The organism is Flammeovirga agarivorans (assembly GCF_012641475.1).
GTDB classification, from domain to species: domain Bacteria; phylum Bacteroidota; class Bacteroidia; order Cytophagales; family Flammeovirgaceae; genus Flammeovirga; species Flammeovirga agarivorans.
The window spans coordinates 230,685-461,370 of sequence record NZ_JABAIL010000003.1; the positions used below are offsets into that span (position 1 = coordinate 230,685).

Sequence of the window (230,686 nt, forward strand, 5' to 3'; positions counted from 1 at the left end):
CAATAATACATTAAAGTTATATGCAAGTTCGGAAACGAACCATAAAAAAGGATTACCAAATGAGACTGATTTACCCTCATACTATGAGATAGATTATATCAGAGTGTGGAATCCAACTTCATTTGCAAGCAAGTAGATTAGTAAAACGGAATATATATAAATAAAAAAAGGTCGTACCATTTGGTCGACCTTTTTTGCTTGTATCTAAAATGCTTTGTTAAAATGTAATTGTTTAAATAGATGTGTAATTTCTTTCGTTTGCTTTATTCTGTGTTCAATATAATTATACGCTATGAATTGAAGGGTGGTTTGGTAGAAAAAATATTATTAGTGGTAAAAAATAATTTTAGAATAACCGGAATATGAAACTTAATAACAGTTTAATGAAAAATGATCACTCAAAAACGGAGTATATATATGTGTAGTTCAATTAATAGTGATTATAACATACCCAAAAACGATTTTTTAATATCGATATTTTTTGCCCTTATCGATAATGCTTTGTTGAGATGATGATAGTTTAAAGATGTAAAGATTTTACAGCCTGATTCAGTTGAGTCAGGCTGTTTTTGTTTATTTCTTTCCGATGTCAAGCTAGATAATATATACCAGATACTAGTACAGTAAATATAATTAAAATACTATATATCAGATATTTAACATCATTATGTATTATATTAATGGAATGAAAACTCAAAATACATCATTATATCGTTCAAAAATTGAAGAGATTTTAGCATTTGGAATTCAATTCATCACCATTGTGTCTTTATTGATGGGTATCATTATTAATTTATAAAATTGCCCCTTATCTACCTTATGATTAAAGCATTTGAATAATTTCCTGCTCTAATAAAGGTCTAAAAACTAGAAACATCATTTTATGATGAATCAGTAAAACCAATAGCTCAGAATGACAGAATTAGAATTAATCATGGATCTTTTTAAGCATCTGGATCGTCAAGGTCCTGGAAGTAAGATATAAAAATATAAAAGGCCTACCCAACAGCTTGTTGAATAGGCCTTTATTATTTTTACAACTTATATAAGTTGTGGATTGTCTAGTTTGAAGTTAACAACTTAGATGAAGGCTTGAACTTCGTTAAGTTGATATCTTTAACAGCTCTTTCGTATTCCTCTAATGTAGGAGTTCTACCTAAGATAGTAGAAAGTACTACAACTGGAGTTGAAGATAATAACGACTCACCTTTCTTCTCTGATGAATCTTTTACAACTCTACCTTGGAATAAACGAGTTGAAGTAGCCATTACAGTATCACCTGGCTCAGCTTTCTCTTGGTTACCCATACATAAGTTACAACCAGGACGCTCTAAGTAAAGCATTTTTTCGTATTTCGTACGAGCAGCACCTTTTGGAGCATCATCGTCGAATTCGAAACCTGAGTACTTTTGTAATACTTCCCAATCACCTTCTGCTTTTAACTCATCCACAATGTTGTATGTTGGAGGAGCAACAACTAGAGGTGCTTTGAATTCTACTTTACCATGTAACTCTTCAATGTTTTTCAACATTTGAGCTAAGATCTTCATATCACCTTTGTGAACCATACAAGAACCAATGAAACCAAGGTCTACTTGTCTGTCGCCGCCATAGTAAGATAAAGGTCTAATTGTATCGTGAGTATAACGCTTCGATACATCTTCGTTGTAAACGTCTGGATCGGCAATCATTGGCTCAGCAATTTCATCAAGATCTACAACAACTTCAGCAAAGTATTTCGCATCTGAATCCGGAGTCAATGGAGGTTTATCACCTGACTTGATTTCAGCAATACGCTTATTCGCTTTGTTGATTAATCCTTGAAGAACCGCTTTTTCGTTGTCCATACCCTTCTCAATCATGATTTGGATTCTAGACTTAGCGATCTCTAATGATTCGATTAACGTTTCATCTTCTGAGATACAGATAGATGCTTTTGCTTTCATTTCAGCTGTCCAGTCAGTGAAAGTAAACGCTTGGTCAGCAGTTAAAGTACCAATATGTACCTCAATTACTCTACCTTGGAATACGTTGTCACCGCTAAATTGCTTCAACATTTGTTGTTGTGTTGCGTGTACAACATCACGGAAGTCCATGTAAGACTTCATGCTACCTTTGAAAGTAACTTTTACAGACTCAGGAATTGGCATTGAAGCTTCACCAGTTGCTAAAGCTAATGCTACTGTACCTGAATCGGCACCAAAGGCAACACCTTTTGACATTCTTGTATGCGAGTCACCACCAATGATGATATCCCAATCTGAAACAGTAATGTCGTTTAATACTTTATGAATTACGTCAGTCATTGAGTGATAAACACCTTTAGGGTCTCTCGCTGTAATTAAACCGAAGTCGTTCATAAACTTCATCAACTTAGGAATGTTAGCTTGTGCTTTCTTATCCCAAACTGATGCAGTGTGACAACCTGATTGGTAAGCACCATCTACGATTGGTGAGATTACCGTTGCTGCCATTGATTCTAACTCTTGAGAAGTCATTAAACCTGTAGTATCTTGAGAACCTACGATGTTCACTTCTACACGAACGTCAGAACCTGCATGAAGTACACGACCTTCTAAGTCTGTACCTACTGCATTTTTATTGAAGATCTTTTCTACTGCTGTTAAACCTTGACCTTCATGAGAGATCTCTTTTGAAGGAGCAAATACTACTGGTGCAGTTACACCTAAAGTTTTCGCAGCGAAAGATTGTAATTTCTTACCAAATACAACAGCATAAGAACCACCTGCTTTGATAAACTCAACTTTTTGAGGAGTTAAAGAAGCAGAGATATCGATTAACTCTTGGTCACCGTTGTATAATTTTTTCTCTTTTGTATTGATAGTTAAAACAGTACCTGTTTCAACAGAGTAAGCTTGTTCTAATACTGGCTCACCGTCAGCATCAACTACAACTTTACCGTTAGCATCTTTTTGCTTCACCCAGTTTTGAAGGTCAATACCAATACCACCTGTTACACCAACTGTCGTTAAGAAGATTGGTGAGATACCGTTAGTACCTGCAATAATTGGAGCGATGTTTACGAAAGGAACGTAAGGAGAACCAGGAACACCTGTCCAAAGTGCTACGTTGTTTACACCCGACATTCTCGATGAACCTACACCCATTGTACCTTTCTCAGCGATTAACATTACTCGCTTATCAGGATGTTGCTCTTTTAATGCAGAAAGAGCTGCTTGTTGTTCTTTATTGTGCTCGAAGATACACTGTCCATGTAATTCACGGTCTGATCTTGAGTGAGCGTCTGCACCTGGTGAAAGTAAATCTGTAGAGATATCACCTTCTCCTGCGATAAATGTTACAATTTTAATTTCTTCATCAACTTCAGGAAGTTTTGTGAAGAATTCAGCTTGAGCATAGCTTTCTAGGATATCTTTAGCAACAGCATTGTCTGCTTTGTACGCTGCTTCAAGACGCTCCATATCTGCGTCATAAAGGAACACTTGTGTCTTAAGTACTTTTGCTGCCGCATCAGCTATTGCTGCATCAGTACCTAAAGCTAAGTCTAAAAGTACTTCAATAGAAGGTCCACCTTTCATATGAGACAATTGCTCAAATGCAGATTCCGATGAAATTTCTTCTACTTTTGACTCACCTAAAATGATTTCTTTTAAAAATTTCGCCTTTACACCTGCAGCACTTGTTGTACCCGGTAATGTATTATAAATGAAAAACTTAAGAGAATCGTCTCGGTGTTCATTATTAGCATCTTTAATTTGTGCAATGACCTCACTTAATAATTCAGCGTCATCAATCGGCTTTGGGTGAAGTCCTTGAGTTTTTCGTTCCTCAATCTCGTTCAGGTATTCGCTATATTTGCTCATAAAAAAGTTTGTTAATTACATCAAGTTGAGATCAATAAGTCGCACTTATATTTTCAGAGTAAGTATTACCTATTATTTATCATCCCTCAATGACAAATCTCATGGTTTATTTTATTTACTGCAAAAATAAAGATTAATTTTGAAAATAACTCCTTGATAGTCTATTTATATAGTTTAATTATTTTCAAAGATATATGAATTAGCTTAACAATTAGGTAGTTTTGTTGAATTTTCTTTGTCATTGTCTCAATAAAACCAATGATTTGGAACTAAATACGAAGACGACATTTCTCAGATTTAAGAAGGCTATATCTTATGTAAGGTTTGCCTATATAGTCCCCACAATATCAGATCATTTCAGTCAAATTCAAAGTTTTTAATACATCTAAAAAATTAAAACCTCAACAGCAACGCCATTGAGGTTTATGTATGATGAAATGAATAAAATCTACAGTTACTTTAAGGCTACTTTTAGTGAAGTTCCTGGCTTCAGTTCTTCACTTCCGCGCACCAATAGAATATCGCCTTCCTTCAATTCGCCAAAGATTTCGACTTTATTATTATTGGTGATACCTTGTTTCACCTCGATCCATTCTACTTTTTCATGCATACTTTTTACTACAAATTGTTTTTCCATTGCCGTTACTACTGCTGTAGAAGGCACTACAAAAGACTTTGACTTCCTTTTTAGGGATAGTTGTCCCATGGTATACATCCCTGGTTTTAAAAGGTCAGCTGTGTTTTCATAAGTAAACTCCCATAACTCTGTTCTAGTCTCCTTATCAATACTCCCCGATTTTCTAGACAGCTTTGCCTTTAATTCCTTCCCCACTAACGCATCTGTTGTAAATACCAATTGATTTTCTTCTAATTCAAAATTGATATATGACTCCGGTACATACACCCTTACCCTCATCGTATCAACAGATTCAATTGTCAGTAGTTTATCCTGACTTGATGTTCCTGCAAAGTCACCTACATTGACAAATCGCTCTGTGATTATTCCATCAAAAGGTGCTTTTATTGTGAGGTAGGATAATAATTGACCATATGCATTGATACTCGCTTTAGTAGATTTCATAAGAGACTCATCTGCTAACATTTTATTTTTAGCCGTAATTCGCTCACTTTCTGCGATTACCCCATCCGTTTTTGATGCTTTTTCTATACGCTGAAATACATCTTGACTCCCCTCATAATTGGCTTTTGCTTCCATGTACTTTGCCTTAGCTTCTACATATTGAGCATTGATTTCAGGAGCATCAAGTACCAATAATACTTGCCCTTTTTTCACTTTATCACCGATATCTACCTTTAGTTGTGAGATATATCCCTCCATTTTAGCATGAATCGTTGCTTGATCAAACGGCAATACTTCAGCTGGGATAGATAACTTTTTGATCACCTCTTCAGTCTTTAATAGAAAGGCAGGTTTTGTTTGGTCTGCTTCAACTTTTGTGATTTCTTGTTCTTTCTGACATCCCATCAAAAAGGTTAAGATTAGCGAAAGGGAAATAAATGTCTTCTTCATTTTTGTATATCTTTCAAAGGGTTCAATTACCCGTTAGTGGCGATAAAATATTTACTGTTCTTGTCTTCTGGGTTAAGTGATTCACTCTTAAAATTATTCCCTCCAACAAAATTCTGATAGAGCAATGGTAGTATCACTAGAATACTAAACATGGATGCGGCAAGACCTCCAATAACAGCGACCCCGAGAGGAGCTATTTGATCTCCACCTTCTCCCATGCCTAATGCCATAGGAAGCATTCCCACCATCATTGCTAATCCGGTCATAAGGATAGGTCTCAACCTATTTTCAGCTGCGGTGATAAATGCTTTTGTATTCCCTGCTTTTCTTTCTTCCTCTGCATTCGTGATAAATAATACGGCATTAGAAACGGCTACACCTACAGCCATGATCATTCCCATATATGACTGAATATTAAGAGTATGCCCTGTCAGTATAAGAAATACTAGAGATCCCCCGACAACCATAGGTAATATAGAGAGTGTTGTCATAGAAATTTTAAATGACTGGAAACTTGCTGCCAACATCAAGAATATTACAGCGATAGCAATACCTAACCCTAATTCTAACTCTCCTAAAGTAAGGTCCAATAAGTCAGACTGTCCTCTTTTTATGATTTTGATACCCGAAGGTAAATCTCCTAACGCCTGAATAGAACGGTCTAAATCTTTTATTGCTGTACCTAAATCCTTTTCATGAATATTGGCTGTGATGGTAATAAAGCGTTGTTGGTTGAGACGATCATATTCTGCTGGTGTTTCTACATTTTTCCAGCTTGCAACATCTCTTAAAAAGATCTTTTTCCCATCTTTATTCGCTACGGGAACCGACTCAATATCCTCAGGACTATTCATATCGTACTGTGGATATTCTACCTGTACTTGGTAGGCCACCCCAGAATTAGGGTCTCTCCAATAATTTGGTTGGGTGAATCTGCTTGATGAAGTCGCCGTTACCATAGATTTAGAGATTTCCACGACCGTTAACCCTAACTTCCCTGCCTTTATTCGATCAATGTCGATCTTTATGCCGGGATAATCCAAAGGGGTAGTAATTTGAACATCTCTGTAATAATCAATTTGTTGCATTTGAGCTTCCAACTGTTCTGCTACTTTCATCGAAGTGTTAAGGTCCTTACCTAGTATCGCCACTTCTAATGGGTTGGTAGCTCCAAGGTTCATCACTTGATCCACTAAATCTCCAGGTTCAAAAGATAATTTAGCTTCAGGATATGCTTTTAAAAACTTCTCTCTCAAGGCTTCTTTGAAATCTTCAATAGGATAACCTGCTTCCTTCTTCAAATTAATTTTTACAACAGATTCATGGGGTCCGCTGGTCCATAAGTGAATTAAGTTGACAGGAAAACTTGATGGTTGTGTACCGATAAATGCAGAAGTGATATCGACATTTTCCTCCCCCACAATTTCTTTTGTGATACTGAGTAAGTCTTTGGTTGCTTCTTCTGTTCGCTCTACTCTCGTACCCGTTTTTAATCGTAACCTTACTTGTGCTTGTCCTGCATCCACCTTTGGGAAAATATCAAGACCAATCACATAAAACCCTATACCAATAATACCCGCAGCTACTATAAAATAAGAAGTGACATATTTTCCAGAACTACTTTTCATACTATTGATCATACCAAGGTAAGCCAACTTAAATCGATCAAAATATTTACTTTCATGAGGTGAAGGATCAAACTTTTTCATTAACCAAACAGCCATTACAGGAACAAAAGTCATGGATAATAAGAAAGAAGCAATCATCGAAAAACCTACAGCTAAGGCCATTGGCATAAACATTCCCTTCGGTACTCCCGACATAAATAAAGCTGGGGCAAACACTGCCAGAATACTAAACAGAATCAGAAGTTTTGGAGTCACGATCTCTCTACAGCCTTCTAATACAGCTGCAGCTTTTGTTTTCCCCATCTCCAAATGTCGATGTATATTTTCTATCGTAACAGTTGCTTCATCTACAAGCATACCGACAGACAAAGCCAAACCTCCTAATGTCATAATATTGATGGTCTGACCAATCATATTTAAACAAATCACACTCGATAATATGGCAATAGGTATAGTTAATACTACTATTAATGCTCCTCTACGATCACCTAGAAATAGCATCACCATTAGTCCAGTTAGCAATGCTCCGATGCCTCCCTCAACCATTACACTTTTTAATGAATTAATCACATACCCCGACTGATCAAACTCATAAGAAACTTTGATATCTGAAGGTACAGCGGCTTGCATTTCTGGAAGTGATTTCTTTACATTTTGTACGACTTCCCATGTAGAAGCATCTGCCCTTTTTGTTACAGGGATATAGACAGATCTTGCTCCATCAACTAAGGCATAACCAGTCGTAATATCTGCACCAATAGAAACATTAGCGATATCGTTTAAATAGACATTGGCTCCATCTCTAAAAGACAATGGTATTTTACCAAAATCATCTATATCTTCTATGACTGTATTTTGAGGTGTGATCTTCATCTCATCTCCTATACCAATATTTCCTGCAGGAGAAATGGTATTGGACTTCGACAAAGCCGTTACGATCTCTTCTGGAGTATAATTGTATCGTTTTACTTTCTCAGGATCTACTTTCACTATTACTGTTTTAGAAGATCCACCAAAAGGAGGAGGAGCTGAAACGCCAGGTAAGGTGGAAAACATTGGTCTTACTTTAAATAATGCTAAGTCAGCAATTTCACCCAAGGTTCTAGTATCCGAAGAGAATACCAATTGTCCTACAGGCACAGACCCTGCGTCAAAACGCGTGATAAACGGAGGCACAGTACCCGGTGGCATAAATGCCCTTGAACGATTTACATATCCTACCACTTCAGCAGCTGCCTGACTCATATCTGTTCCTTCATGGAATTCGATTTTTATCAATGCATTCCCTTGTACTGACTTGGATTCCACTTTCTTGACTCCTGTTACATACAAAAAATGGTATTCATAATAGTTCGTTACAAACGATTCCATCTGATCAGGTGACAAACCTCCATAGGGCTGAGCCACATAGATTGTAGGTGAACCAAAAGTGGGAAAAATATCTATTTTCATATTACGGATAGCAAGAAAAGAGAATATGGCAATCCCTATCACACCAACCATCACCGTAATCGGTTTATTTAATGATCCTTCAATTAGTTTCATATTAGTTTTTTATTTGGTTAAGAAATAGCTGAATATCACCTTTCACAACAGCAAGCTGTAATAATGATTTCCATGCAGAAGCATAAGCGTTTTTCAATTTTGCTTCGGCATCTAACAGGTTGTACTGAGCTTCGATCAGCTCAGTGTAATTCACTAATCCTTGTTCATATCTTGTTTGCATGGATAAGTAGGCTCCTTGGCTGGCTTCGTATTCTACTGGAACTTCTTTGGCAATGGCCAATGCTGTATTTAGACCTGTTCGAGCCGTTACCTCTTGTTTTTTAAGGTTATTTTCTACTTTTCTAATGTTTTCTTGTGAAGCTCTTACAACTGCTTTCTGCTGTATATTTTTGGTCTTTTGAGAAGCTAAATCCATGATCGGAAAAACCAGCTGTAATCCCACTCCATAATTATAACGCTGCATTCCCCAACCGTCTGCATGATTCACTGTTCCATCGTATGCTACTCCAGAACCTCTTGCGTAGGTAGTGCCCCAAAATTCTAACTTCGGTGTCCATGCTCTTTTAATTTCTGTTAGTCTTGCCTCATTGGCTTCCAATTCTTTTGTTACGATCGTTAATGTTGGATGTACAAACGTAGCGGTATCTGTATAAGTTTTTATTGCTGAAGGCAAATGATTAAAGAAGAAAGTGCTAGTTGTTATTTCTTTCACTCCATCAGACGATAAGTATTCCTTTAACTGTTCTTCTTGACTAACCAATAAGTTTTTTAATTGATATAATTGCGATTTAGATTTCGACAATTCTGCATTCACTTTAAGACTATCAACTGAAGGACGTATACCACTCTCAACTAATTTTGTTATTCTTGTGAGGTTGAAATCATTCCTTTCAATATTTTTTTCGTATGTCGTAATTAATTCTTTTGTTGAAGCAATTTCTAAATAATAGAATGCGACTTGAAACTGTATTCTTAGTACCTCATTACTTACACTAGCCAACTGCTTCTCATAGATACTTTGGTTGTGAGCAATTGCATTTTTACGTTCTCCAAAAGTAATCGGAGACCATTTTACCATCATACTAACACCCGAACCTACAGTACCTCCATAATTGTCGTCCGATGGAGGACCACTAATTGGTACATTATTACCAGGATAATTCATTCCTGTAATGTTATTATAAGTAGCAAAATTGGCATCATAGCCAATATCTACCGAAGGCAATAAAGTCTTTTTCTCCAAAGAGATTTCTTCTTTTGAAGCTTCCGCTAAAGCTTGTTTTTCTGCTATAGATGGAGAATTTTCCTGAGCTATTTGTAGTAATTGATCCAAATCGGATTGTCCAAATGCTGTGTTTACGGTAGCATATACAAGGGTGTATAGTACCAGCATCCAAAACCATTTAATTTGGAATTTTTTAAATATATTTCGCATCATTTTTCTTAATTAGTTACTTCTTTTACAGTAGTCTAAGAAGTACATTCGATTGATAATTTTATGTTTAATTGTTTCGGTATATTCTTAGTTATTTATCTTTTCTCAACATTACAAAATTAAAGCGTAGTAAAGGTTGTTTTGGTGTCCATTTGAAAAAAGTATGGACTATTTGAAAAGACCCTGTTAATGAGATTGAATATTTGTTAGATATTTAACTTTCATTAAAATTGAATTGATTTCATTTAGTTTAGATGATTCGTTATGGTTTAGATGAAGGTAAATACTTATTCTACCTTTCATATTCTTAAAATAGATCAATATTCCACAAAGAATATAAATTTGTAAGGTTGCTCACTTACACATTTTCCGATAAACTATTTTTTTCTATAGTTTTGGCTTACCTAATTTTTACACAAATACTTACGCAAACTATAAATTATCTCATTAGCACTTATGTTATACCGAATTTTCATTATTCTATTAATGATTTGGGGATGTTTCAGCTGTAGAAAAAAAGAGACTGAAACGATACTCCCTAATAACTTATCTATCCAAATTAATTGTCCTGAATACCTAAGAGGAGAGCAAAACCTACAACTTCAATTAGAGAATACTGAAGAGCAAGATGTCATTATCAATGAAATTCAGATTTCTTACCATGGTCAAGTTATCTCAAATGCTTTTCATTTTAATCATGGAATATATCTTATCCCTTTTAATTCATTGAAACTAGAAGATGGTTGGAAGGAATTATTGATTCAAGCCAACACTGTTAGTCCTTTTCACACCAAAAAGATTAGCAAAACCATAAAGGTTTTTATCGATAATTACTTACCCACAGTGATTGTAGAAAAAGGATTTGTCGATCATCAAAATACAAGTACTATTACCAAGAATGATATCGGAACAAGTAAGGTAACTGATTATCAAAGTACAGGATACCTTTTCTTTACAGATACTTTAGGAAATCAAATAGGCGATTTTTACAATATTGAAACAATAGAAGGAGATACTTTACATGTGATGATTCCGGATGGCTTGTCGTCTACCCAATTTGTACGTCACTTCTGTTGGGTCTATCAGCAAGACTATTATTACCAAGCCCATGATTTGTCATATGATCAATCCCAACAACGGAAAGTTTATGACATCCAGTCGAAGTATATCGATTCTAAGAGTGAAATAAATCTTCAGCTTCAGTTATCAAAGGCAAAAGCGAATAGAGATAAACAAGAATATATCTATGTTTCCCTACCTACTAAGATAATGGCGGCTCACCCTTACTTATCACAACATTATGTAGATAGAGATTATGATGGAATGCAAACCATTCTGAAATTTGAAAAATTCTCCTCTGAAGACATTCAAAATCTTCTTATTGAACAACCTGATCATTCTTACGTTTACCTTGCTTTTCATCACCTAATTAGTAATGATACGATAACAGTGACGAAACAAGATTTTAGAACAGATTATAGGTTCTTTGAAAAGGACAGAGATACCCCTACTTCAAGATTTGCGGTCTATGATATTTATACTCTACCCAATAAAAAAGTCAAAAGATACGCAGAGAAGAAATTCCTCTTGGAAGACAATACTGATTATTATGTTGGGTATTATTTATTAAATAATAGTTCTCCAATCCAAAACTGTGTAAGTGTTGCTATTCATAATGATAAACAAATTGCTACCTCTTATAGAGAAACATACCATACAACTTATTTATCAAAAGCAATATCCCCTTATCAAGAAGATAACATTGAATACAGTTTTTCTAAAGAACACTTTGTGATGCAGCATACTTTTGAAATAGGTCAAACACAGAACTATTTTGAAAACTACTACTATGGGCAAGCAAAAAATGGATTAGAGATTTATGGCTACTTCACCATAGAAAGTGGTACGGAATTAAATTTCAAGTTTAAAAATATTGAGGGATTGAAGAAATTAGAAGATCTTATGCTTCATCAAATCTATACCAATAAAGTGGGCTCTCCGTACTGTATGGTTCGTTTTTCTTCTGTCGATGATTTTATCAGGTTAAGACTCAAACAGCATCAAAACCCTATGTATAAAGAGAATGAGCTTTTCAAAAAGACATTGAGGAAAGACTTTATTAAAAACTAGTTAGTTGTTTTTTGGATGGTCACATCTAAAACTTGTACCTGAGCATTCTTGCCAATTCTATAGCGTTTCCACCAAAAAGGTATTGTAGCAGCGGAAATTAAAAAGAATGCTCCTGATTGTAATAGAGCAACGTCTTTAGCATAATGATTTTCACTGTCTCTAGAAGTTGCTCCAGACAATAAAAACCCTGCCCCAATAAGTGCAGTACCTCCTGCAATCAGTTTGGGAAATGGTCTATGAAACTTTATGACCTCAATCTCTTTAATCGGGATTTGGGTCATAGATTTTGATAGAATAAATGAAGAATCCAATACGGCATGTACTTCATCATGATAGACTGCTTCTGTGCCTTTCATCTTAAATACTATCTGATCTCCAGCATATATTTTTCTCCTATTGCGGCCATAATTGTCTACTGCAATAAACTTCTGGGCGCAAACCATTTCAGAAAAAAAGAAAAATAGTAATGTTATTAAAAGTGATTTCAAAGGCATAATGAATAGATTTTAATTTGACAGTTTGCTAACTTTTTTGACACTTTTTAAAAAAATATAGTTGTAACAACTTATACTATCAAAGAATTTGTAACTTCAGTTTTATATATTGAAATTTACTTTGGATATTGATTTTTTTAAGATATTCGAGTTTAAGCAAACTATACTAACCATCTGATATCATGCGTATTTATAGCATTTTCTTCACGCTATTGTTGTGTTTACTTAGTTCTTCTTTTACCTGTTTAGGAAGTAATAAATACCCTAGAGCGACCTTTGGAAGAAATACTACTTATAATGGTGAAGACCATTCAACATACTCTATTTTTGTACCCCGAAAAGCAAAATTTGTTGAAGTATCTTCCATCGGTTTAACCACTTTTGATACGAACGTTGGAATTTACGATAATGAAAATACCTCTTACTACAATACTATTGATTACAATAATGATGCGTTCAATACAAGACAGTCTTATCTCAAGACAGATATTGCCGAATATCAAAGTCAATATATCTACATACGATGGGATAAAGCCTATTATGATAATGAGAACTACCCTTGGGAGTTAAAATTTTATGATGAAGACAATAAGCTAATTGATGAAGTTGAACTACCTGAATCAGTCATCAGGTATGGCCGCGAAATGGAACTTCCTTCAAAATCATTCTGGGGAGAGGAACTTCATTATGAGCTAGAAACGCCTACCTCTCTTATTTTAGACCAAGAAAATAATCTACTAAGTAGTAACAATACTGAGGGTACGTATAAAATAAGAATCTATACTGAAGGCTCGGCTCAATATTCTGCCTATGATACGCTTGTTTCCATCTACAATAGAGTACATGCCTCTGGAAAACCCTACCCTGCTTTAAATTATAGTGAAGAAGAGATCTTTACTAAAAAGGATCTTCTCAACCTACTTAACATTACATCTAATGCAGAAAACCCTTTAAAGTTATCCTCTAACAATTATAACGTAAGTATTGAGGGAAATGCGTTTCGACTCACTCGTTCCTTCAAAAACTCTGATATTCATATAAGAGTAGAAATAGATGAGAGTGAGCATTTTGCCCCTCTTTTCGAAAACCTCTACATTCCTGTTACTATGACTAAGTATAATATCTACTATGATGACTATTATGCTATTAAGGCCATATACGATAATATGAATGTGAAAAATTGGGAATCTAATCAATGGTTTAATGAAAATAAACCGGCCACTAGTTGGTCGTCTCACCTCAGCTTTAAAGAGCAACGATTGGATGATTATTCTGAATGCCTTTTCTTATATAGTATTTCATTAACCGACGACAATACCGAAGGGGAAATTCCCGAAGAGGCTAATCAGCTTCAGCACCTTTCGACATTGTATGTACGTAGCCTAGCAAATGTTCCTAACTTTGACAACCTTTCTCAATCGTCTTTATCTAGAATATATATTGAGCATTCTGGTTTCGATCATTTATCGCTACAACAAGAAGGGTGGAAAAATTTAAAGACGGTAACACTCAACTATCCCAAAAGGTTAGATGCTTCTTTTGCCAATTGGATTGGAAAATGGACAAGTTTAGAAAAGTTGGAAATATTAAGAGGTACACTTACAGAAATTCCTGATGAATTCTATCAATTAACAGCATTAAGAGAACTTGATTTAAACTCTAATCCATTTGTTGATTTTGATGAGAAGGTCAGTCAATTAACACAACTAAGAAAATTAGAATGGGAGTATGCAGAGGGTGACCTCCCTAAAAACTTTGAGAAAATCCCAAACTTAAGTTATCTAAATTTATCACATTCATTAGATAGCTTATTGCCCTTAGAAATTACACAATTAACCTCTTTGGATACTCTTGTTCTCAATTATTGCAACTTTGATGTTCTTCCAAAAGAGTTTAATCAACTCTCTAATCTTAAATCTCTTAGCTTGAGTAATAATTATATCTCTCATGTGGAAACCGATCTCACCAACCTTACTCAGGTATCTTCTTTAAATATTGATAGAAATAAACTGAGCCTTGATGAGTTAGATAAATTTAGAACAGCTGCAGAAAATGCAACCTACCTAAGGTATAATTATCAATATAACGAGAGAATACCTATTACTATCGATTCATCAAAAATTAGTCAAAATAAGATTATTATCCATGTGCAATCTGATAAACCGGGACGCTCGTATCAGTGGAAATACAATGGATATTATACAATTGATGGTGCTACATCTAAGAGCTTTACAGTCAAAAACTTTGGGGAGACAAAATCGAGTGTGTTCTGCGAAGTAAAAGATGATTTCTGGACAGATATTACTTATCAATCAGCATCCTATTTTAAGCCACAACGAGATATTAAATTGATCGTAAAGAATATCCCTGAAAATACACCCGAAGGAGTGAAAATACATGCTGTTGGTAATATCACTAATAACTTATATTACAAGGATACATACCCACTAGAGTACAACGAAGAGCTAGATCAATATGAAATTATACTCAATGAAAGATTAGGAAAAGTGACTTTTCAATTCTCTAAAGGTAAGAATGATGAGTTTGTTGAAGTCAATCGCTATGGCAATAAGTTTACAAGAACATTTAACCCTGAGACACTCACAAACACAGAATATGTGATTAGTGATATTGTGGCATGGAACTATGCGTCTCCTTATTGCCTAAACACTATTAATGTTACCGCAGGAGTACATCTCACACCTAAGCAAGGAATTAAAAAGTACCGCTTTACTGCGAATCAAGATATGACGATTCGTATCTCTTCTTATAAGCATACTTTTTTAAATACTTATTTAGAAATCTACGATGATTGTAATACTGGTGGATACCTATTAGGATGGAGTTCTAATCATGAAAACTCATTACAATCACAGTTGGATTATACTTTATTCAAAGGGCAGTCCATTAATATTGTTTGGGAAGATGAAATGACAATGGCAGGATATGACAGTCAGTTTGAATGGGAGCTTTCAATCCTTAATGGTTCGAAGTTAGAACAAACAGACCTCAGTACTTCCTATCCAAATATTAAAAGTTTAGGCAACTATTCTTTAGATCTAAAAACTGACAATGACCTTCCTTTACAAGCTGAAGTCATTTCAGGTAATGCTATTATTGAAGATAACATCTTAAAAGTAATCGGTCGAGGTAATTACCAAATTCGTTTTTATAATGAAGGAGATAAATATTACTCTCCTTTTGAGACTGTTAAAAGCTTTTCGTTAGCCTATATTAAAGGTCACTACTATGATCTATCAAAGTTGATAACAACGAATCATGTAGGTGTCTATGAAATCACTGAAGAGTTTTCAAATGCTGATGAACCTGTACAGATTGAATTTTCGGGTGATAATATTACCTATGAAGCACCCTACCTTACTATTCATAAAAAAGGACAGTTTCAAGCACATATTTCTACATCAGTACTCTCTAATTACACACCCCTCGATGAGACCATTTATATTACAGTAAACTCAGATTATTCTGAAACCTTGGATAATTTCTTTGAAGAAGTAACAACTACAGGGTACTATGATCTCCCGAGTATTATTAGATCGAAAGGTTTCGCTATCAGATCATTAAATGATCATGCTGAAATTGAAGCCTTCTTTAACGTCACTTCTATCAAAATTAATGAATTAGCAAAAATTGAATTAGAGCTTTCAAAGGCTGCAACTAAAGACCGCTTTAAAACATCGGTTTCCTACCTCTATTACCTAGAAGAATCTCCAAACGAAGGAAAGCCTGATACTGATGAAGGAGACAATGATAATAACGGTGGTGAAAATAGTGAAGAGGATAATAGTGGAGATGATGATAATAATGAAGAAGGTAACAGCGGAGATGGTGATTCGAATGAGGAAGAAACTAATCCTGATGGAGGAAATAATGGAGAAGTAACAAATACCATAGACACTTCATCCACTCAATTTAGTATTTTCCCTAATCCGGCAAATCATATCATTTACGTTCAAAATGATGTCATAAATACTGCGAACTGTTCTTTATTCCTTTCAGACCTTAGCGGAAAGAGTATGGAAATCGATACTCAAATTTATGATCAGAAGAATGTAATGATTGATATTTCAACACTGCAAACTGGAGTTTATATTCTATTGATTGTAGATGATCAAGGAAGACTTTATTCACAGAAGATTATCAAAGAGTAATCCGTTAATGTAGCAAGAAAGTTATATATTTTTGGCTTTCACAATAACAGATAAATACACAAAAAAACGCCTTATGTAACGAAATACATAAGGCGTTTTTTATTGAAGTTTTTACCTCTTTATTATTCTTTGTCTTACTACTGTATGATCCTCCAATACTATCTCTATCAAGTATATACCTTGGGTAAAATCTGTAATATTGTAAGCACTTTGTGGTACCTGAAAAGATTTTATCAGTTTACCTTCTAAAGAATAGATTATTAGCTGTTGATGAGTGGTGGTTACTTTAAATTGGTCACGCACTGGGTTAGGATAGACCACCAATTCATCTTCTAACAGTTGGTCAATATTGGTCACTAAATTATATTCCCACTTGGCATATAATTCAATATCACCATAACTTCCTGCAGGAATTGAGTGCTGTTCCTCCAAGAAAGTTGCGTCTTTATACCATCCTTTAAAGTCGTAGTTATTCCTTTTCGCTTCAACAAAAATTATACTATCAGAAGCAATGTTGTAAGACCTTGGATTATCCTCATTACGGTATTCATCATGGTAAATAATATGATATTCCGCTATCGTAAATTCAGGGTACAAAGTAATATCTCCTCCCACAGAAGGAATAGCTGTGATTTTATTTTCCAATTGCTCTTCTAAATACCACCCTGAGAAATCATACCCCATTTTCACTGCATCATTTAATGGTGTATTAAAATCATACACTGTAAACTTTGATGGATTATTTGCTTCATAGATTTCCTTATCACTGTAGTAAATCGTGTACTCGTCAACACTGAACTCAGCATATAAATCTAAATTTCCAAGGTTCTCTTCTGTTACCGCAACTACTTCATCGGTAAAGTCTGGATTTGAGGACCACTTGATAAATGTAAAGTCTGCTTTTGTTGCCGGTGTTAATACTAACCCTAAATCGGCGATAGTTACTGTCTTTGGGTTTTCATGAATAACCCCTTCCATATGATGATAAGTAAGAGGGTATACCACAGGTGTAAGTAGAGGATATAAATCGATATCATCATAAGAGCCCTGCTCAATATTTTCTACTTTCTCTGTGAATTCCTTATCCGTGTACCAACCTTCAAAAATATAGTGTGCCTTTGAGATTTCAGGTAAATTAAAGGTTGGCGTATTAATCGTAAATTCCGACGGGAATTTATCCGTATCGATACCTTCTTCTACATGATATTTAATTTGATACTTTTTCAGTCCTCCAACCGTAAAATCAAATGATTTATTTTCTTGAATATCTTCAATATTAATCTCACTAGGAATCACTTCGTATCCCTTGGTTTTAGGAGTGATAGTAAAAGAGTTTCCTTTGTTGGCCATGAGCGTTGTAGATTGCGAATCTCTTAGCTTTGAAACTAAATTGACATCTCCTGAGACTTCGTAATAGTATACCTCACCTTCTGGAAAATTAAGATTTACCTGTAGCTCTGGAATCTTATTATCTCGATATGACATTAAATTACCATAAGGAATATTATCTCCAGATTCGCTAATTAATTCATCCAACACATTACTCTTATAGGTCTTATAACTTATCCACTTTGTCGATTGACCATACACTGACGATAAACTAGGATATGGTAAATACAACATTGTTGAGAATGTAAATTCTCCGATATATAGCAAAGTGGTCGGCAAATCAATAACAGGGAAATTATTGTTATGATAAAACACTCCATCTTCCAAAAATTTTAATCCTTCAGGTAAGTTGATATCGATGATATTATTGTAATCGAACACATTATCTTGCAATCGAGTAAGCTGACTATCTTCCTCCTCAAATTTCACTTTCCATAGGTTATTGTTACTAAATGCTTCATAACCAATTTCCCTTACTGTGTTAGGAAAGTATAACTCTTCTATATCATTTCCTCGAAAAGCAAGAGGTCCAATCCATTCAATATTCTCTCCTAATTCTAATTCTTTAATCTCATTACTTAGAAAAGCACCTTTCCCTATTGATTTTATATTTTCTCCTAATTTCAATGTTTTAATCCCTAAGCTACTGAAGACATAATCACCAATACCTTCAATAGGTTGCCCATTTAACTCATCAGGGATAATGATATGTTGAATACTCTTATTAGAGAAGTACTCTACAAGCACATTATTTTCTATCCTCATATGATTTTCATCTAATGTAATTGTGTCTTCCACTATAAAGGTATATTCTAAATAAGGCTTCGCTTGATACTCTCCTTTAGGATAAGTATAGCTCCCTGCCTTCCAATAACCTTCGAATGTTGGATGCTCAGGTAGGTGAAAAGGTACCCATGGATGTGAAGTTGAGTAACTCAATTCATTAAACGCTTTACTCTTAATATGTACCAATGAATTGGGAAGTTCGATCGTATCATAAGCATTTCCATAAAATGCCTTTTCACCAATAGAAAGTAATCCTTCATTGAAATCTATAAAGGCAATTTCATTATCCTTAAAAGCAAAATCTCCAATATTTTTCACAAAACTTGGTATCGAGATCGTCCCTGAAATCTTGTTTCCTTGAAAAAGTTCACTACTGATTTTTTTCAAATTTGTTGGTAAATAGAGGACTTCCAATTCATTATCCATAAATACACCATCGCCCAAAAGAATATCATTGTTCTTATAAAGAATTTCATTGATACTATTCCCTTGGAAAGCATAATTACCTACTTCTTGTATGGAAAGTGGTAAAGTCAGTTTTTCGATCTTATTGCCCCTAAGGAATTCTGTCGGTATACGGTTAATTCCTTCAGGGAATACTAATTCAGTAAAGTTATTATTTTTAAAAACCCCTGTGCCTAAAGAAACTACTTGATCATTAAATATTACAGTACTTAGGTGATTTAAAGCAAAGGCAAAATCTCCAAAATCAGTAACATTGCTCAAGTCAACCTCTTCTAGGTTACACCCATAAAAAGCATAATCACCTATTTTTTTAACACCCGAGGGTAATACCACTGTCGATAAACTTTTATTATTCTGAAAAGTGTTAGGAGCAATTTCAGTCATCCCTTCAGGTATGACAACTGCTTCTAACTTTGCTCCACTAAATGCTCCATACTGGATTTCTACTAGTGTTGACGGTAAGGTAATAGAAGTAAAACTACTGTTCATAAAGGCTTCCCTTTCTATCACTTTTAATGTCTCCGGTAGTTTGATTTGATCGATCTTACTGTACCTAAATGAACGTTCATAAATCGTATCATATTCAGAAGATATTTCAATGTATTTGGCACTGACATTATTAAAGAATTCTTCTCCTACCTTCGTTACTTTTATTCCTCCAAATTGGGCAGGGAGAAAAACTCTATCATAATACATAAAGTCTTTTCTATTCAACTTCGAAAGTACCCCATTATCATCGATAACGACATCATCTAATGTTAGTGTATAATCTTTCGCCCCATCAATCAGAATATAAGAACGATTGTAGTTTGCACTGTACGTAATTTCCTCTAAAGGTTCATAAATCTTCCCTGTTTCCACTTCCAACCAAATACTCGTCCCGTCTAATGGTTCAGGCATGGGTAATGACTTCAATTGACTATTATACATGAAAATATTTTTATCAATTCTTTTTAAGGCTGAAGGTGAAGGCAAGTGAAATCCTTCGTACAAACTGCTTCCAAAAACACCTTCGTGTATTTCTTCTAAACTCTCGGGGAGTATCACAGAAGTGAAATTATTATACTGTAATGACCACTTTTCTAAAATCGTCACTGTATTTGGAAGCTCTATACTTACTAAATGCTTATTACGTAATACATTCTCCCCTAAGATTTTGACTTCTTGATCCTGTAGTATTTCAGGTATAATTAACTGTACATCGGTTAAATCTGGGTAGACTGTCACCAAACGTCCATTGACTATTTCAACATCTGCATCTGTTAATGTATATGGAACTGAGGTGTCGATTGGGGGGCGTTCTTCTACTGATTCTCTATAGCTATAAGTTACTGTCAAAGATGGCGTTCGCATACCTGGAGGAAAAGCATAACTACTCGTATACCATAGTTTTCCTTCTGTAGCAGAGTGAGGCAAAATGAAAGATAAGAATTCATTATTAATAAATGCACTACTTTTAATCTCTCGCACTTTTTCATTGAAGTTGAGGGTGTTCTCACTTAATAGATTTGACGCAAAGCTTCTTTCCCCTATCACTTCTATATTTTCAGGAAAAGTAATTTCTGTTAGTCTATTACTCGCAAAACATTCCTCTGAAATTTCCACTAATGTCGAGGGCAAGTGTAAAACACTTATTTCATTTCGATAAAATGCCTCTTCACCTAATGTTCCTGTAAAATCACTCAGGTCTAAAGCTTGTATTTTGTTATTCTCGAAACAACTTTCTGAGATGTAATTAATTTTATCACCAATAGTAAGTACTTTAATTTCATTTTCTGCAAATGCTGCTTCCCCTAACTCTACTTCCTTGTCCTTTAACGCCAGAGCAGCTATCTGGTTCCCATAAAATGAACGATCACCAAAGTAAATATGGTTGGTCTCAATGTTCAACTCTACTATCTGGTTTTTCCAAAAAGCATTACTTTTTACACTATCCAATGAAGCTGGTAATGTTATACTTTTAAGCTGATTTTCGTAAAAAGCTCTTTCTCCTATGACTTCTAAGGTTGAAGGTAGGTTCACTTCTTCAATTACATTTCCTTCAAAGATATTATCTCCAATTTTAGTTACCCCTTCGGGTATTACAACCTTTTTAATGGATTCAAAATCTTTGAAATAAGCATCGGGCAATACTTTCCAACCTTCTAAGAAAACGACTTCTTCAAGTGATCGATTATCTTCAAATGGATTCTTGTATAGTTCTACATCAGCAGGTATCTGAAGGGAAGAAAATGAGTTATAACTAAATGCATTTTCCCCGATATAACTTATTCCTTCAAAATCAACTTCAGTCAGAAAATTACTTCTAAAAGAATATTCAGGAATACTATCATTATATACCTCTTTCAAAACCATCTCAGTAAGTCGGTTTTCTCTAAATAACCCTTTAGGAACTCTATTCAACTGCCCATTAAATGCTACATTTTCAAGTTCATTTCTCCTAAAACATTCATCTCCAATTTTTGTCACTGAAGAAGGAATCGTTATTTCTTTTAGTTGATTATCATAGAAAACTCCCTCCCCCAAAGAATCTAAACCTTCTGGTAATTGAACTGCAGTTAAGTAGTTTCTAGCAAATGCTCCATCTCCAATAATTTCTACAGATTCCGGGATAATAACCGAGTGGATTCGATGTTTTTCGAACGCCTGTTTTCCTATCACTTTTACCGTTGGAGGAATCACGACACTTCTTATAAACTCTGACCGATTGAATAAAAATGTTTCCTCGTCTATTTTTCTTAAGAAGGCTTTCTCACCAATCTCAATAATTTCTTGGTTGTCTAAAATTCTAGGAATAATAATATCTCCATAGACATATGAAGATTTTAGTAAGATACCATTTTCCACAATTACATCATCGTCTTCCAAGACATGCTGAGCTTGAGTAATAGACGTAAACGTACTAAGGAAAATTAGTAGAAGAAGTGGTAGTCTGTACATCCGTAATAGAAGTTTGCTTTAATATAGATTTTAATAGCAATTTAGATAATTTTTCATTTTTTAAAAACAAACACAACAGTAATGTTATCTGTAATACACTCACCATCAATAAGAGAATAAATAACAGAAGGTCAGTACTTAAATTTCTTAACAGCACTATTCATCCTTAATCTCTACCTTTACGTTTAAATAAAGTACATCAAGATCATTTTGTCTATGGAAAAGGAACTGCTGATTGTTTGGAATGAAATGCATGAGCGTTTATTGAACTTTGTCAATAGTAAAGTTCATGACGACGATTTATCTCAAGATATTGTTCAGGAAGTCTTTATTAAAGTGTTCTCAAAAATCGATACACTAAAAGATAAGGACAAACTTGTTGCATGGATTTTTCAGATCACAAGAAATGAGATTGTTTCCTATTTCAGACAAAATAAAATTCAATTACCTGCCGATGAACTTGTGGAGGACAACGAAGTATTGGAAGATGAATACTTAGATGAAATCATCAATTATGTTCACCCAATGATTAATGTTTTACCCCAAAAATACAAAGAGGCCTTAGTGTTATCAGACATAGAAAATATCTCACAAAAAGAATTAGCAGAGAAACTTCAAATTTCTTATTCAGGTGCTAAATCTAGAGTACAAAGAGGTCGAAAATTGCTTAAAGAAACGTTTGATAAATGTTGTGATATAACCACTGATGTATACGGTGGTGTTATTGATTGCAAACCAAAAGACCCATTTAATCAATGTGACTAAACTTATTTTGCGTCTTTTTTTTACGCCAGCGTCTATAGGGTGTTTTTAGTAATAAAGGCCTTAAAATGAAGAGATAAATACTGAATAGATACGTTTTATCTACTCTTCTTCACTTCATTTTCTGTTTAGCGTAAATAAAAAATAGCAATAAAGATGAGTTTATTTGATCAGACACAAGCTGTAGAGAACCACTTCGCAAAGAGTAATCCTAATTACTTGGAATCCATGTTCGGAAGAACAGATCTTGCTCCATTATGGATTGCAGATATGGAATTCAAAATCGCTGCACCTATTTCTGAGGAACTGAAACGTTTAGTGGATAGAGGGGTATACAGTTATGAATTTATTGAGAAAGATGTTGTTCAAGCCATATCCGATTGGAACCTTAAAAGACATCAATTACAACTTGATACTTCCTCTTTTCTCCAAGTACCTGGTGTGTTAACTGGTATTTCTATACTTGTCAGAGAATTATCACAAGAAAGAGATGCCGTACTTGTACAGACACCAGTATACCATCAGTTCTTTAAATTAATAAAATCTGCCAATAGAACTGTTGTAGAAAACCCTCTTAAAATTCAAGATGGGAAGTATTTCATCGACTTCGAAGACCTAGAGCAGAAGTTCAAATCAGAGAAGGTGAAACTGATGATTCTTTGTAACCCTCACAACCCTGTTGGGCGCGTATGGACCAAAGAAGAAATGATACAGTTGAACCATCTTGCCAATCAATATGGGGTAACAATTATTAGTGATGAAATTCACTCTGATATCATTTTTTCTACTTCAAAATTCAATAGTATTGCCTCTGTTGATACTTTACAAAAGCATATTGCAGTAATTGGTTCTCCTGCTAAAACATTTGGTATGCACAGTATCTCGAATGGTTATTTATATGTTCCTAATGAAGACGTTCGCCAGCAATTAAAATCAATTATCGGTGGTATGTATTTAGATCATGGCAATATTTTATCGGCTTACGGAACAATTGCCGCTTACACTAAAGGGGAAGAGTGGCTCAACGAATTATTGGGTTATCTAGAACAATCCAATCAATGGATCAAAGAGTTTGTTTCAAATGAGTTGCCTGCTGTCACACTTTTCCAACCAGAAGGAACGTATCAGATTTGGTTAGATTTTAGCGCTCTGAAACTTTCCGATGAAATACTACAACATTTAGTTGTTGATAAAGCAAAACTCGCACTAACTCCTGGTAATTGGTTTGGAGAACAACATGGACAATTCATGAGAATGAACATTGCTTCTCCTTTAGCTACTTTACAAGATGCTTTTTATCGTTTAAAAAAGGCCATTGATGAAAGGGATCAACTTACTGAATTAAAAAAAGAAGCAAGTAAAGGTTGCTGTTCTTGCTAACAAATATATAATGAAGAAAGGAGAACGATTGTAATTGAAATCGTTCTCCTTTTTTATTTACTCTCCTATATATCAACCTACAGACTACCATTGAACATTAAGTCCAAAATAAGCTACCGAATTTAAGTTTTCAGTTAATGGAACCTCTTTATGATTATAATATATTTGATGTCTTATGTTGAGCCCTAACCATTTATTTACCATAAAATTTAATACCAATAAATTACCCAGTCCTCTATAATCTGTATCTTTTGTCGATTGATAAGTCAGCACTTCCCATTCTACTTGAAATAGCTTTGATATTGGAAATCTTGCTCTAGCAAAAGCACTCCAACTAAATGCTTCATGCAATGGTGTTTCGGTAAACTGAAAATTCAAGTACCCTGCCATCACATGCAACTGCAAATAAGTATTGGGCTTTTGTTTTAGTACATTCCAACCCATACCCCCACCTAAAAAAGAGGATTTATCTATATGGTACGATTGGGCAAAACCATTCAAACCATATACAACAGGGTATATTTTCTGTTGATGTCCGTATTGCATCAAACCACTTACCCAAAAATCATTGACCACCTCAAACTCTTCTACTTTTATATACTGATAGTTCACATCTAGTTCTACATATATTTTGGAATTATGTAAGGTCGATCGTAGTGTAGGCATAATACTGTACTGATTTAAATTTCCAGATTGATGTCTTCCAATTAACGACACTCTATTGTTCCATTTCAAGGTATCTAACTCTTGAGAAAAAGCGGTCATGCTAAATAGTATGATAAAAGAGAGTAGTAATGTTTTCATTTTTGTTTAATATAATATTATTGTACATACATCAATTAATGTAAAAAATATATTGTTACAACAACTAATGTATATACAATAGTATAGAAGAATTTTAGTTTTATCAACTTTTTAGTCTAAAAATTTACTTTATTCGATAAAAATGAGAGGATATAATAGTTCCAATGAGTTTTTTTTAAGCCTTATTCTATATTGACTGTTTCTGAAAGAATTTCTTTCCACTCCGGGTTTTTCTTGATATATGCCGCTACAAATGGACATAAAGGAACCAATTTATATTCGGTTTTCTCTTTAATTTCAATCAATACATCTAACACCAATTTTTTTCCTATTCCTCTTCCCCCTAAAGATCGAGGAACCTCAGTATGCGTTAAGTAAATATTACCTCGAGCAATCAGGTAATCTATAAATGCAATATGACCATCAACATGGTATTCGTAACGTTTTCTTTCTTGATTATTGATTAATTGATTTTCCATTTTGGGTAGGTGTTAAAGTACTGATAACCTTTTAGGTGTTGATCTAATTTAAGGATAATAATTGGTAGAACTATAATAAGTGATGGTCTGATTCAACTGCAAACCACCACTTTTCTTTTACAAGGCATGAATATATGTACTAAAATAAAATAATGTGATATTGATCACTGCAGACCACATAACAGCACTAATAAACATGTACTTTATGATTTGCCTTTTGTCTGCTCCTAATGTTAGTATGATGATCATTCCTAACGGAGGTCCAAAAAGAATCGGTGTAAGAAATGCTACACCTTTTATCCCATCCTTTCTCCAAATTTTTACGATCAGTCGATTTTTCTTCGTGAAGATTTTTCTCTTTTTCTTCTTCGGTCTACTCTTAAATTTTTCTTTAATGTAAGATCCTCCATAGGCCAATAGAATCACCATAGCCATCATTCCTGTAAAACATAAAATAATGGATTCATATACTGACAAACCTTCTTTTAATGCCATAAAAGGACCCAATTCGAATTTAAAAGCACTCATTATTATTATTGATAAATAATGTGCTAGTGTTTCCATTTGTGTTGTTGATTATTTTGATTGATTGTTAGGTGAATGTACCTTCTATTTTACTGAGTATTTACTTTTAAAGATTTGATTTTTAATCTTCTAACCCCATTAATAGTACGTTTTGAATAGACTTTAATTAGTTTTTGGTAGTAGATTCAATAAACCTAAAAAGTCACACTTTCATTATCTAGATTCCTTAACTGCATAAAAAAAGGGACGTATTTCTACCTCCCTTTGTATCTACTATCTTTATTTTTTTACTTTACATATTTATCATACAGCTGCTCCAAAATATTTTCTAGTGCCACGCACATTCCTGGGTGTACTTTAGAGCTTTGTAGTAATGTTGATCTTGTTGCTGTTAGCCAACGAAAACGACTCGGCACATCTTGTTCACCAATCACACCACCATGTTTTCCACCTATACATACCTCTTCCCATGCCTTCAGGTAAGAACGCACTTCTTCTATGGCTATGTCAGGAGCAAAAGCCTCAAATAATTGCTCATTAATATGATATTTGATTTTAATAAAGCGCTTTGCCTTACAAAACATTATTACTCCTACATTCATAAATTCCTCTCGCTCCACTTTTGGAACAAAACGAATTATCGCATATTCATATACAAACTTATCCTCTTGCATCGATGGCTTCTTTAGTTAACACATCAATATTTTCTATTCTGGTGTTCAAAAATTCCTTGTACACCGCTCTCCTTTCTTCAGGAGTGGCATCAATAGAAGCCTCCGACAACCAATCATCAGGCAGCAAATTTACAATTCCTTCTATAATATCGGGAGTTAATTTTTCTTTGATTATAGATTTTGCATCTTCTAACCTAGCTGCCTTAGCTAATAAAACATGGTCTTTGATCATTGGAAACTTTCGCTGAGCATGGTCTTTCCATCCTTCCCATGAGTGATGGAAATATAAACTAGCACCATGATCAATAACCCACAGAGCTTTGTTCCAATTCAATAAATTTGTATTCCGGTGTGTTCTGTCAATGTTTGTGATAATACTATCCAATAACACCACTTTAGATGCCGCCAAAGGATCAGCAATAGATACTAGAGGATCATAAGTAATTGCTCCGCTTAAGTAACTCATACCTAAGTTGAGCCCTTCAGAAAACTTTAATAAGTCTTGAATTTCCTCGTCCCCTTCCGATTTACTAAAAGTATCTACTAAATGTATAAAGACTAACTCCGGCATGTTTAAGTCCAACTGTCTAGCCATCTCTCCACCCAACAATTCAGCAATTAATGCTTTGACACCTTGGCCAGCTCCTCTGAACTTAATGACATAGTCGAAACCGTCATCACATTCTACAATAGCAGGTAATGACCCTCCTTCTCTAAGAGGAGTTACATACCTTGTCATATTTACAGTTCTGATCTCTCTGTTGTACATATTTATCTATCAAAAATTTCACTCATACGATATACTTTCATGAGTGTTATTCAAAATAAATATTTCATCACAAACATTTAGGAGATACAGAATATTTTTTCGAAAAATTACCAAAAGTTACATTGAAGATAGGATACCTCTAATTACACTGTAACAGCATAATCCAACAACAACGCATGTAGCTAAAAGTAATATCACAAGGGTAAACCAATAGGCAAAAGTATCTGATAGCAATTTTTCACCTTGGTCATATATGTTCATCAGTTTATCCGCAAAAAATAACAATCCACAATACACTATACTCGAAGTGTAATAGTCTAGTCTTTTCATCTTATCGTATATTAAAAAATCTCTTATCAAGAGGAATTGATTGATACATCAATTTACTGTTTTAATATACTTTACACAACCCTACTTTGAATCTTTTACGGTTTTTCTGGGCAGCTTGAACGCCAATTCTTGTTCGTTGGCTACAGTAACTCTAAAACCTGCATCTCTAATAAGATGTACCCAAATTTTTTGATCTATGTAACTTAGGTCAGCATATATTGTAGGGTAATCTGTTGTTAGCGGTTCAAAGTCTAATTTTAATTCAATATCTGGATAGATTTTATATCTCTCCGCGTCTTTCAGCTGTATTCTACCTTCGTATCTCTGTATTTTAAAACCATGTGTCTCAAAATACTCTACCATTCCTTTTCCAGAAATTTGAATTAATAGCGGTTGAGTTGGAATATTGTTCATTACCATCTCGGCAATGATTTCTTGATATCTCTGATCTGACATGTCTCCCTTAACGTAATTTCCATCACGCTTATTGGCATATCGAGCATCACCACTTTTCAACCATTTTACCGTTTCAGGCTTATTATGGTCTACATATCCTTTTTTAGAGGAAGAACAGGAAGTAATACTTAGTGCTAGAATCAAAGAAAAGATACTACTACGTAACATGTTAATTTTTATTTAAATGAGATCTAATTATACGAGTTTGTTCGGGCTGCAACTATACATTTTATCAAATAATCTTAAAATTTAAGTTGACTTACCTGTTTTTTACTATTTAAACTAGTTGTTAAAGTTCATTCACAAATTTAATAAAATAATTATTATACTTTTGTGTTGGGTAAAGAATCATAGATATTAAGTATCTATAAAACATTGACTCCCCTTCACTGCTTTGCAATGAAGGGGTTTTTTTGTTAATAGACAAATCTTTTAGACCTATCTTACCTTATTATTTCCTAAAAAACAGCCGGATTACCTTCCTTATTATCAATACCATAGAAAATCATACATCCTTTTTCTAATCATTTTTCTCCTTATCGCGATCAAATAAGTTTTTTGAACATCATTGGTGACATTACACCTCTTAGGATATTAGTAAGTGAGAGACAAAAAAATACTATGAAAAAGATTATAATAATTTCGCTTCTACTGTTCAGTTCATTCATCGCACAAGCTCAACTTGTTATTGTTGTTCAAGCTGTTGCCTCATCAATAAAAGCTCCCAATCAATTGGATAACGTTACATTTTATGTGGATGGTGATTCCGTTGTTGTTCCCGTTACCAAATTAAAGAAACAAAAAGTGGCCGATTATGACAGTATTAAAGTATCGACTTTAATGGCTGCAGATAAAGTGCATAAAGTATATGGTGATAGTGTTGCTATGTCGGAAGTTCCCGAAGACGCTTTATTTTATGAAAACACCAAAAGATATAGAAAAGCAAGAATGTCGACACTGTTCGCGGCTTCTTCATGGACACTGACGCTTTTAAACCCTTATTTTCTGATTGTAGCCCCACTACCTACTATTCAAGCACTAAAAAGAGATAAGACCGTCGACAAAGCGTATGTTATGAGCGGAAAAGAGTGGCGAGAACACCGTGGTGAATATAAGGCTTATCGCAAACAGTTTAACAAGAAGAATATGAAAGATAGAGAAGAAGAAGAAACCTCTTTTAGTGAAGAAGCTATCGTAAAAAAATAAATCATTTTCTGAGACCTAAATAACGGGTCTCTTTTTTTATACTATTGATTTTCTTCGTTATTATCACTTATTGATAATTTATTAAACATTAAATGTTTATATTTTTATCATTTATATTTACCTTTGTAGTATGATTGGTTCCCCTAGACAAATGCTACTTTAATTAATTATGGTCTAATACAATCGTAAATTAAGATGAGTGAATTTGATATCTCCTCTCCTGAGGAATTTGACAACTTGAATGAAGAAGAAAAAAAGAGGTTTAAAGAAGAACATTTTCAAGCAAGTGGTTTTCCATCACCTGCTCAAGAATATGCTAAGGATGATGTGTCTGCCGATGACATAATCAACAGAGGATACAATACTTTCTTCTGTAGAATGCAGCGTACCGTTCCTGAATGGCGTTTCCAGAAAGGAGACTTTATTGTCGTTTCTAAAGGAACAGATATTCGCATCCATGAATTTTTTATAGGATGGTATAATAATGAGTTTAGAGTACTTCGAATGGGAAAAAATGGGTTCTGGACTTCTCCCCATACTTTTTCCAAAAGTCAGGTACAAGTATGGGGAAAAGTGACCCATGCTATTGTGTCTTATCAGCAAAAGCACTTGTAGTTGATTAGGCCTTATTACCCTTAACGATTAAACCAAACCACCGAAGTAATTAGTAAAATGTAAGTACCATTATGATTTTTTTCCAAGGAAAACATTCACACCTTTAGGTTGAGGATTTCCAGAAATACGTCTCCAACTTACTACTTGCCCCACATGAGTAAGAGCATCTGCAATCTGTCCGTTCAGTAAATACCAAAATGGAAAGCTCTGAGATGCTCCCATATAATTATAATTTTCTAGCTCTTCATCAGGCATTACTTTTAGCCTATCACTTAAGTCTTTGTATAAATATAAAGTTTCTGCTCTAAATTCTTCGTAAGTAGATAAATCTGTTTTCTTTTTCATATGTCCACCTAAAACATTGTTGGCAGCAAAAGCGAGGTGATAAATATGACCTAACAGTTCGAGCATATTGCGACTATCTTTTTCTGGTCTAAAGTCTATTTCCTTTTCTGTGAGTCCATCTGTTGCCCAATAATAACGGAAGCCTAAACCGTCTATCATTCTAGCGATAACATGGGTACTGCTGATTTCTTTTGGTAAGGGTGGAATTGATGAATATGGTAATTCAGACATTCTAAAAATTGATTAATGGTGAAGTGCTGAAGATACTAAAAAGCCATTGATTTCATGTAGGTAACCAAATCTTTTATCCTGTTTAAAAAATATCTTTCTTGCTACACAAATTACATAAGCCATTAATTGTCAATTTTTTAACATCAAAAAATATGAAATTGTATAAATTACAATTAATTTAGTAGAATATGCAGCAAGGAAAAAGATGGCTTGACTGCGGCACCTAATAATTAATCTCATCTTCTCATTACCATATAAAATTAACCCAAAACTGATATGGAAATCACGATTAACCAAAAGAATTATATCTTGTTATTCGATACACAGCAAGACCTTAATGCAAGCAGACAATATCTAGCTTCCACAACAGGTAATATCTGTTCTAGATTGAGTAGTTTCAAGTATGATATTGGTGAAGCGCTTCCTGAGGGAGGTAAAATAGAGCACATTATCACTTATCAAGAAATGAACGATCAGGTTGCTCCTTTGTTAGAATCATCAAAAAGAAAACGAAGAAAGAAATCTGACGCCTAGTATTTGTTAAAGGTAGCGAGCTACCTAAAAGCATTTACATCAATGAAATCGTTAAATCGATCATCCAAATAAAAACATTCCGAAAGCATTTTTGGGATGTTTTTTTTGAGTTCAAGAAAAAAAGAGATAAATTATTAAAGCATTGAGAAAAATGCACCCAAAGAAAAAATACCCAATTAACTACACTTCTACTGAAGTTTATATCAATGAGATTATTAATAACCTTACTACTGCTGATTATTAACTATAGTGCCTTTGCACAAATTGGTCCCTTCAATCATGAAATCAAAAACATAAATATCAAAGATTTATCGTCCAATAAATTAATGAAAATTGAGGATGATACGTTTGCTGGTGATAAAGCCATAAAAGTGCTTGAACCATATATGGGGTATAATCAGGAAGGAAAAGTATCTTATTTTTATAATTATACTACCGGAGAGATTGAACTGTATTTAAAGAATGAAATCTCTAGCTTAGTGATTTATGATTATGAGATTACAAGAGAAATATGTAATATCTATTTTATCATCGATAGTAAGATCAAGTTACATGCAAGCTACAACAAAAGTGATGGTAAAACTATAGACATTGTTTCTTATCAAAAAGACCGGAGATCAGGTGAATGGGTAAAGGTCATTACAGAAGAATAAAATTACTTACAATAGATAGATAAGCTCTTGGAGGAAAGTGTATATTTACACCAGAATTCAAGAGTTTTTGTATGTTACTAAAAAGAAGAGATGAAATCAATGTAGAGCAATGGGATGAGTGTATTGAGCAGTCGTCGCAGTCTACTATTTTCGCTTTTTCATGGTACTTGGATATTACAACAGAAGATTGGTGGGCAGTTATCGTCGAAGAAAAGGGTAAATATGTATGGGTGATGCCCTTTCCCATAAAAAAGAAGCTCAATTACTATTATATTCAGATGCCTGTCTACTGTCCTGAATTAGGATATTTCTCTACTGTTGCTTCTTCAGAACAGCTTTTTTCAAATGCACTTCAACTGATACAACAAGAAGTACGGTACTGCATCAGTTATATTGGCAATCAGCACAACAACTTTGGAAATTCTGTTTTCTATGAAGATGTAACTATAGACCTTAATAAGAGCTGGGAGGAAATATATGCTCAGTTTAGTAAGGATAAAAAGACGAATTATAAAAGGGCAAAGAAGTACCATCAAAATATGTATTCTTCTGATGATCCTACAGCATTGGTACAGCTATTTATCAAACATACCATACCAAGAATTGGAGATGTAAATATCAAAGATGCTGAAACTATCATTCCTCAATTAATCGCAACAAGTATTGAGAAAGGAAAAGGAGAATTGTATTATACTAGATATGAGGATAAAGAAGATGCTGCAGCATTCTTCTTTAGACATCAAAATAAATTACATTACTTTCTCAATAGTGCCGATGAGCAACAAAGAAAACGTAATGGAAGAATGTATATTCTCTCCAAGATTATGGAAGACAATAGTGATAAGCCACTTACCTTTCATTTCGGTGCCTATATCAAAGAGAATAGTCTAGATGATTACAGTATGAATGTCCGACCGTATTTTGAAGGTTTTGGTGTAAAAAAGATAACGTTTCCAGCTTTAGAATGGAATCATTTACCGATACATATTAATGCGATTCATCAACTAAAGAAAGCCATTTATAAGATCCTTTATTAGCGTCATCTGTGAGCTCTAGAAATACAAAAAGAGAACCCAAATTGAGTTCTCCTTTCTATCAATATACCTAATTAAATACTATCTTATTATTCTCTAACTTCATCTTATTATAACATGAAGTAAAAAATGTCACCCCTTCTTCCCATTATTTTTTGAAAAAAATAATTTATCCCAAAATACATCCAAGAAGAGTAGTTATCCGCTAGCTAAAAAGGATACTGATTAAGGATATAACATTAAGCACTCCAAATAATAATTCGGCCATAGTTCCTTGAATAATCTGTGTATTGGGTTTACCATCTAAGCCAATACTTAAGAGTCGACCTGTGGCAAAGCCTAAATACAAAACAATAGCAACCATAATAGATGACAGTTCTATTGATGAAACGAACACTCCTAAAAGTACAAACAAGCCTCCGATAACAGTTACAGCACCTCCACCTCTCATTTCATTAAAAATATCTTCTTCTCCTTCCAACTGTAGGTTAGGATTATCGGAATAGGATTTTAGACAATACGATTTGATGGGATTAAACACTCTCATGATACCTCCAAAAATTAATAAAGCACCAGATAAAGAAAGAACTACAATTTTAAAAATTTCCATTTCGTTTATGTTTTAAGTTTGTGATGAGACAAAAGTAGAAATGGCTTATGACAAGGGTATGTCAGGGGTATTTTCAAAAAAGTAAATAAAATAAAAAAAGAACCCAAAATGAGTTCTTCTTTCAATATCTTATTTTCTACCTAATCAACTTAAACATATTATCTATCTACATTTACTAATACCGTAAACAAAAAAATGTCACCATGAAAAGGAAGAAAATTTAAAGAGATACTGAAAATTTTTGTTGAGGCTTTAACACCTCTCCATAATATTTTTGCTGATGGCTTTGCTGTACTTTATCTACTAGATCCCAAGACCATTTTTTCCCAGACACTTCAGAAAGCTTTTTAGAAATGCCAAAAAATGTAGCACCACGGCCAACATTTATCACATAGCTATTTACAACTACTTTATTTGTTTTTGGAACATGAGATAATAATGCTCTATTATCATTCTCTACATTATAAGCTACTGGTACTGCAGATGTTGTTAAACAAAATAATACTACTGTAAGAAAAGAAATCAATAAATTTTTCATAACTATTAAATATCTAAAAGATGATCATCACCTTGTGAATACAATTACTTTATTTTCTATATGTTACAAATTTAATCATTGATTATATTTTACACAAATTATTTGTTTATTTTTTTAACATGTAGGTTTATTTATCAATTAAAGAGCTAAGTACATCTTCTGATGAATGATTCCTGTTTTTATTGAGGGGTATTTATTTCCTTCAGTGAGGAAACCATGTTTTGCATAAAAGTCTAAAGCTGTTTCTCTTGCACTTAATTCTATTCTCTCAATATCAAGTGATTTTGATTTAGCCATAAGCTGCAATAATATAGCTTGTCCAATACCCTTTCTTTGGTAATCTTCATGGATCGCCATTTGAGATATCACAGCCGTATTTTCCACTTGATGAAGTCTGCCAGTTCCTAAAACTGTATTCTCAGAATTTAGACAAACAAGATGTAAACTTTCATGTTCAAAAGCATCGTTGATCAGACTATCTGCCTCAGGCATATTTTTGAAGAAACAATCTATTCTAATATCTACCCCAGCTTGATAGAATACATCTGTAGTCTCTATATATTTAAATTGAAGTGATTCTTGCATTTAAGACGTTGAATAATGTTGTATTGAAACTGGTAATTGACCTATTGGTGATAACTCCTTCTTAAAGGCTTTCATAATACTCTTCTGAGCATATGGTGAATCTTGATAGGTAACTAAAATTGATTTGATACGATCATAACCTTTTATTTCATCAAGTCCATAAACATTGCCAAGGTGTAAATAGGTTATTCTTTCGGAAGGTAACTCCAAAAATAGTCTTTCTCTAATCACAGCAGGAATATCAAAATGATTGAACGGTTTGATATTAATACCATGAAGGCTGACAATAATATGATCGAACTCTTGTAGAGTATTGATAGTTGTTTGTAGACTTTCAATGGAATCACTTTCTTTCCATTTGAAAACAGTTACTCTTAAAGTATCTAAACCATCAACCAAAATGTCTTCTTTCTTTTTCTTGATTTCCTTTAAGTGATGTGCAACATTATCTCTAGTACTTGTTGTTTTACTTTCAATTTGTAAATTGAGGTAAGCCACTTTTTTAGAAAAGTCGACAGCTAAAGGTTTACCCAATTGTGTTAATGCCTGATCAAATAATTTTTGATTTAGTTTTTTGGCTTCGACATCCTCTTGATGCAGTGCAGAAGAATAATTGATTGTGTGTAAATTCTGTAAACCCACCCAACGTTTCATGGCCAGAATTTTTGTTACAGCATCATCTAGTAGAGAAATTGATAATTTACCAGATGAGATACTATCTAAAATACATTGTACTCCTGCTGCTACATCACAACTGTTTGTAATAATATGATTACCCGCTAAAATTGCTTTCAAATCGGCTTCTCCATTTTTATAATGGTTGGTGATGCCTTGCATATCCATCGCGTCTGTAATTAGTAATCCTTCAAACTGTAACTCCTCTGTTAGAATATCTTTTATAATTTTAGATGAAACAGTGGTCGGCATATTATCTGCATCATCCCAAACAGGAATTTGCAAGTGAGCAGTCATGATACTACTTAATCCTTCTTCTATTAATTTTTTAAAAGGATACAGTTCGATATGGTGTAACCGTTCATTTGAATGATTCAGTTGTGGTAACTCTAAATGGGAATCCGTTGCAGTATCACCATGACCTGGAAAATGTTTGGCATTATCTAGAATATTTTCTGATTGCAACCCTTTCATATAGGCTATACCTTTTCGGGCTACATTTTCTTTATTCTCTCCAAAAGAACGATAATTAATAACTGGATTGGATGGATTATTATTAACATCAACTACAGGGGCTAAAGGAGAAGAGACTCCTAACGCCTTACATTGTTGTGCAATCTTTTTACCCATATCATAAATGAGTTGATCATCCTGGATAGCACCTAATGTCATTTGATAAGGAAAAGATAAACCATCAGATAATCGCATACCTATTCCCCACTCTGCGTCCATATTTATAAACAGTGGTACTACACTTTTTTGTTGGTATAACTTCGTTAGCTCAATCTGTTGATCAATGCTACCCTGAAAAAAAGTAAGTCCGCCTAAATGAAAGTTTTCGATCAAAGATAAGATCTCGTTTTTGTGCTCCTCTCCTCTATTCGAAAAAGCCGCCACTTGAAATAACTGTCCGACTTTTTGTTTTAGGCTCATAGATGATAAGGTCTTTAACACCCAATCATCTGATATATATTTTAAAAACTCTGGTTTCATTATTTATCAGAAGTTACTTCTTTTAATAGTCTCGCTTTAATTTGTGAGATATAAGATTTAAGCATTTTCTCTTCTACAGGAAAGTTATTTTTTCTTCTTCTAGTAAGGTAGGCTCTTATTTCTTCACCAAGTCGTTGCTCTAACTTTAGATTAGGTTTCGTTTTTGAAAGACGATCGAATTTCACTGATATTAAATCTTTACCTTGATTTCTTAATTGATCTGCTTTTGATTTTTTCTTGGGAAGTAATGCCTTTCCTGTTATCTTCTTTTTTCTCAACATTTGTGATCTAGGGTTTATCTCTTTGGACTAAGTTAATAAATTTAGCTGTGATCTTTCAGATAGAATGAGTTCTTCAAATAGCATTGAATTCCCATTTCACTGGCATCAAAATGAGGTAATGGTAAATTAGTAGGAGTATACCATCCCCAAGATTCGCATTTGTCTGGTTCCATAATTTTAGGTTCTCCAACGAAGTCTTTAACGAGTAAAATCACAGAGATATAATGCGTATGAAATTCTTTGTATGTTTTTAGATTGTTGGTTACACTAATTACCTCCGGGTGTTCAATGTGTAAACCGGTTTCTTCTTCCACTTCTTTTATCGCAGCCTCTTCAAATGTCTCACCATTTTCTAGATGCCCTCCTGGAATTGAATAATAAGGAGCATGGCTCCCTTTTCTCTTTCCTATAAGTACCTTACCTTCTTTATTCAGAATAATAACACCAACTCCTACTTTAGGTCTATCCATCACTTTCTTCTTATAACATTATGAACGATTCCTTAATATTTCGATTTTGGTAAATTTGCCAAAACCGAATGAATACACAAAACTAAATAGCACTATTTAAATTTTCTTGTATGAACATTCAACTAATGCCATTTTTTTTGATTTTTAAATTTGTGAACTGATCAAAATTGATGCTTCTTGAAATCATCAAAGAAGAATAATCAATAAACAACACATTAACACACGTTGTTTTTAAAGATAAATTAGTTGGAAGTTTGTTTGTTAGTTTAGTTTATTAAGAGGAAAAGAACCTTCATTTTATGATGGTTCTTTTTATTTATATACACATTCATTCTTTGTCAAAAACGTTATAACAATTACAAATAACTACTTCGCTAAAGTAAAATTATCGTTAAAGTATAGTGTAGATAAATACTAAAAAGATGAACAGTAAAATCAACAAAACTTATCAAAGTAATCCTTTTGGAGATCGTGTCATTTACTCTTCTGAGAAAGGAGAAATCGCTTTAGATTACCCTTGCTATTTACAACATTCTAAGTATGAACTTAGAAATATAAAAGGAGATGTTATTCAAAAAAATGAAGCCTTTACTAGTATAGAAAAAGCTGAAGCAAGAATCGAAAGGTTGTTATCATAAGAAGTTAATTCATATAAATTAAAAAAGCCACATTTAAGGATGTGGCTTTTTTAATGAGTATATATTGGAAAAGTACTGTCTAAAAATACAGCAGCTATTACTTCCTCTAACACTTAATACTCTATTAATATTTAGAGTGTAAATGTTCTAATTGTTGTTCTTGAAGAAGTAATACAAACCTTAGATATTCCATTGTATCTGCCTCTGTTTTATTATGAATATCATTGAATTTGTTATTAGCTAAGAAACCATTTGTCAACTTTGTAAGATAGACAGAATCCTGTTGTAAGGTTTCTATTGTGATCACATCTACTAATGAAGAGATTTCCTCTACATTTTTATCATACTGTGCTTGTAATTCAGCAAGGGATTTTGGTTCTTCTTTCTTTTGGTTACAACCAAATGTTAATCCTATTAAAGCAATACCCAGTAGTATCTTTCTCATTTTTCGTTTATTAAATTATAATCTCGTATACACCGCAATATAAGTAAAAGATCACCTATGATAAGCCTATCAGGATTTAATATAGTTTAGCAGAAGATAGATAAGTATAGATTTTTTTATAATTTTACATTTATAAACAAACCCCAATTTTTTTATGAAAGCTTCGACTATTTTTCTTTTACTTACAATTTTTTCTATTTGTTCGTTTGCTCAGGAAAAAAGAAAACTACTTTATGGTGTTCCTGGCGTCGAAATTATAGCAAAAGAAGGAAGTGAAATCACCTTTAAAAGCGACTACATCCAACAATCAAAATTTCAAAGAACGTTGGATAATTTTAAACTGCATATCGAACATTACAACAAGATTCGGTTTGACGAAGACAATTTTGCACAGAACCTTCAATTTGTTTACGAGTTGGAAACAGAGCAAAAGGACTCTATGAACAGAATCATTCTAAGAAAGACAAAACAGAAACTTGTTAATTGAAAAGATTCTAAAAGAATAATTAAAAGGCATTTGAAGAAATTCAGGTGCCTTTTTCTATTATAGCAATATAGTGACCTCATCAGTCATATAAACCTGAATTATAAAAACCCATAACACAATACACTTAATAATTGTACTTTTTTAATTTTATCATATTAAGATTTTTGAAATATTCATTTCTATCTATGATATATTTGTTGCCATGAAAAAAAAGGTGCTAATTAGTATTATCAAAAAAGAAAGACACAAAAAGCTGATTATAAAGGCTTTTTAAAAGATAAATTAGTTGGAAGTTTGTTTGTTAGTTTAGTTTATTAAGAGGAAAAGAATCTATGTTTTGCATGGATTCTTTTTTTATTTATATGATTTTAAAATATGACTATTATAGTATTTTGGACATAAAAAAAGCATCCATTAATGAATGCTATATATATGAATATGTATTTTTTAATTCTTTCTTTGTAATCCTAATTTTCGTCGAATTTCATCTTGTGATACTCCTTTTCTAATAAGATCACCTAAACTTGTGCCTTTCTTGAAACGTCCTTTAATAGGATGTGAAATAGAGCTTGAGTTCATAAAATTTTCCATTTAGTGTACTTATAAAAACGAAATCGACGAATAAAAAGTTTACTACGGAATATCAATAAGATTTAACAGAGATGAATGATCTAAAAAATAATATCAGAAATTTTGAGTTGAAAATGAGGTTTATCCACTAGTCTTGTCCATCTTCCGCCCCATTTTAAACCACACTCCTCTCCTAGTTCACCTACCCTATTCCAATGTTTGGAATTCCAGTTCAATGCTCCATTTTCTACTGGACATACATCGATCGCCCATCCATAATTATGATACGATAACCCAGGAATAGCATTAGTGACAATACCTCCAGGAGCTGTTCGTCCTTGTGCATAAAGCTTTGCTTGAGTATCTAAGTCTCTAAAACCCCTGACCAATCTAATATTGATGCCTTCTTTCCTTGACTTCTCAATTAAAAGGTTCAGCTTCTTTTCTAATAAAGGATGAATACCATTTGGAGTTGCATACGGCTGACTGCTCACCGTATGGGTCATTATCCATACCAATGCAGTTCTACCTTTTACATAGGTCCATTTGGGGGCATATAAATAGGAAGAAAAAATAGTAACCACTAAAATTACTATGGTGAAGGTTGAATATTTTATGAATGCTTTCATATAAAAAATAAAAAGCCACCCTACTCTAGAATATTGCAGGGTGGCTAATTACAAGTAAGGAACTATAGTTGTCTATAAATTCCTTCTCTCATCATTTGAAGTTCTTTATGTTCTTCAATCATTATATAATGACTTTCATGAACAACTTCTACTTTATGTTCTTTATCTATAGTAATTACACCAACTACCATATTTTCTGATTTTACTTGTGCTATAGCTTCTTTTGCAAGATCTACATTTACAACAACATAAAATTTATGACAGAATGTAGCCAATTCATTTAAAGAAGAAATATACTTTAAATCATCGGCCGTCGATATATATTGATATCCTATGATTAAAGGGAAAATATCTTGGCTATTTAATTTTACAAACTGAACCGCTTCGATATTCTTACTTTGGCGTACCTCTTTCCCATCTTCAACAAAACGAATATTAAAATCGTTATGCTGCTTAAATGATAATTCATTTAGTTGAATGGCATCAAAAGCCTCATCTTGATAACGAAAAGCATAACCTACTTTTCCAATTGCTTTTACGACTCCAGAAGTGTGTAAAAGCGATTGAATTACCTTTGGGGTTAATGCCGCTTTTGAAGGTTTTGCCTTTACCTTGCTCTTTCCTTTTTCATCTTTTTCAGAAGCTCGAATATCAGTCCAAGCCTTATGGATAGATAAATCTCCATCGATCACCGATCTGACAATATTCTCACCGCCTTTTTCGATGATCTTTTTCATCTTAGTCACATTCTTAGTAGAAACACCTGCAATTTTTGCAGCTTCTTCTGCTCTATTAATTCTGCCACTAGGATCCATATTTAAGGTATCTTTAAAAGCTTGAAGTTCTAATTCGTCTTCACTCTTTTCTTTTACCTCTTCTTTAACTTTAGCTTTTGCTTCAGTCTGTGTTTTTTGCCCTTTGTTAAACGATTCAACTTGACGTTTCTTTCGTTCTTTTGCTTCAACACCTAAAAATTCTGTGAGTTGTAGTGCAATGGTAATCTTTTCAGCATCACCGATATTTCTTCGACCTAGTTGGTTTCTAAGCATCCATATTCTCACATCATTATGAGAATTGAACTTCAACTCTTTACTAGGAACATATTCTAAACCTAATTTGATAGCTGCTTCACATCTATGGTGACCATCTACTACAGTATGAACTACTCTAGCTTTACCAGAATCATCTCTTAATGTATGAGTCCAATATAAAATAGGTTCACGTACTCCTTCTTCTTTAATTGATTTCTCAAAATTCTGAGCCTCATCGGCAGTTTGCTTTCTGATGAGTTCTCTGTATTCTGGTTCAATATGGAAAGATCCAGGAGATTTATAATCTACTTGTGTTAGTTTTTCAGAAGATTCTTTCTCGCGAAGAGAGGTCATCCCCTGCTTATGTTTTTCTTCTTCTTTCTTTTTAAACTTATCTAAATTGAGCATGGGCTTTAATCTTATTAATCAATCACGGGTAAAAGCTCTTTTACTACTGCTTTTACTTCATCAGTTGGATTTAACTGGTCAAAGTTAGTATCTCTTTGGTATCTAATTGCATCCGGTAAGAAAGAATTTAACAAAGTAAGACCTAAATAACCATTTAGTTCGAAAGGCATCTTTGATTCTTTTACTGTTCTGTTGACACGATTTCTAATACCAATAATTTTAGTTGGCAAATCCAATGAATCTCTAACATCTGCAATGTTACTGATACTCGAAATAGTTGGCCCCAAAGCTGTTTCATTTAGAGTGATAGGAACAATGACATCAGAATTCGCAATAATACTTGTCAATAAATCAGTAACAGCTACATACCCTGCTGTATCAACAAGGATATAATCATAATTGTACTGATTATCTTCAATTAATTTGCGGTACTTCTCTGATACAGCGATAGAGTTAGAATCGAAAGCAATTACATCAATGTTATCTACTGAACCATTTTCAGCGTACATCATTAAAGTTTGTTGTGGATCTGTATCAATACACAAGACTTTTGCAGTAGGTCTTAATGTGGCAATACCAACAGCAATCTGACGAAGTAAAGAGGACTTAGTGTTTCCTCCTTTTGAGTTAATAAATGAAATAACTTTCGAAGGCTCTCCCTTGACAATATAATCTAATGGTACCTGAAAGATATCAGAGATCTTAGATAAACCTGAATACGGTATCTCTACTTTACCTTTTTCCCATTTGATAAGACCTTGAACAGAAATATCGATTAGCTGAGCTAACTCTTTCTGCTGCATATTGTTCTTTTTACGAAGTTTGACGATGTTATCTCCGATCATTGTCTTAAAAGTTATATTATTGTATAGTTACAAAGCTATATATTTTGTAAATATGGTACAAGTATTCCATAAAAATTATACTAAAGATTAACTTAAATAATTAATTATGTATCAAAATTCCTTGAAATGTACGGTATACCTATACATATAATTATTTTACTGTACACCATATCGATTCAAAAGTGTATGTAATTCTGTTCTAATGTATAGATATACCGTATACAAGCCTTATATATGTATAGTTGTACCGTATTCGGAAGTATGTTTTTTATTAAAAATGTATTGATATACCATAATATTGAAGGAAAAGCTATCATTTATGGTATATCTATACACATTAATTGAAATCATACAGTAAACAGAGAAATAATATTAAAAAATTAAATAAAAATGGTATAGGTATTTATTTAATATTGTATATACTTTGTTTATTTATAGGGTAACATAACTATCTGAAAATCAATGATTAAATCGCTTTATGTATGTATAGATTTCCCGAATAAAAATGTATAGATATACCATATACATATGTATAGTTATACCGCTCATTGATGTATTATAATTCTTTAGATGTATTGTAAGTAATATAACTGTATGGGAAAGTCCTTTATATGCATAGTTTTACCGTAGTACTATGTATAGATATACCATACATTTAAGTGCAATTCTAGAATTTATGTACATACCTGAATCTTTCTATAGAAATAAGAGTGTATTGAATCATCAGAATATGTATAAAATTTAAATACTATGTATAGATATACCGTAGTATTATGTGTTGGTAAGTACTTAAATGTATAGAATTACCGTAATTGTGTTTCATGGATACATCTTTTGCTATATAATAAGTTTTGAACTTAAGTAATTCACCAGATAATACATAGTTTATGTATTTGATCTCCTGAACATGTATAGCATTCCCGCTAATTGCTATCGATACATGTTCTTTTCATGGTAATTTACCTCCTGAATATGTATAGATATACCATAATAATGTAGAAATATGACTTCTAATGTATAGGTGTACCGTATATAGAGTACATATTCGTTATTATTTATGCTGTAGATATGTATTATTTGCCTTAAACCTGTAACGGTTTACTTAAATATGTATAGATATACCGTATAAATATGTGAACATTTGTACTAAAGGAGAATTCTGATACATCATACCAGAAAAACTATACATGTATTGAGTCTTATCTGTATAGAAAAATTAAACTATGTATAGTTATACCGTATGTTTTAGTCTTTAAAAGAGAAATCAATTACATTTTTGAGGATAAACATGATAACCTACATTTTTTGGTACATACATACCTGCTTATTGAGGTAAGATGTATGAATAGTGAAGCTATTATATGTAATAAAATTCTTAACTATGTATAGTTGTACCGTACTAATTATAGAAAATGTATGAATTACCCGACCATTTTTTTGCTTTTATGTATAGATATACCGATAATGTGAATCGAAAATGCGGTAAAGCTATACATATTAAAGAAATAGACTAAAGAAACTTGTCTTCAGATGGACATTTTAAATAAAATACGTACCAGTAGTAATAAAGTAAAACGTCATAATCGTTTTATTAAAGCAAAACAGAAGAAACCCCTTCCCTTAGTTTCCCAAAAGTTGCTACTGTTTGCTTTTACACTGAATGATTTAACTGCAGAGGATGAAATAGAATTTAAGGTTTCTGAGTTCTTAGGAAGACATCCTGGAGGTAAAGACCTTAAGCAGCTAGATTTTGGTTGTGATGCATTAGCAAGTGCTAAAATCACTTTAGGAGAGGCAGATCACGACTCTAGTCAATTTGATAGAGAATATATTCCTCTTTTTTCAAAGATAAAGTTGGATAAGACTTCTATTAAGTTCCAGTTTAATGGAAACTTTAAGAACCTTTTATCCCCTACAGGTAATTATACTCAATACTTGTACTCTAGTGTAAGACACATGCGTTCTCCTCATGCAGTGAGAATGTACGATTTGTTATCGCAAGGTGTGGGTAAGTACAATTCAAGAAAGATATCTGTAGAAGAGTTAAAATCTATATTAGGTCTATCAGATTCTAAATCATATAAAAACTTTGCAGCATTTAATCGTTCGATTTTACAGAAATGCTTAAAAGACATCAATGAGAATACTGATTTAGAAGTACGCCTAGAGTTAATAAAAACTGGAAGAAGGTGTACACACTTGGAGTTTTTCTTTACGAAAAAGGAATCAGAGAAAAAGAAAAGTATTGCAGCTCCTAATCAGCAAAATGCTTCAAATCAACCTGATAGTAATGAAACTATGCAAAATTCATTACAGCAGAAGATGAAGATGTTGCAATCTTTAGGATTCTCAAGAGAAGAAATTCTTAGAGAATTATTAAAGACAGATGTTGTGAATGAAGTGGAGGAAACGATAGAGGTAGAATCAAAGGTTGTTGAAGAACCTCAACCTATGCAATCTTCTATAGATTTCGAATTTCAAGGTAAAATAAACAAGTTGCATACTCGTCTTACAGAATTAGGAATGGCTCAAGACATCGTTCGCTTGGCAGTTCAACGATACCAAAGTAATCCGAATTGGAAAATTTGGCCAGAGGTAAATGCGGTGAAGATGGCACAGAAAGATGGTCAGAATTTTCCTAATGTACATACATTGAAAAAATGGATCATTGGAGAATAAGTGATCAAATAACAGAAATTGAAAAAAGCCTGTAGAGAACATATTTCTACAGGCTTTTTTTATCCCCTTAACAAGAAAAAAACTCAACACAAAATGTTGAGTTTTTACTCTAAACTGATATTGATATTATCCTAAAAGTGTAATTTGATTATTAAATCTGATGCTATATCTCATAAACTTGTACAGTATCTAATTGTTTATGAATACTAGATTTTTTTTCAATATTTTTTCAGAATGTATGTATCAGCCTATAAAATGTATTGTGAGGGTGAAATATGTATAGATATACCGTATTTCAATAATTTATAAGATTTCACTAGCTAATTGTTCAAAGTCTTTACAACCTCTTGAAGTTGGAGCATAGTCAAAGATGTTTTGTTTAGAAGTCACTGTGCCCTCAAACCCAATGGTATGATGAATGATCGTATCAAATACATTGAAGTCACTCTTTAGACTATCATTGATATGTTTTAAAAAGGATTTATGTGATGAATTTGAACTCTTGATTCCTGTAAACAGTATATGCGGGTTCCCTAAAGATGTATTGATATCCCTTACCGATGTAATCATTTTTGTCATGGTTGATAACCCTTGTGTATTATAACTTTCAGGATGTACAGGAATGATAAGGTCAGTTGAGGCTAATACTGCAGATATACTTATTGCATTGAAAGATGACGGACAATCAATTAGAATATAATCATAAAGGAAGCTAAAGTGAGTAAAGGCATTTCTGATTTGATATATTCCAGATAAGCCACCCATTCCATATTCAATATTGGCAATATCCAATTGTATTGAAGATGTGATCATATCTAGGTGTTCTCCCATAGGTGTAATGATTTTATCTTTTTCTGTAGATGGGTGTTGGATCAAATGATAGAAATCAACGTCAACCTTATTTTTAGCATATTCACTCAAAGCAGATTGCGGATCAGCATCTATAAGCAATACCTTTTTCCCTTTCATGGCTAAAGCCTTTCCTAAGTTTAATGTGGTAGTGGTTTTACCAGAATTAGCCTTATTGTTTAAAACAGAAATGATATTTACATCCGTCGAATTTTTATAGCCTAATGGAGTTAGAAGCCTTTCTAACTCCTCTACATGTTGTTGTTTTAATCCTTGTGTTCCACTCAGTGCCTTTCTAAGAGAATTCGTTGGAATCTTTGCTTGTCGCTCTAATTCAGAAACATTAAGTAATTTATTCTGCTTAATAAAGTGAATGACCTTTTCTGTATTCATTGGAAAGACTATTAATTATATAACTTTTTTAAAGTCTGTATATATACTAATATTTGTTTTATATAGTATTTAAATATACTTAATAATTGATAAATATCTAATTTAAAGTAATTAAATATACTTAATATGTTTTTTTTAGTCTAAATATATTCTTTTTGCTTATCTCTATTATTTGAGGAAAATATGGTAATCCACAAAAAAAATACAGAATGTGGGAACTATTTTCTAAAAACTATTGATTTAAAATACGTTATTGACGAGATTATCTTAAAATTTAAGTGATTCTGAATCATTTTTTTGTTAAATTTGCGGGTTGATCATTATTAGAGATGATAATTGTTCGTCAAGGATAGTTTCATTTCAATGATTATAAAGCAAGTATTCGATAGAAAAATAATCATATAAGAATAAATATGTCAATATTATCATTCCAAAAGCCGGAAAGAGTTGTAATGGAAAAGGCCGGTGATTTTAAAGGTCTTTTTGAGTTCAAACCTTTAGAAAGAGGTTATGGTGCTACTATTGGTAACGCCTTCAAAAGAACTTTGCTTTCTGCTCTAGAAGGATATGCAATTGCGGGTGTTAAGTTCCTTAATGCAGTTCAAGAGGAGTCAAAAGTTTCTGGCATAGCGGAACCATTATCAGAAGTTGTTTTGAACTTAAAGCAAGTACGTATTAAAACAATTGCTGAGTCTCCATCACAAAAAATCGTTGTTGATTTAAGTGGAAAGACTGAATTCAAAGCTTCAGATATCAAGGATTTCACTGAAGAGTATGAAGTTTTGAACCCTGAATTGGTTATTTGTACTTTGGATGGTAGTGCTAATCTTCAAGTAGAAGTTACTGTAGAGAAAGGTAGAGGTTATGTTATGGCAGACAATCAGGTATTAACTGATGCTGACACTACAGGTCTTATTACTATCGACTCAGCATTTACTCCAATTAAAAATGTTGAGTACCACGTAGAAAATACTCGTGTTGAGCAACGTACTGACTACGAAAAATTAGTGATTGAAATTGAAACTGATGGTACTTTACTTCCTGAAGTTGCTTTACAAGGTGCTGCAAACATCTTAATTCAACACTTCGCTCAAATCACTGACAAAGAGATTACATTTGATGTTACTCCTCGTCAGCAAGATCCTAAGTGGACTCCAGAAGAGATCAAGAAACGTGCTATGTTAGAGACTCCAATCTCTGATCTTGAGCTTTCTGTACGTGCTTACAACTCATTGAAAGCAGGTGAAGTGAAGACACTAGGTGAATTAGTTTCTTTAGAAGTTCGTGACTTAATGAAGTTCCGTAACTTTGGTAAGAAAACTTTAACGGAATTAGAAGAGATGTTATCTGATAGAGATTTAACTTTCGGAATGGACGTTTCTAAGTACCGTTTAGGAGAAGATTAATCTAAAGCATTAATTGCTAATACATAGAAAAAACCTTTCAGTTATGAACTGAGAGGTTTTTTTTTGCTTTGGTATTCGGCTTTCTTGTGTATGTAACAGACAATCTTTCAACTTAAATCTTCTTTTCTCTACTACGTTTGCTTGGACTTGTATAACTAAGAGAGTGATAATCTACATCTCCTATTTTCATAAACTTGCTAGTCGGTAGACAATTTATTCTTACTACAGATGTGTTTCCTCCAATAACAGTAAGCGTTTCTAGCCCTTTATATTCTTGCTTATTCAGATTATCTGAGAGTACTTCAATAATATATACTCCCTGATGTAGATGTATCGATGTAGGAACATCTCTATAGTCTTCATAGGCAAAAACAAGCTGGTTCGTTTGCTTATGTATAATATTTACCGCAAAATCATCTGTGATAGTCATTTCGTGATTATAATTGAAAAAGTGATTCCCATGAATATCCAGTTGTATTGTAACCCTTCCTAATTGGTTTTTATTCTCTAGTGTTGAATTGCATGATGATGCAAATAGTAGTACAATAGTTGGCCATAATAAAGGGGAAATATTGATTTTCATGATACAGGTTGATTTATTTCACAGTGATGTTGGTTGTGTTTTCTTTTACGGTATTTGTTAGGGGTGGGGTTATTTAAGAATTGTAATAGAAAGGCATTTTTTCTTAATTATTGATCACAAAATAGTGGACAGGGGAGGATTGCCCACTTGTATTATTCTAAGAGAAATACAGGATAATACAGGTGAATGAGATAGATTTCAAGCAAATATTGATTTTATAGAAATAATAGTACATCAATAAAAAATATCAGTAACCCTACTTTATTCCAAAAACAAAGTCATATTTTAGTGTGTTCAACTAGCTACATGACACAATTGAAAACAAATAGTAATCGTTGAAAACTCGTTTTTAGTTGTGCCGTATAGTTACTTTATATTTGAAAGCATATTATCATAACTTAAAATGTTGTTGAAGCGTACTGTCGTTTTTCTTTTATTCGTCTTGTTCAGTGGAAGTGTAGTAGTATATGCTCAGGAGAACAGCTCAGCAGTTGACACCCACTTTTTACAGAAAGGAGATACTATTCATCCTATTGAGGTTCGTGACTTAAAAAATAAGCCATATACCACTCCTAGTATTGGAGAAAAGGTACTATTGATATTTTATCCTGATCCTGATAATCCTTCAGAGAACGATTATTTTGTAGAACAGACCAAGCAGTGGAAATTTCCTTTAGATAAATTCCATGCATATGGTATTGTCAATTTAAAAGACACCCCTTATCCTAATGGAATTATCCGATTTATGATTAGAATGCTAAGGAAACGTTCAAAAAGAGAGGCAGGAGCTTTAATACTTACTGATCCTAAAGGTGTAGTTCAGACAGAATGGAATACTGGTGATTGTAATAATCATATTAGTGTACTGGTCGTAGACAAGACAGGAGAAGTGATTTTCTGGAAAGCAGGCCCTATTAATGAAGAAGAGACCGCATATGTTATTGATGAGCTGGTAAAACGCTTACCTGAGGCCAGAAAGTTGACGGCTGAAGAATTAAAAGCAATGGAAATTAATGATTAAACATTGTCCAAATAGAGACAATTCTAAATATATTTTAAAGGAAGATCCCTCTGAGAGCAAAAAAGCTTAATCAGAGGGATTTTTATTTAAATTGAAACGTAAAACTAGGGTTTTATACTACGCTAAACACTTATACTAAATAGATAGAGCTTGGACTACTAAATAAGCTTCACAATTAAACAGTTATCACAAATGAGCCTAATTATCAATCGAGAAGAAGAACAATTGATCTTAAAGATCATGGAAGAGGAAATTGTACCAGCAGAAGGATGTACTGAGCCGATTGCTATCGCTTATGCTGCAGCGAAAGCCGTAAGTTATTTAGGAAAAAGGCCAGAGGAATTGATCATCAATGTATCTGGTAATATTCTTAAGAATGCGAAGAGTGTTGTAGTACCAAATAGTGATGGTAAAGTAGGAATTGAAGTCGCAGGAGCTATGGGAGCATTATTTGGAGATCCACAAGCTGACCTGATGGTGATCAGTAAGATCACCTCTGATGATATGAATGTCGTCAACCATTTCCTTGAAGAGCATCGAGCTAAAGTAAAGCTTGCCGATAATAATATGACACTATATATCAATATTGAGGCAATAGCTCAAAAAGAGTGTGTAAGCGTAGAAATAAAGCATACCCATACAAATATCACTAAAGTTATTAAGAATGGTGAAGTGATTATAGATCAACCTTGTAATGACAATGACTTTAATTCTTCATTAATAGACCGAAGCATCCTATCGATCGAAAAGATTTATCATCTAGCTAAAAACATAGAGATTGAAAAGATAGAGAAGATTTTCGAAAAGGTATTTACTTATAATTCTCGTATAGCGTCTGAAGGATTAGCTTCAAAGTATGGTGTAAACATAGGGGCTGCAATACAGAAAAATATAGATAAAGGGTTGTACGGAGATGATCAAAGAAACCGTTCAGCTAGTTTTACAGCAGCAGGAAGCGATGCAAGAATGGGAGGGAGTGCAATGCCTGTTATGACCACAAGTGGTAGCGGTAACCAAGGTATGACGGCTTCTTTACCGATTATTAAATACTGTATTGATCAGGATATCGAAAAGGAAGAAATGTATAGAGCATTGTTTATGTCTCATCTATCGACAGTACATGTTAAAACTAACGTAGGAAGACTTTCTGCATATTGTGGAGCAATGACAGCTTCAGCTGCGGTAAGCGGCACCTTGGTATTTTTAGAAGGGGGTAAAGTTGAAAATGTGAAGAATGCGATTACAAATACATTGGGTAATGTCTCTGGAGTAATTTGTGATGGAGCAAAAGCTAGTTGTGCGACAAAAATTGCTTCAGGAATATATTCAGCATTTGATGGAGCAATGTTAGCACAAATGGGTAGTGTACTGCAAGCAGAGGATGGAATTATTGGTGATTGTGTAGAAGATACCATCAAAAATGTCGGTACTTTAGCTAAAGAAGGTATGAAATCGACAGACAAGACGATTCTTAATATTATGTCTAATTAATACTGAGAATGTTTGATTGATGATCCAAATATTTTACTAAAAAATGGTTATTTCAACGGGGTTGAAGTAGCCATTTTTTATTTTATCTACTTCAATCTGAGAAAACTAAAAAATCCATTTTAACATTGCGATATTAGAAAAATACAATAATGTTCCACGTGGAGCATTGTAGACATATTTGATTCTTGAATAATTCACAAAATTCTAAAAAAAGTACTAATGGTCTTATACCGTAACTGTTTGACTTGATTTAGGAAATCGCATTGTATTAAGGTTCCGTTTAATATCCTATATACACTGAATAATCATCTTTTACTATGATAAACTAACTACTAATAATTTATATTCAATACTACACAGCGGAAAGGGTTTCTATACTATAATAGAAACCTTTTTTTATGAAAAAGAGGCAAAATAGAAACTATTTTGCCTCTCGAGATATCATCATTACTACTACCTAATTAAAACGATTGAATACTACGTTCACTTATAGTAGCGTAATTGTAGGATGAAACCCCTAATTAGAAATTGATTTTTTTTCTTCTTTTATAAGAGTCGTAGCTTTTAGAATATTGTCGATAATAATATCTGTGTTTTTAAGGTCAAATATTGGTTTCTCTTTTTCAAGATGTTCTTTCTTGATGAGCTGAGAAGAGATTTTTCCCCACTCATAAGAAGAAGTAATTTCATGCTGTAATGTTCTTTGTTCTGGAGAAATGAAAACGGTAATCGGCACATTTGATTTGTTCGCATGTGGTAACTCATCGTTCAAAGGATTGTAGTAATTAATAAAATCCTTTTCGAAACTGTTCATTTTACTTTTAGCATCTTGGGTAGATAATTTAAGGTAATACTTTGATGCTTTTTTCCAGATCATCTTCGCCAATGATGTATTTTGTTTTAAAATACCCCACGTTTCCGCCAATTCATTATTGATATAGCTATTGCTACTGAAATGTTGTATTGTTGGTGTATTAATTAAAAAACTATGTGCATTGTTCTTACTTTCTACGGCACATTGATAGGCTAAGAACCCAGAGAAGGCATAACCGACATGCATAGAAAATGAAATAGGAAATTGATCAATATAGGAAACTAACTTATTGATCATATTACTTGGAGAGAATAACTCTTTCGTATCACATTGTATAGTAAATACATTACAGTGTGATGTTAATCGATCCATTAGAGGTTGGTAGAGCTCTGTTTTTCCGTCTGTAGCAGCGAAAAATAATACATTTGGTCTAACACCTTCCTCAAAGTAAAAAGTCTTGATATGAGGGCTTTTGATAGTCATTGTCTTAGTTACCTTAACAGTTCTTCCTTCAAATAGTGCATACATAAGATCGCGTACAGCATCTAAAGAGATCAATTCATTTTGCAGACAAAGTGTAGTTGTCTCTCTTTTTACTTGTTGGTTGATCTGATGGAAAATTTGTTGTAGAAAACTACCGTAGGTATGTTTTTCATATTTACCAGACTCTGTATTCAGTTCATAGCAGAAAGTATGTTCATCATAAATTTTTTCAGGACGTAGGTAGGTAACTTTATCCGAAGAATAGAGTTCGTCGATTACACGATCATTTAATAGAAATACATCATCATGAATCTCTAAAAATCTTTGATGATTATATTCTTCTTTGTTCAAGATCACAAATGACTTTCCACAACATAATGTTGCAAAAATTGATACCAATCGGTCTTCAAACTTATCTACATGAATACCAATAGTGTCACATTGAGTTTCATGGATAAGCAATTGTGATATCTTATCAATAGAAGAAAGTAATTTTTTGTATTCTAATTTTTCACCTCCATAATGAACAAAAGGTTTCTTTTTGTAAATATTCTTCTGTTGTTGGAGGATTTCTTTAAAATTGGGGTAAAACACGGTTTTCATATATCAGCTAGTATGGTGATAGTAACGGGGAAATTGTATTTAATGATAAAAATTAGAAAGCCGATTTAAGTAATGAGAAAATGGTTAAGTGACAATAAGGATAATATTTAAGTGTGCTATGGCTTTCTATATTCTATTGTTTTTGTTCATATTGAATTTAAAAAGAGTTTTTTACAATTGTTCACAATTCATATTTTATTACAGCATATTATATGAATTCTACTACCCTTTTTTGTTAATCACTTAAGCAATCATAAAATATTGTCTATGCTTTGTTTGTGCTCTAAATAATCACTTACTTAAACAGGTAAATATATTAATACTAAACCTTTATCTAATCCATATTTAATATGAGAAAACTATTTACAGTACTATTGGTATTGTTACAACTGCATGTATTAGCAGTTGGTAAAAAAGTAACTATTGACCATATCGAACCTGCATTTTGGTGGGCAGGAATGCAACATCCTACTTTACAAGTTTTAGTGCATGGAGAGGCAATCTCTGATCTTATGCCTTCACTATCTAAAGAAGGTGTGGTGTTAGAAGAAGTGATTAAAGTAGAAAATCCGAACTATTTATTTTTAAACCTTAGAATCGATCAAGCAGTTCAGCCGGGAAAATTTCCTATTGTTTTTAAGAGAAAAGGCAAGGAAGTATTCACATATGAATATGAATTGAAAAAAAGACGAGAGGGAGCTGCTTCAAGAGAAGGCTTTTCTAATAAGGACATCATGTACTTAATTACTCCAGATCGATTTGCGAATGGTAATCCAGATAACGATAGCGTTGAGGGTATGAGGGAAGGAGTAGACCGTAGTAATCCGGCAGGCCGCCACGGGGGAGATATTCAAGGAATTATTGATCAGTTGGATTATATACAAGCCATGGGTTTTACAGCTATATGGGTAAATCCATTATTGGAAAATAATATGGAGAAGTATTCATACCATGGATATGCAACTACTGATTACTATAAAATAGATCCTCGTTTTGGGACTAATGATGACTACCTTAGACTATCTGCAGAAGCAAAGAAAAGAGGAATTAAATTAATAATGGATCAGATTGAAAACCACTGTGGATCTTTCCATTGGTGGCATGACGATCTTCCAACATCGAATTGGTATAATTTCCAAGATAGTAAAGAAGTCATTTATTCCTCACACAATAGAATATCTTTAGCGGATCCTTATACTTCACAGAGTGATTTAAAAATGCATAGTGATGGTTGGTTTGATACTATAATGCCTGATATGAACCAAAGAAATCCATTGGTGGCAAATTATCTGATCCAGAATTCTATTTGGTGGATTGAGTACGCAGATCTAGGTGGTGTTAGACAAGATACCTATGCTTATCCTGATGCAGAGTTTATGGCAGAATGGTCTAAAAGAATTATGAAAGAATACCCTTCTTTTAATATAGTAGGAGAGGAGTGGACAAAGAATCCAGCGATCGTATCTCGTTGGCAAAAAGGAAAAGTAAATAAAAATGGGTATACATCTTATTTACCATCATTGATGGATTTTCCTATCCAAGAGACATTGATAGAAGTATTAAATAAAGAAACAGAACCATGGAAGAGTACTTTTTCTGATGTTTATGAAATGCTATCGAATGACTTCTTATATCCTGATCCATACAATCTAGTTGTCTTTGCTGATAATCATGATACACCAAGACTTTATAATGCTGTTCATGAAAATAAGGCTCTATTTAAAATGGGGTTGGTTTATTTATTTTCTGTTAGAGGAATTCCGCAGATCTATTATGGAACAGAGATAATGATGAGTGGAGATGTCAATAATCCTAAGGATCATAGTACGCTTCGCGTTGATATGCCTGGTGGTTGGGCTGGAGACACTTCAGATGCTTTTAAAGGAAAAGGCTTATCTGATGATGCCAAAGAGGCTCAGCAACTAATAAAGAAGCTTGCTAACTTCAGAAAGAATACCACTGCATTACAAGATGGCAAGTTGATGCATTTTGTACCTAGAGATGAAATTTATGTTATGTTCAGGTATGATTCAAAAACTAAAGTGATGTCTATATTCAATAAAAAGACAGATACTATGGAGGTAGAATTAAAAAGATACCAAGAACAATTGGAAGGGATTACCAAAGGAAAGGATGTTGTTACTGGAAAGGTGTACGACCTAAGTAAAGGTACGATATCACTTGAGGGTACTTCAGCATTGATGCTAGTACTAGAGTAAAGGAACGGTAAAGATTAATAAACTATTACAATAGTCAGTTACATAGTCTATTCATTAGATTATTTAACTGACTATTTTTTTGTATTTATTGAAGTGTATTTTTAGAAGTGCTTAGTGTGGATAAAGTAAAATCTTTGAAATATTAAGAAATAAAATGTCTTACTGATTTCACGTATTAACATTGGTGTAATAGTAACTGTCTTTATCATAATAATTATGTAACATTTTATAGATGTCTAATTTACCCTAGATGAATAATTTTGCATCATCATCTAAACAACAAACTTATAGTAGTTATATTATTTACATCGAACTTCAAAAATCAAAAATATATATATCGGAAATAATTTCAGTTGATGTATAGACACCATACTATACCATCGACTCTAATTATTTATACTTTCATATTTAAAGAAAATATGCGATTAGAATGATAAAAGTAGTATGCAAATCATTCTAAAATATTGTAATAAAGCTTTCGTAATTTTTATGGAAGCTTTTTCTTTATACTACATATTCGATTTTGGCAAATTTACCAAAATCGAAAAAAGCCTTAAATCTACTCTTAATTTTGGTTAAGAAAGTAATAAGATTTTTTCTTCTAAATTAATTCCTATAACATTGTGACTGATTAGTCACTCTAAGGATTATACAATGACAAAAAGAGAGTTATTATTAGAATCAGCATTAAAGCTATTTACAGAAAATGGTTTCCATGGTACAGCAACTTCGAAGATTGCAAAAGAAGCGGGTGTTTCTAATGGTACATTATTTAATAACTTCTCGACAAAAGATGAACTAGTTTTGGAACTTTATTTGGCGATTAAAAATGAAGTTTCTCAGAAGATGAAAGAACATCTAACCGAGGTAGAAAAAGATCCTAAACTAGCGCTCAAGAAACAAATATTTAATGCTATTTATTGGGCCATAGATAATCCGAATAAATTAAATTATCTCCAGCAATTTCATTTTTCGCCATATGTCAACTTACTAACAGAAGATATAAACTCAAGGTCTCTTATACCACATTTATCACTGATTCAAGAAGCAGTAGAAAATGGAGTAATCAATAACATTGACCCAGATTTTGTATATGCACTTTTAGGTAATCATGTATCTGGAGTGTATCAATATATTCAATCAAAAGATTTTTCAAGTGATGAAGTAAATCAAATTGTAAATACATCATCAGAGCTTTTTTGGAAAATGATTACTTAAAAAATTTTATCTTACAAATGACTGACTAGTCAGTTTATAAAACTAAATATAATAAACCATATAAAAATGAGACTAAACAACAGATTTCAACAGATGAAAAAGGCATATTCTTTAAAACCTATGCCTAGTTATGAAGAAAGAATTACACACCTAAAAAAGTTAAAAAGTGAGCTTAAAGATAATGTGGAAGAGTTGTCGTTAGCACTGAACTTAGACTTTAAAGGTCGTAGTATGCAAGATACAATGTTAGAACTATTACCTAGTATCAATAATATCGACTATACAATCGCTCATTTAAAAGAGTGGATGTTACCTTCTCCAAGACATGCTGGAGACTTATTACCATCTTCTAAAGTGGAAGTAGTCTATCAACCCAAAGGTGTCGTTGGGATTATTAGTACTTGGAATGCACCAATAATGGTTACTATTAACCCTCTTACAACTGCTATTGCTAGTGGAAATAGAGTAATGATAAAGTTGAGTGAATTTACTCCTAATCTAAACTTCTGCTTAAAGAGTATTTTAGAAAAAGTCTTTTATGAGGATGAAGTAATATTAATAGAAGGAGAAGTAGAGATCGCACAAGAGTTTGCCTCTTTGCCTTTTGATCACTTATTATTTACAGGTTCTACAGCTGTCGGAAAATTGATTATGAAGTCAGCTGCAGAAAACTTAACTCCAGTCACTTTAGAGTTAGGTGGGAAATCTCCTGTAGTTATTGATAAAACCTTACCAATAACAAAAGTAGTCGAACGACTAATGATCGGGAAGAATGCTAATAATGGACAATTGTGTATTGCTCCAGATTATGTAATGATTCATGAAGACAGATTGAATGAATTTATCAGAGAATACCAACAACAGTATCAAAACTATTTCCCTAAGGGAGTATTTGATGGTCAATTGACCTCAGTAGCCAATAAAAGACAGTTTGATAGAATACAACAATTATTAGAGGATGCGGAAGATAACAACTTCCAAATAATTCCTGTTCATGAAGATAGTATCGATAGAGAGGTACATCGTATGGTGACTCATATGGTGATTAACCCATCTCCAAATTCTAGTGTAATGACTCAAGAAGTCTTCGGACCTGTTTTACCTATTATTACTTATAAAAAGGTGGAAGAATGTATCACATTTATTGTAGATAGACCTCGACCTTTGGCATGTTATCTATTCTCCGATAATATTGACTTGCAAGAAATATTTAAAGCCAATATTCATTCAGGTGGATTATGTATTAATGATACCATCTTTCATGCCTCAGTAGATGATGCGCCTTTTGGTGGCATAGGAAACTCAGGAATGGGAGCCTATCATGGGAAAGAAGGTTTCCTTACGTTTTCACATTCGAAAACAGTCTTACAAACAGGGGAGGAATCGATAGTGAAATATTTATTCTTACCGGGTGAAAATGAAATAAAAACGCAACTCCTTTCTCAATTATAATATATGAAAACTATAAAGAATAAAACAGTTTTAGTTACTGGAGGAGCCTCTGGCATGGGGAAAGCGTATGTTCAAAAAGCTATTGAAAGTAAAGCTGCAAATATTATCATTTGGGATATTGATCCATTATTAATGGAACAAGTGGTGAAGGAAAACGAGGATCATTTAACAGGGATAAATATATATACTTTTAAAGTAGATGTTACTGACACATCATTGGTATACAAAACAGCTGACCTGATATTAAAAGAAATAGGTAGGGTAGACCTTCTCATTAATAATGCAGGTATAGTTATTTCGAAATCTTTTGAGGAATCTTCACCAGAAAATATTGATTTAATTATGGATGTCAATGCTAAAGCACCCATGCATATTGTACGAGCTTTTTTACCCGAAATGATTGAATCTAATGATGCACATATTGTGAATATAGCATCTGGTGCAGCCTATATGTATTGTCCTAAAATTATTACCTACTGTTCAAGTAAATGGGCTGTATTAGGATGGTCATTGGGCTTGTCTACTGAAATGCAAGAAAAATATCCACATGTTCATGTTACCACAGTAACACCAGGACATATCGATACGGGTATGTTTGAAAATGCCCATTCATCATTAGTACCATTGATTACAGTAGATAAAATGGTTGATGCAGTATGGAGTGGCATACTTAAAAATAAGGAACTGATTGCTCGACCAAGAAGAGTAAATATTGTTCCAATCATCAGAGCTTTGTCTGGTGTGAAGGGTTGGAACTGGTTAGCAAGAGTGACAGGTACCAATGATTTTATGGCGGGGTAAATGACAGTGATATGTTTCAAAAAAATCTAAAACTTTTTCTACTTGTTGGCGGTGCGATAACAATGTTTGCGGTGATCTATGCAATTAATCCGGGACTCGCATTAGAGAAAATTAACCGTTTACCTTATGATACATCATATGTATTCTTAATTCGACATTGGGGTATTATGGTTGGCTTAATGGGGTTCTTTATGTGTTATTCTGCATACAAGGAATCATGGAGAGAACCAATAATTTTATTCTCCATCATAGAAAAGCTGTTTATGGTATATCTCTATATAACCAATGTTTTTGATGTAGAGACAAGTTATCTAAATGAGCGATTTCAAGCATTTGGAATTACAGACCTACTAATTGTTGCCTATACAATTGGGTATTGGTTTGAAAAATATAAAAGTAATGAGATGAATAAAAATCTTATTTAGAGTTAATAGTTTAGTTAAGTAAATTAATAATTAGGTAGTTATTGGGTGAGGGGCAAATATATTATTTGCTTGTTCATTAATAAGTTTGTGAGCAAAAAGGTTGAGCATTTAAGTACTCAACCTTTTTCTTTTATTTTAATGCCTCAACTAAAGGCTCAAGTTTTTCGATCGTTACATGTTCCATAATAACTACTTTGTACCAATTAGGTTGATGGTGTACATCTGGAACAAGCCCAAACCTTTGAGCAACTTCAGGAGCAATTTTATCAGCTTTCATGGTAATGATATTAGATTGTGAACTCCTGAAATATTCAATACCTAATTCATCCAACTTATGAGTAAACCAATCTGCTCGTTTGCTCAGAATAAAAATCTTTTCATTCATTCCATATGGACCATAAGTCATTAGTATCATCCATATAGCAATAGCATTTGCTCCAGATCGACTACCTATCATTGTAAAGTCATCACCTTCCACATAATCGGCTTTGGTATTGGCGTACTTCATCCAATCTTTTCTGACAAGAAAAAGTCCAGTACCATAAGGAGCTTGTAGCATCTTGTGTGCATCTAAAGTAACGGATGAGACGTCGGGATTTCTGAAATCAAGAGCATGTTGTTTGTGTGCAAAAGGAAAAAAGAAGCCGCCATAGGCTCCATCAACATGAAGCTTAAATGGAAGTTTTGCATGTTTAAAATACTCAAGATATAAGTGTACTTTATCAACCGAACCAAACATTGTGGTCATCATATTAGCGATCACAATAAAGTATTTCTTACCTTCTTTTATAGCTTGCTCAACGGTGGCTTTGATCGCCTCGGGTGTGATCTCTCTTGTATTGTAATCTACATCTACTCTATAAAATGAGAGTGATAAAATATTACTGGCTTTGGCCATTGAGTAATGAGAGTCGGAAGAGGAGATGATGGCAATTTCATTATTGGAAGCTTGAAACTCTTCTTTATAATAGTTTCTGTAAATCCATATTGCTTGCATATTGGCTTCTGTACCACCTGCTGATACATAACCATCAATACTGTTAGGTGTTGCTTTTAAAATATCAGATCCACAAATCTCGATCAATTCTCTTTCAATCTTCTGAGTACCTTTAAAAAAGCTTTCAGATACACCTTGTGTATGGCAACCTATATGGTTAGGGTTGTGTAATAAAGTTGTAATGAAGGGAGCATCATTTAAGAAAGGGGCGTCATCAGGAAATACTTTACTATCCAAATGAGAGCCAGGAACACCTAAACTTTGGTCCCCAAAATAATCCCTATTCTCTTCGAGTGCATTGAAGATAATTTCTTTTATCTCTTCTCGAGATTTCTTTTTCCAGATATGCATTTATGTATTATGGTATTATATGATAGGGTAAAGATACACATTTGAAATATAGTTTTTCCCATTTTGGCAAATTTGCCAAAATCGAATTTACCCTTTTGTGAAATGATAAACTGGAGAAAAAAGGAGAGCTTTTACTTCTAACTTTTTAGCGATATACCGCTTCCATTTTTATTCTGAAATCTCACTTTATAGCCATCCCAACTGATACCAATTGCAGGGTCATTTGAGATAAGTAGAGCACCATCCATATCAACAAAATCTACTAATTTACATAAATGGGCTATATGGGTTATTCCTACTGAAGACTCAGTCATACAACCTAGCATTGTGAGAAGACTATATTGTTTAGCTTTCTTGATCATTCTTAAAGCTGCTGAAATACCTCCGCATTTTGTGAGCTTGATATTCACTCCATCAAAAACAGTCATGCATTGATCAATATCTTGTTCACGAATACACGACTCATCTGCAATGATTGGTAGAGCACATTTTCCTTTTAAAGTTTTCATTCCTTTCCAATTCTTTTTCCCTAAGGGTTGTTCTATAAATTCAACACCTAATTTCTTCAGGAGAGAACTATTATCTATGGTTTCTTGAACACTCCATGCTTGGTTGGCATCTACTCTAAAGGGAACATCACTGACTTCTCTTAGTGCAGATATTATTTGTAAATCATGTTCCGTACCTAGTTTGATTTTATATATAGGCCATGGGAACTCCTCTAATTTTCTTTTCATAGTGGGGATACTATCTAGCCCTATGGTATAATTACTTATGGGAAGTGCGGTGTTTACATCACTCCATAGTTGATACAAAGGTTTGTTCTGTAGTTGAGCATATATATCCCATAAAGCTTGATCAATAGCACATGTAGCAAAAGTATCTTGAGTGATAGAAAGTAGTTGGTCAAATAGCAAGTCAGGTTTTTCTCCTCTCCAGTTTTGTAAGAGAGGTAATGCTTTCTCAATATTATTACAGATAGATGTTTGAGAAACTTGGTAATATTTGGTGGCTACAGCTTCTCCAAAACCAATATATTGATGATACCTTATTTCAAGTATTACAGTAGGCTGAACGGTTCTTTCATCATGAGCGATTTTAAATGTCTCTTTTAATTTAAGGTCATATAAATGATATATTAATTCAATGGGTGATTTAGTATTGTCGGTTTTCATCACTTATTGATGGTTAGTAGATGTAGCTTTTGTTAAGAATCAATATACGCTTTTCAATACTAAAATTTATGGGTAATTTATATTGAAAAATAAATTCCTTAAATAATACCACAAAGTATATAGAAATACTAGGGTAAATAATTATATTCGCAAAGCAATAATTCAAATACTGAAAAACAACTTTAGACATGATTTACAATTCTATCTTAGAAACTATCGGTAAAACTCCAATTATCAAGATCAATAAACTTTATGGAAATACGCATAATGTTTACATCAAAGCTGAAAGAAGCAATCCAGGAGGAAGTATTAAAGATCGTATCGCTTTGGCGATGATCGAGAAAGCTGAGCAAGAAGGTAAACTGAAGGAAGGAGTAGAGATCATTGAACCTACTTCAGGTAACACAGGTGTTGGTTTAGCTATGGTAGCTGCAGTGAAAGGCTACAGCTTAACTTTAGTAATGCCAGAATCTATGAGTATAGAGCGTAGAAAATTAATGGCTGCATACGGTGCAAAATTAGTTTTAACTGCAAAAGAAAAAGGAATGAAGGGTGCTATTGAAAAAGCTGAAGAATTAGCAAATGCTTCTGAAAACACTTTTGTTCCATCACAATTTGATAATCCAGCAAATGTTGATATTCATAAAACAACTACTGCACTTGAGATCTTAAATGATTTCCCAGGCGGTGTGGATTATATCATTACAGGTGTAGGTACAGGTGGACACATCACAGGTGTTGCAGAAATTCTAAAGGAGAAATGGCCAAACCTAAAAGTATTTGCAGTTGAGCCAGAATCTAGTCCTGTTATTTCAGGCGGAGCTCCAGGCCCACACCCAATCCAAGGTATTGGAGCAGGCTTTATTCCAGAAAACTTAAATACATCATTATTAGATGGAGCTATTACTGTTAATCCTGAGAATGCTAAATCTGCTGCTAGAGAGCTAGCACAGAAGGAAGGTATACTTACAGGTATTTCTACAGGTGCGTCTCTTGACGCTGTAAAGCAGAAGCTATCTGAGATTCCTGAAGGAGCTACAGTACTAACGTTTAACTACGATACTGGTGAGAGATACTTATCAATAGAAGGTTTTTATGGTGCATAACCTAAAATTCTGATGCATTAAAAAAGGCTGATTCAAGTTTATTGAATCAGCCTTTTTTATTATGAAGATGAAGCTTGATCGGGATAATCTGTAGAAATAAACTTTATTTCTTTTACATGACTTGCTTCATTTTTTGTTGTATGTAATGTATAAACATGCATTGCTTTTCGTTTACCTCTAAATTGATATTCTCCCATATCTATAAATGGAAGCTCTAATTTTGAAGAGATAACTTCAGAGATTAGAATTTTTTCACCGAGTTGTTTACAGCTTTCTTGTAAACGAGCAGTAGCATTTACGGTATCACCATGATAAGCTACTTCTCTTTTAATGACACCTACTTGAGCTGTTGCTACGATGCCACTATGCAACCCTGCTTTGAATTCTGGGACATGCCCATACTTTTCCATGAAATAATCTCTTTTCTCTTCTAATGCTTGTTCTATTTCAAAGAAAACATGAATACAGCGATTCTCTTTTAGCCCTTTTTCAGTAGGCCAAGTTAATACTATTTCATCTCCTACATATTGATAAACTGACGCTTTATTTTTCACAATAGCATCGGTAATAATCCGGTAGGAGTCCTGTATTAGATTACTGTATTTAAGGTGACCAAGACACTCCGCAATAGATGTTGAGTTATATAAATCAAGGAACATAAAAATACGATCTTCTTCTTTTGGTAGATAGTATTGTCCTTGAATAACGGATTGGAAAAGTTCCGGACCTAATATATCTCTTAATTGGAATAAAGAGTTGATCACTAAAGCACCCATAAAAATATAGATGAAATAGATGACAAAACTTTGTTGAGACAATTCATTAAAATAGGGCAGACCATCTGGGTAGAATTTTTTACCTAGAAAATCGCCTAAATGTAAGAGTAATGATACTTCTAAAGTACCAACAATAAGTATGAGTAAACCTCTTTGCCAATGTTTTAACTTGGATCGTTTATCAAGGAAAAAGTAAAAATTCCAGGAGAACCAACTTAGAAATAAAGTAATAATAGCATTTGCTACCATTGCTACCTTTAGTTCTTCATGAATAAGAAAATACTCATGTTGGTCTACAAAACGACTATAAAACTGTAATGCATCATACCTGATCACTAAATACAATGCATTAATAACGTACCAAGCAGCAAAAGAAATTATATAACCCTTTATATATTTTTGAACCTGATAATTATTCATCAGTATGATTTTTAATAAACGGAAAATGCGATGATGAATGAGATTACAGAAATAGTAATACCTCCCATAAAGAAGTTGAATGCAGCTCTTACCCTTCTGTATTTAATTTCTAGTACCTTACCTAGGTAATAAGAATCCTGACTCATTTTTTCATAAACCTGTTCAGGTACTCTGGTCGCTTCTCTTAATAGGTGTTGGTATTCGCCTAATTCTAAATCGACAAAATCTCCAAAGAAAAGAAGATTAAGGTCTTTCTTATCCTTTTTAAGATGCTTCTTTACATTTGGTCTAGTGGCCAATACAGCTAAAATGACGGATACTAAACCGGTCACCGCTAAAATAAAGCTAGGCCATAGTAGTGCAGGTAGCTCCTCAATTTTTCTAAATAGATAACCAATAGCAAAAGAGGTAATCATGGAGTTAATAGAAAGCAAAATACTCGCTTTTCTATCCGCAATAGCACTTAAGCCAATTTGGTTTCTTGCTAACGTAGTAAACATGGCCTCCACATCACGTCGAGGTTTTTGAAAAATAGGAATACCATCTTTAGTGATAACTTCTTTTTCTGTTGTATTAACTTTCTCCTTCTCCTTTAATTTTTCCTTTTCTTTCTTTTTCTTCTTTTTAGAGGATTGATCTTTTTCATCAATCAGTCGTTCCACTTCCTCTTGAATACTATTGAGGTATTCCTGTTTTTTAGGGTTAAGGACTTCTCTTGCATAATTAGTGAAGTATCTATGTTCCGATAAAAAACGGATGTTCATTAGATGCCATTGTAGCTTCGTTAGCTTTTTTGGCATCTTCATCGAAGAAATGATTTCGTTTCTTAAATCCTCTGAATATTTAAAGAAATTATCTTTTCCAAGGTGTGCGAGGTCAGAGTCGCACATTACTTGTTCCATTAAGTTTCTTGGTGTTTGAGGCAGCTGTGTAGCCATGATACATTCTTTAATTTGAATGATATCGTCATCTGGCATTTTCCCTTTTAGAAAGGCTTCACACAGTTTTGCTCCTTTATTTTCATGATCTGTACAGTTGCCTTCCTCGTATCCCGTATCATGGAACCAAGCGGCTATTTCCAATAACTGTAACTCTTTTTCTGATAACCCTTCTGCTTTACCAATTTCTTGAGTGGCAGAAACAACATTTTCAGTATGTGCTAAATTATGAAATGAAAGATCTTTGATATACTGTTTCGCATATTCTTTAGATTCTTTGATCACTTCTATTAAATCTATTTCTATCATAATTAAAAACTGAACCCTAGATTAAAATATCCATTTACTCCTTCATGAGAAGTTCCAACTACCCCTGATAAAGCGACCTTATCTACAGGTACGATGAATAAACCACCCCCAGTAGATTGGTGCCAAGTGTCAGAGCTCTCAGACTGTACCCAAACACGTCCAATATCATAAAATCCTAATACTCCGACAGTAAAAGGAATAATACTGTTCTTAAATTTAAATATATCTAGACGGGCATCCAAACTATTGTAGATAGAGGCATCTCCATAGAAGCGGTCTCTTCTATATCCTCTTAGGTTTTTACTGCCGCCAATTTTATTCGCCATTAAAAAATGATAATCGCCAAAGTTCTTTGCTCCGCCTATTTGATAAGCCAGTGTAAGATCAGTAGGTAACTTGAATGTATAATGATACGAAAAAGTACCATTGAGGTTGTAATAATTCAACGACTCATCATTGGTATTGTTTAATGCATAACCCATGATCTCAAAATGTCCACCCTTTTTAGGGAGTAAACTATTATTACGTTTATCGATTTCGAATCCTAACATACCTCCAATATAGTTTTGAGGACCGTAGGCATCTGTAAGAATTAAATCGTCACCAGACTCTTGGAAATACCTTCCTTCAAGGTATTTTCCATCATCAACGTTATTGAAAACATAGGATGCACCAACTTTGAGGTTTACATCTTTAGTGAAATCAAATAACAAGTAAGAGTTTATTCTTTGATCGTTATACAGAAAACGGTAATACTCCTCTTCTTTTGATGTATCGTAAGTTGTTTCGTTTCCAATGCCATAGTAATTAGAGTTTCTAGGAACATATAATTTAGCTTCGACAACTAAGTCTGCCAGTCCTACAACATCGGTAAATTGACCTTTGTATTTTAGTTTAAACGCAGCAGCATTGGCTGTAGCCACGGCACCATACAAAGTATGTTTCTGATGAAAAGGAGTTTTTCTAAATTTATGTGAGGTGAAAATAAACCCACCACCAATTAGTACGCCGTCATCTGGAATATATCCACCGTACAGCAAAGGAAGCATTGAATTGAACTTAAACTCTGCTCTGTTGTAATTATTGACACCTGGTTTGTTAGATAACTTCTTATTTACAGCCCCATCACTTTTTGCAATGACTGTACTGTCTTTGGTGTCGTAGAGTAGGATGTTTCTAGACGCCTTTCTTTTACTCTCGTCTGTAATTGTATCTTCTCCTTCGCCGCCAATCACTCGTATTTTTATTCCGCTTCTGTGATCACCTTTGAAAATAAAGTCGTCTTTTCCGCCTAAACCGTAAATACGAATCTCTTTAGTTTCTTTAGGGGAAAAAGTACGTTGATACATCGTTTGTTTGATATTCCCTTTCTTAGAAATCTTTTTAACAGTAATCTCAGTTTTCCCATCTTCTATTCTGTTGACAGTAAATTGTTCCATTTTATCGGTACCAATTACTGACACATGTTTAGAAAGGTGTAGGTAGTATTCTTCTGCGATAGCTGGAAGTTGTTTTTTTCTAGCTAAAAGAACAGACTTGATTTCATTATTATGATGCTCTCTTACTTCTTCAGGAATATGTAAAAGTGCTTCATCAATTACTTCTTCTGTGATATGATCTTGAATGTATTTAACTGCTTCTTGCCAATCTTCTTTTGTGGCTTGAGCTAAGAAATATCGATCAAAATACCTTGCATTGAAGTTAAATCCTGGAGCCCAATTCATTTCAGGATCAAATCCTTCGAACTTTGGCATAATCCATCGGTGTGAGGCAATATTGGGAATAATCCCTTCATTTAAAAAGTATACTTGATCTCGATCTCTTGGTATTGGTCGGAACATTCTACCTTTTTTGTCTTTAAATGCCGCCCATCTCCATTGGTCATCATGTCTATCCCAATCACCAATTAGCATATCAAAAAGGCGAGATTTTAAAGTAAATTTATAATCGATGTAATCATCATTGTCCTCTCTCAGCTTCTTCACCGTTTTGATTGTACTGTAGATTTTTTTTGCATTACCAAAGCTTTCTACATCTCCGGTATTTTTTGATGGACGCTCTTCAAACATAAATACCTTGTTTGCGGCCATTTCTTGGTAAATACCAAATTGTGGATCATCCTCTACATAGACAACCATAGGGTTACAATGGTATATTCCGATTGCATCTGCAAGTGTAGGAACTGTAAGAGGAGAGTAAGGGTGTGCAGCAGAAATTTGATCCTGTACAACCGTCTTTGCGATAGTTTCTTTCAGTTCTTCAGGGATCGCTTTAACAGGATTTTTGTCGATTGATCGTAAAGTATATTGATTGCCCTCTTTATCTTCTAGTCGAAACGAAAGAGTGGCCATACCTCCACCTTTTTGGACGATCTTTAATCCCCCTTTAACCTTTGAAAGGTCAAATACAGGCATCTTCACAGGAGTTTCCCATTCTTTACGATAATTTTCTCCCATCCATTTTTGATGTGAGGCACTACTTGAATATTGGGTACTTGCTGCGACCACAACACTGTCAGGAAATTCTACCTGTTTAATATTCTGTGACGTTTGTACCTTTTTGGGAACATACGATGTTTCATAAATGACTCCTTCAGGAGTGAAGAATTCAATCTTGGTTTCATCTTTAAGGAAAGTGACTTTGCTAAATCCTTTTTCACTACTTGCAAAACGAGCATATTTTCCTTGTTTTACATGGCTAGATTTAGAACCTGCACCTGAAACTATATAGTGGACATTATCTTTTAATATATACTGAAGAGTATGTTCATGCCCACTTGCATAAATAATATCGGGATGGGACTTGAAGATTTCCTCAAATCCATTACGCATCTTTTTATTTGTCTTATTATTGATGTCTTGTCGATTTACACCAGATTTTCTCGCAATTGGATAAACAGAACCGACGACTGGTAAAGGTATATAAGCCCAATCAATAAAAGCTGTCAAAGGGAATATGTGATCTTTTGGAGTAAAAACACCACCATGTTCGCCATATGTATAGACAGGGTGATGCCCAACGATAATTAACTTCTTGTCAATATTCCTTGCTACAATGTCTTGAAGTCCTAGTAAAACCTCATCTGTACTATGGTATTCACACCCATTGAACTCAGCAGTTTCCTGATAGTCAAAAATCAACCATTGAGTATCTAGTATTAAAAGTGTAACATCATCTGTGAGGGGTACTTCAACGGGATCAGGACATCCTCCATAAGGAGCAAATGTAGAGTCTCCCATTAATTGATTGACAAAAAGTTCTTCGCTTCTCAATCGTTGGAGTCCATTTTTCTTTCCTCTATTGTAGTCATGGTTTCCGGGGATCATAAAGGTTTGTCCTTTGAACCCTTTTAACGCTTCTAATTGAGCTTTTAAAATAGCTTCTCCCTCAGTTCTTTTCTTATGGTTGATGTCTTCTAAACCATGAGGATAGAGGTTATCTCCAAGGAATATAACAGTACTATTGCTATCATTTATATCTATTTTATTCATCATAGTTGTGATAACAGGATCGTCTTTCTGTGCTTTTCCTGCATCACCAATTAGATAAATAGAATGTTGGGCGTTAGTTATAAATGGACAGACTAGAAGTAGAATAAATAGATATAGGTGTTTCATTCTTAAAATTCTAAAATATTAGCATGGAGGTTGTCCCCCTGTTCATTAGATATAAAAATTCGACCATCAGGAGACATACACACTCCTTCAGGTTGTTCAAACATCGATCGGGAAAATTCTATGGTTTTGAGAATAGTTCCTTCAATCGCATCAATGTAAAAAATATGTTTCGAACGGTGCGATAATACGATGAGCTGTTCGGTTGTCTCATTTGCCCAAATTCCAGATAAACCTATTTTAGGTAATTTGGGAAGTTGATAGGCCAAGTCAACATCAAACAGGTCTTCCATATTAACGCTATAAATATTACTTGTTTCAGATTTTTTGCCTTCTAAACCACCTTTGCCTTTTAGTGCGACCAAGAGGTGATTTTTATAAATACAAAGGCCTTCAATATCATTATCAATGGTAAAAGGTAATTGGACCTTATCCGTTTCGTTGGTTTCTTCGTTGTAGATATAAAGTTTACCATTACTTTTTACAACATAGAAAAAAGGTTTTTGGTAAGCAATTCCTTCATAGTCTCCAGATTTACCAAACTTATAATCCTTAATTATTTTCTCTTGTTCGAGGTGGTATAAGTAGATTTTTCCTTGCTCATCATTAACACAGGCAAGAGTATTGTCAGCATACCAAGTAAGACCAGAAATTTCATCTAAAGTAGTTGGTAAGAACCACTTGCGTTTGTATTCAAGTTCACTTTTCTTTTTTTCCTTTTGTTGTGCACAGGAAATAGTCAGTGTAGAAAGAATAATAAAAAAGATATATAGAAGATGTCCTTTTTTTAGCATCATAAAGAAGTTGAGATGAATATTAAAAATAAGGAATCATTTTATCAAAAGAGAATAAATTCAGATTTAATGATCTCCAGGTACAAATTTACATTTTCTTTATGAGGAAATTTATATTCAACCCTTTTAAAACGTATCATTATTCATAGTCTGTAATCTATTAATCATACTTTCGATACTATCAATTTTTTGATTTATCAGTAATTATTGAACTTTCATTCCAACAAAATCCCTGATAAATAGTTCTTATTCAAAAATTTTAATAGATTCAATAATCTTCTATTTATCCATCAATGATTTTTTTTATGTCGAAGAAATTAAATTTACTCTTCATATTACTTGCTCTTACTACATCTTTATGGGCCCAGTCGAGTGTAACTACAGCCGATTCAGTTAATTTTCAGGCTCAGAGTACCAAAAAATGGTATCAATCAAAATCAGATGTTTATTATGCTCCACCAATCTCTTCTGCGGCAATTGCAGCAGCAGGGTTGATCGCTAATGTATACGGAATCAAACGATTAAATGATAGACCTTCCATCTCAGAAGAAACGATTACAGCCTTGAATATCAATGATGTAAACCCTTTTGATAGAGGTGTATTTGACCACCCTGTAGAAGAAAGGGAAGACTCTCACAATTTTACTGATTGGGGATTATATATCTCCGTTGTATTGCCTTTTACCCTTTTTATTGATGATGCTATTCGCGAAGATTGGCTTGAGGTAGCATTGATGTATGCTGAAACGCAGTTTATCACTGTAAACCTTTATAACTATTTAGGACCTGGGTTAGTAACAAGGTATAGGCCGATTACATATATGCATGGACATCCTGATGTGCCAATGTCGGAACTTACGGATAACAACAATGCCAGGTCATTCTTTAGTGGACATACGGCCAATACATCAACAGGTGCTTTCTTCTTTGCGAAAGTGTTAACAGATTATCATCCAGAGTGGTCTACTGCTGCAAAAATTGGTTTATTTGCGGGAGCATCTATTCCGCCAATATTGGTAGGTTACTATAGGACAAGAGCCTATAAACACTTCTATTCAGATGTTATTGTTGGAGGAGCAGTTGGTGCTCTTACGGGTGTTTTTATTCCACAGATTCATAAGTGGATGAGAAAGAAAAGAAATAAGAATGGTAAAGACACTTCGTTTATGCCGATCATGCAACCAAATATGATGGGAATGTATGTGAAGGCTACTTTCTAGAGTTTTAGATTAAAATTTTTACCAAAAGACTTCCTGTTCACTTTAGATAGCATGAAGTCTTTTTTTATAAAAGATGAATTCACCTAGAAAGCCTGTGATACATCCAAACGTATAAGCAACTAAATCACTCCATAAAAATCCATGACCTAAGACTAAGCTTCCTAATGTTGTATTCCTTATTTCTACAATCCAAGGAGCTTGGTACAATTGTAATGTTTCTATAAAAAAACAGCTTAGTGTGCTAACAATAAGTACAAAAAAAGTGGTTTGTGATTTGAATAACCATGCTGTAATAAAGTAAAACATGAATGCATAAAGGTAATCGCCAAGATATGGATATATTATTGCAGGGATATAGGAAGTTCTAGAAAGTAAACCAAAAGAAATAATTAAGAAAATAATGAATGTATAAACAATTCGATTCCGTTGAGGTTTTAAGTTCATTTTATTCGTCCAAATATTGATTGTTACTTGTAATACAAAGATAAAGTTAAGGTAAATAAAACGTATCGTTAGGGAAAAATTCTAAATTCAAGTTTAATCTTCTGAAAAGTATTCCTAATTGATAATGATGTATTTTTTCTTTCTTATTTTTAAATTCAAGGATAATCTATTTTTTTAAACTTTAAAAGACACATGCAAGAAGAACAAATATTATATGCCATTGCTGGAGTTTTTATTTTTATTTTCGTCATTGTAATCCCTGTTTTATATGCTAAAAGAGGGAAAGTTATACGAAAACAAAAACAGAGGTTAAGTAAAATAGATAACTCAACTGATACAATTGAGTCGTTAAAGCATCAAATTTTAGAGAAAAATAAAGAGCAGGAAAAGCAAAATGAGTTACATAAAGAAGAAGTAAATCGACTTAAAAATCAGCTCTTTACTTTAGAAAATGATAAGTCTGCATTTGCTAAAAAGTTGGTACATGATCATGTTCTTTTCGAGTCAAATACCATTACTGCCTCAAACTATGTGGAAACAAAACACAAGCTTGAAGAAGTATTTGATTTCTGCGAGGTGCATCACTTCGATATGAAATCGGATAAAGAAGAAGCCATCCGTATGTTGAAGCATAAATTTGAAGAAAAAGTACGTAAAGATTTAGAATCACAAAAACAGTCAGATCACAAAGCTGTGATGCAAGAGGAAAGTGATTTTAAAGCAAAAGTACAAGATGAGCTAAACAGATTAAATCAAGAGCTGAATAAACAAAAGGAAGAGCAGCAGCAAGCGATTCAGGGAGCTGATGAGAAAAAAGTAGAGCTATTACAACAAAGAATTCAGATTACTGAAAAAGCAATAGAAAGAGCCACACAGCAAGTAAAGGATTCTACTTCTGGGTTCGTTTTTGTCGTATCCAACTTTGGTTCGATGGGCGAGGGCATTTATAAAATCGGTTATACACAATCGGAAGAACCACTACAGGAGATTGAAGCGTTAAGTACAAACTCTACTATTCCTTTTCCTTTTGATGTACATGCCGTTGTTCCTACAAAAAATGTATTTGCATTAATGGAACACTTAAGGTTCAGCTTAAATAAGACGAGAGTTAACAGAGTCAATTTTAAAAAGGATTTTTATAATGTTGAGCTAGGCTTGATCATCGATACGATAAAAGAGAAAGAAGAAAATGTCACTTTCCAGAAAGAGCCAGAAGCATTAGAGTATTTCCAAAGTATGGAAGTTACTGCGGATGAACTACAATATCTATCAGAGACAAATAATAAATAGTAAATCTATTAGAGAAGCTTCTAGTTATCCACTGGAAGCTTTTTTATTATAGTTATAGATTAAATATGAGAAGCACAGATACTTTTTACTTAAAGCAAGAAGAACCAAATAAGAGTTGCTTCTTGGCATTAAGAGCAATTATTCTCAAGTCGGAAGAAACTATTGAAGAAACTGTAAAATATGGTATGCCTTGCTTTTGTATTAAAGGGAAGCCTGTTTTTTATTTATGGTTTGATAAGAAAACGACTGCACCTTATATCTTATTTGTAGATGGTTTATTATTGGACCATCCGCTTCTTGAAAGTGGATCAAGGAAAAAAATGAAAGTACTAACTATCGATCCAACTAAAGACTTACCACTTCATACGATCAATGAATTATTGAATATGGCTATTCTTTTGAAGTTAAAGTAGAGATAATTTCTTCCAATTGAATACTCAATTTTTCCCATAAAGTGACCATTTTTCCCGACCGTTTTAACGAGATTTAAATACGACCACTTAACAGATTTTAAGGCGTTAGATAAGATATAACAAATTAATCATCACTCTAGTTATCTAACTGAACATCATCATGAAAAATCTTATCTTATCATCTGTTATTACGTTATCAATGTTAACTTTAGTATCATGTAATCACGATAACGACCCTGTTCCTCAAAAACCATTTATATCCCATCAGCAAGTAGAAAAACCAAGTACAAAACAAACTGAAGCTAGTGTTAAAGATAGTGTAGTTACAAAAGCTACCACACATCAAGAATATACCTTAGTAGAAGCAAAAGATGTTTCTACAACTACACCGGCTAATTTGACTGAAACAGAAGGAGTGGGAAATCCATTACACCTTGAAGAAGGGACCGGAATAGGTATGCATAGTAAATATCTACAGAAAGAAAAAAGTGGTGTAGGTGAACCCGTATATATGGAAGAAGGTGTAGGAGAAGGAACTTATGCTGAATACCAAGAAAAAGTAAAAGAAGGAGTGGGAGACGGTTTAATGTATGAACCACAAACACAAAGTAACCATGACTTAACAGGTTCATTAATCGAAGAAAATGGTCAACCTGTAGACTTTGTGCTCATATTTAGTGATCATGAAAATATGGATGTATATGTAGATTATAAACCTTTTGATGGTAATCCAGATAGACAAACAGTATACAGAAGTGTAGAACACTGGGAAACTGTATCAAGAATATCTTTTATGCTTGATGGAAACCGTTATTTCTATGAAAAATAATGAACAGTTGATATAGATAAATAAGGGCTAATCTTCATAAGGTTAGTCCTTTTCTTGTGAAATAAACAACCCCCAACTTACAATAATAAGCTGAGGGTTTGACGAATAATAGACTATATACAATCTTTTATATTAACCTACAATGTATTTACTCTTTGGTAGATATGATAATATCTTTACTAATAGGTAACTTGCTGACCATGTGAAGAATGTCACTAACAGGATAGATAATGGTGTTGATAATGCCATTGGTTGAACGATATACGTCCAAGACAATCCTACAAAGAACAGGTGGGAAAGGTAAACACCATAACTTAATCTTGATAGTTCTTTAATGATACCGTATACCTTTTCGTTGGTAACGGTAATAGTTCTGATCATAAGGAATAGCCCAATAGTCATTAAAATAACATTTGGCGTACAGAATCTCCAAGCCATTTCTACATAGTATATCTCTTTGGTTTGAGATAAAAAGTGTCCAAAAAGAAAAGCTGTTATGGCATAGCCTACTCCGAAGATCACCAAGCCTAAAATTCTACTTTGTTTGTTATTAAGGTGAACAAACTTTCTGAAATAGAAAGCTAGAACAATAAAGCCTAGATGTCCTGAGAAATACCATAAAGAATGAAACTCATTCCAAAAAACTTCTCCAAATACTCCATCAGGAAAAGCCAATTTTAAATAGTGGTGGAAACTAGAAAGAAACCACAATACCAAGTAAAATTCTACGAATCGTTTTGATGCTACCTTTAACCATGGAGAAATAATTGGTAGAAATAAATAGATCCCAACAAGCATGTAGATAAACCATAAATGCCCCGATTCTAAGTTAAAGTTGTGAAGCAGAGTGGTTATCTTATGTTGCATAACAGCAAACGTATCTTGACCAAAAATATAGGGAACTACGGCATATAATACCGACCAAATAATGAAGGGAATAAGAATTCTTGCAAAACGTTTTTTATAGAATTCTTTTGGCGACGACTTAATTGGGACAAGCAAATAGCCTGATGCCATCACAAATAAAGGTACACACGCTCGTAATGGACTGCTCATAATATTCACCCAGAACTCATCGCCTGCTTTTATGGATACATGGTCTACGGCGAGGTAAAAGATCTCAATCGCATGGACCATTAGTACCATAGTAATGGAGATTACTCTTAGGTAATCGAGAAAGACAATACGTGGTGTAGGTTTTTTGATATCAAATGTTGGTTGTGTTTCAGTAATGTTCATTTTCATTCTTCTAAATAATATAAATCAGTATTATTTGATGTAACGGGTACAATGTTACAAGTAACGATTTTATGGACTGAAATGGAAGAAAATAGTACCAGAACTGAGGTTTATCGGACCCAAATGAAAGATTACAATTGAAGTCATTTCTACAATTCAAGCATAAGGAGTAATAATCATCACTCCTTATACTTTGAGGTGAAGGTTATTTACTTGGTAGGTAAGGATCCAGAGTTCCTGGTTTAATTGGGGGTTCTTCTTTTAATGTATTTAGATGATTGACCAATACTTCACCTGCAGGCCAACGGATCCATGTATTATGATACCATTGAGCGTTGAGTGGGTTCTCTTCTTTTGGGTCTATATGTAGATCATACATTAAAGGTACACCATATGTTCTAGTAGGGTCAGCAAAGGCTTTATCGATTTCCTTACTCATCATCTTATAATTTCTCCATTTTACTCCATAAAGCTCATCTCCAACATATACAATTACTGACTCTCGGTTTGATGAATCCTGCTTTCCTAAGAAAAAATCAGTTTGATCTATGCCATCTATTATTCGATCAGAAGGCAACTGTTGTTGGATGATATTGGAAAATGTTGGTAGAAGGTCCATTTCATGAACAATTTCATTATTTGCACTACCTTTTTTTATCTTATTTGGCCATCTTATTATAAATGGTACTCTTAGTGACCCTTCTTTGCCAGTGAAGTATGAACCACTCCAAGGTCCTGCAAAACTGGAATGTGGTGTGGTAGGATCTGGACCGTTATCTGATGTGAAAATGAAGATAGTATTTTCAGCTATTCCCAAATCATCTGCTTTTTGCATTAACTCGCCAACATAATAGTCTGTTTGTATCAATACATCAGCGAAATCACCATTTCCAGATTTACCTTTGAACTTTTCTGAAGGGATTACGGGCATATGTGTTTGAGTGTATGGAATGAATAAAAAGAAAGGTTGCTGATCTTTAGATTTTCTTTCCATAAACTCCTTTGCTTTTAGAGTAACCTCTCCATCTATTTCTCGCCTAGCCTCTGTATTATAGACTTTAATCTTTTTGGGAGATTGTCCTTTTATGCCTTCCATTACATATTCAGGAACAGCAAATGGGTGGACGTTTTCCCGAAAACGACTGTCATCAGCCCACGCACATTCATCACTTGAGTTTGGAATGCCATACCATTCATCAAAGCCTTGGTCGGTAGGAAACCGTCCTTCGGTATGCCCAAGGTGCCATTTACCAAAAATTCCTGTAGAATACCCAGCATCTCCAAACATTTCTGCCATTGTATATTCCCATTGTGTTAATCCATATACAGGAGATTCTATAGGAACGCTAGAATTACCAGTTCTAATGGCATATCTACCTGTTAAAATAGCCGCTCTACTTGGGGTACATTGAGCTTCTACATTAAAATTAAGTAGTTTCATTCCTTGTTCAGCAAGCCGGTCAATATTTGGACTCGGCGCACCTCTTAGAATTCCACCTCCGTAACAACCGGGTTCTCCCCATCCGTAGTTGTCCATAAAAATTAAAATAACATTGGGTTTTTCTTGTGCTATGTTTTGATGAGTGATCATTACCATCATCAAAACATAAAAATAGTGTAGTGATTTCATAAAGTGATTATTTTGTATTTTGAAATACAAATTTATTTACCATTTAAATTAAGGTGTAGAATATGAGACAACCCTAATACAAAATGGACTTTAGATAAATCGGACTTCTGTAAGTTTGAGATCATCTTTTGATCTCTGTAATAGTACTTATCAACTAGTATTTTAAATTCAATCAATTAAAAATCGGTTTAACTACTGTTAGTTTTGCTCTAGTCTTGTTCAATCATATTCTACAATAAATCAGTATTAACTATATGAAACGAGTACAATGTTATATGTATTTATTTTATGGACTGAAATGGAAGAAAGTAGTTCCGGAACTGAGAAAAAGGGTTTTCAAAGGATGGGTTTTGTCATGAATATTTGAAACGAATATACCACAAGAATAGATTTTTTTACCACGATAAAAAAAGGGGGATAGGTACCTTTGTAGCGTACTAAAAATTGATTATATGAAAAAAGAAAAAATCTATCTCGGTGGCTTATTTGCTCTTATTGTAACCTTATTATTATATGTACAGAACGCCTTAAATTTACCTCATACAGAGTGGGGGTTATTGTCATTACCCTTATTATTTATCCCTTCTAAGCAACATTATATTCAGAAAAGTTTCGAGAGAATACTAGGAACATTAATAGGGATAGTCATTATACTCAGCTTGTCTCTAATTCATAGTCCATTTATCTATTTCTCTCTATTGGCATTAGTTGTCATTAGTTTAGGCCATTTATCAATAAAATATCGAAAGCATTTTTATGTGTTCTTTATGGTCAATATAACCTTAGGGATTTTTGGTCTAGGAAAGTTTGCTTTGGCAGATAGTATGGGAGCGATAAAAGAAATGCAATCAAGAGTTGTTGAAATATCATTAGCGGCAATTTTAGTCATTGTTATCGTTTATATTTTTATGAAATTGAAGAAGGGATATATTGATATAGAACAACCTCCAAGAAAAGTAGAGGAAGTATCGCACTTACAATTTTTCTTAAGAGGAGTAATTGCATTTTCTTCATTTTTAATGATTTACTATTTATTCGATAATATCATGTTACAAGGAGGGGCAACAATGCTGACGATTTTACTAGCTTCTTCATCAATTCACAAAAATCCCGTTCCAGAAATAGTTATGAATCTCAAGATTATTGTGTTGGCTTTTCTTACTGTTTTCCTTCTAAAATCTGCATTTCCGGTCAACCTATTAGAAACACCTATAGCCTATACATTTATAGGAACCTTTTTCGGAGTGATTATGTATCAATCTTTAAATGATATAAAACGAAGTATGTTCTACCGCTTATACCTTGTGATTACGACAGTGGTGTATGCCATTTCATCGTTAAGTACTAGTCAACCTTTATCTTTCGGGATGGTTATGGGAGTGTTTGTATTTGGTATTATTATGTTGTTTGTAGGACACCATATATCTCAATATGTACATCAGAAAATAGAAAATAAATTACAGTAGAAGTTCCTTTATTTTATATAATTATTCAAGCTCTTTGTTTATCAAAGGGCTTTTTTATTGAGGTGGGATATTTTATAAAAATCTGATTATTAGTATGTATTAACTTATTTTGGGTAGTGTAACAATGTAGTATGATGTATTAATTATACCAAGACTTCTTAACTAAACAACAACTTAACTTACCATAAAATGATAAAGCAAATCACATTAACGATCACTATAGTATTCACTTTTTCGTTTGTAGCCAATGCCCAATATTATTACTTCCCATTGGATATATTATTTCATAGGGGAGATGATACGAAAAGCAAAGTAGACATTCAATTGGGTGATCCATTATTAACACATTCAACCCAGGCCAACAAAACAAAAGACGAGAAGAATATTGAATATAATGATGCACATGTGGCATCAGCATCTACAAAAGGTAGATCGACGACATTACTTAGTTTCTTCCAATTATTTACGACCTCTGATAAAACAAGAGATAGAAAGAAGAAACAAACAACATCTATTATTGATTGATGAGCGGATAATTTAACTATCAAATTAGGCTGAACATGTGTTGTTCAGCCTTTTTTTATTTATGGTCTTTTGATACCTAATTTTTTCATTCGAGCTTCTAAAGTTGTTCTGTTAATATCTAGAATTTTTGCTGCCCCACGATCTCCACTTATTCTCCAGTTGGTCATTTTTAAGATCTTTAAAACATGTTGCTTTTCATTTTCAGCAAGAGTTAGAATGTCATTTTTCTTGTCTTCAGTAGTAGAGCCCTTTAAACCATTAACTTCTAGCTTGGAGTTATTGGAAATAATTACAGCTCTTTCAATGACATTTTGAAGTTCACGTACATTACCAGGCCAATGATAATTTTTTAATTTATTCATGGCTCCTACAGTAATTGAGCGAATCTTCTTACTGAATTGGTTATTATATTTTTCCAGAAAATGTTGAGCTAATAAGGGCACATCTTCTAATCTTTCTTTAAGTGCAGGAACATGAATAGGAAAAACATTTACTCGATAAAATAAATCTTCTCTAAACTTTTTCTCCTTTACGGCTTTCTCTAGATTAACGTTAGTTGCTGCAATAATTCTAACATCCACTTTTACAGTATCTGTTCCTCCAATTCTTTCAATCTCACCCTCTTGCAGTACTCTTAATAATTTAACCTGAAGGTCAAGAGAAATTTCTCCAAATTCATCTAAGAACAAAGTACCACCATCAGCCATCTCAAAACGGCCAATTTTTTTTGCGATGGCTCCTGTAAAAGCACCTTTTTCATGTCCAAAAAGTTCACTTTCAATCAAGTTGGCAGGGAGTGCGGTACAGTTAACTTTTATAAGTGGTTTATCCTTTCTATTACTATGATTATGGATAGCCCTAGCAATTAATTCTTTACCAGTACCAGATTCTCCTAATATTAGCACTGTTGCATCTGTATTAGCTACCTGCTCAATTTTTGTGAAAACACTGTCTTTAAATACTTTACTAGTACTAATAAGCTCCTCGAATTTATTATTAAGCTCTATTTCTTTTTGAAGGAATTGATTCTCTTCTTCAAGGTTATCTTTTAGTTCTTTGACTTCCTTTAATGCTTTCGTTAATTCAAGATTTGTTTTCTTCAGTGCTTTCTCCGTTTCTCTTCTGTGTGAGATATCTTTGAAAGTAACTACAGCACCAATCAATTCATTGTTGTTATTAAATAATGGTGTACTTACATATTCGACAGGAAATGATGTGCCGTCTTTTCGCCAAAATACTTCATCATCACTATGGTGTACTTTACCATCTTTAAAGGAGGCATAAATATTACAATCATGTTTATGATAATGAGACCCATCAGGTTTTGTATGGTGGATTAATTCATGTTGAGAAACATCTAACATTTCCTCCAAAGAATATCCAACAAGCTTTACTGCCGCTTCATTTGCAAATGTAGTTCTGCCCATCGTATCGAGCCCATAAATTCCTTCTCCTGCTGATTGAAGTATAGATTCATGGTGTCTTTGTAAGTCGTGAAGTTGTTTTAGCAGTGCTTTTTTCTCTTCATTGGTAGAAACATGGTCTTTGTTACTTGTACTATCTCCAGTATTGATTTCACCAATTACTTGTAGAGCTTCTTTAAGCTGTTCTCGTAATTGTACAATCTCTGTTATATCATGGCATTTGGTAAAGCAAATGATTCCAGTATCTATGGCAACACTGGTAAAACTCATTTCCACATCTAAATATTGATCATTTTTATCAATGATTGTAGTTTCATGGCGTGTCGTCTTATTCTGTTTTAATTCTTTCCATATTTTTTTCCACTCTCTTTTCGATAGATTTTCATCTATATCTAGAATAGAAACTTTTCCGAGGTCATTGTCACAGTAACCACATTTTTCTAAGAAAGAATCATTACACTTATCTATGTGTCCATCTTCTGTCACCCAAAAAATTAGATCAGAAGTAGAGTTTAATGCAATCTCTGACCATTTTTCATCCCAAACCATCTTTTGAAGAAATTATGAAAGCCTTATTGAATAGTAAATAAATGTAAAGATATGGATAACTTTTATAATTACTCTAAAATTTTGCCAATATAATGGCATTTTCATTAAATATTGTCGCCTTTTTTCTTTTGTAAAACAAGTATTATGTGCGTAAATTATTGATATTAAGTCAATTACGTTTAAATGGTATGCCTGTTGTATTTAGATGTTTGAACGATAGGTATTCTAGTTCGCTTATATGAAGTTCTATCGTGTTATCATCTGCACTTATTCGGCTCATTATTTCAATTTTAAATACTCTCTCAAATGAAAAAAGTAAAACTTATAGAAGTTTCAAAACTATCAGAAAAAAAGCCTGAAGCTTTCCAAGTAAATGGTTTAGATCTTGTTGTCGTAAAGTATGATGACAATATTTCAGTATTGTATGGAAGGTGTTTACATAGAGGGGCTTTAATGGCTGACGGTTCCATTGATGGTCATAACCTTATTTGTGGTCTTCATGGCTGGGATTACAGGTATGATACTGGTGTAAGTGAATACAATAATGCTGAAGCACTTCATAAGTTTACTGAAATTATTGAAGATGGTTTCTTGTATGTTGATGAAAATGAGATCAATGCATATTTGGTAACAAATCCTCAACCTTTTAATAGGGAAGAGTATCTAGGACAATATGCTGATACAAATCCTGAAGATACAGAACCATATACCAATTATATTAAACAATTAGCAAAGTATGGTTTAAAGAAAACGGGCAAGCATGGTCCCTCATCTTCAATGGGAGTGGATCGGAATACCCTACCAAAATGGGAGCAAATACAGTTTCTTCCTGCACAATTATCAAAACGCCCATTATTAGATGAGGAAGAAGTAACAACGCAAACAATTATTGGTAAAAAAGCAAAGAAACCTCTTGTTCTTGATATCCCCCTCTTTGTTTCTGATATGAGTTTTGGAGCACTTTCAAAAGAATCGAAGATAGCAATGGCTATGGGAGCAGAAAAAGTAGGTACAGGTATATGTAGTGGCGAGGGTGGAATGTTACCTGAGGAACAGAAAGAAAATTCAAAATATTTTTATGAGTTGGCTTCAGGAAAATTTGGTTTCTCTTGGGGTAAAGTTTTAAAAGCACAAGCCTTTCATTTTAAGGCAGGTCAAGGGGCAAAGACTGGAACAGGTGGTCACTTGCCTGGATCAAAAGTGACGGAAGAAATTGCAAAAGTAAGAGGGTTAGAAAAAGGTCAGTCTGCTATTTCTCCATCTACCTTTACAGACCTTAAGACTGTTGACGATTATAGAAGTTTTGCCGAAGAAGTAAGAGAAAGAACTGGTGGAATACCTATTGGTTTTAAAATGGCTGCATCAAGAATTGAAGAGGATATAGATTTTGCCCTTGCTGTTGGGGTCGATTATATCATCCTTGATGGAAGAGGAGGGGGAACTGGTGCTGCTCCAAATATTTTAAAAGATAATATAAATGTACCTACCATTCCGGCATTAGCAAGAGCGCGTAGACATTTAGATCAGGTAGGAGCAAAGGATGTGACTTTAATTATCACAGGAGGGTTAAGAGTAGCAGATGATTTTGTAAAAGCAATGATGTTAGGAGCAGATGCTATTGCAGTAGCCAATTCCGCAATGCAAGCAATTGGTTGTCTTGGAATGAGAGCTTGCTCAACAAATAATTGCTCCGTAGGTATAGCGACACAAAAAGATCACTTAAGAAAGCGATTAAGTATTGCCAAATCTGCAAAACAACTTTCTAATTTCTTTGAAGCAACTACAGATCTCATGAAGGTTGTAGCTAGAGCATGTGGACACCATGACTTTCAAGAGTTTAATTTCTCAGATTTATCAACTCTCGATTATAAAATACATCAGTTAACTCAAATACGATTTGCCGGGTATTAGTACTAATTAAAAAATCTATTTTAATCTATCTATCAATAAATTATAACTCATCATTCAATCAAAATGAACATTCAATTAAAAGATGCCTTTGTCCGTCAATTACCTGCGGACCCTAACACTGAAAATACCATTAGGCAAGTTTACGAATCATGTTTTTCTTATGTCACCCCCAATAATGAAATAAAACCCACTTTAATTCATGGTTCAAAAGAAGTGGGAAGTTTATTAGGAATAAATAATGAGGATTTTGATACGAAAGATTTTCTTAATTATTTCTCAGGAAAAAAAGTAATAGAAGGTTCTACTCCTTATGCAATGTGTTATGGGGGGCATCAATTTGGTCATTGGTCTGGACAACTAGGTGATGGTCGAGCAATAAATATTGGTGAGGTAGAATATGACCATAAAAAATGGGCTGTCCAATTAAAAGGAGCAGGGAAGACTCCTTATTCAAGACAAGGGGACGGTCTAGCAGTAATGAGGTCTTCTATACGAGAACATTTATGTAGTGAAGCTATGTATCATTTAGGGGTACCTTCAACTCGTTCTTTATCACTAATGAAATCGGGTAATGAAGTACTCAGAGATATGTTTTATGATGGCAATGCCGCCTATGAAAAAGGAGCTATTGTGTGTCGTATTGCTGAAAGCTTTGTTCGCTTTGGGAATATTGAAATTTTTGCAAGACGAGGAGATAAGAAGAACTTGAAGCGTCTAGTTGATTATATCATTGATGAGTTCTACCCTGAGGTGAAAATGGATGTCAATCCTTATATTTCATTCTTTAAAAAAGTGATGGACCACACTCTAGAGATGGTTATTCATTGGCAAAGAATAGGCTTTGTACATGGTGTGATGAATACAGATAATATGTCTGTTTTAGGACTTACTATGGACTACGGTCCTTATGGTTGGATGGAAAGTTATACTCCAGACTGGACTCCTAATACATCAGATGTAAATCATCGTTATTCATTTCAAAATCAACCAGCAATTGCTCAATGGAACTTATATCAACTTGCAAATGCTTTATTTGTTTTAGTCGGGGAAGGTAAACCTCTGGAAGATATTATCTCTCAATATCATGCTGATTATCAAGTGAAATATTTGGAAATGATGAAGACTAAATTAGGATTGGAGAAGTATTCCGAAAAGGATGAAAAACTAATATCAGATCTACTTGAGGTGATGGAGTTAACCAATACAGATATGACCATATTTTTTAGAAACTTATCTAAAGTATCTAAAAAGAGTCTGATCCATAATATATATTCTGAAATAGAGCTGATTAAAAGTGCTTTTTATGAGCTTCATAAAGTAGATAAGCAAGCATTAAATCAATGGTACGATTGGTTATCTGAATATTTAAAACGTTTAGAAATTGAAGACCTCACTGATGATGAACGTAAAATGAAAATGAATGCCGTCAATCCCAAGTATATACTAAGGAATTATATTTCTCAGATGATTATTGATAAGGCCGAAATAGAAGACTATTCATTATTAGAAGAGATTTATACGCTTCTTCAAAATCCATATGATGAGCAAGAAGAGCATGAGAAATGGTTTGCCAAAAGACCTGATTGGGCTGAAAATAAAGCAGGGTGTTCAAGGTTATCCTGTAGCTCGTAAATAATTAATTTGTACTAGGTATAAGAGGTTGAGAAGTTCTAATCTTGACCTCTTTATCACTTATGATTGTTAAATAAAAATAAAATGTACTACGTAAAATATAAAGATCAAATTATAGCACAAGAGGAAGATGTAATTGAAGATTGTGGTACTAAATACTTTCCTTTACAAGCTGTAGATCAAACTTTCTTAGTTGAGTCTAATTTTAGAAGTTCTTGCTTATTTAAAAATACTGCGACTTATTATCATGTTAAGGTAGGGAATGACCTTTTTGAAAATGCAGCATGGACGTATCTGGACCCTGATCCTGAGAAAAAGGAAATAAAAGGAAGAATCGCTTTCGCTGAAGAGTTACTTGATAAGCAGTAACAAATGAAACTATCTACTGTTGTTTTATCTAATTTAGTAATTAGGTGATCATGGGTAAAAATAAGGATACAACTATGTAAGAAATAGCCTAATTCCTTGTAATAGAAAGTAAAGTATAAGTGCTCCATATAAATAGTAATGGAGATTTCTTTTGGTTCTTTTACACAGTGATTTCACTCCTTAAAATATTTAGTTATAGTGTTTTAAATATACCTTTAAAATAACTCGTAATAAGTTATTAACCAAGTGTTTATTGTAGGGTTTTCAAAATATATGTCAAAGAAAAGATATGAAAAAAGGTTTACCAAATAGGAGTGCTGATTATTCAGCCTGGTATAATGAATTAGTAAAAAAAACAGATCTAGCCGAAAACTCAGCGGTGCGAGGATCGATGATTATAAAACCATATGGTTTTGCAATTTGGGAAAAAATGCAACAAGCTTTAGATAAGATGTTTAAAGATACTGGGCATGTGAATGCTTATTTTCCATTGTTAATACCAAAATCATATTTAAGTAAAGAGGCAGATCATGTGGATGGTTTTGCTAAAGAGTGTGCAGTTGTTACTCATTATCGACTAAAAAATACAGAAGGAGAAGATGGAGTAATAGTAGACCCAGATGCAAAATTAGAGGAGGAACTTATTATAAGGCCGACCTCCGAAACGGTAATCTGGAATACATACAAAAGTTGGATACAATCATATAGAGACTTACCATTACTAGTTAATCAATGGGCTAATGTTATGCGGTGGGAAATGCGTACGCGTCTTTTTCTACGAACGGCCGAATTTCTATGGCAAGAAGGACACACTGCTCATGCTACTAAAGAAGAAGCCATAAATGAAACCAAACAAATGTTGGATGTTTATGCTGATTTTGCTGAAAACTTCATGGCTGTACCAGTAATTAAAGGAATTAAGACAGAGAATGAAAAGTTTGCAGGTGCTGTCAGTACATTTACTATCGAGGCGCTAATGCAAGATGGTAAGGCTTTACAAGCAGGTACATCACACTTTTTAGGCCAAAACTTTGCAAAGGCTTTTGATGTGAAATTCTCTGATAAAGAAAATAATTTACAACATGTATGGGGGACATCTTGGGGTGTATCTACCCGTTTAATGGGTGCACTAATTATGGCACATTCTGATGATGAAGGATTGGTGTTACCACCTAAATTAGCTCCTATACAAGTTGTTATTGTTCCTATTTCTAAAAATCAAGAAGAATTGGAACAGATTAATGAAAGAGTGAAAATTATTCAGAAAGAATTGAAAGAGCTTGATATTACTGTGAAGTATGATGACAGAGATTCACTTCGTCCTGGTTTTAAATATGCTGACTGGGAATTAAAGGGTGTACCAGTGCGAATTTCTATAGGTAAACGAGATATTGACAACGGTAGTGTCGAAGTGGTAAGACGAGATACAAAGGAGAAAAATAGTTACAGTCTTAATAATATCTCTGAAACAATTGCGGAGTTATTGGATAATATCCAACAGAATATCTTTAACAGTGCTTTGAGTTACAGAAGTCAAAACATTACAAAAGTGGATCACTTCGACGAATTTAAAAAAGTACTTGATGAAAAAGGCGGTTTTATTTCAGCACATTGGGATGGTACCGTTGAAACAGAGAAAAAGATCAAGGAATTAACTAAAGCAACAATTAGATGTATTCCATTAGATAATCTTCAAGAAGAAGGAAAATGTGTTTATACTGGTAATCCTTCCAGTCAAAGGGTATTATTTGCCAAAGCATATTAATTAAATACTTAGTAAGTAAAAAAGGCCTCTTAATATAGAGGCCTTTTTGTTAATTGAAATTTTAGTTTGATGATGAAATTAGGAAAGGATAGATCGGGATAGTAAAAAGATATTGACTGCTAATTAATTGAATAGAAAGAAATCTTGTATCTGAATTTGTAATTAAGTGATTGAGGATTGTCTTCATTACCTCAATCTTATTTAGAGGCAGGGAAGATTCTTTCTTTAAAATGTGTTGTATCGATTTTGGTACCTGATTGGTGTAGTGTTCTAATCTCATTAGGAAGAAATAAAAGCTATCTTCTTTAAATATATATAATATAGGTATTGTTCTTTCTTTGGTATGAAATAGAATTACACCTGTATATTCTAATCCCTTCTCTAGGTTAGAGAATTTTTTTCTTTCTTGATAAAAGGCATCTTGAAGTATATTGAGTAAGTCTAAATGATTGACCTTTAATGACAAATTGTTAGAAGTAGAGAGTGATTTCATAACTTTTTCTTTTATGGAACATAAAATTAGGCCACCGAAGTGGCCCTTAAGAAACTCTGATAAATTGACTATTAAAACATATACTTAATATCAGAGGAGTAGCTAGGGTAGGCAAATACAATAGCTTGCAAAGCTGCGATTGTCATGCCTTGGTTAATGGCCATAGTGATAACATTAATTTGTTCTTCAGCACCAGGACCTATGATGTGTGCTCCAAGTATTTTTTTTGTGCTTTTATCCACAATTGTCTTGAAACCAGAATACTTTTCATTTACCCTTACTGATGAATACCAATTTTGTGTCTTTTTAAATTTAACCTCAACGTCTAATCCTTTTTGTTTGACTTCTTCTTCAGAAATACCTACACTGGCAATAGGTGGTAAAGTATAAACAATACTTGGTATGGCAGGGTAAACAGTTTTATCAACATCTTTTCTTGCTAATAAATTTTTACCGGCAGTGTTAGCTTCAAGTCCAGCAACGGGAGTTAAATTTGGTTTTCCAGTATCAGCACAATCACCTGCAGCAAATACCTTTGGATTGGAAATGCTTCTTTGGAATTCATTAACCACCACCCCTTTTTTCGTTGTTTTTACATGAATAGCTTCTAAGTTTAAATCTTCAATATTGGCACTTCTTCCTGCGCCATGTACAATAAGATCACAAGCTAATTGTTCAGTACCCTTTGGGGTAGTGTAAGTAATTGTGTAATGATCACGTTCCTTCTCGATTTTTTGAATAGAGCTATTGAAATTAATATTTACCCCTAATTCTCTACTTTTTTGTACTTGCATTTCCACTAGATCTTGATCAAAATGGTTGAGTATTTTATTACCTCTTTGCAGAATGGTAACTTCGTTAACACCTCCTCTTTTAGAAATTTGGGCAAATTCAAAAGAAATAAACCCTCCGCCAATAAATACAATGCGGTTTGGTTTTTCTTCTAATTCAAGAAAGTCTGTACTTGTATTTACATACTCTTCTCCTTGAATCCCAAGTGGTGTAGGAGCAGCCCCCGTTGCAATATGGAAATACTCACTTTCTAGTTTATCATTCCCTACTTGAAGACTTCCGTCATCATTAAATCTAGCTTTTCCATAAAACTCTTTTATACCCAATTTCTGTAATGATTTCTCTACTTTTTCAGGCATAGGCTCAATAAATGAATTCTTAAAAGTATTCATTTGTTTCCAGTTAATATGAGGCCTTGAAGTGGTCAGTCCTTTCTCAGACATTCTTTCAAAAGCATCAATTCCTTCACTTACAGCTAGGAACATTTTTTTAGGATCACATCCTCGTAGCATACATGTTCCTCCATATTGTAATTCTTCAACGATACCTACATTCCATCCTTGAGTAGCACATGACCGAGCAACACTAGTTCCAGCAGAACCAGCACCAATAACAATAAGATCAAATTTATTTTCCATTTTCTTTTTAGTGAGATTAATTTGAGAGAAGAGAGGGGGGAGAAGAAAGAGCTATTTTCAGTATACAATAGCTCTTTTTATTAAATTATTTGATGTTAAATTCAGCTTCAAATGCTTTTATAAAGTCATTTTTTTGAAGGGCTCCTTTTTGCATTTTTGGGATACCTTCTTTTGGAATAAATAATAATGATGGGATACTTTTTATACCAAACATGGCAGACAACTCTTGCTCCACTTCAGTGTTTACTTTATATATATCAATTTTCCCATCGTATTCAGATGCTAACTCATCTAGAATCGGAGCAACCATTTTACATGGTCCACACCAATCTGCGTAAAAGTCAATAAGAACAGGTTTATCCCCTTTGAAGTTCCAATCTTTACCTTTAGTATAATCGAAAATTTTCTCTTTAAAATCCTCTAAGTTTAACTGTATTGCTGACATAATATTCTATTTTTCTGTTGATTGATAATTTGAATGGTGGAATTTATTTTACTTCAACGCCTTTCCAAAAAGCAATGTGGTCTTTAATTTCACTAGCCATCTCACTTGGGCGTTTGTATGTCCAAGCAGCGTTTGTATTCGTCTCTCCATTAACATTAATGGAATAATAGGATGCAACACCTTTCCAAGGACATGTAGATTTTGAATCTGTTGATGTAAAATATTCTTTTTTAATAGAAGACGGTGGGAAATATTGGTTACCTTCTACTTCAACTGTCTGATCGCTTTCGGCGATAACTACGCCATTCCAAATTGCTTTTTTCATGATTTACTATTATTGATTGAGAGATTAATTTTAATTGAGATATATTGTTGTATTCAAACTTATCCTATATCTATAGAAAAAGGAAAGGTTGATAATTGAACTATTTCACTTCTTTTTCTTCGTGACGTAATAGACAAACTGGACATGTTAGGCTATCCTTTTCACGAATTAATTGGATACCATCTAGGTTGGTCACCATAAATTCTTTAATGAAAGAATAGTTTTCTTTATGGTTATTGACATTTACTTGTTTGTCTGCTCTTAATTCTCTGAACTTATTATCGTATTCTTGTTTTCCCCAACAGTTAGGACAAACACCTTCAGGAACTTCATTTCTAGTTTCTGATACAGGCTTATTAAAGAAATTGATTAATGAGTTGATAAGACCTTTGTTTTCTGTGATATTTTCCATGATAAGTTGTATTTGATTGATGAGAGATTGTAAATGTTTTATTGATTGAAAAGGAGGATTAGTTCCACCCTAGTTTTTTTCTTTCGTTCCAGTATTCCTCTGGAGAAATATAAAAGGAAGTCAGTAATTCTAACTCTGAAGGATCTAATTGAAAAGATTCTGCTTTTAGGTTGTCAGAAATATGCTTTTGTTCTGAAGCCCCACTTAATACTTTGAATGGTTTCAAGCAGTCAATTACATATCGTAAAGCAATAGCATCAACACCTACGTTGTACTTTTTTGCTAATCCTTCTAGTACGTTATATAATTTTGAATACTGAGGGTAATTTTCATTTCTGAATAAGCGACCATTTGCTAAAGCTTCCTTCACAATGATTCTCTTATCTTTTAGTACGTCTTTTAATTCTATAATGCTTTGATCAAGAATATTAAAAGTAACTTGAAAGGCATCAAATAACTGTTTTCCATTACGCTTAATTTCTAATGCATTTCTAAGAATTTGTGTCTGATTTTCTCCACTAGAAGTTAAACCTATTTTCAGATTATGTTTTTCTTTTAATTCACCTAATCGGTCCAATACTTCAGTATTATTTAAAATTCCAGATTCAAATGTCGCAGAATGAATTTGGTAAGTACTCAGTGTTGGTAGTAGCTTCTGAGTAAATGCCCATTGTTCATTTAATTTGTTTAAGCTGTGTTCTTTTTCCTCATGTGTTGTTGCATTGGGATCAAAGTTAGCGGTATAAGTATAACCCCATTTAGAAGCAATTTCTATATCTTTATATCCTTTTAATGTTGACCATTCTAATACTAGTTTTTCTGCTAAACCATATCCAGGAGCAGTATCAAAATAACGAATCCCTTGATCGTATGCTTCCTGTAATACTTTTATGCCTCTAGCTTTGAATTCCTCAAGAGAAATATCTTTCACATTTTCTTGACGAACATTAATGTATTGAGGGCGTCCGATAGCAGCTGTGCCTAAACCAATAAACTTTTTCATTTTTGTAGATTGAGAGATAAAAATTATAGCAATTATTAAATTATATTCTGAGTAACATAAAGCTTAACAATGATGATCAGAATGTTTGGTTATTGTAATTCAATTCGAATGCCATAACTTGTTAAGTTGTTGATAATCAATTTGTTGGAGTGTATTTTTGTTTGCGTTGATGATTTCTATCAATAAAATATTGACACCATTTTGTTGAATTGACAAAATATTGGCAATAACCCTTTTAGGACTTCTTTTTACTTATTTAACACTCTTAAAAAACATTTCAGAAACGAAGAAAAAGTCCTTTTTTGAAGATTTTTTTTAGAAAAAAACGTTTTTTTTTTCGCTTTTGATGAATAATTTTCAATTCTTAAAGGATAATCTTTTTTTATAAAAAGTCTTAGATGAAATAGAAGTGTATTTGGGAGCGAACTGTAAATAAGACTGCGATAGATTTAATTATTTTCTACAACTTTTTTATAAATAAAAAGCCCCTTATTCTTGATTAGAAAAATAAGGGACTATTAAGGTTATTTTTTATGTAAAAACTATTTTACTTTCTACTAAATATACTTTTAGGTAGTAAAATTTGAGCTTGAACTCTCCATTGCCATTCAGCACTGAAATCAGGTCGAATAGCATTATAGTATAACTGAGTTTGAAGGTTTACAGGTAATTTTCCTCCTAAAAAGAAGAGTTTTCCACCTCCACCACCTACTGGAACAATCCATTGGTTATCTGACTCAGCGGTCCAGTCGGCTGTAATAATAGGTGCGGAATTGACATACCATCCTTTACCCAATTGTCTTACTATAAATAAGTTCAGAAGCATATGGTTTACGTCATCTCTTTCTGAATTACCTGCTACTGACCATACGTTGTTGGCTAAGAACCCAAAGGTCCATTCGCCAGGTTGAATAAGTGCAAGAAAAGAAGGTCCAAAACTCCATTTTTCAGTGCCTCTAGTGCTTCCTCCTGTAGGTAGTTCAGCAACTGGTCCAAATCCCCAGATCACATTTTTAGATTTAGGAACATAAAAAGCACTGAATACGATATCAGATAAACCGGATGTCATTTTCCCTGATTCACTTTGGAAATCCGGAACATTGACAACAGGAATAATGGTTCTTGTAACGATCTTCCCATTGGCAAAAGGAATGACAGGTTGAATATTCAATACATTCACATTTCTATCATGAGAGCCTTGATTTAAGTTGTAGTTATTTTGGAAAGGAAAACTCATGAGATCTGCAATTGGATTGGCAGCTTGTTGTGATAACTCTTCTGCAGAGTCATCTTGTCCAAAAGCAAAAGTGGATATAATTGATAGCAATAACAGATTGATAATTTTTTTCATTTTCTATGCGAGTAGCTTGTTAAGGAGAGAGATTATAAAAGGTCTTTGTTGAACATTGGAGGAATGTAATCAATGATTTTTTCTGGATCAGCTTGATAAGCTCTAATAAGGAGCACCATTTTCCCTCCAGGAGTGTACAACCAATTACCTTTCTGTGGAGACGATGAAATTTTAATATTTAAAGACCCATCCTCTTCGAAAACCAATTGATCGGTGGTAAGAACATAGGAATCATATTCATTCTTATGTACATGCACATTTTCATCATGAACTGTCAAAGACCAAAATCCTATATCTGTTAGAGGAGGAAGTTCATCATGATCAAAGTGAATGGTACCTTCTCCTTCTGTTTTCATCATAAAGTAATTAGCCTCTTCTTTTGAATTGCCCCATAGACCAAAATTTGCTCCTGTTGCTCTTCCAAGGTAATTTCCATTTAAATATTCTCGAGTACCGAATACTGTAGTCGCAGCAAACCAGTCATTACCTACAGTAAGATTTTGAGTCTCATTTTGTATCACTTGATATGCAGAATCAATACCTGCTTGTACTTCATAAAGCTCATTTTCAGATAGGTTTACATCATTAAAGATTCCAATTTTTGCAAAGCGATGAAATAGCTCTTTTTCTGTAGGAGGAATTTCTACCAAAAGTTCATTAACATATTCTATAAAGGCAGGAGAGAAGGCCTTCTTTTTATCGTATATTGGGTAATCTCTCACCTTTTGAGGAGCATCAATCACTTTAATTTGATTTTGAATATCATGTATTAAAGTGAGTTCATCTCTATTTTTAATATCGATACGGATAACGATAATAGCATGATCACCTTCCATTTCTATCGGTTGAGCAGTACTATTTTCTGGTATAGTCTGCAGGTGATTATGAAAGACAAATTGTCCTCCTTCTCCGTTATTTGCTCTACTTCCTAAGTAATTAAAATTATGAGTAAAAACATCAATCATCTGATAAACAACATATCTATCTTTTACAGTTGGGATTTCAATGGTTACTGGGCCATTTGAAATATCTATAAAAACACCACCTGTCATAGATGTCAAATTGGGAGCAACTATTGGCATTCCAACATTATCCATTGGATACTTGGTATTCATATTGGCTACATTTGGCTTTAATCCCATGAAGTTGAACATCCCATTTATCGTTTTGACTTGCTCCATTAGAGGATAAGAATAGATAAACGCTTCATAGGATATGTCTTTCAATGAAGGTTGATCTTCGTTTTTGTTCTTATAGCTGAATAAAACTAAAGACAATACAATTCCAGCAGCCATAAAAGCGAATAGGCTATTTTTAATACGGTTCATAAAATGATTTTATTTTTTGTTAGACGAATTATTTAGTATTGAGGTAGAAGTACAGTTTATGCTACATTTTTAGGTAGGTAGAAGTGGTGCAACTTCTCTTCCCAAGAGTAAGGGTTAAATTTCAATGTAAACCCATCAATATCGATTCTTAATTTCTCAGTAATAATTTTACGGATGTTATTAACCCCTCCAAAGTCACCTAAGAACCATAAGAATAGGCGGGTAACATTCACTGTTTTCTTTTCATTATCGAATGAGGTTTCTGCTTCTAGAAAGGAAATCATTGCCATTTCTAGTTGAGTATCTATCTCTAATGGATCATAAAATAAAATAGGAGGACAACTTTTTGCACCACAGTTTAAGGCAAAATGGATACGATAATCTACAAAAGATACCGCTAAACTTTTAAGAACTTGAGAGGGGAAAAATTGCGGAATATAACCTAAACCATATTTATACTTAAAGCGTCTTAATATTCCGTGTTCGATATCATCTAAACTGAATTGATGATGGGCAATGGTAATTGATTTTATGGAATACAACAATGACTTTTTATGTGTTGATCTTGCAGCAAGTATTTGATAGTATGCATTATAGATATTAATCCAGAACGCTTTCTTTCTATTATCGTTATAAAGTTGCTTTTGTAAATCAGAAAGATCCATCAACTTTAAACTTAATTCCAACGTAAAAGTGGGTTTATTTAATTTTACCGAATTTAATAAATCCTCCGATAACTTTATAGCATTGATTTTTCGAGAAGTGTACATAAGATAGTATTTATTGAAGTGAGAAGAATAAGAGATAAAACTATTTTACAGAAAGAACATGAAAACGTTGATCATTGAAACGGACCATATCCCCTGCTGATTTATTTTCTAAAGTTTTAAAAAGAGGAGAGCTAACTGAAATCCCCATTATATCATGTCCAAGATCATGAAACTTTTGTGTATTGATTCCTACAAATAAAATCATATTTTCAATTTCAATTAAGGAACCTTCAGTGATACTTTTTGATTTATGAACAGGTATTTTTTTTAGGTGATTCATAGCAGCAATTGCTTCAACAACCCTTGCTGAGGTGTCAACTTCAGCAGTTAATGCTTGATACCTATGTGATTGACTATCTAGGTCGGTGTCATTTACTTTTGATGCTTCTATTTCATTTTGAAGTTCTTCTTTTAGCGTATCAATTTTATTTTTTTGATACTCTTCAATACAGTTTCTAATTATTTTTTTCAGCATAATATTTTAATTTTTATAGCCACCCTTTACCACATTCTTAAGATAGATTTATTCGGTTAAGTGTCAGGAAATCAATAATAAGAAGGGTAAAAAGGTGTACTATCTTCTCACATTATATTCGATTATTTTTTTGAAGATTTTAATGTATTCTCTAATTCTTTTGTAGAATACACATGGCTTGAAATCATTTTAAAGTTGGTCTGTGCTGCTGCATTTCCGTCAAAACCAGGAACCTGAGCAGACCCAGTAGCGTCACCAACTACAGCTACTTCAAAACCATCTTCAATTAATTCACGCATATGAGATTCAACACATAAGTTTCCGGACATGCCACAAAGAATTACTTTATCAATTTTTTGCTTTCTTAATTGAAGAGAAAGGTCATTCTGTTCAGGACCAAAAATCTTATGTGGGGAAGCAACAGTTACATAATCTTGATCAATATATTTTTTGTAACGCTCCAACCAATCCGCACCAGAACCTTCAAATCCTTCAACTACTAGTTGGTCTTCTCTGTCAAACATATTAATGTGATGCATTAATTCTTCTAAAGCACCTTCAAACTTCCATGTATGATCATGCTTATAGTAATAGTGTGGGGAAACAAATACAGGAATTCCATGTTCTTTGGCTAATACGAAGATAGATTCAAGGTTTTCAACGGTATTATTTTCTGTTACACTTTTACCGACTACATCCCAAGCTACACCTTCTGGACTTAAGAAATCATGTTGTGGGTCTGTCATAACAATAGCGGTATACTCATCAATTATAAAACCTGGGTCAGGTAATTGAGCACTAATTGTTAAAGACATGAATAAGTTGCTCATTAATAAGAATGTAATTTTGAATAAATTTTTCATGATAGATTGATTAAAGTGAAGGGTGTAGCGTATCACCCTCTATTTAGAAATAGATTTTATTATAGATAACTAAATGATATATACTTGAAAAAGAGTTTTACTCTATTTTTCTTTTGGTGAAAAAGATAAAGTAAAGTCTGACAGAAGAAGTGTTACTTTGTGAATGTCTTTTTCATTGATGAGAGATTTCATTCTTGAAGTCAAATTCTGAAGAACATTGACTGACATACTATTGAAGTCTTTAATAAAAGGATTCACTGATTGGATAAATACATCTACTTTTCCTTTTTGTATATTATTAAATTGAAATAAGTAAATCTGGAAATTTCGTTCAGCAACCAAAAATGCATGGTTTCCTTTTCGACTATCAATAATTATTAAGCCTAATAAAGAAGTATCAACATCTTCAATGATATCTTGCTCTATTGAAGAGAAGACTAAATAATTTTTTTCAAGCTTAGCTTCTGATGTTAAAAGCTTTCTTGTTGTTGACCTTTCGCTTTTAGATATTCCTAAAAAAGGGTCAATAGCAAATGATGTAGGTAGATTGAGAGATTTCATATTTTCCGAGTTAATCTAAGACACTTTCGAAAATACAAGAGCTATGCCTTTAATGGTTAAGTTATTGAAATACAGTTGGTTGATGCGTGATTTGTGTTATGATAATGACCATGGTCATCAGTTTTATGGCAGAATATTAAAGATTTGACGAAATATTGGCAAATTAAGGTGATTGATAGATTTTGGCGAAGAAAAATAAGTTGGCATGAAGTAAAAAAAAGTATTTTAAGGTGGAATATTAACATGTGTTAGATATAATAGTTGATGAATTAAAAACTATTTACATTTAAAAGTATAATCGTCTTATCATTTATTCACCTCTCAAATAAAAAGGTCTCTTTACATAAAATCTCGATCTTGAAAATTTTTTAACTCTTCAGCAGATTTTTATCTTTATATATACCTCAATACTAATCCACCCATTACGATGAAGCATGAAGAAAAGGTAATAGACTTAGCAGCCCATAAACAGAATGTAGCCAATTTCTTTAAAGGAGAATTTATTGATGAGAATATATTACAGGTGGATTCTGAGGTAGCCTCTGGTTTTATTTTATTTTTTCAGGAGTCTGAAAAGGTAAATATGATGTGTTTCAATATTCAGCTTAATCAGGATGTGAGTTATTATATTAATCTAGAAAACAGTAGTTATTTTAATCGAGCAGCTTATTTTTTCTTAAACAATGCTTATATCTGTAATCTTAATGATAACAACGAACAGCAGGTCAAGTACAATGGTTTCTTAACAGCGAATAAAGAAATAGCCTTAAAAGGGAAAGCAAAGAAAGGAGATTTTCTACGTCATATTTCTATGTATTATGATGAGCATCTTTTTGATGAAATACGGAATGAAGAGATCAAAACTTATTATAAATCAAAACAAGAATTTTTGATTTATATGGATGCCAGAGACGAACTTCAGTTTTTCAGAAAAACCTTATGGAGGATTTTTGAATATCCGGAAGAAGTAAGGAATAAAATTATCAGAATTAAACTACAAGAACTCAAATACATTTTTCTCCAACGATTGGTGAGTTTGGATGTTTCTAAACTTGATGTAAAAGCTTCTGGGATCACAACTTATCAGTTAACACAACTATTTATGATTAGGGATAGGATCCTTAATAATCTGAAGGAAAAACCCAATGTTGCTGAATTAGTTACCGAAACAGGTATTCATAAAACACTCCTTCAGAACTTGTTCCAAGAAACATTTGGTTATACGATATACAATTTTTTCACAGTAAACCGATTAGAACAAACTAGAGTTGCTTTAGTAGATAAAATGATGAGTACATCTGAAATAGCTTTCGAGTTTGGTTATAGCGATGTGCAGCACTTTTCAAGTCAGTTTAAAAAGATGTACGGAACATCACCTAGTGCATATTATAAACAATTTAATGATCCTTCAGAATAGTTTTACTTTTGCATTTTTCTTAAATCGCTTGGTTTAAGTTTAAAGTATTCAATTACACTCTTAGAAAAGTGATTGATATCCGTAAAATTGAACTCGTAAGCGATTTCTGTAAATGACTTATTCGTTGTGATGATTTCTTCTTTAACTTTTAGCAAACGCTGTTCAGTATAATATTTATAGATGGTTAACCCATATAAGTTTTTGTAAACGGAAGTGAGCTTATTGGTATTAATACCAAACTCTGTAGCTAATTTTTTTAGTGAAGGTTTTTGCCGTAAATCATTAAGAATACGTTCTTTTATAGTGTGTGCGGCATTGATTTCATAATCAAGAAAGAAAGATTTATTGTCATTGGGAGTATACTCATGTAGCGTATTCTTCACCATCAACAACAAGGTATTTAATCTCATCCGTATCCATTCTTCTTTGTATTCGGGTAAGATATAGTTAATGATCCCAATACTTACAGATCTTAAAAATTCAGTAGTGAGGTTATTGCCTGTGTGGTAAATAAATGAATCTATGGTATCGAGTTTTTGGACAAGGTCATCCCTCAAATCTTCTTTTTTTAGATGGAAAGAAATATTCATTTTAGAATCACCCTGTTTTTCATGAAGTCTGATCACCTCATTTTTCTTTAATACGAAAAACCCTTTCGGAATATTGATGATGGTCTCATTGCCCTCATTAAAAATGCCTACATGATTAGAAAAACAAGTGATGAGATAATCATAATCTTCCGATTTTTGTAAGTCGACAGTAAAGTCTTTAAAGTGTTGGTGGAAATGAGCTGTAGCCTTAAAATTATTGGCATCATCATATACATAAGTACGTCCTTCTAGATATTCATTATTAATATCAATTCGATAGGGAGTGGAAACTTTACCATCAATTTTTTTAGCTAAATAGTTGATGTAGGAGTCGTTATTCTTTCCGTTATTTAAATCAATGTGACTATCAATAATTGGCATATCAGTTTTTTAGGCTTTGGGTGATTTTTTTTATTACTTAATATAATCATATTCTTCTTCTTTTTCAATGCCGTTGAAATAGTAAAAAAGAAAGGATTTTGTGCAAAAAATATGGTTAGATGTAGTTGAAAAATAATTTGTATGTTGTAATTTTAACTTGCCATATCATCTTTTTTAAACTCCATTTAAGTAGTTAAATTTTTAACTCTTTAATTTTTTATGAGACTAATTTCGCAAACTATACTTCTTTTATTCATTCTAACTACTGGCATTGCTCAAGCAGAAATAAAAGAACGTACAGTATTAAATATGAGTCATGATGTTGAGTACTTTGTTGATGCCAACCATGAAACGGATATCTCTGATATCTCACTAAAGACTTTTAAAAAGGTAGAAGGTGACGTACTAAATTTTGGAAACAATAAAGCCACCATATGGTGTAGATTTAAATTAAATAATGACGTACAAGACCCTATTCTTCACTTAAAAACTTCTTTAATAGAAGAGGCTATTTTGTATATTCCACAAGGTATGTCGGACTTCTCTGAGAAGAAAAGTGGATACACTAAGTCATTTCAATCACTTGATTACCAGATCCCAAATATATACTTTAACATTGAGACAGACTTTAATGATGAAAGGTACTTCTATATTAAAATAGATGCGACCTATCTTCAGTTCTGGGTATATTCAGGGACATCCAAAGACTTTATTCAATACATTTATAATACATCAATTATAGATGGTATTTACTATGGTATCATTCTGATTATGATCTTATATAACCTTATTGTTTTCTTTACAGTAAGGGATTCGATCTATCTATACTATGTATTGTATGTTCTTTTTGTAGGATTTATGGTAGCCCATTTCCAAGGGCATGATGCACACCTTTGGGGAGAATTCAGCTTTATTGCGAAAAGAGGACCTATATGGCCAGCGTTTGGAGGCCTTACTTCGGTGTTGTTTGCCTATAATTTCCTGAAAATAAAAACGAACCTTAAAATACTTCAGAAGACCTTCTATTTGATGTTTTCGTTATGGTGCTTAAGTATTTTGAGTGTTTTATTTGGTTATAACTTTGCCAGTTCATTGCTAAACCAAACTTCAGGACTTCTTTGTATTATTACATTTACCTACTCAGCAATTACGCTAATTAACAAAGGGCACAACGAAGCGAAATTATTCCTTTTAGGTTGGGGTGGTTATATGACTACTTCCGTATATTTTGTATTGTGTGGTGCCAATATCTTTCAATATACTTTATTGACTGACTATGCTTGGCAAATCGGATCTACTTTTGAGATGCTTGTTCTTTCTATTGCCGTTGGACAGAAGATCAATACACTGAAGAAAGAGAAGCACAACCTCTTAGTGAATCAGAATAAAATTCTTGAAGATAAAGTAAGTGAAAGAACTGAAGAACTGAAGTCTTCTAATGAAGAATTAAATGCAATGATCGAACAAGTATACGATCAGCATAATGTGATTAAAAAGAAGAACCAAGACCTTAATTCATCGATTTCTTATGCACAAAGAATTCAGAGATCTGTATTACCTCCATCAGACATGATGGACAAGTACATTTCAGATTACTTTGTTTTCTATCAGCCAAAAGATGTAGTAAGTGGAGATATTTATTGGTTTACTCATCATAACGGTCATAATTTCTTAGCAGCGATCGATTGTACAGGTCATGGTGTACCGGGTGCATTTGTATCCTTGCTTGCGGTAAATATCATAAAGGAAATTGTTACGTTGAAGCAATTGGTAGACCCTTCTGAGATTCTTGATGCGATGGCTAAGGAAGTAGAAGTGGTATTGAACCAAAAGCAGAATAAAAACCGCGAAGGTATGGATATGGGGCTTTGTGTGTGGAAGAGCAACGGAACAGAGTTGAAATTCTCAGGAGCAAAGAACCCTCTTTATATCAGTAGACAGGATGGAACAATAGAAATGATTAAAGGAGATAAGAAGCCTATTGGAGGCTTAGATATCCATAGTAAATTGCACCAATGTGAGTTTACTACACATACTATCGAAATTACTCCTGATATATTAAACTTCTATATTTTATCGGACGGTATCCAAGATCAGTTTGGAGGACCGAACGATAAGAAATTCTCAAGAAAAAGATTACAAGAACTACTTAATAAGAGTGCCACGCTTAAAATGTTTCAGCAAAAGGATGTTTTAGACAGAACAATCAATACATGGAAAAAAGACTATCCTCAGATAGACGACATGCTATTGATTGGTTTTAGGCCATAAACTTAATTTTATAACCGATTACATAATGACCAAATTCGCTGACTTTCATATTCACCTTTCCTTAAAACATTTGATTAATAAGGGAGAGGAGGGGAGAAAAGACATATGGGATAGTATACGCTATAATCCCAGTAAACATAAACCAAAACGAGCATCTTCAGATAAATACGATCAATCAGATCTATCACTTCTAGTAGATGAAAATGTGAAAATGGCAGTAATTGCCCTTCACCCCGTAGAAGTGATTGTTAGAAAATCGTGGGTCAATCGACTGATTGGTAAGTTTATCTTTGGTTTTGAATTGGATCGATTAAAGAAATGGGCACAGGATAGTGTGAAATCATTTTCCATTTTAAATCGTGAATTAGAAGTAGTATTTTCACTTCCAGATAAGGACGATTACCGTAAAAATTTCCCAAGTCATTTAGCAAAAGGGAACCGAAGAGCTATCTTCCCAACCAATGCTGATGAACTAAATGATGAGGAAACCACAAAACTATTCCTTAGTGTAGAAGGGGCACATGCGTTAAGTAACTTACCGTTTGAGGCACAAGGTGAGGAATTAGAAAAGGAGGTCTTAAAGAATCTTCATCATTTACAGTACGAGAGAAATATTCCTATTTTCTCACTTACCTTATGTCATTTTGCGAACAATTACTTGTTTAAGCAGAGTTGGGCATTACCATTACCAAAAGTAGTGGACTTCCTGAAGATACCAGGAAAAGATCTATTGGAAAGCCAAGAAGAGCCGATCAATAAACACGGTCTAAAAGTGATAGATCAGTGTTTAGATCCAAGTAAAGGAAAGAGGATCTTAATTGATACAAAACATCTTCATATAGATGCGAGGTATGTCTACTATCAATTACTATTAGATAAAGGACCTAACCCTTTGGATACCTCTGAAAATCCTTCAGAATATTACGCTCCAATCATCGCTTCTCATTCTGGAGTAAGTGGAATGAGAAACAAGGAAGAAGCGTTACAAGTGGGCAGGGCAAAAAGAGAAGGACACAAAAATAAATACCAGCGTTTCAATCCTTGGGAAATCAATATTTGTGATGAAGAATTACCAATCATCATGAAGTCAAAAGGTATGATTGGGATTTCTCTTGACCAACGTATCTTAGGAACAGAAAATAATGATTATGTAAAAGCGGTATGTAATCATCTAAAAGACAAATATGGTAAAGTAACTTGGAGAAAGATGGGTAAAGCAAAGAGAACAGAAATGATCCATGCAGCCCTATTCTTAGATAACTTACTTTACATTGTACATAAAATGGGGAGTGAAAAAGCTTGGGACTGTATTTGTATTGGCTCCGACTTTGATGGTGTTATTGACCCTATCGATTGTTGCCCTACAGTTTCCTATTTTTCATCCTTTGAAAAGTTATTGGTTGATGACTTTGATAAGCTGAGATACAAAGCGGAGGAAGAAATTTATATCCCTAATGGTAAGTCTTTACAGACATTATTTAGAGGGGTATTTTATGATAACCTTGAAAGATTTATAAAAGACAACTTCTGTTGTTTACCTAGCAGTGTTCCATTAGAGTCCATTAGCTAAATACCTTCTAGCCTGAGTTAGAAACTATAGCTAGCTCAGGCTTTTTTGTTATCAAACATTGTTCATCAAAATACTATTCTTTTGCTTACCATGATCACAGTAAAAGGAAGGATTTTACTGAAATTATTTTTATTGTCATTTATGTGTGCATTTTAATCAAAACCGCTTATAACAAGCTAAAACAGTCTATATTTCATTGTTTTTTAGGTGTGCATCCCTCTGATTTTTAGTCCTGAAATTTACGTTAGATTTACATTTATTAATCCAAAAATCAAGACGAGCCGCATTTCATTCTAGTATAATTGTCTTGTTATTCAACGACAAAACAAACCAATTTTTACTACTGAAATGAGGAACTTATACTTAATCATTTTACTACTATACATATCTGCAGCAGCCTTTGCTCAGGAGAAAAAACAAAGACCGAATATCATCTATATTATGTCAGATGATCACGCGCTACAAGCAATAAGTGCTTATGGTCATGAGATCTCTCAATTGGCACCAACACCAAATATAGATCGTATCGCTACAGAAGGAGTTCAGTTTAATCAGAGTTTTGTAACCAACTCTTTATGTGGACCCTCAAGAGCTACTATGTTAACTGGAAAGTACAGCCATAAGAATGGTTTTAGACATAATGCCGACACCTTTGATGGATCACAAAATACATGGATCAAAGAATTAGGCAATGCCGGTTATACAACTGCGGTTATTGGTAAATGGCACTTAAAAAGTAAGCCAGAAGGTTTTGATCATTGGAACATCTTAAATGATCAAGGAGAGTACTACAATCCTGATTTTATCACTGAAGGAGACACTACTTTAGTAGAAGGATATACAACAGACCTAATTACAGATTATTCTATCGAATGGTTAGAAGAGCAAAAGCAAAAAGACGAACCGTTTGCACTTTTAATTCATCACAAAGCACCGCATAGAAACTGGATGCCTCCATTAAGATATGCCAATGAGTTTGACAATGTGGAGTTCCCTGTACCTGACACTTACTTTGATGATTATGAAGGTAGAGTAGCCGCTGCCGCTCAAGAAATGAATGTATATAGAGATATGCAAGAAGGACATGATCTGAAAATGTCAGTAGCAGAAGGAAGCGATGAATGGAGAAAAGATATCTGGCCACACTTGTTTGCTCGCCTTACTCCTGAGCAGAAAGAAGCTTGGCATACTGCTTACAGAGAGAAAAATGACAAGATGAATAGTGCTAATTTCGATGAAAAAGAAATGGCATTATGGAAGTTCCAAAGATATTTACAAGACTACTGTGGTACTGTAAAAGCAGTAGATGACAATGTAGGTAGAGTATTGGATTACTTGGATGAAAACGGATTAGCTGAAAATACTATTATCGTTTACACTTCAGATCAAGGATTCTATTTAGGTGAGCATGGATGGTTTGATAAGCGCTTTATGTACGAAGAATCGTTCAAAACACCGTTGGTTATGCGATATCCAAAGGAAATCAAGTCAGGTCAAACTACAGAAGCATTTGTACAAAACATTGATTATGGTCCTACATTCTTAGATTTTGCAGGTGTTGAAGTACCTGAGGAGATGCAAGGTGAGTCTTTAAAACCAATAGTGAAAGAAGGCAATATTCCTGCTGATTGGAGGTCTTCTGTATACTACCACTACTATGAATACCCAGGTTTCCATAAAGTAAAAAGACAATACGGTGTAAGAACAAAAGATTATAAGTTAATTCATTTCTATTTCGATAATGATAACTATGAGTTCTATGATCTAAACAATGATCCTCAAGAAATGAAAAATGAGATCGATAATCCTGCTTACGCTAGCCAAATTGAAGAATTGAAGACAGAGTTAGCTCGTTTGATGAAAGAAGCAGACGAACCTGACTTTGAAGAATGGAAGGATACAGATTACCGAAAAGAAGCGCGTATGAAAAAGCGTAAGGAAATGATGAGACAAAAGAGACTTCAAGAAAAGAACAACACGAAATAAACAGATGATCTCAATATTTATATGAAAACTAAGCCTATTTTATCAGCATTGACGTGTGCACTACTTTTTCTATTAATGGGTTATACTTATAGTATAACCCGATTAGAACAAGAAGAAGAGCGTTTTCAAAAAGACATAGAAATTTTTGAAAAAACACACAGAGCCTCATTCGCCTATTTTTGGGATCTAGGTCACCCAGTTTCTGGGCTTACTCCTAGAAGATCTCTTAAGAACAAGAAGTACGAAATTGGTATTGGTGCTTCGGGTTTTGGTATCCAAGCTATTATTGTGGGTGCCCATAGAGGTTGGGTAACAAGAGAAGAGGTACTAGATCGTTTATTGAAAATGACAGATTTCCTTGAAAATAAGGCGGTTCGTTTTCATGGTGTATTTCCTCACTTAATCCATGGTAAGACGGGGCAACTGATTCATTTTGGTGGTCAAGATGGTGCAGACATCCAAGAAACATCTAATTTAATGATGGGTTTATTGATGGCTAGAGCTTACTTTGATCAAGATACGCCAAAAGAAGTTCAGCTAAGAGAAGAAATCACAAAGCTTTGGGAAGCGGTAGATTATACTGTTCACGAGTACCAAAATGCTTTATGGTGGAATCACTCGTACGAGCAAAAAGAGAATAACGGACTTAAACTCTTAATGAAAGGTTACACTGAGTCGATGACAAGTTATGTCTTGGCACTAGGTCATCCATCAAAAGGAATTAAAAAGAGTTCGTATAGAGGTTATGTGGAAGGAAGAAACTTTGTGAATGGTAATAACTATTATGGTTATACACTTGATGTTGGTAAGCCAAAAGGTGGTCCATTGTACTTGGCACAAACACCGTTTTTAGCTTTGGATCCAAGAACCATTGAGGATAAATATACTTACTATTGGACGAGGAGCATCAACCACTCTCTAATCAATTGGACGTATTGTATGAAGCATGCACCAAAAGAATTCCAATACTCGAAAAGTGATTGGGGATTAACAGCTTCACAAACACCAAGAGAAGATGGAGGTTATAATAATATGGCAGGGCCAGGTCCAAAAGATAAAGGTGTCATTGCTCCATCAGCAGCATTAGGAGTATTCCCGTATGTGCCTTATCAGTCGATGATGGCATTAAGAAACTTCTATGAAAACCATAAAGAAGGTTTATGGGGAGAGTATGGTTTCAAGGATGCTTATAGTATCAAAAGAGATTGGTATTCTGACCGTTACCTTGGTCTTGATCAAGGACGTACCGTTATTATGATGGAGAACTACAGAAGTGGTTTATTCTGGGAGTTATCTAAAAAAGTACCTGAACTACAGGTGGCTATGGATAACATGGGAATCACTTCACCAAAGCATAAAAATGGTTTCCCATTAGCAGTAATTGAAAAAACATCCAAATCAGTACAGTTGTACAGACACCCTGATCTGGAAGCCTATCATATAGATTTTTATACAGAAAAAGACGCAGAAATCTCATTTGCATTGAAGTCTAATAAAGGAGAAGGAAAAAGAGAACTAAAACCAAAACAATCCTACAAAGCAGGACTTCACCAATTAATATTTGAGAAGAATGAAATCTTCTCAGGAACGAAAGGAACCTTGATTATGAAATCGGGGAAAAAAGAAATTGAACTACCAATCCAGTTATTCTAAAATCAATTAAACAGTAGTTATGAAGAAATTAGTATTAATTCTTACAGCATTAGTTGTGAGCAGCTCTCTTATTGCTCAAACTGTAGAAGAGAAGGTGGAAAACCTACTTCAAAAAATGACTCTTGAGGAGAAAATTGGTCAGATGACACAGTTTACTTCTTCAGGGGATGTAACAGGTCCTACTTTAAGAGGAAATGTAGAAAAAGAAGTAAAAGCAGGTAATGTTGGTTCGTTGTTTAATGCTTTTAAAGCGGATTATACGCGTAAGCTTCAAAAAATGGCCGTAGAGGAAACTCGTTTAGGTATCCCATTATTATTTGGATATGACGTAATCCATGGCCATAGAACAATTTTCCCTATTCCATTAGGAGAAGCAAGTTCATTTGATTTGGATGCTATGGAAGAAGCGGCAAGAATCGCAGCGATTGAAGCTTCAGCAGAAGGGATTCACTGGACTTTTGCTCCAATGGTAGACGTAAGTAGAGATCCTCGTTGGGGTAGAGTAATGGAAGGTGCTGGAGAAGACACTTATTACAACAACCTAGTTGCTAAAGCGAGAGTAAGAGGTTTCCAAGGAGATGATTTATCTAAAGAAAATACGATCCTTGCTTGTGCGAAACACTTCTTGGCGTATGGTGCTCCGATTGCAGGTAGAGACTACAATACAGTAGATATGTCGTTACAAACACTTCATGAAGTGTACTTGCCTCCTTTTAAGGCTACAGTAGATGCTGGTGTTGAAACATTTATGACATCATTTAATGAGATTAATGGAACACCATCGACAGCCAATCCTTACTTATTTAAAGATATCTTGAGGGACCAATGGGGTTTTGAAGGCATGGTAGTTACAGATTATACAGCCATCAATGAATTGGTACCTCATGGTACAGCAAAAGATCTTGCACAAGCAGGTGTTCAAGCGCTGAAAGCAGGTATCGATATGGATATGGAAGGTGCAGTTTTCTTGGAAACATTAAAAGAATCGGTAGAAAAAGGTGATGTTACTGAGGAAGAGATCAACGTTGCTGTAAGAAGAATCTTAACATTAAAGCATAAGTTAGGCTTGTTTGAAGATCCATATAGATACTCTGATACAGAAAGAGAAGAGCGTTTGGTATTGTGTGATGAGCACAAGGAAAAAGCGAGAGATTTTGCTCGTAAGTCTATCGTATTATTAAAAAATGAAAACCAAGTTTTACCATTAAAGCTTGAGAATAAGCCAAAAATTGCTGCTATCGGTCCTCTTGTGAAAAGTAAAAAAGATGTGTTAGGTGCTTGGAAAGCAAAAGGTTCTCCTAAAGATGCAAAATCATTATTTGAAGGCTTAAAAGGAGCGACTAGAGGAAAAGCAGAATTATTATATGCACAAGGATGTAAGCTGGATGGTGATGATACCAGCGGTTTTGCGGAAGCTATTGAGGTAGCAAACCAATCGGATGTAATCATCTTGGCTATTGGAGAAGCAAGAACGATTTCAGGAGAAGCTAAAAGTAGATCTGATATCACTATTCCTGGCGTACAAACAGAATTGTTAGCAGAATTAAAGAAAACAGGTAAACCTGTTGTAGTAGTATTGATGAATGGTAGACCTTTGGCACTTGAAAAAGAAGATGAGTTAGCAGATGCGTTTTTGGAAACTTGGCATTTGGGTACAATGGCAGGTCCAGCAATTGCTGATGTTATCTTTGGTAAATACAATCCGGCAGGAAAGCTCCCTATGACTTTCCCAAGGAATGTTGGTCAGGTGCCAATCTACTACAATGCGAAGAATACAGGTCGTCCATTTGATCCAGAGAATCCATCAGGATACAAGTCCAATTATTTAGATGTTCCTAATAGCCCATTGTATGCTTTCGGGTATGGTTTAAGCTATACAACATTTGAATATGGAGAGATCACATTATCATCAAATACTACAGACGGAGCACCAATTACAGCTTCTATAGAAGTAACGAATACAGGTGATTATGATGGTGAAGAAGTGGTACAGATGTATATCCAAGACATTATTGGTAAATCAACAAGACCACTGAAAGAATTAAAAGGTTTCGAAAAAATCTTCTTGAAAAAAGGAGAAACAAAAACGGTAACCTTCACTATCGAGAAAGAAGCTTTAACCTATTTCAGATGGGATATGTCGGAAGGTGTTGAAGCTGGCGAATTCAATGTATTTATTGGAACAAGTTCTGACCAAGTAAAAGCTGCTTCATTCACTTTAACTAAAGACTATGAAGTAGGTAAAAAAAACTATAACCCGATTCAATCTAAATAATTGCTATTGGGAAATGATAACCGGTGGCTACTTCGCCGGTTATCAATTCTCTTTCAAATTCATATGAACTAAAACCTTGTTAATGAAATGATCAAACATCTTACTTTATTATTATTATCAATACTGCTTCTTGGTGCCTGTCAAAAGGAGGAAAACTCCTTCTACGTAGGTGTACCAAAAGACTTAAGGTACGTTGGTATCGGTGAGTATTATTGTGGAGAAGCATTTACTACAGATCAGCCTTCAGTTTTTACTGGCGGTGAAGAAGTGATTTTTACCCTATTGGATGTAAAATCTGATGATTACGAGGGAGAGGATTTGATGGAGAATTTTAGAATCCAGAGCAGAACGGGAATTATTACAATCAGAGATTTTAATGACTTGTCAGTAGGAAGATATACCATTGATGTAGAAGTAAAAAACAGTATGGGAGCTACTTCTTTTACAGATATCTTAGATTTTACGGCAGATCAGATTGCTCCTCAAGATATTATTTACATGCCTAATATCTATTCATTTTATGGTGATGATACAGAAATTGAAACCAATAGACCTCATGTTAAAGGAGGAGGCCCGTATTCTTTTAGATTAACAGAGCATACCGATATTTTCTCTATCGATGAAGAATTGGGCAGGGTTAAATTAATCAACAATTTTCCTATCGAAGACGATCAGATTGAAGTTTTTGAGATAGGTATTGAAGTCGCAAATACATTAGGCGAATTAGTAAAAGATGCTGCTGTAACGATCGAAATTATTGGTAAAAATGTAGGTCAATTATTTTATAATGCTATTTCCTTTTTAGGAACTCCTACATCTTATGGTTTACAAAATGCAGTGCATCATACAACATATGGCGTAGTAGAAAAAGAAATTGATGGTGAGGCTTATATTACTGAATTAAATGATGAAGACAACGGCCCAGCATATACTGGAGGTTTGTGGAGAAGAGCTTGGGCCGGTGTTGCCTTCAATTTCGAAAATGAGGATGGATTTGTGAATGAAAAGATCGTTAAAGGTTACTGGTCTTGGAACCAAGAATCAAGAGGTGACCTTATTTCTGATGTGATTGATTTGTCGTATGCTGACGAAGAAGGATACTTAGATATTACAGGTTTCTGGAGATATACTGGCGGTGCACAAAACTTAAACCAGCATCTAGGGGTGATGATCTGTAAGCAAAGTGAATACAATGAAGACGCTCCGGAAACATCCAACTGGACTTTATTGGCTAACGATATTTCTGAAGATTTGATGCCTTTCCCAAGTGGAACCACAACAATTAATGAACGACTACTTAGAGAGGAAGGAAATGTACAAGTTGCCATTCCATCCAACTTCCTAAAGGAAGAAGTAAGGGTTGCATTAAGGGCCGATTTCTTTAACCCCGAATTAGGAGGGCTTGCAAGAAGGTTTTACATCTACCAAATGCAAGTAAGAGGAAAATAAGTATCGTGACTAACTCTCAATTGAAATGAATAAAATAAACAAATTGATAACACTGATCCTTGGAGGCTTATTAATGTTATCCATGGATGCGTACGCTCAAAAAGAATTTATCAAAGTAAAAGGTATAGTCATTGGTGAAGACGATGAGACTATCCCAGGTGTGAGTATCCGTATAAAAGGTACAAATAATGGTACAGCCACAGACTTTGATGGTAACTACTCCTTAAGAGTAAAACAGAACGCTGTTCTGATGGTGTCTTATGTTGGTTATACGCAACAAGAAATACCTGTAAATGGCCGATCGATTATCGATATTCAGCTGATTCCAGAAGTAGAGGAATTAGATGAGTTGGTAGTTGTAGGTTATGGTAAGCAAGATGCCAAAGAAGTATCGGGTTCCATTCAATCGATGGTAATGGATGATGAGGTTAACTCTATGCCAGCAGCTTCTTTTGATCAAATGTTACAGGGTAGAATGGCAGGTGTTCAGGTATCTGCCGGCGAAGGTGGACCTGGTGAAGCCATGAACTTTGAAATTCGTGGTGCCAATACGATTACGGGTTCTTCTGCTCCTTTATACGTAGTAGATGGATTCCCCTTAGAAGACCCTTCACTATTTACTTTAGATCCTGCCGATATCGAAAGGATTGATGTTTTAAAAGATGCATCGGCGACGGCAATTTATGGTTCTAGAGGTTCCAATGGTGTAATCTTAGTCACAACAAAACAAGGTTTGGCTGGAAAGCCTGTGATTACTTTCAATACAAAAGTTGGTGTTTCTCAAATTCCGCACAACAGAAGAATGGAAACACTAAATGCCCACGAATATGTGCAATTACAGCATGATTTAGGAGGTGGTGATCCATGGGGTGATGTAGGTAATTATACAGATGCCGATATGACCAATTGGCAAGATGAAATCTTCAAGGTAGCACCTTTCCAAAATTATAATGTATCCATGAGAGGTGGTTCTGACCAAACTAAATATTTTGGTTCAATGGGTTATGTCAACCAAGCAGGTACATTAATGAATACAGGTTTTGAGCGTATCAATGGTCGTTTTAAACTAGATCAGAACCTTGGAAAGAGAGTGAATATGAGTATGAACATCAATTACTCTCATACAGAACACAAAGGGCAGAAAACATCAACAGCAAGTGTATCTGCGATTAAATCGGCCATCATGTTTAGACCTATGACACCAAAAAATGGCGATTTAGATGATGATGATGAATTAAGTGCAGGTTTCTATCCTCCGACACAAACATTAGAAAATACAGACCGTTCTGAGATATCAGATGTGATGCAAGCCAATGTTAACTTCGATGTAGACCTTGCAAAAGGATTGAAGTTCCGCACACAGTTAGGATACCAAATAAACTACTCTCAAACGAAAACGTTTTTTAGAGAAGGTACCAATCAGGCAGACCGAGGAAGTGATGGTATCAACGGTCATATTTCTCAGTTAAGAGCACAGAACTTTATCAATGAGAACACACTATCGTACGATTGGTCAAAGAACGGTCATAAGATCGATGCCTTAGCGGGTATTACTTTCCAAAGTACGAACCGTTATAGATTTCAAGCGGCTGCAATTCAGTTCCCATTAGATGATTTAGGATGGAATAATATCGGCTTAGGTAATGTAGCGAAGATGCCAACTTCAGCAGCTACAGGACAAAATTTAATGTCTGGTTTGAGTAGAGTTAACTATGCCTATAAGGGTAAATATATTCTTACAGCATCTCTTAGAGCAGACGGTTCCTCTCGTTTTAAACAAGGAAATAGGTTTGGTATCTTCCCTTCAGTTTCTGCAGCTTGGAGAGCAGGAGACGAAGATTTTATTCAGAATTTGAATGTGTTCTCGGACCTGAAATTTAAGACAGGTATTGGTACAACGGGTAACAATAGAGTAGGAGATTTTGATTTTATTCCTACGATGGCTGTGGGACCAGGATATTATTTAGGAGGGCAGTATCAATCAGCTTTTTATCAAGATAAATTAGCGAATACTAATCTAAAATGGGAGACAACTCAGCAATTTAATATTGGTGCAGAAATGGGCTTCCTAAACAACAGATTATTGGTAGATGTTGAGTACTACTACAACTTAACAGACAACCTTCTTTTTGATGCCAAAGTTGCTCCTTCAACGGGTTATACTCAAGTAAAACAGAATATTGGAGCAGTAGCCAACAGAGGTTTAGAATTTAGTGTGAATACCGTAAATGTTCAGACGAAAAACTTCAAATGGACATCCAATTTCAATATCTCCTTCAATGATAACGAGATCAAAAATCTTTCTTATGGAGAAGATTTCAGATTATATGACCCGAATGTTGGAGGAATGTTCGCTGGAGAATTATACTATGGTTTATTCGTAGGTATGCCAATGACGCAGATGTATGGTTACCGTTACGATGGGGTTTATCAAAAAGATGATTTTGTAAGAAACTCAAATGGTGAATTGGTCTTAAGAGAAGGCGTTCCGGGATTCAACTCTCAGACAGGACAAGTAAGACCGGGTATGCCCAAATATAGGGATGTAAACGGAGATGGTGTTATTGATGAAAATGATAAGGAAATCATTGGTAACCCTAACCCAAGGCACTTTGGTGGTTTTACCAACAACTTTACCTATAAAAACTGGGATTTAAGTATTCTACTAACTTGGTCGGTAGGACAAGAAGTATTTAATGGTAATATGGCTGATTTTGGTGTTGTCGGTAACCAAAGAGGTAGAAACTACCTGAAAGATGTAGGTAATAGATGGGCACTGAATAACCCCGTTGATGGTGGTGTTTGGGGAGCTCCTGGCCCAGGACAGGATTATACCTATCAGCAAGTATATGGTGGTCATCAGATGAGTGATTACTTTATCGAAGATGCTTCTTTCCTAAGAATTAAGAATGTTACGGTAGGATATACTTTTGAGCCATCAAAATTAAAAAAGCTAAGAATTGAACGCATGAGGGTATATGGATCAGTAGATAACCTTTGGGTATTTACTAATTACTCTGGCTATGATCCAGAAGTATCTGTAAGAAACCAAGCCATGTACAAAGGCATTGATTATTCTTCTTACCCTGCTTCTCAATCATTTATTGTAGGTTTCCAAGTTTCTTTCTAATCACAACAGCTATGAAAAAGAATTTATTAATACTTATTGCCCTAGTTATTTCTATTTCTTCATGTACATTTTTAGATTTAGATCCTAAAGATGAAATAGGAAGGGATGATTACTATCAAAATGATAAACAGGCATATCTCGCTTTATCAGGAGTATATGCTTCATTAAGAGATATATATGATCAAGATTTTTCGATCTGGTTTAATGTAGGAACAGATGAAATGTTGTACCGAAGATCTTTGTTTAATCATGAATTAACGAAGATGTCTTACAATGATTCTGATGTGGATTTGAACAGAATCTGGACAAGAACCTATAGAGGTATCAATAGAATTAATGATCTGATTGATAACCTAAGTGAAAGAGATACTATCGATTACTTATCAAAAGCAGATCATGAACTGATGATTGGAGAAGGTCTTACCTTAAGAGCTTTGTTCTACTTCAATTTGGTTAGGGTTTGGGAACATGTGCCATTAAGATTGGATCACTTTACTGATATCGATGGTAATCTGGATATGCTGAATTTACCAAATACTCCAGCACCTAAAGTATACAATCAGATTATTGCAGACCTTGACAAAGCCATCACTTTACTTAATGATCGTCCGAAAGAATATGGTAGAGTAAGTAAACAGATTGCACATGGTTTAGCCGCAAGGGTGTACCTGACAATGGCAGGAGCAAGAATTCAAGGAGGCGATTTAGGTAGAGATTACTGTTTGCAAAAAGTAATCGAACATACCAATGCAGTAACTGAATTTGGTTATCACTCTCTATTACCAGAATACAAAGATGTTTTCCTAAACCAGATTCAAGGAATAAGAAGAGATGTAGAGGTCATGTGGGAAGTGGATTTTACAGTTACTGAAGGTAGAGATTTGGGAGGTAGAATTGGAAACTTTAATGGTGTCCAAATACAGTTAACCACAGGTACTATGCCTTTTAGTATTGGACATGCTTACATCACTCCTTCCATGCATAAAAGTACCTACAGTGCGGACGATACCCGTTTTGAGTGGAATTGTGCCAACTTTAGTTTCAATTACAGAGACGACAATTTTGTGGCTGTAAATATTGGAAATGAGTTAAGATGGTTCCCTGGAAAATGGAGACGTTTAGACAGAGGTCGAGACCATAATGGTGAATTAGACGGAACAGTAGAGACCCTAGAAAATGGTGTGATTATCAAGGATAGAACATCGATCAATTTCCCAATTTTACGATTTAGTGATATTCTTTTGATGCGCGCTGAGGCTAGTTATTTATTATATGGTGAAAGCGGTCAGGCAAAGACAGACATCGAAATGGTAAGACAAAGAGCCAATGCGGGTTCGTTAAGTCAAGGATTGAGTGATGCCAACAACGATTTTATGAAGTTGATTCAAGATGAACGTAAGAGGGAATTATGTTTTGAAGGACATAGACGTTTCGATTTAGTGCGTTGGGGAATTCTAGAAGAAACAATGAAAGAAGTAAGTCAGAATGTGAGATCAAATAAAGACTTCCGTCCTGATAATGAAGAGCACTTGGCATTCCCAGGTGAAAGATGTGAAGAAAAGCATGTGGTTTTCCCTATTCCTACGGAAGAATTACAATTGAATTACAACATCAAACAACATCCTCTTTGGTAATCTAAAACTCTAAAATCATGAAAAAATTAATATATATATTCTTTGCGTTTTTACTGGTAGGTTGCTTGACCAATAACGAGGTCGATTTTAATGTACCGGATGTGCCTCCAGAAAACTTATTATACCATAGAAATGATCTTACGGTGGCACATAATAGAGCAGTGCAAGGCGATGCTCCAGAGGTGATCTCAAAAGGAACGACTACTTTCGATATTGCTGAGGTAGTATTAATAGAAGATAGTATTCGTACAGATGTACCTGAAGAATACAATCCGTTTACGATTGATATTGAAACGGGACAACTCTCTTTGGAACCTACAGATGGAACTACTTTGGGGAGATATCATGTAAGTGTTATGGCTTCTAATGAGGCAGGCACTTCTAATTTTGATGATGCTTTCAGAGTTATGTTAGTAGATAAACGCCCTGAGTTATCATTGGAAACAAAAAAGGATTCGATCATTCTATATATGGATGAAGAAGGTACCCCCTTATCTTCTCAAGTAGAAAGTGTAAGTGTGGTTGCCGAAGGTGTATTCTTATCGGATGTTCAGATTGAAGCATCGCCAGAATTACCTGCTTCTACAACGATTTCATTAGATGCCAATGGCCGTTTTCATGTCAGAGGAACTTTAGAGAATGAAGATTATATCATTTCTATAAGTGCTGAAAATGAGTATGGTGTATCGGAGAATAACCCTTCTTTTACTCTCTATACGAAAATGCTAAAAATTGAGGAAAGAGAATTATTTACCATGCACATTGATCAAGGTTTAAAACCAGACAACGAAGATGAATTTGTTTTTGCTGAAATAGACTTCATGAAGATTGATGGTCCTGCATTACCGAATGGACAGACTTGGTGGAATATCGCAGTGGATAGAAATAACCACCCTAATGTAGACCGTAGAGAGAACTTTATCACTAGAAACTATGCAAGAAATTATGATAACGTTTCTACTGCAAAGCATGTGATGGTTACTCCAGAAATGTCTTCGGAAAACATGGAAGTGATGACGATCGATATTGGTGCGGTGTTCAATAATATCACAGGAGTTGGAGGAGAACAACGTATTGAAGCTAGAGTAGTCAAAGCAGAAGATTATCAAGAGGCTTTAGACGCTGGAAGCATCAATGAAGCGTATGAGCATTGGACTTTGGCATTTAATTCAGCCGATTACCAAGTAGACGAAAAGAAATTATTTATTCACCAATCAATAGAGATCAACAATCCTTTTGAAGGAGAAGATTTCCGTGTTGTAGTAGTCTACGTACATGGTCTTACTTCCGCAGTGAATAGAGGATATATGGGTATTGACGAATTAGGAATTAGAGGTAGATTTTTAGTAATTAATTAATAAAAGTTAGAAGGTTGATAGGGCCCAGCTTTTGTTGGGTTCTATTTTTATAAATACTCCCTAATATTAAAATCTAAATAATTTGAAATACCGTATAAAATATAATTACTACAGTACAACTGAAACTTCAACTACTGATATGATAAGATCGGTACAAAATGTTATCTTAACTCTACTATTTTTATTATCACTACAGCCTTTATCTTATGCACAGAATTTAAACTCAAATGATTTAGTTATTCATTTAGATGATGCCTCAAATGAGCAGTTACTTAACCTTGAAAAAATTCCTTTTTACAAGGACAATTCAAGAGTAATGACATATGCAGATATCGTTGGAGATTCATTAGAGTTTAAGAGTGCTAAAAAGTATTCTAAGGAAAACTTTGATACGAAAGCGACGTATTGGATGAAGTTTTATATCGATATCCAAAAATTCAATAATAAATCATGGACATTTGAATTATATGATCAAGCCATTGATGATGTTGTTGTATTTTTTGTAGAAACTGACGGTGAAGTAAAAAAAGAGGTCATGGGTGATATGTATAATTTCGACCAGAGACCCTTTGCACACAAAAACTTTATCATTCCCCTAAATAATAATATTGATTACAGCCAACCAATTTATATTAAGGTGCAATCGAACCACAAGGTAGATTTGCATATCAATTTTAGAAGTACTGAGCGTTTAGTATATCATGCTACTTTGGAGTATTTATGGTTTGGTATCTATTACGGAGCGATTTTAATCATGGCCATTTATAATTTCATGCTGTGGTTAAGTATCAGAGAATCAAAATATTTAGTATATATTCTACATATTTTTACAGTGGGTTTATTTAATGCTTCTGCAGACGGAACAGGCTTTCAGTTTGTGTGGTATGATAACCCGATCATCAATAGTTACGCTGTTAATCTATTAAGTATTTTCTGTGCATTGTCTGTGACTTTCTTAATTAAAGAAGTCTTGATCAAGGAAGCCAAGAATGCAAAATATGTACGTTATATCAATTACCTTTTAATAGGGCAAACACTGATTTTGGCCGTAGATTTATTAATTATTAATAGTCAGGCCAATAGTATTATTCTCTTGCTTTGTATCCTTATTTTATTGTACTATACCGTTAATGTTTATAGAGAAAAGCTAATCTCGATCTACTTTGTATTCGGTTTATTGATGTTGTTGGCAGGGACGATTTTATCAATCCTAAAAGCTCATGGCATGATACCGTTTAATATGCTTACACAGTATAGTTTAAGAGGATCACTTTTAATGGAAATGCTTTTGTTCTCTTATGCCTTATATGATTCATTACGAGTTTTAAAAGAGAACGAGAAGCGATCGCAATTGCAGCTTATTGAGCATCAAAAGAAAACAGAAATGATGCAAAAGCAAGTGATCGAGGAGCAAGAGAAGACCATGCGTCTGAAAAACAAGGTCAATGAAGAGCTTGAAACTAAGGTACAGGAAAGGACAGCCTCATTAATGGAAAGTGAAAGAAAGTTGAAGGAGCTCAACCAGAAGTTACAGGAGAAAACAGATCACCTTAATTTGATTAATCAGACCTTGGACGTCAATAATTATAAGCTGAAGAAAAGTATCATTAAGGAGAGAGAAAATAGGTTTGTGCATAAGATCATAAGCTTAGAAGAATTTAAAGAACTCTTTCCTGATCATTTATCTTGTAAACGCTATTTGGACAAGCAAAAGTGGGAACAAGGGTACGAATGTAAGCAGTGTAAAAACACAAATTATTCTAAAGGCAACCAATCATTTTCTAGACGTTGTTCTAAGTGTGGTTATGTAGAGTCTGTGACGAGTAATACCGTATTTCATAGCGTAAAATTTGACCTTACAAAGGCATTTTATCTTTCATATATCACAAGGTATCATGAAAAGGATTTTACAAATGTTGAGTTAGGAACGCAATTGGAAATGTCGAGAAATACTGTAGCCAAGTTTAAAACGAAAATCCTTAGTGCCAAGGAGAAGAAGTTATTATTACCGACATTCTCGCCAGAAATTTTCAACAAAAATTAATCGATCAATATTCACTAACATCATTCATATTCTTAATTAAGAATATACTATCAACTAAAACCAAATGAAATATTACAAAGCATGGGCCATAGGTGTACTACTATTTTGTAGTACCCAAGTATGGGCTCAATCACCTAATTTTATTGTCATTGTAGCCGATGATCTTGGTTATTCTGATGTAGGATACCATCAATACAGAACTGATATTCCTACACCAAACATTGATGCACTTGCCACTAAAGGTGTGCATTTTACAGAAGGATATGTTACCGCTCCAGTTTGTGCTCCTTCTAGATCAGGATTACTGACGGGGACTTACCAACAACGTTTTGGTTTCAAAGATAACCCAGGACCTTTCCGTCCTTCCCCAGAGATTGTTCCGGGGATCAGTCATGATTACCCTACGTTAGCCCAAGAATTAAAAGAAGCGGGGTACAAAACAGCTGCGATAGGAAAATGGCATCTTGGAGGACAGGAAGACAATGCATACATCCCTTATAATAAAGGCTTTGATTACTATTATGGTTTCTTAGGAGGTGCATCATCGTATTATTTTGAAGATCATGCAACGCAGTTTTTCTTAGAAAATGATACCCCTATACAGACGCCCAATAAGTATTTAACGACACTATTTGGAGACAAGGCAGTTGAATATATTCAGCAACAAGACCAAGAACAACCGTTTTTTATGTATTGGGCACCTAATGCTGTTCACTCTCCACTAGAAGCTCCTAAGGAAGTTTTAGCGCAGTTTTCTCATATCGAGGACCCCATGCGTAAGAAGCTTGTAGCCATGCAATATGTAATGGATCAGAATATTGGTAGGATTGTACAGGCCTTGGAAGAGCAAAACTTACTAGAGAATACGATGATCGTTTTTATTAGCGATAATGGAGGGAAACCGAATGATAATGCTTCCTACAACTTACCACTCAATGGACAAAAAGGAACTTTATATGAAGGAGGAATAAGAGTACCCTACTTTATGTATTACCCAAGTAAAATTGCTGCCAATCAGAAATATGAAAAGATGGTTACAAGCTTAGATATTATGCCAACGATCTTATCTCTAGCTGGAAAAACACCTACCAATGCATTAGATGGGGTGGACTTATTACCCTACTTAAATGAAGTTGATAATAAGGTTCCACATCAGGATTTATATTGGAAAAATGCCAATAAATGGGGAGTAAGAGACTTGGAATGGAAGTTATTTTATGATCAGAAGAACGATAAAGTCAGGTTATACCATATTGCAAATGACCCTTACGAAGAGCAGGATGTATATGATCAATATCCTAATGAAGTGGAAAGATTAACCCAAATGTATACTGCTTGGGATAGCAAGAATGCGACCTATTCTTGGGGATGGAATCCGGCTGCCATCGGGAAGTATAAAGTAGATAATCAGTTTACGTTTGAGGAATTGATATCAGAGAAATTTTCGAGTGTAGATTTTGAAGATGTAATGGTGGTTCCTAATACCAAAAAGGAAGGTTTAAATACTTCAAATCAAGTGATGCACCTTAAAATGGGAGATAAGAAAGGTACGTTAAAAGTATCCGCTAGATATTCTCCGATGATGAAAAAAGGGCACCGATTTGGACATTTAAAAGTGAGAAGCAAACAACCATTTACGGTGACAATGAAGCTAAATGGAGATACAAAAGCGATTGTATCACAAAAGGCTCATAAAGAGTACAACGGAAATGATGAATGGCAAGACCTAGTATTTGATTTTTCAGAATGGAAAGGCAAAAAATCAAAAGGCATCACACTTGAATTTTCTGGAGTGGAGCACAACGAAGACATTTTTGTCGATGACATCTGGTGGAATAATCAAGGAAAAGAAATAATTGATAATGTGAGTACTAAAGTAGAAAATGTTGCACTTTATCCAAGTATCTATGATGAAGATAAACAAGTAGTTGTTTGGAAAAATATCCCCAATGTGGAACAATACATTATCAAATACAAAGGAGAAGTGATAGGAACAACAGACAAGAATTATCATTTGCTACCGAAAGAATACGAGAAAAAAGAACTGAACATAAAAGGAGCTAAAATCAACTAAACCATGAAAAGAAGGTACAGAATTTTAATAGGCATTTTGTTATGCATTGCTGCAAGAGTTGCTCAAGGGCAAACACCTAATATTTTACTTATCACCGCAGACGATATGGACTACTATTCATTGGGAGTGAATGGTAGTAAAGTAGAAGATATTACACCCAACTTAGATAAGTTGGCAGGTGAGGGAATACGTTTTACAAATGCCCATGTTACTGTAGCGGTTTGCCAACCTTCTAGAGGAGTGATTGGTACAGGGCGTTACCCTAACAATAGTGGTATTTTAGGTTTTTACAGTGCCTATAATTCAGTGCCTACTTTAGCCGAAGAATTAAAAAAGGGAAAAGGATATGAAGTGGGAGTACTTGGTAAGGTAAAACACTCTACCCCTAAAGACGATTACATCTGGGATTACGATCAAGATGCAAAAGATCTAGGAAGTGGGAGGAGCCCAAGGTTATATAAAAAGCATTTTCAGAAGTTTGTGCAACAAGCAAAAGGTAAAGATGCCCCTTTCTTTATGATGGCGAACACCCATGATCCACACCGTCCTTTTTTCAAGGATACTCCCAATTATGAAAGAGGAGGGAAGCAAAGACCTTCAAGAATTTATACTCCAGATGAGGTAGAGGTACCGGGCTTTTTAGAAGATTTGCCAGGTGTTAGAGAAGAATTGGCTGGGTATTACTCTTCAGTAAGAAGATGTGATGATGTTATTGGCGGACTTTTAAAGGTTTTAGACGAAGAAGGATTGGCTGAGAACACCATCGTTGTGTACTTATCTGACAATGGTATGGCTTTCCCTTTTGCAAAGTCTAATGTCTATGTACAGTCTACCAGAACTCCTTTTATCGTTAAATGGCCTAAAGGAATTAAAGCTGGTCAAGTAGATGAGGAGCATTTAATTTCAATGGTTGATTTAATGCCTACGTTACTAGAAGCTACAAAAATTAAGTTGCCTAAAAAGCTGGATGGTAGAAGTTTCTTGCCAATATTAAAAGGTAAAAAGCAACAAGAAAGGGAGTTTGTATATACTCATTATAATGAAAATTCAGGGAGCAAAGCCTTTACTATGAGAGCGGTGCAATCTAAAGATATCTTATATATTTTCAACCCTTGGGCAGTTGGTGGCCGTCAATACAAAACGTCTTCGATTAATGGTTCATCGTTTGAGGCGATGACTGAAGCTGCACAAAACGATAAAGAACTAAGGGAAAGACTAGATTTCTGTTTATTCAGAACAGTCACTGAGATGTATGATTTAAGCAAGGATCCTCATGCCTTAAAAAATATCATTGATGACGACGAGTATGCTACTACACAAGAGGTCATGGAACAAGAAATGATTAGAAGTATGCAAGTCACTAAAGACCCTATGTTGCAGTTGTTCTTACAAAGGGATAATGAGCAATATCTGATGAAGGAAACGAATAAAATTCAGAAAGACGCGAATATCCGTAAGAAGGAGAGAAGGGTACAAAAAGCTAAATAAAGACATTACTTTCGTAATAGTGATTCGGTGTATAAATAAGGATTAGGTGAAAGCTTAATCCTTTATTTTTTTAGTCTTTCCTATAATAAGGATATTCCAATTAAAACATGTTGATCGTTTTCAGGCTATTGTAATATTATAATTGAGTGAAATTTTAAAAATATTGTCTTTTTTATATAAATTAAATCGTATTACAATAACTGGTGAATAAAGAAAATTAATAATGGGACATTTTAGTGGATATCCATTGACTAGATGGAAAGGAAAAAGGTTGATGATTTTGGAGGAAGATTTTTCTTATACAGATGATGATGGAAAAATTTGGTTAGCACCTTCAAATACCGAACTAAAAACAGAACTCAATGGGGCTACAATTCCGAGAACACTTTGGTCTTTAATAGGGTCTCCGTATGTAGGTTTATACAGAAGAGCATCCGTTGTTCATGACTTTTTTGTAGGTGAAGGTAACAATCCAGATGTTTCTTTTTTGGATAGAAGGAAGGCTGATAAAATGTTTTTTGAAGCTTGTAAAACTGACGGTTGTAGTTGGAGGTTTGCCGCCATCCTTTATTTAGGAGTGAGTGTTGGGTCATGGGCATCAAAATTCAGCTTTATGAACAACATTGACTATGAAGATGATACATTAAGTGTAGAAGAAGAGAAATATATAGTTAATAAATTTTTCAGTCTTAGAGATAAAGCAGACTTAATCATTAATGACAACGAAAATTTTGAAGATCTGGAAAGGTTGGTGGATACTGAAATAAATAGAGATTAATCTTAGGAAAAAAGAAACTCCATAAATATTATGGAGTTTCTTTAGGGATTAGATGTAAATGATTTTAGTTGATCAAAACTCTTTCTATTAAGTCATTTTTATTTGAAGAGATTCTTATGAAATATAAACCTGTATCTAGATGTGCCACATTAATATTAATTTGTGGTGTGTTTAAATCACTTTTTTCATAAATGATTCTCCCATAGATATCTATCAAAGCCAATGTGTCGATCTCCATATTTCTTCTCAATTTGATATTCAAATTTTGATTAGCTGGATTGGGATAGACATCTATTAAGGATGAATCAAATTTCGTTTCATCTGTATTACTGATCACACTGTTATTTGTAGAACATGAAACGGTATTCAACGAAGCATTGTAAGTTAGATTAGTGTAATCTACACCTTCTACACACACTTCAAATGATTGGTCAGATGTTGTAGATGAAGTGGTAAGTGTAACCTTCCCATCTTCTCCCGTAACACCAGAAAAGTCTTCATTAAAACTACCTCCGAAGGTTCCTTCTACGGTAGCACCATTCACTGGTTGATTTAGATTATCATAAATAGTAATGGTTGCTTGCCCATATACTTCATTATTTTCACTTTCTGTAGTTGTCGTTTCTATAGCGTAGACAAACACTTCTTCCGCAGCTGATTCAGTATAAGATAGGGTGATGTCATCGACCCAGATCACTCCTGATCCTGATGATGTGTTGCCAAAGTTGACAAAAATTTCCATCCCAGAGATCATGGTACGATCTACTAATGTACCCGGATCTGGATAGCCTGATTTCCACTTTCCATTAAAGTCCCAAGTATAGGTATACCATTCTCCATCTTTTGTTACTTCCGGTTCAAATGGGATTTCATTTGTAGCATAACCATGAAAGTCAACTAAGTCTATTCTGAAGTTAGCGTTAGGATTGTTGTTTTCTAGTTTTACTTTAACAGAGAGTTTAGCATGGTTAGAAAGGTCTAATATAGCATCAAAGTCTTTTGTAATCCTTGGATAATACTCAGGTCTATTGACAGTATAATCAATACGTAAAGCTTCCTCTTCTAGGCTTAAAGTAAAGTTATTGTCTCCTGTAGGAGGGTTGTACTCTTCAAGTTGATCTGTAGAAAAGTCATCTATAATATAATCAACTTCTGTTTCAAGGTTGTTCCTTACTAGCACTTCTATAACATCACTTGTCGTTCCACAAGACGTTTCCATATCTACGCTTACTCCACCCGATTCATCACTTACTTGCACTTCTATTGTATTAGTACCTTCTCCAGATAAGATCGTATATCCTTCAGGTACATGCCAGTTGTAGCTGTCTTTACCCTCTGAAGCAGTAAATGTTACCGTTGCATTTGTTTCTAATAGACTTTCGCCAATTAAATGGTCTTTCACTTCATATACCCTCACATAGTCCACCAACATTTTCACACCTTCTTCACGGTCAAAAATGGTAACGTCTACACCTAGGTCATTATCTACTTTAACAGCACCACCCCAGTCGCCACCAACAGCAACATTTAAAAGAACGGCAAACGGTTGAGTAAAAGGCCAAGCTTCCCATCCTGTACCATCGTTATATGTTGTGAAGAATAAAGCATCATCAACATAAAACTCCATTCTATTGGGTGTCCATTCTACTACATAATTATGAAATTCAGTAGTCACAGTAGGTACAGTAATCTTATCTGTTTTTTGAGTGCCTTGTCCCCAATTGTATTTATATGTATGCGTAGTGGCATGTACTACCCCTTCTTCATACCCCACATGTTCCATGATATCAATTTCACCCGTATTTGGCCAACCACCACCACCATAGTTGGAGTTTTGCCAGTTTTCAGGCATCATCCATATAGCAGGCCATGTGCCTCTACCAGAAGGTAGTTTTGCTCTTACTTCTATTCTACCATGTAGTGTTCGATGACCAGGAGTATTGGAGAATAATCGGGCAGATGCATATTCATTTTCTGTTTCCGATTCTGTCGCTTCAATAATTAATAGACCATCCTCAACTCTAGAGTTTTTTCTATCATTTACATAAGCCTGTAGTTCGTTGTTATTGGCACCAACACCCATTATTTCATGTACCCATATGGAAGGGTCGGGTGCACCTGTATAATCAAATTCATCACTCCATAACAGTTCTCTACAAGATAGGTTCTGAGCATTTGCATTCTTTGTAAAAAGTAAGAGTGAAGATAATATTAGTAGTGTTTTAATCACTAAAGAGTAATAGATTTTCATAATTGAAACATAGATTAAAAAGTTCATTTCATATGGGAACCAATCCCGATGTTTCAAAGGTAGAGGGTGAAAAATCTTTCACATAAAAACACTACCGCGCAATACTACACAACCCTTTTTTACCCACTACTCAAAACTACTCAAAATTCATAATCAACTATTATTCAATGATTTAAAAATCAATAATTGAAGAGAAAATCGTTGAGGTTTTCATGTTTATCAATGCTTAGTTTTTTTCTTAATCTGTATCTATACGCTTCAATACTTCTAATTGTACTGTTCTGAATCGTTGCTATTTCCTTAGTAGATAGACCCGTTTTGATAAAAGCACATAATCTTAACTCAGTAGCGTTCAATTCAGGGTATTCACTCTTCAATTTTTTGAAAAAGTTATTATTAATTTCATCAAAATGGACTTCAAACTGTTGCCAATTGGTAATTTCCGAATTGGATAGCTTTAGCTTATTAATAAGAGATTGAATTTCTTTTTGAGCCATAGGGTTCACATCAGAACGTAGATCAGCCAAGGTATCATAGATCTGTTCTATTGTATCTTTCTTGTTGGCTAATTGTGCAGAAAAGGCACTTAACTTTGTTGATTTTTCTGCAAGTTCTGTAGTGTTTTTATGCAGTTTGGCTTCTAAGATTTCATTTTTGAGTGCGATGATCTCCTTGTCTTTTTTTAGCTTTTCTCTTCGGTTTTTACTTTCTATAGACCTTTTGGTATATAACCTTATGAAGTACATAAATAGAAGGAAACAAATGAAGTAAAGTAAATAGGCCCAATGTGTTTGGTACCATGGCGGTAAGACTCTAAAATTAAAGAATACGACAGGAGTTTGTTTATCATAGATGTTTTTTGCTTTTAAACGGAACGTATATTCTCCTGCAGGCAAGTTGGTGTAGTCTTTAAAATTGATATCCGTAAAGCGACTCCATTCTTTGTCAAAACCTTCCAGTTTATAACTATAACTAACCATATCCTGATCAGAATAAATAGGAACAGAGTAATTGATTTTTATCGAATTGTCAATGTAAGGAAGTGCAAAATTTTGCTGGGCCGAACCCGACCTAAATAAAGTAGAATCAGGATTTCCTATTAAAGTAACCTTATCAAAAATAGGATGTACATCTGGCATAAGGTTAGGATTTACTTTCTTCTCCTTCACAAAAAGATTAAATCCATTTTTACTACCTAATAGCACACTATCTTTCGAAAGCGGATACATTAGTTCAAAACCAGAAATTGTAGTATGATATAGTTTTCTAAACATATCCGTTTCTCTGGTGTATGAACCATCTATTTTCTTCTGAAGTACTCCCACTTCTAAATTGTTTAGTACATACCAGAAGTTTCCAAACTGATCTTCCGTTATCTTATTTATTTCAGTGGTATGACTTAATAAATTTTCTAACTGCGTATATAGACGAAAAGAGTCTGCCTGATAATCATATGTATAGATTCCTTTATGCTCTGATGTGAAAATAATATCCTCATTGATTCTCGAAACATTGATACCTAAGTCGGAAGGAAAACCATTTTCTGAGTTGTAAAATGCTACTTTTTCAGCCTCTTTTAAATCGTCACTTAATTTTATTTTAAATACTCCTTTATTGCCATGAGAGATCCACAGTATACCATTTTCATCTTCTTCAATTAATCTCGATGAATCTGAAAACCCCTTTATTTTATGTGAAAACCGAGGAATACCATCTTCGATATTGTATACCAACAATCCAGAGTAAGTACCTTGAATCGCATATCCTTTCCAATGATTTAATGGTTTCATCAACCAACCTCCCTGAATATCATTTATCATTTTCAGTTGGTTGTTTTGGTACACAAATGTTCCCTTATTATGTCCCACAATTAGGTGATCATTGATAACATCCATGTTCCAAACATTTCCTTCGGAGTTGGCAATCAATTGAAAATCAACAGGGAGATGTGTACTAAATCGGTTATATTTTACACTGTAAAGACCTTGAGATGTACCTAAAAAGAGTTTATTTTTATATTTTTTCGCTGTGTAACCAATTCCAAATACGTTGTAGTTATCACTAATAGGTGTTACCTGATGATAAAGGTTCAAGTAAAAAACACCGTTATCAGTACCTAACCATAAATTTTCTTTGTTATCGATAAAGGCAGTCATCACTTTACTTTTAATGCTCCCTAAACCATTTTTGATTTCTCTTTTTATTTGCCCTTTCTTATCCATGACAATAACAGTATTATCAGCCGTTGTGATGATATATAAATCGTTGAATAAAATGACCTTAACTGTCCTAAATCTATTCATTGAACGGGTGAGGGGAACGTCCACAATCTTACCCTTCTTGAGTAGAAAACATTGAAAATGATTGTCTATTATTAGCAGTTGGTGCTCACCATAGGGTAGTATCGAATTGATCTTATTTGGGGTGAATTTTCTAAGATGGGCAACACTTTCAAACTGCTCGTTTTTTAAAATATGTAGTCCTCCAAAAACGTCTACACTATAGAGCGTATCATTCACAATGGAAACATGTTGAAAGGCCTTTTGAGGTGATATTATTGTGAACTTTTCTTCTTGATAGATAAGGAGATGCTCTGTAGATATAAAGGCAATGCCTTGTGGTAGCTCATAAATTTTAAGGATCACACCTAATGATCTCTTGATGGTCTCTGGCAATTTAGATTTTATAGACTGATATATTAAGTTTCCATCTTTGTCATTTTCTAAGTACCCTAACTCATCTATTGCACCGACCCATACTCTTTGTTGAGCATCACAATACACAGATTGGACAATTGTATTGTTAGGCATTTTGATCAATTGAAGTTGTCCACCATTATATTCTACAACCCCAAAGCTATTACCAAAATACATGATATCATTAGCATTTTGAGTAATACTATAGGTTTGATTTGCCAGTTGCCATTCTTCTAATTTCTCTTGGGAAGGTCTCCCAGATGTTGTAGAAAAACACATCGATGGCAATACTATTACGCTTAAAAGAAGAAAAAATAATTGAAATAGTAGTTTATTCATTTCACTGATAAATAGTAAAAAAAAATTCGTTAGTGACGTTAATATATCAATTAATAGTCCAAATGAAAGTGGATGTTTAGTTTTTTATAATGTTATAAGTGAACCCAATGGATAGTCATTAATGTAAAGTTGTGAGGGAGTTAATTTAGGTAGAAACCCCTCTACTGTTTTAACATTAAAAATAGTAGAGAGGTAGTGATATAATTATCTACTTTCATTATTTATAAATGCTATCACATGATCTAATACTTTTTGTGATAACCTTTCTTGTGCTTCTATAGTCCAACCTGCAACTACTTCAGTTGATAGTATATTTTCAGATTTGTCATACTCTTCTTTGTGTTGACCTATTCCATCCCCATCAAAAATTGCGTAATTAGTAGGGTTTGAGATCCAATGGTCAAACGCTGATTTGTCGAATGTAAATCCAAGAGAGGTATTTATCAGAATCTTACCATCCCCCAATTTTGTGAATTCTTCTTCGCTTAAAATAGTCGTGTTTTTAGGTAAATGTAATGAGATAATTTCTGAGGATGTTATCAGCTCATCCAATGTTAAGTAGTTTACCCCATTCTCTTCAACTTGAGGTTTTCTACTTCTGTTATAATAGCTGACATTTGCTCCAAATGCTTGTAATCGATCTGCCAACATTTGTCCTGTTGTTCCCATACCAATAATCCCAACTTTCCTTCCTGTTAGTTCCACAGGGTTTTCTTTCCATTGTTGTTTTCCGATTCCTTTTAGTAGTCTTATTAACTCGGAGAGAATATATTCTATAAGCCCTTCATCACCATAATCTCTTATGCCTTTAACCATTATTCCACTTTTATCAGCATAGTCAATATCTACATTAGCAGATTTTTTATCGTATAAACTGCAACACATTCCTACATATTTAAGTGCTTTTGCGTTGCTCATTACCTTGGCGGTTAATTGAGTATTCCAAGAAACAAAAACACAGTCGGCATCTTCTATTCTTTTTGCGGCTTCTTCTTCTGAGGAAGGTATGTCATCATATACCTTTATCGGATTTTCTGAATACTTTCCTAACTTTTCTATTGCCCATTCTTGAAGGCCTGTTTTATCTATTATTGTTATTTGCTTAAACATTTTCATTTATGTTTTTTGATTTATAATAATTAATGAGCACTACCCCAATGAAAATAAGAAGTAATGCGAGGACTTTTTGGACTGAAACCGTTTCCTTTAAAAACCACCACCCGAGAAGGATGGCAATCGCCGGGTTGATATAAGTGTATGTCCCAACGATTGAAGGGGGTAATACTTTTAAAAGCCATACATATGAAAAATATGCGATTAATGAACCGACTACTATAAGATAGATCAACCCATATAAGGCTTCTAAACCCGACTGAGTTGTATGAGGTACTAACTTTTCATCGAGCAAGAAACTAATGACCATCGAGAGCAAGCCAACACATAACATCTGAATGGCTACGATTAAAATAGTATCACTTTGAAACGAGCCTTGTTGTGATTTGAGAGAACCAAACGCAAAACAGATCACACCGAAAAAAGCGATACAATAGGCGACTAGAGATTTAAGATCGATAGATTGTATAAACTCATCATCTCCAAATAGAAGTATGACACCTAAAAAGCCAACTAGTAATCCAAACAGTAGTTTTTTATTGGATCTATAATATGACCATCTCTTTTTATCCATTGCTACTAACCATATTGGTAAAGATGCCCAAACAATGGAAGTAAGGCCTGTGCTAAGGTATTGTTCTACCCAAACCACTGATCCTGATCCAAGGAAAAGTAAAAAGAGACCTATAAAACATATCTGCAGTAGTTCTTTTATTTTTGGTAGTTTTTGTCCTTGCAATAAAGACCAAAAGAGAAAGAGCAACCCTGCTATAATAAACCGGATACCACCCAATAGAAAAGGCGGAAAATACTCTAAGGTAACAGCAATTGCCATATATGTAGAACCCCATCCTATATAGAGTGCTGTAAGTGCAAAAACTGTTTTAAAATTTGACCTCTGTAAGTTCATCACATTTAACTTTAAATAATATCACAAAGATATTTGGAGCAAAATGATGAAGAAAGGACAATCAATAGTCGTTTTAGGACAGGTTATTTTTAATTTCTGTAGGTAAGACTTCGTGATGTTTTTCAAGCATCACACGTAATTGTTTTGATGTTTTGTATCCACATAAATTGGCAATATGCTCTACTTTATAATCAGAATACCGGAGTAAGTTTTTAGCTTTTTCAAGTCTCAATTTTGTGCGGTATTCAGCGATAGTAATACCTGTTTGTTTTTTAAAAGTACGGGTTAAATTTCGAGGACTAACAAACACTAATTCCGCTAAATCTTCGATGGTAGAAGTCTTTTCTAAGTTTTGAATAATCCAATCCTGTACAGCATGGATTTTTTCATCTTTATGGTTTCTATTCTGTACGTATACACTTACTTGTTCTTCAGTGGCAAGTCGCCTTTTATATACTACTAATTCTTTCGCGACTTCTGTTGCAATCTGCTTTCCTTGTCTTTCTTCGATTAAGTATAAAGCCAAATCAATACCTGTTATTACACCAGCACTAGTATAAATATTGTCAGACTTTGTAAACAATGTATTCTCTGCAATTTTTACATGAGGGAAATCAATTTTCATTCTATCGATCAAGTCCCAATGTATTGTACATTCTTTATTATTTAAGAGCCCTGATTCCGCTAAAAGAAAAGCGCCAGTACAAACGCTACAAATTGTTGTTTTGTTAGCATTGGCTTGAAGTAACCAATCGAAAAAGTAAGGATCTTCTTTAATATCAGCTATTTTACGCGTACTGGAACCAAAAATAAAAACGATATCATTTTTTGTTGGAGTAACAGTTCTAAAGTCGATCAACGCTGAAAACTGAATTCCAGAAGAACTTTTTATCGTTGTATAATTACTGACAAATTGTAGTTGATAGTTAAAACCCAAATTGATAACCTCTTCGAATACTTGTACAACTCCGGTGACATCAAGAATGGTGACTTCTTTGGGTATATAAAAATAGACTATTGATATTTCTTGTTTCATTGCGTAATGTTATCGCTTTTAATATGACTAAATAAGGATCAACTTATATTATAAGGCATCATAAACATTTCCTTATTGGTTTTTGATATTTCGAAATTACGAACTCTTAAATCAACTATTATTTTAATTGACCTTTATTTCATCAATAATTTTATCCAGAGACAAAAGAGGTAGAAATTATTTTCGTCTATACAATAGAAGGTCAGATGATCCGTCTTTTTGCAAAAGAAATCAATGAGGAAATGATACTGGAAAAAGAGTGAGTACTAGGAAAACTCCTCAGAATGTAATCGAAAGTGCATTTCTAAAAAATGGTCTGTAAAAGGGAAAACAGATGATTTTATCGAGTTAAAAGAAGATCAAGTTTTTATCTATGAAAGACCTGGTGAGGAAGCTAGAATCGGGGAATAGAAATTAGATTATTCAGAATAAAGTCATTCATTTTAGAGAAGAAGGGAATTCAAAATCAACAGAGCTGATTTATTACTTTAGAGTAAACACTTTGCTTCTGTATACTATGGATGGTGAACCATTAATGACTTTGGATCCTATTGGTGCTGATCTTATGAGATAACTTATTGTAAGTCATTGTAAATGAGGTTATTTCAGATTTAATCTGAGACAGACTCTTTTTTTTATGCCATGATTTTTTTGCAACCGTTATAATTTTTTTTGCAAAACGGCTTTTTAATAAAGTGCGTTTCTATAGGTGTAGGCACTCAGATTTAATGTTTTGAAAAAAACACTTTTTAGAATAGGGGTAGAACATTAATGGTGTGTCATGATGATGTAAAACTTAATGGTTCAATTTCAATAAGGAAAGTATTATGAAAAACTTAATCTTAATTTTATTTAGCTCAATTGTTTTTTTTACAAGCTGTAACAACGGTGAAAATGTCATCGATTCACCAAAACAATCTTTTGATTTAAACATCGAAGAGTCAGTAACAGGAATTCAATTCAACATTGCAGGTAAGGTTTTTATTGACGAGGGTAACGAACAATCGTTTGTAATAGAAACACAAAAAGAGGTAATGGATCACCTAACGTATGAAGTACAAAATGGTGTTTTGATTGTAAGTTTAGATAAGAACTTCAGTCAATATGATTTCAACTTAAACGTGACGGTTCCAAAACTTACTGAAGTGTCATTGAATGGTAGTGGTGATATTAGAACATACGACCTAAATACTGAAGGTGAAACACTTGAAGTAAACTTAATTGGTAGTGGTACTATTGTATTTGAAGATGCTACGTCTGCAACAACTGCAATCGAAATTCTTTTGGAAGGTACTGGTGATGTTAGTATCTCAAAAATTGCATCAAATGAGGTTTCGATTATTAGCAGAGGATCTGGTGAAATAGAATTATCAGGTACTTCACAAAGCTTAGAGGCGATGTTAGAAGGTTCTGGAGAATTAGAAGCTGGTGAACTTGAAACTAAAAATGTGACACTTTCAAATTCAGGTTCTGGTGATGTTCATGTATACTGTACTGATACTTTATCGATTAAGAATGAAGGTAGTAGTGACATTAAAGTTGATGGTAACCCTTCAACGATTGTCAGAAACAGAAACTAAAGAGTCGAAGCTTATTCCGATCCCTATTTCTCAAATAACTAAATCATATAATAAGTAAATTCTTAAATGATGCTTAGAGCAATATTTATCATGTTGATGTTTTCATCAATACAATTATTCGCACAAGAAGAAACTAATTACACCCCTACAAAACATCAAGTTTCATTATCCTATTATGGTGAATTTGTGACTCACCCAGGTTTTCGTATCGGTTACTTAACTCCGATATCACAAAAAACAAAAGTGAAAAACGAAACAAATGTAGTAGACAAATCTTGGGTAGTAGGTGGTTATTTCACCTATTATAAACATAAAATGAATCATGATGGTCTACTGTTTACTGGTGAAATTGGTAGACAGAGAATCAGTAAAAGTGGCTTTATCAGCAGTATTAATTTCGAAATGGGTTATATGTTGGCTGTTCTTGATGGTGAAGTTTATACACCTACAGAAAATGGTTTTGAAAAAGGAGCAAAGGCAGATTCTTATTTCACATTTGGTCTAAACCTAGGCTTGGGATGGGATTTTGAGAAAAAAATGAACTTACCAATTTCTGCTATGGTTGTTCCTCACTTCTATTTTCAAGCACCCTATAACACTGCAGTCACAGCTAGAACTGCTTTGGAAGTTAAATTTTTATACCATCTAAGATAAGTCACAAACATGAAATTTATTATAAAGATAGCCCTTATTAGCCTTGTATTATCACTTCTTTGGTCTTGTCAAAAAGAAAATGACCTATTGAAAGAAGGAGAGATGTTGTTCCTAAAACATAAAGGAGCTTCTATGCCAGTACTTGTGAGAGGTAAATATGATTCCGATGCCATTATCTTAATGGTACATGGAGGAGCAGGTGGGTCATCTGCACCACATATTGAAGACCTTGGGGGGTTAGTAGAAAAGGAGTTTATGGTAGCCTACTGGGACCAAAGACATTCTGGTTCATCACAAGGTAACTTCAGTAAAGATCTTATGACGATAGAGCAATTTTCTGAAGACATGAAATATGTGGTGAACATGTTGAAAAACAAGTACGGTGCTGATAAAAAGATCTTTGCCATGGGGCACAGTTGGGGAGTGATTCTTACAACCCATTATCTAATCACAGAGGAAGTCGGTCTTCAAGGAGTGATTCTTTCTAATGGGGCCCATAGTAGCGAACATGAATATAGTGCAAGAATGGATTATGTACATGACTTTGCCCAAGAGATGATCGAGAAGGGTTTGAGTATGCCAAAGACGATTAAAGTTGAAGGGAAAACCTTCACAACTTTGGAAGAAGTAGTGCAATGGACATTACAAAATGATCCTATAGATAACTGGGAACAATTGACAATTCTAAATGAATTGGTATACAGTGTTTACGACTATGTTCAGGATACATATGTTCAAGATGAATCAGATGGTTTAATTCAGGTATCTAAGAGTGAAATTGATTTTTATTCTCCATACAACCATTTAAATGAATGGACAAATGATATTAGAACATCTCAATTGATGAACAGCTTTACGGACCATTCAAGTATTCAAGAGTTCTATGATTTCACTCCAGAGATGGATAAAATTACATTGCCCACTTGTTTAATTTGGGGTAAATATGATGATATCATAGGTCTAGAAGTAGCTTACGATTATTACGATGTGATCAATACTCCTGAAGAGGATAAAGAGTTGATAATTCTTGAACATTCAGATCATATAGGAATGTATCTAGAGAATATGAAATTTAGTAATGCACTTATAGATTTTGTAAAGGCACATAAATAATAAATACATCTAATTTAGCTATTTATTCTATAACCCTAGAATCACCATAATTTGGTCTTTTCTAGGGTTTTGTCATTATAACTTTTTGAAAATTCTTATCAAAAATGATTAACTTAAGAATAAACGCTTAACTAGTTATTGATGAATACCCGATATAAAATTTTAAACAGAATTGAAAACCCAGAAATTCTATATCTTAAAGAACGATTTAATGGAGAAATTCATAGTGAGTTTAATATCAAAATAGATAATCAAGAAGCAAAAGGGGAGGTTCTTCTTTACCTAACCAAAGAGCTGAAAGTTATTATTACCAATTTTGAGGTATATTCTGATATCCACTTAGAACTATTGGCACACAAAGATTATAAGTACAAATTTCTTTGCTTTTTTGATCATATAGAAACAAAAGAAGCAGATGGAAAAGGTATGATGGAAGTTCGAAACCCAAGTGGCTTCTTTTTCTTTAAAGATCTCAATGATGTTAAATTCAAGTTTGAGAAAGGTACACATAATCAGGCAGTTTCAATAGCTTTCAATGAAGGGGTAGCACACTCTGAGATTGAAAAAATATTAGACAATATGGATAATGTGGTTTATCACTCAGGCAACAATGATACTAGTTTATGGAAGAAGTTATTTTTCTCAGCTAGAGAAGTTTATGAACCACTAAAAGTACTTTGGGGTGAGACAAAAATATTTGATCTATTGTACGGTATTCAGAATATTCTATCCAATTATAATGAAGTAAAAGATGACGAGTTTTATGAGAATTATGAGATAGATAGTGTGATTAAAATTCAGAAGGGAATTATATCAGATTTAAGAAAAAGACCCAATATTCAACAACTTTCAAAAGAATACGGGATCAATAAAAATAAATTAGGGGATCTATTTAAACAGTTCTATCAGCAAACAATATATCAGTATTACAAAAAACAAAGAATTAATCATATCAAAAATATTCTTCTATCAACAACTGATAAACTGTCCTTTATAGCCTCTGAGTATAGTTTTACAAACATCAACCATTTTTCTAGAGAATTTAAAAAAGAATTTGGCATGAGCCCATCAGAATATATTCAGAATAATAAAGGTTGATTCTACCTTCTAATGTCATACACTTTTCCTCATCACTGTAGGTTTCAATCCATAAAATTCTATCACACTTCTATTGGTGATTTCTAATTCCTTTTTCATTACATCTCTCTTTGTACTTTTAGATGGTAATTAACCTCTCATACAGATTTATAAAGAATATACCCCTGTTATTTTCACTTACTTTCAATGATCACTTTTTTGTTTGTACTAAAATCTTTCGTGATTTCCATACGATCATATTCATCTCCAAAAACGGTATATGCTACGTACTTTAATGTATTCCCTGCAATACTAATCACTTGAAATAATTGAGACTGTTCACCGGATTGGTCTAGTTGATAACCATTGGCTTGAAAAGATTTTACCTTCTTCGTATCAAGTTTATTTTGCTCTGATCCACTCACTGAAGTGACATATACAGTCCCTAGTTCTTTATCCTGATTCGTTGGAGTATGACCTCTTGTATAAGTTTGTGTATGACTATTTAATACAAGGTCGACATTATACTTTTGAAGGATAGGTTGCCATTGCTCATTACCTAGTTGGAAATGTTCCCTTTTTGTGGGAGAAAAAATAGAATGATGGAAAGTAACTATATTCCACTTTGCTTGACTGCTTCTTAATTTTTCTTCTAAAAATTTTGTCTGTTCTTCAATTTGTTGGTTGGAGTTCAGGACAATAATTTGGACCTCTTGGTAATCGAAAGAATAAACGGTTTCATGTAATCTTTTACTTATTCCTGTTTCTCTTGGTAGGGTAAATTGTGGTTTCCAAAGCATCGACAATTGCTTCGGTGAGTTTTTATATAATGACTCAAACTCCTGACTACCTACTACGGGAACTGTAGTCCATCTACTATGAATAAACCCCGCAGCTTTAAACCATTTTGCCCATGCATTATCATTATGTGCATTATCAACGAAGTTTCCGGCATGTATGGCAAAAGAGGCATTAGGAGCTGTTTGGTAGGCCGTTCTGACTACCCTCGACCAATTTTCAAGTACATTGCTTTGTGCATCACCAAAATAGACAAACTGTGTGGGTGAATATTCCTTTTTTGCGGTCTTAAATTGGATCCATTCTGACCAATTTTCATTTCCATCTCCAACTCTATATACGTAGTATTGGTCGGGTTCAAGATCTTCAAAAGTGACACTATGGTAATGAACTATCAATGGTGTATTGCTGGTATGTAATCCCAAATCAAACTGTCTGCTTTTTGCTTCGATTTGTTTCGCATTTTTTGAAAACGTCAAGTCCATAGTCGCTAATGCAATTTGAGCATAGCCTTTTTCGATCTGTTCGTTGGTGCGCCATGTCACTGCTCTATTTGTGGCAGGGTTTCCATTAAAAGTTAAGACTATTCTGTCTGGATCTTTGCTTGGTAGTTCCCAATGGTGTAGCTCTCTATGTTTATAATGATTGTGTTTATGTTGTCCAAAAACATTCACTACTAAGAACAGAGAAAAGATAAGTGTGCAAAGTTTCATTTTGTTATTTAGTGAAGCAGTTATTTAAAGAAATGGATTAAATACAGTACTTTTTATTTAAAATATACCCAAAGATAATAGGTTTAGATCAGATTTAGAGATCGCAATCACCTATTATCTTCAGTTCAGATTATTCACTTTTTTTGTTGAAGAATTTATTGCCTCCATTGGAGAAAACGGGAAAATTAGGAGGGATCACCATAATATTATTATACCTGCTGTAATAAAATTCCTTATAAGGGTCATCTAGCTGACTCATTAGATGGGAAGCGAGTTCAGGCATCGAGAAAAAGATAAACTCTCCTATACCAAGTATTAACCAATCTTCTATACTTTCCTCATGAATTGGGTGACGAAGTGAAACAGATTTAGACATTTCATCCAAGTCACTATATCTAGCGATATTCCACTCATAAAAGGAGAGTAAATCATCTGATCCATAAGGTAGGTAAGGAGCAATTAACTCTTCCCAATGTTTTAATTTCTTTTCTTGTTTTATGACCTCTTTTAAAAAGAAGGCGACTGTAGCCGTTGGATTTTCAATGACTAAAGCAGGGTGTTCACCACTACCTCCACCTAGTACAAGTTGAGTTTCGTCGCAGGTAAAATCTCCTTCAATTTCTTCTAAAGGATGATAAACAGGTAGATACCCAAGATATCCCACTAACTCATGTTTGAAAGAATCGATATGACTCATTTTTGTGATTTTTAGGTGATGATTATATACAATTTTACGTAGTGGTATTCGTTGAATTTTACACTACTTCTACCAAAGGTCTTAAAATGGATTTTAATTGACCTTTATTTCATCAATAATTTTATCCAGAGCAGTTTTCGCTTCTTTCATTACCGGTAAGAAAGGCCAAATATGCGGCATGTTTTCACCATCAAAGACTTTGAGGTTGACATGGCTCTTCTCCATTTTTAATTGAGCTAATTTTCCATCAGGATACATGATATCATTTTGGGCTAGAAATAATAAGGTCTTTGGAAACCCTTCGAAAGTTCCATACAATGGGGAGATCATCGGTTCTTTTAAATCAATATTTCCAGCACACATTTTTTTAGCACTTAACACACCCGTTTTTGAAAGCATCGGATCTTTTTGCTCATAATGTTCAATATCAGGGTTGGACATGCTGGCATCCATGACAGGAGAAACAAGAATTAATTTATTGGGTAATGCAACTTTCTTTATAAGCAATCGCTGAGTGAGAGCAGTGACTAAAGTACCACCTACGGAATCTCCAATAATAGTGATTCGATCGGCTTGGTGTTTCTCTAAAGCGGATGAATAAATCGTATCAATATTTTCTGATATTTTATCGATTTGACTTTCTGGAGCCTTTGGATAATCACACATCCAGATTTTATAGTTCGTTCTTTTTGCAATTTCTATGATGGTATCCCAATGATGTTGAGCAGGACCAGAAATAAAGGCTCCCCCATGGATAAATATCAAAAGGTTTTCGGCGTTTTTGTCTACTCCTATTTCCGAGATATTGGAATCTGAAATTTTAAACGTTTGTAATAGGTATTTTTTGAAGAAACGACCCGAAGGATGGTGAACATCTTCCTTTCGAATTTTTGAAACATCAATCGGATCTTGACTAAAGTTTCTTTTAATCCCTTTAAGTCTGATCACTAAAAGGGTTAAGTAATAGGTAATGCTTTGTTTCATTGTATTTAGTGGGGTGATTATTGATTAGTTATACTATTTATCTTAAGAAAAAAGTAGCATTAAATTTTTAACTTTGCTTTATGTCAGACAAAAATAATGAATAACAATCATTCGTTGAGATTCTTAAGTAAATTAAAGTCTCAAAAGATAAAGCAATTAGAAATGTCAATACAGATTTGATAGAACTATATTGGAACCTTGGTGAATATATTTCAAAAAAATGTACACTTGACAATTGGAGGACAAATGTAGTAAAACAACTATCTCAATATATCTCTAAATCTATTCATAACAATAAGGGCTTTTCTTCTTAAAATTTATGGAGAATGAAGCAATTTTATGAGCACTACTCTGATAAATAAAAACTCTCACCACTGGTGAGAGAAATTAGTTGGTCGAATAATTTACTTATTATTTCTCAATGTAAATCAATAGAAGAAACAGAGTTTTACCTTAAAATTACTCAAGAAGAAAAGTATTCTAATCGAGAACTACAAAGACAATTAGATAGTAGTTTATATGAACGGTCAATGTTATCTTAGTCCATTATTAAGATTGTAGGTAAACTTTGCTACTATTTATAGTTACCATTGGCCCACTTGATGACAGGGTCTAACCAATCGTTTAATGCTTTAAAGAGGAAGCCATGACTTAAACCCGTAGTTAATTCAATTTCTTTAAAATGATGAACAGTACAGTTTGAGGTTTTTACTCTTGCAATGGCAGACTCACCATAAGGATCAGTTTTTTCATATATCGTTAGTATGTTCCCACAATAGTTGATATCAGGCAATGTTTCTAAGTCTTCATTGGTGAAACATGCGACGAAAACAAAATTCAGTTGAGGATTTTGTGCGTAGGTAGAGACATACTGTGCGATATATCCGCCTTTTGAAGTACCAACGATGGTAATATTTTTTGCCGGTCTTCCTTCTTCGATAAGCTTATCAATCTGTGCTACTACCTTTCGAGCATAATCGTACGGATTTGTATTATTAGGTCGCTTCTCACTGATGACTGTAAAACCACTTTCTTTAAACTTAGCGATGATCTCTTTGTACTCCGGTTTTCCATACTCCGGGTGTTCCTCATGTAAGCCATGGTCTTCAAGAAAACGCTGATGTAAGAAAAATAGAACGCGTTGATTTGGCGTATCATTACACCAAGCTAAAGTGAAGTTTAAACAGAGTACTAGGCTTAGAATAAATTTCATAGAGCGGGATTTATTTCGTTATTAACCCTAACGTAGAAGTATACCTACGTTAGGATTTTTGACTTGAAGGTGCTGTGAGGAGTGTTTTATTCAGTGATTAAGTTTTGTCTATCAACAAGGAAGTCAAATGATAATTCAAATAGCCCTTTTCCATTAACGGTTGCATTCCAAGCACCATGCCCAAACCCTTCTAATGTGTAGAGTTGATTGTAAATACCTAAAGAATCATATATGCCTTGCAATTCAAGGGCTTCTTCATAAGGTGTAACAGGGTCGGGTTGGTCTCCATGTGCCATAAATAACTCAGGGTCATTAGCGTCGTAACGGTTCAGTTGGTAAACCCCTTCAAATACATCCAGTTTAATATTTGACCCCCAAAAGTATATCATACTCTTTATATCATAGGTTTGATCTAAATTTGTTGAGGAGAGTGTAGGGTCATCATCAAGACTTATTTCGTCTCTAAAATCTTCCGGATTTGAGATTCCTAATGCAATCGTAGTAATCGCTCCCGCAGAAGCACCTCCAACAGTTATCAGATCTTTATCGATGTTATAGTTGTTTGCATTGGCGATGAGCCAACGAAGAGCTGCTTTTGAATCCCTTTGAGCGGTATACATGGCAATAGACTGTTGAACTTGTTCTTGTGTTTCAGCCCCTTCAAAAGTGTTCTCGATCCATTCCTGAGGAGCTATTCCTTTGTAGTACGTAAATAAGTCGTCTTGAGAAAGACCTTGTAGACTACCTAGTTCCTCTGTTGTTCTATAATCTATAGAGGCAAAAACCCATCCTCTTGAAGCATAGTACTCAGCCATTTCAACAATCTCAGGTTTTGTTTTTGTTCCACCTTTAAATCCTCCTCCATGTATAAACATAAAAACAGGTCGATCGGAGTAACTGTTATCTGGAAAATAGATGTCCAACTTTAAGGGGACCGTAACAAGAGAGGAGTTTGAAGGGTTACGTCCAAGGCCCTCTGCATAGGTAATATCTTCTTGTGTTACTACTGAAAATGTTGATGCTGATCTAATTGTCCCTTCTCCATTATTTTGAACTTCGGGAGTATTGTCATTGCAACCCACTAAGAATAGAACGGCCAATGAAGTGAAATAAGTAATTAGTTTATTCATGTTATATTTTTGTGTTGTAAGGTGTTTTGTCTAGAATATCTATTGTCACATTTTTTTAATGTAGTATTATTTTTTTCAATACTGCAAATATTCCAGCTAAATTATTTTTAAGGTGAGTGATAAGAATATTGAAGGTAAGCTGTAGTTGATGCATGCTTTATTTCAAAACTATAGATGAGCTACGACTTAGCATCAGCATCCACCTCTACGACTAGTTTTACTTCAAAATGGATCGTGTTATTGGTAATATCCAACTGGTATTTGTTGAAGTAGCTCGCTTCCAGTCTTTCTTTTACGTTTTGTATTCCTAACCCACTGTAGGCAGGGTCTGAGTTATGAGAGGGGTTGGGTTTGACGCTATTTTTACAGTGAAACCAAATGCTGTTTTCTTGTTGTCTGATATCAATAGAAGCGGATTGAGACCCGTCAAAGTAGCCATGTTTAAAGAGGTTTTCTACAAAGGGCATCAATAGCATAGGCTCAATTTGAGCGGCTGGATTTTCTATTGATACATGGAATGTAGCAGTCAGGTCACTATCTTTTATCTCTTGGGAGTAGAGGTAATTTTTAATGTAATCCACTTCCTTAACTAGAGGTACTCTGGAGTGCTTACAGTCGTAAGTAACATAACGCATCATATTGGCGAGGGTAGTAATATATTGTTCAGATTTATCGGGTGATAACCGAATAACCGCATTTAAATTGTTTAAGGCATTTAGAAAAAAATGAGGGTTCATCTGTGAGCGTAAAAACTTATTTTCTGCCAACAAACGCTCTTTTTCTATTTGTACTCTTCGTGTTTCATTTCTTGTGAAATCTAAAATTAGTCGAAGGATTGTACTGCCAAAAACAAAGAATATCGTAGGAATAAGTACTCGCAAAAAGCGGTGTTTCCCTAAGCTTCTAATGGGTAAATTCTTTTGCCCTAATGAATAGAAGTGTATTGTTTTACTTATCCATAATAAAAAAAATGGAGTGAGGGTAATGATCAGTAAAACAACAAACAGGTAAGTCAGGTATCTTTTTTTAGTAAAGAGTTGTGGGATAAAGAACAGTGTATTCAAATAACTTATACCTGCAAAAGTAACCACCATAACCACTGCTTGAAGGGTAGCGTCTAATTTCGCATTGTTATTTTCCTGAAATAACTTAACAACTAATAGGTAATAGAGCATCCAAAATATAATCTGGACAGCAACACTCCCTTTTTTATTTACTATAAAGTTCATGACTCAATGTTCTTATTGCCAAATGTTTGGAGGCTACAATATAACCGATCTTTACTTTAAAGGATTACCTGTTAACCCAAAAGCAATTTGGTTTTTAAGGTAGTATCCACCAATAATTCGAGATGGAGTAAGGTCTAGAGGATGCTTAAAAGATATACTTTCCGTATTTGTCACTATAGACGCTTCCCCAAAAGTGAGTGTCATTTTGTTAGGGAATTGCTCCGCTAGTTGTATGATACTCGTTGCATTGCCTCCCGTTTTACCAATCTCAATTACCTTTCCATTTCTGATCTGTATCGATCTTAGTAAAGATAAGTCGATCATCTCTTGTTTGTCATCATTTGTCACCGAAAAGTTCTGCGTATTGACTGTCATATCCATCGTTCCTCCTAAAATATTTTCAGCACTTCCGGTGTAATTTGGAGAGATGTTGACAAAACTAATATCGCCTAAAGATTTAGGAAGCCCTAGCCCTAAAATTCCTGCCCACATCGAATGTTCGTCCGTTACAGGCATATAGATACAGTGGAAAAACTCTTGACCTTGGTATTCTACAAGGATCGAAATCGCATTTTCTTTGTAAGGGATAGCTCCATGGTCTAGCTTGTAAAAATCGTTGAAGAAAGAGAAAACCACCATTCTGCTAGGCATATTAAATTCCTTAGGAATAAAACTTTGATAGAGTGCTACGTCATCTGTTTCGTAGTACATAAATATTCCATCATTTTCTAAATAACGGTAAGGGATATGTTCAAATAGTGTATCAATGGTAATTGTCTTACTTTTGACATTTGAAGAATGTGCGTTGGAGGCCTCCAATGTTACGGTATAAGTTCCATTATTGGTAAAAGTGATGGAAGGGTGTTCTTCCGTATTTTGTGATAGAATAGAATCGGAAGTCCATTGGTATTCTGTAGCATGTTGTGATAGATTATTTAAACGGACGACCGCAGTATTATCCATGACCTCCATGGTATAGTCAAAATCAGCAACGGCAATATTCTCCAGAGCCTCCTCTTTACTGCATGAGAAAAGTAGGACGGTGAATAGAAGTAGGATATAGTTTTTCATAATCGTTTATTTCTTACCCAGACGAAAAGGAATTTTATTCAACATATAGTAGCCCCCAAGTATTTTGCTGGGTGTGAGGTTCAGAGGATAATTGCCCTCTACAGTAGAGGTATCAACATGAATCTCGCTTTTTCCACTAATGATAGTGACTTTATTGGGGTACTTTTGAGCCAATCCGAAAATATCGCCATTTCTCCCTCCACCCATTTCAATTACTTCTCCATTGAGGAGATTCATTTTTGGAATCACTGACAATTGATTGATTAGTGCTACTTCGTCTTTACTGACCGAATACTTTTCGGTAGCGATACTTAATGTCATGGTACATTGGTTTTCGTCTGTGACAGTCCCTTTATAGTCGTTGTTCTCCTTGACAAAATCGATAGTGCCCATCGTTTTAGGAAGGCCCAAACGGTGTATGCCTGCTAACATAGATTCTCTGCTGGTTACAGGCATATAGATACAGTGCCATACTTCTTTGCCTTTGTATTGGCCTAACAAAAATACCGAAGCCTCTTTGTAGGGCTGAGTTGCTGCATCCATCTTATAGAAGTCACAAATAAAAGTATAGACGAGCAAGCGTTCTGGCAAATCAAACGCTGTAGGCAGTAGCTGTCGATACAATTTTTTTTCTTGAGTTTCGTAGTAGATAAACACCCCTTCACTTTCTAAATACGTATAGCGACTAGTGGTTTGGTTCGTCCCTTTTAATTCCTCCAAATCTAGAAATCCATCTTTATTGGTATCCAGATAAGTAAAATTATTGGCGAGGCGTTGGGCATGTTTCGCTTCTTCTTGACTTATTTTATTGTCATGATTATGATCTAGAAACTGCATCACTCGTTGGGGATCATACGTTGTACTCTTGTTTTGAGCAGTACAATAGTTAGATAGACCAATCCAACTGATAAATACTAGAAGTATAGTTACTGTTCTCATTACCGCTGTTTTTGCTTATTATTTTGATCAAAACTACGGTCTATTTTACTACCTTGAAAGTATTACAACGAACTTTCAGTGAATGGAAAGTGATACTCATTGAATGGACAAAATAGTTAGCTCACTGTCTAAAAATTTATCTCTTTTAGCCGTTCTAAAACTTTGGAGCGGTAGGTTTTTCCAATAGGAATTTGTGATTGGTCATGGAGGAAAAGTGTATAATTCTTTCGCTCTTTGACTTTTGATAATGCGACGATATGGCTCCGATGTACTTGAATAAACAGTGGAGGTAGTTCTTCAGCGATTTTCTTTAAGCTTCCCAGCACAAGGTAACTTTTGTCTTTTGTGATGTACTTAATGTATTCACCCTCTGCCTGCAAATGAAGCAGCTCGTTAAAGTAAATTTTTACGGTGGATGCCCCTGTTTTTATTTTGATCGCATCATTAGGAATGATTTCCAGTAGTTCAAAGGCTTTTGCTTTTTCTTCGGTATCGAGTTGTTTCTTCAATTTTTGGATCATCTGCCCGAAGCGTTCTTCAGTGATGGGTTTTAGTAGATAGTCTGCCACATCGAAATGGTAACTCTCTACAGCATATTCTGCATAAGCAGTCGTAAAAACAATTTTCGGCTGAACACTGTGCTTCTTTAAAAACTCAATTCCCGTTTCTTCCGGCATCTGTATATCCAAGAAGATAACATCCACCACATCCTCAGATGCTAATACCTCTTTTGCCATTAAAGTATTTTTGCATTTTCCGACCACCTCAAATTCAGGAAATGACTTTAAATAATCAGCAATTAACTCTCTAGCAAATTGCTCATCATCAATAATCAAACATTTGTATGTTGGGGTGGTTTTCATTTGTGAGGGTGTGGTTGATTTTTATTAGCGTAATGGCTAATCTGCGTTTTAATGCAGTTTAGGTTATGTTATGTGTGCATGATATTTTTCACGACTCAACAACAGTGTCAGGTTTGTAGTTTCTTATTTCTTTTCGACCTAATTTAATTGACTTTTCTATTTCCTCCTTTTCACTCTGTCTTAGTTTTATTGCAGTTGCCATTCTATCATGAGCAAATTCAGATTCGCTATTAATTGTAAGAGCTTTTTCAAAGTATTCAATGGATTCAGTATAAAACCCTTTATTCTTAAACATATTGCCAATGTTTGAGACTATCCATTCTTCTTTAGATTCCGTTATTTTTTGTGCCCTTCTCTTTGCTGTCAAGGCTAAATCATAATAATCTAAACTAACGCATACATTACTCAGGTAACCCCAGTATGTGCTATTTTCTGGATATTCTGTAGTTAAAGATTCAAGAAGGAAAAGTGCTATTTCATTCTCTCCCAATTCGTATGCAATCCTAGAATATTTATATTTTATCAATCTATTGTTAGGGTATTCTTGATAGATAGAGTGAACGATGGATCGAGCTTCAATAAAATCTTTCTCATCCATATAAGAGTTAACTAATGTTAGAGCAATGTCTATATCATTTCCGTTATTGATTGATTTCAAATACTCTATACTTTCCTCCGGAGAGGAGGAATTATTGATGCAATCTGCCTTCAGAAGTTTCAACTTTGTAGAGTTTGGAAATTTTGTGATTGCTTTTTCAGCTAATTTTATTGATTTATCATTGTAATCTTCCCTATACAAAATTTTACATACTGCCATGAATGAGTGTTCATTTTCAGAGTAGTCTATAATAATTTTGTCTAATTCTTCGATACCTTTATTCTCATTTTCTTTGAATATGCAGTATGCTATCCAAGCTCTATGTTCAATGATTTTTATTTCATCAGTTTGTTCTTTTAAAAGGTTTTCAAGTTTTGTTTTAGCTGCACTAAATTTTTTAGAATCAAAATCATGAAACCATTCATTATCTTTAGGAGTATTGCTGTCCTCTTTTTCTGATGACTTACCCTCTTCCTCAGTTTCTTTTCGTTTTCCCAGCTTAGATATTTTTTGTCGGACTTGATTACAGAATGCTCCTGTGCCTGCCTGTAAACTTTTGTCATCTCTGTCGTTCTCGTAATTGCCGGGTGTAATACCCAATAGATCAGTAGGTAAGTGTAAATCTTGGTTCATTGGCTTCACAAAGAAGACTCTTTCGCGTCCCAATTTCCCAACAAATAACCCATATTCAAGAATCACATTGTCTCTTACAACACTGAATTCATCTTTTCGAATTTTGGTTACATCATCTGGACTAAATATGAAAATTCCATAGTCCGATTTGTCAAGTGCTTCTTCTAGAGATTCTATTGTTGTTGATGAAAGTTCGAAAACACCCTGGTCCCATACTGTTACTTCTGCACTATGTATTAAGTTTTGTTGAATGGCATATGCAACACTTAGTCCCTCTACAGAAGAGCCTATGAATATTTTTGGCTTCATTTTTTTCGTTTATTTTATTTACACATAACGTGAATGCTAAACTACGACCAGCGGGTGCGTCACCCGGTGGATGGAGATTAGCTATTGTTAGCATCAGTTTTTAAGTCCTTATCAACTGAATTTTCAATATTTTCTTTCTCTTTTCCAAAATCATTAAACCACGATTTTATTTGACTTTCACCCATTAGGAAAAGCGTGATTATTAAAAAAGTAAAGATGAATGAACCTACGATACTTGAAAGAGTTGACATTCCAAATTCTTTCCATCCATTTGCTGTTCTAACTTTTTTTATGGCATTATCAGTATATTGTTTTAATTCATCTGCTGATAAATTAATATTTGTTGATAACGTCATGTCGCTTAATAATGTATTATTGAACCCAATAATAGTATCTGCTGAAGGTTCATTATTGTTATTGTTTGATTTATAGTCATCAACTAACATGAAGTAATCTTCATGGTATTTGTGAAACAGAATTCTCTCTTGAAGTTTTGATAATTTCCTTTGAGCAGAGAATTCTTTAATTCTATTAAATGCTTCTCTATTCATAATAATTCTGTGATTTATCGTTTTTGTTAATTCTATTCACCAATTTTTCGTATTCTATAAATAGATACGGGTTACCACTTTTTTCTCTTCGTATAAGAATGAAGAATTTGAATTCTTTAAAAAAGTGAATCATGTATTTACCATAATATTCGAGTATAACTTCTTCATCATATACTTTCGTTTTTATTGAAATAGACATTTTTTCAAAAACACTCAGAATTTCTAAAATTCGACTATCCTCGTCATCTAGCAATCCGTTTCTCTTGTCGATAATCACTTTTTCGTAATTTATTTTATCGGAGAAGAAGAAGTTAACAGTTTCTTTCTTTTTAAGTTCTTTTTCTTTTTTACGAGAACTTAATATATAGTAATAAGCGGTTGTGATGATAATTATCATAAACATTATTCTTATTACTATTTCCATTGATTCATATAGTAACATATAGTTTTAATTTTAATTGATGCTAACATTATGTAAATACTATGGTATATTATTATACATTATTAAACCATGGTATTTCTACATTATTAAACAGTCTTCGACCTCCAAAAAATCAGTTTGCTTTATTGATTTTAGTTTCTGTTTGTTAGATAGTTGAAGTACACACTGTTAATTTATATATTAATGTAATACAAAACAAGAGACATCATTTTTAAGCGTGAAGTTAATTGTTATTAACGTTTAATATATAAAACGTAGTACCCACATGGTATTACAATTTCAAGTATAGGGTTAGATGTCTTTTACTCTTCAATAAATTCAAAAGAATCAAAGAAACTATTCATCGATTTATTATCATCATTATTTGGAATGGTCATCACTTGAAGTGCTATTTGAGAATTACCTTTAAGAAAGACTTTTTGTTTGATCACTATTTGTCCATCTCTAAAGCTTTCCTTCATTTCAATTCCAGAAATTCCGTTTTCAGATACTTTATTTTTACTAATTAAAGTTGTTTGTCTTCCGTTTAAGGCCCTTTGAATAACATTTGAGTAATAATCATCTAAGTCAAAATTATCCGTAAGAGTGATATCTTCTGGATATTTAATTATCATGACCATATAAATTAAATTATCATCGTTGACCAATTTTGGTTGATAACATTCCACAACTACTTTTGCATTCCCATATTCAGTAGGAGTTTCCATCTCTCTGATTTCAGTTTCCTTAGGGAATTTGATTTTATATATTTTGTCTACACCCTCAGATGAAGTTTGAGTATTAGGATTAGGAGTTGTATCAATTAGTTTAAATGAATCAAAGAACTTATTAATACTTAAATTAAAGTTCTTTTCACCTTCTGTATTTACAATAAGTATATACATCCTATTGTTGACCATAAAGAATCTAACTCTTGAAAACTTATTTGTTTTAATATCCTGCCATCTATATTCTCTACCTATATACCCTAAAATATTGTGATTAAATGTCCCTATAAGTTGAATATTATCTGAATTCACATTGGTCATTTGAGAACCATAAAATAAAGCATAAACACTTTCAGTACTTAGAGTGTCTGTAAATGCTTGAGGGTAATCTAGGTAATACACATCATATGATAGATTATCGTCATCTTCTGATTCAGCTTTAAATGAATATGTCGTTATTTCTCCATATTCAGTAACACCAGACTGTTCCGAGACTTCTGGTTCGATCGGAAAAGAAATCTTGAATTTACCTTTCTCATCTTTGAAATCAACTTTACTATTTTGAGCTTGACTGAGTGAGGTAAAAAATACTAGCCAAGCTGTAAATAGTAAGTATGTGTTTGTTGTCATTTTTTTAATTGTCACAATCTTAAAAAATTCAATTTGCAGAAGAGTTGATTAGAAGTAATTTTCAATTAATATTTCCAATATCAATTTAGTTCTTTTATATTCTTACAGGTTAATACTTAGTTCACTTATAATTGACTCCATTCCTGATATGTATGTTCTATCTTCTAGAAATACTTCTTCAAAAATAGTCTTTGCCTTATCAATTTTACCAGATTTGTAGTATGCTAATCCTAATGCAAATTTTGAGTCTAAATCAGTTCCAAACTCATCTAGAATATTTTTAAATATCATTTCAGCTTCATTATACATTTCTAATTCATAATATGTTTTTCCGAGAACAAATTTTGTTATACTATCATCATATATTTCGTTCGCTTTTTTATTATGATACAATGCCTTTTTAAGGTTTTGATATTCTATTCCATAGGTACCTAAAAATATCAATCCAATATAATTATTTGCTTCAAGCTTATTTGGGTTAAGCTTGATAGCTTTCTCTAAATTAATAATTGCACTATCTATATTATTCTTATATAAGAAAAGTTCTCCTTTGAGTTCGTAATAATGATAAGATTCCGTATTACAATAACTAATAGCTTTTGTTTTATAATACTGTGCAGAATCCATATAGTGAAGAGCTTCAAAAGCTAAACCAATGTTTCTATTGTACATTGATAACTGTTCAAACGTACTTGATGTATCTTTCAAAGCATTTTTAAATTCAATAATGGCTTTGCTATATTCGCTTGAATTTAAGTGCGTGAGTCCTTTGTCATTATAAGAGTTTCCTAAATTTATTACATTTTCAGTTGTACTAATAAAATATATATAGGATAATAAAATGATGAATATCGAGAAGAAAATTACCTTTCTCATATTGTGTTTTTGTAGTTTAATTTCTATTGATGGTGAATTTTATGATAAATTAGGATCTTGACTAATGCGATGTGCTATACACATTATTATCAGTCACAAATCAATTAGGGTTTATTGTACTCAATTACAACTTTTAGAATCGCCGCAATAAGAGTTAATGTAACCCCAATTAGTGTAAAAGGTTTGATATTTTCTTCCTCATCATCTGTGACTCTGTTGATATATCTCAATACAATTGATTTTGTCATAGAAATCAATACTTTGATTATGTAAACCAATGATAAGAAGGTTAAGAATAGAAGAGTTGGAATAAATGTTGAAACAGAATAAATGATATAACTAAATGGTATCCAAACCTTTTCCAATGATAAGACTTCATCAAATTGAAATTTGAAAACAGTATTGAATATCGATTTAATATGAAATTTTGTAACATCAAAAATATTTGGGTAAATAACATCTATTCCAATCCTTAAACTATCAAAGTATAAGGAAAAATAAAAGACAATATCTAGTAGTATAAGGGAAAGAATAAACGCACATGCTAAATCTTTTAGAATTATCAATATAAATTTTAAATATCCAGAATCTCCAAGAGTTCTAATATGAAATCGTGATATAGATAAAGATGTAATGTCAAAGGTGGCATTTGCAATTACTGCGATTAGAAAATAAGGGACAAAAAAGCCCGCTTCAAAAATATAATTCTCATTTTTTAAAAATTGAGAATTAACTACTCTATCGATAGATGAACCAATTAAATAAGAAGTAATCGTTAAGATAACACTTGAAATTAGAGCATAGGACCCGAAACCATATTTTTTTATGCCAAAAATTTTCAATTCATCAAGCTTTGATGAAACTTTTTTTGCTAAATGCTTGTGAATGTGAGGCACTTTAACGTCATCAATTTTGATAAATGACTCAACAAGAAAGTGATAAAGTTTTTTTTTCTCATTCTTTAGTAGCCAACTATCAAAGCATATAAAGATTCCATTTAAAGCTAGTAAAATTAATACAAAAGCTGATAATTCCACATTTTAGATTTTTAATTAAAAAATATTTAATAACAATTTTGTTATGTTTTAATGACCGTTGTAATCGAAGATGTATTCTAAATTATATCAAATAAAAATAGATAGTTTCCCTTTAAGTAAAATTATCAAATATTTCTCAGTACTGATTACAGCTATATAAAATAGATCCTTGCGCTTTTCGATACCTCTCTTTTTATTTTATTATATTCTTAACGTCTTAGATCAAACATCCAAAAAATCAGTTTGCTTCATTGATTTTAGTTTATTAGAGAGTTGAATAATACATTTAATTAAAAGTAATTATAATACTAAACTAATTAAGGAGAATGCTTCATTTTAACCACCAAATTTATTTTCTTAATGTATATAAGATCTTTTATTCAAAGTGTTAGAAGTTTATTCTTTAAATTTGATTATCTCTCTCTCTTTATTAATGTGATTTATATTCTTTAGCTCAAGTTCATTTATATTCTCAATTTTAGTTGTTTCACTTTCCAATTCTTTTTTTATTAAAAACTTATTGAATTCCATTAATGATGCCCCTTTCTTTTTAAATAGAATTAAGTTTTCTATTTCATTATTTGTAAAACCTGGAGATAAAGGAGGGTTGTTTAAAGTAATTACAATTCCTTTAATGTCTGGGTTTAGAACTTTAATTGAATCAAAGTAGTTTACATATGTTTTATGTACAGTAAACTTTTTTTTAATTTTATCTATAGTATTATAGTAAATTAAAACTGACTCTGTATCTCCGTTTTTTTTTGCTTCAGCCATTAACTCTGAAATGACAAAGCACGTAGTGTTAATATCAGTCTGATTAATATCCTGGGCAATTGAAGTGGAAATACCAATTATTGAAAAGATATATATTAGAGTAATTTTTTTCATATTAAATTAATTTACACGACCCGGTCCTTTTTCTGGTCCCTTTATGTCTTTTGGTTTTTCATGAGAGTCTTTAAAATTTGGGAAATTATCTTTACTGTTTATTGTGCTAATAATGAGAAAAGTACCTAACACCATTGCTATAATACCTGGAGATGCTGTTACAATTCTAGCAGTAATACCAATACCCTCTATATTTAAACTATTTTCTTTTTTTAAAGTATAAAAAGCGACACCTGTACCTAGGAACATTATAGCAAACCCAGAGAATAACCCAACTGAACGTTTTATCATGCTTAGATGCATCTGATATGCATATACTTTATACTCTAGGTTAAGGTCAGCTTCATTTTTAAATACACCATCTTTAAACCAATTAATATTGTGAATTAAAAAAAAACCAATTGCAATTAAAACTAAACTACTAGCAATAGTTAAAAACCATGGTATATATTTTTCCCAATTTGTCTGTTTACTCATAACTTTGTTTGCCTTAAACAGTATTAATACATCTTGCCAACAATTATTAATTGTCAAGTATCACTATTTTAGGGTCTATTTATTAGATAGTTGAAGTTTATTACTTTTGTTTTGTAACAAATGCCAAGAGTTTTTTAACATAAAGTCAGCTTCTTACTTTTTAAATATGAAACTGACCTGGTACAAACCTTTTATTAATCATTATGTTTTATTCTAATGGATTTTGGGTTTCGATGACAATTGAGGTTTTTCAATTGTAGCAAAATTTAATTTATAACTAATACCTTTTTTGGTATCGTCATAATTAACTGAATTTAAAAATTCATGAATAGCAATTTGCCACTTGATAAAAGTTTTAGCTGTTCTGTCATCCAAACCATAAGGTATGAAAATACGTGCATAACTATTGTTATAGATACTTTCAACACCATATGAAACAAAACCATAATCTGTTTCGTGATAACTTAAATCATCATAAAAATCTCTAAATTCATTATAAAAATCATGAAACTCTTTAATATTCGAAGTTAATTTTTCTCTGTTATTTAATAAATCAGTATAACTGACACTTAAGTCAATAAATGATTTTACACCATAAGTGATCCTATCATTTGAGTCTTCGCCTCTTTTATATGTTTTTAATATTGCCCAAAGGTTTTCTTTAGCTGAATTAAACTCACTCTTCCATTTATCTGATCGATTGATTGAAAAAACTACATCATCTAAGCCTTCAGAAATCTGATTTGGAACATTTGAATTATCATCTGTTGTGAAATGAAGTTTCATCATCCCTTTAAATTGGATATTTTTATCTGAAAAAGTAGCTCCTGTGATAACTCCACTTAAATCTGATATTAATTTAAATGCTCCAGCGAGAACACTTGGTTTAAGTTTTTGACTTTTTACATCAGCATTTAATGGAATATATATGGGATCATTATTAAGAATTAAACGTGTACTATCAATAGTGATCTCTTTATTTGCAAATTCAAATGAATTTAGTGGAATATCATAATCTGATTTAAATAATAATACTGGTTTATCATCGTCTTCACGTTGAGCTGCAATAAGTTGGTTGATAATAGAAATTGCAGGAAAGCTACTAAGGCTTGAGTTTAGTTGTTGATCAATTAAACCATTAATTTTTTCTTGCTTATTATTTTTTTTAACTATTGTAGCAATTATCTCAACATTATTTACTTTATCCAACGGAAGATTTGAGGTAAGTCGTATATTTTTTAGACTATGTGTAGTTTTATTATTAACAATATTTTCTTTAAAAACTTGAGCAAATGAATAAATTGGTTCTGGTCGATTTATGTTTTTATCTTTCCAGTCGTAATAATTGACTTCTAATGAAATGTAAAACTCTCCTTTATCTTCAACATAATATATTAGTTCATCAAGCTTTAAACTAACATTATTTGACCTAATAATAAAACCTTTATATTTCGAAAAGTCAACGAAGTTCCCATTGTTATAATTCAATACTCCATCTAAACCATTAGGTAGTTTTTGAGCTAATATTGTACTATTACTGTCAAAGAAAAAAAGAAATGATAGAAATAGAAAGTGTAAAAGTTTTAAGCTTTTCATTGTTTTTTAATTATAAGTTATGCTTCAAATATTTTAGTATATGTAAAAATAATATAAAGACCATGGTAATTATATATTTTTAGAAATCACTTCCAACTACCCCAACACCCAGTTTGCTCAATTGATTTTAGTTTGCTGTTAATTAGATTGTTGAAAGTTATTAACAATAATAGATATTAATGTATTACAAAACAAGAAATGTCCTTAAATTTCTTAAAAAAATCCTTTTCAACTTTTTATGACTGAGGTTATTAAAACGAAAATCAGCATTATTTCACCTTTCTTAAAACCGAAATTGATATGGGGAGAAATCCATTGATGTAGATGTTGTTTTAGTTACTGAGGGGGTATTCCTTTGTAGAGGAATACTATTGTTGACTACTGAAAATTATTAATAGCCCCAACTATACATTGGCTTTTTCATAAGAGAAAGTCAATAGAAATTTACAGCATTAGGTACGCCCTGATGCTGTTTTTCTTTTCTTAAAATTCTAACGGGAGTTTTGTAATTATCTATATCTTTGCCGTACAATCTAAATCTAATTTTATTTTTTTAGCTAAATCTAAATCATGAAGCAATATCTAATTGTACTGATATCAGTAGCATTTTCATCTTGTTACACCTCAAAAAAATCGACGCATCAAGGAGCCGACTTTGGTGGTGAAATTGTCAAAATCACAGAAAAAAAATATGACGCGAAAGACAAGGCAGGAGAGTATACCGTCATTTATAGTGATAATCTTCACTCTAGGGTATTTTACTACAACGATCAAAAGTCGTTGACAAAACAAGAGTTTATTAATCCGGAAGGAGAGGTATACTGGGTGATTGAAAATACTTACGACGAGGACAATGTAAAAACGGGTACAGAGATCTCTTATGGAGGGCGATTGGAAAGTCGACAGATAAATAAGGTGATCGATGGAAAAGTAGTAGAAGGTACTCGCTACGATGGGGAAGGAAACATTAAGGAAGTATATTCTTATAAGTACGCGGGAGAGTGGAAGAGTGAAATCACCACAAAAAATCCGAAGGGAGAATTGATTTCGGTAAGATCTATTCATAGAGAAGAGGGGGAAATTGTTTCTGTCGTAGAAAAAGATGCAACAGGACAAATCACATATAATAATGTTCTAGAAAACAACGAGCAGGGTGATGTAGTGAAGTCAGAAACAGAAAGACCCATTAAGGAATATCACGAAATTGTTTACTATACCTACGACTATGATGCACAAGGTAATTGGGTAAGAAAATATCATTTCGATAACCAAAGGGAGATAATGTTTATTACTGTCAGAAATTTGGTTTATAAAGGGGATGAAAAGAAGGTGCTGACCAAAGACGCATTGATAGGAGAATGGTTTGTATTTGGCAGACATGTTGACAGAATGGAATTCAAAGCAGATCAATCGTTTATTATCAGAAATAAAGATAAAGAAGGTATTGTTGGCCGTTGGGAATTAGATACAGAGGAACATCAGATATTATTAAAGCCAGAAACAAAAGAGGTAAAGATCGCTTTTGACTATACAATGGAGGGACAAACGATTCGCCTTTTTGCAAAGGAAATCAATGAAGAAATGACGCTGGAAAAAAGGGTGAGTACTAAGAAAACACCTCAACAAGTTACCGAAAGTGCATTTCTAAAAAAATGGGCTGTAAAAGGGAAAACAGGCGATTTTATTGAGTTTAAAGAGGAACAGGTTTTTGTCAATGAAAGACCGGACAAAGCACCTAGAATTGGGGAATGGAAATTAGACGTAAAGAATAAAGTAATACGTATCAAAGAAGAAGGGAAGTCGAATTCGGCTGAGCTGATTTATTACTTTAGAGAAAACACTCTTCTATTGTATAGTATGGATGGAGAATTACAATTGACTTTAGATCCTGTAGATACAGGTCTTGTAAAATAACATCCTTAGTTAAAGGCAAGAAAAAAGGAGCAACTAATATAGCTGCTCCTTTCTTTTTTACTAAAGTAACATAAATTAGAAACTCATTTTTAAACCTACTGAATAAGTTCTTCCGAGTCCCATATAATAATCACCCGGAAGCATAGCTCCAGTATCATCTATTCCTCCTTGTAAGCCCTGAACAGCATAGGCTGTATTCAAGACGTTGTTGACTCTAAAATTGACAAGTCCATTAAAGCCTGCCATTTGGAAAGCGTAAGAAGCACCTAAGTCAAGTAGATTGTACGAAGGCATTTCGTAAGCACCTGTACCTTTGTACTCTTCGCTATCTCTTCTTGTTGGGTCGTAGTCTGCAAACAATCTACCGTAGTAGTTCCAGTCAGCATTTAAACGAAGACCATTAACTACTTCGTAAGAAACACCTAAAGCTGCAGTGGTTTGAGCAGAGTTACCTACTTCAGCACCCGCCATATATACGTTGACAGTATCGATGGCATTTTGCTGATCATCGAAAATCTGAACGTTTTCTAAGTCATTTAACCATCTCCAGTCACCTAATGAAACCATACCTGTTAAAGTAAGTCTACGGTTCACTTGGTACGTCATGTCTACCTCAATACCTTTATGAAGGGCATCTACACCTAAAAGGTTAGCAGTGTAAGGTACACCGTCTCTAAATACTGTTTTTACAAACGATTTGTCTTGCCAGTGTGTGTAGTAAGCGTTAACATTCGCTCTGAAACCTTGGTTTCTATAACCGTAACCAATTTCACCACTAAGGATTTTTTCGTTAACAGCATTCTCGTTGATATCGTTTTGGTAGTTTAAGAAAACTGCACCAAAGAACGGCTGACGAGAGATATATCCAGCATTGGCAAATACATTGTGATGCTCATCGATGTTGTAGTTAGCACCTGCCTTTGCAGAACCACCCCAGAAGCTTTGCCAGTCTGTTTCATCTGTACCATGCTCGTAGCTCATGTAGTCAATTCTTTTGAACGCTTGGTGAGATACTGCACCAGTGAAGAATGCCGACAATTGATCTTTAGAGTATTCTAACTGACCAAAGAAACCTTGCCATTGTACGATACCATCGTTATCGTAACCCATTCTATCACCTACACCTACTACTCTGTTTGGTTGTGATTTCATAGAGTTGTCTACATAGAAATCGCCACCCATTAGGTCTTCTACCGTTTGGTAGTGCTGCCCTAGGTAGTAACGTAAATCAAGACCACCTACTAACGTCCAATTGTCGTTCAATTGGTGAGTTAAAGTAGATAAAGCACCCGTCCATAAGTGGTTGTTGTTCGAGGCTCTGTAAATACCTTTTGCACCACCTTCTTCATCAACGTTATTAGCTACATAAGCATCCCAGTCGATTAGACCGTCGTATGTTCTGTAAGAGTCATCTACCCAGTGGCTACCGGCCATACCTGTACCGCCACCTTTACCTACAGAGAAGTAAACGGAAGTCGATAGGTCTGTCTTTTCAGAGATTGTCCAGTAGTGGTTCAATGACATTTGTGGTTTATGGTAAGAGTTTTGGTTCATGTTAAACTCTTGTCCGTTTTTATAACCCCAGTCTTTGTTGTAACGGTCACCATGTTTTTCATACTCTTCTTCAGTAAGGTATGTTCTTCTTTGACCGTGAGTTTGTGGAGCACCAAATGTGGTAAATGATAATGTATGACGGTCGTTGAACTGCTTAGAGATATTCAGGAAGTAAGAATATCCTTCGAAAGAAGTACCATCTACATAACCATTACCTGTAGTTTTAGATAATGCTGTAGTGATCGCCCAGCCATTGTCCATAAGACCTGTAGAAAGCGTAAGTCCTGTCTTGAAGTAACCGTCGTTACCCATTCCCATAAATACATTACCGCCTTTTTCAGCATCAGTAGTTTTAGTAAGAATGTTGATTGTACCACCAACAGAAGGTACCGCAAGCTTAGAAGCACCTAAACCTCTTTGTACTTGCATGGTTTTCGTTACATCACCTAAACCAGCCCAGTTTGACCAATATACTTTACCGTTTTCCATATCGTTTACTGGAACACCGTTGATCATTACGGCTACGTTTTCTGAGTCAAAACCTCTAAGTGAGATTCTTGAATCACCAAAACCACCACCAGCACCAGAAACGTATACACCTGGAGAAGATTTTAATACCTGTGGGAACTCTTGGTTACCCATTTTAGTTTCGATTTGTTCAGCGTCGATTGAAGCCACAGCTACAGGAGTTTTACGGTCAATCGCGATAGAAGCAAGAACTTCTACTTCTGCAAGACCAACAGCATCTGAAGCCATTTGCACTTCACCAAGGTCGATCGGAGTACCGTTTAATTCCACCTCTTTTTTGATGGACTTCATTCCTACAAATGAGATATTCAATGTTTGTTTACCTGTTCTCTTTGATTCGAAAGCAAACTGCCCGTTAAAATCTGAGATAGCACCAGTTGTTGTTCCTTCAACAGAGATATTGGCACCAATAATAGGTTCATTAGTAGTATCCTCTAATAATACACCTGAAATAAGTGTTTGAGCAAAGGCTGTACTAGATAGCATGCACAACATTGCCACAATCAGAGACATTGGTTTCGTAGACATTTCTAATGTAATAAGGTTAATTAGTTATAGTTTTTAAAACGGTGCAAAAGAAGTGATCTAATGTGAACGAATTGTTACTCTTTAATTTTGTTTGAGAGTGGTTATTTTTTTTTAACAGACAACAAGGTGTACAATCAGAATTTGGAGGTCCGTATTAGCAAATGCTTTGTAATGTGTCTGATTATAGGTGTTTTATGTGTTTTTTATACAATAAAAAAGTACCCTAAGTTTTCACCTAGAGTACTCCAATTTTTATCTTTTTCTTGAAATTGATGCTATCGAATAAACTTCTTTCCTGTAATTGAGTAGGCAATTCCTACGGTTATGGTTGTAAATGTGTCCGTCGTAATTTTTTGACCAGAGCCTGTTAAGTCAATTTGCTCCGAACTGGATAAGTTACTTTGGATTTCCATATTAAACTTCAGCTTTCTACTGATGTTACGTCTAAAACCGATACCAAGAATTAATGTGCCTCCTGTATCTACGCCGTCTTCTACTGTAAGGTAATTGACCGATGCCGATCGAAACACACTCGTACCCATTAGAAGGTAAAAGGTGGTCGGAGATTTCTTTTGGAACCTGCCTGCGCCAATATCATAAATAAGGATTGGAGCAATTTGGAATAAGCTGGATGTAAAAATATCATTTTCACTAGAGATACTTTCGTGGCTTTCACCGCCCACAGCCGAAAGTCCCATATAACCTACCTGAATTCTAAAATGAAGTGATCTAGAAAATCTTTTCTGATAATAACCACTGATGGCAAGATTCATATTTTTGGGATTGTACGAGCCATTTCCAATACTGGCATAGGATCCGGTATAGGTAGAAAAACCTGTATTAAGCCCAAATAATGTATAATTGGTATTTTCAGCAGAACGTAAATAGGTTCTTCTCCACTGATAATGTTCTTGTCCATATATGAGGTTACTCAACAAAAGCATGAAGAGCAGGGTAAAAAGTCTAGATTTCATCGGTAGTAATCGTATTAAAAAGTAAGGTTAAAAAATGAATATGATACTTAATTACTTACCTATACAACGAAAGAATGCTGCTGTCACTTTTTCATAATTCAGCTATTTTCTTTCAAAATCTATTCTTCTGAATATAAATTACTTAGCTTTTCTTTACTTCTTTTCGCGTCTGCGGATCGGTGATCCCTTCAATATGTCCACCCGCCACAGCCCATAAATAAAGGCTAGCCACAGAAGCATAGGGAGTATATCTTTTCCAGAATCGTTGGAACTTTTCCTTGTCAATTTTTCTATGGCGGTAGATCATTCTTAATCCTCTATGGATTGCCAAATCGCCGTAGCTAAGAATATTGGGTCTCTGCATGGAGAAGATCATCATCATTTCTGCTGTCCAAGGACCAATACCATTTAGTGCTGATAGCGTAGTAGATACTTCTTCGTCATTCATGGAATGTAAGGCATCGATATCAAATTCCTTATTGACTACCTTCTCCGCAAAATCTTTGATATAACCTACTTTTCTGAACGACATACCGAGCGATTGAAGTTCCTCTGTAGAAAGTGCATCAATGGCTTTTGGTTCGATTGTGCCGATCTTATCGCGTAGTCTTCTTAATATCGTGACTTGTGCTTTTGTAGAGATTTGCTGTCCCACAATCGATTTAATGATGGCTTCGAAAAGATCAGGGTAGGTTTCTCTTTTGATTAATCCTATCTGATCAATCACTTCGCCCAACTTTTTGTCTTTTAACTTTAAATGATCGATGGCCTCCTGATCGTATTCAAAAAAGTATTTCTTGTCCATGATCCCTATTTTATTCTCCTACTTGATTTACATCCAAAGGGCCAATAATTCTATGGTAATGGTTGACAATGCTGCCACCACCAGAGCAGAAGTAGTTGAGTTGAGTATTATTTTCCACTTCATCTGCCATGATATAAACGTTTTTACCATCGAAGACGAAATAAGTGACTGTTTCATTTAAAGTCGCTTTGTATTTGCCATTGGATACTTTAGTGATTTCAGCATCCAAGAAACAAGTTTGCTCTTTTTTATCTGCTCTAGAACGAATTTCCACACCCAAATGATCATGTCCTAAGTCTGTGATGACCACACCAACCCAATCGTAGCCTTCATGTCTTCTTTCGTAGAAGTCAGTCGCATAATAGCCTACAATCTCATCGGTAGTTAAGTTTTTGATACCGGAACTGGCTTTCTTATCGTTTTCCAGCCACATAAATTCATTGCCCTTTACCCAGAAGGCATTTTTTTGCTCATCGGCATATTTTACCCCACTCGCTACCTGAACTCTAGTCAGTTCATAAGCAACCTTTTTAGGTGTAATCACAATCACCTTTTCTTCGCTAAGCTTGTTCAGCTTAAATAATTTACCGTTTTCAGTATGGTAAGTTATACTTTCAATAATTTCCTCCTTTTTTTCTTCCTTCTCTTCCTGAGTTGAAGTAGATGAAGAACAGGCACTAAAAATAACCAAAGTGGCAAGGAAAAGTAATGGATGGATGATGCGTTTCATGGTCAACCTCGAAGTAAGTGTGTATTTGAAAAGTGATTTATCTGAAAATTTAACCAATTGATTTTTCTAATCAAATAACATCGTGTCTTCATTAATCACAAAAATAATGAAACAGGAGAGGTGTAGCCATTTAATTATAAAATAACACTCCACTCTAAATATTTAATTTTGTGATGATTATCCTTTTTTAATCCCTTTGCAAAAGGAAACATTCATTTTATACATTGAACATTAATAATAAAAATAATAAATTGCATCTTGTAATACTTATTAATGAATGATAAAGAAAATGCCGAAAGTGAAAGAAAATAAAAAAGTAGGCAAAGTTTCAATTAAGAAACAGATCAGAAAAAATCAAATACTACAGTTATTACTACAAGAAGGAACAATGTCGCCCTCTGAAGTAACAACCAAAACTGAACTAACTTTGCCAATGTCTTCTGCACTAATGAAAGAACTAGCAGAAGAAGGATATGTAACACTAAAAGAACTACAAACAGAAAAAAACGTTGGTAGACCACCCACTACCTATGTCATTAATCCTGAAGGAGGCTTTTTCTTTGGAGTTAAAGTCGGCTTAAGAAAAACGAGAATTATACTACTGGACTTACAGAATAACGAAAGATATTTCCATTCAGAAGATACCATAGATATTAAGAACTCCGAAGAGTTTTTGGGACGATTGATCAAGACCATTAAGAAGATTATCAAGACACAAAAGATTCCTTTTGAGAGAATTATAGGTGTCGGAATTGCCGTTCCGGGCTTGGTGAATAGTAAAGACGGTAGATCGATTTCTTATTTCAATGATTTAAAAATGTCGTTGAAAGAGTATATGGAAGAAGCCTTACAACTGAATGTAGAAATCGAAAATGATGTAAATGCCATCAGTTTAGGAGAACTGCATTTTGGTGATGCACAAGATGCCAAAGATGTGTTGTGTATCAACCTAGATAAAGGTATCGGTATGGGTGTGATTATCAATGGGGAGTTGTTTACCGGTGCCAATGGTTTGGCAGGGGAGCTGGGCCATATCCGTATCGATGATCGAGGAAAAATGTGTTATTGTGGTAAGAAAGGATGTCTCGAAACGTTTGCTTCTGGTGAAGCATTGGTAGAAGAGATGCGTGATTTTATCCATGAGAACAATGCCAGTAGAACAGAAAGTATCCTAAAGGAATTAGGCAAAGAAGATATAGATCTGGATGCCTTTATAGAAGTTGTACTCTCGGGCGATCAAGTTGGTATTGAACTGACAGAAAAAGCGGGTGAGTCTATCGGTAAAGCCATTGGTATCTTGATCAACTTATTTAATCCGCAAAAAATTATCCTTGGTGGAAAACTAAGCCAATTAAAAGAATATATACTGTTTCCTGTTAAATCCTCTGTGATAAAACACTCATTACCAGAGGCCTTTGCACAAGCGAATATTAATTATTCGAATATACGCCGAAAGGCAGGTTGTTTAGGGGCTACTACTTTAGTCTCGGATAAGGTATTCCAACCTTCCAAAGCAGCCATGCAATTTGTGTAAATAGTAAATTTATCAACCTGTATCAATCTTAATTTTTCGACTCACTGCTTATATAAATAAAATTTAAAATTAATTAGAGGTGACATCTTGGTGTTGCCTCTTTTTTTATACCGTCAATTTTGGAGCGATCTTAATCTCTTAATTATCAATCCTTTTTGAGTGTTTTAATTACGCTTTTTGAATAAATGGCAATATTGAGCCTATTTTTTATAACAATTTAAATAATCCATGCAGCTTACTGAGAGAATGAAAATTGAAGCCTTAATGTTGTTAATAATTGTTTATTTAAAAATTTATATAATCAAACATATTGTATTAAATAATAAAAATTAATAATTATGTAATGTAGATAAAAACATAAGCAAACACTGACGTGAACAACTGATGAGATCTACAAAAGCAACCATAACAACCAATTGAAACATTTATCAATTAACATACACTTATGAAAAGACTAATATTCACTCTTACCATTATTCTATCCTCTTTACAACTACTACTCGCACAAGACAATGTGTTAACTGGTGTTGTAAATGATGGAGGTGCCAATTCAACATTACCGGGTGTATCTGTATTAATTAAAGGAACGACCAAGGGAGCTATCACCGATTTTGATGGTAAGTTTTCGATTCCTAAACCTAATCAGGGAGATGTTATCGTTTTTACGTATGTAGGGATGAAATCTCAGGAAATAACTTATAATGGTCAGAAAGACATTGACATTACACTACAACCCGATGTGAAAGAACTAGATGACATCGTCATTGTAGCTTATGGCGCTCAGAAAAAGACTTCAGTAACGGGGGCTGTAGCCAAATTAGATTCTGAAGAATTGGTAGATGTAACGACACCCAATGTATCAGGAATGCTTCAAAGTAAGGCAGCAGGGGTACAAGTAGCAAGTACTTCTGGTCAGCCGGGAGCAACTACAGAAATTCGTATTCGTGGTAAAGCTTCGATGAATGCTTCTATTGATCCATTATGGGTAGTAGATGGAGTAATTATGCATGGCGTACCGGAAATTAACCCGGCAGACATTGAAAATATCTCTATCTTAAAAGATGCCTCAGCAACTTCACTTTATGGTTCTAGGGGTGCCAACGGTGTTGTGATGGTGACAACAAAGAGAGCTAAAGACGGAACTTCTCAATTTAACTTCTCTGCCAAGTCAGGTATCACACAACTGAACCAAGGTAACTTCGAATTGATGGACGGTCAGGAAATGGTCAACTACTATAAGAAGTTTCCTAACCAAGGAGATATTCCTGCCATGATTACCGACAATTACAGTCAATTAGCGAAACAAAATTACGACTGGGTCGACAATGGTACACAAAATGGTATCGCTCAGGATTATAACTTAAGTTATACTGGAGGTACAGATAAAATTAGAACGTTTATTTCTGGTGGATACTATAACGAATCGGGTGCTGTTCAAGGGTTTGATTATGAGCGTTATACTACGCGTATGAACTTGGATTACTCAGTAAATGACAAGCTGACTTTCAAGCCAAAAATAGCCTTAACGTATAAGGAAACGGAAGATAGACAACACGATTTGTACGAAATGTACAGAAACATGCCTTGGGATAATCCTTACGGAGCCGATGGCAAACCTGTTAATCCAAGAGATCCTAATGTAGTTTGGTACGGTAGAGATATGAATAACTACTTGTATGATTTACAGTGGAACTATGGTGAAACAAGTAGCCTAGACATGATCGCCAACTTTGATATTGAGTACGATATTTCAAAGCATTTCAAGTTTGTATCGACGAACTCTATTACTACGATGAACGGTAATACCTATTACTACACAGACCCTCAGTCGATTGCAGGTGAGGCGATGATTGGTAATATCAACCAAAGTAAATCGAACGGAGTGAACCGTTTTACTAACCAAATGTTACGTTACTTCAATACTTTTGGAAAGCATGATATCAATGCGTTAGTCGCTTATGAATACAACGATTATGCATTCAATAATATCAGTGCACAAGGTAATGGTATCATTCCAGGAACAAAGATTTTAGACGGAACAGCGATTCCTCAAACGGTACAAGGTACTAAGTATGACTATGCTTTACAGTCGTTCTTATTCAATGCGAATTACTCTTACGATGAGAAATATATGGCCCAGTTCTCATTCAGAACAGATGGTGCTTCTAACGTAGGAATTAATAATAGATACGGTAGCTTCTTCTCGATTAGTGGTGGATGGAACATCAACAACGAAGACTTTATCAATTCTAACAATATTACGATGTTTAAGCTAAGAGGTAGTTATGGTTCGTTGGGTAACAGACCTGAGTCTATGTACCCTTACCAGAATTTATACTACTTAGACTATAGCTATAATGGTATCCCTGCAGCGATTCCAGGACAATATCCTAATTATGATTTAAGCTGGGAGAAGTCTTACCAAGGCAATATCGCCATCGATTTTGGATTATGGGATAAGCTAAACTTTACGGTGGAATACTATAATATCAATACTTCAGATTTATTGTATTACGTAAAACTTCCTTCTGTGAGTGGATTCGACGGATACTGGGAGAATGTTGGTGGCGTAACCAACAAAGGTTTTGAATTCTTTATGTCTTATGATGCAGTTCAAAGAAAAGACTTCAGCTTAGGTTTCGATTTCAACATTGGTATCAACAGAAACCAAGTAACTGAAGTATACGAAGACCAAGATGTAATCAGAGGTAATAAAATCACAAAAGTAGGTTCTGATATCGATACTTGGTATTTAAGAAAGTGGGCAGGGGTAGATCCTCAGACGGGTAACCCAACTTGGGAAAGAGTCGACCCTGAAACAGGTGAGGTAACTATTACTGACGATTACGCTCAGGCGACATTACAAGAAGTAGGTACTTCTACACCGAACTTCCAAGGTGGTGTAACGCTTAGAGCAGAATACAAAGGTATTTTCTTAAACGCCAACTTTGCTTACTCACATGGAGCCATGATTTACAATATGGCTAGAGAAACTTACGATTCTGATGGTGCATATGCTTCTTACAATCAAATGAAGTTACAAGACGGTTGGAGCCGTTGGGAAAAGCCAGGCGATGTAGCCACACACCCAAGAATGGAATACAACAACCAAAGCCAGTCGAACAAACCTTCTTCTAGATACTTGGAGGATGGTAGCTACCTGAGATTAAGAAACCTATCGTTTGGATATCGTTTACCAAACAAACTGACGGAGAAGATGAACATTAAAAATGCTAGAATTTACTTCTCAGGAGACAATTTATGGACATTAACTGGATATTCTGGAATGGACCCAGAAGTGGGAGATGGCTCAGATATGAGTGCTTTTTATCCTGTACCTAAACGTTTTATGTTCGGTCTTAATTTTTCATTCTAACCTAAATTCTTGATAAAAAATGAACTACACTAAATATATATTTCTAGCATTTATAGTTTCCCTTTTCTACTCTTGTGATATTCACAGAGACCCTTATAACTCGATTGATGCAGACGACCTTTTGGGTACTGAGGCTGGACTACAAACAGCAACGAATGGTAATTATGCCAATTTGAAAGGAAAGAAAGATGAGTCGGCTTGGTTTGATGACTGGCACCGAATCACAGAGTATCCTACAGATAATGTATCCTTGAGTGGTACAACAACAGACCCATTATTTTATTTCTACAACTTTAGAAATATCCCGAATAACTCTCGTTCATCAAGATTCTGGAGTTACTCGTACAGAACGATTGTAGGGTGTAACCAAATTATTGAGAAGGCAGAAAAAGCAGTGTCTCCTTCTATGGATCACCTGATTGGAGAGAACTATTACCTAAGAGGCATGTTGATGTTCTATTTGGTGAACGTATACGGTAGACCTTATACGCAAGGACCCGATAATTTGGGAGTACCGATTAAGTTATCTACGGATGTAACGGACTTACCACCAAGAGCAAAAGTTGGGGAAGTGTACGAACAAATCCTTGAAGACTTAAAGATGGCAGAAGAGCTGATGACATTGAACAAAAGCAATGTGTATGCAAGCAAAGAAGCTGCTCAAGCTTTACTATCAAGAGTATACCTTTATATGGACGACTTAGATAACAGTATTGAGTATTCGAATAAAGTGATCAACTCTGGTAAATACAGTTTATTAAGTACAGAGCAATTGCGTCGTTCGATGGAGTTGCCACCGGAAGGAAACCCTGAGGAAATCTTCTCTTTAAAATTCACAAAGGACGCAGATTACGGTCATGGTTGGTATACTGTAGGTGGTATGTATGCCACAATTCAGAATGTTGGTTGGGGTGAGATGTATGCTTCAAAATCATTTGTTGACCTGATCAATCAAAATCCTGAAGATGCTAGAAAATCTCACTTCGAGGCACAATACCTAAAAGATGAGGCAGGGGCACAAATTCCTTCGGTATTCTGGGTAAACGAGAACAACCAATATGTACAGGAAACACTGATCGATGATTCATATATCGTATTGAATGAGAAAGAATATACGATCCATACTGAAGAGATGGAAGGGGAAACTTTACATTACTTTATCGATGATATGTCGAACAAACAATATGTAGAAAAAGACCACTTAATGGAAGATAGAAACGGTTACTTCAAGTACTTTATCTACAAGTGTTCAATGCAAGAAGGCGAGCCTCACTTATGGTCTCCAACGGTATCTAGACTTGGAGAGATCTACTTGAACCTTGCGGAAGCCTATGCGAAGAAAGGAGATGTGTCGAATGCTTTAGCGAATGTCAATATCATCCGTCAGAGAGCAGGTATTCCAACTGTTAGCAACATTGGTGATAAAGAATTAATTGATGTTGTATTGGACGAAAGAAGATTAGAATTGGTTTGGGAAGGACACCGTAAGTTCGATGTATTTAGAAATAATAAAACCATGGATAGATTATATCCTGGTACTCACTTAAGTGGTACAGATGCTTACGAGGTGATTCCTCCAACACATAATAGAGTAATAGAATTTATCCCAGAAGATCAAATTCTAGTACAGCCAAATTTAGTACAGAACCCTTAATACTATTACTAACATTGAAGCATTGGGAGGATACTATTTTCTCTCAGTGCTTTTTAACTACCCCTTATCATGAGAAAAATTGTATACCTTGTTTCCCTATTTTCTTTATTATTTACTGCCTGCGAGACAAAACAGGCAGGTACTCCCATTGAATTAAGTATTGCAGAGAATGCTTGGTTGGATGTGGCAAAAGGCCGACTGACGGGTATTGATACTGCAGGAATTAATGAGTGGGATGGACAGGAAAACCTTGATGTGTATTTCTTTGCTGAAAAGAGCGGTACAATTAAGTTGAAAATGAAAGGGAGTGCCCCTCAGGGTACATCACTTGAAGTCGCTTTAGGAGATACCGAAAAGACCGGACAGTTAAAAGGTAAAAAGTCGGAAGTGCTGTTGGGGACTTACGAAATTCAAAAGGAAGGTTACCAATGCATCACTATCAAAAATACATCTAAGAAGCCTGTCAATATTACTTCTTTAGAGGTGGTTCCATTATCAGAAAATACATTCTACAGCATCCCGAAAGACAATCCTTACTTTGGTAGAAGAGGACCATCGGTACACCTTAACTATCAATTGCCAGCAGAGGCAAAAGACAAGGACATTCAATGGTATTACAGTGAAATAGAAGTTCCTGAAGGTCAAGATGCGTTGGGTTCTTATTTTATGGCCAATGGTTTTGGAGAGGGATACTTTGGAATACAAGTCAATAGCGAAACAGAGCGTCGAATTTTATTCTCCGTTTGGAGTCCTTACCAAACCGACAATCCTAATGAAATTCCTGAAGATCAAAGAATCCAATTGATGAGTAAAGGAAGTGGTGTACATACTGGAAAGTTTGGAGATGAAGGTTCTGGAGGCCAGAGTTACAAAGTGTTTCCATGGAAAGCTGGAGTACCGTATAAGTTTTTACTAAAAGGTGAGCCTGTAGATGCAACTCATACACAATATACAGCCTACTTTTATGCTCCAGAAAAGGGACAATGGGATTTAATTGCCAGTTTTAAAAGACCAAAAACACATACTTACCTTAAACGTTTCCACTCGTTCTTAGAAAACTTTATTCCTGAATATGGTACAGAACAACGCATGGCATTGTACAAAAACCAATGGGTGGGCGATAAAGAAGGAAAGTGGTATCCGATAGAATCTGCTAAATTTTCTGCAGATGCCACAGCAAGAGGTTTACACCGATTTGATTATGAAGGTGGAGTGACCAAAAACGAATTTTACCTAGAAAACTGCGGCTTCTTTAATAATGAAACAGCAGTAGGTACAGAATTTAAAAAAACGAAACCATCAACGTTGGAACTTGATGTAATGAATATAGAAAAAGTAGCAATGAAAGAGAGTAGATCTAATACGAAACAAAGATTGTAATTAGATTAAATATTGAATTGATGACGATTCTCACTTGATAAGAAAAGGCCGTAATAGACTGTTACGGTTTTTTTTATTTTACAGATTGATACCCCAAAACAACGATTCCAAGCCCTTAGGTTAGATATTAGACCGATATGATTGAAATGCAAACCAATCTTAGTAGAAGAAAATCTATGTTTATACTGTTCAGTCGAACCAAAAAATTTTGGGGTGATTGAACAGTATCAAAACTTCTGAAATCAAGATCGGTATGAAATTTTTTAATGCAAATTTAAAAGTAAGCCTAAGCTTTTTAATAATATTCTTATCTCCTTTGGTGGTATATAGTCAGAAACCAAATGTATTGTTTTTAACCTCCGATGATCTAAACTTTGATTCTATTGGAGCGTATGGTTCAAAAATAAAAAACACCACTCCTAACATAGATAAGCTATCCAAACAAGGGATGCTTTTTGAGAGAGCTTACGTACAGGCACCAAGCTGTTGTCCGTCGAGAAATGTTTTTCATACAGGTCAATATTCACATAATAGTGGAGTGGAAGGATTTTATAGTGTGGATTTTCCTCAGGCAACATTGCCGGAAGCACTTAGAGGAAATGGCTACTTTACAGGTATCGTTCAGAAAGTGATTGATTCTACACCTACAAATAATGTTGATCAATATTGGGACTATGTGGCAGATTTTGATAAGCTCAACTCAAGAACGGCATCAAAATATAAGTTGGCTTTTGGAGAGATTGTACAAAAAGCAAAAGACAATGACCAACCTTTTTATGCGTCGGTGAATGTACAAGATCCTCACTTACCATTTTATCGAGGAGAGAAAACAAAAAAAGGATTTGATAAGAATCCTCCTTCATTAATCTTTGATCAAGACGAAATTCCTATACATCCTGTTTTACCCCAGTATGATCATTTTAAAGAAGAGATGACCGATTACTACAATACTGTAAGAAGAGGGGATGATTGTATCGGGGATATCCTAGCTGTATTAAAAGAAAAAGGAGTGATAGACAATACCATTATCGTTTATGTATCGGATCATGGTATGGCTTTTCCGTTTGTGAAATCAAACTTATACCCTCAAAGTGTGCGTACCCCATGGGTAGTCGTTTGGCCTGGAGAAGTGAAAAAAGGAAAAAGAGACAAAACGCATATGGTATCGGCAATTGATCTGATGCCTACAATATTGGAAGCTACAAATACTGAAACTCCTGGTCCATTAGCAGGACGTTCGTTGCTACCAATAATGAAAGGAAAATCTCAGGAAAATCGTGATTATGTTTATGTAGAACATAATGAGGGACCGACTGCAGATCCAAGACCTATGCGAGCGGTACACTCTAAAGATTTTGTCTATATTTTTAATGCATGGGGTACTGGAGATTACCATGCGATTATGGAATGTCGTTGGTATAGATCGTATGCTACTTACAATAAATTATCACAGGATCATCAAGAAGTAAAAGATCGCTTCGAGTTCCTAAATTACCGTACAGTTGAAGAGTTATACGACACTAAGAATGATCCTTATTCTAAGCATAACCTTATCAATGATCCTAACTATGCAGATGTAGTGAAAGATTTAAGTACTCGATTGGAAACTTGGATGAGAGCTACCAATGATTACGCTTTAGAAGGTTTCTTAGTAAAAGACAATGAAGACGAACTTCGAAGGTTTATGGAAAAAAGAGTTAGTATCTCTAAAGAAAGAGCTACCCGTTTAGAGTGGAAAAGAGAGGTGAAACATAAAAACCGCCCTCAAGGAAAATTGACGGAGTTAGGGGTTGCGAATATTGTGCAATAGATCATTTTCTCTGTATACAAAAAAGAGATATCGAAGTATCGGTATCTCTTTTTTTGTATTCATTTATTTTGAGTTTTTGAAAAGCTAATTTTTAACTTTCATTCTCTTCCCTCAATGATTTCTGAACATCGGTCATAAACGATTCTGTCAGTTTATATCTAGTCAAGAATATCACAGAAAGAATTGCTCCAATGGCAGGGATGATACTTAGCATCATCTTTAGTCCATTGATCGTTTCTTGTGATGCTGTTGTATTGGCTTCAAATCCAAAATAAGATAATAGCCAACCAGATAAAGCACCACCTAACGTCCACCCCATCTTTTGTGACATAGACGAAGAAGAGAAGATAAGTCCCGTTGATCTTCTTCCTGTTTTGTATTCCGAATAATCGGCAATGTCAGCATACATCGACCACATAAGCGGGAATACCATGCCTGCAAATAAACTAATGCCTGCTTGTAGGATATAAATAAGCACCAATTGATCTGATGATAATAAATAGAACATGAAACTTAGGATAGCAGCACTTACCATAGCCATCATAAACGTATTTCTTTTACCCATTTTGTTGGCTACAGATGCTGAGATGACTACTCCAACTAGATTAGATAATTGCCCTATTACCAAAAACAGAGAACTCAATGTTAAGGATATCCCGAAGAACTCCAAGTTACTTTCTGAAGCAATAAAATATTTAAAATAATAGATCGATGCACCGTCTCGAATTGAATTGAAAATCAGACAAGAAACGCCTGCACCTAACATAATAAACCATTCCTTGTTTTTAGAAAGGTTCTTAAGATCCTGTAATGTATTCGTCTTCTGTTTTTTAGGTTTTACTCTCTCTTTAGTTCCTAGGAAAGTAAGAAAAAATAAGACGGTAGTGAAGATAGCAAATACAGTCATAGTACTCTGCCAAGCTACTTGAGGGGTATTCGATTCCTCAAAGAATTTCACCAGTGGTTCTGCAGTGGCTAGCACAAGAATACTTCCTGCAAAAGCAAAAATAAAGCGATAGGAAGCTAATGATGTTCTCTCTTTGGGATTGGAAGTGATGACTCCAAGTAAGGAAGAATAAGGAACATTAATGCCAGTATACACCATCATCATGAGGGTGTAAGTGATATATGCATAGATAATTTTATTCGATTCCGATAAGTCAGGTGTGGTAAATGTAAGTATACCAACAAGCCCAAAAGGAATGGCCATAAGCAATAAATAAGGGCGAAACTTTCCAAATCGGGTAGTGGTCTTATCACTTAGTATTCCCATTAAAGGGTCATTGATGGCATCCCAAATTCTTGTGACCAAAAACATGGTGCCTACTGCAGCTGCCGAGATGCCAAATACATCAGTATAAAAGAACAGCATATACATTGAAAACATCTTCCAGAAGGTGGAAGAGGCGGCATCTCCCAATCCATAAGCAACTTTTTCTCTTAAGCTTACTTTTTCATGTTGATCAATGCTTTTTACTTCGGTTAGTGTTGCCATTGTCGAATTAGTTTAGTCGGTTAATCACTTCAATACATGCTCTGCTGTTGTGGTAAGGGCATTTCCAGAACCCGGCTTTGTAGGTATCTTTCACAGAGCCATCAGCTTCTCTTCCCCAAAACCATTCCCCTTTCTCAGTGTCTATGATCTGTTTTTTAATGTATTCCCAAGTCAATAAAGCTTGGTCCATATACACTTGGTCTTGTGAATAATTATAGGCCATGACTAAACCTACCAAGGCTTCTGCCTGAGGCCACCAGTCAAAATCTTTATGAAGTTGTCCTTCTTCTAATTCATTCAATACAGCTCCATTTTTAGCAAAACCTTCCACAAGACAAGTGTCTACCATTTTCATGGCAATTGATTTTGTAGCTTCTTTTTTCTCACCAATAATTTGTGCTGCTTCATCCAAAAGCCAAGCCCCTTCAATATCATGACCATAGGAAATAACGGAAGCTGGCGTTTGCCAATCCATCTCAAAGAAAAGGTCAAGGTGAGTATTTTTTTTATTGAGAATATTGTTGGAAAAAATATCGATCAATTCGCTGATATCTTCTTTTAATTGAGTATTCTTCCAGACTCTATACAGGTTGGTAAAGGGTTCTAAAATATGAAGATGGGTGTTCATAGACTTAGGGAAATTGGCATCTTTCTCACTTAATCGCATGTCATCAATAGATTGCCATTTTCGGTCTAATGCTTCGATATAGCCCTTGTGATCATTATCGTAAGTATATTTCTTAACTACTTCATAGCAATCAATCGCATGTTTTAATGCGGTATTATCTGTTGAGGCTCTGTAATATTCTGATAGTCCATAAATAGCGAAACCTTGTGCGTAGGTTTGCTTTCTGTCGGATGTTAGATTTCCCTTGTAATCAACAGCCCAATAAAAACCACCATATTCTGGATCTAAAAAATATTGGATCAAATAGTTATAGGCTCTTTTGGCAAGGGTTAAATATTCTTCCTTTTGGGTTTGAATATATCCTGCTGAAAAAGACCAAAGTAATCTTGCATTTAAGACTAGACTTTTGTCTGCTTTTTTATTGATTTCTAAGCTATTATTGATTTCTCCATAGAAGCCTCCGTATTCTAGATCTACAGTATTTTCACCCCAAAAATCGAGAATGTGATACAGTTCTTCTGTGATTTCTTTCTTTAAAGTAGTCGTCATTTCCTTTCATTTAAGTTAAAAAAGAGCATATAATCTAAGTTAAGTACTAGGAAATAACCATAAGGATGTTTTGTATATGGGGTTATCGCATAACAGATTATTGCGTTGAAAAACCACCATGTTTCAAGTGTTAAGTGTTAGTGTCACTTGGAGCTATTCATTGGCGAAGTCTCCCGACTTCGAATATATAGTTCATACTTTCTTCGAAGTCAGGAGACTTCGCCAAAATGTAATCACAAGTGACGCCAATTGGCTTAACACTTGCGATATGAGAGATAGGATAAAATACCCGTTTTCATTTGTCCTGGTACTTATATGCTCAATTAAATCAGATTAGTCTAGTAAGTCTTTGAAAGATGCATTCTTATCAATCAAAGTATTAATCGTATTCACAGAAGCCGCTGAAGTCAGCTGATCTTCAGGAGTATTCTTACAGTAATCAATTAGTTTCTCTACCGTAGTTGTTGCCACATGCATACGCGTATCTGAAGAGGCATAGTAGATATAAATACTTCCGTCGTCATCACAAATCCAACCATTGGAGAAGACCACATTAGATACATCTCCAACTCTTTCTCCTTGCAAAGGAGCTATAAAGTGTCCATGAGGTTTGTGTGTCACTTTAGAGGGGTCATTTTTATCTGCCATAAATACATAAAGTACATAACGAAGACCTGCCGCAGTATTTCTAACACCATGTGCTAGGTGTAAATAACCTTCTTTCGTTTTTATTGGAGCAGGACCTAAACCGTTCTTCACTTCATAAATGGTATGGTAAGTTTTGGCGTCCATAATCTCTTCGGTTTTTACTTCAGGATGTAGAATATCATCACAAAGTCCAAAACCAATTCCACCACCTTTTCCTGTATCAATAAATCCATCTTGAGGTCTAGTGTAGAAAGCGTATTTTCCATCGATAAATTCCTCATGCAATACTACATTTCTTTGCTGACCACTGTATGAAATTAAATCAGGGAGTCTTTCCCAAGTAAGGAAATCCTTTGTTCTAACAATTCCCGCTGATGCTACCGCTGTTGAAGTATCTCCCTCAGGAGCAGTAGGGTCTTTTCTTTCTGAACAGAATACACCGTAAATCCAACCGTCTTCATGTTGCGTAATTCGCATATCATATACGTTGGTGTCTGGCTTTTCTGTTTGAGGTAAACTGATAGGCTTGTCCCAGAATTTAAATTGGTCGATACCGTTTGGACTTTCTGCTACAGCAAAAAACGACTTACGGTCATTTCCTTCTACGCGGACAACAATTAAGTATTTACCTTTCCATTTAATAGCTCCAGAATTGAAAGTGGCATTAAAACCAATTCTTTCTAAGCCCAATGGATTGGTATCAGGATTGAGATCGAAGCGCCAATGCAATGGAATATGTTCTCTTGTTAGAATAGGTTTTTTATACCTATTGTAGATACCATTTTTGCTAGGCAAAATTTCGTTTTTATCCATTGTAAGCATTTTGTAATGCTCTAATTCACTTTGGATATGTGATGGGAGTTGCGTTAAAGTTTCCATTAGTTATACACTTGAATTTCTTTATTTGTAAGAATGAGTTTGTTATTAGAGAACTCGATAAAATCTTCTGAAGATGGATGCCCTCTGAAAGGAGCAAAGAAGTGGTTTTTCTTTTCCTTTTTCTTGTTGGCATTTCGCCAGACCATTACATAAGACATCGGTTGAATCTTGTTGGCTTCTTCAAGCACAGGTAGTAGTGTTTTTGAAAACCATTGGTAGTCTCTTACTGTTTCCAATCCTGTTTCTGAAAAAGCATAAAGCATCTTTTTCTTTGCCGCTAAAGTAGCTACAACATTAAGCTTCTTTTGAGCAAGCTGAATTCTACTTTCTTCTTTGAAATCATAGTAATTATCGATGCCTAAAATATCTACATAATCATCACCCGGATAACGTTGTAGGTATTCCTTTTCATTGGTAAAGTTTCGATCAGGAGAGAAGCATATGATAACGTTATCTACCTTTTTTCTGGTTCTTAAATAGTCAACAGTATATCTAAAAAGTGTGATATACTCGTCGTCAGTACAATTACCCATTCCCCACCAGAACCATTCTCCGTTCATTTCATGCCAAGGGCGGAGGATCACAGGTATTTGATGACCATTTTTATCTTTTAGGCTTAACAGGAAATCGGCTACTTTATCTAATTTTTTATTGAAGTCATTGTGGTTTTTTCCATTCGGAAGGATTTCTTTAACGGTCTGCTTATCAGAAGTATCCCAAGAGTCTCTCCCTTCTGTTGAGAAAGTATGCCAGCTGATTGTGGAAACTCCTTGGCGTTCATGTGATGAGATAATATACTCTCGAATTTTATTGAAAGGCACATTATCAAGATTCTTAAGTGAATCAATTTGACCGATATCCCAACCGTATAGGGCAGGGTAATCGCCGATGACATCTTTTACATCGGAACGCCCATCTTCGCCTATCCAATTTACACCATAAGCTAAATCGTCTTGATGTCCGAAAAGAATTCCCTCATCCTTTAAGGCTTCTAATCTATCAATCAATTGGGATGCAGGAGTAGAAGAAATATTTTGTGGTGGTTTAGGATTACAAGAAACAGAGAGTATGCAAATACATACAATACTGATCCTTGAAATATAGTTTTTAATTGATGTTTTCATTGTCTCTCGATTATTAGCTATTGTACAATTAGAACCGGATGTTTTGGAGCTTTTGTTGTATTAGGCGACCATCATTTAGTGATCATCTTGCTCTTTAATAATGTCGTGATTAGAGGAAGAGATAATCATCCAATTGATCCCAATTTTAAATGCTTAACAGCTGATGTTTATGCAATACTAGAGCATCCTCTAATAAATTAGCGGTGCTTTTTATCTAAATAATGACTTAAATAGAGGGGTATTTGTGTCTATAGGGGAATTTTGTATTTCTTTCAAAAAAGGCAATTTCTAGACTGTGATGAAATTGCCTTTTTTGAAAGTTTTAGATGAATAGATTATTCATAGATGGCGTCTGATTTTCCATATAATTTGTATACAAAATTATCGACCATCCAAGCTAATTTAGCACTTGCATCTTTGTATAAATCAAACCTCATCATGATGTTCAACTTACCTGCCTTAACTTGATCTGCATTTAGTGCAGCTTCTACATTATTAAAAGTTCCGGTATTAAAGCCTGATGTAGTAGAGAATGTTGTACCGTTGGCCAATGGCAAGGTTTCCCAACCACTTGCATTAAATTCATCATCAATATTCTGATCATAATTGTAAGTTAATGATCTCTCAAAGAACTCTACATTGTTATCATTGTAACCGTACATCTCATCAAAAGCGATGGCTACTTGTCTCACATTACTATTAATATCAATAGATTTAACTAAAGCAGTAGAGGCATAATCTTGGTCAGCAGGAATTGCTGTTGGAGTCGCTGTACCTTGTGCTCCTCTATGTGTTTTCTGCACTTTTGCCACCCAATAAGGAACACTACCAAAGGCTTTGTCTCCAAATAATACATTTTGGAAACCATTGATATCACTACTGAATCTAGTACCAGTGGCATAGTCGCTGGTATCTTCAAAGTCTTCCATCACTTCTTCTATTAGTCCTGCTTCTGCAGATGAAATGATAGAGAAGACATTTTCATAGGTCATCACTTCATTGAGATTATGGTCCTTCACAAGGATACTGATATTTACAGGGTACGTTCCTTCTGGAATGTTACTATCCTCAGCTACAGTAATCTCACCCGTTGTTGTATTGATAGAAATTCCTTCAAATTGATCGTCTAAGAAAGAGAATTCTAAATCAGTACCAATTTTAGTGATGTCGACATTGATAGAAGCACTCATGCTTGACCATGGAGAAAGCGTTGCTTTAGTAAGATTAGTACCTCCTTGAGTAGCACCAGTGTAAGACAAGGTTGGTCTTTCACCTACAGTCACACTCATTACTTCTTCAAAAATCTTATCACCAAGAGGGGTGTGTACTGTTACTGTTAATACATGTACTTGTGATGGTGTATTGAAATTGATTTTAGAAATCACACCAGTTTGTTGGTCGATAGTTAGACCTTCAATAGCTTCACCATTTGTTCCTGTCATGCTGTAGGTAAAATCAGCAATGTCAAGGTTTTCTTCTGTAGAGATCGTTGGTGATGATAATTCACCAATGAAGTTGAAATCTACATCTTTAGATGTATAAGAAAGATCAATATCCAATGGAAGGACCTGAGCAGAGTAGATATTTTCAAAACGTTTTACGCCATTGTCAGTAGTCATCACTACTTCAAAAGTATATTCTCCTGCAGGAGTATCATTATTCTCTTTGATAATCTGTCCTTTTTCATCGATAGAAATGCCAGTTACTTCAGGGAATAATTCAAAACCCTCTATGGTCAATTCTTCCAAGTCAGTTATGGTAGGCGTGGCCATCACTCCTTGATGTGTGTATGAAAAAGTAGTAGGTTGTTCTTCATAGCTGATGCTAAAAGGCAGATTGACAATTTTCATGATAGCAGCACTGTCATGTGTCATTAATCCTCCAGAATAGTATACATTAATACCAAAATAATAGTCTCCAACTAAATTGATAGGAGTATCATCTGATAAGGTAATAATACCTGTAGTATTATCAATTGAGACTAATTTTGAGAAGGTTTGTAAGTTGAAATCTTCAGCATCTGTTGTAATGGTATCGATTTCAAATTTTACATTCGTTGTTCCTTCCCAAGTAGGTAATTCTGTTTGGATTGTATCCAAAAAGCCCGTTAATGTCTCACTGTATACTAAGTTTACAGGAGGGTTCATTACATTATCTTCAAGATGTCCTGGCATTTGTTCTTCCTCACATCCAAAAGTAAAGAATGCCAAAACTAAAACTAGCACTTGATTATATATATATTTTCTCATGTTGTTCGTCTTTAATAATAGATTAAATAGCACCATACCCTTCATTTTGATCGTTAGTAGAGATGCCTTGATTACTATTAATTTCCACTGATGGAATTGGTAATCTCATTGCTCTAGCATTGTCTGGGTATTCTTGATCTAACTCAAGGTTTCCTCTTTCACTATTTCTGAAGGCATTGTGAGGGTCAATCACATGAGACTTGAAGAATTGATAACCTCTTCTTCTTGAATCCATCCAATCTTGTCCTTCACCAAGAAGTTCAACTCTTCTTTGGATGTATAATTTCTCTCTCATCTCATCTTTTGACATCAATCCCCAATTGGCAGGTTCTGCAGAGGTGTTATTACTATTTCTTGCTCTTTCAAGTACTTGGTTTACATGAAGTAAAGCATCTCCAGTTAAGTTTCTTTCATTTTGAATTTCTGCCAACATCAAAAGTAAATCTGCATAGCGGAAAACCACCCAGTTTTTATTGCTTGTGATTGTTGTAGATGTCTGATTTTTCTCCATGAATTTCAATAGAGGAGTAAATCCGTTGGTCTTACTTGTTCTATTATTTGCAATCGGATAGCAGTTCGTCGGATTAGGGTTTTCAATGACAATCCCACCTTGATTTTTGTATCCATAATATGAAGTCACAAAAGTTGAAGTTAACCTAGGATCCTCTAATGATTCAGCTTCGATAGTATTATACACTTCCGGATTGGTGAGTACCCTACCTACATTACTAAATGCTTTTGTATAATTCTTTGGAGTATAGAAGTAGGTGAAAGACTTGGCAACAGTAGTATTATTGAACTGTAACTCAAAGATAGATTCAGATGAATTATTTCCAGTCTGTTCATGCCATAGGTCTTCAAAGTTAGGCACTAAAGAATATTGATCTTTAACGACAATTGCTTCTTCGTAGGCCATTGCCCAATAATCCTCTCCACTATCTGTATATCCAGCAATAACCAGAGCAGTATCGTTAGAAGCTGCAGCCGATGCGATGTACATATATACTTTTGATAGGAGGAAGTTGGCAGCATAACTTTTAGGGTAACCCGGAGTTTGATCTTCTGTTGCCATTAGCTCTTTTGCTGCATTTAAGTCTTCAATAATCTGATCGAAGATGATATTCTTCTCCGTTCTTCCAGTATGAACAGTTTCCTCCGTCGTTGGACTCACTTTTAAAGGAACTTCACCCCAAACTTGTACTAAATTGAAGTATGATAAAGCGCGTACAAAATATGCCTGACCTAAGTAGTTTCTAGTACTTTCTGGCATTAACTCAACATTATTTGTATAGTTTTTATTGATGTTGAAGATAAAATCATTCGCACTGTTTATCGTTTGATAAGTACTTTGCCATATACTAGTTACATAGTCGGTATCAGGTGTAGGGTTTAAAGAAGCAATGGTTGAGTTATCATTGTTTCTCCCCGAATAGAACAAACCAGCATGTAGGTTTAAACCTTGCATTTGAATGGCATAGGCATGATATCCAATCATTGTTCCGTACATGCCATTTAGTGCAGCAAATTGACCTGAAGGAGTGCTATATGTTGATTCAGTATCTAAAAATGGTGGACGGTCATTTTTAGTACAGCTAATGTTTAAAGCTATAAGAATCGATAATGCTATTTTATATATATTCAATTTCTTCATTAGTTCACTGATTAGAATGTCACATTAATACCCATCAAGTAAGATCTTAGGTTAGCATAAGCTCCCCAATCTGTTCCCATAATAGTTCCGTCATAAACAAACGAAGTAACTTCAGGGTCATAACCAGAATAATCTGTAATGGTAATAGGGTTCTTAACTGTACAATAGAAACTAAATGCGCCAATGTTTTTCCATTTTTCAGTAGGGATATCTACTGTTAATGTAACGTTCGACAATCTTAAATAACTACCATCTTCAATAAGTCTGTCAGTCATATGATTATGCATTGAGTTTGCGTATCCGTAGCCCACTCTTGGAACATCTGTAGTTGTATTTTGAGGTGTCCAGGCATTGTAATAAACATCTGATCTAACATTCCAGTTACCGTTTACAGGAGAAGGATTTCCTGTCCAAACTAAGTCTGCATTCATGATGTCATTACCATAAACGCCATTCCATAACATACTTAAGCGAAGAATTTTATATCTAAACTCTGCATTAAAAGTATACATGAATTCAGGATTAGGATCACCGATAATGGTTTTATCTTCTGGAGAGATAACACCATCTCCGTTTTGATCAACAAAGATGACATCTCCAGCTTGATTTGGTGTTTCGTTGAAGGATGGACCTTGAGCAGCTTCTTCTGGAGTAGCATAAATTCCATTTGTTTGATAGCCATAGAAAACACCCACAGGCATGCCTTTTATAAAGACATTGGCAGGACCATTTAAATTGGATCCGGATGAAACATTATTGCCTACATACCCTTGTACTTGTTGTGGTTGACCATTAATGTAAATCGTTTGCTCAGGTAAACCCAAGTCGCCTATTTCTGTGATATTCTTAGTGAATGATCCGCCAATATTGATACCCCAATCGTTTTTATCTACCAAAACTGCGTTTAAGTTGAGCTCAATACCTCTGTTGTACATTTCACCACGATTGATGTAATAATTATTAAAACCAGTGGTAGGAGGCGCTTGTATTCTTTGTAGAAGATCGATGGTGTGTTTTGAATAAACATCTACGGTACCAGTTAGTCTAGATTTCATAAATCCAAAGTCTAAACCAATGTTGTATTGATCTGTAGTTTCCCAAGTAAGGTTAGGGTTGGCGAGGTTTGCAGGAACTAATCCAACTTGATTACCATTGTTGGCATCCGGATACATATTGTCTGTATAGTTTACTAACGTTTGGTAAGGTTGAATGGCTTGATTACCTGTACGTCCCCATCCCGCTCTCAACTTAAGATCAGACAAAGTATTGGAAGTTTTTAAGAAGTTTTCTTCAGAAATATACCAAGCTACCGATGTCGAAGGGAAGTAACCCCATTGTTGACCATCACCAAACTTAGAAGATTTATCAGCTCTGAAGTTGGCGGTAACTACATACTTATTATTAAAGGTGTAATTTACTCTACCTAAATAGGAGAAAATAGATTCAGCAAAAGTCAGTGTGCTTTCTGGTGATAGAATATCTTGTCCGTATTGAGGAGCTTCACCTCTAAAACTGTGATCAATAAAGTTACCTACAGCATAAGTAGTACTTGCTTTATTGATGTAATCATAGGTAGCAACTGCCGTAATACCAAATCTATGTTTTTTACTGAATGTTCTATTGAAATTCAATATTCCATCTACATTGTATGAGCTTCTTGTTTGGTCGATTGTATTTAAGTAACCGTTTTGTTGGTTTCCTTGGAAAGTTCCTGGACCAAACCATATACTTCTATTTTGTGTTCTAATATCAGCACCTGCTCTTACGGTTGCTTTTAATCCTTTAATGATTTTATATTGAAGGTTAGCACCAATAATAGTTCTGAATTGCTTAGTAAGGTCGTCGTTGTTGTTTACAAAATCCCATGGTGTCAATTCGGCAGCGGCGTCATCTCCAGAGCCATCGATATCCATACCTGTAAGTGGAGATTTACCCACTAGTTGGTTCACTAAAGAACGATTACCTCCAGCTTTTTCACCGGTTTGAGCGTAAGAACCTTCAAGGTAATAGAGGGTGGTCTTTGTTTCAAAACGAAGCTTTTTGGAAATTTGCTGTCCTAAGTTAATTCTTAAGTCACCACTTTGAGAGTAAGAGTTGGGAATAACACCTTGTTTATTATTGTACCCCATTGATACATAGTAGTCTGTTTTTCCAGTACCACCACTCATTGATGCACCTGTACTGTATGAAACAGCAGTTCTGTAAATTTCATCTTGCCAATTGTGTTGCTGTAATAAACGGCCACTAGCCAAATCGTAAACTTCTCTAGTTTCAGGGTTTAATTGGTAAGAAGGAATTTGGTTATTTGAGATAGCAAAGTCATTCATAAACTGAGCGTATTCATAACCATCTAATACATCAATTGTTTTTGAAGGTTCAGAGATTGAAGTATTGGCGAAGAAGTTGATTTTAGCTTCCCCTTTCTTTCCTTTTTTAGTCGTTATCAAGACAACTCCATTTGCACCTCTTGAGCCATAAATTGCAGTAGCAGAGGCATCTTTTAACACTTCAATGCTTTCTATATCCTTCGGGTTGATACCTGCGAGTCCATTCTGAGCTGTAGGTGCGGAGTTACCGCCTTGGACATTAGCTGGGGTTTCTCCCGCTGAACTAATAATAATGCCATCCACAACATAAAGTGGTTCATTGTTTCCTCGAAGTGAATTAACACCTCTAATTTTTACTGACACTGCTCCCCCTTGAGCACCATCGTTTCCGACTACTTGAACACCGGATACTCTACCTTGGAGCATCTGATCTACATCATTGTACTGTCTTACAATGTTTTCATCTTCATCTACTTGGCTAACGGATCCGGTTAAGTCTCTTCTTTGTACTGTACCATAACCAACGACTACAATATCATCTAAAAGTTCTGCAGCAGTAGTCAATATAAAAGTATGGTTGTTTTCGCCATTGTATGTCCACTGTACTGTTTCCATACCTAAATAAGTTACTACTAAAGTTTGACCTTTTGTTACTTTAATAGAGAACTCACCATTCATGTCTGTTACTGTACCATTGGTCGTACCTTTAATAATTACTGATGCAATTGGTAAAGGTTCATGGTCTTCGTCACTCATCACAATTCCTTTTAGAATAGTTTCTTCTTGGGCGTAAGATTCTGAGGAGATTGTTTGAAGCAGAAAAAAGAGTATCCCGAAGAGGAGGGATAACGGATAAAAAGTAATTTCTCTCATATTCAAATCATATTAAAAAGTTAGTAGACCATTCTCTTGAAGGGTCATTTACAAATTAAATGTTACCCAAATCTAGGAGGATGATGAGGGTTGAGAAGGGGGGTATTGTTGCAAAAAAGAGGCTAAAACAGGTTTTTTAGTACTAAAATCGCATATACAAGGGTTAAAAGTACCTTTTATATAATTTCTTGATTTTCTCGCTTTTTAATAACCACCCTGAAATAAATATGTGGATTGTATCCGGATAAACAGGATACAATCCACATCATAATTATTTTGTAGGAGTTTCATAAACTCTCTTTATTCTAACATCAGTTTTTCGCATCATTTCTTCAGGAGTATCTTCGTTGTATTCCTTTTGTAATGCGGTTAACCTTTCTTTTAACTGAGCAGTGATTTCTTCATAACCTTCTTTTCCATAGAGGTTTGTCAATTCGTTAGGGTCTTTTTCTAAGTCAAATAATTCCCAATTGTTTTGAAGCTCACCTTTCTTCTTTTCTGGATTATAGTAGAAGTTGATCAGTTTATATTTTTCAGTTCTGACTCCATAGTGCGGTTGAACATGATGCCACCAAGGGAATTCATAATAGTGATAGTACACAGCATCTCTCCAATCATTTACAGGTTCACCTTCTAGAATTGGTTTGATGGATTTTCCTTGAATATCCTTTGGAATTTCAGCACCAGCATAGGCCAATAGAGTAGGGGCAACATCAATATTCATTGATAACTTTTGCGATACAGAACCAGGTTGAATATGGTTTGGATATCTAACGATGAAGGGCATTCTTAACGACTCTTCGTACATCATCCTTTTATCGAACCACCCATGTTCCCCTAAATAGAAACCTTGGTCTGATGAATAGATCACAATGGTATTTTCTGCAAGACCATTGTCATCCAGATATTTGAGTAATTCACCAATGTAATGATCAACTCCCTTAACACATCTTAGGTAGTCTTTAATATAACGTTGGTATTTCCATTTTTTTAGTTGTTGGCCTTCCATCTTTACTTCATTATTTGGAGCCCATACTACATCGTTATTATTGCCTTCTGAATACCATTTCTTTAATTCTGCTTTTGTCAAGTTCTCAGGATTTTCAGGATGTACCTTCAAATCTTGTCTATTTAGATTACGTTCAATGGTTTGCCAAGTATCTGCGGCTGCCAATCTCCCTTCGTAAGTATCATTGAAAGTGGCAGGTTCAGCAATTTCTATGTCCTTAAATAGATCAGCAAATTCAGGGTCTGGTTCCCAAGGTCTATGTGGTGCCTTAAACTGATACATCAGCATAAAAGGCTTTTTCTTGTCTCTCTTTTGGTCTAACCAAGCATGGGCATCTTCCCAAACTTGTCTTGAAGAGTGAAATTTTTCTTCCTTCAACGTATCTGTTCCATTTTCTAAAAAAACAGTGTTAAAGTAAGTGCCTTGTCCGCCATGATTGATCATCACTTTAGAATAATCAAAACCGGTAGGAGCTGTGCCCAAGTGCCATTTACCCACTACAGCTGTCTGGTAACCTTCTTTCTGCAAAAGCTTTGGAAAGGTTTGTTGACTTCCATCAAAGTCACCACCGCTTTCATTCTTATAAAACCCATTAACATGAGAGAACTTTCCGGTAAGAATAGCCGCTCTTGAAGGTCCACAAATAGCATTAGTACAAAAAGTATTGTTCATGATCATTCCCTCTTTGGCCAAACGGTCAATGTTTGGGGTAAGATCAGGGAATTGTTTAGCCAAAACTCCATTCTGATAGGCACTAATCGCTTTTGTAGAATGGTCATCACTGAAAATATATATAATATTAGGACGTTCCTGAGTAGTCTCCTGTTTTGAGGTTATCTTGGAGCAACTACCTAAGAATATCAAGCTTAGTAATAGGAAGTGGTCTGAAATTTTCATCTTAAAAAAATAATAAAACAATATAATAAAAAATTGACTTTTTCTTGATATAAAAACTAACCGATAGTACATTTTATATACAAAAAAATATGTTTGCTGAATAGTTGCATTCCTAATGAAGTAAACGATATTATTGATCTGAATATTATTTACTACAGAAAGCTGATACTATTTTTTGATGGCTTTCCCATAATGAATTACGTCCTGATCGGTTACTTTGTAAAAGTATATGCCTGAAGGTAAAGTGCTAGGAATAAATAAAGTAATTTCTTGCTGCTGTAAAGTACAGTCTTTTTGATATACAATCTTTCCGTGGTTATCCAATAAAGTAAATTCAACATATGTTGATCGAAGGCCTCTAACAGAAATTCTATTTTCAAATGGATTAGGATATAATTTGATCTCTTGTTTGATGTTAGGAGCAGTAGATGTTACATCATTATCAGTTTTGACTTCTTCACCAATTTCAATGTAATCGATCTTAATATTGTCACTTTCAGCCAAAAGGTTAACGATATTTTCTGTCTTTTTTAATTGAATAGAAATAGGTACTTCTGTCCAAATATTTGTAGGAGATAAAGTAACGGTTTCCATAAAATTCTGATTCGAAAAAATGGAAAGATATTGATTCTCCTCTGAAGTATTCATGTAACTAATGTTAGCATGGAATGTTGCCTCTTTAGGCATCACAATGCTATTCCATTCTAATAGATCATCTGTTTGTAATAATGAGAACAAGCCTTCACTGGCTTCATCATCTACTTCAGTGGGGATATTTATATCTAATTCGGCTTCATATCTGTTCTCCATCTTATTTGGGTTTTTATAGATGTCAACAAGATCTTCATTAAATACTGTAAGAGGAGAATTATAGAAATTGATAAAGTCATCCGTGTATTTGTCATTATTGATAGGAACCCAATACGATGTTTCAGATCTATTGGCCCAAGTAAGGGCATACGTAATTTGAGAAGCAACCTCATCTTGCATCAAGTTATTGATGATATTCTCTGTATACCATTTTGTGTTGTCGCTGTTGAAAATACCCTCAGAGTAGCCAAATTCTGTAAGTGCAGGAATTTTATAATGGGTATTCGCAAAATTGACGGTTCTTTTTACAGCTTCTAAAAAATTGTCAGGATAATCTGCAGTTTTGCCATACATATCTGTACCAATAATGTCCACATAATCATCCCCAGGGTATCGATTATCGAACTCACCTTTAGATGGAGAGTAGGCATACAAAAGATGATGAATTCCTTTTGTTTCTTTTAAATAGTCGACAGTTAACTTCCATAATTCTACATATTCTTCGGGAGTACAAGTATCAGCTCCCCACCAGAACCATCCACCATTATTTTCATGCAAAGGTCTGAAAATAATAGGGGCATCAATTATCTTAAAAATGGAAGCCACACTATCTAAATGACTAATATATGTGTTATATGCAGTGCCTCTGTTTAAAATTTCTTGAACAGGATTACCCGTAAGGTCATAAGTTGTTCCCTCTGTAGCCATATTCATTGCATGCCAGCTAACTGTAATAATACCCCCGCGTTGATATGCTAGGTGGGCTGCAGTGATAAAATCATCATATTTTCTGAAATTCCCACCCAAATCATAACCGTAAACACCAGGGAAATCTCCCACCAAAGTCTTTACATCAGATTTTTCAGAGGAACCGTCATCACTCCATGATGCATCACTCGCTCCTAACATTTCTGTAAAATGATGTCCGAAAATCACTCGTTGGTTTCTGTATTCTAAAAGATTTTGATATAAGTATTTAGTCTCATTAGATGCATTTTCATCAATAGGTTCGTAAGTCGTATTGATAGGCTCAGAAGATTCTTCAAAAGTAAAAGTTAAGCTATTAAGCGTTAGCATTTCTTCTAATTTTGCTGGACTGCTAATTTCTAGGAGCAGACTTTCATCTTGTGGAAGTACAATAGAAGTACTTCCATTGTTTTGATTGGATGATAGGGTCAGTTGATAATTGTTATTGCCAACCTTAACATCAAAAGCTACGGTTTGATTTATACCGCTTTTTGTGTTGAGTTGTAGTAAATACTTCCCGCTACTTTTAACATTGAGTTTATAGATAAGCTTTACATCTTGATCGGCTTCTAGGTCTAAAGAATGGGAGTTGTTTATTATACCAGTACCATCATAAACAAGATAAGAAGGAACCTCATCCATCGTTTCTGATGCTCCGATGTATACTTCTTTTCTTATAAACGAGTGAGGTGCTGAGATTATACCTTCAAACCAAAGTTCCAAGTCTTGCATCATTTCCGAAACAAGCTCTGGGTGTTCTGAAGCGATATTTTCTCTTTCCAATAAGTCATTCTTACAATCAATCAATACGACATTATCGATAGCTATTGGAGCGTTATCTTCAGTACTTGGATTAAGCATTAATTTATAATCATCTCTGATCAATGCTAACTTTTGATCTTCAAAGAGATATTCATCCTTCTCGTTTTCTTTATAAGGTGCAAACTGATTTTCTTCTTCCCTAACAGGGTACCATTGTGCCAAAATGATAGGATGACTTTCTAATTCTTCTTCTTTACCATCTAATGCCAGTTTAAAACTACGCCCATCGATAGCAGGGTTTTCTATTGGATTTTCGGTATTTGTTAGTTCTAATACAGTAGGAAAAATATCATTGATAGAACACATTTTCTCAATATGTTGAGGAGTATATTTTCCTTTGTATTTAACGTACAGCGGAGATTTGATACCATTCTTCCAATTTTTAGATTTGGAACCAATAAATTGGTGGTTGTTTCTTAAATCCCATTCTGCATCACTTTCACCTTTTCTGATTGGTCCATTGTCAGACATAAAAAAGACGATAGTATTTTCTGAAAAGTCCGAATTGTCAATATAATCGAGTAATCGCCCAATTTGCTCATCGGCATATTCCTGCATAGCTAATAACGTAGCAAAATCTTCTGTTTCAACTTGGTTTCTGTATTTTGCGATATATTCTTCAGGTGCTTCCCAATCACCATGTACACTTAAGGAAGAAACATAAGCCAAGAAAGGTTGATCACTCTTCGCTTCCATAAAATCAATAGCCATATCTACAATTTGAGCATCAGACCATTTGTCATCATAAGATACTTTTTCTCCATTTAGGTAACCATTGCTTGGGTAGTGATGATACAATTTAGCATAGAATGCTTCATCAAACCCTCTTTGCCAAGGCCAGTATCCTTCAGATTTCCCTGAATGCCATTTTCCCCACATGCCTGTAGCATATCCATTTTGTTGGAGTACTTCCGCAAAGGTTACTTCATCTTTATGAAGATAATCGTTACCTCCATGCATCCCTGTTACTCCTGTTCTCCAAAAGTCTCTACCAGTAAGAAGGCTAGCCCTAGTAGGTGAACAGACATTGGGTACATAAAAGTTATCAAATTGAATAGACGATTCTGCCAAACGATCAATGTTTGGTGTTTGCGAAATCGTATTTCCATTAATTGAAAAATCATCAAACCCAATATCATCCATTTGAATGATAACAATATTAGGAGAGTTGACTGTTTCTGTTGGAAGTTCAGATGCTCTGATAATAGTACTAGTTAGTAAAATTAAAAAGCATGATAAAATAGTAATATTCATTTTCTTTTTCATGTGGGTAAAGTTAGATCGAACCGTCCTGACCTTAGGGGGAGTTTTGTAGAAAATAGAAGTGACAATCGCACCATTTGTACTAAAACACAAGATTTTATAGTATTTGATAGCATTGCTTTAGTGCTTTCCTATTCGAATTGGTGACTTTTTTAAGAATTGGTTTTCATCTCATTTTTGATGCGATTGATTGTACTTCTTTCTATAGTATTTTGGCGTCAATCTTCTCTTCATCTAAAGTCAATAAGACTACATTTTAATGGGTTATTGATGCTTTGATACACATTTCCCCTTGTTTTGAAAAAATCTTCCCCCCAATGTATTGCTATGCTTTTCTAATATTGTGATAAGGATTTTTTAAAGGAAATGAATACTAGGCGAATGATGAAAATTTTTACTTATATCTTCTCGTTGTTTTTAATATCGAGTTGTACATCGATCAAAAAAGACAATACTGCTCAAGGAACTAAACCCAATGTCATAATGATTTATGTCGATGACATGGAGCTAAATCAGATGAGTGCATTTGGTTGTGATATGCCCACTCCCAATATGGATAGGATTGTACAGACTGGAGCAAAATTGAATTATAATTATGTATCAGCACCTGTATGTACTCCATCTAGATACGGTCAGTTAACAGGACGATATGCGTCAAGATGTAAGAGTTATTTAAAAGAGTTCCCCACTGATGATCCGATATTTATTCGCTGGAATGGAGACCTTGAATTGGAAGGTTCTGAAAAAACAATTGCTCATTTATTAAAAGAGAATGGCTATGCCACTGGTTTTGTAGGGAAGTGGCACAATGGACAGCCGACAACAGAAGAACGTTACGAAGACATGAATTTGCATGCTGATTACAATACCCCTAAGGTACAACAACATTTGAAAGAGTTGTATGCTAGGCAAGTCGACTATATCAATAAAGCGGCAGGGTTTGAAGATGTAAAGAATGTGTATGGTAATAATCTCCACGCATTGGCCTTACCTAAAAATGTTCAGGAGCATAACCAAGAATGGATTACTCAGGGCGGTTTAGAATTTATCGAAGAACATAAAGATGAACCATTTTTCTTATCGTTCAATACAACAATACCACATGTTCCAAGTCCTTACCATTCTATGGAGGCAGATTCTAGGATTACACCAAATGGCCTATTAAACGCTCCAATCGATGGAAAATACATGCCTTTAAGAAAAGACCTTATTGAAAGAACTTTAGCAGAAGGTTATCCGATTGATTACGCAGTGATTAAGTGGCTAGATGAAGGTGTGGGAGCATTGTATAAAAAATTGGATGAACTTGGTTTAACTGAAAATACGATCATTATTTTTGCTAGCGATCATGGTGTTACAGGAAAAATGACCTGTTATACTTCTGCAGCAAAAGTGCCTGCAGCCATTTCATGGCCTGCAAAAATTAAAGGAGGAAAGGAAGTGAATGAATTAACGTCACAAATTGATTTTGTACCCACGATACTTTCAGCATTAAATATTTCCATTCCTAAAGGATATCATGTAGATGGTATTAATCTTTTGCCTACTTTAGTAGATGGAGATACATTATCTAGAAAATTTATCTATTCTGAAGTAGTGTATCAAAGAGCAATAATTACCAAAGACTACGAATATTTAGCCACTAGATTCCCTAAAGAGATTCAAGCTAAAGTGACAACAAAAAATAGAAATGAATTTACCATTGAAGGGAAGCAGGAAGAGGATAGATATGGTGCTCAAGCAATGTTCCCTGGATATTATGATGATGATCAGTTGTACGATCTGAATAATGATCCAAAGGAGCAAATAAATTTAGCTTCACAGTCAGAGTATCAATCAAAAATGAAAGAATTAAAGGGATATATGAAACAAGTGATTACAACTTTCCCCCATACTTTCGGTGAATTTGGAAAACAACCTAATTAGTATGAAAACAATGAAATTAACTAAGATTTTTTGTCTACTCGTATTAAGTATAAGTTCTTCTGTTTTGGCTCAAAAACAAGAAAAAAAGAACATTCTATTTATTATAGTAGACGATCTTCGCCCCGAATTAAACTGTTATGGGAATGACTATATGGTTACTCCTAACATTGATAAATTAGCTGAAGGTGGTGTTTTATTTGAAAACGCATACGTCAACCAAGCAGTTTGTTCTGCATCGAGAGCAAGCTTCTTAACAGGAGTAAGACCTGATGTTACAGGAGTAGATTATCCTTACAGCAAATACTTTGTTGAAGAGTTTCTATCAACTCATAAAACGATCTCTAGCTATTTTTACAGTAAAGGGTATTATACACGAAATATTGGCAAAGTACATCATGGAAAGTATGATCGACCTCTTACTGAAAAGAGATTCAGTAGTAAGTTGAATAAGTATGCTGATCCTGAAAACGCAAGTTTTAAAAAGAATCAAAAGACAAAGAGTAAATTAAAAGGGCCTGCTGTGGAAGCCATTGATGTAGAAGATGAAAGCTATCAAGATGGTGAAGCTGTTGTTGAAGCAATGGCTACTTTAGATCGAGCAACGACTTCCGGTAAACCTTTCTGTATTTCTGTAGGGTTCTACAAACCTCATCTACCTTTTAATGCACCGAAGAAGTATTGGGATTTGTACAAAAGAGAAGCTATTCCGTTAGCTCCAAATCGTTCACTTCCAGAAAATACACAAGAGGAATTAAAAGAATTAACGACAACACATTATTCTCTTAGTAAATATGTTGGGGAGAAATATCAAGAAGGTGTTATGTATTCTGATGCTCGATCTAAAGAGTTAAGACATGGTTATTTTGCATGTGTAAGTTTTATTGATGCACAGATTGGTAAACTTTACAAGAAGTTGGAGGAAATGGACGTTCTAAATAATACAACTATAGTCTTAATTGGTGATCATGGATGGCATTTGGGAGATCAAGGCATGTGGGGAAAAACAACAAACTTTGAGAATGCAACAAGAATTCCAATGATCATCATGGATCCAGATCTTAAGAAAACAGGTGTAAAAACGAAGGCATTGGTAGAGGCTGTCGATATTTACCCAACGCTAATTGATTTAAGTGGTGTTGAAGAAGAAATTCCAACATATTTAGAAGGAACCTCCATGAAACCAGTGTTAGACAACCCCAAAAAACAATGGAAGAAAGCAGTGTTTAGTCAATTCCCTAGGGGAACTTTAGCAAGCATTGAGGGGTATTCTATTCGAACGGATCAGTTTAGATATACTGAATGGTGGGACAATGAAAATAAAAAATTTATTGGTGCAGAATTGTACGATCACAAGATAGGAGATATTGAAGATCGAAATGTTGTAGCAGATGATAAATACAAAAAGAATGTGGAAGAGCTTTCAATAGCTTTGAAAAAGGGATGGAAAGCAGCATTACCAAAAGGAGTAGTAAATACCTCAGATAATCCTTTGGCACCTAGATCTGTACCAGTGGGTAGTGAGTCTAAAGGTAGGTTAAAACAATGGGAGAAATATATCAAAAAGAAAGAAGCGAAGGGTGAGGAGCCAATATATTATCTCAAACCTGCGATTTACGAAAACCAAAAAGCACAATAACAATGAAAAATATTAATATAAATTTCTGGATGTTACTTTTTACATTTCTCTTAGGAGGAATATTAATGGCACATCCAAAAAAGAAAAAGAAGAAAACAGATAAACCTAATATTCTTATCATTCAGATGGATGATATGGGTTTTGATGATCTTTCAGGCAATGGAAATACGGTATCGAAAACACCAAACATAGATCAACTGGCAAAGACTTCTGTAAAGTTCAATAATTTCTATGTGGCCAATGTATGTGCTCCGACAAGAGCAAGTTTATTGACAGGCAGGGATTTTTGGAGAACAGGAGTAACTGGTATGCATGGAGGAAACGATTATTTAAGTCTTAAAGAAACAACTTTTGCAGAACTACTAAGAGATAACGGCTACAAAACAGGTATGTGGGGAAAATGGCACTCTGGAAAAGCGGAAGGATATTGGCCTTGGCAGAGAGGTTTCGATGAGGCTTACTATTCAAAGTTATACAACCATTTCCCTAGCCACGGTTATTTAAATGGTAAAGGAGTGAAATTCGAAAAATGGTCTGATGAACAAATAGTAGATATGGCCATCGAATTTATGGAAAAGAATAAAGAACAACCTTTCCTTGCTTATGTTTCTTCTTTGAGTACACATGGACATTGGGCTGCACCCGATAAGCTTGTTCAGAAATACATGAAAGAGGGGAGAACAAAGAAGTTCGCTACGCTACTTGCCATGCAGGAATTTGCCGACCAACAAATAGGAAGACTATTAAAGTACTTGGAAACTTCTGGTTTGGATAAAGAGACAATTGTGTTTTTTATGTCAGACAATGGACCAATTCGTCATGGTGAATCCGATGACGAATGGATACTGAGAAATAATCACGAGTACCTTGGAAACAAGGCTAGGAACTGGAAAAATGGTATAAAATCCCCCCTTTACGTAAAATATAAGGGGGTATATGAACCAGAGAGTGTAGATTTGATGTGTTCAATTACTGATATCTTTCCAACTTTATTAGCTTTAACAAACACTGAGTTACCAAAAGATAATCTTCCAATTGATGGTAGAAATATTGAAGGATGTTTTATTGGAGAAGAAAAGAAAGTGGCTCCCAAAGAAGTAGTTTTTGCTAATTGGTATCCTGAGCGAGAGAACAAAAATCAGTTTGCTCCCTATTCAAAAGGAGAAAAGAATAGTTATGTTTTTGAGGACCAAAGGTTGACAATGATTTCTGATGATTTCAAATTAATCATGAATCCAGTGAAGGTAAAAAATTCTCCAGAGCCTGTGAATAATTTGGTGCTGATTGATCATAAAAATGACCTTTTAGAGAGAACGAATATTATAAGTGATTATCCAGAAATCGCAGCATTAATGAAGGAAAGATTAGAAGAATGGTTTAACTCAGTATTGGGTGAAAAAGATTCTTTCGAGGAGAAACTTGGGTTTGTTGGGTATCCTAATTCTAAAAAGAAAAAGACAAAGGTTTTTGCCGTTTTAACAACCAAGACAATAGGTTTTGAAAACCAAGCACATGCAGTAAAATTCCCAAAGAATGGTAACGGAGAATTGAGTTATGATGTAATGGTTGATAAAGCAGGTGAATATACACTTACGTTATCTGTGAATAGAAAGAAAGTGGATAAAGCATTTGTTTTTATTCTTACTTTAGATAATATAGAGTATAAATTTCAATTTGAGGAGAATAAAAAATCCGCCAAGAACAAGCTAATTCTAAAAAAAGGAAAACAGCATTTTAAGATAGTGATGAATGAGGATTCTGAAGATCTTAAGAAAATAGTATTTACAGATATGATGTTTGAACTTAATAAAGCAATATAGATGATGACTAATTTTTTGAAATTTATCTCAACACTTTTAGTAGTTGCAACATTTTTTATAACATTTAATGCAAAAGCTCAGGTTGACAAAAAAGCAACTGCTGAGACAAAGAACCTATACAAAAATTTAAAGGTTTTAAAAGATAATAGATTTATGTTTGGTCATCATTTTACAGAATTGTCAGGTTGTTATCCTGAACAATGGGTGGACCATAAAGATGTTAAGAATAAATCGGATGTGTACTCAGGATTAGGTACTTACCCCATGTTGTTTAGTTATGATTTTGGAGACAAAAACTTTCATAAGTATGAAGAAAGAATCAAAAAGGCTTATCAAAGAGGGGGAGTGATTACTGTAAGTTGGCATACAAGCAACCCAGTTACAGGAGGTAAATCTTATGACTTGAAAGGAAGTCCTGTTAAAGAAATTATGCCAGGTGGTAAGGCCAACAAGCAGTATAAAAAATGGTTGGATGAAATCGTATTATTTGCTCATAATGTAGCGATACCTATCATTTTTAGACCTTTACATGAAAATACTGGAGATTGGTTCTGGTGGGGATCAAGTTCATGTACTCCAGAAGAATACAAAGCAGCTTGGAGATATACTGTCGATTATCTTAAGAAGAAAAAAGTACACAACTTCCTATATGCTTATTCTCCATCAAAAGGCGAGTACGATGAACGTTACCCTGGTGATGAGTATGTTGATATTTGTGGTACTGATTTCTATGGGGAGACGAATGAGTTTCCTGATGATTTTATTGCTGCAATTCGTAAAACAGTAGAGTTTGCCAACGAACATAATAAAATTGCTGCACTTACAGAATTTGGATTTAGAAAGGGGATTCAAAGATGTGAAAACCCGAAATATTATACAGACATGATATTAAAGCCAATTATAAATGATCCTGTGGCTTCACAAATCACATTTGCTCTTACTTGGAGAAACAACTCCATCAAAAAAGGATATTGGGTTCCCATTAAGGGGGATATCTTTTTTGAAAACTTTGTAGAATTTCATAATCACCCTTCTACTCTATTTATTGATGATAAGATCAACCTTTATCAGAAGAAAAAAATACAGTCTAAATAAATACTTAAAGCTGAGGTACCTATTATAAATACCTTGGCTTTTTGTCTAATTTTTCACAGATCGATTATTACTTCAACAAGAAATTAATAGGTTTCTTTATTACAAAAACACCTTTTTAATTCTTAACTTAGGTAACTAATTGTGATACTACTAGCAATCCAGCGATGAAACAACTTATATTTCTGATTCTAATTACCGTAAGCTTTCAGCTTTTTGCCGTAAAAGAAAATACATACGACCAAATTCAACAAGTAACCAATTCACCTTTTTCCACTATCAATGAAATTGTTCAGGATGAAACAGGTTTTTTATGGGTGGCTTCATGGAAAGGATTATACCGTTATGATGGTAATAGTCTATTGTCATTTAGACAGTTGAATGATAAATTTTTAGCTTTAAAAATAAATGATCTAAAAGTAGCAAAAAACTTTCTATGGGTTTCAACAAATCATAATGGTATCTATAAGATCAATTTAGAGGATTACAGTTATGAGAACTGGAGTGAAACTAATGGCAATTTTATCACAGATTACTCATTGTCTATCACAATTGATGCACATAATAATTTTGTTTGGGTAGGTACACAAAACTATGGTTTGGTTCGTATCAACCCCAAAAACAATCAGCAAAAAGTTTTTGACAATAGGTCTGAAAAAGACTTTTCTACTAACACTGTTACTTCGGTATTATGTTCTTCGGAGAAATTTACCTTAATAGGTACTAGAAATGGGGTGTTAATGAAAACTGACAGCACACAACATTTTCAACGTATTTTAGAAAAGGAAATTACGGATTATGTACTATCAATTTATCAGGATCCAATAGGTCAGATTTGGGTAGGAGATAGAAAAGGAACCTATAAATTAACGAGAGTCAAAAATCGTATTGAAGTAATAAAACTATTCGACTATTCTACTTTTCAGTTCTCCCTATCAAAAGATGCAAAGACTTTAAATCTTAGTACTGAAAACGGTTTAAAGCAGGTAGATATTTATACTCAAAATATTGCATCGTTTGCTGTTAATGGAGAAAAACTATCCATGCCTGTGACCTGTAGTTTTGAAACCAATGAAAATGCCATTTGGGTAGGTGCAAGGAGAAAAGGATTGTTCCTACTTTCTAAAACGACACCATTAATTACGCAAAAGGAAAATCCTCTGAATGATTTTAATGTAGCTGTATCCCATCTAATTTCTTTAGGAGGTGATCGTATTTTTTTCCATGAGTGGTTGAAAGGTGTATTTTATGGAGATAGTGAGAAAATCATTTCCTTAAAAAATGAGATTTTGGATAATGCGTCATTAAATGCATTATACCTCGATAAGTTTAATAATATATGGTTCTCAATACGAGGAAAGAAGGGTGTTTATAGGTTTAATATTGAGCATATTGATCTTACAAACGGAACGATTGATACTATTGAATATATTCCTAACCTTATCAAGAAGAAGAGATATCAGCTGATTACTGCGATCAGTGGAGATGATAAGGGAAATGTTCTTTTTGGTACTTATACTGGTGATATTTTCAAGTATCGCTCACTACAAAAAACCTTTGATACATTGACTTTTAAGGGAGGAAGTTTTTGTAGGAATAAAGCAATACATTCTATTCTTGTCGACAAAAATGAGATTTGGGTCGCTACTGGAGGTGCTGGTATTTTTAAAGCGGTAAATAGTTCAGGAAATGAAATTTCAGATCTTAAAAACTATACCGTAAAAGAAGGGATCTCAAGTAACTTCAGTGTCAACTTATATAAAAGTGAAAATAACATTCTTTGGATTGGTGCGGATGATGGGCTATCTGCTTTTGATGGTGAAAAATTTCATCAGTTCTTTAAAAATGACCATTCTTTCTATAGTATAGAATCGATTATAGAAGACAAAAAAGGTTTTTTATGGTTAGGTACGTCTCAAGGGCTTATCAGAATAAATACTTCTATTGAGGATAAAAATTATCAGATCTTCACATCAAATGATGGACTGAAAAATCATGATTATTTTGACAGAGCGGTAACCAAAGATGCCCAAGGGAATTTATATTTTGGAGGTACTCAAGGGATTGATGTATTCTTACCAGAGAAGATCGTAACAAAACAAAATATTACGGTTCCAACGATAACAGCCGTCTATTTAGGTGGAGAAAAAGTGGCCTATCATCACAACGAATTTATCTCTGGCCGTTTAAGTGATCATGCGAATATTGAGCTGCCATATGACAAAAATTCTCTGGCTTTTGATTTTTCCAACTTGGCATTGGAACACTCAGAGAATGTCTTGTATGCGTATCGATTATTGGAACATAATGAGCATTGGTCAGTTCTCCCAAAAGGAGTAAACTATTTAGAATTCAATGAATTACCCTCTGGAAGTTATACGATACAAATTAAATCGACAAATGTTGAAGGTGTATGGTCAAGTAAATATTTACAACTAAATGTAATGATTGATGTTCCATTTTGGCGACATCCTATGGCATTTGTCATCTATATCTTGGTGACCATATTAGGTATCTACTTCTTCACTCATAGGAAATTGATAAAAGCACACCACTTACATCAATTACAATTGGATCAGTTGGAACTTCAGCAACAATCGCAATTAGATGAATTGAAAATGAAGCTATATGTGAACATATCACATGAATTTAAAACTCCTCTTACTCTGATCCTTGGGCCACTGGCCAATATTATTCGTCAGAAAAAGGAAAATGATCCATTTTTTGAGCAACATATCTTGATGTATAACAACGCTGATCGTTTATTGAAATTGGTGAATAGAGTGATTAATTTAGGGAAATCTGACCAAACAGAAATAGATATTAATGTAGAAAAAGCCAATTTCAATGCCTTTATTCAACAGATTCAAAATGCCTTTATTTATGAAGCACAACGACGAAATATTGGTTTTGAAGTAGATAACAATATCGGTGATTTTGAATGCTTCTATGACAAAGAAATAGTGGAAGATATTATTTTCAATCTCCTATCTAATGCCTTTAAATATACACCAAGTGGAAAAAAAGTAGCGGTTGAGATCGATAAAACGGGTGATCTAATCAGTATTAAAGTGATGGATCAAGGAAAGGGAATACAAGAAGATGTTATCGATAAAATTTTTGAAAGATACTACGGGGACAAAGGAAGATCGTATTCAACAGGAATTGGCTTAAACTATTCGAAAAGATTAGCTCAATTACATAAAGGTGATCTGCTTGTTCAAAATAATTTGGAAGGTGAAGGTGCAACATTTACTTTATTGATTCCTGCATTGGATATCTATCAAGAATCTGAGAAAGCCATTAAGGATTATAGTAGTAGAGATACAATCAGTATTTATGAAGAGGAGAAATTAATCTCATTAATAGAAGACATAAAAGTCAATAACGATGAGATGGATGCTCAGGAAAATATAGCTTTGGTAGTTGATGACAACCCTGATATTAGAACATTTATTAAGTCTGTACTTTCTCCAGAATTTACAGTGATTGAAGCTAACAATGGAGAAGAAGGTTTTGAGAAAGCAATTGAAACTATCCCTAACATTATCATATCAGATGTGATGATGCCTGAGATGGATGGATTCACTTTTTGTGATAAGATCAAGAAAGATGAAAGAACAGATCATATTCCTGTAATTTTAACCACTGTATTATCTGAAAATGAAGACCGATTGAAAGGGCTTAAAGTAGGAGCAGATTCATACATACCAAAACCTATCAATCCGGAACATCTACTTGTGAGAGTAGAGAAACTATTATCTACTAGAAAAAAACTGATCGAAAAATATGCTCAATATGTAGAAGTACCTAAGGGTGCTGATCAGGATGAAGATACAGTGACAGCTACTCCAGAGGTAGTTGAACATCCATTATTAAAAAAGTCTAGAGAAATTATTCTAGAAAATGTGACTAATGAAGATTATGATGTTGATGCATTTGCATCAGATCTGGGTTTTAGTAGAACACAATTGTATAGAAAATTCAAAGGAGTATCCAATTTATCAGTGAATAAGTTTATTCGTAAGATTAAGATGGAGAAAGCCGCAGAGTTATTAATCGAAGGAGAGTTGAATATTAAACAAGTTACTTATGAAGTAGGTTTCAATGATCTTAAATATTTTAGAAAGTGTTTCCAAGAACAGTTTGGTGTAACACCGTCCACCTATATTAAAGAACAAAGAGGAGAAGCTCCCTTCAATTAATACTTATATACCAAAGAAATAAAAAAAACCTTCTTTAAGAAAAGAAGGTTTTTTTATGTCAAAAAGATAGTCACACAACTACATTTCTATTTATTCCTAAATTTGAAATGTATCCGTCTATAGTTAAGTGGTCACACACGCACTTAATGCCGTGATTTAAGTTGGTGATAATTTTGCCATTGCTAGAGATAAAGAATCTTTGTGCTCTACATTTACTTTATTCAATTATGTTTCTTTAATATCTCCTTAAGTAATCATTCAGATCTTATTACTTTTTTCGACAATACCATAGGTATCATCCTGTCTAGAGTTCCCTGAATGCAAACTAATAGTGCTTATCTATTAACTACTGGAATATGCGTCGTATTGAATACATTGACCATTATCTTCCGATGTTATCTTCTCAAATTCGGGATGATGTATACTTGCAATTTCAACAATAGGAACCTCCGAATTAAATAACTGTGATAGAGGTGATAAATAAGCATATTAATACTACTACTGGGATTTAATCATAGTCGGATAAAAGTTTAATATTAAGATCATTTGATATAACAAAGCTACTGCATTTGACTTTGGTGCAGAGGGGAGGATAGTACAAATAAGGAGGGTGAATTGTGATAGTAATGGATTATTAAGGGAACGTAGAGGGGTAATTCTGACTTTTTTGGTATTTCTTTATCTCGGTACAGCATCTATAAATGAACGCATAACATCCATCCAAAAAGATTCCACTTCCTGCGTTTGTTGGAAGTTTACATTCTTCATTAAACGATGGATAAGATCACTAAACTGCTTGGCCCAAAAAGGAGCTGTATCATTTTCTTCTATGGTAGCAATAGTCTTTTCTAATAGTGAAAGGTCTTTTTCTTTGATACTATTGAAAAGAGACAATTGTAATTCCTTTTCAAAGGATTGTTCTGTTTGTTCGTGATTCATTCTTTTTATTTCTATTGAGTGGGTAAAGATATAGCATAGGATTTAGAAAGGAAACTTAGTAGAATATAACAATTATCCCAAGTAATGATCATTTATTCCTCCTATCTGAATCATTCTTCAACTTATTTTTTTGCCTAAAACGGTAAATTGAAAAAGAACTAACACCTGTATTGCTATGGAATTTGAAATGACCTTTTTGGCATTGAACCGACATAAGTTGAAATACTTCTTTATGACTTGTATGACTGTCGGCTTTCTCGTAAGTGAGTTTTTTTATCTATTCTTTGATTTCAAAGATGATGATATCACTACGCTACTTTGGAACACACTTTTCTGCTTTTCAATCGGAGTATTCTTCTCTGTATTTATTTTCTTAGTTGTTTACTTTCAGTGGTACTATATACATCGGCTACGATTTCAACTGTTTAATATTCCTATTGTAAATGATTTGAAATCCATAGGGTTTAACTTCTTTGAGCTAAATAAAGATTCAAGTTTCTCTTTTTCTGAGATCCTGTTGAAAGGAGAATGCAATGGGTACAATATCATTGTGGAGGAAAATACCAAAGGGATTCAATTTATGATATATGCTTCTCACATCTATCCTTTAGATACAAAGGAATTGAATGCCTTCAAAACTGAGTTCAAGCATTTAAACTTAGATCTTGAATTTGCAGGAGTAACGTTTCAAATTAAGCAAAAGGATTTGAAAGAATATGATGTCAATAGAATCAAAAAAGAACTTATAGAAATAACGGATCTGCTTAAGATAAAAGGGTTTCTTCCTGCTGAAGAACTAGAATTAGCATAAATATATCTGTTCTTATTAAATCTATTTTCTAAAGTATTTAGGAGATTTATTATACTCTTTTTTGAAGGCTTTGGAAAAGTGATTCGCATTGGCAAAACCTGTTGCTACAGCAATATCGGTCATACTATTTTTGGGATCCAGTAACATTCTTTTGGCAAGTAAAAACCGGTGTTTCATAAGAAACTGATAAGGTGGATATCCAAAGGTAGTCTTAAAATGATTTCTTAAGGTTTGAGCACTCACACCAAATTTTCTACATAACTCTTCTGTACCTACAGGTTCTGAAATATTTTCCATTAGATAATCTCTTATTTGTAACATCAGGTAACTGTCTGAAGGATGCACTTTTTTGTATCGATTACCTGAATGCTTGATAATTAACTCATTTATAAAATAGGTAAATAAGAGAAACGAGTGCCCATAAGTAAAACCGGCTTTACCCAATTCCTGCTGTTGTGCCTCAAAGATCTTATGAATTTGCTCTTCCATTTCGGGAGTCATCAACTCATAGTACATAATTTGCTTTCTCACCAAAAACAGCTGATCAAAAATATCGATCTTCTTTCTAAGAAAAGATTTCAGTGCATCATAATCAATACGTAAGGACAAGATATGGAAGGGAGTATCTTTAGGCACTAATATATGTTGCTTAGAAAAGTTATTGAAGAGCATTAGACCATTGGCTTTATTTTGAGTTACGATCACCACTTTTTTATCGGAGTTAAACGTTAACTGTTGGTGCGTTGCTCTAAAAATAAGATAAGGATCTTCTATTTCTTCTTCTTCTACGATGATGTCAAAAGGAAGGCAAGTTTCATTGATAAGTAAATCAAACTGACCGATGTCTTTATATAAATAGGAATGTAAGTAGTGTTGACCTTGCTGATAATGAAACTCGGAGCCATTCCAAGAACCACCACCAAGCTTTTGAAGTAATTGTTGATAAGTTGCAGTTGAAATTTCTTTCCCACTCATCTTAAAACGAAATACATCCATAAAATTTGTGCTTTTTGACCTTTTTTATCCCATTTTTTACCTAATAAATATATAAAAAAATATTTTCTTGCAAACAATTAATATAGTTAGATATAAAACAAATAAATCAGAGGTTATGCCAATTGCTATTATAACACAGTCTATTATTTCTGCTATTTCAATACCTACAGAAGCAGATAATATCAATATACATTTACAATCGGGAGAAGTAGTGTCTATCACTAAATCGGAATGGAAGAAAGGAAAGAAGTATGCTACGGATGACTGCTTTTTCTATATCCGAGACAAGGAGAAGTTTGAAGTGAAGAAGAGTGACATTGAATATGTACGTTACGAATCTTTAGAAACTTACGATAAGACAGCTGACTTTATGAAGGAGTATGCGCAGATTCAAGACATGAAAGAAGAGGACCTTATTTACTACAATACAAAAAGGCATAAAAAATCGAGGACCTCACAGACCTTTGCAGTTGGTGCAGCTACGATTGGTGTTGTTGCCAACCCATGGTTTATCATTGTGACTCCACTACCATGGACTCAGGCAAGAAATACGATGAAGGGAGTAGATTACGAATACTGTGTGAGAGGTAAAGAATGGAAAGAAGTAAAAGCCAATCATAAACAGAAGATCAAAGACCTGAAAGCGAAGGCAAAAGAGGAGAAAGAAATGGAAAATATAGAATTAGTGAAGTCATAATCACATCATATATCTATGTTCGCAGTAAGTAGAAGATCCACTATTCATTTAGTTGGATCTTCTTTGTTTTTATACTCAATAACTTTTATTAGCGATTTGATAAAAATTCTCTTTCTATTTTTGTAACAGCAATACCGAATAATAAATAAAGAACTTAACTGGATATATTACCGAGCTAAAATAAAACCATATATCCATTTTTATTGAAAATTAGAGATTTTGAGCATTACCCATAGGGTCCAATCATGGATGTTCGAAACCTCTTTTTATTTTGTATTTCACCTTAGATCAAAAATATTGAGTTGTTAACGATTGCTCAATAGACACGAATAAACTAAATAAATCTAATCTAACATCAATATGCAAAGCACAAAAAAGCGATTGATTACTATTATCTTAATCTTGTTTTCTAGTAGCCTAGTAGTATCCCAAAATATTGAGGAAGAAAAAGTGAAAAGGAAAGACCTTTTTAATAGAGGAATTGAAAACCGAACATTTGTTCCACAAGGACAATGGTTAGTAGGGTCAACCTTTCAGTATTCTCAGCATGATAATTCCAATTACCAATTTCTTATTATGGAAAACTGGGACAGTCGAGGTTTTAATTTCCAAGCAAGTCCGTTTTTCGCCTATTTCTTAAAAGATAACTTTGCTATTGGTGGCCGTTTCACTTACAAAAGAAGCGGAATGGATATGGATCAAATGGATATCATTTTAGACGATGATCTTTCATTTTCAATTAATGGAGCTCACCAAATTTCCCATACATTTTACTCTACTTTCTTTATTAGAAATTATCTGAGTTTAGGTAAAAGTAACCGTTTCGGATTATTCAACGAAGTGAGAGTCTCTTATGGCTACGGACAGTCTAAAGAAACAGTAGCAGGAAGTACACCACAAGAAACTGTCGGAGTATATTCTACTACCAATGAATTTAATATTGGAGTAGCTCCAGGTATGGTGGCATTTATCAACGATATGGTAGCATTAGAAGTATCGATAGGTGTACTTGGTTTTACCAATAAATGGATACAACAAACAGAAAATCAAGTAGAAGAGGGCTCTAGAAGAACAAGTAAAGCCAATTTTGATATCGACATTTTCTCATTAAATATTGGTTTATCTTTTTATCTATAATCACATGAAAAATTTTAAAAAATTAATGCTTTTGACATGTTTGATTATAGTATCAGCATGTATCAAAAATGATATCCCTTATCCATATATCGTAGGTGAGTTTACTTACTTCACCATTGAAGGGCAAATCGGAGCTTCAGTCATTTCGCCAGAAGAAAGAAGAGTACAAATACAAGTTTCTTCTGATATGGACCTCGCTAACTTGAAAGTGGATAGCGTAGCATATACAGAAGATGCAATCGTAACACCAGACCCCTATGAAATTGTGGATTTTACTGTACCAGTAAAGTTTACCATTTCAACGTATCAAGATTACGATTGGGAAGTTAACGTAGTAAAGACTGCTGAACCCGTAGTGATTGATTCTGTAGAGATAGAAGGGATGATCTCTTCAACCGTAATTGCAGGAAGCAAAACAGTAAGAGTGATAATGCCAAAGGAAAGTGACTTATCCAATCTTGGTATTACTTTGTTTGATTATACACCTAGTACGGCATCGGTAAGCCCAGATCCCTACTCATTACAAGATTTTACAAATACAGTCACTTTCACTTTTAATGAAGATGATCAGTGGTTTTTGGAGGTGACAAAAGAGAATAATGTGGATCCCGAACCTGGAGAACAAGTAGAGTATTCTGATTTTACTACTTGGTTTTGGGAAGGGAGTGCATCCATTGAAAAAAATCGTTTCTATTTACCGGGAGAGAATATGGGTTCTCCTTGGAGATCTGGTGATAAAGGAGCTGCAGATTTAACTTTCAAGACGTACCCTCAAACGGTATTGCCTTACCCATCAATGGAGCAGGCAGACTACGCAGTGTTGGAGACAAAAACTGCTGTAGGTGTCATTGCTGCAGGTTCGCTATTTGTGGGTGATATTCAAGGAAGTGGACCTATCAATATTACCACTGATTTTGGTATTCCATTTACAGATAGGCCTATTGGATTTACTACTGATGTACAATACAATCCCGAAACCTATGGAGATAATGTCATCGACCAATGTGATATCTATGTCATCTTACAAGTGAGAGAAGGTGAAGGGGAAAACGAAAAAAGATACCGATTAGCAACGGGCTGGTACAGATCCTCTAGCGATATGTCTGACTTTACTACTTTAGATCTACCGCTATTGTATGGACAACATCAAGATTTAGAATCTTATATGATGCCATCGAGTAGTAATAAAGAAATGCCAGAACATGGTTTTTATGAAGATATAACAGCTTCTCCAACACATATTATTATGGTGTTTGCTTCAAGTGCAGAGGGAGCAAGTTTTAAAGGTGGAATCGGTAGTACACTTAAAGTGAAAGGAATTACCTTAAACTACTAATCCAGAAGAAGTCAGAACCTGAAACAGTGAATTTTCTACTGTTTCAGGTCTTTTTATAAGAAAAGTACAAAATACACTTTAAATATTGTATTTTTAGATGAATATTACGCCTATGTTAAATAAATGTGAACTATTGCTTGTGTAATTATGTTTGTGGCCATATATTGCAGTCGTGATATTAAGTGTGTATAATACTTTTAATAAACGAATCAAATAACTTATTAACATTACGACCAATATGAAAGAAGCATTACTGTTTGCATTTACGACTGTGGTAACTTTGAATGTGATTATATACTTAAAAGATAATCTTTTAAACAAACAAGAATCTTAAAAAGACATTTAAGAGGCGAAAGCCTCTTTTTTATGCTAGTTACTTTCTACAAAAAGGGCACTCTACCAAGTGCCCTTTTTTAATTGATTGACTATAATATTTGTTCTGACCTTAGAAAACTTGTGTGTATGTATTATTTAATGGTACCACAAAGATGCATGGTTTCCCACGTTTTGATTGGTAAAAAACATAATGAGATTGGTAGATTTTCAACGATTCAAATTCCTAGTATAAAATAGTGACTTACAGAATTTTCAACATATAAAAAAAGTCGATCCAAAAGGTCGACTTTTTCTGCTCGTATTAAAAATGCTTTGTTTTAATGTAATTGTTTAAACTGATGATGTGTAATTTCTTTTGTCTGCTTTAATGTTGTTACAATTAGATAAACGCATAACAATTATATCAGGTTTAGTAAAAAATATTTTTTGAGTGGTAAAAAAAAATTCTAAAAAACCGAATTATGAAAGTTTATAACAGTCTGGTAAAAAATGATCAGTAGAAATCGGAGTATACTATAGTGTAGTTCAATTAATAGTGATTAAAACATACCCAAAAACGATTTTTAGTTTCGATAATTTTTTGCCCGTATCGAAAATGCTTTGTTGAGATGATGATAGTTTAAAAAAGATGTATGGAACAGCCTTGGTAGTTTACCAAGGCTGTTTTTTTTATAGATAAATCTATAACGTAGCTCTTACTTCATTTAAAAACATAGTCATTGCAATTGCTTTTTCTTCTACCCAAGGATTATACTCAGCAATAGCTTGTAAGCGATTTCTTTCTACAATGTATCCTTCTTTTACCAATTGTTCTAGTTCGGCGACTTCTGACCAAATCTTTACTTTTTGCTCAAATTGTGGGTGTTGTCTATTGTAATTTTCATTTGAAGAAATGACTTCAATATTGTTGAACCCCGCATTTTTAAACAGAATAGGTAATTCGGAACCGATGGCATTATTTAACCCTGCTTCGACTCTCCATTTTAAAAACGATTGATAAAAATGTAACATGGATAAAGGTGGTTGTGGAACCCATTCTAGACGATTATGATTATAATCTAAAATAGATACTTGTCCGCCTGGTTTTAATAACTCTTTTATCTTCAATACCGCATTGAAAGGGTTACTAATCCATTGCAATACTCTAGCACCAACAATTAGATCAAATTTCTCATCAGGATTAAACTCAAGTAAATCACAATGTATAAATTCTAAGTTTTGTACATCGGAATACTTCTGTTGGGCTTCTTCAATCATATGTCCTGTGTTATCAATACCAGTAACTTTTCCAGTAGGACCAACATACTCAGAAATTCCCTGTGTAATAGATCCGGTGGCACATCCAATATCCAATACTTTGAGACCACTTTTTAACATTTTGGGTAAATGTCTGTAATCAGTGGCTAAGGAACGTCTGTCATAGACATAATTTGATTCTTTTTTGCGTTGAACCTTCATTTCTAATAGTAGTTTTTTTAGTCTTTAATTAAATATGTAGTACAAAATATAATATCAATATTTTGTTGCTGTAAACATACTATAGAAAATTGTTCAATCATGATAAATATTGAAAATAAAGATGATTTCAAATGCATGATAATCAATGTTATATGTAATAAAATACACCTTTAAATAAATCCGTCAATTTTTTCTTATCAATAAATACGATTCCTAATGAAAAATTGATTGAAAAAAGAGCCAAGCTATATATCGATCTTTTTCTTTAACTATTGAAAACGGCAAGTTTTGATGTAGTGGAGAACACAGCCGGAGTTTAATTTTCTACAGGAACCTATTGATTAAATATTACTTTCCAGTCTTTCTCCATATCTACAATAGTATAGTGATGTTGTTGAGCATAAGGGAGAACCTTTTCAGTGTGTTGGTCATATTTAAATTCTCTTTGTACATCTGTATGGTGTACAAGTAAACTCATATGAGGCTTGGTTTGATGATCAACATATTGAAGCATTTCAAAATCACCATTAGAATTTCCGGCAGCAAAGATGGGTTTCTTCCCGATGACCTGATGAATTAAAGCCGCTTTGTTACCCCAATTGTCTACATAGCGACCTTTTGCAGTTCTATAGAGTTGACCGTCTTTATATTTTAAGATGGTGGATGAACCAAAAACATTTTGGGCAGGGATATGATATAACTCCTCAGAAAATAATTTAAGAAAATCTCCTTCATCTGCTGTGAAAATATAGACTTTGAAACCATTGTCTTGCAGGTATTTTACCAATTCTTTCATAGGTAAATAAGTCAATTTGTTAATGGCTCTATGCTTTACTGGGTTTTTCCAAGTGGAAAAAAATTTTCTATTCCATTGATTATATTCTTCGACACTCATTCCTTCAAATGGAGCCCCCATCAATTCTCCTACAATAGGATTAAATTCTCCTTTTTCTAATTGATCCATAAAGTAGCCTAAGCTTTTAATATCTTTCGTTAGTATAAACTGATGTAAGCTTTTAAAAGGCTCTTTATTCGCAAGATCTGGATTTTCTGCAATTCTTTCTTCTACTCGAGCAAAGACACCATAGAAATGACTGTATAAAGGTTTTTCACTCCATAACGTACCATCGTTATCAAACACAGCTATACGATCCTCTTGTGGTATAAACTGATCGGATTGAGGATTGGTAACACTTTCTACAAATTGTATAATTTCAGTTCTTGTAGGTGTTGTATTCCAATGTTTTAAAACATTCTCTTTTGATGTATTAGTACAACTAAAGAACAATAATGAAAGCGTTACAGTAACAATAATCTTTTTCATAATAGCATTTCTTGATGATGATATATTATCCTAAACGAATCAATATGTTTAATATTAAACATAAATAATCTATTTTATATCAAAAAGTGATTCTTCTTTAATAAAATTTGAGAGAGACACTAAATAGAAAAAGTATAACGGGTTGTTATTAGTTCCAAAGTCATGAAATAGCATAATTTCAGTGTTTTCTCTTTAGGTAGTGTTAAGTGTTTTTAAAAGGTGTTTTTAAGTAAGTTTTAGATGAAAACCGTTAGTAAACTCTTCAAATAATTAGTTATATTAGCAACCGTAAAAAAACAGAACCATCAAAACGACCACGATGAACTTTATACAGACAAAGGGTAAAATAAAATTATTTAAAGAAGGAAACGAACTTCCATATGATTTGTTACTTTTAGCTGATGAGACCATCGACGCCATTAATAAGTATATTCATGATTCTGAAATTTATACTTATGAATTAGAAGGAGAAACTGTTGGAGTTTATGCTTATCAATTAGTAGGAGAAGACTCCATTGAAATTAAAAATATTGCTGTTTCAGAAAAGGTTCAAGGCGAAGGTATCGGTCAGGAGCTATTAGCCCACGCTATTAAGAATGCAAAGAAGAGAGGTTTTCATTACATTTTTATTGGCACTGCAAATGCTGCAATCAAACAACTTTATGTATTGCAGAAAATGGGATTCCGTTTCCACGAAATCAGAAAAAACTATTACATTGAGAAATACGATCAACCAATGTATGAAGATGGTATTCAGCTTAACCACCAATTAGTTTTAAGAAAAGAGCTGAACGAAATTTAGTCAAATTAAAAAATTAAATAAGAAGGTCACTGCGGAGCAAATTCGCAGTGACCTTTTTTGTTGATCAACTCCAATAAAAAAAACCAAAGCCTAATCGTAAGCTTTGGTTTTTGCAGGTCTATCTTACATAAAAATTATTGTTACCCTAATTTCTTATGTTGGAAAGACTGTTCTTCATTCGTATAAGTAGTCACAGTTATTGATCTCTACAATTAGAATACAGGACTTACATTGTTCTTTTTGATATTGTATCCTGTTACTCGTACTTTAATAGTCTCACTGATATTCGCTTTGTTTAATTTTACTACTCTCTTTTCGTTAGGCATTAGTGTAAAGTAACCTTCAGAGAAGTAAGCAGGTAAAATCACTTTGTCAGTTGATGCACTCAATGCGTTTAATTTCACATTTAATGCAGGCGTTGAGGATGTGTTGCTAATTTCGAAGTATTTGTAGTCAGCATCTTCTGATACTTCCGCTACAGCTACGCTAATTTTTTCTAAGTCATTAATTTTTTGGAAGTTTCCACCTTCTTCTGTCTCCCAGTATTCGTTGACTGAAATCATTTTTCCTTTTTTGTCTTTAAGTGATAGACGAACCATGTGTACTCCCTTAATATCTTTAGAGAAGTTCTTCTCAATAAGTGTTTGCATACTGTTAGAAGCTAATGATACTTCCTTAGATACAGTACTTACTTGCTTACCCTCCAGATCAAATACTTCAACACTTGCAGTAGCTTTCTCTAAATCGTTTGATGAAGCATTGATGACCTCGATATAACCGCTTTCAATATTTTTTTGAATGTGCAATGGTTCACAAGCTACTTTGCTGGCAAAGTAAGATCCGAATGTTTCGTAGTCATAAGAGTATACTTGCCATACAGTACTTGGCCATGCTGGGTGTGTCATCCAAAGTAATAAACCAGTGGTGTTGTTCCATAATTTACTATTCCATGACTCAAACATTGCTCTGTGGCTATTGTAATTGACAAACTGTGCTTTTCTACAGAAGTCATCAATTCCTGTTGCTTCACCATATAATTCGTCAATGTGAGCAACATATTTTTCTTGTCCCCAGTGGAAGTCATGGTAAGCCCAAACATCGTTGATTGGCCATAAATCTTCTTCCGCCATCATCTTACGCATTGTCTCTGCAGTTGGTACAGAAGTAGTTCCTAGCTCTGTAGAGAAGCCATACGCTGACTTAGCAGTGTAGAACGTTTGGTCTGGTGCATAGTGCCAAGGACCACTGTTTCTTAAGTTTAAGTTTCTTGAGTTGCCTTGGTAGAATCGAGTACCATCATACTTTGTTACTAAAGTAGACAATTCTGTATCTAAATAGTCTGGAGCATACCCTTCGTTTCTTGGACACCAAATAACAATAGATGGGTGGTTTCTATAACGTAATACCACATCTTTGGCATTGTCCATAAACAAGTTGTAGTCGTTAGGCACTAAGTTGTAGTTTTGAGTAGATAACCAGAAGTCGTTCCATACTAACATTCCGTACTCATCACATAACTCGTAGAAAATCTCTTCTGTACTTTCACCAGTCCAGTTTCTGATCAGGTTAAAGTTGGCATCTTTGTGTAACTGTAAGTAAGGCTCCAAACGCTCTCTTTCAGCTCTTTTCATACCATCATCCATACCCCAGTTACCACCTTTAATAAAGATTGGAGTACCATTTACCTTAATCACTAGGTAAGGATTCAAGTGTGTGTCTTCTCCTTGGTCGAAGTCTTTGATATCAAACCCTTCAGCTAATTTAGGAACAAAAACACCTTGTAATTCTTTTCTTGGCTCGCGGTTGTCTAAGAAGTGAGTCTCAGATTTGTCAGCGATTGGATTGTAATCAATACGTACATTTTGTTGGTCTTTTGTATCTACAGTTAAACCAAATGATAACTCACGGATACCAAAACGTACATTTTTCTTATCAGATACTTTTCCATCTTTGCTTACGCTTAACTCTAATGTATATAACTCCTGTGCACCATATCCATTTGGCCACCATAAACGAGGATTCTTAAAGTTTAGCTTTTTGTATTCAGACGGATCAAATGTTACTTCAGTAGATGAGTTCGGAGCAACTCTTACTGTTTTCTTTACAATTACTTTTTCAATTTTAGCTTCTACTTCTGCACTGATCACTTTTGATGTAGTGTTATTTACAGTAGTGCTTATATTGATGTGTGCTTTTGTTAGGTCTGGAAGGTCAAGGTCTGTAACAACAAATGGGTTAGCGATATTTAAACCATTTTCGAAACGTACCCTAACATCTTGCCAAACACCAATGTTACGGTCTCTAATACCAGGAATCCAGTCCCAGCCTTCAGATGAAATGAAAGTAGGTCCATCTAAACAAAGTTGTCCACCATTTCTACCTCTATCTTCTAAATGTGCTTCCTGAGGAATACCAGGGTTAGGTGGAGGTAAAATTTGAATAGCAAGTGCATTGTTGTCGCCTTTCTTAATAAAGTCACTTACTTCAAATTTCCCTCTCACAAAAGCCCCTTTTAATTGGCCAATTTTATGACCATTGAGCCACACATTTGCACTATAGTTAATACCGTTTAAAACAATATATGTTTTGTCCTCTGTTTTATCAGCAGGTACTTTAAATTCTGTTCTATACCACCAATTCTTTCGACTAAGATCGTCTGGGATTAAAGTGTTGTTCACACCGAAGTAGGGATCAGGGTAAACTTTTTCATTGACTAATGTTGTAAGTACAGTTCCTGGTACTGTCGCGTTATACCACGAATTGTCTTCATAACTAGTTTCTGAAATTTGGAAGCCAGTATATTTTAATTCTTCTTCTGCTTGTAACTTCCAACCCTCTTGTAAAATGATTTCGTTTTCATCTGTTGTTAAAGGTTGCGTCTTGATAAAAGGTCCGACTCTGTAATCTTTGTCAATTGATTTTGCTTTAGTAACAGGGATAGTCGACACATCTTGAGGCTTTCTTTCGCCAAATTGCCCAGTAGTTAGTTTCTTGGGCTTTTGTGCGAATGACACTGAAGCCATTATCATAAATAGTCCTAATAAAAAATTCTTTTTCATACTCTTTATATAAGTTATATCTCAAAGTGAATGATGGTTTGTTGCTGTCTTTCCATTCACGGTCTGTTCTGACTAGCTACTGCAAGGTGGTAAGAATTGGTCATTAATAGGTTTAATATTGATGCAATAGGGTGTGCAATATGGTCACTGACCTTGTTGAGCGAATTTTCAACACTTGTGGTTTTGCCTATTGATCAGGTTAATTATCTGATGTTCAACCCTGTTTTATGACTAAATAAGTGGATTATCCTATATTTTTTATCATCACAGCGTGTGCACTTCCATAACCCAATGATAAACCTTTCTGTTCTTTCAGATTTTAATGATGAATCATTAGTCTATTCTTTATCTTTATAATTATTGACCATAAATACAATCTTGATTACTGATCAACCATGAAATTAGAAAGTAAAAGGCTAGAAATTTGTCCTATCAATTTAAGACATAAAGAAGAGATTTTCGAATACAGAAAGGACAAAGAAGCGAATAAATACCAAAGTTGGATTCCTGAAAATTTAGAAAGTGTAGAAGCTTTTATCAATAAGGTACATCCGAAAGTTGATGTTCCAGATACTTGGTTTCAAGTCGTTATCATAGAGAAAAAATTAGGGAAAGTGATCGGGGATATAGGTATACATTTTCTGGAAGAAGAGAGCCAGCAAGTTGACATTGGATATACACTACATCAGTCTTTTCAAGGTAAAGGGTATGCCACAGAAGCTGTGGGAAGGGTGATCGACTACTTATTTATAGATTTAAATAAGCATAGAATTACCGCGTCTTTAGATCCAGAAAATATAAAATCAATACAATTACTTGAAAGAATTGGTTTTAGAAAAGAAGCTTATTTTAAGGAAAGTCTGTGGATCGATGGAAAATGGGTCGATGATATTATTTATGGAATGCTTAAAAAAGAATGGAAGAATAGGTAATTTTATATCTATATACTGTATTACTATTACATTTAAACTTTAATCATGATTACTACAAAGCGAACAAACTCATCTGATAAAGATTTTATTGCATTGATTATGCTATTGGATGCAGACTTGGCTGAAAAAAACGGAGATGATAACGATTTTTTTGCTCAATACAATAAGGTAGATAAGATAGACCATGTTGTTTTGGCATACGACAAAGATGAAGTGGTAGGGTGTGGAGCCATAAAACCTTATGACAAGGAACGCATGGAGGTGAAAAGAATGTTTGTAAAAGAAACGTACAGAGGTAAAGGAGTAGCTTCTAAAGTACTCAATGATTTAGAAGATTGGGCACAAAGCTTATCGTATACAAAGTGTGTTCTTGAAACAGGGGACAAAATGTTAGCCGCTATTGGATTATACAAAAAAAGCAACTTTATGGTGATCCCAAATTATGGACAGTACAAAGAAGTTGCTTCTAGTATTTGCTTCGAAAAAACCTTATAACGTCTAATTTTAGACCAAGGAATAGGGGTAAAACATTGAATTTTCGCCTTAAATCGGTGTTTTGTCAGATTTTACCCCTATTTGACCAATATAAAAACCATGCTTAAAACTACATCCGCCAACTTTACAATCACAAACAGATGGAATTTATTTGAATCTAAAAGAACATAGGAGATGAAATTGAATTTAAAACTTATCATCGGGGCAGTTCTTTCTTTTTTAACAGTCACAAATGTGCAAGCAGGAAAGGATCCAAGGCCCAATATATTATTAATTACTGTTGATGACATGAACTGGAATTCAGTCGGTGTCTATGGACAGGAATTGGACAATATCACTCCCAATATTGATAAGTTAGCAGCAGAAGGAAAACGTTTTCAGTATGCTTATGTGCAGTCTCCTAACTGTTCACCATCAAGAGGTGTGATTCAAACAGGTAAGTATCCTCATTCTAGTGGGATGAGAGGATTTTACTATGTTGATTATAAAGACATGACTTTGCAGAGTGTTTTATCAGATCATGGATATTTTACAGCCGTTTTAAACAAAGCAACAGATACAAGTTTATCACCAAAAATGGAAAATGCTTGGGATTTTAAAGGGAAGTTTAAAAAGGACGGTAAAAGAAACCCATTGAACTATAGCTCTACTTTTGAGGAAATTTTAAAGGCAAGTGATAACAGTGGAAAACCTTTTTACTGTGTGGTAAATATTGCCGATCCTCATAAATTATTCTACAACGATCCCGGTACAAAAAAAGAGGGTTATGTTGATCCAACACCTTCAAAATTATATAAAAATAGTGAGGTGACCATCCCTGATTTTTTACCAAATCATCCGAAAATTAAACAGGAGGTAACGAACTACTACAACTCTGTAAAAAGAGCAGACGATTGTATGGGTGCAGTGATGTCTGTTTTAGAAGAAAAAGGTAAAAAAGAGAATACAATTGTTATTTTCTTATCAGACCATGGTATGGCTTTGCCATTTGCTAAATCTTCTTGCTATGAGAATGGCGTAAGGACTCCATTTATTGTCTCTTGGCCAGGGAACATTAAAGCAAATTCAGTGGTGAAAGATCAATTAGTATCTGCTGTAGATGTGATGCCAACACTATTAGAGATTTTAGGTATCGATGAGCCAGACTATTTACAAGGAAGATCTTTTAAAACGATCTTGGATGGTAAAAAAGATAAAGGAAGAAGTGAATATGTCTTTACTGAGTTCAATGAGAATGCAGGAGGAATTGCAAGACCAATTAGAGGTGTACTTTCGAGCAAATACAATTATGTGTTTAACCCTTGGTCTACAGGTGAAATTGAGTTCGTTAGTGCAGCAATGTACCATACTTCTTACAAAGTAATGGCCAACATTCTTTCTAAAAATGATCCGGCTGTAAAAGAACGAGTGAACTACTTAAAATATAGAAGAGTGGAAGAGTTCTATGATCTAGAAAAAGATCCAGATGCTCTACACAACTTAATTGATGATCCTCAATATCAAGAGGAAATCAATAAAATGAGGAATGCGTTAGAAGGTTGGATGAAAGAGACAGGTGACTATACCTTGTTTGCCTTCCAGAATAGAAATAACAACGATGCTTTGAAGTCCTTCATGAAAGAAGAAGAAGCTCAGGCAAAACAAAGAGCGACTACTTTAAAATGGAAACGTTATAAAAATAGCGAAGGGCCTACAAAGAAGAGAACGAAACTCTATACTATTTCATCAAAATAACGATAGTATTAATGTATTTTATAGCTTATTAGAAAAAAATGGAATAAGCCCTTGTATTGCAAGGGCTTATTTTTTTATCTATTTGTTTCTAAAATACCTTGATAAAAACTATCGATAAATAACGAGTTGTGCGTATCATCAGGATAGAATTTAGTGGTCAATTTAATATTTTTGTTCCCTTTTAATTCTTTGATAAACGCCTCAATTTTTTCTTTGTGAAATTTCGGTTCAGGTTGATAAGTAAGATGAATGCTTACCTTCTTTTTGGTTGGGTTATTCTTAAATTCTTGAATCACTTCTCCGTTACTAAACCAGATCGAGGGGTCATAAATATGAATGACTTCAAAAGGTTGATCCATAGAAAGGATATACCCTCCAAAATAGCCGCCATAAGAATGTCCAATTAATGTTTCAAACCCATTGGTCGCATAGTGTTTGTCTACATCAACCATTAATTCTTTAGTGAGGTAATGGTAGAACTTCATTCCATGTCCAGAATTTTTGTTGTTGTACCATGTAGAATCAACAGCTTCCCCGTCGTATTCTATTCTACTTTGACTGAATGTAAGGTCTTGCCCTCTCTTAAATTCCCAATCAATATGCGGAATTCCCACAACAATAGATTTTTGAATTTTCTCGTTAGCTCCTAAATCAAAAACCATATTCTTGATGAGATTGAAACGCCATTCCGCATCAAAAACATAAATAACAGGATACGATAGGGAGTCATTGTAATAAAGCGGTAAACTAACCCAATAATCTCTCTCCTCATTAAGGTATTTGGACTGAATGGTGTGTCCCGTAGCTTGATCACTACAGATTTCTTCTTGAGCAATAGATAGGTGTGCGATAAAAATAGCAAAGATGAAGAGTAATTTGTTCATGTAGTTAATTTATTTAATGCAATGAATTGGATAAACTAAAGTTTGACTAGCTTATATGTTTAGATTTTTCTCTAAGATCAGCATATGTTTACACTGAATCTTGTTCTCAAATATAGGGGCTGAATAATTATCAAGGAAGAAGTTTTTTTCGATGCGTTCAATTTCAAATCCAAGTTGTTGATACAGAGCAAGCTGACCAATACTTGAGTTACCTGTTCCAATAACCATTTTATGGAAACCTTTCTTTTTACATACCTCTTCAATACATCGTAGTAATGCTTTACCTACCCCTTTACCTTGGAATTGATCGGCTACAGCAATATTTTTTATCTCTATATTATGAGCTTCTAATGGTATGAAAACCACAACGCCAATAATGGACCCATTGGAAATCGCAACATAGCTTTCCCCTTTTTCTAAGTACTGATCAATTAATTCCCTCGATGGGTCTGCAGTCTCCAAAAGAGCATAAGGCGGTAGAGTGGTATTGTCTAATGGTGTGATTTGATAAATAAGCTCTTCCATAAGGTTCGATCATTTGAGAATTTGTAACGTTCAGTGAAGATAATAATAGTCACGAGACTCCTCTATGATTTTAGTAGTTAAAGCGACGAAATGTAACCTGTTCAATCTATTTTGCTTGTTCACTGCAATAAAAATCAAGCTTCAGGTAAAAAATTGAACAAGTAGGAATAGATAATCAACTTCTTTGACTAGAAAACAGAAATAACAAAAGTGTTTCTTTTACACCTTTGTAAGGTTCGAAATCAATTCAAAACATTACGACAAAGTGACCAGCTATCTGTCACTGTAATTCAGGTTTAAATTACTCTTTACTACTTAAATGAACATGAGATGAAATATTTACTATTACTTTTCCTATTACTACAATTCAAGTTATCTGGGTTTTCTCAGGTAGAAAGCAAACAGTCTGGTTTATGGACAGATCCTACCACATGGGAAGGTGGGATTGTTCCAACCCAGACAGACAATGTAGTCATTTCTTCCACCCATCATGTTATTCTCGATACGATGAATACAAATAGTTATACAGTGGTTCAATTGTGTAACGATCTGACAGTGGAAGACAACGCACAGCTAAGTATTGGTCATAATGATGCGACCATTACAAAACGTATCCGAATTTTTGGTCACCTTCTTATCGATGGAGTCCTTTATAAAGGAGAAGACTTTGATGAGAATCCATTTATTTACAATACTAAAATAGAACTGGCTGTACAACAACAACCTACATCATTCTCTGGAAAAGGGGCTTTTAACTGCCTTTCCTTAAAACTTTATGCAGAAGGGGGAGAGAGAACTTTAAATATTGATCACCATTATATGAATATTGATGATGCTTTCTTTATCAAGTCAGTCGATAAACTGTTCGTCAATATTGCTGAGGACGCATACCTGAATGTAAAAGGGACATTGGGGGTAAATGGTCAGAGTTATACATATATAGATGATAATACTTCTGCTGAATTGACCAATGAAGGAGTGATCATGACCAATAATTTAGTTCTTGCTACAAAAAATGTAGACCCTGCACAGTATTCAAAACTAATAGTAAAAGGGAAGGGATTCCTCACCACTTCTAAAGTGAACAATGAAGACGGCTCAATCAAAAACACTGCGGCGTCTTTCCGTTTGGTATTAAAAGATGGAGGTACACTTCGTTTATTGGAAGTAGCGACCAACCCAAGAGATATTATTGATGATAACCTTTGGATAACGGTGATGACAGGGGGTGAAATTAGATCACACTACAAAGTAACGGCTTCAACTGATGATAATATAATAAATACGGTAGAAGAACACCGTCCATCGAATGGCTATGTAGTGGACGACAGCTTTAAAGAAGTATATGGAGCCACTTTTACAGGTGGATTGTATCACTTTACTGATGAGCCTTATTTAATTGAGGGAAAAGAAAAGTACAAAGAGATGGGCTCTACTACGATCAAAACAAAGGTATCTGCTGAACCAGGTAAAATGCAAGATTCATATCCCTTCCATATGACATGGGACGGATCGACAGATATGGTAGACGTAGTGAAAGACCCTTACTATCAACAACTTTTGTCTGATCCTTATTATACTGAACATGTTTTGTGGGTAACACCGAAGAAGCAAAAAGTGAAAAATGTTGTTTTCTATAAGTATGGAGCGTATAAATATGATCAATACTTTAAAGAACATGAAGAAGAATACTATGAGTTGGCAAAATATTTATTGGAGACTTACAGTACATCAGGTAAGAAGTTCTTGTTCCAGAACTGGGAAGGAGACTGGATGCTTAGAGGTCAGAGTAAATCATGGGAAAATGACCCTTCGTTAATCCCCGAAAATGTTGACGAACAGATAGAAGGTATGATTCGTTTGTTCCAAGCCCGTCAAAGAGGGGTTGATAGAGCAAGAGCCGAAGTACTGGAAACGAATGCAGAAATTATGCATGGTATTGAAATCAACAAACTTTGGACTAAAGTAGATGAGGAGCGAGTAACGATGATGGATCTTGATGTTCCTTGTTTAACGCATGATATTTTACCTCATGTGCGTACAGACTTTAACTCTTGGTCTTCTTATGATGGGGTTTGGCCAGAAGTAATTGATCAGTTCCCAGTTGGTATGTGGAAAGGTGTTGAGGTATTGGAATACTACACGAATGAGTCAGGTAGAATGGGTGATCAATCTCCAATACAATTAGGCGAATTTGGTATCAATGAGAATATGATTCATAATGATATCAAGACGATTGATAAAATAGAAGAAATGTACGACAAGTTAGTAGCTTGTGCCGTTGCTCAAAAATGGAATAATATCTTTGTATGGTCATTTTACAGTACAGATGTGAAGTCATATAACTTTGTAAAAGGCCAAGAATACTCAGCAGAAATGTTCTATCAATATTCTGATGGTAAGTGGGTTATAAATCCGGATGGTGATTTTGGAATTGGAGGGAAATATTTCCAAGAAGTCTTGAAGCCAGAAGTAATTACTGCAACCACATCAGGCAATTGGAGTGCTACTTCCACTTGGGACAAAAGAGTACCGACAAGCGAAGACCATGTAGTCATTCCTCAAAATATTGAAGTGGTTCTAGATGAGATCAATACCAATAGTAATACTGAGCTAACGATTGCTCAAAGGTTGAATGTAAAAGGAACTTTACAACTGGGACATGATGAGACACACACCAAAAATGTAAGAGTGAACGGAGACATTTTTGTAGATGGTACGATTGAAAAAGGTGCTTTTACTAAAAATGCAAGATTGTATCAGAAGTTGCCTTTACTGCATAATTCAGGTAAGGGAACAGGAAACATTGATGTGTTGACCTACAAATATTTTGGTGCTGATTATGATACAGCCTATTTAAAGATAGATCAGCAAAGCATACAAACTGAAGAACACTTTTTTATTAAGTCGGATAATAAAGTGGTTGCTGATATTCTAGAAAATACTAATGTGAGTGTGGGAAAACATTTCGCCCTGACAGGAAGTGCTATCAATTGGTTAGACCCAGATGCACAGGCAGAAGTAAATATTTACGGAGATATAACGGCGTTGAATGTCAACTTATTAACGCTTAATACTGATACCAGTAAGCCAAGCATATTGCGTTTAAAGTCTGGAGGACAGTTATCTGTTGACCAAGTGAATCAGCAAAGTCAGACGACATTGAATGGTGCAGCTACCTTTACTTTTGAAATAGAAAACGGAGGAATGTTTAATACCTCAAGTGCTACATTACATCCTTCAACGATTGTGGGTTATGATCCGAATTTTATTTTTACAGAGAGCAGTAATGCTAGATTAATTGACGATATCAGCTTGGATATCGCTCAACCAAGAGTCTTTTTACCAGAACGCTCGAATATGTTGCATATAGAAAATATAACAGACTCCTCAATGGATATCTTCTTATATGATATGAACGGACAGTTGGTGTTCTCTAAAGAAGGGATTGATAATTCCCAGAAAATACCATTACAAATGAATAAGGGTATCTATTTGATCAGGTATACACACGATGACCAAGAGAAGGTAGTGAAGGTGTTACTGTAAAAATAAAATGGCGATATAGAGGTCTTCTTCGGAAGGCCTTTTTTTATATGCTATTGTAAATGAGTAGAATAGGTAGTTGAAATATGTAATCAATGGACTTTAAGCTTATTGGTGAATAATTAAAAGCGATTGGAAATTATAGTGGTTGGTTTAAAATCTGTTCAAAAGAGGTTGACTAACTAACTCAATAGACTCACTGTGATATACTTAGCCAAAATCCTTTTATACATTTGAAACACCAGCAATTATTACTGACAAGCTGTTCAAGGAACACATTCTTCAAATGTTTAAATCATAGTGAGTCATGAAACGAAATTTTATACTATTACTTATTTTTCTTTCAACTTGTGCAAATCTTACTTTTGCTCAAAAGAAAATCAAGAAGGTACCCAAGGCCAAAGACGAACAGATCAAGGGATGGATCGATGATTATTCAGGTTTTATTACGTTGTCTTTGGAACAGCGTACAGCTATCTATGAATTATACAAAGATCGATATCTAAAGAAAGACAGCATCCATAATAAAGTAAAAAATGATGAGTCGTTATCATTGAATGAAAAGGTGCAATTGAAGAAAAGAGTAGATAAAGCAATTGATGCTAAATTATTTGATCTTCTTTCGGTAGAGGATTACCTCAACATCAAGTGTTATCATCAGGTGGTTACCCGTTTAGTCAAGATAGAATTTATTGCCCCATTAAGTGAGGTACAACGCCAACGCCTAATGATGGCAATGAGAGAAATGCGTTTTAAGAACGTTATTTTAGTAAATACCTACGGGAACAATTCAGCTTCTGCAAAGCAACAAATGGAAGAAAATAGAGCCATATGTTCAGCGGTAGAAAAAGATATATTTACAGAGGAAATGTACAACCATCTCTACAAACTGAATTTCTTAACAGTGGTGGATTGGTCAAAAAGAAATACACATTCCGATGAAGAAGAGATGTCCAACCTTTTGGATGGTTATAACTTGCTAGAACCAACCAAAAACCTTAATTAATCCCGTTTTTAGGCAATTTTGAAAGGATTTCAACCTTTCTGAATAGCTTTTAAACCCTACTACTTTAGAATATTTTCTACCTTAGTTTTATCAAAAAACGCAACAAACAGAATGAAATGAAAACATTATTCGCACTACTATTAACAGCATTATTATCTCTTCCTGTAGCGGCCCAGGAGTGGATGTATAAACCGATGAAAGAAATTTCGAATACTGGCTTTGAAAAACAAGCTGGACCCATAAAACCTATTTCAACTTTTCCGGGAAAAGGTAAAAAAGGAGTTGAAGGTTGGTATGTAAAGTTCTCGAGTTCGTTTGTAAAAGAGTCGTTGAAAGTAACCAACAAAGAAGCATTTAAAGGTGATTATTCACTACAAGCAAAAACAAACGGACAGGCAAAAGAACTATACAAGGGTTTATTAACGCATAATCCAATAAAAGTAAAAAGCCCTGGAAGATACAGAGTGTCCTTTTGGATGAAGTCATCTGATCCCAATGCAAGGGTTAAAATCAATGTTTTGTTGTCGAAAGATGAAAATGGACAAGTCACTAAAAAGAACAACCAAGGCAAGCCTTTTACTTTAGTGGATGCAAAGCCAAAAGCGGTAGATTATAAGTTAGGCGCTGATTGGAAAATGATTTCAAGACAGGTAGTCCTTACAAAAAAAGACATCGAAGCTGGTTATGAATACATCAATCCAGCATTATTATTAGGTGAAACACCTAACGTAACGTATTACATAGACGAATTTAATGTTGAATATGTAATGAAAAAACAAGCGAAGTAGAACCACTACTTTAATTACATCAATTATATACAGTCGGATAGAGCATTTACTTTTTAGAGATAAGATAAATATGAACTCAAAATTTTTTCAATACCTTTTAATTACCTCAATTATTGGTCTATGGGGTTGTTCAAAACTTCCTCATCAGGAGAAACAAAAAAGACCAAATATTATTTTCATCATGAGTGATGACCACGCCACTCAGGGTATCAGTGCATATGGTGGAATGTTGGCAGAAGCCTTTCCTGATCTTACTCCAAATATTGACCGTTTGGCCAAAGAAGGAATGATTATGAGAAATACGTTTTGTACCAATGCCATTTGTGGCCCTTCAAGAGCTGCAATTTTAACTGGTAAATTTTCACATGTGAATGGATTCTTTAAGAATGAGAAAGGTGGAGATTTTGATGGTTCACAACAGACATTCCCGAAATTATTACAGAATGCAGGTTACCAAACAGCAGTAGTTGGTAAGTGGCATTTAGGTTCAGCACCAACAGGTTTCGATTACTCGAAAGTAATGTTAAACCATGGTGGACAAGGTACTTATTTCAATACGGTATACTTAGAAAACGGTCAAGATACCGTACAGGAAAACCGTTACCATTCAACTCGTCAGGTTTGGGAAGATGCGAAGAAATGGTTAGAGAATGGTAGAGATAAAGAAAAGCCGTTTATGTTGATGTATCAATTTAAAGCACCTCATAGACCATGGCAACCAGACCCTGAGTTTGCTCACGCTTTTGATAAAGTGAAAATTCCTGAGCCAGAGACTTTCCATGACAATTACGAAGGACGTCAGGCGGCAGAAGATGCTTGGCAAAGAATTGATAGAAACTTAAACAGAGAAGATTTAAAAGTACATCCTCAACAAGAAGGTTTATCAAAAAAAGAACTTAAGAAATGGTACAACGCTGGAAATAACAATGATGTGATATGGACGCCAGACCAAGAGTTACAAGGTAAAGCACTTAAAGAATGGAAGTACCAAAAGTATATGCAAGATTACCTTGGTTGTGTAAAAGGAGTGGATCATTACATCGGTCAAATGTTAGATTATTTAGATCAAAATGACTTAGTAGAAAATACGATCGTTATTTACACTTCAGACCAAGGATTCTATTTAGGTGAGCATGGGTGGTTTGATAAGCGTTTTATGTATGAAGAATCATTGCGTATGCCGTTCTTAATTAGATACCCGAATCATATCGCACCAAATACTGAATCGGATAAAATTACCATGAACGTAGACTTTGCACCCACTATCTTAGATTATGCAGGTGTTGAAGTTCCAGAAGATATTCAAGGAGAATCTTTCAAAGATATTGCAGAAGGTAACGAAAATGTAGAATGGAGAGATGCAATGTACTACCATTATTACGAGTTTCCTTGGTGGCACCATGTTCAACCACATTACGGTGTAAGAACAGACCGCTACAAGTTAATTCACTTCTACTATAACCCTGAAGTAGCAAAAGGAAAAGTGCAAAACGAATGGGAGTTATTTGACCTTAAAGAAGATCCGAATGAGTTGAACAACTTATATGGTGAAGCAGGTTATGAAGAATTAACGGCATCATTACAAGATAAATTGTTGGAACTTCAGAGAGAATACAAAGAAGACAACATGCAAGAAATGATGTATAAAACAGACGCCAGAATAAAAAGAAAATACAAGAAAGGATTTTAAGAGAGAAAATAATGTGGACTACTTAAAGTTATTATTATTCATCGAAAACCTACAGCAATATTGTTGTAGGTTTTTTTATTGAAATAAATTCAAGAATTTAATTAGAGTCTCTTCTAATAAGGTTATATTCAGTACATAAATTAAAACATAAACTACCCCTTGTAGTTGTATTAAAAATAAATGTAATCTTATCCTAAATAGACCCTACATACTATGAAAAAAGCCATTTGGAACGGAACAGTTTTAGCTGAAAGTAATGATACCATCGAAGTAGAAGGAAATGCTTATTTTCCTCCTTCCTCAATTAAGAAAGAGTATTTTACAGAAACATCTACCAATACAACCTGCCCTTGGAAAGGAACGGCATCCTATTATACCATCGAGATTGATGGTCAGAAAAATGTAGACGCTGCATGGTTCTACAAACAACCAAGTGCCAAAGCCAGTCAGATAAAAGATTACGTCGCCTTTTGGAAAGGTGTAGAAGTGGTATAGTCCATCTCACTAGAGCTACATTTGTAGCTCTTTTTTTATTAGAAATTCTTCTTGGTTTGTGATAGATGTTAAGTGTAGTATCATTTTTCTTAAAAAGCGAAATACCCCACTGTTCTGAGTGTTAAACGCAGTGTCACTTAGAACTATACCATTGAATAAGTTTCCTAACTTATTACTATTAACCTCTAACATTGATCACAATAGAAAAGTCGGTTTTTTGAAACTGGTAATAAACGTGGTTTTACCATAGACTTCAACAGCAAAAAGTACTTACCGAAGACTAAAAGATTACTCTAAACTTTGTTATTTAATAAATTTTGGAATAACAAAGAACACCGTATTCGAAGAAGCGATAAACATTTTAATATTAACGGTAGAAAGCTATCTTTATGTAATACAAATAAACTAATACTTGGTGTTGACTGATTAATAAAGCAAACTTCTATCATGATAAAATATTATCTCCCTCTGTTCTTTGTACTTCTAGTATTTGGCTGTACTCCAAGAAGTGGTGTATACGAATCTCAAGTGACACCTACTACGACCTATCAGATAGGGTATGGTCTTGGTGAGTATAATGTCACAAACAATTTAAGCAGCTTGGAAATAGAAGAAGATATTGTATCTGTCTTAACGGTTTCTCACTTCAGTGAACATTATGCTTATGGTGAAAGGAAGGTTCTTATTTTAAGAACAAACACAAGAGGAAGAGTGGTATGGTCTAAGTTACTTTCTGTGGCCTCAAAAGGTGGGTTAACTGCCTACAAATTGTTATCTAGCTCGGATGGATCTTTTATTGTATTAGGTTCGACTAATGATGGGGCTGTAGTGATCAAACTTTCTACAGAAGGTCAGGTTATTTCAACCAGACAATTTGAGAGAGATGGAAATGATTGGTACTCTTTCTACGACATTCAAGATTTAAATGACGAATTTATATTAATAGGCAGTTATGGATTCCATTATAACCGTCAACCATTTATAGCCTCATTAGATGCTGAATTAATACCTGTTTCCTTAGGTAAATTAGGCACAAGTTATACTCATATAGCTACTCAGTCTCATTCAATCTTTCTTACCAAACTTCAGAATAATAATGAAATTCATCTTATTAAAGTGAATAATCAGCAAGAACCTATATGGAAGAAAGGGTTTGAGTTTAACAGAGCTATGGATGGATTAAGAAAAGTGGTGGTAACTGATAATTATATTTACATTGTTGGCTATGGCAACCATTTAAATGCTACTTATTTATTTGTTTTAGATCATACTGGAAAAGTAATGAATGGTCTTGGTCTTGAACATCCCTATGGAGATTTGATTGCGGATCAGAATTCAGACAATGTTTTATTATTAATAGGAGGGAAAAATGGAGGAAGTAAGCTCTTTAAAGTTTCACCGGATCTACAGTTTATAGATGAGAAATATATAGCTCGACTTACGGGTAAGCATGGTGATGGTATCACAGGAAAACTTAATTTTGGAGCTAAAACTTTAAATTATCAAACGGACCGCACTAATCAAGATCCACTCTTTGGAAACCGAGGGTTTCATATTGCAAGAATCATAAAAGGGGATTGGTATTCTAACTGTGAGATTTACCAAAACGATGGTGATATTACCAGATATGAATTGGATGTCAAATCTTCTGATTTAGAGTTAAACCATTCTTTTGAAATTGTAGAAGAGTCGAGCCAAAGCATCCTTATACAAGAAGATTCTTTAGATATTAACTTACATACTATTTGTGATTAAATATGTTGGTGTTGTGGGGATTCCTTTTCTATCTGATTCTAATTTCTAATGATGTCATCTATATTATTCAACCAATTATTAAAGTATGGTATTTCGTATAGAACACTAGGTTCATGTATACTAATAGTAGAATTATTATCAGAGAATTTTCCACAAATTACTCTTAGTTTATCTTTGTATATATCAGCCAATAATACGTCTCTATTTAGAGATAGGTTTATAGTTTCTTGTCCTTGATTATCGAAGGTATAGATACTGTTGTTTTTATAACCTATAAATACATTTTTATCTTTTATGTATTTTATATAATCAATAGCATTAACCTTATTGAGGAACTGTAATGAAAACTCATTTTGTTGCATTTGGAAGAAAAAGGTATTTTCTTGGTTGCTTACTACAAAGTATTTATCATCATAATATAATACTTCAAGTTCATCTTCTTTATGAGTAAAGGGTAGCTTTATTTCAGCGATCGTAGTATCTTCTATATGATATTCCCAATCTTTTATTTCAGTAACAAAATCGGATATCTTTTTATTTTGTAATCTATATAACTTTAATGTATTACTATTAATCTTTTTTATATAGTAATTTTTATTGTTATGCAGTTCTATTGTAGTAGTTTCAGGTAATAAAGATTTTTTTTCAAAATCTATTGTAAATAAAACATCATAGTACCTGAAATAATAATTGTCGTTCTTTTTATAAAGATGTAGCTCATATTCATTGATCCAATTGGGTTGTGGGAATTTAACTTGAAGATGGTAGTTCTTGATTTTTTGAAAAATACTATCTCTTAAAGAGCAAGAAAATATCAACTGTAAATTTTCCGAGTTGTATACATTGAGTATAGAATCTTTTTCATAAATAAAGAAATGGTCATCATCTATATTTCTAAAAATTGGATCTTTATACTTATCACCTAATGATAGTCTTTTGTGGTTTTGTAGATTATAAATTCCCAAAGAGAAAAACACAGAGCCCTCTTCATCTGACGAGTTAATCTCTTCATTGTAATATGAAATATTATTTTCTATTGTTGTATTCAATAAATTCATTTCTATTGAATCATTATTGTGGATATTATAAGTTGATACTTCCCAAGATTTATTAGTTATACTTATTAAACTATCATTAATAACATCACGAATGACAAAGAACTTATTAATATTTATAGGTTTATAATTAAAATGTTTTTTAAGCTTATTTGATAATGTAAAAAGATTCTTTTCGGTAGTGTCAAATTTATTAATCTTAGAATCATTGTTGAAAGATAAATATGGGTTATTATCTTCACTTTGTGTATTAATAAAAGTGTATTCTAGAGTATTTTCTTTGTTAGTTATCGAAGTTTTTTTATTCAAATATGTATAGTTTAAGTCTATATCATACATCATGAATTCAATGATATTTTCTTTAGGCTTAAATAAATGCTTCTTTATTTTGTTGAAGGTGTAGAGAGAGAGGTCTCCATTATATAAAATATCACAGGGTAATAATGGATACTTATAATCATACTCTGGTTTTATTGATAAAGTTGAAGTTTGTGTGATGAAAGTACTATCGTACCAAGACATTGACGGTGGAATAACTTTGATAGAATCAATTTCTACCCATTGATTATTATTTTTTTGAATGATTTTTTTTGTCAAATTATTGACAATGATAAAACTAGAAGAGTCTAATTTATACAAGTTGGCGTGGATATAACTTTCATCGTCTTTGTAGAGATTCCATTTACCAAAATCATGTATAATATTCCCTTTGTTATCGATTTCAAACACATAATTAGTGCTATCATTATTAATAAATGTTGAAAGAATATGGTTATCACCATCTACCTTTTCCATACTATTGTAAGTAGATGAAAAGGATTTTAAGATCTTTTCATCAAAGGTCTTAATGAGTTCTCCTTTAGTGTTATACAGCCTAATTCTATTCTCTAATTGTCCAAATGTAGAGTCATAGTTTTTGACACCAAATACTAAAAATTGTTCCTCATTAATAAATTCTATTTGCCTTCTAGCCTTCTGTAGTTCATTATCTTCATACCATAATGGATCAGTTTGTATAAAAGCATTTTTGAAAGTGAGGTTTTCATCAAGAGTAGATATAAAAAAGTACTTATAAAAAATAGCTATTGTATTTCCCTTTGGACTAATTTTAAAATCTAAACCGACTTCTGGTAATCTGATAGATTTTATTTCATCACCATTTGAATTGTAATGAGTTATGATATCTCCGGTTAGTACGTAAAAAGTATCATCATTTGGACTTTTTATCATTTTCACAAAATCCTGTGTTTGCTTTCTTAATAAGATATCTTGATTATCGATAGTCTTAATACAAATATCATTTTTGTGGGAGATAGCAACGGTATTTTCATTTAAAAGTAAAAAATCAAGAGGGTAAGGTGAATCATTAACTATATTTAAATGGTTTGGTTGATATTTACTTTCGATAATTCCACTAATATTTTTTAAGCGGATTTTGTCTTTTATAAGAAATATGCCTTCTTCTTCTATTGCTAAATGAAAAACATCATCTAAGATAGAATCATAATTGAAATTATATTCATCCATTTCTTCTGAAGAAAAAACCTCTTTCTCTGTGGTAGTATTTATTACACTACCATAATAAGTTTTATAATACTTTGATTTGAACTGCTGAATATTATCACTTTCTATTTCTTTTCCAGTTGTATTATAAGTTTCGTATTTATATAACCCTTGGTATAATGTCTTGATTTTTAAATGATTATTTGAGTCGATATTTATTCTCTCAATGTATTCATTTGGTGCTTCCTTGATTTCTGTAATTAGTTTATCGTTATGGTAGTATTTATAGTTATCGTTTAAGGAGTCATAGAATAACACAGTAGATTCGTCTTTGGATATATCATTCAATCTATAATTTTTAGGTACATCATAATTTCCGATCTTTTTTAGGTTATCATCAAAGGCAATAAGTTTCCCTTGTAATTCTATAAAAATCTTGTCCTCCAAAAAAGAGATATTCCATATTGGTTCATATTCTTTCAACTTAGTTTGATATGAACTTAAAATCTTTCCATAAAAATCAAGTTTTAGAATTTTAGTTTCTTGTTGAGCAATGATAATTCTTTTCTGATAGTCTACTTTTAGTATAGAATTAATTTTAATATCTAAAGATTCAGATTCCATAATTTCCACCTCTTCCAGTGGTATTGGAGCTTCACTTAAGGTCTCTTCTAAATAAAATGAATCTTGCTCCAACATCATCTTATAATAGAGTTCATGTGTACTGTAATTAGTACTATCAAGATGGCTTGATGCAATGATCTTTTTAAAAGCTTTTGTATAATTTTTATTATCATAAGCCTTTATCGCATCTTGCGTCAATAAAAGACTTTTAGCTTCTCTTTCTCTACGTTCTGCCTTTTCTTTTAACTCTTTCTCTTCTAATAATTTATTGACTAAAGTTGAGTTGTCCTGACTTTTTATACCACCGATGATAAACTCACTACCAGGTTGGTTGTTCCCAAAGAATCCATACATCGATTCTGTAATATTTAGTTGTGCCTGTTGATGTAACCAAGAAAGTGTAATCGGTAGTCCATTGGGATCACCACTTTCTAGAGCATCTAATAGGATATAACAAAAAGGAGAATGTTTCTCTTCATAACCATCAGGAACAGGTTCAAGGGCACCTGAAGTGAGAAATAACCTCGAGGTTTTAGCTAATTTCTGATTAGCGTAACTTTGTGAACTTTTACCCTCATAAACTTTATTAGCGGATCTATAGGTGGCTACTTTGGTATTGAAAGTTCCACCAAAACAAACATCCAAGATTAGCCCAACATGTTTTGAAGGCAAAGCGTTCAATATTGCATTTAATTGATGATAACCTAAATACGTACTTCTAGCAAAATCTTCTGTATAGGGCTTAGAATCTTTAAATACCAAAAAACCATCATCATAGATGCTTTTATCATAATCTCCATGTCCAGCGATAAACACTAAAAAACGATCACTACTTTTTAGTTTTTGATGATAGGATATAATGGACTTTAAGGCTTCGTTTTTTGTCGGCGATAAGAGTATTTCTGTTTCAAAATTATATTTGACTTCAAGAATTTCTTTCATACTCTTAGCATCATACTCTGCATTTTTTAAATCTGACCACATGGGTTTTCCATCGTATCGATCAGACCCAATAACCAAGGCATACTTTTTACTTTGAACACTTTTGTCCAATTGATTAGTTTGCTTTACTACTAAACCTCTTGAATTTTCAGTTGTTGATTGTCCAAAAAGAAAAAATGACAAAAAAGTAAAGAGTACTGTTAGGAAGCTAGAGATGTATTTCATTAGGTAATTTTGGCATGTTTATCATGTAAAGAAACATATTATTATTACCATTTTCAAAATTAAATCTTGTTAGTGGATATAGTTTTCTTAACCTATCAAGTTAACTAGTCTTTAATCAGTCAACGCTATAAACTTTTTAATGTTCATGGAGGAAAGCTATCTTTAGATATGAAAAATTATGAGGAGCAATTGCTTAGTATTAGTGCTGAAGAATTACCTAAACCAATGAGTATACTTCCTTATCAAGAACTAATAACATTAACTTCAATTCAGTCGTCAAAGGATTATGAGATAGAGTTGATTAAACTATCGGAGAAGTTACCTTTTAAGATATCGAAACTCCCGACTTTTGGTGGTTATAGTGAAGATTGGTTTAATGTTGAAGTGAATGGTTTTAAACATCAATTACAATATTGTGAGAGAGGTTCATTGGATATTCTAAAAGACTGTCATAATCAATTGGAGCTGTTTTTTGAAATATTAAATGCTGTGATCCCTAGCTTCACATCGAGTGCAATTGAGATTGCCAATACTCTGGATGTAATAAAAGATCAAAGGTTACTGATCTGGTTAAGAATGAGTTCGAAAATTTATTTTATGTATCAGGTAAATCACTTTTTTGGAAAAAGTATGCTCACTCAAAATGTAACATGGATGTGTCAAGAATTGGTGCGTATGGGCATTTTTGAAACAGAAAAGCAAGCTTTTAATAGTAAAGAACATATCATTAAGGGCATTTGTCTTTGTGGCACACCTAACGATATGGCAGAATCCCTTTATCATGAACTAAAGTACTCGTAACTTTAAGGACAAGCTATTTTTGATAATCGATGAACTAAGAAATCTGATATATAAAATCTGAATTTCGATATACTGATCACAAAAAAATACAATCTTAAGAATACCATAAAGCAAACAAAAAAGGATGAAAGAATATTTAAAAATTACTGGTCAAGAAGGATTGATCTACTTCAAAGAATTAAGAATCTCTGATATCATGATCACACCGACTTCAGCGGGGCAATTTCGCTTTGATTTAGATATAAAAACGTATGATGGACAATACCCAGAAGCTGAAATAGCTGAATTTGAAAAGGAAATGGGTTTAGAAATCAATACTAATATTTCATATGTATGGCTAACAATAGAAAATAAACCTTTAACAAAGAAAGAGGTATCATCGATTAGAAATTTTGATTTCGAAATTAAGAACGGAGGAGACGAAGATAGTGGGGAAGGTTTAGCTTTTGCCTATTTTGGGTGGGGAATCGAACTCTATAATAACAAGGTGAAGATTAGAGAGATCGAGAATGAACTTTGGCTTAACTGGACGGCCACTTCAGATGATGTTAATTTCTATGATGAAAGGGCAAAACCAACACAATATGAATTTAATGTAAGAGTTAACTTGCTTGAACTTACTAAAGAAGAAGACATCTCCACCAGATGGAAGAAGTTAACAAACAAAGGTGAGGTTTATTTTAAAGTCCTAAGAGATATGAGGA

At 34.1% G+C, this 230,686-nt stretch carries 172 protein-coding genes and 1 pseudogene (2 of these 173 only partly in view); 78 read left to right on the forward strand and 95 right to left on the reverse strand.

Going from position 1 to position 230,686, the window contains the following annotated elements; genetic code table 11:
• Positions 1 to 136, forward strand: the 3' portion of a protein-coding gene (locus tag HGP29_RS10110; RefSeq protein ID WP_168882279.1) for a family 16 glycosylhydrolase. Its footprint begins 740 nt before the window's first position; the window shows 136 of its 876 coding nt (coding positions 741-876); its start codon lies off the left edge, out of view; its stop codon occupies positions 134 to 136.
• Between the two features lie 925 nt (positions 137 to 1,061).
• On the opposite strand, the gene HGP29_RS10115 is transcribed toward HGP29_RS10110, so the two are convergent.
• From HGP29_RS10115 to HGP29_RS10130, 4 genes are all read right to left on the reverse strand, one after another.
• Positions 1,062 to 3,845, reverse strand: coding sequence for a bifunctional aconitate hydratase 2/2-methylisocitrate dehydratase (locus HGP29_RS10115; RefSeq protein ID WP_168882280.1), 2,784 nt, complete (start codon positions 3,843 to 3,845; stop codon positions 1,062 to 1,064).
• Positions 3,846 to 4,299: 454 nt separating this feature from the next.
• Positions 4,300 to 5,376 carry an efflux RND transporter periplasmic adaptor subunit gene (locus tag HGP29_RS10120; protein WP_168882281.1) on the reverse strand — a complete coding sequence of 359 codons (1,077 nt, stop codon included), beginning with the start codon at positions 5,374 to 5,376 and terminating at the stop codon, positions 4,300 to 4,302.
• 26 nt (positions 5,377 to 5,402) lie between these two features.
• Positions 5,403 to 8,549, reverse strand: coding sequence for an efflux RND transporter permease subunit (locus HGP29_RS10125; protein WP_168882282.1), 3,147 nt, complete (start codon positions 8,547 to 8,549; stop codon positions 5,403 to 5,405).
• A 1-nt stretch (position 8,550) separates the two neighbouring features.
• Complete coding sequence (locus HGP29_RS10130; RefSeq protein WP_211093259.1) at positions 8,551 to 9,903, reverse strand: TolC family protein; 1,353 nt, start codon at positions 9,901 to 9,903, stop codon at positions 8,551 to 8,553.
• A gap of 498 nt (positions 9,904 to 10,401) precedes the next feature.
• Here HGP29_RS10130 and HGP29_RS10135 point away from each other — a divergent pair, with 498 nt between their 5' ends.
• Positions 10,402 to 12,075: a hypothetical protein gene (locus HGP29_RS10135; RefSeq protein ID WP_168882284.1), complete on the forward strand. Its 1,674-nt coding sequence runs from the start codon at positions 10,402 to 10,404 to the stop codon at positions 12,073 to 12,075.
• Here the strand turns inward: HGP29_RS10135 and HGP29_RS10140 are convergent.
• Positions 12,072 to 12,569 carry a hypothetical protein gene (locus HGP29_RS10140; protein ID WP_168882285.1) on the reverse strand — a complete coding sequence of 166 codons (498 nt, stop codon included), beginning with the start codon at positions 12,567 to 12,569 and terminating at the stop codon, positions 12,072 to 12,074. The genes HGP29_RS10135 and HGP29_RS10140 overlap by 4 nt on opposite strands.
• A gap of 182 nt (positions 12,570 to 12,751) precedes the next feature.
• On the opposite strand from HGP29_RS10140, the gene HGP29_RS10145 reads away from it, so the two are divergent.
• Positions 12,752 to 16,741 (forward strand): T9SS type A sorting domain-containing protein, encoded by a 3,990-nt coding sequence (locus tag HGP29_RS10145; RefSeq protein WP_168882286.1) that lies wholly within the window; start codon positions 12,752 to 12,754, stop codon positions 16,739 to 16,741.
• A gap of 111 nt (positions 16,742 to 16,852) precedes the next feature.
• Here HGP29_RS10145 and HGP29_RS10150 read toward each other — a convergent pair whose 3' ends face one another.
• Positions 16,853 to 22,321 carry a leucine-rich repeat protein gene (locus tag HGP29_RS10150; RefSeq protein WP_168882287.1) on the reverse strand — a complete coding sequence of 1,823 codons (5,469 nt, stop codon included), beginning with the start codon at positions 22,319 to 22,321 and terminating at the stop codon, positions 16,853 to 16,855.
• A gap of 216 nt (positions 22,322 to 22,537) precedes the next feature.
• Here HGP29_RS10150 and sigZ point away from each other — a divergent pair, with 216 nt between their 5' ends.
• On the forward strand, positions 22,538 to 23,086 hold the full coding sequence (gene sigZ / locus HGP29_RS10155; protein ID WP_168882288.1) for an RNA polymerase sigma factor SigZ: 549 nt from the start codon (positions 22,538 to 22,540) through the stop codon (positions 23,084 to 23,086).
• A 153-nt stretch (positions 23,087 to 23,239) separates the two neighbouring features.
• Complete coding sequence (locus HGP29_RS10160; RefSeq protein ID WP_168882289.1) at positions 23,240 to 24,463, forward strand: MalY/PatB family protein; 1,224 nt, start codon at positions 23,240 to 23,242, stop codon at positions 24,461 to 24,463.
• Between the two features lie 84 nt (positions 24,464 to 24,547).
• Here the strand turns inward: HGP29_RS10160 and HGP29_RS10165 are convergent, their stop codons facing one another.
• The 7 genes from HGP29_RS10165 to HGP29_RS10195 form a co-directional block, all read right to left on the reverse strand.
• Positions 24,548 to 25,267: a DUF481 domain-containing protein gene (locus HGP29_RS10165; RefSeq protein WP_168882290.1), complete on the reverse strand. Its 720-nt coding sequence runs from the start codon at positions 25,265 to 25,267 to the stop codon at positions 24,548 to 24,550.
• Positions 25,268 to 25,449: 182 nt separating this feature from the next.
• A complete protein-coding gene (locus HGP29_RS10170) occupies positions 25,450 to 25,746 on the reverse strand; it encodes a GNAT family N-acetyltransferase (RefSeq protein WP_168882291.1) in 297 nt (98 codons plus the stop codon).
• Positions 25,747 to 25,863: 117 nt separating this feature from the next.
• Complete coding sequence (locus HGP29_RS10175; protein WP_168882292.1) at positions 25,864 to 26,310, reverse strand: hypothetical protein; 447 nt, start codon at positions 26,308 to 26,310, stop codon at positions 25,864 to 25,866.
• A gap of 248 nt (positions 26,311 to 26,558) precedes the next feature.
• Complete coding sequence (locus HGP29_RS10180; protein WP_168882293.1) at positions 26,559 to 26,945, reverse strand: DUF3037 domain-containing protein; 387 nt, start codon at positions 26,943 to 26,945, stop codon at positions 26,559 to 26,561.
• On the reverse strand, positions 26,932 to 27,714 hold the full coding sequence (locus HGP29_RS10185) for a HipA family kinase (protein ID WP_168882294.1): 783 nt from the start codon (positions 27,712 to 27,714) through the stop codon (positions 26,932 to 26,934). Before HGP29_RS10185 ends, HGP29_RS10180 begins: the two co-directional genes overlap by 14 nt.
• Before the next feature lie 117 nt (positions 27,715 to 27,831).
• On the reverse strand, positions 27,832 to 28,044 hold the full coding sequence (locus HGP29_RS10190; RefSeq protein WP_168882295.1) for a hypothetical protein: 213 nt from the start codon (positions 28,042 to 28,044) through the stop codon (positions 27,832 to 27,834).
• An 81-nt stretch (positions 28,045 to 28,125) separates the two neighbouring features.
• Positions 28,126 to 28,668: a hypothetical protein gene (locus HGP29_RS10195; RefSeq protein ID WP_168882296.1), complete on the reverse strand. Its 543-nt coding sequence runs from the start codon at positions 28,666 to 28,668 to the stop codon at positions 28,126 to 28,128.
• Between the two features lie 453 nt (positions 28,669 to 29,121).
• Here HGP29_RS10195 and HGP29_RS10200 point away from each other — a divergent pair, with 453 nt between their 5' ends.
• Together HGP29_RS10200 and HGP29_RS10205 are read left to right on the forward strand one after the other, a co-directional pair.
• The gene (locus tag HGP29_RS10200; protein ID WP_168882297.1) at positions 29,122 to 29,706 is read left to right on the forward strand and encodes a hypothetical protein; all 585 of its coding nucleotides are present in this window, start codon (positions 29,122 to 29,124) and stop codon (positions 29,704 to 29,706) included.
• A gap of 195 nt (positions 29,707 to 29,901) precedes the next feature.
• The gene (locus HGP29_RS10205) at positions 29,902 to 30,321 is read left to right on the forward strand and encodes a LexA family protein (RefSeq protein ID WP_168882298.1); all 420 of its coding nucleotides are present in this window, start codon (positions 29,902 to 29,904) and stop codon (positions 30,319 to 30,321) included.
• Between the two features lie 69 nt (positions 30,322 to 30,390).
• Here the strand turns inward: HGP29_RS10205 and HGP29_RS10210 are convergent, their stop codons facing one another.
• Positions 30,391 to 30,897 carry a hypothetical protein gene (locus tag HGP29_RS10210; RefSeq protein ID WP_168882299.1) on the reverse strand — a complete coding sequence of 169 codons (507 nt, stop codon included), beginning with the start codon at positions 30,895 to 30,897 and terminating at the stop codon, positions 30,391 to 30,393.
• Between the two features lie 276 nt (positions 30,898 to 31,173).
• On the opposite strand from HGP29_RS10210, the gene HGP29_RS10215 reads away from it, so the two are divergent.
• From HGP29_RS10215 to HGP29_RS10225, 3 genes are all read left to right on the forward strand, one after another.
• On the forward strand, positions 31,174 to 31,431 hold the full coding sequence (locus HGP29_RS10215; RefSeq protein ID WP_168882300.1) for a hypothetical protein: 258 nt from the start codon (positions 31,174 to 31,176) through the stop codon (positions 31,429 to 31,431).
• A gap of 206 nt (positions 31,432 to 31,637) precedes the next feature.
• On the forward strand, positions 31,638 to 32,084 hold the full coding sequence (locus HGP29_RS10220) for a hypothetical protein (protein ID WP_168882301.1): 447 nt from the start codon (positions 31,638 to 31,640) through the stop codon (positions 32,082 to 32,084).
• A 71-nt stretch (positions 32,085 to 32,155) separates the two neighbouring features.
• Positions 32,156 to 33,121 (forward strand): hypothetical protein, encoded by a 966-nt coding sequence (locus HGP29_RS10225; RefSeq protein WP_168882302.1) that lies wholly within the window; start codon positions 32,156 to 32,158, stop codon positions 33,119 to 33,121.
• Between the two features lie 202 nt (positions 33,122 to 33,323).
• On the opposite strand, the gene HGP29_RS10230 is transcribed toward HGP29_RS10225, so the two are convergent.
• From HGP29_RS10230 to HGP29_RS10255, 6 genes are all read right to left on the reverse strand, one after another.
• Entirely contained in the window at positions 33,324 to 33,728 is a 405-nt protein-coding gene (locus HGP29_RS10230) for a DUF4345 family protein (RefSeq protein WP_168882303.1), read from the reverse strand.
• Between the two features lie 220 nt (positions 33,729 to 33,948).
• Positions 33,949 to 34,266, reverse strand: coding sequence for a hypothetical protein (locus HGP29_RS10235; RefSeq protein WP_168882304.1), 318 nt, complete (start codon positions 34,264 to 34,266; stop codon positions 33,949 to 33,951).
• A gap of 138 nt (positions 34,267 to 34,404) precedes the next feature.
• Entirely contained in the window at positions 34,405 to 34,851 is a 447-nt protein-coding gene (locus HGP29_RS10240) for a GNAT family N-acetyltransferase (RefSeq protein ID WP_168882305.1), read from the reverse strand.
• Positions 34,852 to 36,459 (reverse strand): glycoside hydrolase family 3 protein, encoded by a 1,608-nt coding sequence (locus tag HGP29_RS10245; RefSeq protein WP_211093260.1) that lies wholly within the window; start codon positions 36,457 to 36,459, stop codon positions 34,852 to 34,854.
• A 59-nt stretch (positions 36,460 to 36,518) separates the two neighbouring features.
• Entirely contained in the window at positions 36,519 to 36,800 is a 282-nt protein-coding gene (locus HGP29_RS10250) for a hypothetical protein (RefSeq protein WP_168882307.1), read from the reverse strand.
• 41 nt (positions 36,801 to 36,841) lie between these two features.
• A complete protein-coding gene (locus HGP29_RS10255; RefSeq protein WP_168882308.1) occupies positions 36,842 to 37,270 on the reverse strand; it encodes a nucleotide triphosphate diphosphatase NUDT15 in 429 nt (142 codons plus the stop codon).
• A 422-nt stretch (positions 37,271 to 37,692) separates the two neighbouring features.
• Between HGP29_RS10255 and HGP29_RS10260 the strand changes: the two genes are divergently transcribed.
• Entirely contained in the window at positions 37,693 to 37,908 is a 216-nt protein-coding gene (locus HGP29_RS10260) for a hypothetical protein (RefSeq protein WP_168882309.1), read from the forward strand.
• 124 nt (positions 37,909 to 38,032) lie between these two features.
• Here HGP29_RS10260 and HGP29_RS10265 read toward each other — a convergent pair whose 3' ends face one another.
• The gene (locus HGP29_RS10265) at positions 38,033 to 38,353 is read right to left on the reverse strand and encodes a hypothetical protein (RefSeq protein WP_168882310.1); all 321 of its coding nucleotides are present in this window, start codon (positions 38,351 to 38,353) and stop codon (positions 38,033 to 38,035) included.
• Positions 38,354 to 38,507: 154 nt separating this feature from the next.
• Between HGP29_RS10265 and HGP29_RS10270 the strand changes: the two genes are divergently transcribed.
• The gene (locus tag HGP29_RS10270) at positions 38,508 to 38,840 is read left to right on the forward strand and encodes a hypothetical protein (protein ID WP_168882311.1); all 333 of its coding nucleotides are present in this window, start codon (positions 38,508 to 38,510) and stop codon (positions 38,838 to 38,840) included.
• A gap of 447 nt (positions 38,841 to 39,287) precedes the next feature.
• On the opposite strand, the gene HGP29_RS28995 is transcribed toward HGP29_RS10270, so the two are convergent.
• The 4 genes from HGP29_RS28995 to HGP29_RS10285 form a co-directional block, all read right to left on the reverse strand.
• Positions 39,288 to 39,419: a hypothetical protein gene (locus tag HGP29_RS28995; RefSeq protein ID WP_262889529.1), complete on the reverse strand. Its 132-nt coding sequence runs from the start codon at positions 39,417 to 39,419 to the stop codon at positions 39,288 to 39,290.
• A 92-nt stretch (positions 39,420 to 39,511) separates the two neighbouring features.
• Complete coding sequence (locus tag HGP29_RS10275) at positions 39,512 to 40,039, reverse strand: M15 family metallopeptidase (RefSeq protein WP_168882312.1); 528 nt, start codon at positions 40,037 to 40,039, stop codon at positions 39,512 to 39,514.
• A gap of 62 nt (positions 40,040 to 40,101) precedes the next feature.
• Positions 40,102 to 41,478, reverse strand: a complete 1,377-nt coding sequence (locus HGP29_RS10280; RefSeq protein WP_168882313.1) for a ParB/RepB/Spo0J family partition protein — start codon at positions 41,476 to 41,478, stop codon at positions 40,102 to 40,104.
• 14 nt (positions 41,479 to 41,492) lie between these two features.
• Positions 41,493 to 42,323: a helix-turn-helix domain-containing protein gene (locus HGP29_RS10285; protein WP_168882314.1), complete on the reverse strand. Its 831-nt coding sequence runs from the start codon at positions 42,321 to 42,323 to the stop codon at positions 41,493 to 41,495.
• A gap of 1,530 nt (positions 42,324 to 43,853) precedes the next feature.
• Between HGP29_RS10285 and HGP29_RS10290 the strand changes: the two genes are divergently transcribed.
• Entirely contained in the window at positions 43,854 to 45,002 is a 1,149-nt protein-coding gene (locus tag HGP29_RS10290; RefSeq protein ID WP_168882315.1) for a replication initiation protein, read from the forward strand.
• 303 nt (positions 45,003 to 45,305) lie between these two features.
• On the opposite strand, the gene HGP29_RS10295 is transcribed toward HGP29_RS10290, so the two are convergent.
• On the reverse strand, positions 45,306 to 46,244 hold the full coding sequence (locus HGP29_RS10295) for a ParA family protein (protein ID WP_168882316.1): 939 nt from the start codon (positions 46,242 to 46,244) through the stop codon (positions 45,306 to 45,308).
• A 413-nt stretch (positions 46,245 to 46,657) separates the two neighbouring features.
• On the opposite strand from HGP29_RS10295, the gene HGP29_RS10300 reads away from it, so the two are divergent.
• The gene (locus HGP29_RS10300; RefSeq protein ID WP_168882317.1) at positions 46,658 to 47,650 is read left to right on the forward strand and encodes a DNA-directed RNA polymerase subunit alpha; all 993 of its coding nucleotides are present in this window, start codon (positions 46,658 to 46,660) and stop codon (positions 47,648 to 47,650) included.
• Between the two features lie 112 nt (positions 47,651 to 47,762).
• On the opposite strand, the gene HGP29_RS10305 is transcribed toward HGP29_RS10300, so the two are convergent.
• A complete protein-coding gene (locus HGP29_RS10305; protein ID WP_168882318.1) occupies positions 47,763 to 48,233 on the reverse strand; it encodes a DUF4493 domain-containing protein in 471 nt (156 codons plus the stop codon).
• 403 nt (positions 48,234 to 48,636) lie between these two features.
• Here HGP29_RS10305 and HGP29_RS10310 point away from each other — a divergent pair, with 403 nt between their 5' ends.
• Together HGP29_RS10310 and HGP29_RS10315 are read left to right on the forward strand one after the other, a co-directional pair.
• Positions 48,637 to 49,254 carry a YtfJ family protein gene (locus HGP29_RS10310; protein WP_168882319.1) on the forward strand — a complete coding sequence of 206 codons (618 nt, stop codon included), beginning with the start codon at positions 48,637 to 48,639 and terminating at the stop codon, positions 49,252 to 49,254.
• Between the two features lie 192 nt (positions 49,255 to 49,446).
• Positions 49,447 to 50,745 (forward strand): L-cysteine desulfidase family protein, encoded by a 1,299-nt coding sequence (locus HGP29_RS10315; protein WP_168882320.1) that lies wholly within the window; start codon positions 49,447 to 49,449, stop codon positions 50,743 to 50,745.
• A 517-nt stretch (positions 50,746 to 51,262) separates the two neighbouring features.
• Here HGP29_RS10315 and HGP29_RS10320 read toward each other — a convergent pair.
• Positions 51,263 to 52,645, reverse strand: a complete 1,383-nt coding sequence (locus HGP29_RS10320) for a hypothetical protein (RefSeq protein ID WP_168882321.1) — start codon at positions 52,643 to 52,645, stop codon at positions 51,263 to 51,265.
• Between the two features lie 350 nt (positions 52,646 to 52,995).
• Here HGP29_RS10320 and HGP29_RS10325 point away from each other — a divergent pair, with 350 nt between their 5' ends.
• The 5 genes from HGP29_RS10325 to HGP29_RS10345 all read left to right on the forward strand — a co-directional run bounded on the left by HGP29_RS10325 (position 52,996) and on the right by HGP29_RS10345 (position 58,760).
• Entirely contained in the window at positions 52,996 to 54,864 is a 1,869-nt protein-coding gene (locus HGP29_RS10325; protein ID WP_168882322.1) for a glycoside hydrolase family 13 protein, read from the forward strand.
• Positions 54,865 to 55,518: 654 nt separating this feature from the next.
• A complete protein-coding gene (locus HGP29_RS10330; protein ID WP_168882323.1) occupies positions 55,519 to 56,082 on the forward strand; it encodes a TetR/AcrR family transcriptional regulator in 564 nt (187 codons plus the stop codon).
• A 66-nt stretch (positions 56,083 to 56,148) separates the two neighbouring features.
• The gene (locus tag HGP29_RS10335) at positions 56,149 to 57,534 is read left to right on the forward strand and encodes a coniferyl aldehyde dehydrogenase (protein ID WP_168882324.1); all 1,386 of its coding nucleotides are present in this window, start codon (positions 56,149 to 56,151) and stop codon (positions 57,532 to 57,534) included.
• 3 nt (positions 57,535 to 57,537) lie between these two features.
• Positions 57,538 to 58,335: an SDR family NAD(P)-dependent oxidoreductase gene (locus HGP29_RS10340; RefSeq protein WP_168882325.1), complete on the forward strand. Its 798-nt coding sequence runs from the start codon at positions 57,538 to 57,540 to the stop codon at positions 58,333 to 58,335.
• Positions 58,336 to 58,346: 11 nt separating this feature from the next.
• Complete coding sequence (locus HGP29_RS10345; RefSeq protein WP_168882326.1) at positions 58,347 to 58,760, forward strand: hypothetical protein; 414 nt, start codon at positions 58,347 to 58,349, stop codon at positions 58,758 to 58,760.
• 130 nt (positions 58,761 to 58,890) lie between these two features.
• Here HGP29_RS10345 and HGP29_RS10350 read toward each other — a convergent pair whose 3' ends face one another.
• Together HGP29_RS10350 and HGP29_RS10355 are read right to left on the reverse strand one after the other, a co-directional pair.
• Complete coding sequence (locus HGP29_RS10350) at positions 58,891 to 60,108, reverse strand: pyridoxal phosphate-dependent decarboxylase family protein (protein ID WP_168882327.1); 1,218 nt, start codon at positions 60,106 to 60,108, stop codon at positions 58,891 to 58,893.
• A 137-nt stretch (positions 60,109 to 60,245) separates the two neighbouring features.
• Positions 60,246 to 61,283: a dipeptide epimerase gene (locus tag HGP29_RS10355; protein ID WP_168882328.1), complete on the reverse strand. Its 1,038-nt coding sequence runs from the start codon at positions 61,281 to 61,283 to the stop codon at positions 60,246 to 60,248.
• 188 nt (positions 61,284 to 61,471) lie between these two features.
• Here HGP29_RS10355 and cysK point away from each other — a divergent pair, with 188 nt between their 5' ends.
• On the forward strand, positions 61,472 to 62,389 hold the full coding sequence (gene cysK / locus HGP29_RS10360; RefSeq protein WP_168882329.1) for a cysteine synthase A: 918 nt from the start codon (positions 61,472 to 61,474) through the stop codon (positions 62,387 to 62,389).
• A 59-nt stretch (positions 62,390 to 62,448) separates the two neighbouring features.
• Here the strand turns inward: cysK and HGP29_RS10365 are convergent, their stop codons facing one another.
• From HGP29_RS10365 to HGP29_RS10380, 4 genes are read right to left on the reverse strand one after another with little or no spacing between them, the layout of a single operon-like run.
• A complete protein-coding gene (locus HGP29_RS10365; RefSeq protein ID WP_168882330.1) occupies positions 62,449 to 63,585 on the reverse strand; it encodes an adenylate/guanylate cyclase domain-containing protein in 1,137 nt (378 codons plus the stop codon).
• An 11-nt stretch (positions 63,586 to 63,596) separates the two neighbouring features.
• The gene (locus HGP29_RS10370; protein WP_168882331.1) at positions 63,597 to 64,832 is read right to left on the reverse strand and encodes a Pycsar system effector family protein; all 1,236 of its coding nucleotides are present in this window, start codon (positions 64,830 to 64,832) and stop codon (positions 63,597 to 63,599) included.
• 2 nt (positions 64,833 to 64,834) lie between these two features.
• Positions 64,835 to 68,449, reverse strand: coding sequence for a BamA/TamA family outer membrane protein (locus tag HGP29_RS10375; RefSeq protein ID WP_168882332.1), 3,615 nt, complete (start codon positions 68,447 to 68,449; stop codon positions 64,835 to 64,837).
• Between the two features lie 2 nt (positions 68,450 to 68,451).
• Positions 68,452 to 69,243: an SdiA-regulated domain-containing protein gene (locus HGP29_RS10380; protein WP_168882333.1), complete on the reverse strand. Its 792-nt coding sequence runs from the start codon at positions 69,241 to 69,243 to the stop codon at positions 68,452 to 68,454.
• A gap of 302 nt (positions 69,244 to 69,545) precedes the next feature.
• Here HGP29_RS10380 and HGP29_RS10385 point away from each other — a divergent pair, with 302 nt between their 5' ends.
• Positions 69,546 to 70,460 carry a phosphatase PAP2 family protein gene (locus tag HGP29_RS10385; protein ID WP_168882334.1) on the forward strand — a complete coding sequence of 305 codons (915 nt, stop codon included), beginning with the start codon at positions 69,546 to 69,548 and terminating at the stop codon, positions 70,458 to 70,460.
• Between the two features lie 42 nt (positions 70,461 to 70,502).
• Here the strand turns inward: HGP29_RS10385 and HGP29_RS10390 are convergent, their stop codons facing one another.
• Complete coding sequence (locus HGP29_RS10390; RefSeq protein ID WP_168882335.1) at positions 70,503 to 70,904, reverse strand: ribosomal maturation YjgA family protein; 402 nt, start codon at positions 70,902 to 70,904, stop codon at positions 70,503 to 70,505.
• A 192-nt stretch (positions 70,905 to 71,096) separates the two neighbouring features.
• On the opposite strand from HGP29_RS10390, the gene HGP29_RS10395 reads away from it, so the two are divergent.
• The 3 genes from HGP29_RS10395 (at position 71,097) to HGP29_RS10405 (ending at position 73,436) form a co-directional block, all read left to right on the forward strand.
• Positions 71,097 to 72,194 (forward strand): GIY-YIG nuclease family protein, encoded by a 1,098-nt coding sequence (locus tag HGP29_RS10395; RefSeq protein WP_168882336.1) that lies wholly within the window; start codon positions 71,097 to 71,099, stop codon positions 72,192 to 72,194.
• Positions 72,195 to 72,259: 65 nt separating this feature from the next.
• Positions 72,260 to 72,607, forward strand: a complete 348-nt coding sequence (locus HGP29_RS10400) for a DUF1801 domain-containing protein (RefSeq protein ID WP_168882337.1) — start codon at positions 72,260 to 72,262, stop codon at positions 72,605 to 72,607.
• 160 nt (positions 72,608 to 72,767) lie between these two features.
• The gene (locus HGP29_RS10405) at positions 72,768 to 73,436 is read left to right on the forward strand and encodes a hypothetical protein (protein ID WP_168882338.1); all 669 of its coding nucleotides are present in this window, start codon (positions 72,768 to 72,770) and stop codon (positions 73,434 to 73,436) included.
• 132 nt (positions 73,437 to 73,568) lie between these two features.
• On the opposite strand, the gene HGP29_RS10410 is transcribed toward HGP29_RS10405, so the two are convergent.
• Complete coding sequence (locus tag HGP29_RS10410) at positions 73,569 to 74,675, reverse strand: acyltransferase (protein ID WP_168882339.1); 1,107 nt, start codon at positions 74,673 to 74,675, stop codon at positions 73,569 to 73,571.
• Between the two features lie 205 nt (positions 74,676 to 74,880).
• Positions 74,881 to 76,305 carry an arylsulfatase gene (locus HGP29_RS10415; RefSeq protein ID WP_211093261.1) on the reverse strand — a complete coding sequence of 475 codons (1,425 nt, stop codon included), beginning with the start codon at positions 76,303 to 76,305 and terminating at the stop codon, positions 74,881 to 74,883.
• A gap of 452 nt (positions 76,306 to 76,757) precedes the next feature.
• Here HGP29_RS10415 and HGP29_RS10420 point away from each other — a divergent pair, with 452 nt between their 5' ends.
• Positions 76,758 to 77,771, forward strand: a complete 1,014-nt coding sequence (locus HGP29_RS10420) for an FUSC family protein (protein WP_168882340.1) — start codon at positions 76,758 to 76,760, stop codon at positions 77,769 to 77,771.
• A 189-nt stretch (positions 77,772 to 77,960) separates the two neighbouring features.
• Entirely contained in the window at positions 77,961 to 78,296 is a 336-nt protein-coding gene (locus HGP29_RS10425) for a hypothetical protein (RefSeq protein WP_168882341.1), read from the forward strand.
• Between the two features lie 59 nt (positions 78,297 to 78,355).
• On the opposite strand, the gene HGP29_RS10430 is transcribed toward HGP29_RS10425, so the two are convergent.
• Complete coding sequence (locus HGP29_RS10430) at positions 78,356 to 80,269, reverse strand: sigma 54-interacting transcriptional regulator (RefSeq protein WP_211093262.1); 1,914 nt, start codon at positions 80,267 to 80,269, stop codon at positions 78,356 to 78,358.
• Positions 80,270 to 80,575: 306 nt separating this feature from the next.
• On the opposite strand from HGP29_RS10430, the gene HGP29_RS10435 reads away from it, so the two are divergent.
• The 4 genes from HGP29_RS10435 to proS all read left to right on the forward strand — a co-directional run bounded on the left by HGP29_RS10435 (position 80,576) and on the right by proS (position 85,946).
• Entirely contained in the window at positions 80,576 to 82,180 is a 1,605-nt protein-coding gene (locus HGP29_RS10435) for a glutamate synthase-related protein (protein ID WP_168882342.1), read from the forward strand.
• Between the two features lie 63 nt (positions 82,181 to 82,243).
• Positions 82,244 to 83,812 carry a protein adenylyltransferase SelO gene (locus HGP29_RS10440; RefSeq protein WP_168882343.1) on the forward strand — a complete coding sequence of 523 codons (1,569 nt, stop codon included), beginning with the start codon at positions 82,244 to 82,246 and terminating at the stop codon, positions 83,810 to 83,812.
• 84 nt (positions 83,813 to 83,896) lie between these two features.
• Complete coding sequence (locus HGP29_RS10445) at positions 83,897 to 84,181, forward strand: DUF427 domain-containing protein (protein ID WP_168882344.1); 285 nt, start codon at positions 83,897 to 83,899, stop codon at positions 84,179 to 84,181.
• A gap of 289 nt (positions 84,182 to 84,470) precedes the next feature.
• Positions 84,471 to 85,946: a proline--tRNA ligase gene (gene proS, locus HGP29_RS10450; RefSeq protein WP_168882345.1), complete on the forward strand. Its 1,476-nt coding sequence runs from the start codon at positions 84,471 to 84,473 to the stop codon at positions 85,944 to 85,946.
• A 61-nt stretch (positions 85,947 to 86,007) separates the two neighbouring features.
• On the opposite strand, the gene HGP29_RS10455 is transcribed toward proS, so the two are convergent.
• The 12 genes from HGP29_RS10455 to HGP29_RS10510 all read right to left on the reverse strand — a co-directional run bounded on the left by HGP29_RS10455 (position 86,008) and on the right by HGP29_RS10510 (position 95,402).
• Positions 86,008 to 86,439, reverse strand: a complete 432-nt coding sequence (locus HGP29_RS10455) for a hypothetical protein (protein ID WP_168882346.1) — start codon at positions 86,437 to 86,439, stop codon at positions 86,008 to 86,010.
• A 71-nt stretch (positions 86,440 to 86,510) separates the two neighbouring features.
• Complete coding sequence (locus HGP29_RS10460; protein ID WP_168882347.1) at positions 86,511 to 87,869, reverse strand: dihydrolipoyl dehydrogenase family protein; 1,359 nt, start codon at positions 87,867 to 87,869, stop codon at positions 86,511 to 86,513.
• 85 nt (positions 87,870 to 87,954) lie between these two features.
• Entirely contained in the window at positions 87,955 to 88,314 is a 360-nt protein-coding gene (gene trxA / locus HGP29_RS10465) for a thioredoxin (protein WP_168882348.1), read from the reverse strand.
• 43 nt (positions 88,315 to 88,357) lie between these two features.
• Positions 88,358 to 88,639 carry a DUF427 domain-containing protein gene (locus tag HGP29_RS10470; RefSeq protein ID WP_168882349.1) on the reverse strand — a complete coding sequence of 94 codons (282 nt, stop codon included), beginning with the start codon at positions 88,637 to 88,639 and terminating at the stop codon, positions 88,358 to 88,360.
• A 100-nt stretch (positions 88,640 to 88,739) separates the two neighbouring features.
• Positions 88,740 to 89,051 (reverse strand): hypothetical protein, encoded by a 312-nt coding sequence (locus tag HGP29_RS10475; RefSeq protein WP_211093263.1) that lies wholly within the window; start codon positions 89,049 to 89,051, stop codon positions 88,740 to 88,742.
• A 58-nt stretch (positions 89,052 to 89,109) separates the two neighbouring features.
• The gene (locus HGP29_RS10480) at positions 89,110 to 90,054 is read right to left on the reverse strand and encodes an aldo/keto reductase (protein ID WP_168882350.1); all 945 of its coding nucleotides are present in this window, start codon (positions 90,052 to 90,054) and stop codon (positions 89,110 to 89,112) included.
• A gap of 547 nt (positions 90,055 to 90,601) precedes the next feature.
• The gene (locus HGP29_RS10485; protein ID WP_168882351.1) at positions 90,602 to 91,405 is read right to left on the reverse strand and encodes a neuromedin U; all 804 of its coding nucleotides are present in this window, start codon (positions 91,403 to 91,405) and stop codon (positions 90,602 to 90,604) included.
• A 32-nt stretch (positions 91,406 to 91,437) separates the two neighbouring features.
• Entirely contained in the window at positions 91,438 to 92,733 is a 1,296-nt protein-coding gene (locus tag HGP29_RS10490; RefSeq protein WP_168882352.1) for a DUF1254 domain-containing protein, read from the reverse strand.
• Positions 92,734 to 92,789: 56 nt separating this feature from the next.
• Positions 92,790 to 93,503 carry a DUF547 domain-containing protein gene (locus HGP29_RS10495; protein WP_168882353.1) on the reverse strand — a complete coding sequence of 238 codons (714 nt, stop codon included), beginning with the start codon at positions 93,501 to 93,503 and terminating at the stop codon, positions 92,790 to 92,792.
• Positions 93,504 to 93,543: 40 nt separating this feature from the next.
• Positions 93,544 to 93,978, reverse strand: coding sequence for a hypothetical protein (locus HGP29_RS10500; protein ID WP_168882354.1), 435 nt, complete (start codon positions 93,976 to 93,978; stop codon positions 93,544 to 93,546).
• A 122-nt stretch (positions 93,979 to 94,100) separates the two neighbouring features.
• Positions 94,101 to 94,841: a cysteine hydrolase gene (locus HGP29_RS10505; RefSeq protein WP_168882355.1), complete on the reverse strand. Its 741-nt coding sequence runs from the start codon at positions 94,839 to 94,841 to the stop codon at positions 94,101 to 94,103.
• 102 nt (positions 94,842 to 94,943) lie between these two features.
• Positions 94,944 to 95,402, reverse strand: coding sequence for a hypothetical protein (locus HGP29_RS10510; RefSeq protein ID WP_168882356.1), 459 nt, complete (start codon positions 95,400 to 95,402; stop codon positions 94,944 to 94,946).
• Between the two features lie 427 nt (positions 95,403 to 95,829).
• Here HGP29_RS10510 and HGP29_RS10515 point away from each other — a divergent pair, with 427 nt between their 5' ends.
• Complete coding sequence (locus tag HGP29_RS10515) at positions 95,830 to 96,819, forward strand: helix-turn-helix domain-containing protein (protein ID WP_168882357.1); 990 nt, start codon at positions 95,830 to 95,832, stop codon at positions 96,817 to 96,819.
• Between the two features lie 2 nt (positions 96,820 to 96,821).
• Here HGP29_RS10515 and HGP29_RS10520 read toward each other — a convergent pair whose 3' ends face one another.
• On the reverse strand, positions 96,822 to 97,790 hold the full coding sequence (locus HGP29_RS10520; RefSeq protein ID WP_168882358.1) for a helix-turn-helix domain-containing protein: 969 nt from the start codon (positions 97,788 to 97,790) through the stop codon (positions 96,822 to 96,824).
• A 219-nt stretch (positions 97,791 to 98,009) separates the two neighbouring features.
• Here HGP29_RS10520 and HGP29_RS10525 point away from each other — a divergent pair, with 219 nt between their 5' ends.
• From HGP29_RS10525 to HGP29_RS10585, 13 genes are all read left to right on the forward strand, one after another.
• Positions 98,010 to 100,061 (forward strand): 7TM diverse intracellular signaling domain-containing protein, encoded by a 2,052-nt coding sequence (locus HGP29_RS10525; RefSeq protein WP_168882359.1) that lies wholly within the window; start codon positions 98,010 to 98,012, stop codon positions 100,059 to 100,061.
• A 25-nt stretch (positions 100,062 to 100,086) separates the two neighbouring features.
• Positions 100,087 to 101,631: an amidohydrolase family protein gene (locus HGP29_RS10530; RefSeq protein WP_168882360.1), complete on the forward strand. Its 1,545-nt coding sequence runs from the start codon at positions 100,087 to 100,089 to the stop codon at positions 101,629 to 101,631.
• 348 nt (positions 101,632 to 101,979) lie between these two features.
• Positions 101,980 to 103,617 (forward strand): sulfatase family protein, encoded by a 1,638-nt coding sequence (locus tag HGP29_RS10535; RefSeq protein ID WP_168882361.1) that lies wholly within the window; start codon positions 101,980 to 101,982, stop codon positions 103,615 to 103,617.
• Between the two features lie 21 nt (positions 103,618 to 103,638).
• On the forward strand, positions 103,639 to 105,270 hold the full coding sequence (locus tag HGP29_RS10540) for a glucoamylase family protein (protein ID WP_168882362.1): 1,632 nt from the start codon (positions 103,639 to 103,641) through the stop codon (positions 105,268 to 105,270).
• 19 nt (positions 105,271 to 105,289) lie between these two features.
• Positions 105,290 to 107,545 carry a glycoside hydrolase family 3 N-terminal domain-containing protein gene (locus HGP29_RS10545; protein ID WP_168882363.1) on the forward strand — a complete coding sequence of 752 codons (2,256 nt, stop codon included), beginning with the start codon at positions 105,290 to 105,292 and terminating at the stop codon, positions 107,543 to 107,545.
• Between the two features lie 87 nt (positions 107,546 to 107,632).
• Positions 107,633 to 108,994 carry a hypothetical protein gene (locus HGP29_RS10550; protein ID WP_168882364.1) on the forward strand — a complete coding sequence of 454 codons (1,362 nt, stop codon included), beginning with the start codon at positions 107,633 to 107,635 and terminating at the stop codon, positions 108,992 to 108,994.
• A 25-nt stretch (positions 108,995 to 109,019) separates the two neighbouring features.
• Positions 109,020 to 112,124, forward strand: a complete 3,105-nt coding sequence (locus HGP29_RS10555) for a SusC/RagA family TonB-linked outer membrane protein (protein WP_168882365.1) — start codon at positions 109,020 to 109,022, stop codon at positions 112,122 to 112,124.
• A gap of 11 nt (positions 112,125 to 112,135) precedes the next feature.
• Positions 112,136 to 113,758 (forward strand): RagB/SusD family nutrient uptake outer membrane protein, encoded by a 1,623-nt coding sequence (locus HGP29_RS10560; RefSeq protein ID WP_168882366.1) that lies wholly within the window; start codon positions 112,136 to 112,138, stop codon positions 113,756 to 113,758.
• A 17-nt stretch (positions 113,759 to 113,775) separates the two neighbouring features.
• Positions 113,776 to 115,116, forward strand: coding sequence for a hypothetical protein (locus tag HGP29_RS10565; protein WP_168882367.1), 1,341 nt, complete (start codon positions 113,776 to 113,778; stop codon positions 115,114 to 115,116).
• A gap of 139 nt (positions 115,117 to 115,255) precedes the next feature.
• Complete coding sequence (locus HGP29_RS10570; RefSeq protein ID WP_168882368.1) at positions 115,256 to 117,160, forward strand: 7TM diverse intracellular signaling domain-containing protein; 1,905 nt, start codon at positions 115,256 to 115,258, stop codon at positions 117,158 to 117,160.
• Positions 117,161 to 117,224: 64 nt separating this feature from the next.
• The gene (locus HGP29_RS10575) at positions 117,225 to 119,234 is read left to right on the forward strand and encodes a sulfatase-like hydrolase/transferase (RefSeq protein WP_168882369.1); all 2,010 of its coding nucleotides are present in this window, start codon (positions 117,225 to 117,227) and stop codon (positions 119,232 to 119,234) included.
• Positions 119,235 to 119,237: 3 nt separating this feature from the next.
• Positions 119,238 to 120,722: a sulfatase family protein gene (locus HGP29_RS10580; RefSeq protein ID WP_168882370.1), complete on the forward strand. Its 1,485-nt coding sequence runs from the start codon at positions 119,238 to 119,240 to the stop codon at positions 120,720 to 120,722.
• Between the two features lie 223 nt (positions 120,723 to 120,945).
• Positions 120,946 to 121,500 carry a DUF1353 domain-containing protein gene (locus HGP29_RS10585; RefSeq protein WP_168882371.1) on the forward strand — a complete coding sequence of 185 codons (555 nt, stop codon included), beginning with the start codon at positions 120,946 to 120,948 and terminating at the stop codon, positions 121,498 to 121,500.
• A gap of 64 nt (positions 121,501 to 121,564) precedes the next feature.
• On the opposite strand, the gene HGP29_RS10590 is transcribed toward HGP29_RS10585, so the two are convergent.
• From HGP29_RS10590 to HGP29_RS10610, 5 genes are all read right to left on the reverse strand, one after another.
• Positions 121,565 to 123,751 carry a family 16 glycosylhydrolase gene (locus HGP29_RS10590; protein WP_168882372.1) on the reverse strand — a complete coding sequence of 729 codons (2,187 nt, stop codon included), beginning with the start codon at positions 123,749 to 123,751 and terminating at the stop codon, positions 121,565 to 121,567.
• A gap of 179 nt (positions 123,752 to 123,930) precedes the next feature.
• A complete protein-coding gene (locus HGP29_RS10595; RefSeq protein ID WP_168882373.1) occupies positions 123,931 to 126,786 on the reverse strand; it encodes a triple tyrosine motif-containing protein in 2,856 nt (951 codons plus the stop codon).
• 204 nt (positions 126,787 to 126,990) lie between these two features.
• On the reverse strand, positions 126,991 to 127,896 hold the full coding sequence (locus tag HGP29_RS10600) for an NAD(P)-dependent oxidoreductase (RefSeq protein ID WP_168882374.1): 906 nt from the start codon (positions 127,894 to 127,896) through the stop codon (positions 126,991 to 126,993).
• On the reverse strand, positions 127,889 to 128,809 hold the full coding sequence (locus HGP29_RS10605) for an EamA family transporter (RefSeq protein ID WP_168882375.1): 921 nt from the start codon (positions 128,807 to 128,809) through the stop codon (positions 127,889 to 127,891). The genes HGP29_RS10600 and HGP29_RS10605 overlap by 8 nt, the downstream gene beginning before the upstream one ends.
• A gap of 73 nt (positions 128,810 to 128,882) precedes the next feature.
• A complete protein-coding gene (locus HGP29_RS10610) occupies positions 128,883 to 129,845 on the reverse strand; it encodes a GlxA family transcriptional regulator (protein WP_168882376.1) in 963 nt (320 codons plus the stop codon).
• Between the two features lie 827 nt (positions 129,846 to 130,672).
• Here HGP29_RS10610 and HGP29_RS10615 point away from each other — a divergent pair.
• From HGP29_RS10615 to HGP29_RS10630, 4 genes are all read left to right on the forward strand, one after another.
• Positions 130,673 to 131,425, forward strand: a complete 753-nt coding sequence (locus tag HGP29_RS10615) for a head GIN domain-containing protein (protein WP_168882377.1) — start codon at positions 130,673 to 130,675, stop codon at positions 131,423 to 131,425.
• Positions 131,426 to 131,491: 66 nt separating this feature from the next.
• The gene (locus HGP29_RS10620) at positions 131,492 to 132,079 is read left to right on the forward strand and encodes a hypothetical protein (RefSeq protein WP_168882378.1); all 588 of its coding nucleotides are present in this window, start codon (positions 131,492 to 131,494) and stop codon (positions 132,077 to 132,079) included.
• A gap of 9 nt (positions 132,080 to 132,088) precedes the next feature.
• On the forward strand, positions 132,089 to 133,192 hold the full coding sequence (locus HGP29_RS10625) for an alpha/beta fold hydrolase (protein ID WP_168882379.1): 1,104 nt from the start codon (positions 132,089 to 132,091) through the stop codon (positions 133,190 to 133,192).
• A gap of 141 nt (positions 133,193 to 133,333) precedes the next feature.
• A complete protein-coding gene (locus HGP29_RS10630) occupies positions 133,334 to 134,290 on the forward strand; it encodes a helix-turn-helix domain-containing protein (RefSeq protein WP_168882380.1) in 957 nt (318 codons plus the stop codon).
• 173 nt (positions 134,291 to 134,463) lie between these two features.
• Here the strand turns inward: HGP29_RS10630 and HGP29_RS10635 are convergent, their stop codons facing one another.
• The 3 genes from HGP29_RS10635 to HGP29_RS10645 all read right to left on the reverse strand — a co-directional run bounded on the left by HGP29_RS10635 (position 134,464) and on the right by HGP29_RS10645 (position 137,461).
• A complete protein-coding gene (locus tag HGP29_RS10635) occupies positions 134,464 to 135,780 on the reverse strand; it encodes a purple acid phosphatase family protein (protein WP_168882381.1) in 1,317 nt (438 codons plus the stop codon).
• A 130-nt stretch (positions 135,781 to 135,910) separates the two neighbouring features.
• Positions 135,911 to 136,477 (reverse strand): hypothetical protein, encoded by a 567-nt coding sequence (locus HGP29_RS10640; RefSeq protein ID WP_168882382.1) that lies wholly within the window; start codon positions 136,475 to 136,477, stop codon positions 135,911 to 135,913.
• A 93-nt stretch (positions 136,478 to 136,570) separates the two neighbouring features.
• Positions 136,571 to 137,461, reverse strand: coding sequence for a YqiA/YcfP family alpha/beta fold hydrolase (locus HGP29_RS10645; RefSeq protein ID WP_168882383.1), 891 nt, complete (start codon positions 137,459 to 137,461; stop codon positions 136,571 to 136,573).
• 131 nt (positions 137,462 to 137,592) lie between these two features.
• On the opposite strand from HGP29_RS10645, the pseudogene HGP29_RS29120 reads away from it, so the two are divergent.
• A pseudogene (locus HGP29_RS29120) lies at positions 137,593 to 138,003 on the forward strand (DUF1016 N-terminal domain-containing protein).
• 32 nt (positions 138,004 to 138,035) lie between these two features.
• Here the strand turns inward: HGP29_RS29120 and HGP29_RS10660 are convergent.
• From HGP29_RS10660 to HGP29_RS10730, 15 genes are all read right to left on the reverse strand, one after another.
• Complete coding sequence (locus HGP29_RS10660; RefSeq protein WP_168882386.1) at positions 138,036 to 138,674, reverse strand: YqiA/YcfP family alpha/beta fold hydrolase; 639 nt, start codon at positions 138,672 to 138,674, stop codon at positions 138,036 to 138,038.
• A gap of 86 nt (positions 138,675 to 138,760) precedes the next feature.
• Positions 138,761 to 139,804, reverse strand: a complete 1,044-nt coding sequence (locus HGP29_RS10665; protein WP_168882387.1) for a prolyl oligopeptidase family serine peptidase — start codon at positions 139,802 to 139,804, stop codon at positions 138,761 to 138,763.
• Between the two features lie 179 nt (positions 139,805 to 139,983).
• Positions 139,984 to 141,033 carry a sensor histidine kinase gene (locus HGP29_RS10670; protein ID WP_168882388.1) on the reverse strand — a complete coding sequence of 350 codons (1,050 nt, stop codon included), beginning with the start codon at positions 141,031 to 141,033 and terminating at the stop codon, positions 139,984 to 139,986.
• A 51-nt stretch (positions 141,034 to 141,084) separates the two neighbouring features.
• Positions 141,085 to 142,104 (reverse strand): acetoacetate decarboxylase family protein, encoded by a 1,020-nt coding sequence (locus tag HGP29_RS10675; RefSeq protein ID WP_168882389.1) that lies wholly within the window; start codon positions 142,102 to 142,104, stop codon positions 141,085 to 141,087.
• 6 nt (positions 142,105 to 142,110) lie between these two features.
• Positions 142,111 to 143,043 carry an acetoacetate decarboxylase family protein gene (locus tag HGP29_RS10680; protein WP_168882390.1) on the reverse strand — a complete coding sequence of 311 codons (933 nt, stop codon included), beginning with the start codon at positions 143,041 to 143,043 and terminating at the stop codon, positions 142,111 to 142,113.
• A 128-nt stretch (positions 143,044 to 143,171) separates the two neighbouring features.
• The gene (locus HGP29_RS10685) at positions 143,172 to 143,906 is read right to left on the reverse strand and encodes a LytR/AlgR family response regulator transcription factor (protein ID WP_168882391.1); all 735 of its coding nucleotides are present in this window, start codon (positions 143,904 to 143,906) and stop codon (positions 143,172 to 143,174) included.
• Positions 143,907 to 143,994: 88 nt separating this feature from the next.
• Complete coding sequence (locus HGP29_RS10690; RefSeq protein ID WP_168882392.1) at positions 143,995 to 145,446, reverse strand: TIR domain-containing protein; 1,452 nt, start codon at positions 145,444 to 145,446, stop codon at positions 143,995 to 143,997.
• A 77-nt stretch (positions 145,447 to 145,523) separates the two neighbouring features.
• The gene (locus tag HGP29_RS10695) at positions 145,524 to 145,997 is read right to left on the reverse strand and encodes a hypothetical protein (RefSeq protein ID WP_168882393.1); all 474 of its coding nucleotides are present in this window, start codon (positions 145,995 to 145,997) and stop codon (positions 145,524 to 145,526) included.
• Positions 145,990 to 146,394: a DUF4760 domain-containing protein gene (locus tag HGP29_RS10700; protein ID WP_168882394.1), complete on the reverse strand. Its 405-nt coding sequence runs from the start codon at positions 146,392 to 146,394 to the stop codon at positions 145,990 to 145,992. The genes HGP29_RS10695 and HGP29_RS10700 overlap by 8 nt, the downstream gene beginning before the upstream one ends.
• A 347-nt stretch (positions 146,395 to 146,741) precedes the next feature.
• Positions 146,742 to 147,776, reverse strand: a complete 1,035-nt coding sequence (locus HGP29_RS10705) for a hypothetical protein (RefSeq protein WP_168882395.1) — start codon at positions 147,774 to 147,776, stop codon at positions 146,742 to 146,744.
• A gap of 102 nt (positions 147,777 to 147,878) precedes the next feature.
• A complete protein-coding gene (locus tag HGP29_RS10710) occupies positions 147,879 to 148,652 on the reverse strand; it encodes a tetratricopeptide repeat protein (RefSeq protein ID WP_168882396.1) in 774 nt (257 codons plus the stop codon).
• Positions 148,653 to 148,756: 104 nt separating this feature from the next.
• On the reverse strand, positions 148,757 to 149,689 hold the full coding sequence (locus HGP29_RS10715; RefSeq protein ID WP_168882397.1) for a hypothetical protein: 933 nt from the start codon (positions 149,687 to 149,689) through the stop codon (positions 148,757 to 148,759).
• Between the two features lie 396 nt (positions 149,690 to 150,085).
• On the reverse strand, positions 150,086 to 150,577 hold the full coding sequence (locus tag HGP29_RS10720; RefSeq protein WP_168882398.1) for a hypothetical protein: 492 nt from the start codon (positions 150,575 to 150,577) through the stop codon (positions 150,086 to 150,088).
• A 6-nt stretch (positions 150,578 to 150,583) separates the two neighbouring features.
• Complete coding sequence (locus HGP29_RS10725) at positions 150,584 to 151,054, reverse strand: hypothetical protein (RefSeq protein WP_168882399.1); 471 nt, start codon at positions 151,052 to 151,054, stop codon at positions 150,584 to 150,586.
• A 213-nt stretch (positions 151,055 to 151,267) separates the two neighbouring features.
• Positions 151,268 to 152,650 (reverse strand): hypothetical protein, encoded by a 1,383-nt coding sequence (locus HGP29_RS10730; RefSeq protein WP_168882400.1) that lies wholly within the window; start codon positions 152,648 to 152,650, stop codon positions 151,268 to 151,270.
• A gap of 570 nt (positions 152,651 to 153,220) precedes the next feature.
• Between HGP29_RS10730 and HGP29_RS10735 the strand changes: the two genes are divergently transcribed.
• Positions 153,221 to 154,564 carry a hypothetical protein gene (locus HGP29_RS10735; protein ID WP_168882401.1) on the forward strand — a complete coding sequence of 448 codons (1,344 nt, stop codon included), beginning with the start codon at positions 153,221 to 153,223 and terminating at the stop codon, positions 154,562 to 154,564.
• 75 nt (positions 154,565 to 154,639) lie between these two features.
• Here HGP29_RS10735 and HGP29_RS10740 read toward each other — a convergent pair whose 3' ends face one another.
• The 4 genes from HGP29_RS10740 to HGP29_RS10755 all read right to left on the reverse strand — a co-directional run bounded on the left by HGP29_RS10740 (position 154,640) and on the right by HGP29_RS10755 (position 159,683).
• A complete protein-coding gene (locus tag HGP29_RS10740) occupies positions 154,640 to 157,174 on the reverse strand; it encodes a TonB-dependent receptor (RefSeq protein WP_211093264.1) in 2,535 nt (844 codons plus the stop codon).
• A 275-nt stretch (positions 157,175 to 157,449) separates the two neighbouring features.
• Positions 157,450 to 158,148: a hypothetical protein gene (locus HGP29_RS10745; RefSeq protein ID WP_168882402.1), complete on the reverse strand. Its 699-nt coding sequence runs from the start codon at positions 158,146 to 158,148 to the stop codon at positions 157,450 to 157,452.
• Positions 158,149 to 158,290: 142 nt separating this feature from the next.
• Positions 158,291 to 158,953: a DNA-3-methyladenine glycosylase family protein gene (locus tag HGP29_RS10750; RefSeq protein ID WP_168882403.1), complete on the reverse strand. Its 663-nt coding sequence runs from the start codon at positions 158,951 to 158,953 to the stop codon at positions 158,291 to 158,293.
• A 10-nt stretch (positions 158,954 to 158,963) separates the two neighbouring features.
• A complete protein-coding gene (locus HGP29_RS10755; RefSeq protein ID WP_168882404.1) occupies positions 158,964 to 159,683 on the reverse strand; it encodes an MliC family protein in 720 nt (239 codons plus the stop codon).
• A 277-nt stretch (positions 159,684 to 159,960) separates the two neighbouring features.
• On the opposite strand from HGP29_RS10755, the gene HGP29_RS10760 reads away from it, so the two are divergent.
• The 5 genes from HGP29_RS10760 to HGP29_RS10780 all read left to right on the forward strand — a co-directional run bounded on the left by HGP29_RS10760 (position 159,961) and on the right by HGP29_RS10780 (position 169,437).
• Positions 159,961 to 161,217: an ROK family transcriptional regulator gene (locus tag HGP29_RS10760; protein WP_211093265.1), complete on the forward strand. Its 1,257-nt coding sequence runs from the start codon at positions 159,961 to 159,963 to the stop codon at positions 161,215 to 161,217.
• A gap of 445 nt (positions 161,218 to 161,662) precedes the next feature.
• Positions 161,663 to 164,593, forward strand: coding sequence for a SusC/RagA family TonB-linked outer membrane protein (locus HGP29_RS10765; protein WP_168882406.1), 2,931 nt, complete (start codon positions 161,663 to 161,665; stop codon positions 164,591 to 164,593).
• Positions 164,594 to 164,612: 19 nt separating this feature from the next.
• Positions 164,613 to 166,247 carry a RagB/SusD family nutrient uptake outer membrane protein gene (locus HGP29_RS10770; RefSeq protein WP_168882407.1) on the forward strand — a complete coding sequence of 545 codons (1,635 nt, stop codon included), beginning with the start codon at positions 164,613 to 164,615 and terminating at the stop codon, positions 166,245 to 166,247.
• A 69-nt stretch (positions 166,248 to 166,316) separates the two neighbouring features.
• Positions 166,317 to 167,627, forward strand: a complete 1,311-nt coding sequence (locus HGP29_RS10775; protein ID WP_168882408.1) for a DUF3472 domain-containing protein — start codon at positions 166,317 to 166,319, stop codon at positions 167,625 to 167,627.
• Between the two features lie 253 nt (positions 167,628 to 167,880).
• The gene (locus HGP29_RS10780; protein WP_168882409.1) at positions 167,881 to 169,437 is read left to right on the forward strand and encodes a sulfatase family protein; all 1,557 of its coding nucleotides are present in this window, start codon (positions 167,881 to 167,883) and stop codon (positions 169,435 to 169,437) included.
• 91 nt (positions 169,438 to 169,528) lie between these two features.
• On the opposite strand, the gene HGP29_RS10785 is transcribed toward HGP29_RS10780, so the two are convergent.
• From HGP29_RS10785 to HGP29_RS10825, 9 genes are all read right to left on the reverse strand, one after another.
• Positions 169,529 to 170,932, reverse strand: a complete 1,404-nt coding sequence (locus HGP29_RS10785; protein ID WP_168882410.1) for an MFS transporter — start codon at positions 170,930 to 170,932, stop codon at positions 169,529 to 169,531.
• 7 nt (positions 170,933 to 170,939) lie between these two features.
• The gene (locus HGP29_RS10790; RefSeq protein ID WP_168882411.1) at positions 170,940 to 172,109 is read right to left on the reverse strand and encodes an AGE family epimerase/isomerase; all 1,170 of its coding nucleotides are present in this window, start codon (positions 172,107 to 172,109) and stop codon (positions 170,940 to 170,942) included.
• Positions 172,110 to 172,442: 333 nt separating this feature from the next.
• Complete coding sequence (locus HGP29_RS10795; protein ID WP_168882412.1) at positions 172,443 to 173,636, reverse strand: glycoside hydrolase family 130 protein; 1,194 nt, start codon at positions 173,634 to 173,636, stop codon at positions 172,443 to 172,445.
• Positions 173,636 to 174,760 carry a glycoside hydrolase family 26 protein gene (locus HGP29_RS10800; protein WP_168882413.1) on the reverse strand — a complete coding sequence of 375 codons (1,125 nt, stop codon included), beginning with the start codon at positions 174,758 to 174,760 and terminating at the stop codon, positions 173,636 to 173,638. The genes HGP29_RS10795 and HGP29_RS10800 overlap by 1 nt, the downstream gene beginning before the upstream one ends.
• A gap of 335 nt (positions 174,761 to 175,095) precedes the next feature.
• A complete protein-coding gene (locus HGP29_RS10805) occupies positions 175,096 to 177,009 on the reverse strand; it encodes a hypothetical protein (protein ID WP_168882414.1) in 1,914 nt (637 codons plus the stop codon).
• A gap of 22 nt (positions 177,010 to 177,031) precedes the next feature.
• The gene (locus HGP29_RS10810) at positions 177,032 to 178,660 is read right to left on the reverse strand and encodes a RagB/SusD family nutrient uptake outer membrane protein (RefSeq protein ID WP_168882415.1); all 1,629 of its coding nucleotides are present in this window, start codon (positions 178,658 to 178,660) and stop codon (positions 177,032 to 177,034) included.
• 11 nt (positions 178,661 to 178,671) lie between these two features.
• The gene (locus HGP29_RS10815) at positions 178,672 to 181,860 is read right to left on the reverse strand and encodes a SusC/RagA family TonB-linked outer membrane protein (RefSeq protein ID WP_168882416.1); all 3,189 of its coding nucleotides are present in this window, start codon (positions 181,858 to 181,860) and stop codon (positions 178,672 to 178,674) included.
• Between the two features lie 271 nt (positions 181,861 to 182,131).
• Positions 182,132 to 183,766 carry a sulfatase family protein gene (locus HGP29_RS10820; protein ID WP_168882417.1) on the reverse strand — a complete coding sequence of 545 codons (1,635 nt, stop codon included), beginning with the start codon at positions 183,764 to 183,766 and terminating at the stop codon, positions 182,132 to 182,134.
• Positions 183,767 to 183,934: 168 nt separating this feature from the next.
• Positions 183,935 to 187,411 (reverse strand): sulfatase-like hydrolase/transferase, encoded by a 3,477-nt coding sequence (locus HGP29_RS10825; RefSeq protein ID WP_168882418.1) that lies wholly within the window; start codon positions 187,409 to 187,411, stop codon positions 183,935 to 183,937.
• Positions 187,412 to 187,789: 378 nt separating this feature from the next.
• On the opposite strand from HGP29_RS10825, the gene HGP29_RS10830 reads away from it, so the two are divergent.
• The 5 genes from HGP29_RS10830 (at position 187,790) to HGP29_RS10850 (ending at position 198,087) form a co-directional block, all read left to right on the forward strand.
• Complete coding sequence (locus HGP29_RS10830) at positions 187,790 to 189,334, forward strand: sulfatase family protein (RefSeq protein ID WP_168882419.1); 1,545 nt, start codon at positions 187,790 to 187,792, stop codon at positions 189,332 to 189,334.
• Between the two features lie 10 nt (positions 189,335 to 189,344).
• Positions 189,345 to 190,970 (forward strand): sulfatase, encoded by a 1,626-nt coding sequence (locus tag HGP29_RS10835; protein ID WP_211093266.1) that lies wholly within the window; start codon positions 189,345 to 189,347, stop codon positions 190,968 to 190,970.
• A 2-nt stretch (positions 190,971 to 190,972) separates the two neighbouring features.
• Positions 190,973 to 192,790: a sulfatase-like hydrolase/transferase gene (locus tag HGP29_RS10840; protein WP_168882421.1), complete on the forward strand. Its 1,818-nt coding sequence runs from the start codon at positions 190,973 to 190,975 to the stop codon at positions 192,788 to 192,790.
• Positions 192,791 to 193,885 carry a glycoside hydrolase family 26 protein gene (locus tag HGP29_RS10845; RefSeq protein WP_168882422.1) on the forward strand — a complete coding sequence of 365 codons (1,095 nt, stop codon included), beginning with the start codon at positions 192,791 to 192,793 and terminating at the stop codon, positions 193,883 to 193,885. It begins immediately after the preceding gene.
• Between the two features lie 164 nt (positions 193,886 to 194,049).
• Complete coding sequence (locus tag HGP29_RS10850) at positions 194,050 to 198,087, forward strand: hybrid sensor histidine kinase/response regulator transcription factor (RefSeq protein ID WP_168882423.1); 4,038 nt, start codon at positions 194,050 to 194,052, stop codon at positions 198,085 to 198,087.
• 678 nt (positions 198,088 to 198,765) lie between these two features.
• Here the strand turns inward: HGP29_RS10850 and HGP29_RS10855 are convergent.
• Complete coding sequence (locus HGP29_RS10855) at positions 198,766 to 199,026, reverse strand: hypothetical protein (RefSeq protein ID WP_168882424.1); 261 nt, start codon at positions 199,024 to 199,026, stop codon at positions 198,766 to 198,768.
• A 175-nt stretch (positions 199,027 to 199,201) separates the two neighbouring features.
• Here HGP29_RS10855 and HGP29_RS10860 point away from each other — a divergent pair, with 175 nt between their 5' ends.
• Positions 199,202 to 199,837 (forward strand): hypothetical protein, encoded by a 636-nt coding sequence (locus HGP29_RS10860; RefSeq protein ID WP_168882425.1) that lies wholly within the window; start codon positions 199,202 to 199,204, stop codon positions 199,835 to 199,837.
• Positions 199,838 to 199,858: 21 nt separating this feature from the next.
• Here the strand turns inward: HGP29_RS10860 and HGP29_RS10865 are convergent, their stop codons facing one another.
• Positions 199,859 to 200,812, reverse strand: coding sequence for a helix-turn-helix domain-containing protein (locus HGP29_RS10865; protein WP_211093267.1), 954 nt, complete (start codon positions 200,810 to 200,812; stop codon positions 199,859 to 199,861).
• A 136-nt stretch (positions 200,813 to 200,948) separates the two neighbouring features.
• Between HGP29_RS10865 and HGP29_RS10870 the strand changes: the two genes are divergently transcribed.
• From HGP29_RS10870 to HGP29_RS10880, 3 genes are all read left to right on the forward strand, one after another.
• Positions 200,949 to 201,530 carry a hypothetical protein gene (locus HGP29_RS10870; protein ID WP_168882427.1) on the forward strand — a complete coding sequence of 194 codons (582 nt, stop codon included), beginning with the start codon at positions 200,949 to 200,951 and terminating at the stop codon, positions 201,528 to 201,530.
• 360 nt (positions 201,531 to 201,890) lie between these two features.
• Positions 201,891 to 202,667, forward strand: coding sequence for a hypothetical protein (locus HGP29_RS10875; protein WP_168882428.1), 777 nt, complete (start codon positions 201,891 to 201,893; stop codon positions 202,665 to 202,667).
• A gap of 4 nt (positions 202,668 to 202,671) precedes the next feature.
• On the forward strand, positions 202,672 to 204,003 hold the full coding sequence (locus tag HGP29_RS10880) for a PCMD domain-containing protein (protein ID WP_168882429.1): 1,332 nt from the start codon (positions 202,672 to 202,674) through the stop codon (positions 204,001 to 204,003).
• Positions 204,004 to 205,020: 1,017 nt separating this feature from the next.
• On the opposite strand, the gene HGP29_RS10885 is transcribed toward HGP29_RS10880, so the two are convergent.
• Positions 205,021 to 205,797, reverse strand: a complete 777-nt coding sequence (locus HGP29_RS10885; RefSeq protein ID WP_168882430.1) for a methyltransferase domain-containing protein — start codon at positions 205,795 to 205,797, stop codon at positions 205,021 to 205,023.
• A gap of 334 nt (positions 205,798 to 206,131) precedes the next feature.
• On the reverse strand, positions 206,132 to 207,121 hold the full coding sequence (locus HGP29_RS10890) for an HAD family hydrolase (protein WP_168882431.1): 990 nt from the start codon (positions 207,119 to 207,121) through the stop codon (positions 206,132 to 206,134).
• 319 nt (positions 207,122 to 207,440) lie between these two features.
• On the opposite strand from HGP29_RS10890, the gene HGP29_RS10895 reads away from it, so the two are divergent.
• Complete coding sequence (locus tag HGP29_RS10895) at positions 207,441 to 207,923, forward strand: GNAT family N-acetyltransferase (protein ID WP_168882432.1); 483 nt, start codon at positions 207,441 to 207,443, stop codon at positions 207,921 to 207,923.
• 212 nt (positions 207,924 to 208,135) lie between these two features.
• On the opposite strand, the gene HGP29_RS10900 is transcribed toward HGP29_RS10895, so the two are convergent.
• Positions 208,136 to 210,982 (reverse strand): glycoside hydrolase family 2 protein, encoded by a 2,847-nt coding sequence (locus tag HGP29_RS10900; RefSeq protein ID WP_168882433.1) that lies wholly within the window; start codon positions 210,980 to 210,982, stop codon positions 208,136 to 208,138.
• Between the two features lie 395 nt (positions 210,983 to 211,377).
• Here HGP29_RS10900 and HGP29_RS10905 point away from each other — a divergent pair, with 395 nt between their 5' ends.
• The 3 genes from HGP29_RS10905 to HGP29_RS10915 all read left to right on the forward strand — a co-directional run bounded on the left by HGP29_RS10905 (position 211,378) and on the right by HGP29_RS10915 (position 214,143).
• Entirely contained in the window at positions 211,378 to 211,914 is a 537-nt protein-coding gene (locus HGP29_RS10905) for a GNAT family N-acetyltransferase (RefSeq protein ID WP_168882434.1), read from the forward strand.
• 45 nt (positions 211,915 to 211,959) lie between these two features.
• Positions 211,960 to 212,409, forward strand: a complete 450-nt coding sequence (locus HGP29_RS10910; protein WP_168882435.1) for a GNAT family N-acetyltransferase — start codon at positions 211,960 to 211,962, stop codon at positions 212,407 to 212,409.
• Between the two features lie 174 nt (positions 212,410 to 212,583).
• On the forward strand, positions 212,584 to 214,143 hold the full coding sequence (locus HGP29_RS10915; protein ID WP_168882436.1) for a sulfatase family protein: 1,560 nt from the start codon (positions 212,584 to 212,586) through the stop codon (positions 214,141 to 214,143).
• A gap of 74 nt (positions 214,144 to 214,217) precedes the next feature.
• On the opposite strand, the gene HGP29_RS10920 is transcribed toward HGP29_RS10915, so the two are convergent.
• Positions 214,218 to 215,027, reverse strand: coding sequence for an alpha/beta hydrolase (locus HGP29_RS10920; protein ID WP_168882437.1), 810 nt, complete (start codon positions 215,025 to 215,027; stop codon positions 214,218 to 214,220).
• 51 nt (positions 215,028 to 215,078) lie between these two features.
• A complete protein-coding gene (locus HGP29_RS10925; RefSeq protein WP_168882438.1) occupies positions 215,079 to 215,552 on the reverse strand; it encodes a GNAT family N-acetyltransferase in 474 nt (157 codons plus the stop codon).
• Positions 215,553 to 215,882: 330 nt separating this feature from the next.
• On the opposite strand from HGP29_RS10925, the gene HGP29_RS10930 reads away from it, so the two are divergent.
• The 6 genes from HGP29_RS10930 (at position 215,883) to HGP29_RS10955 (ending at position 224,832) form a co-directional block, all read left to right on the forward strand.
• Positions 215,883 to 219,101: a T9SS type A sorting domain-containing protein gene (locus HGP29_RS10930; protein ID WP_168882439.1), complete on the forward strand. Its 3,219-nt coding sequence runs from the start codon at positions 215,883 to 215,885 to the stop codon at positions 219,099 to 219,101.
• Between the two features lie 304 nt (positions 219,102 to 219,405).
• On the forward strand, positions 219,406 to 220,104 hold the full coding sequence (locus HGP29_RS10935) for a hypothetical protein (RefSeq protein WP_168882440.1): 699 nt from the start codon (positions 219,406 to 219,408) through the stop codon (positions 220,102 to 220,104).
• Between the two features lie 116 nt (positions 220,105 to 220,220).
• Complete coding sequence (locus HGP29_RS10940; protein ID WP_168882441.1) at positions 220,221 to 220,892, forward strand: carbohydrate binding domain-containing protein; 672 nt, start codon at positions 220,221 to 220,223, stop codon at positions 220,890 to 220,892.
• 70 nt (positions 220,893 to 220,962) lie between these two features.
• Entirely contained in the window at positions 220,963 to 222,582 is a 1,620-nt protein-coding gene (locus HGP29_RS10945; protein WP_168882442.1) for a sulfatase family protein, read from the forward strand.
• Between the two features lie 213 nt (positions 222,583 to 222,795).
• Positions 222,796 to 223,077 (forward strand): DUF427 domain-containing protein, encoded by a 282-nt coding sequence (locus HGP29_RS10950; RefSeq protein WP_168882443.1) that lies wholly within the window; start codon positions 222,796 to 222,798, stop codon positions 223,075 to 223,077.
• Positions 223,078 to 223,524: 447 nt separating this feature from the next.
• A complete protein-coding gene (locus HGP29_RS10955; RefSeq protein ID WP_168882444.1) occupies positions 223,525 to 224,832 on the forward strand; it encodes a hypothetical protein in 1,308 nt (435 codons plus the stop codon).
• A 38-nt stretch (positions 224,833 to 224,870) separates the two neighbouring features.
• Here HGP29_RS10955 and HGP29_RS10960 read toward each other — a convergent pair whose 3' ends face one another.
• A complete protein-coding gene (locus tag HGP29_RS10960) occupies positions 224,871 to 229,181 on the reverse strand; it encodes a caspase family protein (RefSeq protein WP_168882445.1) in 4,311 nt (1,436 codons plus the stop codon).
• 168 nt (positions 229,182 to 229,349) lie between these two features.
• On the opposite strand from HGP29_RS10960, the gene HGP29_RS10965 reads away from it, so the two are divergent.
• On the forward strand, positions 229,350 to 229,982 hold the full coding sequence (locus HGP29_RS10965) for a hypothetical protein (protein ID WP_168882446.1): 633 nt from the start codon (positions 229,350 to 229,352) through the stop codon (positions 229,980 to 229,982).
• Positions 229,983 to 230,106: 124 nt separating this feature from the next.
• A protein-coding gene (locus HGP29_RS10970) for a hypothetical protein (RefSeq protein ID WP_168882447.1) crosses the window boundary here: on the forward strand, positions 230,107 to 230,686 show its 5' portion. The gene runs 134 nt beyond the window's last position; only the first 580 of its 714 coding nucleotides appear in the window; its start codon is at positions 230,107 to 230,109; its stop codon lies off the right edge, out of view.

What these genes read in the sequence shown, in the direction of transcription:
- HGP29_RS10170 (WP_168882291.1), bottom strand. Translation starts at nt 25,746, where the DNA reads ATGGAAAATCAATTAATCAATAATCAAGAAAGAAAACGTTACGAATAC.
- HGP29_RS10135 (WP_168882284.1), top strand. Translation starts at nt 10,402, where the DNA reads ATGTTATACCGAATTTTCATTATTCTATTAATGATTTGGGGATGTTTC.
- HGP29_RS10335 (WP_168882324.1), top strand. Translation starts at nt 56,149, where the DNA reads ATGAGACTAAACAACAGATTTCAACAGATGAAAAAGGCATATTCTTTA.
- HGP29_RS10950 (WP_168882443.1), top strand. Translation starts at nt 222,796, where the DNA reads ATGAAAAAAGCCATTTGGAACGGAACAGTTTTAGCTGAAAGTAATGAT.
- HGP29_RS10600 (WP_168882374.1), bottom strand. Translation starts at nt 127,896, where the DNA reads ATGTTTAAGCAAATAACAATAATAGATAAAACAGGCCTTCAAGAATGG.
- HGP29_RS10520 (WP_168882358.1), bottom strand. Translation starts at nt 97,790, where the DNA reads ATGCCAATTATTGATAGTCACATTGATTTAAATAACGGAAAGAATAAC.
- HGP29_RS10175 (WP_168882292.1), bottom strand. Translation starts at nt 26,310, where the DNA reads ATGGAAACACTAGCACATTATTTATCAATAATAATAATGAGTGCTTTT.
- HGP29_RS10750 (WP_168882403.1), bottom strand. Translation starts at nt 158,953, where the DNA reads ATGGACAAGAAATACTTTTTTGAATACGATCAGGAGGCCATCGATCAT.
- HGP29_RS10705 (WP_168882395.1), bottom strand. Translation starts at nt 147,776, where the DNA reads ATGACAACAAACACATACTTACTATTTACAGCTTGGCTAGTATTTTTT.
- HGP29_RS10475 (WP_211093263.1), bottom strand. Translation starts at nt 89,051, where the DNA reads ATGGAAAATATCACAGAAAACAAAGGTCTTATCAACTCATTAATCAAT.
- HGP29_RS10230 (WP_168882303.1), bottom strand. Translation starts at nt 33,728, where the DNA reads ATGGAAATTTTTAAAATTGTAGTTCTTTCTTTATCTGGTGCTTTATTA.
- HGP29_RS10490 (WP_168882352.1), bottom strand. Translation starts at nt 92,733, where the DNA reads ATGAACCGTATTAAAAATAGCCTATTCGCTTTTATGGCTGCTGGAATT.
- HGP29_RS10890 (WP_168882431.1), bottom strand. Translation starts at nt 207,121, where the DNA reads ATGAAAAAGATTATTGTTACTGTAACGCTTTCATTATTGTTCTTTAGT.
- HGP29_RS10220 (WP_168882301.1), top strand. Translation starts at nt 31,638, where the DNA reads ATGAGATTATTAATAACCTTACTACTGCTGATTATTAACTATAGTGCC.
- HGP29_RS10160 (WP_168882289.1), top strand. Translation starts at nt 23,240, where the DNA reads ATGAGTTTATTTGATCAGACACAAGCTGTAGAGAACCACTTCGCAAAG.
- HGP29_RS10915 (WP_168882436.1), top strand. Translation starts at nt 212,584, where the DNA reads ATGAAATTGAATTTAAAACTTATCATCGGGGCAGTTCTTTCTTTTTTA.
- HGP29_RS10570 (WP_168882368.1), top strand. Translation starts at nt 115,256, where the DNA reads ATGATAAGATCGGTACAAAATGTTATCTTAACTCTACTATTTTTATTA.
- HGP29_RS10660 (WP_168882386.1), bottom strand. Translation starts at nt 138,674, where the DNA reads ATGAAATTTATTCTAAGCCTAGTACTCTGTTTAAACTTCACTTTAGCT.
- HGP29_RS10415 (WP_211093261.1), bottom strand. Translation starts at nt 76,305, where the DNA reads ATGAAATCACTACACTATTTTTATGTTTTGATGATGGTAATGATCACT.
- HGP29_RS10400 (WP_168882337.1), top strand. Translation starts at nt 72,260, where the DNA reads ATGAGAAGCACAGATACTTTTTACTTAAAGCAAGAAGAACCAAATAAG.
- HGP29_RS10165 (WP_168882290.1), bottom strand. Translation starts at nt 25,267, where the DNA reads ATGAAAACATTACTACTCTCTTTTATCATACTATTTAGCATGACCGCT.
- HGP29_RS10325 (WP_168882322.1), top strand. Translation starts at nt 52,996, where the DNA reads ATGAGAAAACTATTTACAGTACTATTGGTATTGTTACAACTGCATGTA.
- HGP29_RS10340 (WP_168882325.1), top strand. Translation starts at nt 57,538, where the DNA reads ATGAAAACTATAAAGAATAAAACAGTTTTAGTTACTGGAGGAGCCTCT.
- HGP29_RS10545 (WP_168882363.1), top strand. Translation starts at nt 105,290, where the DNA reads ATGAAGAAATTAGTATTAATTCTTACAGCATTAGTTGTGAGCAGCTCT.
- HGP29_RS10305 (WP_168882318.1), bottom strand. Translation starts at nt 48,233, where the DNA reads ATGAAAATCAATATTTCCCCTTTATTATGGCCAACTATTGTACTACTA.
- HGP29_RS10625 (WP_168882379.1), top strand. Translation starts at nt 132,089, where the DNA reads ATGAAATTTATTATAAAGATAGCCCTTATTAGCCTTGTATTATCACTT.
- HGP29_RS10495 (WP_168882353.1), bottom strand. Translation starts at nt 93,503, where the DNA reads ATGTACACTTCTCGAAAAATCAATGCTATAAAGTTATCGGAGGATTTA.
- HGP29_RS10805 (WP_168882414.1), bottom strand. Translation starts at nt 177,009, where the DNA reads ATGAGAAAATATATATATAATCAAGTGCTAGTTTTAGTTTTGGCATTC.
- HGP29_RS10790 (WP_168882411.1), bottom strand. Translation starts at nt 172,109, where the DNA reads ATGACGACTACTTTAAAGAAAGAAATCACAGAAGAACTGTATCACATT.
- HGP29_RS10690 (WP_168882392.1), bottom strand. Translation starts at nt 145,446, where the DNA reads ATGAAGCCAAAAATATTCATAGGCTCTTCTGTAGAGGGACTAAGTGTT.
- HGP29_RS10355 (WP_168882328.1), bottom strand. Translation starts at nt 61,283, where the DNA reads ATGAAAACCGACAATACTAAATCACCCATTGAATTAATATATCATTTA.
- HGP29_RS10765 (WP_168882406.1), top strand. Translation starts at nt 161,663, where the DNA reads ATGAAAAGACTAATATTCACTCTTACCATTATTCTATCCTCTTTACAA.
- HGP29_RS10130 (WP_211093259.1), bottom strand. Translation starts at nt 9,903, where the DNA reads ATGCTGGTACTATACACCCTTGTATATGCTACCGTAAACACAGCATTT.
- HGP29_RS10380 (WP_168882333.1), bottom strand. Translation starts at nt 69,243, where the DNA reads ATGATGCTAAAAAAAGGACATCTTCTATATATCTTTTTTATTATTCTT.
- HGP29_RS10615 (WP_168882377.1), top strand. Translation starts at nt 130,673, where the DNA reads ATGAAAAACTTAATCTTAATTTTATTTAGCTCAATTGTTTTTTTTACA.
- HGP29_RS10375 (WP_168882332.1), bottom strand. Translation starts at nt 68,449, where the DNA reads ATGAAACACCTATATCTATTTATTCTACTTCTAGTCTGTCCATTTATA.
- HGP29_RS10560 (WP_168882366.1), top strand. Translation starts at nt 112,136, where the DNA reads ATGAAAAAGAATTTATTAATACTTATTGCCCTAGTTATTTCTATTTCT.
- HGP29_RS10830 (WP_168882419.1), top strand. Translation starts at nt 187,790, where the DNA reads ATGATGAAAATTTTTACTTATATCTTCTCGTTGTTTTTAATATCGAGT.
- HGP29_RS10460 (WP_168882347.1), bottom strand. Translation starts at nt 87,869, where the DNA reads ATGGAAAATAAATTTGATCTTATTGTTATTGGTGCTGGTTCTGCTGGA.
- HGP29_RS10770 (WP_168882407.1), top strand. Translation starts at nt 164,613, where the DNA reads ATGAACTACACTAAATATATATTTCTAGCATTTATAGTTTCCCTTTTC.
- HGP29_RS28995 (WP_262889529.1), bottom strand. Translation starts at nt 39,419, where the DNA reads ATGAACTCAAGCTCTATTTCACATCCTATTAAAGGACGTTTCAAGAAA.
- HGP29_RS10290 (WP_168882315.1), top strand. Translation starts at nt 43,854, where the DNA reads ATGGACATTTTAAATAAAATACGTACCAGTAGTAATAAAGTAAAACGT.
- HGP29_RS10390 (WP_168882335.1), bottom strand. Translation starts at nt 70,904, where the DNA reads ATGAACTTAAAACCTCAACGGAATCGAATTGTTTATACATTCATTATT.
- HGP29_RS10455 (WP_168882346.1), bottom strand. Translation starts at nt 86,439, where the DNA reads ATGAAATCACTCTCTACTTCTAACAATTTGTCATTAAAGGTCAATCAT.
- HGP29_RS10485 (WP_168882351.1), bottom strand. Translation starts at nt 91,405, where the DNA reads ATGAAAAAAATTATCAATCTGTTATTGCTATCAATTATATCCACTTTT.
- HGP29_RS10245 (WP_211093260.1), bottom strand. Translation starts at nt 36,459, where the DNA reads ATGAGCCTAAAACAAAAAGTCGGACAGTTATTTCAAGTGGCGGCTTTT.
- HGP29_RS10645 (WP_168882383.1), bottom strand. Translation starts at nt 137,461, where the DNA reads ATGAAACAAAGCATTACCTATTACTTAACCCTTTTAGTGATCAGACTT.
- cysK (WP_168882329.1), top strand. Translation starts at nt 61,472, where the DNA reads ATGATTTACAATTCTATCTTAGAAACTATCGGTAAAACTCCAATTATC.
- HGP29_RS10510 (WP_168882356.1), bottom strand. Translation starts at nt 95,402, where the DNA reads ATGAAATCTCTCAATCTACCTACATCATTTGCTATTGACCCTTTTTTA.
- HGP29_RS10760 (WP_211093265.1), top strand. Translation starts at nt 159,961, where the DNA reads ATGATAAAGAAAATGCCGAAAGTGAAAGAAAATAAAAAAGTAGGCAAA.
- HGP29_RS10575 (WP_168882369.1), top strand. Translation starts at nt 117,225, where the DNA reads ATGAAATATTACAAAGCATGGGCCATAGGTGTACTACTATTTTGTAGT.
- HGP29_RS10755 (WP_168882404.1), bottom strand. Translation starts at nt 159,683, where the DNA reads ATGAAACGCATCATCCATCCATTACTTTTCCTTGCCACTTTGGTTATT.
- HGP29_RS10785 (WP_168882410.1), bottom strand. Translation starts at nt 170,932, where the DNA reads ATGGCAACACTAACCGAAGTAAAAAGCATTGATCAACATGAAAAAGTA.
- HGP29_RS10955 (WP_168882444.1), top strand. Translation starts at nt 223,525, where the DNA reads ATGATAAAATATTATCTCCCTCTGTTCTTTGTACTTCTAGTATTTGGC.
- HGP29_RS10140 (WP_168882285.1), bottom strand. Translation starts at nt 12,569, where the DNA reads ATGCCTTTGAAATCACTTTTAATAACATTACTATTTTTCTTTTTTTCT.
- HGP29_RS10735 (WP_168882401.1), top strand. Translation starts at nt 153,221, where the DNA reads ATGAAGCAATATCTAATTGTACTGATATCAGTAGCATTTTCATCTTGT.
- HGP29_RS10330 (WP_168882323.1), top strand. Translation starts at nt 55,519, where the DNA reads ATGACAAAAAGAGAGTTATTATTAGAATCAGCATTAAAGCTATTTACA.
- HGP29_RS10120 (WP_168882281.1), bottom strand. Translation starts at nt 5,376, where the DNA reads ATGAAGAAGACATTTATTTCCCTTTCGCTAATCTTAACCTTTTTGATG.
- HGP29_RS10430 (WP_211093262.1), bottom strand. Translation starts at nt 80,269, where the DNA reads ATGGTTTGGGATGAAAAATGGTCAGAGATTGCATTAAACTCTACTTCT.
- HGP29_RS10795 (WP_168882412.1), bottom strand. Translation starts at nt 173,636, where the DNA reads ATGGAAACTTTAACGCAACTCCCATCACATATCCAAAGTGAATTAGAG.
- trxA (WP_168882348.1), bottom strand. Translation starts at nt 88,314, where the DNA reads ATGTCAGCAATACAGTTAAACTTAGAGGATTTTAAAGAGAAAATTTTC.
- HGP29_RS10900 (WP_168882433.1), bottom strand. Translation starts at nt 210,982, where the DNA reads ATGAAAAAGAATTTTTTATTAGGACTATTTATGATAATGGCTTCAGTG.
- HGP29_RS10125 (WP_168882282.1), bottom strand. Translation starts at nt 8,549, where the DNA reads ATGAAACTAATTGAAGGATCATTAAATAAACCGATTACGGTGATGGTT.
- HGP29_RS10210 (WP_168882299.1), bottom strand. Translation starts at nt 30,897, where the DNA reads ATGTCTGAATTACCATATTCATCAATTCCACCCTTACCAAAAGAAATC.
- HGP29_RS10535 (WP_168882361.1), top strand. Translation starts at nt 101,980, where the DNA reads ATGAGGAACTTATACTTAATCATTTTACTACTATACATATCTGCAGCA.
- HGP29_RS10710 (WP_168882396.1), bottom strand. Translation starts at nt 148,652, where the DNA reads ATGAGAAAGGTAATTTTCTTCTCGATATTCATCATTTTATTATCCTAT.
- sigZ (WP_168882288.1), top strand. Translation starts at nt 22,538, where the DNA reads ATGGAAAAGGAACTGCTGATTGTTTGGAATGAAATGCATGAGCGTTTA.
- HGP29_RS10405 (WP_168882338.1), top strand. Translation starts at nt 72,768, where the DNA reads ATGAAAAATCTTATCTTATCATCTGTTATTACGTTATCAATGTTAACT.
- HGP29_RS10300 (WP_168882317.1), top strand. Translation starts at nt 46,658, where the DNA reads ATGTCAATATTATCATTCCAAAAGCCGGAAAGAGTTGTAATGGAAAAG.
- HGP29_RS10185 (WP_168882294.1), bottom strand. Translation starts at nt 27,714, where the DNA reads ATGTACAACAGAGAGATCAGAACTGTAAATATGACAAGGTATGTAACT.
- HGP29_RS10370 (WP_168882331.1), bottom strand. Translation starts at nt 64,832, where the DNA reads ATGATAGAAATAGATTTAATAGAAGTGATCAAAGAATCTAAAGAATAT.
- HGP29_RS10850 (WP_168882423.1), top strand. Translation starts at nt 194,050, where the DNA reads ATGAAACAACTTATATTTCTGATTCTAATTACCGTAAGCTTTCAGCTT.
- HGP29_RS10700 (WP_168882394.1), bottom strand. Translation starts at nt 146,394, where the DNA reads ATGATAATTATCATCACAACCGCTTATTACTATATATTAAGTTCTCGT.
- HGP29_RS10725 (WP_168882399.1), bottom strand. Translation starts at nt 151,054, where the DNA reads ATGAGTAAACAGACAAATTGGGAAAAATATATACCATGGTTTTTAACT.
- HGP29_RS10810 (WP_168882415.1), bottom strand. Translation starts at nt 178,660, where the DNA reads ATGAAGAAATTGAATATATATAAAATAGCATTATCGATTCTTATAGCT.
- HGP29_RS10280 (WP_168882313.1), bottom strand. Translation starts at nt 41,478, where the DNA reads ATGCTCAATTTAGATAAGTTTAAAAAGAAAGAAGAAGAAAAACATAAG.
- HGP29_RS10895 (WP_168882432.1), top strand. Translation starts at nt 207,441, where the DNA reads ATGAACTTTATACAGACAAAGGGTAAAATAAAATTATTTAAAGAAGGA.
- HGP29_RS10580 (WP_168882370.1), top strand. Translation starts at nt 119,238, where the DNA reads ATGAAAAGAAGGTACAGAATTTTAATAGGCATTTTGTTATGCATTGCT.
- HGP29_RS10200 (WP_168882297.1), top strand. Translation starts at nt 29,122, where the DNA reads ATGAAAAAGATTATAATAATTTCGCTTCTACTGTTCAGTTCATTCATC.
- HGP29_RS10630 (WP_168882380.1), top strand. Translation starts at nt 133,334, where the DNA reads ATGAATACCCGATATAAAATTTTAAACAGAATTGAAAACCCAGAAATT.
- HGP29_RS10225 (WP_168882302.1), top strand. Translation starts at nt 32,156, where the DNA reads ATGTTACTAAAAAGAAGAGATGAAATCAATGTAGAGCAATGGGATGAG.
- HGP29_RS10885 (WP_168882430.1), bottom strand. Translation starts at nt 205,797, where the DNA reads ATGAAGGTTCAACGCAAAAAAGAATCAAATTATGTCTATGACAGACGT.
- HGP29_RS10260 (WP_168882309.1), top strand. Translation starts at nt 37,693, where the DNA reads ATGAACAGTAAAATCAACAAAACTTATCAAAGTAATCCTTTTGGAGAT.
- HGP29_RS10525 (WP_168882359.1), top strand. Translation starts at nt 98,010, where the DNA reads ATGAGACTAATTTCGCAAACTATACTTCTTTTATTCATTCTAACTACT.
- HGP29_RS10395 (WP_168882336.1), top strand. Translation starts at nt 71,097, where the DNA reads ATGCAAGAAGAACAAATATTATATGCCATTGCTGGAGTTTTTATTTTT.
- HGP29_RS10695 (WP_168882393.1), bottom strand. Translation starts at nt 145,997, where the DNA reads ATGAATAGAGAAGCATTTAATAGAATTAAAGAATTCTCTGCTCAAAGG.
- HGP29_RS10285 (WP_168882314.1), bottom strand. Translation starts at nt 42,323, where the DNA reads ATGATCGGAGATAACATCGTCAAACTTCGTAAAAAGAACAATATGCAG.
- HGP29_RS10925 (WP_168882438.1), bottom strand. Translation starts at nt 215,552, where the DNA reads ATGGAAGAGCTTATTTATCAAATCACACCATTAGACAATACCACTCTA.
- HGP29_RS10540 (WP_168882362.1), top strand. Translation starts at nt 103,639, where the DNA reads ATGAAAACTAAGCCTATTTTATCAGCATTGACGTGTGCACTACTTTTT.
- HGP29_RS10555 (WP_168882365.1), top strand. Translation starts at nt 109,020, where the DNA reads ATGAATAAAATAAACAAATTGATAACACTGATCCTTGGAGGCTTATTA.
- HGP29_RS10845 (WP_168882422.1), top strand. Translation starts at nt 192,791, where the DNA reads ATGATGACTAATTTTTTGAAATTTATCTCAACACTTTTAGTAGTTGCA.
- HGP29_RS10195 (WP_168882296.1), bottom strand. Translation starts at nt 28,668, where the DNA reads ATGTTACGTAGTAGTATCTTTTCTTTGATTCTAGCACTAAGTATTACT.
- HGP29_RS10910 (WP_168882435.1), top strand. Translation starts at nt 211,960, where the DNA reads ATGATTACTACAAAGCGAACAAACTCATCTGATAAAGATTTTATTGCA.
- HGP29_RS10265 (WP_168882310.1), bottom strand. Translation starts at nt 38,353, where the DNA reads ATGAGAAAGATACTACTGGGTATTGCTTTAATAGGATTAACATTTGGT.
- HGP29_RS10635 (WP_168882381.1), bottom strand. Translation starts at nt 135,780, where the DNA reads ATGAAACTTTGCACACTTATCTTTTCTCTGTTCTTAGTAGTGAATGTT.
- HGP29_RS10315 (WP_168882320.1), top strand. Translation starts at nt 49,447, where the DNA reads ATGAGCCTAATTATCAATCGAGAAGAAGAACAATTGATCTTAAAGATC.
- HGP29_RS10930 (WP_168882439.1), top strand. Translation starts at nt 215,883, where the DNA reads ATGAAATATTTACTATTACTTTTCCTATTACTACAATTCAAGTTATCT.
- HGP29_RS10965 (WP_168882446.1), top strand. Translation starts at nt 229,350, where the DNA reads ATGAAAAATTATGAGGAGCAATTGCTTAGTATTAGTGCTGAAGAATTA.
- HGP29_RS10610 (WP_168882376.1), bottom strand. Translation starts at nt 129,845, where the DNA reads ATGAAACAAGAAATATCAATAGTCTATTTTTATATACCCAAAGAAGTC.
- HGP29_RS10875 (WP_168882428.1), top strand. Translation starts at nt 201,891, where the DNA reads ATGCAAAGCACAAAAAAGCGATTGATTACTATTATCTTAATCTTGTTT.
- HGP29_RS10905 (WP_168882434.1), top strand. Translation starts at nt 211,378, where the DNA reads ATGAAATTAGAAAGTAAAAGGCTAGAAATTTGTCCTATCAATTTAAGA.
- HGP29_RS10740 (WP_211093264.1), bottom strand. Translation starts at nt 157,174, where the DNA reads ATGTCTACGAAACCAATGTCTCTGATTGTGGCAATGTTGTGCATGCTA.
- HGP29_RS10775 (WP_168882408.1), top strand. Translation starts at nt 166,317, where the DNA reads ATGAGAAAAATTGTATACCTTGTTTCCCTATTTTCTTTATTATTTACT.
- HGP29_RS10670 (WP_168882388.1), bottom strand. Translation starts at nt 141,033, where the DNA reads ATGAACTTTATAGTAAATAAAAAAGGGAGTGTTGCTGTCCAGATTATA.
- HGP29_RS10320 (WP_168882321.1), bottom strand. Translation starts at nt 52,645, where the DNA reads ATGAAAACCGTGTTTTACCCCAATTTTAAAGAAATCCTCCAACAACAG.
- HGP29_RS10825 (WP_168882418.1), bottom strand. Translation starts at nt 187,411, where the DNA reads ATGAAAAAGAAAATGAATATTACTATTTTATCATGCTTTTTAATTTTA.
- HGP29_RS10860 (WP_168882425.1), top strand. Translation starts at nt 199,202, where the DNA reads ATGGAATTTGAAATGACCTTTTTGGCATTGAACCGACATAAGTTGAAA.
- HGP29_RS10190 (WP_168882295.1), bottom strand. Translation starts at nt 28,044, where the DNA reads ATGAAAAGACTAGACTATTACACTTCGAGTATAGTGTATTGTGGATTG.
- HGP29_RS10530 (WP_168882360.1), top strand. Translation starts at nt 100,087, where the DNA reads ATGACCAAATTCGCTGACTTTCATATTCACCTTTCCTTAAAACATTTG.
- HGP29_RS10590 (WP_168882372.1), bottom strand. Translation starts at nt 123,751, where the DNA reads ATGAAAATCTATTACTCTTTAGTGATTAAAACACTACTAATATTATCT.
- HGP29_RS10835 (WP_211093266.1), top strand. Translation starts at nt 189,345, where the DNA reads ATGAAATTAACTAAGATTTTTTGTCTACTCGTATTAAGTATAAGTTCT.
- HGP29_RS10665 (WP_168882387.1), bottom strand. Translation starts at nt 139,804, where the DNA reads ATGAATAAACTAATTACTTATTTCACTTCATTGGCCGTTCTATTCTTA.
- HGP29_RS10620 (WP_168882378.1), top strand. Translation starts at nt 131,492, where the DNA reads ATGATGCTTAGAGCAATATTTATCATGTTGATGTTTTCATCAATACAA.
- HGP29_RS10865 (WP_211093267.1), bottom strand. Translation starts at nt 200,812, where the DNA reads ATGAGTGGGAAAGAAATTTCAACTGCAACTTATCAACAATTACTTCAA.
- HGP29_RS10250 (WP_168882307.1), bottom strand. Translation starts at nt 36,800, where the DNA reads ATGTTGAGAAAAAAGAAGATAACAGGAAAGGCATTACTTCCCAAGAAA.
- HGP29_RS10270 (WP_168882311.1), top strand. Translation starts at nt 38,508, where the DNA reads ATGAAAGCTTCGACTATTTTTCTTTTACTTACAATTTTTTCTATTTGT.
- HGP29_RS10880 (WP_168882429.1), top strand. Translation starts at nt 202,672, where the DNA reads ATGAAAAATTTTAAAAAATTAATGCTTTTGACATGTTTGATTATAGTA.
- HGP29_RS10295 (WP_168882316.1), bottom strand. Translation starts at nt 46,244, where the DNA reads ATGAATACAGAAAAGGTCATTCACTTTATTAAGCAGAATAAATTACTT.
- HGP29_RS10440 (WP_168882343.1), top strand. Translation starts at nt 82,244, where the DNA reads ATGAACATTCAATTAAAAGATGCCTTTGTCCGTCAATTACCTGCGGAC.
- proS (WP_168882345.1), top strand. Translation starts at nt 84,471, where the DNA reads ATGAAAAAAGGTTTACCAAATAGGAGTGCTGATTATTCAGCCTGGTAT.
- HGP29_RS10240 (WP_168882305.1), bottom strand. Translation starts at nt 34,851, where the DNA reads ATGCAAGAATCACTTCAATTTAAATATATAGAGACTACAGATGTATTC.
- HGP29_RS10720 (WP_168882398.1), bottom strand. Translation starts at nt 150,577, where the DNA reads ATGAAAAAAATTACTCTAATATATATCTTTTCAATAATTGGTATTTCC.
- HGP29_RS10855 (WP_168882424.1), bottom strand. Translation starts at nt 199,026, where the DNA reads ATGAATCACGAACAAACAGAACAATCCTTTGAAAAGGAATTACAATTG.
- HGP29_RS10745 (WP_168882402.1), bottom strand. Translation starts at nt 158,148, where the DNA reads ATGAAATCTAGACTTTTTACCCTGCTCTTCATGCTTTTGTTGAGTAAC.
- HGP29_RS10350 (WP_168882327.1), bottom strand. Translation starts at nt 60,108, where the DNA reads ATGCATATCTGGAAAAAGAAATCTCGAGAAGAGATAAAAGAAATTATC.
- HGP29_RS10945 (WP_168882442.1), top strand. Translation starts at nt 220,963, where the DNA reads ATGAACTCAAAATTTTTTCAATACCTTTTAATTACCTCAATTATTGGT.
- HGP29_RS10255 (WP_168882308.1), bottom strand. Translation starts at nt 37,270, where the DNA reads ATGGATAGACCTAAAGTAGGAGTTGGTGTTATTATTCTGAATAAAGAA.
- HGP29_RS10365 (WP_168882330.1), bottom strand. Translation starts at nt 63,585, where the DNA reads ATGAATAATTATCAGGTTCAAAAATATATAAAGGGTTATATAATTTCT.
- HGP29_RS10800 (WP_168882413.1), bottom strand. Translation starts at nt 174,760, where the DNA reads ATGAAAACATCAATTAAAAACTATATTTCAAGGATCAGTATTGTATGT.
- HGP29_RS10505 (WP_168882355.1), bottom strand. Translation starts at nt 94,841, where the DNA reads ATGAAAAATTTATTCAAAATTACATTCTTATTAATGAGCAACTTATTC.
- HGP29_RS10605 (WP_168882375.1), bottom strand. Translation starts at nt 128,809, where the DNA reads ATGAACTTACAGAGGTCAAATTTTAAAACAGTTTTTGCACTTACAGCA.
- HGP29_RS10585 (WP_168882371.1), top strand. Translation starts at nt 120,946, where the DNA reads ATGGGACATTTTAGTGGATATCCATTGACTAGATGGAAAGGAAAAAGG.
- HGP29_RS10515 (WP_168882357.1), top strand. Translation starts at nt 95,830, where the DNA reads ATGAAGCATGAAGAAAAGGTAATAGACTTAGCAGCCCATAAACAGAAT.
- HGP29_RS10235 (WP_168882304.1), bottom strand. Translation starts at nt 34,266, where the DNA reads ATGAAAAATTTATTGATTTCTTTTCTTACAGTAGTATTATTTTGTTTA.
- HGP29_RS10685 (WP_168882391.1), bottom strand. Translation starts at nt 143,906, where the DNA reads ATGAAAACCACCCCAACATACAAATGTTTGATTATTGATGATGAGCAA.
- HGP29_RS10960 (WP_168882445.1), bottom strand. Translation starts at nt 229,181, where the DNA reads ATGAAATACATCTCTAGCTTCCTAACAGTACTCTTTACTTTTTTGTCA.
- HGP29_RS10150 (WP_168882287.1), bottom strand. Translation starts at nt 22,321, where the DNA reads ATGTACAGACTACCACTTCTTCTACTAATTTTCCTTAGTACGTTTACG.
- HGP29_RS10920 (WP_168882437.1), bottom strand. Translation starts at nt 215,027, where the DNA reads ATGAACAAATTACTCTTCATCTTTGCTATTTTTATCGCACACCTATCT.
- HGP29_RS10410 (WP_168882339.1), bottom strand. Translation starts at nt 74,675, where the DNA reads ATGAACATTACTGAAACACAACCAACATTTGATATCAAAAAACCTACA.
- HGP29_RS10595 (WP_168882373.1), bottom strand. Translation starts at nt 126,786, where the DNA reads ATGAATAAACTACTATTTCAATTATTTTTTCTTCTTTTAAGCGTAATA.
- HGP29_RS10180 (WP_168882293.1), bottom strand. Translation starts at nt 26,945, where the DNA reads ATGCAAGAGGATAAGTTTGTATATGAATATGCGATAATTCGTTTTGTT.
- HGP29_RS10935 (WP_168882440.1), top strand. Translation starts at nt 219,406, where the DNA reads ATGAAACGAAATTTTATACTATTACTTATTTTTCTTTCAACTTGTGCA.
- HGP29_RS10680 (WP_168882390.1), bottom strand. Translation starts at nt 143,043, where the DNA reads ATGAGAACAGTAACTATACTTCTAGTATTTATCAGTTGGATTGGTCTA.
- HGP29_RS10940 (WP_168882441.1), top strand. Translation starts at nt 220,221, where the DNA reads ATGAAAACATTATTCGCACTACTATTAACAGCATTATTATCTCTTCCT.
- HGP29_RS10435 (WP_168882342.1), top strand. Translation starts at nt 80,576, where the DNA reads ATGAAAAAAGTAAAACTTATAGAAGTTTCAAAACTATCAGAAAAAAAG.
- HGP29_RS10445 (WP_168882344.1), top strand. Translation starts at nt 83,897, where the DNA reads ATGTACTACGTAAAATATAAAGATCAAATTATAGCACAAGAGGAAGAT.
- HGP29_RS10550 (WP_168882364.1), top strand. Translation starts at nt 107,633, where the DNA reads ATGATCAAACATCTTACTTTATTATTATTATCAATACTGCTTCTTGGT.
- HGP29_RS10115 (WP_168882280.1), bottom strand. Translation starts at nt 3,845, where the DNA reads ATGAGCAAATATAGCGAATACCTGAACGAGATTGAGGAACGAAAAACT.
- HGP29_RS10480 (WP_168882350.1), bottom strand. Translation starts at nt 90,054, where the DNA reads ATGAAAAAGTTTATTGGTTTAGGCACAGCTGCTATCGGACGCCCTCAA.
- HGP29_RS10310 (WP_168882319.1), top strand. Translation starts at nt 48,637, where the DNA reads ATGTTGTTGAAGCGTACTGTCGTTTTTCTTTTATTCGTCTTGTTCAGT.
- HGP29_RS10820 (WP_168882417.1), bottom strand. Translation starts at nt 183,766, where the DNA reads ATGAAAATTTCAGACCACTTCCTATTACTAAGCTTGATATTCTTAGGT.
- HGP29_RS10840 (WP_168882421.1), top strand. Translation starts at nt 190,973, where the DNA reads ATGAAAAATATTAATATAAATTTCTGGATGTTACTTTTTACATTTCTC.
- HGP29_RS10500 (WP_168882354.1), bottom strand. Translation starts at nt 93,978, where the DNA reads ATGCTGAAAAAAATAATTAGAAACTGTATTGAAGAGTATCAAAAAAAT.
- HGP29_RS10205 (WP_168882298.1), top strand. Translation starts at nt 29,902, where the DNA reads ATGAGTGAATTTGATATCTCCTCTCCTGAGGAATTTGACAACTTGAAT.
- HGP29_RS10470 (WP_168882349.1), bottom strand. Translation starts at nt 88,639, where the DNA reads ATGAAAAAAGCAATTTGGAATGGCGTAGTTATCGCCGAAAGCGATCAG.
- HGP29_RS10145 (WP_168882286.1), top strand. Translation starts at nt 12,752, where the DNA reads ATGCGTATTTATAGCATTTTCTTCACGCTATTGTTGTGTTTACTTAGT.
- HGP29_RS10730 (WP_168882400.1), bottom strand. Translation starts at nt 152,650, where the DNA reads ATGAAAAGCTTAAAACTTTTACACTTTCTATTTCTATCATTTCTTTTT.
- HGP29_RS10675 (WP_168882389.1), bottom strand. Translation starts at nt 142,104, where the DNA reads ATGAAAAACTATATCCTACTTCTATTCACCGTCCTACTTTTCTCATGC.
- HGP29_RS10425 (WP_168882341.1), top strand. Translation starts at nt 77,961, where the DNA reads ATGATAAAGCAAATCACATTAACGATCACTATAGTATTCACTTTTTCG.
- HGP29_RS10275 (WP_168882312.1), bottom strand. Translation starts at nt 40,039, where the DNA reads ATGAAAGCATTCATAAAATATTCAACCTTCACCATAGTAATTTTAGTG.
- HGP29_RS10215 (WP_168882300.1), top strand. Translation starts at nt 31,174, where the DNA reads ATGGAAATCACGATTAACCAAAAGAATTATATCTTGTTATTCGATACA.
- HGP29_RS10870 (WP_168882427.1), top strand. Translation starts at nt 200,949, where the DNA reads ATGCCAATTGCTATTATAACACAGTCTATTATTTCTGCTATTTCAATA.
- HGP29_RS10815 (WP_168882416.1), bottom strand. Translation starts at nt 181,860, where the DNA reads ATGAGAGAAATTACTTTTTATCCGTTATCCCTCCTCTTCGGGATACTC.
- HGP29_RS10420 (WP_168882340.1), top strand. Translation starts at nt 76,758, where the DNA reads ATGAAAAAAGAAAAAATCTATCTCGGTGGCTTATTTGCTCTTATTGTA.
- HGP29_RS10565 (WP_168882367.1), top strand. Translation starts at nt 113,776, where the DNA reads ATGAAAAAATTAATATATATATTCTTTGCGTTTTTACTGGTAGGTTGC.
- HGP29_RS10385 (WP_168882334.1), top strand. Translation starts at nt 69,546, where the DNA reads ATGTCGAAGAAATTAAATTTACTCTTCATATTACTTGCTCTTACTACA.
- HGP29_RS10345 (WP_168882326.1), top strand. Translation starts at nt 58,347, where the DNA reads ATGTTTCAAAAAAATCTAAAACTTTTTCTACTTGTTGGCGGTGCGATA.
- HGP29_RS10640 (WP_168882382.1), bottom strand. Translation starts at nt 136,477, where the DNA reads ATGAGTCATATCGATTCTTTCAAACATGAGTTAGTGGGATATCTTGGG.
- HGP29_RS10780 (WP_168882409.1), top strand. Translation starts at nt 167,881, where the DNA reads ATGAAATTTTTTAATGCAAATTTAAAAGTAAGCCTAAGCTTTTTAATA.